At 69.8% G+C, this 222,416-nt stretch carries 218 protein-coding genes and 4 pseudogenes (2 of these 222 only partly in view); 112 read left to right on the forward strand and 110 right to left on the reverse strand.

Annotated elements, in window-relative coordinates:
- Window positions 1-704: the 5' portion of an FAD-binding oxidoreductase gene (locus AB0C66_RS15765; protein ID WP_362437646.1), read on the reverse strand. 799 nt of this gene lie to the left of the window's left edge; 704 of the gene's 1,503 nt are visible here — the first part of the coding sequence; it begins with the start codon at window positions 702-704; its stop codon lies beyond the left edge, outside the window.
- Window positions 705-952: 248 nt separating this feature from the next.
- Here AB0C66_RS15765 and AB0C66_RS15770 point away from each other — a divergent pair, with 248 nt between their 5' ends.
- The 3 genes from AB0C66_RS15770 (at window position 953) to AB0C66_RS15780 (ending at window position 2,912) form a co-directional block, all read left to right on the forward strand.
- Window positions 953-1,246, forward strand: a complete 294-nt coding sequence (locus AB0C66_RS15770) for a metalloregulator ArsR/SmtB family transcription factor (protein WP_362437649.1) — start codon at window positions 953-955, stop codon at window positions 1,244-1,246.
- Complete coding sequence (locus AB0C66_RS15775; RefSeq protein ID WP_362437652.1) at window positions 1,243-1,629, forward strand: VOC family protein; 387 nt, start codon at window positions 1,243-1,245, stop codon at window positions 1,627-1,629. Before AB0C66_RS15770 ends, AB0C66_RS15775 begins: the two co-directional genes overlap by 4 nt.
- Before the next feature lie 122 nt (window positions 1,630-1,751).
- Window positions 1,752-2,912, forward strand: coding sequence for an ABC transporter substrate-binding protein (locus AB0C66_RS15780; RefSeq protein ID WP_362437655.1), 1,161 nt, complete (start codon window positions 1,752-1,754; stop codon window positions 2,910-2,912).
- Between the two features lie 129 nt (window positions 2,913-3,041).
- Here AB0C66_RS15780 and dacB read toward each other — a convergent pair whose 3' ends face one another.
- Window positions 3,042-4,388, reverse strand: coding sequence for a D-alanyl-D-alanine carboxypeptidase/D-alanyl-D-alanine-endopeptidase (gene dacB, locus AB0C66_RS15785; protein WP_362437658.1), 1,347 nt, complete (start codon window positions 4,386-4,388; stop codon window positions 3,042-3,044).
- Window positions 4,389-4,792: 404 nt separating this feature from the next.
- Here dacB and AB0C66_RS15790 point away from each other — a divergent pair, with 404 nt between their 5' ends.
- Complete coding sequence (locus tag AB0C66_RS15790; RefSeq protein WP_362437661.1) at window positions 4,793-6,985, forward strand: SMI1/KNR4 family protein; 2,193 nt, start codon at window positions 4,793-4,795, stop codon at window positions 6,983-6,985.
- Between the two features lie 143 nt (window positions 6,986-7,128).
- Window positions 7,129-7,731, forward strand: coding sequence for a DJ-1/PfpI family protein (locus AB0C66_RS15795; protein WP_362437664.1), 603 nt, complete (start codon window positions 7,129-7,131; stop codon window positions 7,729-7,731).
- 117 nt (window positions 7,732-7,848) lie between these two features.
- Here AB0C66_RS15795 and AB0C66_RS15800 read toward each other — a convergent pair whose 3' ends face one another.
- Together AB0C66_RS15800 and AB0C66_RS15805 are read right to left on the reverse strand one after the other, a co-directional pair.
- Window positions 7,849-8,313 (reverse strand): hypothetical protein, encoded by a 465-nt coding sequence (locus AB0C66_RS15800; protein WP_362437667.1) that lies wholly within the window; start codon window positions 8,311-8,313, stop codon window positions 7,849-7,851.
- Window positions 8,314-8,487: 174 nt separating this feature from the next.
- Window positions 8,488-9,573 carry a helix-turn-helix domain-containing protein gene (locus AB0C66_RS15805; protein ID WP_362437670.1) on the reverse strand — a complete coding sequence of 362 codons (1,086 nt, stop codon included), beginning with the start codon at window positions 9,571-9,573 and terminating at the stop codon, window positions 8,488-8,490.
- 100 nt (window positions 9,574-9,673) lie between these two features.
- On the opposite strand from AB0C66_RS15805, the pseudogene AB0C66_RS15810 reads away from it, so the two are divergent.
- Window positions 9,674-10,873 (forward strand): annotated as a pseudogene (locus AB0C66_RS15810) (MFS transporter); the annotation flags it as partial.
- Here AB0C66_RS15810 and AB0C66_RS15815 read toward each other — a convergent pair.
- Window positions 10,793-11,728 carry a DUF998 domain-containing protein gene (locus AB0C66_RS15815; RefSeq protein WP_362438790.1) on the reverse strand — a complete coding sequence of 312 codons (936 nt, stop codon included), beginning with the start codon at window positions 11,726-11,728 and terminating at the stop codon, window positions 10,793-10,795. The pseudogene AB0C66_RS15810 and the gene AB0C66_RS15815 sit on opposite strands and share 81 nt — an antisense overlap.
- Entirely contained in the window at window positions 11,680-12,015 is a 336-nt protein-coding gene (locus AB0C66_RS15820) for a helix-turn-helix domain-containing protein (protein ID WP_362437673.1), read from the reverse strand. Before AB0C66_RS15820 ends, AB0C66_RS15815 begins: the two co-directional genes overlap by 49 nt.
- A 65-nt stretch (window positions 12,016-12,080) precedes the next feature.
- Between AB0C66_RS15820 and AB0C66_RS15825 the strand changes: the two genes are divergently transcribed.
- Entirely contained in the window at window positions 12,081-12,932 is an 852-nt protein-coding gene (locus tag AB0C66_RS15825) for an NmrA family NAD(P)-binding protein (RefSeq protein WP_362437676.1), read from the forward strand.
- A 76-nt stretch (window positions 12,933-13,008) separates the two neighbouring features.
- On the opposite strand, the gene AB0C66_RS15830 is transcribed toward AB0C66_RS15825, so the two are convergent.
- Complete coding sequence (locus tag AB0C66_RS15830; RefSeq protein ID WP_362437679.1) at window positions 13,009-14,235, reverse strand: hypothetical protein; 1,227 nt, start codon at window positions 14,233-14,235, stop codon at window positions 13,009-13,011.
- 402 nt (window positions 14,236-14,637) lie between these two features.
- Between AB0C66_RS15830 and AB0C66_RS15835 the strand changes: the two genes are divergently transcribed.
- Complete coding sequence (locus AB0C66_RS15835; RefSeq protein WP_362437682.1) at window positions 14,638-15,186, forward strand: dihydrofolate reductase family protein; 549 nt, start codon at window positions 14,638-14,640, stop codon at window positions 15,184-15,186.
- 110 nt (window positions 15,187-15,296) lie between these two features.
- Here AB0C66_RS15835 and AB0C66_RS15840 read toward each other — a convergent pair whose 3' ends face one another.
- The 4 genes from AB0C66_RS15840 to AB0C66_RS15855 all read right to left on the reverse strand — a co-directional run bounded on the left by AB0C66_RS15840 (window position 15,297) and on the right by AB0C66_RS15855 (window position 18,179).
- Complete coding sequence (locus AB0C66_RS15840; RefSeq protein WP_362437685.1) at window positions 15,297-16,304, reverse strand: methyltransferase; 1,008 nt, start codon at window positions 16,302-16,304, stop codon at window positions 15,297-15,299.
- Between the two features lie 129 nt (window positions 16,305-16,433).
- On the reverse strand, window positions 16,434-17,216 hold the full coding sequence (locus AB0C66_RS15845) for a DNA alkylation repair protein (RefSeq protein WP_362437687.1): 783 nt from the start codon (window positions 17,214-17,216) through the stop codon (window positions 16,434-16,436).
- Between the two features lie 93 nt (window positions 17,217-17,309).
- On the reverse strand, window positions 17,310-17,564 hold the full coding sequence (locus AB0C66_RS15850) for a zinc ribbon domain-containing protein (protein WP_362437690.1): 255 nt from the start codon (window positions 17,562-17,564) through the stop codon (window positions 17,310-17,312).
- Window positions 17,565-17,597: 33 nt separating this feature from the next.
- Entirely contained in the window at window positions 17,598-18,179 is a 582-nt protein-coding gene (locus AB0C66_RS15855; protein ID WP_362437693.1) for a TetR/AcrR family transcriptional regulator, read from the reverse strand.
- 250 nt (window positions 18,180-18,429) lie between these two features.
- On the opposite strand from AB0C66_RS15855, the gene AB0C66_RS15860 reads away from it, so the two are divergent.
- Window positions 18,430-19,458, forward strand: coding sequence for a methyltransferase (locus tag AB0C66_RS15860; RefSeq protein WP_362437696.1), 1,029 nt, complete (start codon window positions 18,430-18,432; stop codon window positions 19,456-19,458).
- 101 nt (window positions 19,459-19,559) lie between these two features.
- Complete coding sequence (locus tag AB0C66_RS15865; protein ID WP_362437699.1) at window positions 19,560-19,934, forward strand: VOC family protein; 375 nt, start codon at window positions 19,560-19,562, stop codon at window positions 19,932-19,934.
- Between the two features lie 70 nt (window positions 19,935-20,004).
- Here the strand turns inward: AB0C66_RS15865 and AB0C66_RS15870 are convergent, their stop codons facing one another.
- Window positions 20,005-20,997, reverse strand: a complete 993-nt coding sequence (locus tag AB0C66_RS15870) for a helix-turn-helix domain-containing protein (RefSeq protein ID WP_362437702.1) — start codon at window positions 20,995-20,997, stop codon at window positions 20,005-20,007.
- A 52-nt stretch (window positions 20,998-21,049) separates the two neighbouring features.
- On the opposite strand from AB0C66_RS15870, the gene AB0C66_RS15875 reads away from it, so the two are divergent.
- Together AB0C66_RS15875 and AB0C66_RS15880 are read left to right on the forward strand one after the other, a co-directional pair.
- Entirely contained in the window at window positions 21,050-21,460 is a 411-nt protein-coding gene (locus AB0C66_RS15875; RefSeq protein WP_362437705.1) for a cupin domain-containing protein, read from the forward strand.
- Window positions 21,461-21,540: 80 nt separating this feature from the next.
- Window positions 21,541-22,188 (forward strand): dihydrofolate reductase family protein, encoded by a 648-nt coding sequence (locus AB0C66_RS15880; RefSeq protein ID WP_362437708.1) that lies wholly within the window; start codon window positions 21,541-21,543, stop codon window positions 22,186-22,188.
- Between the two features lie 39 nt (window positions 22,189-22,227).
- On the opposite strand, the gene AB0C66_RS15885 is transcribed toward AB0C66_RS15880, so the two are convergent.
- Window positions 22,228-23,121 (reverse strand): hypothetical protein, encoded by an 894-nt coding sequence (locus AB0C66_RS15885; RefSeq protein WP_362437711.1) that lies wholly within the window; start codon window positions 23,119-23,121, stop codon window positions 22,228-22,230.
- Window positions 23,122-23,279: 158 nt separating this feature from the next.
- On the opposite strand from AB0C66_RS15885, the gene AB0C66_RS15890 reads away from it, so the two are divergent.
- Window positions 23,280-23,480 carry a hypothetical protein gene (locus tag AB0C66_RS15890; RefSeq protein WP_362437714.1) on the forward strand — a complete coding sequence of 67 codons (201 nt, stop codon included), beginning with the start codon at window positions 23,280-23,282 and terminating at the stop codon, window positions 23,478-23,480.
- Window positions 23,481-23,501: 21 nt separating this feature from the next.
- Here AB0C66_RS15890 and AB0C66_RS15895 read toward each other — a convergent pair whose 3' ends face one another.
- The 14 genes from AB0C66_RS15895 to AB0C66_RS15960 all read right to left on the reverse strand — a co-directional run bounded on the left by AB0C66_RS15895 (window position 23,502) and on the right by AB0C66_RS15960 (window position 37,750).
- Window positions 23,502-24,071: a carbonic anhydrase gene (locus tag AB0C66_RS15895; protein WP_362437717.1), complete on the reverse strand. Its 570-nt coding sequence runs from the start codon at window positions 24,069-24,071 to the stop codon at window positions 23,502-23,504.
- A gap of 324 nt (window positions 24,072-24,395) precedes the next feature.
- A complete protein-coding gene (locus AB0C66_RS15900) occupies window positions 24,396-25,166 on the reverse strand; it encodes a zinc ribbon domain-containing protein (RefSeq protein ID WP_362437719.1) in 771 nt (256 codons plus the stop codon).
- A 349-nt stretch (window positions 25,167-25,515) separates the two neighbouring features.
- Window positions 25,516-26,079, reverse strand: coding sequence for a phage tail protein (locus tag AB0C66_RS15905; protein WP_362437722.1), 564 nt, complete (start codon window positions 26,077-26,079; stop codon window positions 25,516-25,518).
- Window positions 26,076-28,037 carry a putative baseplate assembly protein gene (locus tag AB0C66_RS15910; protein WP_362437725.1) on the reverse strand — a complete coding sequence of 654 codons (1,962 nt, stop codon included), beginning with the start codon at window positions 28,035-28,037 and terminating at the stop codon, window positions 26,076-26,078. The genes AB0C66_RS15905 and AB0C66_RS15910 overlap by 4 nt, the downstream gene beginning before the upstream one ends.
- A complete protein-coding gene (locus tag AB0C66_RS15915; protein WP_362437728.1) occupies window positions 28,037-28,459 on the reverse strand; it encodes a GPW/gp25 family protein in 423 nt (140 codons plus the stop codon). Before AB0C66_RS15915 ends, AB0C66_RS15910 begins: the two co-directional genes overlap by 1 nt.
- Window positions 28,459-28,776: a PAAR domain-containing protein gene (locus AB0C66_RS15920; protein ID WP_362437730.1), complete on the reverse strand. Its 318-nt coding sequence runs from the start codon at window positions 28,774-28,776 to the stop codon at window positions 28,459-28,461. Before AB0C66_RS15920 ends, AB0C66_RS15915 begins: the two co-directional genes overlap by 1 nt.
- A gap of 59 nt (window positions 28,777-28,835) precedes the next feature.
- The gene (locus AB0C66_RS15925; protein ID WP_362437733.1) at window positions 28,836-30,662 is read right to left on the reverse strand and encodes a VgrG-related protein; all 1,827 of its coding nucleotides are present in this window, start codon (window positions 30,660-30,662) and stop codon (window positions 28,836-28,838) included.
- Complete coding sequence (locus AB0C66_RS15930) at window positions 30,659-31,381, reverse strand: LysM peptidoglycan-binding domain-containing protein (protein WP_362437736.1); 723 nt, start codon at window positions 31,379-31,381, stop codon at window positions 30,659-30,661. The genes AB0C66_RS15925 and AB0C66_RS15930 overlap by 4 nt, the downstream gene beginning before the upstream one ends.
- Window positions 31,382-31,441: 60 nt before the next feature.
- On the reverse strand, window positions 31,442-31,867 hold the full coding sequence (locus AB0C66_RS15935; protein ID WP_362437739.1) for a phage tail protein: 426 nt from the start codon (window positions 31,865-31,867) through the stop codon (window positions 31,442-31,444).
- Window positions 31,868-31,933: 66 nt separating this feature from the next.
- Window positions 31,934-32,872 (reverse strand): hypothetical protein, encoded by a 939-nt coding sequence (locus AB0C66_RS15940; RefSeq protein WP_362437742.1) that lies wholly within the window; start codon window positions 32,870-32,872, stop codon window positions 31,934-31,936.
- Window positions 32,873-35,039: 2,167 nt separating this feature from the next.
- Window positions 35,040-35,198, reverse strand: coding sequence for a DUF6760 family protein (locus tag AB0C66_RS15945; protein WP_362437745.1), 159 nt, complete (start codon window positions 35,196-35,198; stop codon window positions 35,040-35,042).
- Window positions 35,195-35,716, reverse strand: coding sequence for a hypothetical protein (locus AB0C66_RS15950; RefSeq protein ID WP_362437748.1), 522 nt, complete (start codon window positions 35,714-35,716; stop codon window positions 35,195-35,197). The genes AB0C66_RS15945 and AB0C66_RS15950 overlap by 4 nt, the downstream gene beginning before the upstream one ends.
- The gene (locus AB0C66_RS15955) at window positions 35,713-36,153 is read right to left on the reverse strand and encodes a phage tail protein (RefSeq protein ID WP_362437751.1); all 441 of its coding nucleotides are present in this window, start codon (window positions 36,151-36,153) and stop codon (window positions 35,713-35,715) included. Before AB0C66_RS15955 ends, AB0C66_RS15950 begins: the two co-directional genes overlap by 4 nt.
- Before the next feature lie 34 nt (window positions 36,154-36,187).
- Entirely contained in the window at window positions 36,188-37,750 is a 1,563-nt protein-coding gene (locus AB0C66_RS15960; protein ID WP_362437754.1) for a phage tail sheath family protein, read from the reverse strand.
- Window positions 37,751-38,187: 437 nt separating this feature from the next.
- On the opposite strand from AB0C66_RS15960, the gene AB0C66_RS15965 reads away from it, so the two are divergent.
- Window positions 38,188-40,140: a DUF4157 domain-containing protein gene (locus AB0C66_RS15965; protein WP_362438793.1), complete on the forward strand. Its 1,953-nt coding sequence runs from the start codon at window positions 38,188-38,190 to the stop codon at window positions 40,138-40,140.
- An 87-nt stretch (window positions 40,141-40,227) separates the two neighbouring features.
- Here AB0C66_RS15965 and AB0C66_RS15970 read toward each other — a convergent pair whose 3' ends face one another.
- From AB0C66_RS15970 to AB0C66_RS15985, 4 genes are all read right to left on the reverse strand, one after another.
- Entirely contained in the window at window positions 40,228-42,321 is a 2,094-nt protein-coding gene (locus AB0C66_RS15970) for an ATP-binding protein (RefSeq protein WP_362437757.1), read from the reverse strand.
- On the reverse strand, window positions 42,318-43,022 hold the full coding sequence (locus AB0C66_RS15975) for a DUF4255 domain-containing protein (RefSeq protein ID WP_362437759.1): 705 nt from the start codon (window positions 43,020-43,022) through the stop codon (window positions 42,318-42,320). Before AB0C66_RS15975 ends, AB0C66_RS15970 begins: the two co-directional genes overlap by 4 nt.
- A complete protein-coding gene (locus AB0C66_RS15980; protein ID WP_362437762.1) occupies window positions 43,019-46,225 on the reverse strand; it encodes a hypothetical protein in 3,207 nt (1,068 codons plus the stop codon). Before AB0C66_RS15980 ends, AB0C66_RS15975 begins: the two co-directional genes overlap by 4 nt.
- Before the next feature lie 146 nt (window positions 46,226-46,371).
- Window positions 46,372-47,094, reverse strand: coding sequence for a LuxR C-terminal-related transcriptional regulator (locus AB0C66_RS15985; RefSeq protein WP_362437765.1), 723 nt, complete (start codon window positions 47,092-47,094; stop codon window positions 46,372-46,374).
- A gap of 294 nt (window positions 47,095-47,388) precedes the next feature.
- Here AB0C66_RS15985 and AB0C66_RS15990 point away from each other — a divergent pair, with 294 nt between their 5' ends.
- Window positions 47,389-48,660, forward strand: a complete 1,272-nt coding sequence (locus tag AB0C66_RS15990; RefSeq protein ID WP_362438796.1) for a hydrolytic protein — start codon at window positions 47,389-47,391, stop codon at window positions 48,658-48,660.
- Between the two features lie 203 nt (window positions 48,661-48,863).
- On the opposite strand, the gene AB0C66_RS15995 is transcribed toward AB0C66_RS15990, so the two are convergent.
- Entirely contained in the window at window positions 48,864-49,517 is a 654-nt protein-coding gene (locus AB0C66_RS15995) for a LysE family transporter (protein ID WP_362437767.1), read from the reverse strand.
- A gap of 100 nt (window positions 49,518-49,617) precedes the next feature.
- On the opposite strand from AB0C66_RS15995, the gene AB0C66_RS16000 reads away from it, so the two are divergent.
- Window positions 49,618-50,535, forward strand: coding sequence for a LysR substrate-binding domain-containing protein (locus tag AB0C66_RS16000; RefSeq protein ID WP_362437770.1), 918 nt, complete (start codon window positions 49,618-49,620; stop codon window positions 50,533-50,535).
- Between the two features lie 17 nt (window positions 50,536-50,552).
- On the opposite strand, the gene AB0C66_RS16005 is transcribed toward AB0C66_RS16000, so the two are convergent.
- Together AB0C66_RS16005 and AB0C66_RS16010 are read right to left on the reverse strand one after the other, a co-directional pair.
- Window positions 50,553-51,356, reverse strand: coding sequence for an SDR family oxidoreductase (locus AB0C66_RS16005; RefSeq protein ID WP_362437773.1), 804 nt, complete (start codon window positions 51,354-51,356; stop codon window positions 50,553-50,555).
- A 2-nt stretch (window positions 51,357-51,358) separates the two neighbouring features.
- Window positions 51,359-52,369: an NADP-dependent oxidoreductase gene (locus AB0C66_RS16010; RefSeq protein ID WP_362437776.1), complete on the reverse strand. Its 1,011-nt coding sequence runs from the start codon at window positions 52,367-52,369 to the stop codon at window positions 51,359-51,361.
- Between the two features lie 359 nt (window positions 52,370-52,728).
- Between AB0C66_RS16010 and AB0C66_RS16015 the strand changes: the two genes are divergently transcribed.
- The gene (locus AB0C66_RS16015; RefSeq protein WP_362437779.1) at window positions 52,729-53,067 is read left to right on the forward strand and encodes a hypothetical protein; all 339 of its coding nucleotides are present in this window, start codon (window positions 52,729-52,731) and stop codon (window positions 53,065-53,067) included.
- A gap of 164 nt (window positions 53,068-53,231) precedes the next feature.
- Here the strand turns inward: AB0C66_RS16015 and rpmF are convergent, their stop codons facing one another.
- The 3 genes from rpmF to rpmB form a co-directional block, all read right to left on the reverse strand.
- Window positions 53,232-53,402 (reverse strand): 50S ribosomal protein L32, encoded by a 171-nt coding sequence (gene rpmF / locus AB0C66_RS16020; RefSeq protein WP_362437782.1) that lies wholly within the window; start codon window positions 53,400-53,402, stop codon window positions 53,232-53,234.
- Between the two features lie 296 nt (window positions 53,403-53,698).
- Window positions 53,699-54,004: a 30S ribosomal protein S14 gene (gene rpsN / locus AB0C66_RS16025; protein WP_362437785.1), complete on the reverse strand. Its 306-nt coding sequence runs from the start codon at window positions 54,002-54,004 to the stop codon at window positions 53,699-53,701.
- Window positions 54,004-54,240 carry a 50S ribosomal protein L28 gene (gene rpmB, locus AB0C66_RS16030; RefSeq protein WP_362437788.1) on the reverse strand — a complete coding sequence of 79 codons (237 nt, stop codon included), beginning with the start codon at window positions 54,238-54,240 and terminating at the stop codon, window positions 54,004-54,006. The genes rpsN and rpmB overlap by 1 nt, the downstream gene beginning before the upstream one ends.
- Before the next feature lie 95 nt (window positions 54,241-54,335).
- On the opposite strand from rpmB, the gene rpmG reads away from it, so the two are divergent.
- The 7 genes from rpmG (at window position 54,336) to AB0C66_RS16065 (ending at window position 62,994) form a co-directional block, all read left to right on the forward strand.
- Window positions 54,336-54,500 carry a 50S ribosomal protein L33 gene (gene rpmG / locus AB0C66_RS16035; protein ID WP_362437791.1) on the forward strand — a complete coding sequence of 55 codons (165 nt, stop codon included), beginning with the start codon at window positions 54,336-54,338 and terminating at the stop codon, window positions 54,498-54,500.
- Window positions 54,501-54,505: 5 nt separating this feature from the next.
- Window positions 54,506-54,763: a type B 50S ribosomal protein L31 gene (locus tag AB0C66_RS16040; protein ID WP_362437794.1), complete on the forward strand. Its 258-nt coding sequence runs from the start codon at window positions 54,506-54,508 to the stop codon at window positions 54,761-54,763.
- Window positions 54,760-55,926, forward strand: a complete 1,167-nt coding sequence (locus AB0C66_RS16045) for a GTP-binding protein (protein WP_362437797.1) — start codon at window positions 54,760-54,762, stop codon at window positions 55,924-55,926. Before AB0C66_RS16040 ends, AB0C66_RS16045 begins: the two co-directional genes overlap by 4 nt.
- A 57-nt stretch (window positions 55,927-55,983) precedes the next feature.
- Window positions 55,984-56,226: a 30S ribosomal protein S18 gene (gene rpsR / locus AB0C66_RS16050; RefSeq protein WP_362437800.1), complete on the forward strand. Its 243-nt coding sequence runs from the start codon at window positions 55,984-55,986 to the stop codon at window positions 56,224-56,226.
- Window positions 56,227-56,410: 184 nt separating this feature from the next.
- Entirely contained in the window at window positions 56,411-57,178 is a 768-nt protein-coding gene (gene fabG, locus AB0C66_RS16055) for a 3-oxoacyl-ACP reductase FabG (RefSeq protein WP_362437803.1), read from the forward strand.
- A gap of 69 nt (window positions 57,179-57,247) precedes the next feature.
- Window positions 57,248-58,003 carry a dienelactone hydrolase family protein gene (locus AB0C66_RS16060; RefSeq protein WP_362437806.1) on the forward strand — a complete coding sequence of 252 codons (756 nt, stop codon included), beginning with the start codon at window positions 57,248-57,250 and terminating at the stop codon, window positions 58,001-58,003.
- A gap of 194 nt (window positions 58,004-58,197) precedes the next feature.
- A complete protein-coding gene (locus AB0C66_RS16065; protein WP_362437809.1) occupies window positions 58,198-62,994 on the forward strand; it encodes a CHAT domain-containing protein in 4,797 nt (1,598 codons plus the stop codon).
- A 44-nt stretch (window positions 62,995-63,038) separates the two neighbouring features.
- On the opposite strand, the gene AB0C66_RS16070 is transcribed toward AB0C66_RS16065, so the two are convergent.
- Together AB0C66_RS16070 and AB0C66_RS16075 are read right to left on the reverse strand one after the other, a co-directional pair.
- The gene (locus tag AB0C66_RS16070; protein WP_362437812.1) at window positions 63,039-63,212 is read right to left on the reverse strand and encodes a hypothetical protein; all 174 of its coding nucleotides are present in this window, start codon (window positions 63,210-63,212) and stop codon (window positions 63,039-63,041) included.
- Entirely contained in the window at window positions 63,196-63,870 is a 675-nt protein-coding gene (locus AB0C66_RS16075; RefSeq protein WP_362437815.1) for a DUF6338 family protein, read from the reverse strand. Before AB0C66_RS16075 ends, AB0C66_RS16070 begins: the two co-directional genes overlap by 17 nt.
- Before the next feature lie 378 nt (window positions 63,871-64,248).
- Between AB0C66_RS16075 and AB0C66_RS16080 the strand changes: the two genes are divergently transcribed.
- The 6 genes from AB0C66_RS16080 (at window position 64,249) to AB0C66_RS16105 (ending at window position 69,252) form a co-directional block, all read left to right on the forward strand.
- Window positions 64,249-64,857 (forward strand): hypothetical protein, encoded by a 609-nt coding sequence (locus tag AB0C66_RS16080; RefSeq protein WP_362437818.1) that lies wholly within the window; start codon window positions 64,249-64,251, stop codon window positions 64,855-64,857.
- Window positions 64,858-64,955: 98 nt separating this feature from the next.
- Complete coding sequence (locus AB0C66_RS16085) at window positions 64,956-65,693, forward strand: SOS response-associated peptidase (RefSeq protein ID WP_362437821.1); 738 nt, start codon at window positions 64,956-64,958, stop codon at window positions 65,691-65,693.
- A gap of 596 nt (window positions 65,694-66,289) precedes the next feature.
- A complete protein-coding gene (locus tag AB0C66_RS16090) occupies window positions 66,290-66,988 on the forward strand; it encodes a hypothetical protein (RefSeq protein WP_362437824.1) in 699 nt (232 codons plus the stop codon).
- A 327-nt stretch (window positions 66,989-67,315) separates the two neighbouring features.
- Window positions 67,316-67,786 (forward strand): lamin tail domain-containing protein, encoded by a 471-nt coding sequence (locus AB0C66_RS16095; RefSeq protein WP_362437827.1) that lies wholly within the window; start codon window positions 67,316-67,318, stop codon window positions 67,784-67,786.
- 269 nt (window positions 67,787-68,055) lie between these two features.
- Entirely contained in the window at window positions 68,056-68,808 is a 753-nt protein-coding gene (locus AB0C66_RS16100; RefSeq protein WP_362437829.1) for a nuclear transport factor 2 family protein, read from the forward strand.
- 15 nt (window positions 68,809-68,823) lie between these two features.
- Window positions 68,824-69,252, forward strand: a complete 429-nt coding sequence (locus AB0C66_RS16105; RefSeq protein ID WP_362437832.1) for a PPOX class F420-dependent oxidoreductase — start codon at window positions 68,824-68,826, stop codon at window positions 69,250-69,252.
- A 49-nt stretch (window positions 69,253-69,301) separates the two neighbouring features.
- On the opposite strand, the gene AB0C66_RS16110 is transcribed toward AB0C66_RS16105, so the two are convergent.
- Complete coding sequence (locus AB0C66_RS16110) at window positions 69,302-70,180, reverse strand: helix-turn-helix domain-containing protein (protein WP_362437835.1); 879 nt, start codon at window positions 70,178-70,180, stop codon at window positions 69,302-69,304.
- Between the two features lie 102 nt (window positions 70,181-70,282).
- On the opposite strand from AB0C66_RS16110, the gene AB0C66_RS16115 reads away from it, so the two are divergent.
- From AB0C66_RS16115 to AB0C66_RS16125, 3 genes are read left to right on the forward strand one after another with little or no spacing between them, the layout of a single operon-like run.
- Window positions 70,283-70,897: a UbiX family flavin prenyltransferase gene (locus tag AB0C66_RS16115; protein WP_362437838.1), complete on the forward strand. Its 615-nt coding sequence runs from the start codon at window positions 70,283-70,285 to the stop codon at window positions 70,895-70,897.
- Between the two features lie 18 nt (window positions 70,898-70,915).
- Complete coding sequence (locus AB0C66_RS16120; RefSeq protein ID WP_362437841.1) at window positions 70,916-72,343, forward strand: non-oxidative hydroxyarylic acid decarboxylases subunit C; 1,428 nt, start codon at window positions 70,916-70,918, stop codon at window positions 72,341-72,343.
- A gap of 37 nt (window positions 72,344-72,380) precedes the next feature.
- Window positions 72,381-72,605, forward strand: coding sequence for a non-oxidative hydroxyarylic acid decarboxylases subunit D (locus tag AB0C66_RS16125; RefSeq protein ID WP_362438799.1), 225 nt, complete (start codon window positions 72,381-72,383; stop codon window positions 72,603-72,605).
- Window positions 72,606-72,648: 43 nt separating this feature from the next.
- On the opposite strand, the gene AB0C66_RS16130 is transcribed toward AB0C66_RS16125, so the two are convergent.
- Window positions 72,649-73,494, reverse strand: coding sequence for an NAD(P)H-binding protein (locus AB0C66_RS16130; protein ID WP_362437844.1), 846 nt, complete (start codon window positions 73,492-73,494; stop codon window positions 72,649-72,651).
- Window positions 73,495-73,640: 146 nt separating this feature from the next.
- On the opposite strand from AB0C66_RS16130, the gene AB0C66_RS16135 reads away from it, so the two are divergent.
- A complete protein-coding gene (locus tag AB0C66_RS16135) occupies window positions 73,641-74,033 on the forward strand; it encodes a helix-turn-helix domain-containing protein (RefSeq protein WP_362437847.1) in 393 nt (130 codons plus the stop codon).
- A gap of 181 nt (window positions 74,034-74,214) precedes the next feature.
- Here AB0C66_RS16135 and AB0C66_RS16140 read toward each other — a convergent pair whose 3' ends face one another.
- Window positions 74,215-75,177, reverse strand: coding sequence for a chlorophyllase (locus AB0C66_RS16140; protein WP_362437850.1), 963 nt, complete (start codon window positions 75,175-75,177; stop codon window positions 74,215-74,217).
- Window positions 75,178-75,366: 189 nt separating this feature from the next.
- Window positions 75,367-75,489, reverse strand: coding sequence for a hypothetical protein (locus AB0C66_RS16145; RefSeq protein WP_362437853.1), 123 nt, complete (start codon window positions 75,487-75,489; stop codon window positions 75,367-75,369).
- Between the two features lie 313 nt (window positions 75,490-75,802).
- Here AB0C66_RS16145 and AB0C66_RS16150 point away from each other — a divergent pair, with 313 nt between their 5' ends.
- The gene (locus AB0C66_RS16150; protein WP_362437855.1) at window positions 75,803-76,924 is read left to right on the forward strand and encodes a PP2C family protein-serine/threonine phosphatase; all 1,122 of its coding nucleotides are present in this window, start codon (window positions 75,803-75,805) and stop codon (window positions 76,922-76,924) included.
- Between the two features lie 122 nt (window positions 76,925-77,046).
- Complete coding sequence (locus AB0C66_RS16155; RefSeq protein ID WP_362437858.1) at window positions 77,047-77,592, forward strand: HD domain-containing protein; 546 nt, start codon at window positions 77,047-77,049, stop codon at window positions 77,590-77,592.
- 152 nt (window positions 77,593-77,744) lie between these two features.
- On the opposite strand, the gene AB0C66_RS16160 is transcribed toward AB0C66_RS16155, so the two are convergent.
- The gene (locus AB0C66_RS16160) at window positions 77,745-80,183 is read right to left on the reverse strand and encodes a GH92 family glycosyl hydrolase (protein ID WP_362437861.1); all 2,439 of its coding nucleotides are present in this window, start codon (window positions 80,181-80,183) and stop codon (window positions 77,745-77,747) included.
- Window positions 80,184-80,914: 731 nt separating this feature from the next.
- On the opposite strand from AB0C66_RS16160, the gene AB0C66_RS16165 reads away from it, so the two are divergent.
- Window positions 80,915-81,304, forward strand: a complete 390-nt coding sequence (locus AB0C66_RS16165) for a VOC family protein (protein ID WP_362437864.1) — start codon at window positions 80,915-80,917, stop codon at window positions 81,302-81,304.
- An 85-nt stretch (window positions 81,305-81,389) separates the two neighbouring features.
- Here AB0C66_RS16165 and AB0C66_RS16170 read toward each other — a convergent pair whose 3' ends face one another.
- Both AB0C66_RS16170 and AB0C66_RS16175 read right to left on the reverse strand, forming a co-directional pair.
- Complete coding sequence (locus AB0C66_RS16170) at window positions 81,390-82,073, reverse strand: NAD(P)-binding oxidoreductase (RefSeq protein WP_362437866.1); 684 nt, start codon at window positions 82,071-82,073, stop codon at window positions 81,390-81,392.
- A 60-nt stretch (window positions 82,074-82,133) separates the two neighbouring features.
- On the reverse strand, window positions 82,134-83,177 hold the full coding sequence (locus AB0C66_RS16175) for a zinc-dependent alcohol dehydrogenase family protein (protein WP_362437868.1): 1,044 nt from the start codon (window positions 83,175-83,177) through the stop codon (window positions 82,134-82,136).
- 116 nt (window positions 83,178-83,293) lie between these two features.
- Between AB0C66_RS16175 and AB0C66_RS16180 the strand changes: the two genes are divergently transcribed.
- The gene (locus AB0C66_RS16180) at window positions 83,294-84,202 is read left to right on the forward strand and encodes a LysR family transcriptional regulator (RefSeq protein WP_362437871.1); all 909 of its coding nucleotides are present in this window, start codon (window positions 83,294-83,296) and stop codon (window positions 84,200-84,202) included.
- Here the strand turns inward: AB0C66_RS16180 and AB0C66_RS16185 are convergent.
- Both AB0C66_RS16185 and AB0C66_RS16190 read right to left on the reverse strand, forming a co-directional pair.
- Window positions 84,168-84,620 carry a hypothetical protein gene (locus tag AB0C66_RS16185; RefSeq protein ID WP_362437874.1) on the reverse strand — a complete coding sequence of 151 codons (453 nt, stop codon included), beginning with the start codon at window positions 84,618-84,620 and terminating at the stop codon, window positions 84,168-84,170. The two genes, AB0C66_RS16180 and AB0C66_RS16185, sit on opposite strands and share 35 nt — an antisense overlap.
- 78 nt (window positions 84,621-84,698) lie before the next feature.
- On the reverse strand, window positions 84,699-85,088 hold the full coding sequence (locus AB0C66_RS16190) for a VOC family protein (RefSeq protein WP_362437876.1): 390 nt from the start codon (window positions 85,086-85,088) through the stop codon (window positions 84,699-84,701).
- A gap of 106 nt (window positions 85,089-85,194) precedes the next feature.
- Between AB0C66_RS16190 and AB0C66_RS16195 the strand changes: the two genes are divergently transcribed.
- On the forward strand, window positions 85,195-86,328 hold the full coding sequence (locus AB0C66_RS16195) for an AsnC family transcriptional regulator (protein WP_362437879.1): 1,134 nt from the start codon (window positions 85,195-85,197) through the stop codon (window positions 86,326-86,328).
- A gap of 117 nt (window positions 86,329-86,445) precedes the next feature.
- On the opposite strand, the gene AB0C66_RS16200 is transcribed toward AB0C66_RS16195, so the two are convergent.
- Entirely contained in the window at window positions 86,446-87,285 is an 840-nt protein-coding gene (locus AB0C66_RS16200) for an enoyl-CoA hydratase/isomerase family protein (RefSeq protein ID WP_362437882.1), read from the reverse strand.
- 281 nt (window positions 87,286-87,566) lie between these two features.
- Between AB0C66_RS16200 and AB0C66_RS16205 the strand changes: the two genes are divergently transcribed.
- The 3 genes from AB0C66_RS16205 (at window position 87,567) to AB0C66_RS16215 (ending at window position 88,783) form a co-directional block, all read left to right on the forward strand.
- On the forward strand, window positions 87,567-87,797 hold the full coding sequence (locus tag AB0C66_RS16205; protein ID WP_362437885.1) for a hypothetical protein: 231 nt from the start codon (window positions 87,567-87,569) through the stop codon (window positions 87,795-87,797).
- Complete coding sequence (locus AB0C66_RS16210; protein WP_362437889.1) at window positions 87,794-87,991, forward strand: hypothetical protein; 198 nt, start codon at window positions 87,794-87,796, stop codon at window positions 87,989-87,991. The genes AB0C66_RS16205 and AB0C66_RS16210 overlap by 4 nt, the downstream gene beginning before the upstream one ends.
- Before the next feature lie 138 nt (window positions 87,992-88,129).
- Entirely contained in the window at window positions 88,130-88,783 is a 654-nt protein-coding gene (locus AB0C66_RS16215) for a DNA alkylation repair protein (RefSeq protein WP_362438802.1), read from the forward strand.
- A gap of 171 nt (window positions 88,784-88,954) precedes the next feature.
- On the opposite strand, the gene AB0C66_RS16220 is transcribed toward AB0C66_RS16215, so the two are convergent.
- The gene (locus AB0C66_RS16220; RefSeq protein ID WP_362437892.1) at window positions 88,955-89,362 is read right to left on the reverse strand and encodes an ATP-binding protein; all 408 of its coding nucleotides are present in this window, start codon (window positions 89,360-89,362) and stop codon (window positions 88,955-88,957) included.
- 221 nt (window positions 89,363-89,583) lie between these two features.
- On the opposite strand from AB0C66_RS16220, the gene AB0C66_RS16225 reads away from it, so the two are divergent.
- Entirely contained in the window at window positions 89,584-89,946 is a 363-nt protein-coding gene (locus AB0C66_RS16225; protein ID WP_362437895.1) for an STAS domain-containing protein, read from the forward strand.
- A gap of 82 nt (window positions 89,947-90,028) precedes the next feature.
- On the opposite strand, the gene AB0C66_RS16230 is transcribed toward AB0C66_RS16225, so the two are convergent.
- Window positions 90,029-90,430, reverse strand: coding sequence for a PPOX class F420-dependent oxidoreductase (locus AB0C66_RS16230; protein WP_362437898.1), 402 nt, complete (start codon window positions 90,428-90,430; stop codon window positions 90,029-90,031).
- A gap of 154 nt (window positions 90,431-90,584) precedes the next feature.
- Complete coding sequence (locus AB0C66_RS16235; RefSeq protein ID WP_362437901.1) at window positions 90,585-91,772, reverse strand: beta-1,3-glucanase family protein; 1,188 nt, start codon at window positions 91,770-91,772, stop codon at window positions 90,585-90,587.
- A gap of 156 nt (window positions 91,773-91,928) precedes the next feature.
- Between AB0C66_RS16235 and AB0C66_RS16240 the strand changes: the two are divergent.
- Window positions 91,929-92,033, forward strand: a pseudogene (locus AB0C66_RS16240) (endoglucanase); the annotation flags it as partial.
- Between the two features lie 185 nt (window positions 92,034-92,218).
- Here the strand turns inward: AB0C66_RS16240 and AB0C66_RS16245 are convergent.
- The 4 genes from AB0C66_RS16245 to AB0C66_RS16260 all read right to left on the reverse strand — a co-directional run bounded on the left by AB0C66_RS16245 (window position 92,219) and on the right by AB0C66_RS16260 (window position 95,608).
- Window positions 92,219-92,677: a RidA family protein gene (locus AB0C66_RS16245; protein ID WP_362437904.1), complete on the reverse strand. Its 459-nt coding sequence runs from the start codon at window positions 92,675-92,677 to the stop codon at window positions 92,219-92,221.
- 156 nt (window positions 92,678-92,833) lie between these two features.
- Window positions 92,834-93,805: an SDR family NAD(P)-dependent oxidoreductase gene (locus AB0C66_RS16250; protein WP_362437907.1), complete on the reverse strand. Its 972-nt coding sequence runs from the start codon at window positions 93,803-93,805 to the stop codon at window positions 92,834-92,836.
- A 172-nt stretch (window positions 93,806-93,977) separates the two neighbouring features.
- On the reverse strand, window positions 93,978-95,354 hold the full coding sequence (locus tag AB0C66_RS16255) for a serine hydrolase (protein WP_362437910.1): 1,377 nt from the start codon (window positions 95,352-95,354) through the stop codon (window positions 93,978-93,980).
- On the reverse strand, window positions 95,351-95,608 hold the full coding sequence (locus tag AB0C66_RS16260; protein WP_362437913.1) for a hypothetical protein: 258 nt from the start codon (window positions 95,606-95,608) through the stop codon (window positions 95,351-95,353). Before AB0C66_RS16260 ends, AB0C66_RS16255 begins: the two co-directional genes overlap by 4 nt.
- A 177-nt stretch (window positions 95,609-95,785) precedes the next feature.
- Here AB0C66_RS16260 and AB0C66_RS16265 point away from each other — a divergent pair, with 177 nt between their 5' ends.
- From AB0C66_RS16265 to AB0C66_RS16275, 3 genes are all read left to right on the forward strand, one after another.
- Window positions 95,786-96,712, forward strand: coding sequence for a helix-turn-helix domain-containing protein (locus tag AB0C66_RS16265; protein WP_362437916.1), 927 nt, complete (start codon window positions 95,786-95,788; stop codon window positions 96,710-96,712).
- Window positions 96,713-96,816: 104 nt separating this feature from the next.
- Complete coding sequence (locus AB0C66_RS16270) at window positions 96,817-97,503, forward strand: hypothetical protein (RefSeq protein WP_362437919.1); 687 nt, start codon at window positions 96,817-96,819, stop codon at window positions 97,501-97,503.
- A gap of 203 nt (window positions 97,504-97,706) precedes the next feature.
- Window positions 97,707-98,360, forward strand: a complete 654-nt coding sequence (locus AB0C66_RS16275; protein ID WP_362437922.1) for a hypothetical protein — start codon at window positions 97,707-97,709, stop codon at window positions 98,358-98,360.
- 258 nt (window positions 98,361-98,618) lie between these two features.
- Here AB0C66_RS16275 and AB0C66_RS16280 read toward each other — a convergent pair whose 3' ends face one another.
- The gene (locus AB0C66_RS16280) at window positions 98,619-99,419 is read right to left on the reverse strand and encodes an alpha/beta hydrolase (RefSeq protein WP_362437925.1); all 801 of its coding nucleotides are present in this window, start codon (window positions 99,417-99,419) and stop codon (window positions 98,619-98,621) included.
- Window positions 99,420-99,455: 36 nt separating this feature from the next.
- On the opposite strand from AB0C66_RS16280, the gene AB0C66_RS16285 reads away from it, so the two are divergent.
- Window positions 99,456-100,076, forward strand: a complete 621-nt coding sequence (locus AB0C66_RS16285; protein WP_362437928.1) for a TetR/AcrR family transcriptional regulator — start codon at window positions 99,456-99,458, stop codon at window positions 100,074-100,076.
- A gap of 236 nt (window positions 100,077-100,312) precedes the next feature.
- On the opposite strand, the gene AB0C66_RS16290 is transcribed toward AB0C66_RS16285, so the two are convergent.
- Window positions 100,313-100,885 carry a TetR family transcriptional regulator gene (locus AB0C66_RS16290; RefSeq protein ID WP_362437931.1) on the reverse strand — a complete coding sequence of 191 codons (573 nt, stop codon included), beginning with the start codon at window positions 100,883-100,885 and terminating at the stop codon, window positions 100,313-100,315.
- 140 nt (window positions 100,886-101,025) lie between these two features.
- On the opposite strand from AB0C66_RS16290, the gene AB0C66_RS16295 reads away from it, so the two are divergent.
- Together AB0C66_RS16295 and AB0C66_RS16300 are read left to right on the forward strand one after the other, a co-directional pair.
- A complete protein-coding gene (locus AB0C66_RS16295) occupies window positions 101,026-101,817 on the forward strand; it encodes an SDR family oxidoreductase (RefSeq protein WP_362437934.1) in 792 nt (263 codons plus the stop codon).
- 126 nt (window positions 101,818-101,943) lie between these two features.
- Window positions 101,944-103,116: an NAD(P)/FAD-dependent oxidoreductase gene (locus AB0C66_RS16300; RefSeq protein WP_362437937.1), complete on the forward strand. Its 1,173-nt coding sequence runs from the start codon at window positions 101,944-101,946 to the stop codon at window positions 103,114-103,116.
- A gap of 56 nt (window positions 103,117-103,172) precedes the next feature.
- Here AB0C66_RS16300 and AB0C66_RS16305 read toward each other — a convergent pair whose 3' ends face one another.
- Together AB0C66_RS16305 and argG are read right to left on the reverse strand one after the other, a co-directional pair.
- Window positions 103,173-104,285 (reverse strand): PP2C family protein-serine/threonine phosphatase, encoded by a 1,113-nt coding sequence (locus AB0C66_RS16305; protein ID WP_362437940.1) that lies wholly within the window; start codon window positions 104,283-104,285, stop codon window positions 103,173-103,175.
- A 215-nt stretch (window positions 104,286-104,500) separates the two neighbouring features.
- Window positions 104,501-105,946, reverse strand: a complete 1,446-nt coding sequence (gene argG, locus AB0C66_RS16310; protein ID WP_362437943.1) for an argininosuccinate synthase — start codon at window positions 105,944-105,946, stop codon at window positions 104,501-104,503.
- A gap of 675 nt (window positions 105,947-106,621) precedes the next feature.
- Between argG and AB0C66_RS16315 the strand changes: the two genes are divergently transcribed.
- Window positions 106,622-106,942, forward strand: coding sequence for a MerR family transcriptional regulator (locus AB0C66_RS16315; protein WP_362437946.1), 321 nt, complete (start codon window positions 106,622-106,624; stop codon window positions 106,940-106,942).
- Window positions 106,943-107,062: 120 nt separating this feature from the next.
- Here the strand turns inward: AB0C66_RS16315 and AB0C66_RS16320 are convergent, their stop codons facing one another.
- The gene (locus AB0C66_RS16320) at window positions 107,063-107,977 is read right to left on the reverse strand and encodes an alpha/beta hydrolase (RefSeq protein WP_362437949.1); all 915 of its coding nucleotides are present in this window, start codon (window positions 107,975-107,977) and stop codon (window positions 107,063-107,065) included.
- Between the two features lie 94 nt (window positions 107,978-108,071).
- Window positions 108,072-109,070 (reverse strand): helix-turn-helix domain-containing protein, encoded by a 999-nt coding sequence (locus AB0C66_RS16325; protein WP_362437952.1) that lies wholly within the window; start codon window positions 109,068-109,070, stop codon window positions 108,072-108,074.
- A 322-nt stretch (window positions 109,071-109,392) separates the two neighbouring features.
- Between AB0C66_RS16325 and AB0C66_RS16330 the strand changes: the two genes are divergently transcribed.
- The 3 genes from AB0C66_RS16330 to AB0C66_RS16340 all read left to right on the forward strand — a co-directional run bounded on the left by AB0C66_RS16330 (window position 109,393) and on the right by AB0C66_RS16340 (window position 113,238).
- Entirely contained in the window at window positions 109,393-111,183 is a 1,791-nt protein-coding gene (locus AB0C66_RS16330) for an AMP-dependent synthetase/ligase (protein ID WP_362437955.1), read from the forward strand.
- Window positions 111,176-111,970: a TIGR03084 family metal-binding protein gene (locus tag AB0C66_RS16335; RefSeq protein WP_362437959.1), complete on the forward strand. Its 795-nt coding sequence runs from the start codon at window positions 111,176-111,178 to the stop codon at window positions 111,968-111,970. The genes AB0C66_RS16330 and AB0C66_RS16335 overlap by 8 nt, the downstream gene beginning before the upstream one ends.
- Window positions 111,971-112,071: 101 nt before the next feature.
- Window positions 112,072-113,238 (forward strand): helix-turn-helix domain-containing protein, encoded by a 1,167-nt coding sequence (locus AB0C66_RS16340; RefSeq protein ID WP_362437962.1) that lies wholly within the window; start codon window positions 112,072-112,074, stop codon window positions 113,236-113,238.
- A 48-nt stretch (window positions 113,239-113,286) separates the two neighbouring features.
- Here AB0C66_RS16340 and AB0C66_RS16345 read toward each other — a convergent pair whose 3' ends face one another.
- Window positions 113,287-115,302 (reverse strand): NADPH-dependent 2,4-dienoyl-CoA reductase, encoded by a 2,016-nt coding sequence (locus tag AB0C66_RS16345; RefSeq protein WP_362437964.1) that lies wholly within the window; start codon window positions 115,300-115,302, stop codon window positions 113,287-113,289.
- A gap of 125 nt (window positions 115,303-115,427) precedes the next feature.
- Entirely contained in the window at window positions 115,428-116,306 is an 879-nt protein-coding gene (locus AB0C66_RS16350; protein ID WP_362437967.1) for a LysR family transcriptional regulator, read from the reverse strand.
- Between the two features lie 162 nt (window positions 116,307-116,468).
- Between AB0C66_RS16350 and AB0C66_RS16355 the strand changes: the two genes are divergently transcribed.
- Window positions 116,469-117,884, forward strand: coding sequence for an amidohydrolase family protein (locus AB0C66_RS16355; RefSeq protein ID WP_362437970.1), 1,416 nt, complete (start codon window positions 116,469-116,471; stop codon window positions 117,882-117,884).
- 24 nt (window positions 117,885-117,908) lie between these two features.
- Here the strand turns inward: AB0C66_RS16355 and AB0C66_RS16360 are convergent, their stop codons facing one another.
- Window positions 117,909-118,529 carry a TetR/AcrR family transcriptional regulator gene (locus AB0C66_RS16360; RefSeq protein WP_362437973.1) on the reverse strand — a complete coding sequence of 207 codons (621 nt, stop codon included), beginning with the start codon at window positions 118,527-118,529 and terminating at the stop codon, window positions 117,909-117,911.
- A 52-nt stretch (window positions 118,530-118,581) separates the two neighbouring features.
- Between AB0C66_RS16360 and AB0C66_RS16365 the strand changes: the two genes are divergently transcribed.
- From AB0C66_RS16365 to AB0C66_RS16405, 9 genes are all read left to right on the forward strand, one after another.
- Window positions 118,582-119,133, forward strand: coding sequence for a GNAT family protein (locus tag AB0C66_RS16365; RefSeq protein WP_362437976.1), 552 nt, complete (start codon window positions 118,582-118,584; stop codon window positions 119,131-119,133).
- An 829-nt stretch (window positions 119,134-119,962) separates the two neighbouring features.
- A complete protein-coding gene (locus AB0C66_RS16370; protein WP_362437979.1) occupies window positions 119,963-122,929 on the forward strand; it encodes a BTAD domain-containing putative transcriptional regulator in 2,967 nt (988 codons plus the stop codon).
- 101 nt (window positions 122,930-123,030) lie between these two features.
- A complete protein-coding gene (locus AB0C66_RS16375) occupies window positions 123,031-124,032 on the forward strand; it encodes an isocyanide synthase family protein (RefSeq protein ID WP_362437982.1) in 1,002 nt (333 codons plus the stop codon).
- Entirely contained in the window at window positions 124,022-124,885 is an 864-nt protein-coding gene (locus tag AB0C66_RS16380) for a TauD/TfdA family dioxygenase (RefSeq protein WP_362437985.1), read from the forward strand. The genes AB0C66_RS16375 and AB0C66_RS16380 overlap by 11 nt, the downstream gene beginning before the upstream one ends.
- Complete coding sequence (locus tag AB0C66_RS16385) at window positions 124,882-126,411, forward strand: 4-hydroxyphenylacetate 3-hydroxylase family protein (protein WP_362437988.1); 1,530 nt, start codon at window positions 124,882-124,884, stop codon at window positions 126,409-126,411. The genes AB0C66_RS16380 and AB0C66_RS16385 overlap by 4 nt, the downstream gene beginning before the upstream one ends.
- Before the next feature lie 35 nt (window positions 126,412-126,446).
- Entirely contained in the window at window positions 126,447-128,339 is a 1,893-nt protein-coding gene (asnB, locus tag AB0C66_RS16390; protein ID WP_362437991.1) for an asparagine synthase (glutamine-hydrolyzing), read from the forward strand.
- A complete protein-coding gene (locus AB0C66_RS16395) occupies window positions 128,336-129,343 on the forward strand; it encodes a quinone oxidoreductase (protein ID WP_362437994.1) in 1,008 nt (335 codons plus the stop codon). The genes asnB and AB0C66_RS16395 overlap by 4 nt, the downstream gene beginning before the upstream one ends.
- 62 nt (window positions 129,344-129,405) lie before the next feature.
- Window positions 129,406-130,284, forward strand: coding sequence for a catechol 1,2-dioxygenase (locus AB0C66_RS16400; RefSeq protein ID WP_362437997.1), 879 nt, complete (start codon window positions 129,406-129,408; stop codon window positions 130,282-130,284).
- 47 nt (window positions 130,285-130,331) lie between these two features.
- On the forward strand, window positions 130,332-130,859 hold the full coding sequence (locus AB0C66_RS16405; protein WP_362437999.1) for a flavin reductase family protein: 528 nt from the start codon (window positions 130,332-130,334) through the stop codon (window positions 130,857-130,859).
- Between the two features lies 1 nt (window position 130,860).
- Here the strand turns inward: AB0C66_RS16405 and AB0C66_RS16410 are convergent, their stop codons facing one another.
- A complete protein-coding gene (locus AB0C66_RS16410; RefSeq protein ID WP_362438002.1) occupies window positions 130,861-133,263 on the reverse strand; it encodes a discoidin domain-containing protein in 2,403 nt (800 codons plus the stop codon).
- Between the two features lie 518 nt (window positions 133,264-133,781).
- Here AB0C66_RS16410 and AB0C66_RS16415 point away from each other — a divergent pair.
- Together AB0C66_RS16415 and AB0C66_RS16420 are read left to right on the forward strand one after the other, a co-directional pair.
- The gene (locus tag AB0C66_RS16415) at window positions 133,782-134,822 is read left to right on the forward strand and encodes a helix-turn-helix domain-containing protein (protein ID WP_362438005.1); all 1,041 of its coding nucleotides are present in this window, start codon (window positions 133,782-133,784) and stop codon (window positions 134,820-134,822) included.
- 64 nt (window positions 134,823-134,886) lie between these two features.
- A complete protein-coding gene (locus AB0C66_RS16420; RefSeq protein ID WP_362438008.1) occupies window positions 134,887-135,741 on the forward strand; it encodes an intradiol ring-cleavage dioxygenase in 855 nt (284 codons plus the stop codon).
- A 45-nt stretch (window positions 135,742-135,786) separates the two neighbouring features.
- Here the strand turns inward: AB0C66_RS16420 and AB0C66_RS16425 are convergent, their stop codons facing one another.
- A complete protein-coding gene (locus AB0C66_RS16425; protein WP_362438011.1) occupies window positions 135,787-136,218 on the reverse strand; it encodes an RNHCP domain-containing protein in 432 nt (143 codons plus the stop codon).
- Window positions 136,219-136,614: 396 nt separating this feature from the next.
- Window positions 136,615-137,274 (reverse strand): TetR/AcrR family transcriptional regulator, encoded by a 660-nt coding sequence (locus AB0C66_RS16430; protein ID WP_362438013.1) that lies wholly within the window; start codon window positions 137,272-137,274, stop codon window positions 136,615-136,617.
- A 391-nt stretch (window positions 137,275-137,665) separates the two neighbouring features.
- On the opposite strand from AB0C66_RS16430, the gene AB0C66_RS16435 reads away from it, so the two are divergent.
- The 8 genes from AB0C66_RS16435 (at window position 137,666) to AB0C66_RS16470 (ending at window position 146,307) form a co-directional block, all read left to right on the forward strand.
- Window positions 137,666-138,769: a VOC family protein gene (locus AB0C66_RS16435; RefSeq protein WP_362438805.1), complete on the forward strand. Its 1,104-nt coding sequence runs from the start codon at window positions 137,666-137,668 to the stop codon at window positions 138,767-138,769.
- A complete protein-coding gene (locus tag AB0C66_RS16440; protein ID WP_362438016.1) occupies window positions 138,766-139,743 on the forward strand; it encodes a fumarylacetoacetate hydrolase family protein in 978 nt (325 codons plus the stop codon). Before AB0C66_RS16435 ends, AB0C66_RS16440 begins: the two co-directional genes overlap by 4 nt.
- Window positions 139,740-141,290 (forward strand): bifunctional 3-(3-hydroxy-phenyl)propionate/3-hydroxycinnamic acid hydroxylase, encoded by a 1,551-nt coding sequence (locus tag AB0C66_RS16445; RefSeq protein WP_362438019.1) that lies wholly within the window; start codon window positions 139,740-139,742, stop codon window positions 141,288-141,290. The genes AB0C66_RS16440 and AB0C66_RS16445 overlap by 4 nt, the downstream gene beginning before the upstream one ends.
- Window positions 141,291-141,317: 27 nt before the next feature.
- Window positions 141,318-143,282 carry an acetoacetate--CoA ligase gene (locus tag AB0C66_RS16450; RefSeq protein WP_362438022.1) on the forward strand — a complete coding sequence of 655 codons (1,965 nt, stop codon included), beginning with the start codon at window positions 141,318-141,320 and terminating at the stop codon, window positions 143,280-143,282.
- 206 nt (window positions 143,283-143,488) lie between these two features.
- Complete coding sequence (locus AB0C66_RS16455; protein WP_362438025.1) at window positions 143,489-144,037, forward strand: DUF1062 domain-containing protein; 549 nt, start codon at window positions 143,489-143,491, stop codon at window positions 144,035-144,037.
- Window positions 144,038-144,283: 246 nt separating this feature from the next.
- On the forward strand, window positions 144,284-144,676 hold the full coding sequence (locus tag AB0C66_RS16460) for a hypothetical protein (RefSeq protein ID WP_362438028.1): 393 nt from the start codon (window positions 144,284-144,286) through the stop codon (window positions 144,674-144,676).
- Between the two features lie 143 nt (window positions 144,677-144,819).
- On the forward strand, window positions 144,820-145,359 hold the full coding sequence (locus AB0C66_RS16465) for a GNAT family N-acetyltransferase (protein ID WP_362438030.1): 540 nt from the start codon (window positions 144,820-144,822) through the stop codon (window positions 145,357-145,359).
- 207 nt (window positions 145,360-145,566) lie between these two features.
- Window positions 145,567-146,307: a class I SAM-dependent methyltransferase gene (locus tag AB0C66_RS16470; RefSeq protein ID WP_362438033.1), complete on the forward strand. Its 741-nt coding sequence runs from the start codon at window positions 145,567-145,569 to the stop codon at window positions 146,305-146,307.
- Window positions 146,308-146,334: 27 nt separating this feature from the next.
- Here AB0C66_RS16470 and AB0C66_RS16475 read toward each other — a convergent pair whose 3' ends face one another.
- Together AB0C66_RS16475 and AB0C66_RS16480 are read right to left on the reverse strand one after the other, a co-directional pair.
- Window positions 146,335-146,796 (reverse strand): ATP-binding protein, encoded by a 462-nt coding sequence (locus tag AB0C66_RS16475; RefSeq protein ID WP_362438036.1) that lies wholly within the window; start codon window positions 146,794-146,796, stop codon window positions 146,335-146,337.
- A 281-nt stretch (window positions 146,797-147,077) separates the two neighbouring features.
- Window positions 147,078-147,836, reverse strand: coding sequence for an enoyl-CoA hydratase (locus tag AB0C66_RS16480; RefSeq protein ID WP_362438039.1), 759 nt, complete (start codon window positions 147,834-147,836; stop codon window positions 147,078-147,080).
- A 228-nt stretch (window positions 147,837-148,064) separates the two neighbouring features.
- On the opposite strand from AB0C66_RS16480, the gene AB0C66_RS16485 reads away from it, so the two are divergent.
- Together AB0C66_RS16485 and AB0C66_RS16490 are read left to right on the forward strand one after the other, a co-directional pair.
- On the forward strand, window positions 148,065-149,240 hold the full coding sequence (locus AB0C66_RS16485) for a CoA transferase (protein WP_362438042.1): 1,176 nt from the start codon (window positions 148,065-148,067) through the stop codon (window positions 149,238-149,240).
- Window positions 149,237-150,607: an aldehyde dehydrogenase family protein gene (locus AB0C66_RS16490; RefSeq protein WP_362438045.1), complete on the forward strand. Its 1,371-nt coding sequence runs from the start codon at window positions 149,237-149,239 to the stop codon at window positions 150,605-150,607. The genes AB0C66_RS16485 and AB0C66_RS16490 overlap by 4 nt, the downstream gene beginning before the upstream one ends.
- A gap of 162 nt (window positions 150,608-150,769) precedes the next feature.
- Here AB0C66_RS16490 and AB0C66_RS16495 read toward each other — a convergent pair whose 3' ends face one another.
- From AB0C66_RS16495 to AB0C66_RS16510, 4 genes are read right to left on the reverse strand one after another with little or no spacing between them, the layout of a single operon-like run.
- Window positions 150,770-151,168: a nuclear transport factor 2 family protein gene (locus AB0C66_RS16495; protein ID WP_362438048.1), complete on the reverse strand. Its 399-nt coding sequence runs from the start codon at window positions 151,166-151,168 to the stop codon at window positions 150,770-150,772.
- Window positions 151,161-151,772, reverse strand: coding sequence for an urea carboxylase-associated family protein (locus AB0C66_RS16500; RefSeq protein ID WP_362438051.1), 612 nt, complete (start codon window positions 151,770-151,772; stop codon window positions 151,161-151,163). The genes AB0C66_RS16495 and AB0C66_RS16500 overlap by 8 nt, the downstream gene beginning before the upstream one ends.
- Window positions 151,769-153,256: an amino acid permease gene (locus tag AB0C66_RS16505; RefSeq protein WP_362438053.1), complete on the reverse strand. Its 1,488-nt coding sequence runs from the start codon at window positions 153,254-153,256 to the stop codon at window positions 151,769-151,771. The genes AB0C66_RS16500 and AB0C66_RS16505 overlap by 4 nt, the downstream gene beginning before the upstream one ends.
- 11 nt (window positions 153,257-153,267) lie before the next feature.
- Window positions 153,268-154,692 (reverse strand): aldehyde dehydrogenase family protein, encoded by a 1,425-nt coding sequence (locus tag AB0C66_RS16510; RefSeq protein WP_362438056.1) that lies wholly within the window; start codon window positions 154,690-154,692, stop codon window positions 153,268-153,270.
- A gap of 189 nt (window positions 154,693-154,881) precedes the next feature.
- Here AB0C66_RS16510 and AB0C66_RS16515 point away from each other — a divergent pair, with 189 nt between their 5' ends.
- Both AB0C66_RS16515 and AB0C66_RS16520 read left to right on the forward strand, forming a co-directional pair.
- Complete coding sequence (locus AB0C66_RS16515) at window positions 154,882-155,784, forward strand: LysR family transcriptional regulator (protein ID WP_362438058.1); 903 nt, start codon at window positions 154,882-154,884, stop codon at window positions 155,782-155,784.
- Between the two features lie 116 nt (window positions 155,785-155,900).
- Window positions 155,901-156,347, forward strand: coding sequence for a hypothetical protein (locus AB0C66_RS16520; RefSeq protein WP_362438061.1), 447 nt, complete (start codon window positions 155,901-155,903; stop codon window positions 156,345-156,347).
- On the opposite strand, the gene AB0C66_RS16525 is transcribed toward AB0C66_RS16520, so the two are convergent.
- The gene (locus AB0C66_RS16525) at window positions 156,344-157,297 is read right to left on the reverse strand and encodes a LysR family transcriptional regulator (protein WP_362438064.1); all 954 of its coding nucleotides are present in this window, start codon (window positions 157,295-157,297) and stop codon (window positions 156,344-156,346) included. The genes AB0C66_RS16520 and AB0C66_RS16525 overlap by 4 nt on opposite strands.
- A gap of 134 nt (window positions 157,298-157,431) precedes the next feature.
- Between AB0C66_RS16525 and AB0C66_RS16530 the strand changes: the two genes are divergently transcribed.
- The 4 genes from AB0C66_RS16530 (at window position 157,432) to AB0C66_RS16545 (ending at window position 161,293) form a co-directional block, all read left to right on the forward strand.
- Window positions 157,432-158,346 (forward strand): ABC transporter substrate-binding protein, encoded by a 915-nt coding sequence (locus AB0C66_RS16530; RefSeq protein ID WP_362438067.1) that lies wholly within the window; start codon window positions 157,432-157,434, stop codon window positions 158,344-158,346.
- Window positions 158,343-159,299, forward strand: coding sequence for an amino acid ABC transporter permease (locus AB0C66_RS16535; protein WP_362438070.1), 957 nt, complete (start codon window positions 158,343-158,345; stop codon window positions 159,297-159,299). Before AB0C66_RS16530 ends, AB0C66_RS16535 begins: the two co-directional genes overlap by 4 nt.
- A complete protein-coding gene (locus AB0C66_RS16540; protein WP_362438073.1) occupies window positions 159,296-160,060 on the forward strand; it encodes an amino acid ABC transporter ATP-binding protein in 765 nt (254 codons plus the stop codon). The genes AB0C66_RS16535 and AB0C66_RS16540 overlap by 4 nt, the downstream gene beginning before the upstream one ends.
- 72 nt (window positions 160,061-160,132) lie before the next feature.
- On the forward strand, window positions 160,133-161,293 hold the full coding sequence (locus AB0C66_RS16545) for an FAD-dependent oxidoreductase (RefSeq protein ID WP_362438076.1): 1,161 nt from the start codon (window positions 160,133-160,135) through the stop codon (window positions 161,291-161,293).
- Here the strand turns inward: AB0C66_RS16545 and AB0C66_RS16550 are convergent.
- The 3 genes and pseudogenes from AB0C66_RS16550 to AB0C66_RS16560 all read right to left on the reverse strand — a co-directional run bounded on the left by AB0C66_RS16550 (window position 161,231) and on the right by AB0C66_RS16560 (window position 163,438).
- Window positions 161,231-162,212: pseudogene (locus tag AB0C66_RS16550) on the reverse strand (NAD-dependent protein deacetylase). The gene AB0C66_RS16545 and the pseudogene AB0C66_RS16550 sit on opposite strands and share 63 nt — an antisense overlap.
- A 98-nt stretch (window positions 162,213-162,310) precedes the next feature.
- Window positions 162,311-162,916: a GNAT family N-acetyltransferase gene (locus tag AB0C66_RS16555; protein WP_362438079.1), complete on the reverse strand. Its 606-nt coding sequence runs from the start codon at window positions 162,914-162,916 to the stop codon at window positions 162,311-162,313.
- Between the two features lie 66 nt (window positions 162,917-162,982).
- Complete coding sequence (locus AB0C66_RS16560) at window positions 162,983-163,438, reverse strand: VOC family protein (RefSeq protein WP_362438082.1); 456 nt, start codon at window positions 163,436-163,438, stop codon at window positions 162,983-162,985.
- Window positions 163,439-163,568: 130 nt separating this feature from the next.
- Between AB0C66_RS16560 and AB0C66_RS16565 the strand changes: the two genes are divergently transcribed.
- Window positions 163,569-164,027: a DUF4279 domain-containing protein gene (locus AB0C66_RS16565; protein WP_362438085.1), complete on the forward strand. Its 459-nt coding sequence runs from the start codon at window positions 163,569-163,571 to the stop codon at window positions 164,025-164,027.
- Window positions 164,028-164,109: 82 nt separating this feature from the next.
- Here AB0C66_RS16565 and AB0C66_RS16570 read toward each other — a convergent pair whose 3' ends face one another.
- The 3 genes from AB0C66_RS16570 to AB0C66_RS16580 form a co-directional block, all read right to left on the reverse strand.
- The gene (locus AB0C66_RS16570; protein WP_362438088.1) at window positions 164,110-165,033 is read right to left on the reverse strand and encodes an MBL fold metallo-hydrolase; all 924 of its coding nucleotides are present in this window, start codon (window positions 165,031-165,033) and stop codon (window positions 164,110-164,112) included.
- On the reverse strand, window positions 165,030-165,992 hold the full coding sequence (locus AB0C66_RS16575; protein WP_362438091.1) for a fumarylacetoacetate hydrolase family protein: 963 nt from the start codon (window positions 165,990-165,992) through the stop codon (window positions 165,030-165,032). The genes AB0C66_RS16570 and AB0C66_RS16575 overlap by 4 nt, the downstream gene beginning before the upstream one ends.
- 96 nt (window positions 165,993-166,088) lie before the next feature.
- On the reverse strand, window positions 166,089-167,213 hold the full coding sequence (locus AB0C66_RS16580) for a hypothetical protein (protein WP_362438094.1): 1,125 nt from the start codon (window positions 167,211-167,213) through the stop codon (window positions 166,089-166,091).
- Between the two features lie 192 nt (window positions 167,214-167,405).
- Between AB0C66_RS16580 and AB0C66_RS16585 the strand changes: the two genes are divergently transcribed.
- On the forward strand, window positions 167,406-168,038 hold the full coding sequence (locus tag AB0C66_RS16585) for a helix-turn-helix domain-containing protein (RefSeq protein ID WP_362438097.1): 633 nt from the start codon (window positions 167,406-167,408) through the stop codon (window positions 168,036-168,038).
- A gap of 147 nt (window positions 168,039-168,185) precedes the next feature.
- On the opposite strand, the gene AB0C66_RS16590 is transcribed toward AB0C66_RS16585, so the two are convergent.
- From AB0C66_RS16590 to AB0C66_RS16615, 6 genes are all read right to left on the reverse strand, one after another.
- The gene (locus AB0C66_RS16590) at window positions 168,186-168,323 is read right to left on the reverse strand and encodes a hypothetical protein (RefSeq protein ID WP_362438100.1); all 138 of its coding nucleotides are present in this window, start codon (window positions 168,321-168,323) and stop codon (window positions 168,186-168,188) included.
- 41 nt (window positions 168,324-168,364) lie between these two features.
- Window positions 168,365-169,435 (reverse strand): Gfo/Idh/MocA family oxidoreductase, encoded by a 1,071-nt coding sequence (locus AB0C66_RS16595; protein ID WP_362438103.1) that lies wholly within the window; start codon window positions 169,433-169,435, stop codon window positions 168,365-168,367.
- 115 nt (window positions 169,436-169,550) lie between these two features.
- Entirely contained in the window at window positions 169,551-170,771 is a 1,221-nt protein-coding gene (locus tag AB0C66_RS16600; RefSeq protein ID WP_362438106.1) for a family 16 glycosylhydrolase, read from the reverse strand.
- Window positions 170,772-170,910: 139 nt separating this feature from the next.
- Window positions 170,911-172,206, reverse strand: a complete 1,296-nt coding sequence (locus tag AB0C66_RS16605) for an ABC transporter substrate-binding protein (protein WP_362438109.1) — start codon at window positions 172,204-172,206, stop codon at window positions 170,911-170,913.
- Between the two features lie 63 nt (window positions 172,207-172,269).
- Window positions 172,270-173,187 (reverse strand): carbohydrate ABC transporter permease, encoded by a 918-nt coding sequence (locus AB0C66_RS16610; protein ID WP_362438112.1) that lies wholly within the window; start codon window positions 173,185-173,187, stop codon window positions 172,270-172,272.
- Window positions 173,184-174,098 carry a sugar ABC transporter permease gene (locus AB0C66_RS16615; RefSeq protein ID WP_362438115.1) on the reverse strand — a complete coding sequence of 305 codons (915 nt, stop codon included), beginning with the start codon at window positions 174,096-174,098 and terminating at the stop codon, window positions 173,184-173,186. Before AB0C66_RS16615 ends, AB0C66_RS16610 begins: the two co-directional genes overlap by 4 nt.
- 412 nt (window positions 174,099-174,510) lie before the next feature.
- On the opposite strand from AB0C66_RS16615, the gene AB0C66_RS16620 reads away from it, so the two are divergent.
- The gene (locus tag AB0C66_RS16620) at window positions 174,511-176,781 is read left to right on the forward strand and encodes an FAD-dependent oxidoreductase (protein WP_362438118.1); all 2,271 of its coding nucleotides are present in this window, start codon (window positions 174,511-174,513) and stop codon (window positions 176,779-176,781) included.
- Between the two features lie 57 nt (window positions 176,782-176,838).
- Here the strand turns inward: AB0C66_RS16620 and AB0C66_RS16625 are convergent, their stop codons facing one another.
- Together AB0C66_RS16625 and AB0C66_RS16630 are read right to left on the reverse strand one after the other, a co-directional pair.
- Window positions 176,839-177,627 carry an IclR family transcriptional regulator gene (locus tag AB0C66_RS16625; RefSeq protein ID WP_362438121.1) on the reverse strand — a complete coding sequence of 263 codons (789 nt, stop codon included), beginning with the start codon at window positions 177,625-177,627 and terminating at the stop codon, window positions 176,839-176,841.
- 109 nt (window positions 177,628-177,736) lie between these two features.
- Window positions 177,737-178,870, reverse strand: a complete 1,134-nt coding sequence (locus tag AB0C66_RS16630) for an Lrp/AsnC family transcriptional regulator (RefSeq protein WP_362438124.1) — start codon at window positions 178,868-178,870, stop codon at window positions 177,737-177,739.
- Window positions 178,871-178,961: 91 nt separating this feature from the next.
- Between AB0C66_RS16630 and AB0C66_RS16635 the strand changes: the two genes are divergently transcribed.
- The 3 genes from AB0C66_RS16635 (at window position 178,962) to AB0C66_RS16645 (ending at window position 182,830) form a co-directional block, all read left to right on the forward strand.
- Window positions 178,962-180,239 (forward strand): amidohydrolase, encoded by a 1,278-nt coding sequence (locus tag AB0C66_RS16635; protein WP_362438126.1) that lies wholly within the window; start codon window positions 178,962-178,964, stop codon window positions 180,237-180,239.
- Window positions 180,240-180,312: 73 nt separating this feature from the next.
- Window positions 180,313-181,806, forward strand: coding sequence for an MFS transporter (locus AB0C66_RS16640; protein ID WP_362438129.1), 1,494 nt, complete (start codon window positions 180,313-180,315; stop codon window positions 181,804-181,806).
- A 202-nt stretch (window positions 181,807-182,008) separates the two neighbouring features.
- Complete coding sequence (locus AB0C66_RS16645; RefSeq protein ID WP_362438132.1) at window positions 182,009-182,830, forward strand: maleylpyruvate isomerase family mycothiol-dependent enzyme; 822 nt, start codon at window positions 182,009-182,011, stop codon at window positions 182,828-182,830.
- A gap of 39 nt (window positions 182,831-182,869) precedes the next feature.
- Here the strand turns inward: AB0C66_RS16645 and AB0C66_RS16650 are convergent, their stop codons facing one another.
- Window positions 182,870-183,418 (reverse strand): YciI family protein, encoded by a 549-nt coding sequence (locus AB0C66_RS16650; RefSeq protein WP_362438808.1) that lies wholly within the window; start codon window positions 183,416-183,418, stop codon window positions 182,870-182,872.
- Window positions 183,419-183,524: 106 nt separating this feature from the next.
- Entirely contained in the window at window positions 183,525-184,898 is a 1,374-nt protein-coding gene (locus tag AB0C66_RS16655; protein ID WP_362438134.1) for a carotenoid oxygenase family protein, read from the reverse strand.
- A gap of 121 nt (window positions 184,899-185,019) precedes the next feature.
- On the opposite strand from AB0C66_RS16655, the gene AB0C66_RS16660 reads away from it, so the two are divergent.
- From AB0C66_RS16660 to AB0C66_RS16695, 8 genes are all read left to right on the forward strand, one after another.
- Window positions 185,020-185,562 carry a PadR family transcriptional regulator gene (locus AB0C66_RS16660; protein ID WP_362438136.1) on the forward strand — a complete coding sequence of 181 codons (543 nt, stop codon included), beginning with the start codon at window positions 185,020-185,022 and terminating at the stop codon, window positions 185,560-185,562.
- Between the two features lie 211 nt (window positions 185,563-185,773).
- Window positions 185,774-187,120: an aldehyde dehydrogenase family protein gene (locus AB0C66_RS16665; RefSeq protein WP_362438139.1), complete on the forward strand. Its 1,347-nt coding sequence runs from the start codon at window positions 185,774-185,776 to the stop codon at window positions 187,118-187,120.
- 150 nt (window positions 187,121-187,270) lie between these two features.
- Window positions 187,271-188,089 (forward strand): enoyl-CoA hydratase-related protein, encoded by an 819-nt coding sequence (locus AB0C66_RS16670; protein ID WP_362438142.1) that lies wholly within the window; start codon window positions 187,271-187,273, stop codon window positions 188,087-188,089.
- Window positions 188,090-188,096: 7 nt separating this feature from the next.
- Complete coding sequence (locus tag AB0C66_RS16675) at window positions 188,097-189,083, forward strand: nitronate monooxygenase family protein (protein WP_362438145.1); 987 nt, start codon at window positions 188,097-188,099, stop codon at window positions 189,081-189,083.
- Window positions 189,084-189,129: 46 nt separating this feature from the next.
- A complete protein-coding gene (fabG, locus tag AB0C66_RS16680) occupies window positions 189,130-189,888 on the forward strand; it encodes a 3-oxoacyl-ACP reductase FabG (RefSeq protein WP_362438148.1) in 759 nt (252 codons plus the stop codon).
- A 91-nt stretch (window positions 189,889-189,979) separates the two neighbouring features.
- Window positions 189,980-191,674, forward strand: a complete 1,695-nt coding sequence (locus AB0C66_RS16685; protein ID WP_362438151.1) for an AMP-binding protein — start codon at window positions 189,980-189,982, stop codon at window positions 191,672-191,674.
- A 13-nt stretch (window positions 191,675-191,687) separates the two neighbouring features.
- Window positions 191,688-192,608, forward strand: coding sequence for a CoA-transferase (locus AB0C66_RS16690; protein WP_362438154.1), 921 nt, complete (start codon window positions 191,688-191,690; stop codon window positions 192,606-192,608).
- Window positions 192,605-193,390 carry a CoA-transferase gene (locus AB0C66_RS16695; protein WP_362438157.1) on the forward strand — a complete coding sequence of 262 codons (786 nt, stop codon included), beginning with the start codon at window positions 192,605-192,607 and terminating at the stop codon, window positions 193,388-193,390. Before AB0C66_RS16690 ends, AB0C66_RS16695 begins: the two co-directional genes overlap by 4 nt.
- A 111-nt stretch (window positions 193,391-193,501) precedes the next feature.
- Here AB0C66_RS16695 and AB0C66_RS16700 read toward each other — a convergent pair whose 3' ends face one another.
- The 4 genes from AB0C66_RS16700 to AB0C66_RS16715 form a co-directional block, all read right to left on the reverse strand.
- Complete coding sequence (locus tag AB0C66_RS16700) at window positions 193,502-193,891, reverse strand: hypothetical protein (protein ID WP_362438160.1); 390 nt, start codon at window positions 193,889-193,891, stop codon at window positions 193,502-193,504.
- A 168-nt stretch (window positions 193,892-194,059) separates the two neighbouring features.
- On the reverse strand, window positions 194,060-194,635 hold the full coding sequence (locus tag AB0C66_RS16705) for an enoyl-CoA hydratase/isomerase family protein (protein ID WP_362438163.1): 576 nt from the start codon (window positions 194,633-194,635) through the stop codon (window positions 194,060-194,062).
- A gap of 83 nt (window positions 194,636-194,718) precedes the next feature.
- A complete protein-coding gene (locus AB0C66_RS16710; RefSeq protein WP_362438166.1) occupies window positions 194,719-195,216 on the reverse strand; it encodes a hypothetical protein in 498 nt (165 codons plus the stop codon).
- A gap of 532 nt (window positions 195,217-195,748) precedes the next feature.
- On the reverse strand, window positions 195,749-196,147 hold the full coding sequence (locus tag AB0C66_RS16715; protein ID WP_362438169.1) for a hypothetical protein: 399 nt from the start codon (window positions 196,145-196,147) through the stop codon (window positions 195,749-195,751).
- 373 nt (window positions 196,148-196,520) lie between these two features.
- Here AB0C66_RS16715 and AB0C66_RS16720 point away from each other — a divergent pair, with 373 nt between their 5' ends.
- From AB0C66_RS16720 to AB0C66_RS16730, 3 genes are all read left to right on the forward strand, one after another.
- The gene (locus AB0C66_RS16720; RefSeq protein ID WP_362438172.1) at window positions 196,521-196,874 is read left to right on the forward strand and encodes a cupin domain-containing protein; all 354 of its coding nucleotides are present in this window, start codon (window positions 196,521-196,523) and stop codon (window positions 196,872-196,874) included.
- Window positions 196,875-197,276: 402 nt separating this feature from the next.
- Window positions 197,277-198,359: a sugar ABC transporter substrate-binding protein gene (locus AB0C66_RS16725; RefSeq protein ID WP_362438175.1), complete on the forward strand. Its 1,083-nt coding sequence runs from the start codon at window positions 197,277-197,279 to the stop codon at window positions 198,357-198,359.
- A gap of 542 nt (window positions 198,360-198,901) precedes the next feature.
- Entirely contained in the window at window positions 198,902-199,618 is a 717-nt protein-coding gene (locus AB0C66_RS16730) for a hypothetical protein (protein ID WP_362438178.1), read from the forward strand.
- On the opposite strand, the gene AB0C66_RS16735 is transcribed toward AB0C66_RS16730, so the two are convergent.
- Window positions 199,584-200,030, reverse strand: coding sequence for a PaaI family thioesterase (locus AB0C66_RS16735; RefSeq protein ID WP_362438181.1), 447 nt, complete (start codon window positions 200,028-200,030; stop codon window positions 199,584-199,586). The genes AB0C66_RS16730 and AB0C66_RS16735 overlap by 35 nt on opposite strands.
- A gap of 399 nt (window positions 200,031-200,429) precedes the next feature.
- Here AB0C66_RS16735 and AB0C66_RS16740 point away from each other — a divergent pair, with 399 nt between their 5' ends.
- Window positions 200,430-201,629, forward strand: a complete 1,200-nt coding sequence (locus AB0C66_RS16740; RefSeq protein ID WP_362438184.1) for a DUF4157 domain-containing protein — start codon at window positions 200,430-200,432, stop codon at window positions 201,627-201,629.
- Between the two features lie 107 nt (window positions 201,630-201,736).
- On the opposite strand, the gene AB0C66_RS16745 is transcribed toward AB0C66_RS16740, so the two are convergent.
- Complete coding sequence (locus tag AB0C66_RS16745; protein ID WP_362438811.1) at window positions 201,737-202,189, reverse strand: VOC family protein; 453 nt, start codon at window positions 202,187-202,189, stop codon at window positions 201,737-201,739.
- A gap of 360 nt (window positions 202,190-202,549) precedes the next feature.
- Here AB0C66_RS16745 and AB0C66_RS16750 point away from each other — a divergent pair, with 360 nt between their 5' ends.
- On the forward strand, window positions 202,550-204,061 hold the full coding sequence (locus AB0C66_RS16750; RefSeq protein ID WP_362438187.1) for a hypothetical protein: 1,512 nt from the start codon (window positions 202,550-202,552) through the stop codon (window positions 204,059-204,061).
- Window positions 204,062-204,270: 209 nt separating this feature from the next.
- Here the strand turns inward: AB0C66_RS16750 and AB0C66_RS16755 are convergent, their stop codons facing one another.
- The 8 genes from AB0C66_RS16755 to AB0C66_RS16790 all read right to left on the reverse strand — a co-directional run bounded on the left by AB0C66_RS16755 (window position 204,271) and on the right by AB0C66_RS16790 (window position 209,588).
- The gene (locus AB0C66_RS16755; protein ID WP_362438190.1) at window positions 204,271-205,143 is read right to left on the reverse strand and encodes a hypothetical protein; all 873 of its coding nucleotides are present in this window, start codon (window positions 205,141-205,143) and stop codon (window positions 204,271-204,273) included.
- 183 nt (window positions 205,144-205,326) lie between these two features.
- Complete coding sequence (locus AB0C66_RS16760; RefSeq protein ID WP_362438193.1) at window positions 205,327-205,482, reverse strand: DUF6131 family protein; 156 nt, start codon at window positions 205,480-205,482, stop codon at window positions 205,327-205,329.
- Window positions 205,483-205,580: 98 nt separating this feature from the next.
- Entirely contained in the window at window positions 205,581-206,747 is a 1,167-nt protein-coding gene (locus tag AB0C66_RS16765) for a PP2C family protein-serine/threonine phosphatase (protein ID WP_362438195.1), read from the reverse strand.
- A gap of 277 nt (window positions 206,748-207,024) precedes the next feature.
- The gene (locus AB0C66_RS16770; RefSeq protein ID WP_362438198.1) at window positions 207,025-207,624 is read right to left on the reverse strand and encodes an alkaline shock response membrane anchor protein AmaP; all 600 of its coding nucleotides are present in this window, start codon (window positions 207,622-207,624) and stop codon (window positions 207,025-207,027) included.
- A gap of 46 nt (window positions 207,625-207,670) precedes the next feature.
- A complete protein-coding gene (locus AB0C66_RS16775; RefSeq protein WP_362438201.1) occupies window positions 207,671-208,177 on the reverse strand; it encodes a DUF6286 domain-containing protein in 507 nt (168 codons plus the stop codon).
- Window positions 208,178-208,397: 220 nt separating this feature from the next.
- The gene (locus tag AB0C66_RS16780) at window positions 208,398-208,814 is read right to left on the reverse strand and encodes an Asp23/Gls24 family envelope stress response protein (RefSeq protein WP_362438204.1); all 417 of its coding nucleotides are present in this window, start codon (window positions 208,812-208,814) and stop codon (window positions 208,398-208,400) included.
- On the reverse strand, window positions 208,811-209,071 hold the full coding sequence (locus AB0C66_RS16785) for a hypothetical protein (protein WP_362438207.1): 261 nt from the start codon (window positions 209,069-209,071) through the stop codon (window positions 208,811-208,813). The genes AB0C66_RS16780 and AB0C66_RS16785 overlap by 4 nt, the downstream gene beginning before the upstream one ends.
- Window positions 209,072-209,105: 34 nt before the next feature.
- On the reverse strand, window positions 209,106-209,588 hold the full coding sequence (locus AB0C66_RS16790; RefSeq protein WP_362438210.1) for an Asp23/Gls24 family envelope stress response protein: 483 nt from the start codon (window positions 209,586-209,588) through the stop codon (window positions 209,106-209,108).
- Between the two features lie 370 nt (window positions 209,589-209,958).
- On the opposite strand from AB0C66_RS16790, the gene AB0C66_RS16795 reads away from it, so the two are divergent.
- The 3 genes from AB0C66_RS16795 to AB0C66_RS16805 are packed head-to-tail and all read left to right on the forward strand — an operon-like array spanning window position 209,959 to window position 211,507.
- Window positions 209,959-210,495 carry a sigma-70 family RNA polymerase sigma factor gene (locus AB0C66_RS16795; protein ID WP_362438813.1) on the forward strand — a complete coding sequence of 179 codons (537 nt, stop codon included), beginning with the start codon at window positions 209,959-209,961 and terminating at the stop codon, window positions 210,493-210,495.
- Window positions 210,486-211,151, forward strand: coding sequence for a hypothetical protein (locus AB0C66_RS16800; RefSeq protein WP_362438213.1), 666 nt, complete (start codon window positions 210,486-210,488; stop codon window positions 211,149-211,151). Before AB0C66_RS16795 ends, AB0C66_RS16800 begins: the two co-directional genes overlap by 10 nt.
- Complete coding sequence (locus AB0C66_RS16805) at window positions 211,148-211,507, forward strand: hypothetical protein (RefSeq protein WP_362438216.1); 360 nt, start codon at window positions 211,148-211,150, stop codon at window positions 211,505-211,507. Before AB0C66_RS16800 ends, AB0C66_RS16805 begins: the two co-directional genes overlap by 4 nt.
- An 85-nt stretch (window positions 211,508-211,592) precedes the next feature.
- Here AB0C66_RS16805 and AB0C66_RS16810 read toward each other — a convergent pair whose 3' ends face one another.
- The gene (locus AB0C66_RS16810) at window positions 211,593-212,531 is read right to left on the reverse strand and encodes an SRPBCC family protein (protein WP_362438219.1); all 939 of its coding nucleotides are present in this window, start codon (window positions 212,529-212,531) and stop codon (window positions 211,593-211,595) included.
- Between the two features lie 6 nt (window positions 212,532-212,537).
- Window positions 212,538-212,915, reverse strand: coding sequence for a hypothetical protein (locus tag AB0C66_RS16815; RefSeq protein WP_362438222.1), 378 nt, complete (start codon window positions 212,913-212,915; stop codon window positions 212,538-212,540).
- Between the two features lie 534 nt (window positions 212,916-213,449).
- Between AB0C66_RS16815 and AB0C66_RS16820 the strand changes: the two genes are divergently transcribed.
- The 4 genes from AB0C66_RS16820 (at window position 213,450) to AB0C66_RS16835 (ending at window position 216,155) form a co-directional block, all read left to right on the forward strand.
- On the forward strand, window positions 213,450-213,734 hold the full coding sequence (locus AB0C66_RS16820; protein ID WP_362438225.1) for a hypothetical protein: 285 nt from the start codon (window positions 213,450-213,452) through the stop codon (window positions 213,732-213,734).
- Between the two features lie 347 nt (window positions 213,735-214,081).
- Window positions 214,082-214,645 carry a DUF5994 family protein gene (locus tag AB0C66_RS16825; RefSeq protein WP_362438228.1) on the forward strand — a complete coding sequence of 188 codons (564 nt, stop codon included), beginning with the start codon at window positions 214,082-214,084 and terminating at the stop codon, window positions 214,643-214,645.
- A 253-nt stretch (window positions 214,646-214,898) separates the two neighbouring features.
- Complete coding sequence (locus AB0C66_RS16830; protein ID WP_362438816.1) at window positions 214,899-215,159, forward strand: hypothetical protein; 261 nt, start codon at window positions 214,899-214,901, stop codon at window positions 215,157-215,159.
- A gap of 201 nt (window positions 215,160-215,360) precedes the next feature.
- Window positions 215,361-216,155 carry a hypothetical protein gene (locus AB0C66_RS16835; protein WP_362438231.1) on the forward strand — a complete coding sequence of 265 codons (795 nt, stop codon included), beginning with the start codon at window positions 215,361-215,363 and terminating at the stop codon, window positions 216,153-216,155.
- Between the two features lie 44 nt (window positions 216,156-216,199).
- On the opposite strand, the pseudogene AB0C66_RS16840 reads toward AB0C66_RS16835, so the two are convergent.
- Window positions 216,200-216,875 (reverse strand): annotated as a pseudogene (locus tag AB0C66_RS16840) (aminoglycoside phosphotransferase family protein).
- A gap of 192 nt (window positions 216,876-217,067) precedes the next feature.
- Between AB0C66_RS16840 and AB0C66_RS16845 the strand changes: the two are divergent.
- The 3 genes from AB0C66_RS16845 to AB0C66_RS16855 all read left to right on the forward strand — a co-directional run bounded on the left by AB0C66_RS16845 (window position 217,068) and on the right by AB0C66_RS16855 (window position 219,586).
- Entirely contained in the window at window positions 217,068-217,421 is a 354-nt protein-coding gene (locus AB0C66_RS16845) for a DUF485 domain-containing protein (protein ID WP_362438234.1), read from the forward strand.
- Window positions 217,418-219,043, forward strand: coding sequence for a cation acetate symporter (locus tag AB0C66_RS16850; protein ID WP_362435404.1), 1,626 nt, complete (start codon window positions 217,418-217,420; stop codon window positions 219,041-219,043). Before AB0C66_RS16845 ends, AB0C66_RS16850 begins: the two co-directional genes overlap by 4 nt.
- A gap of 159 nt (window positions 219,044-219,202) precedes the next feature.
- Complete coding sequence (locus AB0C66_RS16855; RefSeq protein WP_362438237.1) at window positions 219,203-219,586, forward strand: helix-turn-helix domain-containing protein; 384 nt, start codon at window positions 219,203-219,205, stop codon at window positions 219,584-219,586.
- Between the two features lie 129 nt (window positions 219,587-219,715).
- On the opposite strand, the gene AB0C66_RS16860 is transcribed toward AB0C66_RS16855, so the two are convergent.
- On the reverse strand, window positions 219,716-220,861 hold the full coding sequence (locus tag AB0C66_RS16860) for a right-handed parallel beta-helix repeat-containing protein (protein ID WP_362438239.1): 1,146 nt from the start codon (window positions 220,859-220,861) through the stop codon (window positions 219,716-219,718).
- Window positions 220,862-221,254: 393 nt separating this feature from the next.
- On the opposite strand from AB0C66_RS16860, the gene AB0C66_RS16865 reads away from it, so the two are divergent.
- Window positions 221,255-221,695, forward strand: a complete 441-nt coding sequence (locus AB0C66_RS16865; protein WP_362438242.1) for a GNAT family N-acetyltransferase — start codon at window positions 221,255-221,257, stop codon at window positions 221,693-221,695.
- Window positions 221,696-221,704: 9 nt separating this feature from the next.
- Here the strand turns inward: AB0C66_RS16865 and AB0C66_RS16870 are convergent, their stop codons facing one another.
- Window positions 221,705-222,416, reverse strand: partial view of a carboxylesterase family protein gene (locus AB0C66_RS16870; protein WP_362438245.1) — the end only. 716 nt of this gene lie beyond the right edge of the window; 712 of the gene's 1,428 nt are visible here — the last part of the coding sequence; the start codon falls outside the window, past its right edge; it ends in the stop codon at window positions 221,705-221,707.

Raw genomic sequence — 222,416 nt, forward strand, 5'->3', positions numbered from 1 at the left:
ATGCCGAAGTTGCCTCCGCCACCGCCCCGGCACGCCCAGAACAGATCCGGGTGCCGTGTCTCGTCGCACACCAGGGAGTTGCCCGCGGCCGTCACCACCGTGGTGTGTTCCAGTGCGTCGGCGGTCAGGCCCAGCTTCCGCGAGCTGAAGCCGAACCCACCGCCCAGTGTCAGTCCGCTGATGCCGACCGTGGGGCAACGCCCCACGGAGAAAGCCACGTTATGAGGCTGGAGGGCGGTGTAGACGCCGCTGTTGCGCGCGCCCGCGCCCACGGTGACCGTGCCTGCCTCGTGGTTCAGCCGCACCTCGTTCAACTGGCTCAGATCCACCAGCAGCCCCCTGGTGGCGGAGTATCCGCCGTAGCTGTGTCCGCCGGACCGGGCGATCAGATGGATGCCGGTCCGCCGCGCCCAGAGGATCGCGGTCCGTACGTCGCGGGCGGTGTGGCAGACGACGACGCCCGCGGGACGCCTGGCGTTGTAACGGAGGTTCTGCGGGTGGCCCCACTCGTTGTAGCCGTCGTCCTCGGGCCGGATCAGTGTGCCGTCGAGGCCGCGGGCGAGTTCGTCCCACGCGATATCCGGGAGTGTGCCCCGCGGCGTGGCGTGGACCAGCCCGCCGAAGCCCGTGAAGGCCGGTCCCACGACTGTTGTGGCGGCGGCCGCGCCTCCCTGGAGTACCCGTCGCCTGCTGACCGGCGTCATGATGCGCCCACCTCACCCACGAGAAGATCCATGGCGGGAGTCTCGCGGTCGGGCAGCGCGAACCCGCGGTGAGGCGCGTCGAACCACATGCGCGTCACCCCTGGGAGGCGGCCCTGCCTCTGAGCGGTGCAATGTCCTTCTGATGATCGGATCCCCGATGACATCGCCGCCGATGACATCACCGGGCTCAGGCGATGCCGGTGCACCCCGCTTGATAGGCAAGTCGCCACTTGCCTATCATGTGCACCATGACGGAGGATGTCTTCAAGGCACTGGCCGACCCCACCCGCCGGCGCATCCTTGATGAACTGGTGGAACGGGACGGGCAGACCCTGTTCGAGATATGCGCACGGCTGGCGACCAAGCATGGTCTGGGGCTGTCCCGTCAGGCCATCAGCCAACACCTGGCCGTACTGGAATCCGCGGAGCTGGTCCTCTCGCGTCGTGAGGGCCGCTACAAGTTCCACGATCTGAACACCACACCCCTTGAGCGCATCGTGACCCGGTGGCTCAGGCCCGACACACCGGAGAGCACCTCATGAGAATCCACCTGTCCAGCGTCTGCGTCGATGATCAGGACAACGCCCTGCGCTTCTACACGGAGGTACTGGGCTTCGTGAAGAAGACCGAGGTCCCGCTGGGTGAGCACAGGTGGCTGACCGTGGTCTCACCGGAGGATCCCGACGGGACCGAGCTGCTGCTGGAGCCCGACGGCCATCCCGCGGTCAAGCCGTTCAAGGCGGCGCTGGTCGACGACGGCATCCCGGTCACCTCCTTCGCCGTGGACGACGTGCACGCGGAGTTCAACCGGCTGCGCGAGCTCGGAGTGCGCTTCACCCAGGAGCCCCTGGAGATGGGTTCGGTCACCACAGCCGTTCTGGACGACACCTGCGGCAATCTGATCCAGATCGTGCACAGCGAGTAGGAAACGGCTTCCGCTCAGAGGAAACACAGAAGTTCTCCCTGCATGCTGACCGTGCCGCGGGCCGACGTCGCCTGAAGCCCGTCGGCGTCATAACCACCGGTACGCATAGGGGAGTTGTCGTCGTGAAGAAGTCCACCCGCAGAGCCTTGGTCGGAGCCGTCGCGCTCGGTGTGCTGGGCACCAGTGGCATGGTGGTCGCCCTGGCCGACACATCCGGGGGGAGGGGTGGTGGCAGAGACGTGTCCGCCACAGGTGAGCATGAGGAGGAGCAGCTCCAGAAGCTCTACAAGGCGGCCGTGGCCGAGGGCGGCACACTGACCGTCTACGCGGGTGGGGACAAGCCGGGTCAAGCCGACTACCTCCGGGACGCCTTCATCAAGAAGTTCCCGAAGATGAAGGTGAACATGGTCGTGGACTTCAGCAAGAACCACGACGCCCGTATCGACGACCAGATCTCCAGGAAGAACGTCGTCGTGGACGTCACACATCTACAGACACTCGACGACTTCCCCCGCTGGAAGAAGGAAGGGGCGCTGGAGCGCTATCGACCGGTCGGCTGGAACCGGGTGTACGACCAGGTCAAGGACTCGGACGGCTACTTCACGGGCGCCCTCTTCTACGCCTTTGGCAACGTCACCGCCACCAAGCTCGGCGACAACGCCCCCGTCGAAGCCGAGGACTTCCTGCGGCCGGAGTTCAAGAACAAACTCGTCTTCACCTACCCCAACGACGACGACGCCGTCCTCTACTACTTCAAGCAGCTCACCGATCGCTATGGGTTCAGCTACCTGAAGAAGCTCATGGCCCAGAATCCGGCGTTCGTCCGTGGTACGCAGGACTCGGCCGACCTCGTCGGCACCGGCGACTACGTGGCCAATTTCGGCAGTGGCGGCAGCTTCTCCGGCCTCTCCACTCCCAGCCTTCCCAAGCGGAGCCCCTGGGTCGCCTGGCCGCAGACCGCCGCCATCCTCAAGGCCGCCCCGCACAAGGCCGCCGCCAAGCTCTACATGAGCTGGCTGCTGTCCAAGGACACCCAGCGGAACGCCATCGGCACCTGGAGCGCCCGCGACGACGTCGCCCCTCCGTCCGGCCGCAAGGGCATCTTCGACTACGCCCATATGAACCCGCTCGGACTGCGCGACTTCATGAGCGACCGCACCGCTCTCGACCGCTACAAGGCCCGTGTCGGCCTCTATGTGGGCGATGTGCGGGGTGTGAACCCCGCCGACCCCAAGGGTGTTCTCGGACTCGCGCCCATCAGCCAGGACGGTCAGCAGGGCTGACGAGACGGGGCGCCCAGGACCTGTCCTGCTGAGATGTGACACGCCGCCCGCGCGCAGTGGCGCGGGCGGCGCGATAGCGTCCCCTCAGACCAGGGAACAGGCCCAGGGATCAGGCCCGGGGACCGGGGATCAGGCCCAGCAGCCGTTGACGGTCGCGGCCAGGCCGTCCAACGCGTCCTTGGTGTCGGCCGGGTCGGCGCTGGAGCCGTTCTCGATGAACGAGAAGACCTTCCACTGCCCGTCCTCGGCCTTGGTGAAACCACTCAGGGCGATGGCGCCGGTGAGGGTGCCGGTCTTGGCCATGACCTTGCCGACGGCACACTTGGAGTCCGGGGTGTCGAACCGGCCCGTCCCGGGCCCGAGGGTGCCACCCTCCTCGCCCGCCACCGGCAGACCGTCCTTGATGGACTTCAGGGTCGTGCGGTAGCGCGGGTCCGTGGTCAGATCGAGGATGTCCACGAGGGTCTGCGCCGGAATGCGAGTGGCACGGGACAGCCCGCTGCCGTCGTGCATCTGGAAGTTGTCCATCGACACCCCGTAGGTGCTGCTGAGCACCTCCCGGACGACCGCTGTCCCGTCCTCGAACGTGGCCTGCCGACCCGCACCGAGCGCGGTCATCCGCAGCAGCGTCTCGGCGATGTTGTTGTCGCTCACCTTGAGCATGTGCTTGACGATCGTGGACAGGTTCGCGGACGTGTGCTGGGCCACCGGCACGTCTCCCTCGCCACTCGCGCCGCGAGTGACCTCACCGGTGACGGTGACACCCTTGTCGGCGAGGCTCTTGGCGAAGACCTGCCCCGCGTCGAGGGAGGTGTCCGTGACACCGTGCCCGTCAACGACCAGGGGCCGCACCGGGGCGACGGTGTCCGGGTAGTAGTCGCCGTTCCAGCCGGTGGCGAGGGTGGGCTCGGGGAAGAGGCTGTCATCGACACGCACCTTCACCGAGGTGAGGCCCGCGCTCTTCAGCCCGGCCACGGACGTCTTCGCCAGCGCCTCGAGGTCGGCAGTGGTGAGGGTGCGGTCGCCCCCGCCGACGAGGGTGAGCGTGCCATCGCCGTAGACCACCTTGGTGGTGAACTTGTGGTCGGGGCCGAGGACCGTCAACGCGGCCGTCGCGGTGGCGAGTTTGGTGTTGGAGGCGGGCATCAGAGCGGTCTCCGCGCCATGGCCCCAGACGGTCTTGTCCGACTCGGAGTCGATGACAACACCGCTGACAGTGGTGCCCAGCCGCGGGTCCTGGACGCGGGAGTTCAGGTTGTCCGCGATCTTCTGCTCGGCAGGGTCGAGTCCGTACTCGGCGGTGCCGACGTTCTTCGCGGTGTCCTTCCCGGCGGCGAAGGCGGACGGGGCGGTCAGGATCGTTCCAGCGACGGGCGCCGCTGCCGCGAACACGATCGCGCGGCGAGCTGCCGGGCTCAGCGTTCTCGGCTTGCGGTGACGACCGCGGGCACTGGCGGCTGGAGTGGTGGGGGGCATGGTGTTCCTTGACGTGAGTGCGTGGGAAAGCCGGATCTGGCTGGGAAATTAACAACCGAATTCCTTGTTGCTTTCAAGAAATGAGGGAGGGTTCCAGGTGTATCCCCAGACATGACAGTGGTAGAAGGGTCGGGGGCCGGTCACGGGCCGTAGCGCCGCCGTCGCACCAGCTGGTCACGCCCACTCGCCGAACCCGTTTCGCGGGAAAGAGTGAAGAGGGGCAGAACCTTACTGAGGTTGCGTCAGTTTCCAACACTCCACACGTTCCTGGCCACCTCTAGATGAATTGCTGGGGCTCCGCCGCTGATTGCGGGCCGTTCTCGCACAGCCTCGTACGCTCAAACGAATTCCGAGAGATGGCCGTGGCGTCCTCGTTCATGAGGGACGGCGTGAGGAGAGCGTGAGTGCGACCGACTGACGGGGAGAGGGTGTTCGTCTTCCGTACCGAGCGGCGCTGGAACGGTGCGGAGACATGGGAGTCGGGTCCACGGCTGCGGGTCGGGATCGATGGGGGCGAGCGGTCACCGCTCGACCGGCTCGGCTGGCGCACCCGCGACGGCGCCGAGGCGGCGGTCGGTTTCCAGGCGGCCATGGAGGGCTTCTACGGGTACCACCGAGCCGCCGGAGGCGCGTCGGCGGAGTACCGCGGCACGCTGGAACGGTGCGAGGCCGTCGAGGACGGCGCGGCTCACCGGTTCCGTACGGAGGAGAGCCAGGGCGAGGAGTGGCACACCGCGGGGGATCTGTGGCTGCTGCTCGAGGACGGCGACGCTCATGTGGAACACGTGGACTGGCACGGCGAGGCGGCCGGATCCGGATCGGTGACGCTGCGCACCACCGCCACTGAACCCGACCCCCGGCGTGAGGTCACCGGGCTGGTCGGCGTCGTGCGGGCGCATGACGAGTACGAGGCGGCCGGCGAGGTGGCGAAGAACCTGCTGGACGGCTCGGGCAGCAAGTGGCTGGGCGACGGATCGGTGAGCGGCTGGCTGGAGTTCGGCTGTGCCCGGCCGGTCGAGGTCCGCCACTACGTACTGGTCTCGGCGAACGACTGCCCGGACCGCGACCCGATGAACTGGACGCTCCAGGGTTCACACGACGGTCGGCACTGGGCCGTGCTCGATTCCCGTACCGATGAGGTCTTCCCCCGGCGGCACCAGCCGCGAGGCTTCACCGTCTCGGCCGCGCCGGGCGCGGAGTACCGGCACTACCGCCTTGAGATCACCGCGAACGCGGGCTCGGACTGCGTTCAGCTCTGTCAGGTCCAACTCTTCGAGGCCGCACCCGTCGCCACCTATGAGGGTTTCTTCGGCTACCGCCGACAGGTGGCCGGGAGCCCGTCAGGTTATCGGGGGGCGCCGCGGTCATCCGCCCCCGAACGGCCCCGCCCCCGCACCGTCGAAGAGTGGCGCGCGTATCTGGCCGACTACAGCGCCGACGTCATCCGCACGACCCCCGAGGACGAGCTGGCGGATGTCAGCGACGAGCAGCGGGCCGCCGGATGGCTGGGCTACGAGGGCGCGAGCGAAGAGCGGCTCGCCGCTCTGGAGCAGCGGCTCGGCACCCGGCTTCCGCCCAGCTACCGCTCGTTCCTCGGGGCCTCCGACGGCTGGCTGCACCTGAGCACCTTTATGTGGGAGATGCGCACGACCAGCACCGTCGGCTGGTTCACCGAGGCGGAGCCCGGCGTGGCCGACTCGATCACTCTCGGCGACTACCCCGAGGAAGACGCCATCTACCGGCGCTCGCTGCTCATTTCCGAGGAGGGCGACGCTCAGTACTGGCTGCTCGACCCCGGTGATGTGTCCGAAGACGGGGAGTGGGCCGCGTACATCTGGGCGAGCTGGTACCCGGGGCTGAGCGAGCGGCACGCGTCCTTCGCCGAGCTGGTCCAGGAGGAGCGCGCCGGGTTCGAGCAGCTCAGGTCCGACGAGGGCTACGGTGTGGACCCCGAGGGGGCCGAGGACTTGCTCGCCCAGGGCCGCGAACAGGCGTTGCGGGGAGAGGCCGAGCAGGCGCTGGCGACCTTTGGGCGTGCCGCGAACAAGGGCTCGGGCGTCGGCTTGTACCTCATGATCATTTTGGGCGCGTTCCTCGATCCCCAGTCCGTTCACCACGAGATCCGCAACAACGTCTTCGGCCGGGACCGCGTCATCTCCGCGGTCGGTGAGGACCAGGTGCGGGCCGAGGCGGTCCCGCTCTATCTGCGCCGTACGGTGGAGGAGCACCGGCCGCTCGGTGGGCTGCCGCGGCTCGAGAGCCTGGACCGGCTGGTCCCCGGCTTGGCCTTCGTGGAGGGCGAGTCCAACGAGGACTGGATCGCCCGCGCCGCCGCTCATGTGCCGCCCCGACTGCCCGAGACACCGGCCTTCGAACAGGCCCTGGACCTGGCCCGTACGCTGGCCGCGCAGGGCGATGACGAGGGGGCGTGGACCGTCGTCGTGGCCGCCCTGCGGCACTGGCACTCCGACGATCCGAACCGCATCGCCCCGGTCGTCCTGCTCACCGACCCCGCTCTCCGCGAAGTGATCACCCCGCAGCGGGCCCGGGTGGTGGTGACGCTCCCGCGCCGGTCCTCGCACGGCTCGCCGAACTGAACCTGCCCATGTCGCCGACGCAGCTGGTCATGGCCAGGAAATGCCAGGGGCCCGCTCGGTCCGGGGGCGTGCCTTGGGACGTCGCCTCTGGTGCGGGGCGGAAAATCCGTGGCCGGGGGAGGCGGGTCTGTTTGGATCGCGATATGGACAACGAAGACGCGCGGAAGATTGGGATCCTGCTGTTCCCGGAGGTCGAGGAGCTCGACGCTGTCGGTCCATGGGAGGTCCTGTCGTACTGGACACGTACCTTCGCCGAGGACGGGTGGCAGGTGTTCTGCTTCTCGGCCGACGGCAACCCCGTGACCTGTGCGAAGGGGCTCACCATCGAGGCGCACCACTCGATGGCCGACATGCCGGCACTCGATGTGCTGCTGCACCCGGGTGGCCGGGGGACTCGTCCTCAGGTCCACGACGAGAAGCATGTGGAGTGGGTCCGGTCCCAGCGGCGATCGGTTCCGCTGATGACGAGTGTGTGCACCGGCTCACTGGTCTTCGCGGCGGCTGGGTTGCTGGCGGGGAGACCGGCGACCACACACTGGGCGTCGTTGGACCGGCTCGCGGAGCTTGATCCCACGATCGACGTGCGGGCCGAGGAGCGGTTCGTCGACGACGGTGACGTGGTCACCTCCGCGGGGATCTCGGCCGGTATCGACATGGCTCTTCATCTGGTTGCCCGGCTGGCCTCGCCGGAGCGCGCACGTGAGGTGCGACGCGGTATCCAATACGACCCGCGGCCACCGGTGTGAGTTGACCACGCAGGGGGCCGTACCACCCGGTACGGCCCCCTCGTCCGTGCCACCTACGGGCCGGTCAGGAACAGCGTGTCGCCGTCCGGACCGAGTGCCCGAGGTCCGCGTCGCACCTCACGCACGTACGGTCAGGCCGGGCGAGCACAGGGAGCCCGAGGAGTTGGTCATGCACAGGTTGATGTAGAGCTTCCTGCCCTCGGCCACGTCTTTGGTCTTCTGGACGCGGTCTCCCGATCCGCTGGTGCTGATCTTGATGCCTACGGACGCCTCGCCGCGCGAGCCGAGGCCGTCGGCCATGAAGTCGGAGACGTAGAGGGTGTCGCCCTTGGGGTACATGTTGCCGCCCGGGTCGGCCTGCCAGTGGGCTTCGGCGACGACGTTTCCGTGGCGGTCCTTGGCCCAGACGGTGCCGTCGCCGAGCTGATCGGCGCGGGACCCGAACGTGACCTGCGGAAGAGCGGCCTCGCCGTTCGGGGCGAGCGGCCTGCTGGAGTCGGCGACTGCGGGCGAGGTGAAGATGGCAGCGCCGACGATTGCGGCACCTGCCGCGGCGGCGGTACGCGCGAGGATGGATGTCATGGCTGGGTTGTCCCCCGTATCGGATGGTCGTTGGCATAGCGGTCGGTCGGTGCTGGGGTTCTGGGGTGGGTCTCCGGGTCGATTGGTGACTGTTCCTCCAGCCTGCCCCCATCTGGCCGGTACGTCGTTAGTGCTCATTGCACAGCTGTGTTGGCAATGAGTTCACTCGTGGACTCAGCGCAGTACGGCCGTCAGCAGGTCGGTGCCCAGCGCGGTCAGATCGGACAGATTGAGGGTGTAGCGGACGTAGCGACCGTGTCTCCGGGGCGTGAGCAGGCCCGCGCGGCGCAGGACGGCGAGGTGGCGGGAGACCTCCGGGGGTGAGAGCTCCCAGGCGTGGGCCAACTCACCGGTGGTGTGCGGGCCGCGGGCCAGGGTGCGCAGCAGCCGCAGCCGTACCGGATGGGCGAGTGCCTCCAGCCGCAGGGTGACCGTTTCCAGCGACACCGGCTCCGACGGACTCGGCTCGGCCACGGGGTACTGCACCACCGGCTGCCACCCGCGCGCGTGGACCACCACCAGATGCGGATGGCCGAAGACACTGGGAATGAAGGTGACCCCGGCACCGTGCGCGGCGGTCGCCTTGTCCTGGAGCTTGTCCACGATGATGCAGTCGCCGTCCGGCGCCAGGGTGACCGCACCGGAGACCGAGGCGAGTGCGGCTCCGACGCCCTGGCGCTGCAACAGGTCGTTCTTCAGGCGCAGATCGGTGGCGAGCCGCACGGCGACATCCGCCCAGGCGGCGTCGAAGAAGGCCTCGGCGCACTGTTCGAGGGTGTGACGGACCCGCGCCCGCACGGCGGCCGGGTCCGCGAGCAGCCGTTCCGCGAAGGCTTCTTGCCGCGCGCCACGGGCCTGGGCCAGGTCCAGCGCCCGCTCGCGCGCCGACACGTCGGTGAGTGGCGACGGCGCGGCGAAGTGAACCTGGTTGCTGCCACACGTGGTGACGAGCGCCGCGGTCACATACGTCGCGTCGTCGATCCGGTCCACATCGTCCAACTCCTCGGCGAGGGTCGGCCGGGGGCGTGCGGGAAGCAGGAAGTCGGCTTGTGAGGAACGCCAGAGGAACTCCGCCTCCCGCAACCGCTCGGCCAGCTCCGGCCGCAGCCCGGCCCAGACATCCCCGGCCCAGCCGGCGAGCTGCGGATGATGTCCGGGTTCGGCCAGCACATGCAGCATGGCGGTCAGCTCGGCCAGCGGGGAGGCGGCGAACCGCAGTCGCTCGGACGGCAGGCCGCTGATGTCGATCCTCAACGTCACCCCCTCATCATCACCGACCGGCATGGCCGACGACACCGTCGGTTGACGGAGTCCGTCAATCGACAGGGCCGGTCCGGCGGCCGAACGCACCTTTGACGCCATGACAACCACCACCAAGATCCGGCCCCGCGCGCTCATCCGTGCCTCCGGAGGCCCCCGCTATGCCGTCGCCCTGGCCGTGGACGCGCTCGGCACCGGTCTGCTGCGCCCCTTTCTGCTGCTCTACGGGGTGACGGTGCTGAAGCTGTCCGCACCGGCCACCGGCATCGCCATGACGCTCGGCATCGTCGCCGGTCTGGTGTGCATGCCCGCGGTGGGCCGATGGCTGGACCGGGGTGCCCGCAGCACGGTCGTGGCGGCGTCGATGCTGGTGCGGGTGGTGGGCGTGGCGCTGCTGCTGGCCACCCCGACAGGGAGTGTCGGACTGTTCGCGATGGCGGTGCTCTTCCATGGCATCGGCAACCAGGCATGGCCGGCCGCCCATGCCGCTCTCGTGGCCACGGTCGCCCACGGCCGGGAACGCGACATGGCTCTCGCGGGGGGACGCGCGCTGCGCAACGCCGGGCTGGGCGTGGGCGCGCTCCTCGCCACCGCGTGCCTGGCGGGTGGCACCACCGCGTTGCAGGTGCTGGCAGCCGTCACCGGGCTCGCCTATCTCACCGCGGCGGCCTTGGCGTGGTCGGTCCGCCTCCGCGCGCGTCCGGCCGCCGCCCCGGCCAAGGACGCGGACGACGGGCCCGCTCCCCGGATGCGCGCGCTGCTGGCCGCCAATGTGGTCTACGTCTTCTGCCTGAACGTCCCCGAAATCGCGCTCCCTCTGGTCCTGGTGACACAGTTGCACGCATCCCCGGTGTGGTCGGCGGCCATCTTCGTGGCCAACACGGTGCTGGTGGTCACCCTGCAAGTACCGGTCACCGCCATGATGTCCCGCTTCTCCCGACGGACCGTACTGGCTCTCGCCGGTGTGGTACTCACCGTGTCCTACCTCGGCTTCCTCGCGGCCACTTCACTGGGACACGGCTGGGCTGCCCCGGCCGTCGCCGCGGTGTCCGTGGTCTGCACCATCGGCGAGATCATCTATGCCGGCAGCGCCACCGCGCTGGTCACCGCCCTCGCCCCGGCCCATGTCCTCGGGCGCACCCTCGCCCGCTTCGAGCTCTCCACCGGGTTCGGCCTCGCCGTCTCCCCGGTGGTCATCACCGCTCTCGCACCCCACGGCTCAGCCGCCCTCTGGGGCGGTCTCGCCGCCGCGACGCTCCTCTCCTCCGCCGCCGTCGCCACCGAGAAGGAGGATCAGGGCGATGACGAGTGTCCAGACCTGTGGCGCGAACGCCGCCACTCGTTCCATGCCGCCGAGACCGATACCGGGGTCGTACCGGGCGAAGAACATCCAGGTACCGAGGACCCCGGTGGCCGCGATGCCGAGGGTGACGGCCCGCACCCGGCCGAGCAGGGATTCCTTGCGGACACCTGCCGCGCACAGGAGCCCGATGTTGCCCAGACCCATGATGAGGAGCGCGCCAAGGACATGCAGGTCCTCATTGACGTCGGCGGGCACCGCACCCACCAGGACCCAGCCGCCCGCCCCGATGACGCACAGGACCCGGGCGGTCCACGCCATCGCTCCTCGCCCCCAGGCCAACCCGGTGAGCAGCACTCCGATGAGCAGCAGCACGCCCTGGACGGCGAACGAGGTGTTCATCAGATTGTGGAGGGGTGAGCAGACGTAGCGGGGACGGGACTCGTCCCATATCCGGCAGTGGACATTGCCCAGATCGCTGATGTTGTTGCGCTGCCAGCTGTAGGGCGTACGCCAGCCCGCCGCCACGATCAGTTGGACGATCAGGAACTGCGCCGCGTTCAGGACCCAGGCGACGGCGCCGATCCTGGCGGCCAGTTGTCCACGTGTCCCCGGACTCGATACGGACCTCGACTTCACGACTGCCTCTCCGTGTTCATGCTCGATCGCGCGCTCGTGGAGCGCGGGACGGTCATGTGTCAGATTCGCAGTGGGGACCGGGCCCACACATCGCTGTCGGGAGTGAAGTGCGGACCCCTCCTGCGGGGGACAGCGCCTGGCTCTTCCGGGGGATCCGCCGCTGAACCTCAACCACCGGGAGGGCGGGTGTCGCCATCGGCCACCGAGTCCGCCCACGACGCCATCGCCTCCAGGACGACCCGAAGCCGCTCGCCGTGCGGTGTCAGCCGGTACTCCACACGCGGCGGAATCTCGGCGTGCATGGTGCGGGTGACGATGTGGTGTGCTTCGAAACGGCGCAGGCGCCGGGTCAAGGTGTGGGGGCTGATACCGGGCAGGGCGTCGCGAAGCTCGGTGAACCGGTGCGGGCCACGCAGCAGTTCACGCACGATCAAGGTGGCCCAGGGGCCGTCGAGGAGGACGAGAAAGCGGGCGACGCCGCATTCGGGAAGCGGAGTGGTCACCCGGAGCACCCTACGGCCATTGGTGCACTTGATGTAACCGATGCATCCTGTGCACTAATGGCCCCATGACCTATGTGATCCACGGCGCCACCGGCGCCCAAGGGGCTCCCGTCGTCTCCGCCCTCACCGCCGCGGGCGAACCCGTGGTCGCTCTGACCCGCCGGGCCGACGCCGACGTGACCGGCGCACGGGTGATCGCCACCGACCTCTCCTCCGTCGAGGCCCTGACCGAGGTGTACCGCGGCGCGGCAGGGGTCTTCGTACACTTGCCGATGGCCTCCGAGGAACTCCGGCTCGACTACGCGCGCAACATCGCCGCCGCCGTCGCCAAGGCCCGGCCCGCCCGGGTCGTGATCTCCACCAGCGGTGCCACGGGCGCCTCGGCGGCGGGCGAGGGCGAGGACCCGGTGGCGGTGCTGATACGGGGGGTGGCGGACACCGGTGTGTCCCACGCGGTGGCGGCCCCGCGCCTGTTCCTGGAGAACCTGCTCCTGCCACCGGTCCTCGAAGGAGTCCGTGCCGATGCCGTGCTGCGGTATCCGCTGGACGCGGACCAGCCCATCTCCTGGGCCTCCCACCTGGACGTCGCGGACGCGGTGGCCGCGCTCTTCGCACGCCCCGAGGTGACCGGCGTGGTCGAGGTCGGGCACCACCCCGCCCTCACCGGGTCGCTCCTGGCGGAGGGCTTCGCCGCGCACTTCGGCACGCAGGTGACCTACCAGGCCCTGACTCCCGCGGACTTCGGCGCCGCCCTCACCCCCCTGTTCGGCGAAGTGGCCGCGGCCGGGGTCGCCGAACACTACCGGCTGCTCGGGGAGGTTCCGGACCACGCGATCGAACCCGGCCGTTCCGCGCAACAACTGCTCGGTACGGAGTGCCGGACCGTCGGCGAATGGCTGGCCGCCGTGGGTGTATGACCGGCCGCCGCACCCTCGTACCCCATCACCTGGACGAAGGGGCCGACGGGCTGTGGCCCGTCGGCCCCTTCGGGGGTCAGCCGGTGCAGCCGGCGATGGGTGTCGGGCTGCCGACGCAGTTCGTGGGCTTGTTGCCCCCGACGACAGAGCCGGTCAGGGTGACGGTCCCACTGTCGTTGGAGATGCCTCCCGGTGCGTCACTGGAGGTGTTTCCGCTGATGGTGCTGGAGGTCGCGGTGAGGTCACCGCCGTCGTTGAAGATGCCTCCCGCGAAGCCGTTGGCGACGGTGTTCGCGTTGACGGTGGAGCGCTGGAGCGTCAGCGTGCCGTCGTTGTAGATGCCACCGGAGTCGTTGTTCGCGTTCCCCTGGACAGAGTTGGCGTTGACCGCGGTATTCACCAGGGTCAGGTCGCCGTCGTTGTAGATTCCTCCGCCCTCGGCCCGGGTGCCAGCGGTCGTCAGGGTGTTGCGAGTGACCACAGAGCCCGTCATCGTCAGGTCCGCGTCGTTGTAGATGGCCCCGGCGAAGCCGTTCGATGTTGTCCTGGTCGTGGTGTTGAGGCTGAAGCTGCTGTTCGAGATCTTGACCGTGCCCCCGTCGAAGTCAGCGGCCGCGCCGTCCCCGCTGGTGCCGTTGACGATGTTGCGGGTAAAGGTGCTGCCGGAGATCGTGATGTTCGAGGTGCCGGTGTCGTTGTTGACCCCACCGGCCTCCACGCCCCGGTTGCCGGTGATGGTGGCGTTGGTGAGGGTCGAGGTGCCCTCGGAGTTGACGGCCCCGCCGTGGAAGCCGACGTTGTCGGTGTAGGTGTCGCCGCTTGAGGTGCTGGTGCCACCCGCGAGGACGCTGACACCGCCGCCGTCGTTGTTGCCGACGGTGGTGTTGGCGGTGAATCTGGTTCTGGTGGTGTGCAGGGTGCCGCCGCCGTCCACGAGGACGCCGGCCCCTTGGGCGGTGACGTTGCCGCCCCGGATGGTGAGGTCGGTGAGCGACAGGGTGCCGCCGCTGCCCACCTCGAAGATCCGGAACATGGGAGCGGTGGAACTCCGCTGGATGGTGGCGTTGTTCCCGGTGATGCTCACGGACCCGGTGATGACCGCCAGTCCGTTGTTGGTGTTGTCCGCGGCGGTCAAGGTGTAGGTACAGCCGGGCGACAGACTCAGTGACCCGCCAGTGGTGGCCACTCCGGCCACCGCCGTCACCAGCGCCGCGTCGTTGCACGGCACCGAGGCCGCGTACGCGGGCCCGGCCGCGGGCACCGCCACCAGTGCAGCGGCCCCCAGCGCCACTGTTCCCGCCAACGACGCCCACCGCCGTCCGGACCGTCTGCGCGGCCCGGAAAGGACCTGTGCTCTCCACATCATGGGGTTCTCCTTGTACACGTGGGTTCGATTCAGGTGCTCACGCGGAAACGCCACGGCGTGAGGAAGAAGGGGGTGGGGGTGTGGTCCTGCGTCCGGTGACGCCGGGATGCCGACTACGTCGCGGCCGAGCACATGCCATCCCAGTAAGGCGCGGTCCGGGCGGGAGGTCCATCACGGCGACGGGCATTCACCCGAAGAGACCATTCATCACACTCTGGACTCCGCCCGGCACCGGTACGCGTTCACCGACCGATCACGGACCGATGAGTTCTCCCGCTCCGGGCAGTCCGCACTCTCGACACATCGACCACACCACATCGACGGCGAGGAGCAGTGACGATGCGGAAGATCGTTGAGCAGGCGGTCATCACCCTGGACGGCCAGGTCAGCACGCCCCAGAACTGGCTCCCCACAAGGTGGGCCGGTGAGTTCGAGCAGCTCTCCAAGGAGCTGCTGCTCTCGGTCGACGCGCTCCTCTACGGGCGGGTGACGTACGAGAACCACGCCGAGGTGTGGCCGACCCTGGCGGAGACATTCGATGAGTACGCGGCCCGGATGAACACCATCCCCAAGCACGTGGCATCGCGCACCCTCACCGAGGTGACGTGGAATGCCACTCTGCTCGGGGACGATGTCGTCGACGCCGTGCGCAAGCTGAAGGAAGAGCCGGGCGGCGACATCCTCAAGATCGGCACCGGCGGCTCGTTCAGTCGGACACTTCTCGAGCACCGGCTGGTCGACGAATATCTGTTCTGGCTGTTCCCGGTCATCGCCGGAAGTGGCGAACGGCTCTACGACGGGATCGACACCACGGATTTCGACCTGATCGACGTCAAGCGGCTCGACAACGGCATCCTCGGCCTCACCTATGTTCCGAACGCGCGCTGACACGTCCGGTTGGCGGCGTCCCCGCCTCGGATCCCCCGACCTGTCCGAGACCGATAGGGGGGGCTCACGTGTGACTCATATGGCAAGGGCAGGAGCCCACGAACGCGGTCTCAGTTGACCGTCGCTTCGATGATGGAGAAAGGAGTCCGCGTCGACACGACCCTGTCGATGCTGATACCCGCGGCGTTCAGCAGCGACTGGTACTCCTTCTCGGACCGTTCCATCCCGGTGAGCATGCCGAGCATGGTGAGGTCCACCATTTTGGCCAGATGCGGTTCACTGCCGTCCGGCACGATGGTCTCGACGATCAGCACTCGCGCTCCCGGGCCACCTGCCTTGGCCGCTGTCCGGAGCAGGCGGATGGCGGCGTCGTCGTCCCAGTCGTGAAGGATGTAGCTGAGGACGTAGATGTCCGCGACCGGCACGCTGTCGAAGAAGTCACCACCGACCACCTCGACCCGGTCGTCGAGTCCCTGGGCGGCAAGCGTGGACCGCGCCGCCGGGAGCACCGGCGGGAGGTCGAACACGATTCCCCGGCGGTCAGGCAGGCCCTTGAGGAGTTCGACCAGAACGCTTCCGTCGGCTCCTCCGATGTCGGCGATGAGCTCACCGTCGGGCACCGGGTAGTCGTCGAAAGCGCCGGTGCGGAGTCCGCTGGTGACGGCGGCCATCGCGTCGCTGAACTGCTGGGATCGGTCCGGGTTCTCGTTCACCCAGTCGAAGAAGGGCTTGCCGAGGTGATGTGTCGCAGCGGGCTCGCCCGTCCTGAGGGTGTGGAGCAGGTCGCTGAAGGGTGCGTAGTGGGTCTCCATCCACATGACCGCCATCCCGTACAGCGATGCGCTGGCGTTGCGGGACAGCGTCGCTCCTATGGGCGCCAGGGACACCCGATCGCCCTCGAGGGTGAACAACCCCAAGGAGGCGAGAGTGCGGAGCAGTCGGCGCAACTGGGGGACCTGCGCGCCGGATTTCCCGGCCAGTTCGCTCACCGTGAGCGGGCCGCCCGCCTCGTCCAATATCGTCGGCACATCCAGCTTGGCCGCGACGTAGACGGCCTGGGAGACCTGAAATCCTCCCATCAGCTGCATCATGACGTCTGTCGGCTTGGGCGGATTCATCTGCACTCTCCTCCTGGAGCCCGGCGGTTTGAATATTCACGTAACCGCCAGGGATCACAAGACGATCGAGGCCGGATTTATTCGCTCCGTCTCGGAACTCATTCCGTCTGCCGGTAACGGGCCGGGCGGTTACCGCTCCGGTTGGGCTGTCGCTTGGAGATCCTTCAAGTGCTGCTGTTCCAGGGGCGGCAGTTTCTTCATGCCCTCGCGAACCATCCGCCTGGTCGCGGGGGTGGGGACGTCGGCCCAGGCGGTCAGCAGTGCCAGCACGGGGTCATGGTGGTTCCGTGACAAATCGCGGAACATCCACGCGACGGCTTTCTGTACATCGCGGTCGGACTCGTCCCGCAGAGCGTCGAGGAGGGTGAAGACATCGCTGGGGGCGTCGGTCTTCCCGAAGGCCCGCAGGATGACCACACCGAAGCGGCGGGTCCACACCGCGTCGCCGGCGATGCAACGTCCGCTGAGGTCGATGGCCCGAGCGGGGGCGTGTGCGGTGATGTGCCGCATGGCGAAGCAGGCGAGATTGTCGGCGTTGGCCCAGCAGTCCAGCGACGGCACATATCGCTCGACCGCGGCCAGGCAACGCTCGGGGTGGTAGCGGCCCAGACGCTCCAGAACCTTCCCGGCGAGCTGCCGTGGCTCGAGGATCCCGCTCCGCCACAACACGTCCAGTGCGGCGATGACCTCGTCGGGCCGACTCCTGCCGGTTTTCGCGAGTGGGCCGGCGAGCGCCGCCACCACGGTCATCGGTGTGCCCATGACGTCGTGGACGCCGGGAATCACGACTCTCGCCCGGTCGGCGGCTGCTGGGTCGGCGTGGTCACGGAGTTCCGCGATGAGCAGCCCCGCGAGCCTGTCCGGTGACCGCAGAGCCTCGGCCATCCCGTGTGCGGTCATTGCGATACCCATCACGATCTCCGAGTGGATTCTTGCGGGGTCCCTCCGCCCCCTCATTCTCCGGGCGGACGGAGGGACATGGTGCATGGTCGTGGCGGTTGCCGATCAGAGATGGCTCCACGCCGGTTGCTTCCGCAGGAGCTGGGTGGCCGCCTCCCGGGCAACGTCTTCCTGGAGGCCCTGGGTGTGCTGGAGGAACCCGGTGTAACCGGCCAGGACTTCGTCGTAACTCTTCATCTGGCCCTCTTCTCCCGCGCAGTGGTGGCAGTAGTCCCTCGTCGGGTCGGCCGCCGCGTGCTCCTCGGGGGTGCGCATGGGCATCCCGCAGCTCACGCAGTTGGGGGTGGTGTGCTCGGACATGGGATCTCCTCGGTGGTCAGGTGTGCAGCAGGGTCAGGTGTGCAACAGGGTCAGGAAGTGATCCACCAGGGCCGGGCCGTGCGCGGCGATGACGGAGCCTTCGGGTGCGAACAGGTCTTTGTTGATCAGGTAGTGATGCACCAGGCCGATCCAGGTGTTGAACATCAGATGCGCGGGCAGCGCCCGGATCCGGCCCCGCGACGCCTCGGCCTCAGCGGCGGCACACAGATACGAGGCGATCGCGGACTGGAGTCCCACCCAGGTGGCCCGGAACTCCGCAGGCAGCAGGAGCGCCTCGATCACCAGCTGCCGGTAGACGTCCTCGTTCTCCTCGAGGCACCGCAGATGCGCCTCCAGAACGGCCCGCAGTCCGCCGTCCGCGCCGACCAGCTCATGAAGACGGTCGGTGATCTCCTGGCCGATATGCCCGGCCACGGCCAGGACCAGGGCCTCCCGTGAAGGGAAATGTGTGAAGACCGTGCCGTGCGACACGTTGGCGGCCCGTGCCACATCCACTGTGCGGGTGTGCGCGAAGCCCTGCTCGGCCACGAGCCGGACGGCCTGACCGATCAATCGGCGCCTCGTGGCTTCCTTCTGCGCGACGCGACTCGACATCACACTCCTCACTGAGTCGTAACTCAATGAGTTATAGCTCAGTGAAATTGGAACCGTCAAGCATGGGCCCGGATCGACACCTGGCCACCCGGTCGAGCGGTGGTCGGCTGGACGGGACCGCCCCCTCTATGACTGGACAGGGCGGCCCCCTTCATGAGTGGAACCGACGCTTCCTCGACTCCATCTCTGGGGGAGACAACTCTTGGCAACGCGGTGCGCGTTGCGTCCTTCAGAGAATCGGAGCTCACGAGTGGCAACGCCGCAGAACCCCGCACAGGCACAGGACTACGCGCGCATGATGGGCATGGTCACCGGTTTCTGGATCACCCAGACGGTCCGTGCCGCAGCCGTGTACAAGCTGGCCGATCACCTCGCGGAGGGAACCGACACACCTGAGGCCATCGCCGCGGCGGAAGACATCGACCTCGACGCCACTCGGCGTCTCCTGCGGACCTGTGCCTCACTCGGCCTGATGACAAGTCCGGATGGCGGCGCACACTACCGCGGCACCTCGCTGCTCAGCACCCTGCACAAGGAAGACCCGAACTCGCTGCGCGGATTCGCCATCTCCCAGGCCGCGCCCGGGCACTGGCTGCCATGGGGACGGTTCTCGGAAGCCATACGCACCGGACAGCACCAGATCACCGCGGCTCACGGGGATGCGACGATCTTCGAGTACTTCGCCCGGCACCTGGACGAAGCGGCCTTCTTCACCGAGTCCATGGGGAACCTCTCCCGGGCCGCGGCCCAGGACATCGCCGCGGTGATCGACACGAGCGACGTGAAGCTCGCCCTGGACCTCGGCGGAGCGAACGGCGAGGTCATCCGGGCGATGATGACGGCCAACCCCCACCTTCACGGAGGGGTCTTCGATCTGCCCCACATCGCTCCCGACGCCGCGGCGGCCGCGCGGGCCGACGGCCTTGAAGAGCGGTTCAGTGCGGTCGGCGGGGACTTCTTCGAGGCGGTCCCGTCGGCCGACCTGTACATCCTGAAGTACGTCCTGCACGACTGGGACGACGATGCCTGCGTACGCATCCTGAAGAACTGCAATGCCTCGCTGCGGGAGGGAGGCAGGGTCGTCATCGTGGATTACCTGATTCCGGAGATCGGCACCCCCGGGATCGCCCCGCTCATGGACATGAACATGCTTGCCATGACCGGTGGCAGGGAACGCCAGACCACCGAGTTCGACGCGCTGTTCGCCGCCGCGGGGCTGCGCCGCACCAACATCACCTCAGCTGGTGGCTTCGCCGTCATCGAGGCAACGACGGTCTGAGGCGACGACGGTCTCAGGCGGCACCTGGATGGGTGACCGATCGCAGGTCTCCCTGGGTGAGCGGAAGCGTAGAGGCGGGTGCCGCGGGCAAGGGTGGGGGCATGACGACGACGATCGGTGCCTTTGTCCTCGGTACTCCCGATCCGCCGGCGCTTGCCGACTTCTACCGGGCCCTGCTCGGCTGGGAGGAGGTCGTCCGCGGGCCGGAGTGGGTCCGCTTGCGGGCCCCGGAGCGGGAACGCCCCAGCCTCAGCTTCCAGTTGGAGAGCGACCACTCGCCCCCGGTGTGGCCACAGCGCCCGGGAGCGCAGCAGATGCAGGCGCACCTGGACTTCCAGGTCGACGATCTGGCGGCGGAGACCGAGCGTGCCCGTGCCCTGGGCGCCACGCTGGAGGCGCACCAGCCGCAGGAGGGCGTACGCGTCCTCCGCGACCCGCATGGCCACCCGTTCTGCCTCTTCCTCCCGGGCGCCTGAGCCGGGACACCGGGCTGTCGCCCCGTTGTCGCCCGGCTGTCGTGCGGTCGCCGGAAGGGGATGGCCGACGTCAACGCACCTCCGGCCCGAACCGGCGCTTGTACGCCGACGGAGTGATGCCGGTCTCGCGCCGCATCAGCGCGCGCAGATTGGCGGCGGTGCCAAGACCGCTGCGCCGCGCCACCACGTCGAAACGGGACTCGCCTCGCTCGATCAGCCGGCACGCCAGGGCAAGCCGTTCCCCCGTGAGCCACGTCAATGGCGTCGTGCCCAGTTGCGCCTGGAAACGGCGATGCAGCGTCGCCGGGCTGACCGCCGCATGCGCCGCGAGGTCGGACACGGCGAGCGGTGAGTCCAACCGTTCCTGGGCCCAGACCAGGACGGGCGCCAGAGACTCGTCCGGCAGGTCGGGCATGGGGCGCTCCACGAACTGCCGCTGCCCACCGTCCCGATGTGCCGCGAAGACCAGCCGTCGGCTCACGGAGTTGGCGACCTCCGCGCCGTAATCGCGGCGGACCATATGCAACCCGAGATCGAGCGCGGCCGCGCTCCCCGCGGCGGTGAGGATGTCACCGTCGTCCACGAACAGCACGTCCGATTCGAGCCTGACGGAGGGGAAGCGGGCCCGGAAGGAATCCGCCCACTGCCAGTGCGCGGTGGCCCGGCGCCCGTCGAGGACTCCGGCTTCGGCCAGGGTGAAGGCGCCGCTACAGAAGCCGACCAGGCGCGCACCGCGTGCGTGTGCCCGTCGTACGGCGTCGAGCACGGCGGGACGGCGGGGCACCTGGACGTCCGGGCGGTTGGGGACGATCAAGGTGTCCGCCGTATCGGCGGCCTCCAGACCGGCGACTCCCGTGAGCGTGAAGAAACCATCGCGCATCAGGGTGCGGGGCTCGGGGGAGCAGAGTCTGAAGTCGTAGAGATCGCGGCCGATCTCCGGTCTGCGGAGACCGAAGACCTCGGTCGCGCAGCCGAGCTCGAAGGGGTTCGAGTTCTCGTCCACGATCACGACGACCCGGTGTACGCCCGCCGGGTGAACCGCGTGCGAGGATTCTTTCGCCATATGCAATTCCTAGCACTCACACCGGCCCTGCGAAACGGCTCAGGATGAGCACATGAGCAACGCACCCATCTCCCTCAGCAAGGCCCTGGCCTCGTTCGACGCCCTGTGGAGCCCCCGCATCGTCACGCGCGTCAACGACTATGACGTCCGTATCGCCAAGGTCGGGGGCGAACATGTCTGGCACGTCCACGACGACACCGACGAGTTCTTCCTGGTACTCGACGGAGAACTGCGCATCTCTCTGCGTGAGCCCGACGGGGAGCGCACGGTTCTGCTCCCACAGGGGGCGGTCTTCACCGTCCCGCGAGGTACGGAACACAAGCCGTACGCTCCGTCCGGCGCCGCGATCCTCATGTTCGAGCCCGCCGGGACACCGACCGTGGGCGATCGCCACGACGAGATCCCGGACCATGTGGACGCGACGACCGGGCACGCGCTCAACACCTCCGGGAGCGGCGTTTGACATGGGGGACCGCTACCTTCGCCTTGGGGCCGAGCTGATCCGACGCGGCTCGGCCAGCCGAAGGAAGGGAAACACCGGCCATGTCACACGCCCGCGTCCAACACGTCTCCATTTCGCTCGACGGATTCGCCACCGGCGAAGGCCAGAGCCTCGAAGCACCGTTCGGCCACGCCGGTGAACGGCTGCACGACTGGATGTTCGCCACCCGGTGGGGCCGCGCGATGGTCGGCGGGACCGGTGGCACGGAAGGCGTCGACGACGCCTTCCTGAGGCTGTTCGCCCCCGGCATCGGCGCCGAGATCATGGGGGCCGGGAAGTTCGGCTATCCCGGATGGCATGAGGACCCGGAGTGGAAGGGCGCGTGGGGTCCCAACCCGCCCTTCCACACACCGGTTTTCGTCCTCACCCATCACCCGCGCCCGTCGATCGAGATGGAGGGCGGCACGACGTTCCACTTCATCGACGCTCCGCCCGCCGAGGCGCTCGAGACGGCCCGTGAGGCCGCGGGCGGCCAGGATGTACGCATCGGCGGGGGTCCCACCATGATCCGCGACTTCCTCGCCGCCGGGCTCGTCGACCATATGCACATCGTGGTGGTCCCGATCCTGCTCGGCCGAGGTGTACGCCTCTGGGACGGGCTGGAGGGCCTCGAGCAGGACTACGAGGTCGAGGCCGTCTCCACACCCGGCGGAGTCACACATCTGACGTTCGCCCGTGCGGGTCGGTGAACCACCTCGGTCTCTCCGCCGGGGTCGTATGTCAGTCCCTCAGCACGGTTGTCCGTCGAATCTCGCCGCCACGGCCTGCTCCAGCGTGAGGCCACTCGCGTCGTCGTCCGGTTCGAGGAAGGAGTGGATCACGGCAAGCGCGACCGTGCCCATGACGGAACGGCGGTTGTCGTGGTCGACGACACCGGCTCCGGGGTCACCTATGGCCCGCAGAGTCATCCCGTCGGCGGCCGCGGACAGCGCGTTGGCCAGGTCATCGAGGGTGAGACCCTTGCGCAGTCGCAGACGGCGCTCCCGCATGACCACGGTGTACAGCTTCTTCCATGAGCCGAGGTAGTCCTCGTACACGGTGGAGATGATCCGTGTCACCTCCTCGTCGCCCTCGGCTGCCGTCATCAGGGCGAGCCCCAGCCGGACGGAGGGCAGCTCCACCCCCTCGGCGGTGTGCTGGTAGGCGATGTCGTGGACGGCGCGTACGAAGTCCTGCCCGTGCACCAGCCGCTTGATGTTGGCGGCACGGCGCTCCCGGTACTCGGGCCGGTAGTTCTCCCTCCACACCGCGAAGCCGATGAGGTCGGTCACGAAGTCCGAATGGAGCTTCCAGCGGTCCCGCAACATCGATACGCCGTTGCCGTGCCGGGTGAAGGGCCGGGGGTTTCCGGCGAACTCCTCGGCGACCCTGCGCTGTGAGAGGGAACCGAGGAGCAGCCGCTCGCTGTTGACGCGCTGCTGGGCGCCAGGGCCGAGGTGGCGTACGAGCAGCCGCATACCGGCGGCCAGAAACGCGGCTGTGACGCGGTCGTTCGCGAGGCGGTCGCGGCCCCAGCGGGTGCGGCGGTTGAGGTTGCGCAGCACCCCGGACAGGTCCTGGTGGTAAGGGGAGGGCAGGTCCCGTTTGCCTCGGGGTCCTCGCGGCCCGTCGATGTCGTCCATGCGGGCATGCTTCCTCGCTTCTCGCCCGGCCAACAGGGGCGCAGCTGCGCTGAGTTCCCTCGGTCGGCCACTCCACCACTTCCGCGCGGGCGCGGGGAAGCGGATCCGCGGGTGACCGCGCTAGACAGGAGATCCCCTGACGCGGAAGGTGATCGGAGATGCTCGTCATGGACATGGGCGTCGCTGTCTGGGCGCTGGCTGCTCTCGCCATCAGCCAAGGTCTGGTCCGGCTGATGCTCGGAGTGCTCGCCGTGCATGCGGCGCGCAAGGCGCTCAGGCCATCAGCCGCCCGCGATGCCGCCCACCGGCTGGCGGTGTTACGCGCCCTGCTCAACGGATTGAAGCCGCCCTGGCGCTGAACAGCCGTTCGTCCGAGCGGTTCAGGACGGTGCGCCGGACAGGACTTCCACCTTGCCGCTGTCGAGTGAGTAGTAGGCGCCGACCACGGCAAGGTCGCCCTTTTTCACGAGTGAGGAGAGGTTCTCGTTGGAGCGCAGACCGGCCGCGGTCAGCTTCACCTGGGCGCGGGCCATCCTCTCGACCGGATCGGCGCCGCCTTCCCACACCGTCTTCTCATAGGCCGGTTGCAGAGCCTTGACGATCGCCTGGAGGTTGCCGGGCAGTGGTTCGCCGTGACGAAGGGACTTGTACGCCGCCTCGACGGCGCCACATCGCTGATGGCCGAGGACCACGATGAGAGGGGTGCCACTGGTCATGGGCCCGTACTCGACGGAACCGATGACCACCGGGCCGACCGCTTCCCCGCCCGTGCGCATCACGTAGAGGTCACCCAGACCGGTGTCGAAGAGGAGCTCAGGGGGGACTCGGGAGTCGATGCACGAGAGGATCGCCCCGAAGGGCTTCTGCTTCTGGGCCACGAACTGACGTCGGTTCGGATCGCGGTCGGGGTGTTGAAGGTCCCCGCTCACCCAGCGTTCGTTGCCTTCCATCAGTCTCTCGAACGCCGCGGAGGGTGTGGTTGCCCGCGGGCTCGGCGAAGCGCTGGCCGCCGCAGGGGCGGTCCTCGTCGATGAGCACCCCGCGAGTGCGACGGTGGCGCCCGCCAGCCCGCCGGCAACCACCGCTCTACGGTTCAGCCGTCCGCCACTGTCCATCGGTCGATCCCCTCGATGCCGCTCAGACCCGTTCCCGCGTCCTGGCCAGGGCAATTGTTGAGGGTGGTGCGGGTGACCCGGCCGGAGGCGCGACGCCCCCGCCCAGGGCGTCACTCCGATGACGCAGCGCTCCCATCGCCCGCCGGGGCCCGAGCCGCGTCAGCTCCGCTGGAAGAACTCCACCTCCGCCAGGGCCAGATGACGGCCCGGGCCCAGACCGGTGGCCTGGCGCAGGACCAGGCGTACCGTTTGCGCGTCGCTGATCCTGGTGGGGATCGTCTGCGGGCCCGGTTTATCGCTGAGGGTGATCTTCTTGTTGTGCTTCGTGCCGTCCCGTGTTGTCACCTCCAGGTCCAGCTGGAGGGCGCGGGCCTGGCGGGCGTACTCCTCCGGGGACGAGGAGGCGCCGTTGGTGATGATCAGGTCGACCAGCCGGAAGGGTTTACGGAAGGTGTAGGTCACCGAAGCGCCTTCCCCGGACGCGCCCCAGTAGCGATCGTTCAGCCCGTCGGTGGTGTTCTTCGCCGGGTGCCGCGGGACTTCCGAGCTGGCTTCGATACTCACCGGGGTCACGGCCTTGGCCTTGCTCAGCTTGTCCCGGGCGTCCTCGAACAGGGCCCGTCCGGCCGGCAGCAGCAGGAAACCGCCCACGCACAGGGCTGCCACCACGGCCAGGATCACCAGGAGCCGCACCCCCCGGCCCGAACTCGCCCGCGTCCGGCGGCGGAACGGCCATACGGTCCGCCACCACGGCAGCGGCTCGGGCTTCGCGGCGGGGTTCAGCGGAGTCGCGCAGCGTCGGCAGAACCGTCGGTCGGGCGCGTTGGGCGTATCGCAGGCGGGGCACGGCACCCCCGCCGTCTCCTCCTCCTCCGCCGCGGACCGTACGACGGGACGTGGGGCGACCGGCTTCGCGGGACGTACCGGCACCACGGGGTCTGGTGCGGGTGGCTCGGAGCGGACCCCGTCCGGTCCGGTCCGGGGCGGAGGGCTCGTGGTCCGTGGCACGGCGGACGCGGGCGCGTCGGTGTCCGCGGGGGTCGGGGAGTGCGCCGTGGTGTGGTCCGGGGCGCTCGCCTCCGGTGGGGCCGGGGGTTCCGGGGGAGAGCTCGGGGCCGGTGGCTCCGGGGGCGTCGCCGGGGGTGCCGCCGGGGGTGTCGCCGGGGGTGTGCTGGGCGTCGGCGGGGTGTCCGACCACCCCAAGTACGCCCCGCAGTTGCCGCAGAAGTCGTCCGTCGGGCCGTTGGACGCCCCGCACGCGGGACACGCGCGCATGGCGTCACCTCCCTTCGTCGGTGGGCCGTTCGGTCAGGATCTCCACCCGGCAGCCGGTGTGCACCGGGCACATGGTGCGGACGATCTCGCGTACCCGGTCCGCGTTCGCCCGCGGCTCACGGCCCGGCCAGACCCGGACCAGGATCTCGGCGGAGGGCTCCGGCGGCAGCTCGGCACCGGCGGTGTTCGACCACACCGCGCCACCGTCCCCGGTCACCTCGGCGTGCACACCGAGCGCCAGCCACAGCCCCTCGACCAGCCCGCGCCGTGTGCCGCGCCACCGGTGCAGCTCCACCGCGCGGGCCACCGCCTCACGGCGCAGCTCCACCGGCCACTGCGGGTCGTGGGAGGCCCCCACCCACGACCCCAGCCAGGCAAGGAAGTCGGCCGGGGTGACCTGGGGGTCGAGATAGGCGGGCAGGTTGTCCAGGGTCGCGAACACCGGGGCGAGGACGGTGTCGAGACCGGCGGTGAACCGCTGCGCCACGTCGTCGTCCGCGTACAGGGCGGGCAGTTGATCACCGATCGGGTACCGGCTCGGCAGGCCGGGTACGGCGGCTCGGCTCATCCCCGCACCTCCGTCTCCAGGGCCGTGACGACCACCTGGTGCTGGTGGGAGAAGACCAGCGCGCCCGGGGCCACGTCGATGCGGTCGGACGGGGCGCCGCGGCGGCCGGTGATCGGGTCGGCGGGGAACAGCCGGATCTCCTCCACCAGCGCGTTACCGGTGGCGCGTTGCAGGACGCCGAAGACGTCGCCGTACTGCACCGGCCGCCCGAACGGCCACCCGGTGCCATCGGGACCGCCGTGCAGCGGGTTGAGGTGGCGGAACAGCGCGTCGAGCGCCGCGTCCCGGACGCGGTCGGTGTCGCCCGGCGCCGTCGCGAGCCGGGCCACCACGGTGACGCCCTGGTAGACCGGCGGCTCCACCACGAGGCGGGTGCCGATGAGGCGTCGTTCGTCGAGGCTCGCGGTGATCGCCTCGAGCACCTGGTCGGAGGGGATCAGCTGCTCGAACCGGAGCCGGTCGTCGCCCTCGTCGGCCACCGCGTCCGGCACCACCAACACCCGTACCGCGCCCGCGCCTTCCGCGGCGGGCAGACAGCGCACCCGGCGTACCGAGGGCGCCGCCTGGCGGCTGATGATCTCGTAGTCCTCGGCGGTCACCGCCCGCTCCTGCATCCGCAGCACCTCGGGCGCCCGCAGCTTGGCGTTGGCGATGGTCTCACCGGCGACCCCGCCACGTGCCGCCTCCCGGTTGATGACCTGCGCGACATACGGAACGGAGCTGCGCAGCACGGAGATCGCGCCGCGGGCGACGTTGCCCGCGGGGCCGCCGCCGGTGCGGTAGCTGGCCAGCCGTACCTGGGCACCCTTGGGCGGCACGGCGCCGCACTGCCGCAGTGTGCCGTCCGGCTCCCGCAGCGCCGGGGGAAAGCCGAACTCACCGGTGGTGGCGTCCACCCGGACGTGCCGGTCGGCGGCACCGGAGCGGCCGAAGTGCTCCACGATCTCCCAGCGCTCCCACCCGTCGGCCGAGGACACCTCCACCACGGGGGGCTCGCCGTCGAGGAGGACGGGCGGGCGGGCGAGCCGGAACGTCTGCCCCGCCACTCCCTCCGAGGTGCCGAGCGGTACGTCGGTCACGGTCTCGGCGTGCTCGACGGACATGGTGCCGCCCACGGTGAACACCGCCGCCTCGCGCACCGTCGGGGACTCCGAGTAGAACGGCTGGCCCGGCTCCGCCTCGGTGACACGGCAGCGCAGCCAGCCGCCCCGGGTCCCGCCGATCACCGACGCCGTGTGCCCGGCCGGTACGTACACGATGACCTCGCCGGGCCGGTTCAGCCCGCCGGTGGTGTCCGTGCCGGTCTCGCAGAGCCGCCAGCCGCCGCCGTCCCACGCCTCCCACACCAGCGGGGGCTGGCGCGGGTCCACACCGACGCCCTCCACCCGGCTGTCGAGGCGTACCGCGACCACACAGCGCGGCACAGCCGTCGGCAGGCCGAACAGCAGCGCGTCGCCCGGCTCCGGTGCCGTCTGGAAGCAGCGCACATCGTGGCCGTCGGCGAGCGTGCCGGTCATATCGGTCTGCTCACCGGTCCGGGGCGCGGTCACCAACCGGATCAACTCGCTGGATACGATGCGCAGTTCGTCCGTGGTCGTGAACACCACGGACTCCTCGGTCTCACCACCCGCGGTGGTCACCTCGGTGCCCGCGGGCAGCGGTACCGTGTCGGGCTGCGGTGCCGACAGCCAGAAGTCGACATCGGCGCCTGCCGCGGCGGGTGGGAACAGCCGGATGCCCAACAGGTCCAGGAACGCGGTGTAGTTCTTGTCCGGGACCCGGTTCAGCCGGTACAGCAGCTGGTCCACGAGGTACGCGAAGGTCTCGATCAGGGTGACGCCCGGGTCGGAGACGTTGTGGTCGGTCCACTCCGGGGCGCGCTGCTGCACATACCGCTTCGCCTCGTCGACGAGTTGCTGGAACCGACGGTCGTCCAGGTTGGGAGAGGGCAGGGCCATCAGTCCGCGACCACATCCTCGGCCCCCTCCTCGGAGGGGATCGTATAGAAGGGAAAGACCAGATTGCGCCGGTCGTTGGTGGAGCGCACGGAGTAGTGCACATCGATGTAGAGGGTGCCGTCCTCGATCGCGTCGAAGGCGACCACCACGTCGTCCACCGCGATGCGTGGCTCCCACCGTTCAAGGGCCTCGCGCACCTGCTGGGCGATGCGTCCGGCGGTGGCGCCGTCGCCGGGGGCGAACACGTAGTCATGGATACCGCAGCCGAACTCGGGGCGCATGGGGCGTTCACCGGGCGCGGTGCCGAGCACCAGCCGGATCGCCTCCTCGATCTCCCGTTCCCGTTCGACCATCGCGATTCCGCCGGTCGGCCCGACCCGCAGCGGGAACGCCCAGCCGCGGCCGATGAACCGCTCGCTCATCACACACCGCCGATCAGGACGTTGAAGGCACCGGTCACGATCATCGCGCCGCATGTCGTCCGGTCGCGGGCGCGCGCGGCGGGCAGGCCACCGATCAGGACGGGACCCGCGGCTGCCGCGGCCGGGTCGGGAATGATCACGTTGCCCGGTCCCAGGGCCGCGTGCGGTGGGACCACGCAGGTGTGCAGGCTGCCCACGACGGCGGCGGGACGGCCGCCGATGAGCACGGTCACCACCGACCTGGCGGCGGCGGGCGGCGGGGTGGCGATCACCCCGCCGTGGTTCGTCGGGTCACCGGTACGGGCTGCGGCCGGCATGGGCCCTCCTTCGGGACTGTCGTGCGGCTGGCGGACGTCGTGGGGATGGCGGACAGGGGTCAGTTGATCCGGATGAGCTTGGCCTTGAGGACGCCGAGCAGACCGCCGTCGACGGTGACGCTCGAACCGCCGCTGACGCTCACCGTACGGCCGCCGATCTTCACCCCGACCCGGCCGTTGATGTCCACGTTCCGGCCCGACACGCTCACATTGCCCCGTCCCGCGTCCAGGGTGATGCCTTTCTTGTCGAGCGTGACGGAGGAGAGGGGCTGCCGGCTCTTCCCGGCGAACACGTTCAGCTCGATCCGGTCCCGCCGGCCGTCGAGGAACACCTCGAGGCGTTCGTCGGCGCTCATCAGCCGGACCCCGGACCGACCGGGTGCCCTGGCGTCCAGCAGTTCCACCCGGTGTCCCGAACGCGACACGAAGGAGCGTCGGTTGACCTTCCCGCTGGTCTTGTCGATCAGCGGCACATCGTGCGGTGACGGCTTGTCCACGCCGTTGTAGAGCCCGCCGATGACGTACGGGCTGTCGAGCAGGCCCTGTTCGAAGCCGACCAGGACCTCGTCGTTGACCTCCGGGCTCACCACGCCCCCGCCGCCCTTGCCGCCCCACTGCACGGTGCGCACCCAGTCGGTGACATAAGTGTCGTCCAGCCAGGGGAACGTGAGCTTCACGCCACCGCTCTCGGCACCGCCCGGCTCGCGTACGTCCGTCACCACGCCGATCGCCAGTCCCGGCATACGCGGGCCACGGGACGGCGCGTTGGCACCGGTCACCAGGCCGGTCAGGGAGCGGTCCGGGCTGGCGCTCACCCATACCGTCGTCCGGTACCCGCCGTGCGGTTCGAGGATGTGCTGCACCGCCGTCGCCGTGTACTTGCCGGAGAACGCCTGCCCGACATTGCCCAGCGCCACGGGCTTGCCCGCCCGCAGCACGGGGTTGCCCTCGGCCACCACCTCCAGCTCCCCGAAGCCCGCGCTGACCTGATCGGCCACCGCGTTCGCGACCGCGGTCGTCTCGGCCTGGGTGCGGTATGAGGTGTCGGTGACGGTCAGCTTCGCCGAGGTGCCGAACCGGGCGGAGGCGAGCGCCGGGCTCAGACCCGGCACCACCGTGTCACTGTTCACCGACGGCTGCCGGGCCACCAGCGGCCGCTTCGTCGTGGTGTCCCAGCCGCGCACCTCCACCTGCGACGCGCCGTCCGCGGCCGACAGCGAGGCCCGCAGCGCCAGCAGGTTCCGCCCGTACTCCAGCACCAGCGGGTTCCGGGTGGCCGAGGTCGACGGCGCGGGCGCGCCGGACGCCTTCCGCGCCTTGGTGAACTGGAGCATCCCCTTGTCGTCGACGCGTACCTGCGCACCGCTCTCGGCGGCCAGGAACTGGAGGAAGTCCCAGTCGGACACGTTCGCCTGGGACAGCTGCTTGTACGTGACCGGTGCGGCCTGCACGGTGCCGCAGGTCAGCCCGGCTCCGGCGGCGACCTTGCGCACGATGGCCGATGCCGTCATGTTCCGGTACGCCACCACCTTCCGGCCCCGCTGGAGGCGGTGTGCCTTGGAGTAGGCGCGCACCACCGTGAACGAGCCGGTACGGTCCCGGTCCACCTCCAGGGCCGTCACCTCGCCGTTGAACAGCCGCTCGCGCGCCTGCCCCTTCACGGTCACCACCGACACCCTGAGCGGAGTGCCGATGGTGATGCCGGTCGTCTTCAGGAACTCGTGGTCGGGGTCGCGGAAGGTGAGCACCGCCGCGTCCGGCAGGCCCACGTTCTCGTCCACCACACAGCTCACCAGCTGCGCGGCCCAGATCGGTGGCAGTTCGCCCGGCGTCTCCACGATGGGGTCCGCCGCGAACGACCGGCCACCTGAATCGGATGTGGTCATCGCTCCTCCTCCGCGCCCGCGTCCCGCAGCCCCGGTACCACCAGTTCGGTGCCGGGTACGAGCGCCATCGGGTCGTCGATGTCATTCGCCTCCGCGATGACCCGCCAGGCCGTCGCGTCGCCGTACTCCCGCCAGGCCAGCAGGGCCAGGCTGTCGCCCGCCACGACGGTGTGGGTACTGCGGGCGGTGCGCGCGCCGGACGTCGGATTCTGGCCCGGTGGGTCGACGCTCGCCTCCTCGATGGACAGCCGGCAGGTGGCCCGCAGCGGCTTGCCGTCCACGTCGAAGAGCGTGTACGACACCGAAAGGCTGGAGAGCACCCCGTCGAACGAGGTCGTCCGCGCGGTGCCCCACTCGAACCGCACCCACGGGCTGGCGGGCTTCTTGCGGCCCAGGCTGGCCGGGGTCGGCACACACGCCTTCATCAGCTTCTCGACCGCCTGCTCCACGGAGTTGTCGTGTGTGGCGGTGGCATCCAGGAACACTTCCAGGCTCAGCGCGCGCGGGCCGCTGCCGACGAACTCGGGCAGCGCCGACTGCCCCGCCATCCGGGACGGGGAACGCCGCCACTCGGTGGTCTTGCGCAGCTCCAGCGAGGAGGGGTTGAACTGGAGGTTCAGCTGCGCGATCGTCCCGCCGGGCTTCGCGCCGACCGAAGCGGGGGGCTCCTTCAGGGTCAGCTGGGCCCGGGCCCGACTGGAGCGCAACGCTGGTGACATGCCGGGACTTCCTTTCCGGGGCGAAGGGGGTGGACGGGGGGCACGGTTGTTGAGGGTGTGTCAGGAAGGGCGCAGCCCTTCGTGGGCGATCTCCAGGGTCTCCACCGCGGCCTCCGAACTGGCAGGGTCGAAGGACGGCCCCTGCCAGCGCACCGGAACGATCCCGAACACCTGCCAGCTGATGATCCGGGTCAGGTCCGGTTTCAGCGCCACGATCTCGCCGTCCTTGGGCTCCACCCGCCGCAGCGTCTCGTCGAGCCAGCGGCCGATCTTCGCCGTGTCGGTGGTGACCGGCCGGGTGAGGGTGATGTTCGACCAGCTCACGCGGCCGGGCAGCTGCCAGGTGAAGCCGTTGTTGCCGCCCTCGGCGTAGCTCTCCATCTCGACCTCGGCGCCCATGCCCGAGCAGGTGTGGAAGGCGCCCAGGTCATTGCCGCCGATCGCGAGCCGGAAGAACACGCTCGTCGCGAAGATACTGTCCGTCATCCGTCCGTCATCCGTTTCCTGGCTGCTGCTTCCCGGCTTCTGCTGTGTGGCTTCCGCTGTCCGGCCTCAGCGGCGTCCGTCGTAGGGGCGGCCCATGCGTTCCCGGCCGCGCCGCAGCTCCGTGCGCAGCAGCCGGGACACCGGGTCGAGCAGGCGGCGCGCCAGGTCGTCCAGGTCGAGCCCGGGATCCTGCGGTGTCTCGCCGTGCTGGGCCGTGCCCCCCTTGGCGGGGGCGGGCGGTGCGGAGGCCGACCGCGACCTGCCGCGCGCCGGTACCGCCTTGGCCGGTACGCCTGCGGGTACGGCGGCGTCGGTGGTGCCGGTGATATCGCGCTGGACCGGCGGTGCGGTGCGGCTGGATCCGCCACCGGGGACCGGTCCGGGTCCTGGAGCGCCGACCGCCCGTGACTCGGTCCTCGGTTCGGTCCTTGGCTCTGCCCTCGGCCGGAGCCGGACGACGGGCACCGCGGCGGCGTCCATGGGTGCCGGGGCGGGTGCCGGTGCCGGGGCGGTCGAGGGAATGCCGGGGAACGCCGCCGCCCGCTGGGCGACCGGGCCGTGGGCCATCGGCTGAGGCGGCGCGGGCCGGACCACCGGGACGCGCTGGACGGAGTCCGAGGCGCCGGGCCGTTGTACGCCAGGGCCCTCCGGCCCGGTTGTGGGGTGCGTGGTCGATCCCCGCTGGAGCGGCGGTATCGCCGGGGTGACGGCGGACGGGCCCGGTGTCGGCCGTGCGGGTGCTCCGGCGGGCGGCGCGGGGTCCCGCTGCGGGGCGGCCGGTGTGCCGGGCCAGCGCGCCGTCACCACGGGAGGGCCGTCGGAGCGGGCGGCCGTGGGCGGTGGCACTCCTTCCGAGGCTCGGGTGTTGAGGGTGAGCGGGCGCACGGCGAGCAGTGAGAGTGTGCGGGGCGCGGCGGGGGCGGAGTGTGCTCCGGGCCGGGGGGCGGCGAGAGGGCTTGGGTCGGCCACGCCGGAGGCGTCGGGGCGTCCGGTGTCCTTGGTCACGGCCCGGGCGACGACGACCGGGCCCGGGGCGGTGGGGACTTGGTGCCGTGGCCCGCCGATGTCCGGCCTGTCGGACGGGGCGCCCGATCGCCGCGCGCTCCCCGCGTGGCCTTGTCTAGCCGGTGCCGGGCGGTGGGGCGCGGCGGCCGGGGCGGGCGTCACCAGCGGTGTGGCGGACCCATGGGGCGAGGGGGCGGGCCCGGCGGGGGAGCGGTCCGCGAGGCGGCGTGGGACATCCCCCGCCGCCAGCCCCGCCGCCAGCAGAGGTGCGTCCGCTCCACCGCTCACGCTGGGCTTCTCGTCGCGGCCCGGCGCGGGCCGGGCCGGAGCGGCCCCGGCCTTCCGGTCCTGGGGTGCCGAGGCCCGCTGAATGTCCGGGCCGGGCGTCGTGCGGGCGGCGCGGGCGCCGGACGGGGTGGAGCCGGGCAGGTCGGCACTGGCCGGCAGAGCGGGCAGCGGCGCGCCCAAGCCGCCGCGCGCGCGTGCCCCGGAGCGGTCGGCGCCGGGGGCGCGGCGCGGGGTGTTCGCCGGGCGGCCGCGGCCGCCCGGGGAGCCGTGGACCGTTTCCGTAGCGCTGCCGTCGTACGGGCTCGGGGTGTCGGTTGTGCCTTCCGTCTGACGCTGGACGACGGGCAGCGCCGGGTCGGACGCGGATCCGGCCCCGGGCTCCGCATGCTGGGCTGGGGCGTTTCGGGCCAACGGCGTTGCCGTGGCGGGTAGTTCGGTCAGTGGCGCACCGAGAGGCGCGTGGCCTCCCGTGCGGTGGGCGGTGCGCTGTACGGGCGCGGCCGAGGGTGATCCTGTCCCGACCGGTGCGGCTGGCGCGGCTGGGGTGGCGGCGGGCCGCAGGGCGGGGACACGGCGCGCCGGTCCGGCCGGGCGTCTGGCGACGGTCAACGAGGCTCCCGACGAACGGAGTTGGACGGCCGGGCGGGCCACCCCGGTACCGGCGGCGGGGGGCGGTTCCGCCTGATCGCCGCTCCGGGCGGAGGACCGTGTCCCCGTCGTCGTGCGCTGGACGTCCGGGCCGGGAGGGGATTGCGTACTGGCCACGGACCTGGCCGACGACCGGGACACGGTCCCGGAGTTCGGCTCGGACGCACCGGACGTCGGCTCCGGGGCGGGCCTGCCGGAAGCGGGTGTGCCGGGAGCGGGCCGGGCCCCGGCGCCTTCCCCGGTGATGTCCTGGACCACCGACACCCGTCGTACCAGTGGAACGTCCGCTGCGGTCGGCCGAGGGCCGGTACCGGCGGGGGTCACCACCGGGCCGTCGGGCGGTTCGGCGGCCCGTTGGACAGCGGGGAGCGATGAGGAGAGCACGGCGGGGGAGGTCGTGGAAGTGAGGACACGGACCGCAGGAGCGTCGCCCGAACGGCCCTTTGCGGTAGTGCTGTTGTCGCCATCGCGCGCCACGACCGGCCCCGGTGCGGACCCCGTGTCCGCCGCTCCCGCGCCGCCGGAGCCGTACGAGGCAGGCCGTGCGAAGCCTGGCACCGGGCGGGACGGGGTCGAACCTGACGCCGCCGGGCCGGAGGGCAGTGTGCCCGAACGCGTCCCGCGCGACATCTGCGGCGCCCGGGCGTCCGGCTGCCCGGCCACCCCGTCCGGCGTCTCCTCCCCGAGGCCGTCCGCCCCCTCCGGGCGCACTGCCCGGAGCAGCAGCGGACCGCCGCCGGTGTGTGTCGGCCGCGGGGCGGTGACCGGGCGGGTGACACCGCGCAGCAGACCGGTCGGAGCGCTGGGCAGCAGGGCATGGCCGAGACCCGCGTCGAACGACGGGTTCTGCCAGGAGGCGAGGCCCGAGCGGAAGACAAGGCCGTCACTGACGCCGAGCGGGGCGCGCGCCACGGTGAGCTCCGGTGGGGCGATGCGGCGCCAGCCGCCGTCCCAGTCGCCGGGTACGAACGGCCCGGGCGTGCCGGACGGCCCCCGCGCGCCGGACGACCCCGACGCGCCGGACGGCCCCCGCGTGCCGGACGACCCCGACGCACCGGAGGGACCCGACGCACCATGCGCACCCGGTTCGCTCCCCGCCGCGCCGCGGTTGCCGTCCGCGCCGTCGCCGCCCGCGCCACTGCCACCCGCGCCACTGCCGTCCGCGCCGTTGCCGGACGGGCCGTCCGGCCCGGTGGCCCGGCGACGCAACCTGTCCAGCCATGCCATGCGGTCAACCGCCTTCGTTCACGCGGGTGTTGATACGGGCGATCTCGGCCACCCACTGCTGGCGTTCGCCATGGGTGAGGCCGAGAATCTCCTCGCGTTGCCAGTGGAAGTGGTAGGCGATGTACGCGATCTCCTCCCGGAGCCGGGGAAGTGCGTACGTCACGATTCCCCCAGGCGCCCACCCGAGAGGTCGACCTCGAAGCCGCCCTCACAGTGTGGGCAGGTCACCGCCGCGCGGGTGTGACCCTCACTGTTGACGCGGCGGTAGAAGTCCTGGAGGAACGCCACGTCGGTGGCGTACATCCGCTCCACGACCCCGGCATGCACATCGGTGATGGTGCCGATCCGGGTGATCACCTGGCTCAGCAGCACCACACTCAGGTACGCCGGGTTCTCCTTGACCCGCAGGTCGATCTGGGGCCGCAGCTCGTCACGGGCGGTGGCCAGCCGCATCGCGCCGTGGCGGTGCAGTGTGCCCGCCTCGTCCACGTACCCGCGCGGCAGCTCGAACTCGAACTCGGTGCGCAGCCCGGAGTCCTCCTGCCGCGGGGGCGGTTGTGGGACGGCGGGCGGTGCCACCTGCTCCGGGGACGGGGACGGGGACGGGGACGCGGCCGGGGCGGGCGCCGTCGCCTGGAGGATCTCCTCCAGGTTGCCCGCCGTCACCGTACGACGCCTCATTCGACGACGATCTCCTCGAACACGATGGTCACGGACTCGGTGGCGGCCGCCGACTCGCCCGCCTTCAGGGACGGGCCCTCCCACTTGGAGGCCCAGCCCTGCATCAGCTGGATACGGCGGACCGTGGTGCCCTCGGAGTCCTTGATCTCGATGGTGAGGTTCTGCCGCGCGGCGTCCACCGCACCCTTGTTCAGGGTCTCCTTGATCCACTTGGTGAACTCGCTGCTCTTGTCGAGTCCCCGGGTGATCGTGACCTCACCGGCCTGCCGGGCGCCGGGCTGCTTGCGGATGATCTGCTTGCCCTCCGCGCTGACCTGGCGGACCTCGACGACCTCCTCCTCGACGGTCAGCCCGCTGATCTCCTGGATCGACTCGACCAGGTAGCCGCCGAGCTGTACGCCGAAGACGTGGGTGGAAAGAGCATCGCCCTCTGCCATGACTGTCTGTCACCTTTCCTTGCCGACCTGCGGGTCACTCGTCGATGAGGCTGGTGCTGTCGGAGAACTGGGCCAGCCGGAACACCACGAACTCCGCGGGCTTGACCGGCGCGACGCCGATCTCGCAGACGACCCGGCCCTGGTCGATGGACTCCTGCGGATTGTTGTCGCGGTCGCACTTCACATAGAACGCCTCTTCGGCGGTGCGGCCGAACAGTGCGCCGCGGCGCCACTCCTCGGTGAGGAACGCGGTGACGTTGCGCCGGATACTGGACCACAGCCGGTCGTCGTTGGGCTCGAAAACCACCCACTGGGTGCCCAGGAGGATGGACTCCTCGAGGTAGTTGAACAGGCGCCGCACATTGAGGTAGCGCCAGGCCGGGTCGGAGGACAGGGTGCGGGCGCCCCACACCCGGATGCCCCGGCCGGGGAAGGCTCGTACGCAGTTCACACCGATCGGGTTCAGCAGGTCCTGCTCGCCCTTGCTGAGCCGGACCTCCAGGTCGACCGCGCCGCGGATCACCTCGTTGGCGGGGGCCTTGTGCACTCCGCGCTCGGTGTCGCTGCGCGCCCAGACACCGGAGATATGACCGCTCGGCGGGACGGTGGTGTTGCGTCCGGCGGCCGGGTCGAAGACCCGCACCCACGGGTAGTACAGGGTTGCGTACCGGGAGTCGTAGCCCGCCTCGTCGTTGCGCCAGGTGCGCACCTGCTGCGCGGAGAGCCCGGGCGGGGCGTCCAGCACGGCCACCCGGTCGCCCATCTGCTCGCAGTGCGCGATCACGGCGAGCTGCACGGTGCGTACGCCTTCGGCGTCGATATCACCGCGCCGGTAGGCGCTCATCAGGTCCGGCACCGCGACCATGGTGATCTCGTCGATGGTCTCCAGACCGCCGAAGCCGGTACGGGCCGCGGGGTCGCCGACGTACTCGGCGGGGTCCAGGCGGGAGATCTCACCGGAGCCGGGAGCGGCGGGCGCGGCCGGGGCGTTGGGCACGGCCACGGTCTGACCGGCGGGCCTGGTCTGGGCGGCGTCGCGCTGCTCGGTGACCTCGATCAGCTTGGAGGAGCGGGTCTGGTTGACCAGATAGCCCTTGACGTTCTTGCGGGTGGAGGCCTCGTACCGCTCCGCCACCTGGTCGCCCTGGTGGACCAGGACCTTGAAGCGGTCCTCGGGAGGGTTCTCGCCGTCGGCGTCGGCGATCTCCACCGAGACCCCGGTGACACCCGGCCGGGCCGACACCAGGAAGCCACCGAGCTCCACCGGCTCCGCCGCACGGGTCTCCGCCCGCCGCTGGGCGCCGACGGCCGCGGGGGCGGAGGAATCCTCGGCGGAGCCGCCGATCCGCACGACATACGCGGCGCCGCCGCCGTTGGCGAAGTAGCCGTAGACGGCGTGGGCAAGGTAGGTGCCCTCGGTGAAGCCACCGAAGTGCTGGGTGTACTGATCCCAGCTGGTGACCAGTGTCGGCGCGTGGAACGGGCCGTTCTGGGCGAACCCGACGAACGCGGCGACGGCGGTGCCGACCCCTTCGATGGGCCGGGCACCGGACTGCACCTCCTCCACGTACACGCCCGGGGTGAGGTACGTCGGCATGCTCGCTCCTTTGCGTCCTCGCGGATCACCTGTGTCCAGGCCGAGTCTGCGCGGCTGTTCCGGTGTGCGACAGGGACGTGTGGTCCTGGCCAAGGGCAAGATCACTGCCTTTCCGGACGCCTCCGCCCGACCGCCGGGACGCCTCGCGCGGACCGTCCGGACGCCGCCCGTCCTTGCCCTCGCGCTGCCCGCGCGGGCCTTTACGTCCCACTCGTCCGCAGGGTCCACTGGCCGCAACAGGGGTGCGCCGACCAGGAGGTCAGCCGATGCACACGTCCAGGTCGCGTACCGAGCGTGCCGAGCCCCGGCAGTCGGCTCGGGGCCAGGCCGCTGCCCGGCGCGGGACCTCCGGGGGTGGCGCCGCCGTACCGCCGCCGCTCACCGCCGACGTGCTCCGGGCGGCACAGCGCGGCGTGGGCAATGCCGCGGTGTCCGGGATGATCGCCCGTCGTGCCCGGACCGAGGCCGTCCCGGAGCCGGTGGACACCGGGGTACGGGAGGTTCTGCGCTCGGCCGGAAAACCGCTCGCCGGGCCGGTGCGCGCGGAGATGGAGTCCCGGTTCGGGGCCGACTTCTCCGGTGTGCGGCTGCATACCGGGGCCGCCGCCGTTCAGTCGGCCCGCGCCGTCGGGGCGCGCGCCTATACCTCCGGCAGCCATGTGGTCCTCGGCGCCGGCGGTGGTGACAAGCACACCCTCGCCCATGAGCTCACCCATGTCATCCAGCAGCGTCAGGGCCCGGTGGCGGGCACCGACCACGGCGACGGGCTGCGGGTCAGCGACCCTCGGGACCGCTTCGAGCGCGAGGCCGAGTCCACCGCCCGACGGGTGCTCTCGGGTCCGGTGCCGGTGACCCGCGCCGTCGACGAGCACGCCCATGAGCACGTGCACGCTCATGGGCACCGCCCGGCCGAACCCGACGCGGTCCAGCGCCTGGTGGGTTTCGAGGTCGAGCTGAGCGTACCGAGCTTCGGACCGCATCCGACGACGGGCCTGAACCCGGTGGGCGGGGAGGCGCCCGCCACGGAGCTGGGCTGGTTCTTCCACGGCGGACTGCCCTACGGGCACACCGTGATGAGCGAGCAGAATCTGACCATTCTCACCGATCACAACTCGCTGGCCCGCAGGGTCCGGGCGCTGCACGCCGTGCTCGCCGAGCTGGCCGGGCCCGACGGCAGTCCCGTCGTGACCGGGCAGCCCGCCTCGTCGACGAGCAACCTCGAATATGTCACCGCGCCGTTCGACGAGATGGCGGCCGGGTCGGACGCCGCGGTCAAACAGGTCGCCGACCGTATCGAGGCACATATCGGCGAGATCTTCCAGAAGGATCCGAAGAACAACGCCTTCCCTGTGCCGGGTTCGGCCAACACCGCGACCGGAACCCCGCTGGCCGCCCTCCGGAAGTGGCTGGGCCCGGAGCTGTTCCACAGCCCCAAGGTGCAGTCGGCGATCAACGGCCTCCAATCCGACATCAAGTGGGAGCTGTACGTCCAGGCCACCCTGGGCGTGTTGCCCTCCGGGCTGCCGTCGCTCTACAGCTTCCAAGCCACCGGCGTGGACCACGAGTCCCGGCGGGCGCCCGGCAAGGAGCACATCGCCGACGCCTGGCGGGACGCGGCCGCCACCATCAACCGCTCGGTGCGGAAGCTGCGTTCGGAGGTGGTGCCCCATCTCCTGCCCGGTCTGGAGAGCGGCGACCAGGAAGCCATGACCGGCACCCTCGCGCTCGGTCTGTCCTACGCCATCGGCTCGGCCATGGTGGAGGCCGGGGTGCGCGGGCCGACGGCCTCCACCAAGAACGCCGTGCCGTTCCTGCTGAAGCTGGCCAGCCTCGGTGGCATCCGGAACCAGGCCACCACCGATGCGCTGCGCGACAAGGACTTCTCCCACGACGTCATCAGCCGGCTCGCGATGTGGATGCACAACGAGATCCCCGAGACCGGTATCGCACACTGGCAGCGGCATCTGACCGACTACCCGGAGAACACACCCCACCCGACCGACCCGGTCTACGGCCACGGGCACACCGGCGTCGAGAACACCGCCCATATGCTGCACAGTCTGCTCAGCGGCGATGAGACCTTCCCGGTGATCGCACCGGGCAAGGCGCTGCCGAAGGCCGACGAGCCCAACGCCGCGCTCGTGCCCCACATCGGCGGCCAGAAGGGCGCGCCCCTGGAGATGCGCTGGCTGTCCAAGCGTGCCACCGGCCCCAACCAGCTGTGGGCCATGTTCAAGACGATCGTGGACGAGGCGCGCAAGGCCAATCTGGGGTCGCTTCCCCCGGCGGAGAGCCAGCGGATCTGGGCCGCCGCCCAGGACATGTCGGCGAAGCCCGTCGCGGCGGCGCGCGGCGCGCTGGGCGGCGAACTCATGGAGGTCGACCACTGAGCGTCCGCGCCACCACCGGTGTGCCGGTCCTGACCGGGGGCGGTCCATGCCGTCGCCGATCAGGGCCGGGCGCCGCCGCCCACCCCGTCAGGCGTGGCTGGCCTCTGCCAGATACGGGCCGAACTCGCCCTCCAGGACCAGCCGTCCGAGTTTGCGGTACTCCTGCGCGACCGCCGTGACCACCTGTCGCATGGTGAGCGGCTTGCCGGACTCCGCCGCGAGATAGGCCGCGGTCACCGCGCAGGCCCGGATCGAGCCACCGGCCAGTTCGAAGCGGTCCGCGCAGAAGGCGAGGTCCAGATCGTCGGCCCGGGGCAGCCGGTCGCCCAGACAGCGGTCCCACAGGTCGCGGCGCTGACCGGAGTCGGGCAGCGAGAAGTCCGCCACCACATCCAGCCGACGGGTGAACGCCTCGTCCAGATTGGCCCGCAGATTGGTGGTCAGCACCGCGATCCCGTCGAACGACTCCATGCGCTGGAGCAGATAGGCCGACTCGATATTGGCGTGCCGGTCGTGCGCGTCCTTCACCTCCGAGCGCTTGCCGAAGATGGCGTCAGCCTCGTCGAAGAGCAGTACGGCATTGACCGCCGACGCCTCGGTGAAGATCCGCTCGAGATTCTTCTCGGTCTCCCCGACGTATTTGTCGACGACGGTGGACAGGTCCACCACATAGAGGTCCATGCCCAGGTCCGCCGCGATGACCTCGGCCGACATGGTCTTGCCGGTGCCCGACTCACCCGCGAACAGCGCGATCACCCCGCGTCCCCGGCCGCCGCCGGGCCGCATGCCCCACTGCCCGAGCACCTGCTCGCGGTGGCGGGCGCGCAGCGCGAGTTCTCGCAGCCGCCGGTGGGTGGCCGGAGGCAGCACCAGATCGTCCCAGCCCACGCCCGGCTCCACCCGGCGGGCCAGCCGGTCGAGCCCCGCGCCGTTCTGGGCCCGCACGGCGGCGCGCAGATCGTCCGGTCCGACCGGGCGCCCGGCGAGCGCGGCCGTACGTACCGCCGCGTCCGCGGCGCGCCGCAACTGCCCGGAGTCCAGCCGGTGTGCGGCGACCGCCCGGGCCAGCGTCTGGGGGTCCTCGGTCGCCGGGCCGCCACCGGCGGCCCGGTCCAGGGCGTGCCGCCAGCGCGCCGCCTGCCGCTCGGGGGAGGGCGCCGCCACCGTCAGGGTGACCGGGGTATCGGCCGCCCACCCCGGATCCCATCCGGCGGTGCCGTGGGTGAACAGCGGAATCCCGCACAGCGCCGCGCACAAGGTCCGCAGGGCATGGGCCCGTTCGGCGGGTGTGCCGGGCAGCGCCTCCAGCGGGCCGAGCAGCACCCCGGCCCCGGTCAGCCGTGCCTCCAGGGCGGCCACCCGGGCGAGCTCCGCCACCTCTGCGGTGCGCCGGGCGAGCTCCGCCACGTCCAGGACCAGCGGACGGAGCCCGGACAGCCGCAGGGCCGCCGCGGCCAGCCCCTCGGCGTCGCCGCCCCGGCTGCGCAGATGAACATGGCCCGCGCCGGTCCGGGCGGCGGCCGCCGCCCGCTCCAGCTCGGTCGGCTCGGCGGTCGGATCGGCGGACACCTCGCCGAGCACCGCGGCGAGCCGGGCGTCGGGCGCGGTGCTGCCCAGCAGATGGGCGGTGACCCGGTCGGGCACCGTCAGCACCCGGGACAGCGGTGGCCGTTCCGGTTCGGCGATCTCCAGCAGCCCGCCCGAGATCAGCGGTGCGCCCGGGTCGAGCCGGAACCGGGCGGAGGCCACCCCGCCGAGCCCGCACAGTTCCAGGGCGAGACCGACCGTGGGGCGACGGCGCGTCAGATCGTTGTTGAGATAGCCGTAGAGCCATTCGAACCGGGCATCCAGATCCGGTGCCACCGCGACCAGCAGCAGATCCGTGTCCAGCGGCGACAGACCGAAGTCGGCGGCGAGGGCGCCGAGGACCGAACCGGGCGGCGGGCAGGGCGGTTCGTCGGCCGACAGGCCGAGTCCGCCCGGCTGATCGAGAACGCGGGCCACCGCCTCGGGGGTGAGGTACTGCCCCCGGTACGGGTCGTCGGGATCGGGATCGGTGGCGCGCCGCGCCGCCACGGCCTGCCGCACCCGCTCCTCGACACGCTGGAACCGTGTCCACAGATGGTCGACGGCACCCCCGTCCGGGCCGGTCCGGGCGGGAGGTTCGACGGTGTACGTCACGGCTGGCGCTCCCCCCGGCGGCGGCGCGCGGGCACGGCCCGCCGCTCGCGCGGACCGGCGAATCCCTCCGGGCCCGGATCGCTCACCTCCGCGTAGCGCAGCCGGCGCCCCGGCGCGGCTTCCCCGCCCTCGGTACGGGCGGCGGAGCGCACCACGAGCCCTTCGGTGACCGGTGGCGCGACGGCCGTGCTGATCCCGGCGAGCGGTGCCCGCACCAGCACCCCGAGCGACGCCTTCAGCTCCCCGCCCAGCGCCGACCACACATCGGAGGCGGCCGGTGCGTCCAGCCCGGCCCCGGCGGTGTCCAGGCTCACCGTCAGGCCGAGTTCGGCCAGCGTGCCGGTGAGCAGCCGCGCGGGCAGTGTGTCGGCGGCCACCAGACAGGCGAGCACCTGCGAGAGCAGCCGGTGCTCGTCCTGCGGACGGTTCGCCCACGCCGTGACCAGGTACGTCAGCTCGAACCAGCGCGGTGGCGAGCGCCGCGCCACCAGGTGTCCGTCCGCGTCGTACACCTCCTGGGTGCCGGTGCCGCGCCGGGTGGCGTCCTCGCGGATGTCGTACAGGAACGCGCAGACGGTCGGGCCGCTGCGCCGCGCCGCCCAGTCCCGGGTCGGGGCATCGAAGACCACCTCGACCCCCGACGCCTCCAAACCGGACTCGCCGAGCAGACGGCGCAGCCCCTCGTCGACTTCGTGGATCACCGGCGGGTCACCTCGTCGGGCGGCTGCACACTTCCGCTGACCACCAGGAAGTCCGTCTTCACCGGGGAGAATCCGGGGCCCCGGGCGGTGATGGTCCGCGGTCCGGTCTGGTCCTTGGCGAGGATCAGCAACTGGCCGATGAACTTTCCGTCCGGCCCCGGTACGGTCGGCGCCGCCGCCGCGGTGATCCCCGGCTTCCAGGCGAACCGCACCGGTGCGCCCGGCGGGAAGTCCTTGCCGCGCACCGAGGTGACGAAGCCGGGCTTGCCGATCGGCGGCACCGCGACGATGCGCGGCTGGAGGATGCGCAGCCGTTTCCGGGCGGTGTTGTCGCTCTTGTCGGCGTCCGTTCCGGTGGTGGTGAGCTTGCCGGTGAGCTGTCCGGTCAGCGCCTTGTCGGGGCTGAGAACGATCCGGAGGTCGGTACGCGCGCCCGGGGCGAGGTCCGGCAGCGCGCACCTCCAGGAGCGGTCGCAGCCCGGCGGCGGCCCGTTGTCCGGGATGCCGGAGGGCAGACCGATCCGCAGCCGCAGCCCGGTCGCCAGCGCGTTGCGGCCGTTGCGCACGGTGTACGTCACCACGACGCGCCCGCCGACGTAACCGGGGTTCGGCTGGGCCGTGATGCGCACTCCGGGTCCGGCCTCGGGCTCCGGCGGCGGTTTCGGCTCGTTCGGCTCCTGCGGGTCGGTGGGCGGTGCGGTGGTGGACGGCGGGTCGGTGGGCGGATCGGTGGCCGGGGGAGTGGTGGGCGGTGTCGGCGTCGGGGTCGTCGGCGGCTCCGTGGCCTCGCGCACCGGCACCGCCGTCCGGTCGGAGTTGTCGCTCGGCCGGGGATCCAGCACCGCGCCGGTGACCGACCATTCGACCGTCGCCTCACCGGGGATGACCCCGGTGAGCGTCACCTCCACCGGGACGGTGGTGTCGGGCGGCACCACGCCCAGATCGCACCGGAGGGAGGCGGCGTCGCAGCTGCCCCCGGGCCGGGACAGCCCGGTGATCCGCACCCCGCCCGGCGGTGCGACGGTCAGCCGGGTGCCGGGCGAGGCGGCCGGGCCATTGTTCACCACGTTCACCCGGACCGTGGTGGAGCGGCCGACGACCACCGCCGGGACGGTGTCGGGCGCGCGGACCGCGAGGTCCACGGACTGCTGGACGCTGGGCTCCTTCTGACGGCCCGGCAGTTGGGTGGTGAGCGGGGTGGTACGGCCGGACGCCACGTCCAGCAGGTGCAGTTTCTCGGGGCTGTTGACCGGAAGGCCGGACCGGGAGCTGATCACCAGGCCCTTGCCGTCGGCCGTCCAGGCGGCGTCCCGCGGCTGGAACGGGCCGGTGGCCGAGGTGTCCGGCAGCTCCTGGTGGCAGCCGTCGGGCAGGTCACGGGCGGCGGTGGGCAGCAGCACCCGGCAGTCGTCGCCCGACAGGGACGTCAGGAGGATGCCGTTGCGTTCGTCGATCCGGCCGCCGCCGTTCTTGCGGTTGAACGCGACCTCACGCCCGTCCGGGGAGAACGCCGGGCTGTCGTCGATGACTTCGCACTCGCCCGGGCAGCTGGCGGCACTCAGATCGCGCTGCTGGGCAAGGTCGTTCACCGGCACGGTCCAGATGTGTTTGCTGCCGCCCCGCCCGTCGATCACGTGGTCGCGGGTGAAGGCCAGGGTGGTGCCGTCGGAGGACCAGGTGGGCTGGGCGTCGCCGCCCAGCGGCTGGTCCGGCGGCGGGGTGATCTCATCGCGGATCGCACCGGTGGCGGCGTCCGCGATCAGGATGCGGCCCGGTCCCGCGTTCTCGCCGACACCGCCCGGCGAGGTCCTGGTGAAGGCCAGGTACTTGCCGTCCGGGGAGAACGTCGGATCGGTGTCCCAGTCCTTCGCCCCGCGCCCCGCGAGCGGCATGGGCTCGGCATGGGAACCGTCGGCGTCCGCCATCCAGATCCGCTCGATCCGGCCGTCGGACGTGTCCTCGAAGCGGGTCACCACGATCCTGCGGCCATCGGGTGTGTAGTTCTGCCGCTCGGTCCACGGGTCGTACCCGGACGCGGGCCGGAACAGCGGGTCCTTGGCGGGATCGGTGTTGGTGTCGGCCGCCGGGTCCTCCTTGAGGATCGTCAGCCCCAGATCCCGGGGGTCCACCCCGTCCAGCCGGGCGTCCTGCAACGTCACCACATGCGGGCCCGACGCCGAGATGCGCTCCACCACCACCCCGCCGTCACCGAGCGAACCCACCCAGGTGGGCGAGCGCACCTCCCGGTCCTCGCTGAGCACCAGCTCGGGTGTGTCCGCGGAGTGCGCGCCCACCCGGAACACATGGTCCCAGTCACCCTCACAGTCACACGTGCGGTCGGGGCTCAGGAACAGCACCCCGTCCCCGTCGGGCAGCCACGCTGCCCCATGGGTACGCCACTCCGCCTGCGCGCCCCCGAGCAGCGGCCCGTCGGTGTGCCCGTCCGCCACCCGCAGCCGGGGCCCGGTCCGCGGCTCGGTGGCGGTGTACGCGATCAGGTCCCGGTGGCCGGGGTCGTCGACCGGATTCCACACCGGCTCGGTGGCCGCGCCGTTCCGCGGGTCGGTGATCCGGGAGGCGCTGCCGCCCGCCAACGGGCGTACGTAGACCTGCTGTCCGGCCTCCGGGTCACTGTCGCCGGAGTACGCCAGCCGACCCCCGTCCGGTGAGACGGTCGGGCACTCCTCGTCCACGGGGGTGTCGGTGAGCCGGGTCAGACCGGTGCCGTCGGTGCGCACCAGCCACAGATCGCGCTGGGTCGCGCCGTCCGGCCCGCCGGGCTCGGCCGAGTCGAACACCACGGCCTTGCCGTCCGGCGTCAGCCGGGGGTGCGCCGCGTCCCGCCCGCTGGTGAGACGGCGTACCGAACCGTCGGCGGCGCGCAGATAGATCTGCGGGGCCTTCTCGTCGCGGCGGCTGGCGAACACCACCATGTCGCCGAGGGCGGACGGCTGGACGTCGAAGTGGGCCGGGCCCGCACCGAACAGCGGTGTGCTGGAGGTGTCCGTGTCGACCTCGCCCAGACTGCGGTGCCGGGTACCGGCGTACGCGACACGGGTGTTCGCCGCGTCGGCCGCCCGCGGCCGGGGCTCGGCGCTGCCCTCCCCGGAGGTGGCCGTCACCACGACCAGCGGGACCAGCAGCAGCAACGACGCCCCGAGTCTTCCCAGGCGGTACCGCCCGCCGGGGCCAGCGGTGACCATCACGGTCCACCTCACAGTCTGGTACAGCATCCGGATATGCCCCCGCCATCCTGCGACGGCCGCACGCGGCGCGGCAGGGCGGCGGGGACGTACCCGGGGGAAGCGCGCGATGTGTTTTCGGGCAGCGGCGGGGTGTCCCGCCGCCGTCAGATCAGCCCGTTGCGCAGCGCGTAGCCCACCGCGTGGGCACGGTTGCGCAGTTGCAGCCGCGTGATGATCTCGTGGAGGACGTTCTTGACGGTCCGCTCCGAGTACGCGGTCTTGCGGGCGATCTCCGCCGTGTCCAGCCCCTCCGCCACCAGCCGCAGCATGTCCGCCTCGCGCGTGGTCAGCGTCGACAGGGACACACCACGCGGATCCAGCGCGGAACGCTGAACCCCGCCCACATGGGCGAGCAGCTTGCCCAGCAGGTCGCCGGGGAGCACACCTTCGCCCCTGGCGATCGCCAGGACCAGATGGAGGAGTTGATCCTGATCGGCCTCGGCACGCCGCAGCACCGCCGAGACACCGCATTCGATAACACGTTGCAGCGCCCCCGAGCCGAGGGTGCCGACCACCAGGCCGGTGCGGGTGTCGGCGTTGTGCCGCAGCCGCTGTAAGAGGGTGGTCACATCGTCGTCAACGGTGTCCACGACCACCAGCGACACCTGGGCCCGCTCCGCGTCGGCCTCGTCGAGCAGGCCGACCTCGGGACGCTGGCGCAGCTGATGGGCGATGCCGACACGCAGCACCGGATCGGCGGCGTAGACGGCCACACTCACCCGGGCCGGGCGGTCGGAGCCGGAGCTCCGATGTGTCGCCCGTGCCCCGGCGGATACACGTGATCTGGTGGTGGACGGGGCGGAACGGGTCTCCTCAGGACAAGACATGCAGGGGCTACCTGTTTCTCTAGTGCGTGGGGAGGGGGAACGTCGGCGCGCGATGGGCCCACCGCTGGGGGAGGGCCGCGCACCGAGGTGACCGTCTTCAACGGCTCATTGCCGCAGAGGCGTTGGCCTTGGCCTCCGGGGCAGAGCGAATGCCCGGGTGTTGCCCTCGCGCTCCTCGTAGCCGCCCGGACACCTTCCTATCGTGATGGCGTGACGCCTTCTCCAGCCTCTTCCGGTGCCGGTGCGCCCGGCCTCGAGATCCCGGTGGTCTCGGTGGCGCCGGGTGGCACCGCCATGACCAGCATGACCGTGCGCAACGACAGCGACATCGTCGAGGCGTACCACCTGGACGTCGTCGGGGACTGCGCCCCCTGGACCACCGTGGAACCCCCGCGTGTCTCGCTCTATCCCGGCACCTCCGAGACGGTGACGATCCGTCTGGCCCCGCCGCGCTCCCCGGAGATCCGGGCCGGTGAGGTGCCCCTCGGTGTGCGGGTGCTGCCCACCGAGCACCCCGAGTCGGTGCGGGTCCCCGAGACCACCGTGCATATCGAGGAGTTCCACGAGCTGCGCACCGAGCTGGCCCCGCGCCGACGGCGCGGCTGGCTGCGCGGCCGCTACCAGCTGGCGGTGCGCAACCAGGGCAACACACCGGTCCAGGTGCGCTTCACGCCCGGCCAGGCGGGCGAGGAACTGGGGTTCGCCTTCAGCCCGGCGGAGCCGAAGCTGGAGCCCGGTGAGTCGGCCGAGGTCGGGCTGCGGATCCGTACGGGCAAGCCGGTGTGGTTCGGTGCCCCCGTGGTGTGGCCGTTCACCGTGGACACCACCGAATCCGGGGACCGGGAGGAGGATCAACACGATCCGGCCGCCGTCCGGGCGCCGCTGGACGCGGAGTTCGTCCAGATCCCCATCTTCCCGAAGTGGCTGCTCATCGTACTCGCCGCACTGCTGGCGCTGTTGCTCGCCTGGTTCGCGCTGGTGCGGCCCGCGGTGCGCAGCGCCGCCAAGGAAGCGGCCAACGAGACCGTCCAGCCCCGCCCCAACCCCGCTGGGGAGAAGGACGGCCGGAACCCGGACAACGGTCCCGGCGGTTCGGCCACCCAGCCCGGTGGCAAGGGCCCCGGTGGGAAGAACCAGGACGGCACGTCCGGGGCGGGCGCCGACTCCCCGTCCGGACCGGGCGGTGACGGCGGCTCGGCGGGCGGCGGTCAGCAGAGCTCGGCCACCATCGACCTCAAGTCGTCCGGAGGAGAGACCAAGACCGGCACCTACCAGGTGCCCAAGGACTCGGCCTTCGGGATCACGGACATCGTTGTCGCCAACTTCCAGGGCGATGAGGGCGTACTGACCATCACCTTCGGCGACCGCAAGATCACGACGATCGCACTCGAGACCTTCCGCAATCAGGATTACCACTGGGTCACCCCAATCAAGATCTCGGAGAACGACACGGTGACCGTCAAGGTGACCTGTGAAAAGCCGGGCACACCGGCCACGGGGCGTCGGGCACAGGGGTGCCACGAGGTCCTGAATGTGAGCGGTGTACTCAGTCGTACCAAGCAATGATTCAGGCTCTACCGTTACATTGTTGGTCGGCGTGATCTCCTGCGGAAGGCGCACTTTCGGCTACGTCTCAAAATCGACAGCGGCCGTCCAAATTCCTCTGTCCGCTACACGGATATCACTGCCCGATCCTGGGCGGGGGAGCGGTGAGATGGTCGTACCGCCCCGGTCCGGGCGCACGCGAGGAGCCCGGACAGGCCGCTGGCTCAGCCGGGCAGCAACAGGCCGACGGCCAGCGCCGCGACCACCACGGCGGAGACCAGCGAGGTGACCGCCCGCCCCCGTGAGCCGGTCAGGGTCCTGCCCAGTGCGGCTCCACCCGCGGCCAGGAACAGCTGCCAGCTCACGGAGGCGGTGAATACGGCGGCCACGAAGGCCGCTTGGCCGGAGGGCCCGGCTCCGGTGCCGACGCCTCCGGCGAGCACCAGCGCGGAGAAATAGATGACCGGCCAGGGATTCACCAACGTCAGGCCCAGGAAGGCGAGATACGCACGGTCCGGGCGGCCCAGAATCCTCGGCTCCGGGCGGGGCGCGTCGCCCTGGCGCCGCTCACGCAGGGCCCGCAGGGCGGTCCGTGACGCCATGCCGAACAGAATCACCGCGGCGACGACACGCAACGGGCCCGCCACCGGAGCGACGATCCGCGAGACGGCGGCGCCGCCGACCACCGCGACCAGGGCGTAGCAGCCGTCGGCGGTGCCCACTCCGAGCGCCGCCGCGGCGCCGACCCGGAACGACGTCCGGGCCGTCACGCTCACCAGGAGCACGGCCAGCGCACCCACGGGCACGGCCAGCGTGTAGCCCGCCCACAGCCCCGGCAGAAACGAGTCGGTCAGCAGTTGGGTCAGCGTCTGGGGCATGCCCTCAGCATCGGGCGCCACGTTTGTTCGAGTCCATCGAATGTTTTTGCATGGAACCGTGAGGTGAAGTCGTACGATCCGGCCACCTACGATCGCCCATATGATCGACCCCCGGCTGCGGACTCTCCGCGTTCTGCACGAACAGGGCACCGTCACCGCCACCGCCCAGGCACTGCATCTCACTCCCTCCACGGTCTCCCAGCAGCTACGCCAACTCGCCGCCGCGCTCGGCCTGGAGCTGTTGGTCCCCGAGGGCCGCCGGGTACGGCTCACCCCCGCGGCCCTGGCGCTGCTCGGGCATGCCGATGCGCTGTTCGCACGCTGGGAGGAGGCCCGCGCCGATCTGGCGGGGTACGCGGACGGGGTGGCCGGGCGGCTACGGATGACGGGGGTGGCGACCGCGATCACGGGCGTGCTGGCACCGGCGGTGGAGCGGCTGCGCCACGAGGTGCCGCGGCTGGAAGTGGAAATCGGAGAGGACCCGGGCGAGAACCGCTTCGACCTGCTACTGGCGGGCCGGGCCGATATCGCCGTCGTGATCCCGACGCCGGGCGGCCCGTCACCGGACGACAGGCGCTTCACCCAGCGGCCGGTGCTTCAGGAGCCACAGGATCTGCTGGTGTCGGCCGGGCACCGGTTCGCCGCGTCGGCGGCGGACGGGATGACGCTTGCCGAGGCCGGTGAGGAGTGCTGGATCCGCGCGGGCGATCCGGCCGATCAGCATCAACTGCTGCTGGCCGCCTGCGCGGCCGCGGGCTTTACCCCGCGGGTGCGGCACAACGCGGTGGACTGGTCCGCGGTCGCGGCCCTGGTCGCCCATGGCTGTGGAATCTGTCTGCTGCCACGGCTGGCGCCGGTGCCGGACGGCTACCGGGGCTGGGTCGTACGGGTGCCGCTGCACGGCGTGCCCGTTCCCATGCGGCGGTTCGTGGCCGTCATGCGGCGCGGCAGCGAGCGCCGGCCCCCGATCGCCCACGGCCTAGCGGCACTGCGCGCGGCCGCGGACGAACGGACCTGACGCCGCAGGGGCACCCTTCAGGGGGCCTGTCCGACGGGCGTTTCCGTCTGGGCGGAGATCGCCTCCATCCGCTGCTGGAGTCGCCGCACGCCGGAGAGCCAGCGGTCGGTGTCGGTGGCGCGTCGCGCGTAGTGATCGCGCACCTCGGGGTGGGGGAGGATGAGGAACCGCCCGTCGGCCAGCGCCTCCGCCACGGTGTCGGCGACCTCCTCGGGGGTGAGGACCAGCCCGCCCAGGGCCTTCGCGGCGGGGTCGCTGCGCTCGTACATCTCGGTGCGCACCGCCATGGGGCAGAGCGCTTGCACGGTGATGCCCCGGTGGGCGTAGGTGGCCGCGACCCACTCGGCGAAGGCGAGGGCACCGTGCTTGCTCACCGCGTATGGCGCGGCGGCGGGGTGGGTCAGCAGGCCCGCGGAGGAGACCGTGGCCAGCAGATGGCCCCGCCCGCGTTCGAGCCAGGGCCCGAGCAGCTGCCGGACCGCCCGGACGTGGCTCATCACATTCACCTGCCAGACGTCCTCCCAGACCTGCTCCGGCACGTCGATCCCGCCGCCGGGCTCGATACCGGCGTTGGCGCAGAACAGGTCGATCTCACCAAGATGGGCGCGGGCGGTGGCCACCAGTGCGGCCACGTCCCGCTCCGCGGAGGCGTCGCCGGGCACCGCGATACCGCCGATCTCCTCGGCGACCCGGGCCGCGGCGGCCGCGTCCAGGTCGTTCACCACCAGCCGCGCGCCCGCCGCGGCGAACCGCCGGGCCAGGGCGGCCCCGATACCCGAGCCGGCCCCGGTGACGACAACACCCGCGTTCTTCAACTCCATCGTCAGTCCGCCACCTTGAGGACGAGCTTTCCGGTGTTCTCGCCCTTGAAAAGCCGCAGCAGGGTGTCAGGGAACGCCTCCACGCTGCCGTCCACCACGTCCTCCAGCGACCGCAACTTCCCGGCCGACAGCCACTCGGCCAGCTCGGCGGTGGCTTCGGGGTACCGGTCGGCGTAGTCGAAGACCACCATCCCGGTCATGGAGGCCCGGTTGACCAGCAGCGACAGGTAGTTGGCCGGACCCTGGACCCGGTCGGTCGCGTTGTACTGCGAGATCGCGCCGCAGATGACAACACGGGCTCCCCGCGCCAGACGGGTCAGCACGGTGTCGAGGATGTCGCCGCCGACGTTGTCGAAATAGACGTCCACGCCCTCCGGCGCCAGCTCGCGCAGAGCCTTGCGCACATCCTCGGACTTGTAGTCGATACAGGCGTCGAAGCCCAACTCCTCCACGACCAGACGGCACTTGTTCTCACCGCCGGCGATACCGATGACCCGGCATCCCTTGATCTTGGCGATCTGGCCGACCACGCTGCCGACCGCCCCGGCGGCGCCGGAGACCACGACGGTCTGTCCGGGCTCGGGCCGACCCGTCTCGAGCAGGCCGAAGTAGGCGGTCATACCCGGCATGCCCAGGACACCCAGGTACACCGGCAGCGGTGCCAGCTCCGAATCGACCTTGGCCAGGCCGCTGCCGTCCGACAGGCAGTACTCCTGCACGCGGAGCGTGCCCGTCACATAGTCGCCCACGGCGAACCGTGGGTTCTGGGAGGCGATCACCCGGCCCACCCCGGCCGCGCGCATGACCTCCCCGATCTCCACGGGCCGGATATAGGACTTGCCCTCGTTCATCCAGCCGCGCATGGCCGGGTCCAGCGAAAGATGGGTCACCTTGATCAGCAGTTCGCCCTCGCCCGGCTCGGCGACCGGCTCCTCGACGTACTCCCAATCGGTGGGCTTCGGCAGCCCGATGGGCCGTGCGGCAAGCCGGTACTGGTGGTTGATACGGCTCATCTGGACGCTCCTCAGCTGTCGGCGCCGATCCGGACCCGCGCCGATCCGGACCGCGTGGGGACGGTCCCGTCGATAGGCACACCGACTAGTCGGTATGGATGCGTGAGATTAACCCCGGGGTGGGACGCCGGGCAAGTGCGCCACCGGGTTCTGGATCTTTGACGGTGGGGCCGTGGTGCGTACGGGCGACGCAGGTGCCTGGATGGGCAGGCGCTGCTGCTGGGCCTTCCCGAAGCGGCAATGGCTCCATTGTGCTGGTCGGGTGAAGCTGGCCGCGTATACAGAGACTCACTCCGGGTGAGTTTCGTTATGTCCGTCGTCCCTGAATTCACGGACAAACTGAGAGGAAGGATTTTCTGGTGAACATCGGCAAGAAGGCCATCTTCCTTAACCTCGCCGCGGGCGCTCTGGTCATCGGCGGTGCGGCTGGCGCCGTCGCCCAAAACAGCGATGGCTGGACCCCCGGGGCCCGGCACTGCGACACGGTGACCGGCGCCATTACCCCGGTGGGCGGGGCTGCCCCCACGGGCGACCTGAATATCGGCGCCCACTGCGTCAGTCAGAGCGATACCGATTCCGCCGTGCAGAGCAACCACTGCGAGACGGTCACCGGTGATATCGCCCCGGTCGGCGGCGCCGCCCCGGCGGGTGACATCAACATTGGCGCCACCTGCGCCAGCGTCGCAGCCGCTGGGTGACCCGTTGCACCGCTGATCCGCATTCCTCACCCCATGCTGTCGCTCTGGCGGGAGCGTGGTGAATCTCGGCTCAGTGGGATGGCGGCCCTGGAACCTTGTTCCAGGGCCGCTGCCGTGTCCGGGCCACCGGGCCGCAGAGCCATGCGGGTGTTGGCCCCGGGCGGTCAGCCCCCCGGGCGCAGCAGACCGCGCTGGTAGGCGGGGACGAGCCTGCGCGGCACCCGGTGTTCGCGACCGTCGATGGTGATCGTCACCAGTTCCGGGGTGCTCGCCTTCCACTGCGCGCGGCGGTGGCGGGTGTTGCTCCGGGACATCTTCCGCTTCGGCACGGCCATGACGTACGGGTCCTCTCCTGATCGGTGGGTGGTCACTTCACCGTATATGAAAATGGGTACCGTTTCCATGTAGCCTCCATGGTGACCCTGAGACTTCATCACCCAGGAGGAGATGTGCCGGTGGTATTGCTACGGGTACGCAGATCAGCCCATGCCGTCGTGGCCGCCATCGCGCAGGCGGTGAAGTGAGCACAGGCACAGGCGCAGGCGCAGGTATGGGCATAGGTATGGGCGCCGGCCCACACGCGGGCCGGTGCCTGGTGGGGCCGGACCGACCGTGGTCGGCCCGGCGGCGGTCACCAACTGCTCTTGGTCACACCGGGGAGTTCGCCCGCGTGGGCCATCTCGCGCAGCCGGATGCGGGAGAGGCCGAAGGCGCGCAGATGACCACGGGGGCGGCCGTCGATGGAGTCGCGGTTGCGTACGCGGGTGGCGCTGGCGTCGCGTGGCTGGCGGCGCAGTTCACCCTGGGCGGCGGTGCGCTCCTCGTCCGAGGTCCGGGGGTCGGCGATGATCGCCTTCAGCTCGGCGCGGCGCTTGGCGTAGCGGGCGACGATCGTGCGCCGCTGCTCATTCTTTGCGATCTTGCTCTTCTTCGCCATCAGACCTTTCCCCCTCGGGCGCGGATGCGGGCCACGGCGGCCTCGACGCCGATCACATCGACGGTCTTGATGCCTTTGGCGCTGAGGGTGAGCCGGATGTGGCGGCTCTCGCTCGGCAGCCAGTAGCGCTTGCGCTGGATGTTGGGGTCGAACCGGCGCTTGGTGCGCCGGTGTGAATGGGAGACATGGTGGCCGAAGCCGGGCTGCCGGCCGGTGAGTTGGCAGTGGGCGGACATGGGTCCTCGGTCCTCTTCTCTTGTGCGTGGCTTATGGCGGTAGCACCGTACCAGCTAGATGAACATGAAAATCAAGCCCATGTATGCTGTCGCCCATGGCACGCAACGAACTACGCCCGATCATCAAGCTGAGGTCCACCGGGGGCACCGGCTACACGTATGTGACCCGCAAGAACCGACGGAACGACCCCGACCGGATGACCCTGCGCAAGTACGACCCGGTCATAGGCCGCCATGTCGACTTCCGAGAGGAGCGCTGACCACCATGAAGCCCGGTATCCACCCCACGTACCGGCCCGTCGTCTTCCGTGACCGGGCCGCCGACTTCGCGTTCCTCACCCGGTCCACGGTCACCAGTGACAAGACCGTCGAGTGGGAGGACGGCAACACCTACCCGGTCATCGACGTCGAGATCTCGTCCGCGAGCCATCCCTTCTACACCGGGAATCAGCGGGTCGTGGACACCGCCGGCCGCGTCGAGCGGTTCGAGCGGCGCTACGGACGCGGACGGAGGGGCCGGTGAGCGCGAACGAGGCACGGCTGGCCGTCGCGGTCGTGGGCGGACTGCACGCCGACGCCCGCCGGGCCGCCGTCGAGGAGATCCTTCGTACGGTGCCCGGCTCCGTGGCACTCCACCACGATCTGTCAGCCGCCACCGACCGCGCCGTACGCCGTATCGTGCGCGACGCCTCGGGGTTGCTCGGCAGCGGTGACGCGCCACTGGTGAACGACTGCGCGTGCTGTGCGCTGCGCGAGGACCTGGTCCCCGAACTGCTGCGGCTGGCCGCGGGCGGCGGCCACCGGCTGGCCGTCGTGGAACTGTGGGACTCGGTGGAGCCCCAGGCCATGGCCGCCGTCATCGCGGCCGAGGGCGCGCCGCTGGAGCTGACCGGGGTGGCCACCGCGATCGACCCGGCCCTGATGGTGCCGTATATCGCGAACGGTGACGACCTCGCCGAGGCGGGGCTCGCCGCGGCCCCGACCGATCAGCGCACCATCGCCGACACCTTCGCCCGGCAGCTCGAACACCCCACCGTGATCGCCGTCGCCGAGGACGCGGCCTCCGAGGAGGTCGCGGACGACGGTGACCACGCACTGCTCACCCAACTCACCCCGGGCGCACGGCAGGTGCGTGTCGGCGAGGGGGATCTGGGCGCGGCCCTGCTGGCCGGGTTCGATGTCGAGGCGGCGGCCGCCCGGCAGCATCCGGCGTGCGCCCTGCTGCCGCAGGAGGGCGACGAACACGGAGTGAGCACCCTCGTCTGGCGCCGCGACCGCCCCTTCCATCCGGATCGGCTGTATGAGGCGCTGGAAGACCTCAGCTGCGCCGCGGCCCGCAGCCGGGGCCGCTTCTGGCTGGCCGACCGCCCCGACACCCTGCTGTCCTGGGACGCCGCGGGCGGTGCGCTGTGCGTCGAGTCGGCCGGGCCCTGGCTGGCCGCGCTGCCCGACGCCGCCTGGGACATGGTGCCCGCCGAGCGCAGGGTCGCCGCCGCGCTCGACTGGCATCCCGAACACGGCGACCGCTGCCAGCACCTCACCTTCACCTCGCCCGGTCTCGACCGCGAGGGTGTGCTGTCCCTGCTCGACTCGTGTCTGCTCACCGATGCCGAGTACGCGGCGGGGCCGGACGGCTGGAAGAAGCTGTCGCACGCCTTCGACGACCTGCTCAACCCGGTGACCTGAACGCTGCTCAACCCGGTGACCCGAACGACGACGGGCACCGTACGAAAGGAATCCACCATGTCCCGACGCATCGGCACCAAGCGCCCGGACCCCAAGCGGCGCCGTGTCAATCCGCTCGACGCCGCCGGCATCGGCTACGTGGACTACAAGGACACCAACCTGCTGCGGAAGTTCATCTCCGACCGCGGGAAGATCCGCAGCCGCCGGGTGACCCATGTGACACGTCAGCAGCAGCGCCAGATCGCCCGCGCCATCAAGAACGCCCGCGAAATGGCCCTGCTTCCCTACGGCTCGCGATAGCCGCAGTTCTGCCGCTCGGGGTGGTCCATCGCCGCTGACCACCCCGAGCGGTTTCGCTCCTTCGACGCCAGGGGCCCCTTCAGCGGCGGTCAGTATGCGCGTCGACACGTAGGCGCAAAGGTGATCATTAAGCCCCGGGCTACATCGATTGGCGGCGCAACGTCGATGCTGTGAACTCCCGCCCATGACACACACAACTCATGCACAGCGCACGGCGATTGTCACCGGTGCGGCACGCGGTATCGGCGCCGCCGTGGCCAGGCGCCTGGCGGGCGAGGGCCTGGCGGTCGGCGTGATCGATCTGGCCGAGGCGGACTGCGCCGACACGGTGGAGGCCATCACCCGTGTCGGTGGAGCGGCGCTGGCCGTCGCCGCTGATGTCGCCGACGAGGCCGCGGTCACCGCCGCCGTCGCCCGGATCGCCACCGAGCTCGGGCCGCCGACGGTGCTGGTCAACAACGCGGGTATCGGCCCCCGTGCCGACCTCGTGGAGATGACCACGCAGCAGTGGGACACCGTCTTGGGGACCAACCTGCGCGGCTCGTTCCTCGCCGCCCGGGCCGTCAGCCCGCATATGATCTCGGCCGGTTGGGGACGCATCGTCAACATGTCGAGCATCTCCGCGGTCGGCGACGCCGGCCGCGTCGACTACGCCAGCGCGAAGGCGGGGTTGATCGGATTCACCAAATCCCTCGCCCTCCAGCTCGGACCACACGGCGTGACGGCGAACGCCATCGCGCCGGGGTTTGTCGTGAGCGACATGACCAGGGCGTCTGCCCGGCGGCTCGGCCTGAGCTTCGAGGAGTACCGGCGCCGGGCGGAGCAGTCCATCCCGGTCGGCCGGGTGGGCCGGCCGGACGACATCGCGCACACCGCCTCCTTCCTCGTAAGCCCCGAGGCCGGGTTCGTCTCCGGCCAGGTCATCTATGTCGCGGGCGGACCGGTGGACTGAAGGGGGGCTGAAGGGGGCTGGGGGCTCACGACACGCGGCCGATGATCATCGCTGCTACGGTGCGTAGCCATGCCCACCAAGACCAAGACACTGCGGATTCCCACCCCTGACGGCCAGGCCGACGCCTTCGCCGCCTTCCCCGAGGGCGGCGAGCGGCACCCCGGGGTGCTGCTGTACATGGACGCCTTCGGCGTGCGGCCCGTGCTGAAGGAGATGGCCCGCGAACTGGCCGAGCACGGGTACTACGTGCTCGTCCCGAACCTCTACTACCGGCACGGCCCGGCACCGGTGATCGAACTGCCCGAGCACATCGGGGAGGAGATCCGGTCCACGGTCATCGGCCAGCTGATGCCCTTGATCGAGGCGCACACCACCGAACGTGCCCTGCGCGACGCCGACGCCTACCTCGGCTTCCTCACCACCCAGCCCGAGGTCGGCGCCGGACCCGTCGCCACGATCGGCTACTGCATGGGTGCCGCCTTGGCGATGCGCACCGCGACGGCCCACCCCGACCAGGTGGCGGCCGTCGCCGGATTCCACCCCGGATTCCTGGTCACCGACGCGCCCGACAGCCCGCACCGCCTCGTCCCCCAGCTCACCGCCCAGGTCCACCTCGGCCTCGCCGAACACGACCTGACACCCGAGGCCATCAGTGAGCTCAACCAGGCCCTGGATGCCGCAGGTGTCGCCTACACCACCGAGATCTACCCCGGCACCATCCACGGCTTCACCATGTCCGACACCGATGCCTTCAACCCCTCCGCGCTGCGACGCCACTGGGACCGCCTGCTGCCCCTCCTCGGCCGCGCCTTGACGACCAGCTGAGGCTCCGGCTCGGAAAGCGACCCGGCTGGAGGACGGACGCAGTGGCGTGGCCTATCGAGCCATCGCACTCAAGTAGCCTCTAAAATCGGTAAGTTGAGGCAGTTACTGACGTTCGTTCCACAGTGGGGGGCGCGTGTGGAGGTATGCGGAGGCCCACGCCGGGGCCGTTTGGTCGTCCGCGGCCGGAGCTCCGGGTGAGGCCCGAAGACGCCGCGCGCCGTATCCTCCGGCAGGCCGAGCGCGCGGACGCCGAGCCCGGCGCCCTGGAGTGGTTCCTCGGGCCGGAGGCCGTGGCCGCGGCCGACGAGGTGCGCGGTGGCATCGTCCAGTCCGACGGGAACGTGTGGAGCCTCGGGGTGGTGGCCCTCGGTTACGCCGACTGGTGCCGCTATCTCGCCGGGGGCGAGACCGAACGGGGAGCGCTCGGTGCCGCGGTGCTCTGGTTCGCCGGGATTCACGAACAGGACCCGGGCCAGGTGCCACACGGGCTGCGCCCGCTGTTCGCCACGTTGTCCGGCCATCCCGACGGTGCGGCGACCGAGCCCGGTCTCGCCTACGACGGGGGTGCCGGGGTGGCGCTGGTGTTCCAGCAGAGCCGCCACCCCGGGGCCCTGTCCATCGCCGAGACACTGCTGCGGCACGCCGTCGCCGGTTTCGGTGAGGGCAGTGTCGAGCAGGGGATCTGCCTGTCGGACCTCGGCATCGTCCTGCGCTACGCGTTCCAGGGCGGCGCGGGACACCACGTGCTCGCTGAAGCCGTCGACATCGGCCGCGCCGCCGTGATCTGCGCACCGGGCCCCCGGGACGAACAGGCCCGCAGACACAGCAACCTGGGGGACACGCTCAGACACTGGGCCACCGCGAGCGTGAACAAGGACGCGACACGGGAGGCCATTGCCGAACTGCGGCAGGCGGTGGAGCTGTGCACCTGGAACAACCCGATGCGCGCGCAGCACAGTGCCACCCTCGGCTCGGCGCTGTGCAGCGGCGCCAACGATCTGGAGGAGCCCGCGCTGCGCTCCGAGGGCATCGCAGTGCTGCGCGCGGCCCTCTCGGAGCCGGACGTCGTGGTGCCTGCCCGCGCCTCGTTCCTCTCCGACCTGGGCGTCGCCCTGATCCTGCGGGCCAGGGAGAGCGCCGACGCCGCCGAGCTGTACGAGGAGGGCGTCGCCGCTTGCCGCAGGGCCGCCGATACGGCCCCCAACTCCGTCGAGCGCACCGCCTACCTCACCAACCTCGGCCTGCTGTTGGCGGAGCGCGCTTCGCGCACCGACCACCCAGGTGCCCTGGACGACGCGTACACGGCCGCCCGCGACGCCCTTGAGGGCGCACCGCCCGCGCATCCGGTGCTCGCCCAGGCACACTGGGTCCTCGCCACGGTGCTGGGTTCGCGGCACACGGCGACGGGCAGTCTCGCCGATCTGGACGAAGCCGTTGTCCACGCCCGCCGGGGGATGGAGCTGCTGCCGGCCGACGATCTCCGCCGACGGGTGCGTCACCGCACCGACCTCGCCGACCTGCTGTGCAAGCGCGCCGTCCGGCGGTCGGCTTCCGCCTCCGGGGGAGCGGATTTCCACGAGCCGATCGCGCTGCTGCGCGGCCTCGCCGAAGAGGTGCCGCCCCGCTCCGCCGAGCGGGCCGAGATCCTGCTGGCGCTCGGACGCTGCCTGAGCGCCTCGGGCGTCGCGGACGAGGCCGACGACTGCTTCCGCGAGTGCCTCGCCCTGCCGCCCCCCAGCGGCGACTTCGAGGCCATCACGCGCTTCGAGATCGGGGCGACACTGGTCCGCCGCGCCGGTGCGCACGACGACGCCTGGCGGCAGGGTGCCGATGAGATGCGCCGGGCGATCGAGCTGCTCCCGGCCAGTAACCCGCTGCACTGGAATCGCCACGGGGAATACGCCAAAGCCCTGGCGGACCGGGGCGACGCGACGAGCGGCGTCGACCTGTACGAGGAAGCGGTGCGCCTCCTGCGCGAGGAGGTGACGCACGCCCCGTACGCCCGTGCCGAGGGCGCCATCTGCCGATCGAATCTCGGCACCGTCCTGATGAAGATCGCCCTGCGCACCGGCCGTGTCGAGCACTTGGCCGAGGCGGTGGCCACCCATCGGGAAGCCGTGGCCATGTCGTCGGCGGGGGACTACTTCCATGTGCAGCAGCTCAGCGGTTTCGGCGAAACCCTGCTGTGTCTCGCCGAGTTCCGCGCGGATCCCGATGCGCTGGAGGAGGGCGTCGAGGTGTTACGCGCGGCCGCGGCCGCCTCCGACGAGTCCACGTACGGCCGGGCCGAATGCCTCACCACGCTCGGCGACGCCCTGCGCAACCTCGCCCGTCGCACCGGCGATCCCGCACCGCTGGAGGAGGCGGTCCAATGGCATCGGAAGGCGGTCGCCATGGCGGAGGGATCACCCACCCCCGTGGCTCTGCTCGGCCTGGCGAACAGCCTGACGGCCCTCCACCGCCACACCCGCGATGTACACCAGAGCGACGAGGCCATCCGGCACTTCCGCGCCGCCCTCGCCGCCGTTCGACCCGGATCGTCCGATGAGCGGGGCTCCCTCCTCACCGGCCTGGGCTTCGCCGAGTGGGGCCGGGCCGTCGACAGCGGCGATGAGCTCCTCATGGACTCCGCCATCGGCACACTGCGCGAGGCCGTGACCCATATGCCCAAGGCACGCCTCGGTATGGCGCTCACCAATCTGGGTGGCGCCCTCATGGACCGCTGGCGGACCATCGGTAACCGCGTCTGGCTGGCCGAGGCCGTGACCGTGCTGCGCCGCGCGGTGAAGGACAGCCCGCCGACGGCCATGGAGCGTTCCCTGCATCTGAACAACCTCGCCGAAGCACTGCGCTGCCGCTACGAGACCTTCGACGACACGTCCGCCGCCGACGAGGCGGCCACGCTGTTGCGCGAAGCGATGGCCGTGGCGCACGGCGACCGCATAGGTGCCGAGATGGCCGCCATCAACCTGGGTGTGCTGCTGACCAACCGTGCCCAGTCGGACAGAGACCCGCAGGTGGCCGGTGAGGCCTGGCGGGTTCTCGAAGAGGTGGTGGCCGGGCTCGGTGAGCATCACCCGTCGCGCTCCTTCGCCCTGCAAAAGCTGTCGATGGCCTGTGCCATCGCCGCCCGTCTGGCGGAGGAGCCCACAGGGGTCATGGCACGGCAGGCTTTGCGGCGGGCGGTCACTGTCGCCCGGGACTCGCTCATGGGCACGTCCGAAGGCCATCCGGGGCATGGCCTCTCCCAACTGCTGCTGGCCGTAGCGCAGTTGGACCGTGCGGCGCTGGGAGAACAGGTCGACCTCGTGGAGGTGGCCCGCATCGCCCGCGGCTGCGCGCACAATCCGGTCGCCCACGGCGGGGCCCGGCTCCTGGCCGCCCGTGCCTGGGGCGAGGCATCGGCGAAGGCGGGCCACGGCGCGGACGCCCTGGACGGGTACGTGTACGCCCTCGGCCTGCTGCCCAGCATCGCGCCGCGCAGCCTCGCTCGCGCCGATCAGGAGGCGCGGCTGAGCATCAGCACGGGCCTGGCCAGTGACGCCGCCGCACTGGCGCTCAACGAGGGTGCGGCGGGCCGCGCCCTCACCCTGCTCGAACAGGGGAGAGGAGTGCTGCTCGCCCAGGGCCTGGAGAACCGGGCCGACGCGTCACGACTGCGTGCCCTCGCCCCCGCCCTCGCAGCCGAATTCGAACGGGTCCGCGACCAGCTGAGCACCCCGCCCGAACTCTCCCCTGTGCTGCGCACCGAGGCCAGCGGCCTGGCCGCCCCGCCCCAGGACGAACGCGAGGCCAGTGTGATCGCCGAGGCCCGGCACGCCCTGGCCCGGCGCTGGGACCAACTCCTCCACGAGATCCGGGAGTTGCCGGGCTTCGACGACTTCCTGCGCCCGCCCTCCCTGGCGGATCTGGTCACCGCGGCCGCCGAAGGCCCGGTCGTGGTGGTCAACGTCAGCACCTACCGCTGCGACGCCCTCGTCGTGACCGCCGACGCCGGGGTCGACGTGGTCCCGCTGCCCGATCTCACCCTGGAGGCCGTCGAGTCGCGGGCGACGGAGTTCATCGAGGGGATGGACACCGTGTACGGCGGGGCCGGAGTCGACAACGCCGTCGCCATGATGCGCACGCTCTCCGGAACACTGGGCTGGCTGTGGGACACGGTGGCCGCACCGGTGCTCGAGCGACTCGGCCTGGACGCCGTACCGCTCGACGGCGCCCCCTGGCCCCGGCTGTGGTGGTGCCCCACCGGCTGGCTGTCGTTCCTGCCACTGCACGCGGCCGGGCGCGGCGCACCGGACTCCGGTACCTGGGTCATCGACCGAGCCGTTTCCTCGTACACACCGACCCTGCGCACCCTGGTCCGGGCCCGCGGCGGACTCACCCCCGGCCCTCGCGCGCACCCCTCGCCCTTGGTCGTGGCCCTCGCCGAGACGCCCGGGGCCGCGCCACTGCCCGGCGCCTCGCGGGAGGCGGCGCTACTCGCGCAACTGTTCCCCTCCAGACGGCTGCTGGCCGGATCCGACGCCACGGTGGAAGCGGTCGGCCAGGCGCTCGAGGCCCATCCCTGGGTCCACTTCAGCTGCCACGGCGTCAGCGAGCTGCTCAGTCCGTCACAGAGCGGTCTGATGCTGTACGACGGACGGCTCACCGTGTCCGACGCCGCCACCCAGCGCCCGAGGAGCCCGGAGCTCGCCGTGCTGTCCGCCTGCTCCACGTCCCAGGGCGGCGTCACACTGCCCGACGAGGCGGTACAGCTGACCTCCTCCTTCCAACTGGCCGGATACCCCCATGTGATCGGCACCCTGTGGCCCGTCTCCGACAAGCTGGCGACACGCCTCACGGAGGAGTTCTACGCCTCGCTCGCCGAGGACGTCAGCCGCGGCCGCCCCATCGATCCGGCCACCGCCCTGCACCGCCCGGTCAGGTCGCTGCGCGACCGCTACGCCCAGGCGCCGCACCTGTGGGCGGCGCATATCCACACGGGTCCGTGAGTGCCCTCGAGGCGGGACCGCACCGGCCCGGCCCGGGCGCCCGCTCAGGACACCTCGGGCTCCGCGGTCCCGTCGAGGGGCGGCGCGGCATCCCCCATCGCCGTGCCCGAAGGCCCCTGCGGCACCTCGTCCGGCTCGGGCAGGGCATCGGTGGGCCGATAGGTCCTGGGGGAGGAGAACTCCTCGACCAGGGCCGCCAAATCAGCGTCGCCGCCCATCCCTTGACTCTTCTGATCCTTCGTCATCGCCTGCTCCCTCCGCCGCCACCGCGGACGGCGGCAGCAGCACCTCCAGCACCTCTACGTCACTCGCCCGCACGTACACGCCCGCGGTGCCGGGCACCTTTCCGAGGAACCTGCCATCGGGTCCCACCCGGTACTGAGCCTGTAGATAGAGATCCCCCTGCTGCGGATACGCCGACACGGCCGACCGTGAACCGAGCCAACCGCCCACCCACAGACCGCTCTTGAGGCGCACCCGTACGAAGCAGGACCCACGGTCGCGGAAGAGGGCGTCCCAGGCGGTCGGCACCGGCTCGTACCGCGCCCGGGTGTGCCGCCTCCGCCACACCGCCTCCGCCCAGGCCAGCGCGGACGGCACGGCGACGATCAGGAGCAGCGCCGCGAGCCCCGCTCGCCGAGGCTGCCCCAGCACCCCGGCGACAGGCCCGTCCCCACCCCCGGCCAGCAGCCGTACCAGCCACGGCCCGGCGGCCACCGCGTAGAGGGCGTCGAGCAGGGCCCCCGCGGCGATGGCGCGCACGAACCGGTTCTGCGGCTCCTGTTCGCTGGCGAGGGCGCCGCGCAGCCGCTCCCGTACGGCCTGATAGAAGACGCCGGGCAGCACGAGGATCAGCAGGATGGTCAACTGCTGCACCGTTCCCGGAACCATCGTGGTGCTGCACCCCCGTGCTCAGTGCGCCTGCCGACGCTGCCGCCCCAGGATGACGTATCGGAAGGCCCGCGTCACGGGTCTATCCCGGTGCTCTACGGTCAGTCGGCCACCTTCTTCGACGCCGTCCCGCCGCGGACGTGGTCCGGACGATCAGCGACGAGGCCGAGGCGATCCTGGTCACACGGCCTCGATCGCTGTTGCGCTGAGGGGAGTCCAGGCGGTGGCCCGTCCGCGGGGATGAACCGGCTCCCCCGCCAGGCGGACCCGGTTCGTGCCCGCGGACGACGCCTGTCGCCTGCCGATGCTGCGATCTTGGACACGCCAACACGCCATGGGAGTCACCGCGTGACCTGAGGAGCCATGATGACCACCGTCGAGGAGACACCGCGGACCGGATGGCGTGGCGCATGGCGGGCCGCCCACGCGCCCGTCGCGGGAGTTCCCCGCTGGGCCCGGATCGCCGCCCACGCCATCCCGCTCCTCGTCCTGCCGTCCGGCCTGTGGCGCATCGCGACCGTCGTGTTCAACGTGGGCGGCGACGGCCTGCGTCACGGCGCCGAGGACTCCGCCGTCGGCCTTCCGATTCCGGTATACGTGACCTTGTTGTCGGTCTTCTCCGAGCTCCTCGCGTTCACCGCCATCGGCCTCATCGCCCCATGGGGCGAGGTCTTCCCCCGCTGGATGCCGATACTGCGCGGGCGCCGGGTGCCGATCCGGGCCGCGGTGGTGCCGGCGGCGCTCGGTGCCAGCGTCCTCACCGTCCTGTGGACATACGCCGCCATCCAGATCACCTTGGGGTCCACCCTCCAGGGCGACCCGCTCCCGGACGACTTCCCCACCGTCGCGCTGCACGGCTGGCGCCTCGCCTTCTTCCTCGCCACCTACGCCCCGCTCCTGCTCTGGGGACCGCTCCTGATCCTCCTCACCACCGCCTACTGGCGCCGACGCAGCACCGATACCGCGGCATGACGGCGACCCCGCCCAGAGGCGGTTCGCGGCCACGGTCGCTCCGCCGACGCGGATCGCGCTGATCCGCCACTTCGCCGGGTGCGTGGCACAGTGGCGGTATGTGCGGCCGTTACGTGTCCACCCGTAGTCCGAAGGATCTGACCCGGCTCTTCGGCGTCGCCGACTGGCGCCCCGAAGAGACGCTGGACCCGAACTACAACGTCGCCCCCACCGACGATGTCTACGCCGTCCTCGAGCGCGCCCCGCGCCACGGCGACGAGGGAGCGGTGCGGAGGGAGCTACGGCCGCTGCGGTGGGGCCTGGTGCCCTCCTGGGCGAAGGACCCGAAGATCGGATCCCGCATGATCAACGCGCGGGTGGAGACCGTGCACGAGAAGCCCGCTTTCCGCCGCGCCTTCGCCCGGCACCGCTGCCTGCTCCCGGCCGACGGCTTCTACGAATGGCAGCAGCTGGAGAACGACACGCGCGGCAAGCCCCGCAAGCAGCCGTACTTCATCCATCCCGCCGATGGGCAGGTGATGGCCCTCGCCGGACTGTACGAGTACTGGCGCGACCCGGACAGGGAGCGCGACGACCCGGCCGCATGGCTGTTGACCTGCACCATCATCACCACCGATGCCACGGACGCGGCCGGTCGTATCCACCCCCGCATGCCGCTCGCGCTGACGCCGGACCACTACGACGCCTGGCTCGACCCCCACCGCGACAACGCCGACGAGCTACGCGGGCTGCTCACCCAGCCCGCGGACGGCCACCTGGACGCCCGACCCGTCTCGAGCGCGGTGAACAACACCGGCAACAACGGCCCGCACCTCCTGGACGAGGTCACCGCGTAGGGGTCGGCGCATCAGGTCGTACCCACATATCCGTCGCGGCCCGCGTGCTCGTCCAGCTCCGATTGCCAGCCCTCGGGCGGAGGCGTATAAGGCGAGGTCGTTCCGCAGCTTGTGCATGCCCACCTGCCACCGACGCCATCGACCTGGCTCTCGCACCCGGTGCAGGTGTAGGTCCTGTAGTACAAGTCGGCCGCCGTCGGTGCCACCCCGGACGCCCCACAGTTGTTGCATGACCAACTACCGTCAGGCCCCTGAATGACGGACGCCCCACAGTTAGTGCAGTTCAAAGTGACGCCTCCCCTCGATCCTGCTCTCGGACCTAGATTTTACCGGCGGATGACCGGTGCCTCGGCGGTGCAGACCGATGTCCGAGACGCTTTCCCCCTCCGACGGGATGCCAGTCGCCGCGGAACTCCGGCCCGCCACCATCGCGACACTAGGCCTCCGTGGTGAATTCGTGTCAGAGGCTCGGCACACCAGAGGGGGAGGCCACGGCGCGGAAGTACGGCCACACGAGTGCGGTCGTCTGTCCGCTGGAACGTCTGTTCCACCCGGAACAAGGTGGGAAGGAAAGTGCACGGGACGGGGAGGTGTCGGTGAGCGGCAGACCGCGGCTGTGGGTGGCCGGTGCGTTGGTGGGAGTCACCGTCTCGGTGCTGATGTGCGGGCTGGCCGTGATCGCGGTGGTGCTCGCTCCCGCGTGGTGGCCTCATCCGGCGGTGGCCGTCGTCACAGGGCTGTTGCTCCTCGGTACGGGCTTCGCGCTGATCGCCGTGTGTTTCATCCGTCTTGAGCCATGGCACCTCGGGGCGGCAGCCATCGTGGAGTGTCTGCTGGCCGTGGGGTTGCTGACGTTTCTCGATCAGGCGGTGCTCGATGTGTGGGGCAAGCCGGTGGAGACCTTCGTCACGGAGACCGTTCGGCATGAGCGGAACGCGCCGACGGGGAAGGTCACCGGATCCTGGTGGGAGTGCTCTCTGAAACGGCTCGACGGTACGGAGCTCGAACGGACACTCAGGGAGTCGGACTTCTTCCCGCTGGGGGAGGCGTGCCCCTCCGACGCGGAGGCAGGAGACCGGCTCGTGGTGTACGCGGTGCCCGGAGGGTTCGCCCCACCGCAGACGAACGCCCCTGTCGGAGGTGTCCGGCTGGTCGCCGTCTTCGCTGCCGCCGCCACGGTGGTGGCAGCGGCCTTCACGTCTTTCGGATTGACGCGCGCGAGTGCGCCGAAGGCGGGGCGGATCCCGCGTCTCATGCGGGGCCGGGCGGAAGACTCGCCGCCCACCCGTACCTGAGGCGTGGCACGTCACCCCCTTCACATCTGCCGACCGGCTGGACCGGGAGCAGTCTGTTACTCACTTTCGAGTGATGATCGTTCGGTGTGTGGGGTGGCGTGGCATGGCGGCTTCGGCCCTGGGGTCAGAGCCCGCAACGGTCTCCGTCTCGATAAGCCGTCAACCTGGTGCATTCGGCGTGTTAATGGACATTACAGGTGACAGTCACAGGGATATGGGCGATCCGTAACAGGGTTCACCTTTCCTCCATGAGTCGGGCGCAGGGTGGGCAGCGTGTGACTGCGCGGCCAACCGGCCGCCACCACTCGCACCAAGCAGGGGGAACCTGTGTCCAAGTCCATCACCGCTCGTCGCCTGACCGCCGCCGTCCTGAGCGCCGGCGCCCTTACCGCGGCCCTGGCGGTGCCCGCGTCCGCGACCGGGCACCATCCGCACCGGCCGAGCGTCGAGATCGCCCGGGTCCAGTACGACTCTCCGGGCCGTGACGACGGCTCCAACCGCTCGCTCAACGGCGAATGGGTGGAGATCGCCAACCACGACCGTCGCGCGGTGAACCTGAACGGCTGGACCCTGTCCGACCGGGACGGCCGCACCTACACCTTCCGCCACTACCGCCTGGACGGCCGTTCCACCGTGCGCGTCCACACCGGCGTGGGGCACGACCGGGGCAATGACCTGTACCAGGACCGGCGTCACTACGTCTGGGACAACCGCGACACCGCCATCCTCCGGAATGACCACGGTCGCATCATCGACGTCCAGTCCTGGGGCCGCCACCACCACGGCGGACGCCACTGACACCACACGGCCGAGCCGGTAGCAAGGGCCCGCCACCGGCACGCTGCCAGCATGGGCGGCGCGTCACCCCCCCCACAGGGTGGCGCGCCGTCGGCATGAGCGAGGGGCAGGGTGGCCCGCCCCCTGCATGGGCGGCCGAGGAGGATGTCCACTTTCGCCCATAGAGGGTCAGGTATTCACCTCGTGCGCTGATTCAGTTCTGATGAGGGTGGAGGCGCAGGTGGTGGACACCGGGTCTGCCGCCCCCGGCACAATGGGATACGCACACCATGAACAACAAGGATCTGGTCCTCGCAGCAGTGGGTGAGCTGTTCGGCGACAAGGACCCCTCCGCGGTGGACCGCTGGGTCTCCTCGACATTCACCCAACACAGCGCACTGGCAGCCGATGGTCCCGAGGCTCTGCGCGAACTGGTTTCCTCACTGCCGGCGGACTTCCGCTACGAGGGCGCCCGCGCCATCGCCGATGGAGACCTCGTCGCGTTGCACGGGGTCTACTACGGCCTGGGCCCCGCGCCACTGGTCGCCTTCGACATCTTCCGCGTGGCGGACGGCAAGCTCGCCGAGCACTGGGACGCCATGGCGCCGGTGGTCGAGGAGACGGTCAGTGGCCGTTCCCAGACGGACGGCCCCACCCAAGTCGGCGACCTGGAAAGTACCGAGGCCAACCGCGAGCTGGTCGCCGAGTACGCGGAGAGGGTCCTCAAGGGCGCCGAATACGCGGTGGCCACCGACTACACCTCCGCCGAGACCTACCTCCAGCACAACCCGGACGCCGGTGACGGTCTCGACGGGTTCGGCGTGGCCGCCGCCACATGGGCAGCGGAGGGCAAGACCGTCGTCTACAAGACGATCCACAGGGTCATGGCGGAGGGCGACTTCGCGCTGGTGCAGGCCGAGGGCGAGTTCGGCGGACCGGTGACGTACTACGACCTGTTCCGCCTCGCCGACGGGAAGATCGTCGAGCACTGGGACGTCATTCAGCCGATCCCCGCCGAACCACGCGACGACGACCTGTCGTGAGGAGGCCGGAGACTCATGGCCACACCAATGACCGACGCCACATGGCGCGCCTTCCTCAGCGAGGGCACACGGACAGCGAAGGTCGCCACCACTCGTGCCGACGGACGGCCGCACGTCGCACCCGTGTGGTTTCTGCTGGACGGCGACCACCTCGTGTTCAACACCGATAGGAACACCGTCAAGGGCCGAACCCTGATCCGCGACGGACGGGTCGCCCTCTGCGTCGACGACGATCGGCCGCCGTTCTCCTTCGTCGCCGTCAACGGCCGGGCGGAGGTGAGCGAGGACCCGACGCAGGTGCGCGAATGGGCGGCCCGGATCGCCGTCCGCTACGTCGGACAGCACCGTGCGACGGAATACGCGGCCCGCAACAGCGCGCCCGGGATCCTCCTGGTGCGGATGTCGATCGACAAGGTCGTGGCGTTGAGCGGCGTAGCGGACTGAAAGAGCGGATGCTGTTCGCAGAGCTACCCGCCGGACGCCGGTGCGGAGTTCATCCCTGGCGCCGGCGCCTTCCTCGGGCCACCTCACGGAATCGCAGCGGTGTCCCACCGTCGCGCTTCCGGAAGAACTTCGTGAAGTCGCTGGGGTCGGGGAAGCCCAGCTGGCGGGATATCTCCGCCGAGGTGGCGTCGGTGTGGGCCAGGAGCCGCCGGGCTTCCAGGAGGATACGGGCGTCGAGGTACTGCTTGGCGGTGGTGCCGGTCGCGTCCTGGGTGGCGCGGGTCAGAGTGCGGGCGTCGTAGCCGAGTGCGGCGGCGTAGTCCTTGACGTGGTGGCAGTCGGCGAAGTCGCGTTCGACGGCGGCGCGGAAGCCGCGGAACACCTCACTGGCAGCCCCGGGCTGCGCGGGCGCCGGGCAGGCGTGGGCAAGACGCAGCAGAAGCACACCGAGGAGATGGCGCAGCGTCTCGATATGGGCGTCGAGCGGTAGGGACGCCAGATCGCCGTACGCGTGGACGAGGTGGCGCAGCGCGAGACTGGCGGCGCGGGCGTGTCGGCCGGTGGGGACCATGGGCGCATCGTTGTCGAGGGGCTCGGTGCTGAGGAAACCGGGTTGCCAGATGACGATGGTGCCCCGCGCCGCGGTGTGATCACCGGGCACGTACTGATGTACCTGGCCGGCGCGGACCCAGATCCAGGAGCCCGAGTCCAGTGTGCGGTCCTGGAAGTCGACGGTGTGTCGCACCGGCCCCTGGCTGACGTGGATCAGGTGGTGGAAGGACGGCCGGAGCGGCGCGGAGAGGTCGAGCCCCCGCAGCGCCGCGCGTCTGGACAGCTCGGTGAAGCCGAGGACGTCCATCCCTATGGGTGCGCTCAGCGAGGGCCGGTAGGCCACATCCGTGATGGAGAGCTGTCGCTTTTTTCCCATGATTGGTCTCCAGGTTACCCGGCCCGCCCACCGGACGGCCCATAGCGTCGAAACGAGGGAAACGCGGAAGCGAGGAGCTGATCGATGTGCGACTGAGTGGGGATGACCGGGGCCACGGGTGCCGTCCTCGGGCTTCGGCTGTTGCGGCTGCTGGCCGAGCTGCCCGAGGTGGAGACCCATCTGATCCTCAGCCGTTGGGCGCGGACCACCATCGAGCTGGAGACCGGCCACAGCGTCCGTGAGGTCGCGGATCTCGCCGATGTCCTACACCACCCCGAGGATCAGGGCGCGACCATCTCGTCCGGCTCGTTCGGGACCGACGGCATGGTGATCGTGCCGTGCTCCATGAAAACGCTGGCCGGTATCCGCGCGGGCTACGCCGACGGCCTGGTCGGCCGCGCCGCGGATGTGGTGCTCAAGGAGGGGCGCCCGCTGGTGCTCGTACCGCGCGAGACCCCGCTGAGCGAGATCCATCTGGAGAACATGCTCGACCTGGCACGCAAGGGGGTGCGGATCGTGCCGCCCATGCCCGCTTTCTACCACCATCCGGCCTCGGTCGACGACATCGTCGAGCACATCACCGCACGCGTTCTCGATCAGTTCGCGCTGCCTGCCCCCGCCGCCAGGCGCTGGGAGGGCATGCGTGCCGCCCGGACCGCTCCCGACCACCCCTCGCCGAAACCGTCGCCTGCAACGTCACCTCAGAACGTCGTCTGAGGAGAAGGGATTTCCGCCATGGCCTACGACGACCTCCGCGGTTTTCTGGACACCCTGCACAGGGAGGGGCAACTGCTCCGGATCGATGACGAGGTGCTGCCCGAACCAGACCTGGCCGCTGCCGCCAACGCGGCCGGCCGAATCGGTGAAGGGGCCCCCGCCCTGTACTTCGACAACGTGACCGGCTTTCACGACGCCCGGATCGTGTTGAACGTCCACGGCTCCTGGCGCAACCACGCGCTGGCGCTCGGGCTGCCCGCGGCCACTCCGGTCAGGGACCAGATCGAGGAGTTCGCCCGCCGCTGGGACGCCTTCCCGGTGGCAACCGAGCGTCGCGAGGACGCGCCATGGCGGGAGAACACCATGGCGGGCGCGGAGGTGGACCTCTTCGCGATCCTCCCGCTGTTCCGGTTGAACGACGGCGACGGCGGCTTCTATCTCGACAAGGCGTCCGTCGTCTCCCGTGACCCACGGGACCCCGACGACTTCGGCAAGCAGAACGTCGGCACCTACCGCATCCAGGTCATGGGCCGCGACCGGCTCGCCCTCCAGCCGGTCCCGATGCACGACGTGGCCCAGCAACTGCGCGCGGCCGAGAGCCTCGGCGAGGACCTGCCCATCGCGATCACCCTGGGCAACGACCCGGTGATGGCCATCGTGGCGGGTATGCCGATGGGCTACGACCAGTCCGAGTACGAGATGGCCGGTGCCCTGCGCGGCGCGCCCGCCCCCATCGCGACGGCACCGCGGACCGGATTCGACGTCCCGTGGGGCTCCGAGGTGGTCATCGAGGGGGTGATCGAGAGCCGTAAGCGCCAGATCGAGGGCCCCTTCGGCGAGTTCACCGGCCACTACTCCGGCGGTCGGCGGCTGCCGACGATCCGTATCGACCGGATCTCCCACCGCACGGACCCAATCTTCGAATCGCTCTATCTGGGCATGCCGTGGACGGAGGTGGACTATCTGGTCGGCCCGAACACCTGCGTCCCGCTGCTGAAGCAACTGCGCGCCGAGTTCCCCGAGGTGCGGGCGGTCAATGCGATGTACACCCACGGCCTCTCCGTGATCATCTCCACGAAGAAGCGCTACGGCGGCTTCGCCAAGGCGGTAGGCATGCGCGCGATGACCACCCCCCACGGCCTGGGCTATGTGAGCCAGGTGATCCTCGTCGACGAGGACATCGACCCCTTCGATCTGCCGCAGGTGATGTGGGCGATGTCGTGCAAGGTCAATCCCACGGACGACGTGGTCATCATCCCGAACCTGTCCGTCATGGAACTGGCGCCCGCCGCCTCCCCGGTCGGTATCACCAGCAAGATGATCATCGACGCCACCACGCCCGTCCCTCCGGACGAGCGTGGCAACTTCAGTACACCGGCCAAGGATCTGCCCGAAACCGCGGAGTGGACCGAGCGTCTACGATCCCTGATCGCCGCCGCCCGATGAGAGGTGTGGAGAAAACGCCGTGCTGAACTCCGCCCCGATGTGCCCCCGTTGTGCGCACAAGACCATCGAGACCGTCGCCACCTCCCCGGTCCCGGGCGTATGGGAGGTGCTCCAGTGCGTGCGCTGCCGCTATATGTGGCGCACCACGGAACCCGCCCGCCGAACCCTGCGCGCGGCCTACCCGCGTGAGTTCCGGATGACCCCGGCGGATATCGACAACGCCCCGGAGGTACCCGCGATCCCACCATTGGAACCCCGCTGAACCAGCCGAACGGTTCCACGGCCGCCAGTTTCCCGTCCGGTCCTCAGCGGAAGGCCGAGAGGTGGCGCCGCACCCATCCGTCGAACGTCCGGGGTGCGCGGCCGAGGACTCGCTCGACATCGGGGCTGATCCGCTGTTCGGCGGCGGTCGGTTCGCCGAGGATGGCCAGCGTGGTGTCGACCACGGGCTCGGGCATGAATCGCAGCATCTGCGCCCGGGCCTCGTCGCGGCTCTGCTCGAGGAAACGCACCGGTTCGCCGAGTGCCACACCGATCGCCTCCGCACGCTGCCGGGGCGTGGTGAGGGCCGGTCCGGTCAACTCATAGGTCTGCCCGGTGTGACCGTCCCGGTGCAGGGCCGTGGCCGCCACCTCGGCGATGTCCGCCGGATCCACCACCGGCAGGCCGATATCACCGAAAGGGGCGGCGACGGTCCGCTGGACCCGGACGGACTCGGCCCAGGCGAAGGCGTTGGAGGTGAACCCGCTGGGCCGCAGCAGGGTCCAGCCCCTACCCGACTGCCGGACGGCGTCCTCGAGCGATCCCGCCGCGTCTCCATGCGAGAGAGACTGCGGCCGGGTCACCACCCCTTGGGAGGAGAGCAGGACGATCCGCCCGACGCCGCCCGCCTTGGCCGCCTCGAGGACGTCCCGCGGATTCAGCTGGTGCGCTCCGGCACCGCCGTCATGGAGGAACAGCGCGTCGGCACCCTCGAACACCGGCCACAGGCTCTCCGGGTCAGCCAGATCGGCTTGCCGATGTGCCACGCCCTCGGGCACATCCTCCGCCGTGACGCCCCGGGACACCGCGGTCACCCGCTCCCCGGCTGCCGCGAGTGCCCGCACAAGCGGACGACCGACATTGCCGGTTGCCCCCGTCACTACGATCATCGTCAACTCCCCATCAAGACTGTGTAGTCGGCCACCCCGCGCGGGTCGCACCCGCCGCTGAGTGGCCTTCTCCTGTCGACGGGAGGACGCTAACAGCCTCGGTATAGTAGGTACCTACAGGAAAGTGACTACCTTGGGGGAAGTCCATGGGAGACGACGCGGTCGACGGAGCGGCTGTCGTGGCCGAGCCGGAACTCGCCTGCCCGATCAGCCCGGTTGTGGACATCGTGTTCAGCCGGTGGACCACACCGATCCTGTGGGCGCTGCACACCTACGGCCGCCAGCGGTTCGTCGAGCTGGAACGGCGGATCACCCGTGTCACTCCGAAGGTGCTCACCCAGCGACTGCGGCAACTGGAGCGGGACGGGCTTGTGGTGCGGACGTATCACCCCGAGGTTCCCCCGCGGGTGGAGTACGAGATCAGCGAACTGGGGCGGAGCCTCGGCCCCCTCTTCGCCCACCTCACCGAATGGGCCGTGGACAACATGGAGAGTGTCGAGCGGGCGCGGACCGCGTATGACACCGATCCGGCGCGGTGAATGCCCGGACACGGATCGGCACATGAACGTACCTGCCCCAAGCCTCCTTCGCTTCGGCGAGGTAGTACCGGGGCGATGTCAGCCGGGCTCCAGTCCCAGCAGCCCGTGTACCACTGGGCCCGGCCACCGGGCACATACCGGTTCCGGTCATGCTCGCTGAGGGTCGGACCGACCGACAGGATCAGACTTTGGACTCGACTCGTCCGAGCGGGTGGGAGTCGGCCGCCAGCGTCTCACGCGCCGTCTGCCAGGCGGTATTCCCGGGATGGAGCTCGCTGCGGAGGTAGGCGCAGGTGAGCCGCTGGACCACGGAGACCCGCTCGGGGTTCTCGTCGGTGGTCTCGGCGACGTCATATCCGGAGACCCCGCCGAGCCCGTGCTCCGCGTCAAAGAGGGTGAGCAGGGACTTGGGGCCGGGGGAGAGGACGTACGGATCGGTGTGCCAGTCCGGACCCCGGACCGTGAGATGGGTGGAGGAGTCCTTGTCGCCGGCGACCACGAGCGCGGGCGCGGTCATCCGGGAGAAGTCCATGGTCAGGAAGAAGGAGTAGTTCTCGGCCACGAAGTCGGTGACGGCGTCGCCGCCCCGGCCGGGCGCGGCCAGCAGTACCCCCGCCTTGATACGGGGCTCGGCGAGGTTCACTTCCGTTCCGTCGTGCGGATCGGTGAGCCGGGCGCCCAGCAGCAGGCTCGCGGTGTGCCCGCCCATCGAGTGTCCGGCAACGGCCACCTTGCCGAGGTCCAGGCGCCCGCGGAGCTGCGGGACGGCGGCCTCGATCACATCGAGCCGGTCGAGGACGCGCGTCATGTCCTCGGCCCGTGAGCGCCAGTACAGCGGCGCCCCGGGGGTGTTGGGATCCAGGCTCAGCGTCCTTGAGCTCAGATGGGTCGGCTGGATCACGACAAAGCCGTGTGCCGCCCAGAAGTTTGCGAGGGGGGCGTAGCCGTTCAGTGAGGAGAGGTGGTTCGAGTACCCCTGGCCGTGCGAGAGGAGGATGATCGGCAGCTCGCTCCCGGTCATCGGCGCGGAGACCCGCACCTCCAGGTCCACGGCTCGGCCAGGCGCCGGCAGCACTACGGGACTGACGGAGAGGACGGGAGCGGGCGAGCTGAAGGTGTCGTCAGGGCAGGTCGGTTCACTCATGATGCGCAGGTCCCTTCAATGGCCTCTGCCGCCGGTCGGATACGGCTGGCGGCGGGGAGGCGGGCAGAAGCGTCCGGCTTCGGCCGAGCCGAAAGCGGAACGCTGTTCCATTTACGATACGGAGCAGCGTTCCGCTTTGTCAACGGCGATCGGAAGGGGGTGTCGTGCCCGTCATGAGTCAGGCGGAGGTCATGCGTGGACCGCGATGAGCAGCGCGAGGAAGAGGATGATCTCGGCGATCAGCCCAGCGACGAGTCCAAGGCGGAGCATTTGGAGATCACCACCGTTCTTGCGGGGGGTGGGCGAGTGCATTCGCCGCGGTAACCAGCGACGTCGTGGGGGCCGGTGAGGCTGCCCCGGCCCCTGTGTGGGCCTTGATCTCAACCGTAGGCAATCTACGCAATCCGGACCTCGGGGGTTCTCCCTAATCCCCTCTGCCCCCATGCGCCGACCGCATACCGTCATGTATCGACTACTCATGCGGTGGGGCGGCTCTTCGGGCCGGCGCCGCGGCGGCTGGCATGGCGTCGGGGACGGCTGTTCCCGCTTGGTGTATGCAGGAGGCATGGACCTTCGGCGGCTCCGTGGGACTCATCAATGGCCGCGGCAGGCGAACCGTGCGCTGGTGGTCGTGCCGCTGCTGCTCATTCTGGTCGTCACGGTGGTCGACATCCACGCCCCGCCCGATGTGCACCTCGGCCCGTTCCTGGTCGCCGCCCCCGCCATCACGGCCTCGTTCGGCAGCCCCCGGATGACGGCATTCGTCGGAGTGGTGGCCGTACTGGCCCAGGCGCTCGTCGCCGTCGTACGGACCAGTCTGACGGACCTCAACCACTCGTTCCAGATCACCGCGCTCATCCTGATCTCGGCGTTCGTGACGTACTTCGCCTACCGCCGCCAGCGGCACGAGCGGGAGCTGACCCAGCTCAGATCGGTGGCGGAGGCGACGCAGGAAGTGCTGCTGCGACCACCTCCGGAGCGGATCGGCGCACTGCGCATCGCGTCGGCCTATCTCGCCGCCGAGGCCGAGGCGCAGATCGGTGGCGACCTCTACGCCGTCGCGCGTACCGCCCACGGCACACGGATCATCGTCGGAGATGTGCGGGGCAAGGGGCTCGAGGCCATCGGGGACGCCGCCCTCGTCCTCGGCGCCTTCCGGGCCGCTGCCCACCGGCAGGCCGAGCTACCGGTCCTGGTCGCCTATCTGGAGGGCGCGGTGTCATCCGACCTGACAGACCCGGGCGCCCACCGGGAGCAGCGCAGCGACCAGGGGGAGTCCTTCATCACGGCGGCGGTACTGGACGTACCCGACACCGAGTCGGCCCTGTATCTGGTCAACTGCGGCCACCCGCCGCCGCTGCTGCTGCGGGACGGCCGGGTCGCACCGCTCGAGGTGGGCCAGTCCGCGCTTCCCCTGGGGCTCACCGAGTTCGTCGGGACGGACTTGGCGGTGGAGAGCTTCCCGTTCGAAGTCGGCGACATCGTCCTGCTGTACACCGACGGCATCATCGAGGCACGCGATATGGACGGCGCGTTCTACCCCCTCGCCGACCGGATGGTCTCCTGGTCCGGTGACGATCCCGAGGCCCTCGTCCGGTACCTGTGCGAGGACCTGATGGCGCACTCCGGCGGATCCTTGGGCGACGACGCCGCCATGGTCGCCCTCCAGCGCCTTCCGGTTCCGGAGGCCGGTGGGGAAGTGGGGGGTCGCCCACCCTCGGAGTCGAGGCACCCCGGCTCCAGGTGAGGGACCTCGCATGGTCCGACGGTGCCGTGGGTGCCGTGGGTGCCGTGGGTGGCGTGGGTGGCGCGGGCGAGGGTACAACCTGCCGTCACCTGCTGGATGCCTCAGTGCGGCAACGTGGCCCCATGACGTACGACCCCCTGCCGTCCGTGGACGCGCTCATGGCCCTGCTGGCCGACTGCGAGGACGTCTGGGACACCCCGGACCGCTCCGGCGACCCGGTGGACATCCTCGATCACGGTCTCCAGGTCGCCGCCGTGCTGGCCGAACGCCACCCGGACGACGAGGAGTTGCACGTGGCCGGACTCGTCCACGACATCGGCCACTACCTCGTGCCCGGTGACGAGGCCGGGCACGGCACCCATGCGGCGACGGCGGTCGAGTGCCTGCTGGGCCCCCGCGTCGCCCGCCTGGTCGCGCTCCACATCCCGGCCAAACGCTATCTCGCCAGCGCCGATCCACACCTCGCGCTCTCCCCGGAGAGCGCCCGCACCCTCGGCTGCCAGGGCGGCCCGATGACCCCGTCGGAGACGGCGGCCTTCGAGGCCGACCCCGACTTCACGGCCGCGGTCGCGCTGCGCCGCGCCGACGACGCGGGGAAAGTGGTCGGCCCGCGGGTGGCGGCCCTGGAGTCCTGGCGCCCCGTCGTGCGGCGCGTCGCCGACCGCTGAGCCGCCCGGCCCTCGTCCGAGCCGCCCGGCCCTTCGACGGCCCCGCACCCGCGGGGCGGCGATCGCGTACCGGCGTGCGGCCGCCATGCCGAACCGTGGTCACCACCCGTGCGTCCCTCCGGACGCACGGGTGGTGATGAGGGCGGATCGGATCAGCGGGGCAGCTGCGCCGGATCCGTCGCCCAGGTGGTGTGGGGCCGATCGTTGAGCCGGAATTTCAGCGATCCGCCGTCGCGGGCGAAGGAGCCATCGAGCCAGGAGGCGCGATGGGTGCGCTGGTCGCGCTTGACGGACTGGATGTACAGGTCGGTGCCGGACGCCTCGGGCGCGTCGATCACGATCTCACCGCGGTCTCCGGCCGGGGCGATGACGGAGCGGGTGAACACCGGGGCGCTCAGCAGGAGGTCGGCGGAACCGGGCGCCTTGGGATAGAGCCCGAGCGCGGAGAACACGTACCACGCGGACATGGTGCCGAGGTCGTCATTGCCGGGGAGACCGGACGGGCCGGTTGAGTACACCGTGTCGGCGATCTGGCGGACCGTCTGTTGCGTCTTCCACGGGCTGCCCAGGGCGTTGTACAGCCAGGGGGCATGGATGCCCGGCTCATTGGTGGGGTCGTAGCGCAACGGGCCACCGCCCTGCACGGACCACGAACCGTCGGCGTTGTGGAAGAAGCCGTCCAGGCGGGCGGCGGCCTTGTCCCGGCCGCCCATCGCCGTGGCGAGCCCCTGAACGTCCTGCGGCACCATCCACACATAGGTGGCGGCGCTGCCCTGGGCGAATCCGCTGTCGGAGGCCGGGTCGAAGGGGGTCACCCAGGAGCCGTCGGCCTTACGGGCCTGGATGTACCCGGTACCGGGCTGCGCGGTGGGGTTGAAGACGTGCTTCCAGTAACCGCCGCGGTCGCGCAGTGTCCGGTACTCCTCGTCGCGGCCGAGCATACGGGCCCACTGGGCGAGGGCCGCGTCGGCGACGGAGTCTTCCAGCGTCTCGGCGGCGCCGCCCCAGCAGTGGCAGGTGTCGTGCGGGGCGTATCCCAGGGCCATGTACCGGGTCAGATTGGGGCGTGCGGATACGCACTGGCCGGGGCAGCCCGCGTCCGACAACTGGTCCGGGGCCGGAACGGTGGCCTGGCGGTAGAGGGAGTTGAACGCGCCCCGGGCATCGAAATTGCGTACCCCCATGGCGTACAGGGTGGCGAGGGTCGCCGCCGAGGGGTCGCCCGTCATGACGTGTGTGGCACCGCTGATATGCACCCAGCGATCCCAGACGCCCTTGTTCTGCTGAGCGAAGTGGTAGAGCGACTGGGCGAAGTCGCCCGCCACCCGTGGCTGGAGCAGCGCGAGCAGCTGAACGTGGGCACGGTACTGATCCCAGCCGGAGAAGTTGCTGTACTGCGCCTTCTGGCCGCGGGCGAGGGTGTGTACCCGACGGTCCATTCCCGCGTATCTGCCGTCGCGGTCACTGATCACATTGGGCTGCTGAAAGGCGTGGTACAGCGCCGTATAGAACACCGTGCGCCGGTCATCGGTCCCGCCGGAGACCTTGACGCCGCTCAGGGCACGGTCCCAGGCCCGCTTCCCCGACGCGGCCACCTCGGGTACGTCCGCGTCCCGGGGTATCTCACCACGCAGGTTCGCCTCGGCGCCGGCCAGGGACACATAGGAGATGCCCACGCGCATCTGGACATCGTCGTCGTGCTCGGTGTCGAAGGACACATAGCCACCGGAACCGCGGCCCGCGCGGTCCGCACCGGTCGCGTACCCCTCCCCGCCATCGGCACGGGTGGATCCCGGTGAGAGCTGGCCGTCGTGCCAGCTGCCCGTTCCGGAGAAGGCCCGGTCGAAGGCGGCGGAGAAGTGGAGACGGTAGTAGCTCTTGCGGTTGTTGGTACCGCCGTTGGCGCGCCGCCCGCAGAACGCCCCGGTCTCCACCCAGCCGGTCACCTTGCGGTGTTCGCTGTCCATCTCGATATGCGCGTCCTCACTGCCGTTGAGTGAGTTGGAGACACGGAACAGCAGGTTGGCGGGCCGGTCGCGAGGAAAGGTGAAGTCGGCGACACCGGCACGCGTGCTGACCGCCAGATCCGTCTTGACATCGTTGTCAAGCCGGACTTGGTAGCGACCGGGTTCCGCCTTCTCGTCCTTGTGGGAGAAGTTCGCGGCGTACTTGGCGTCCTTGGTGTCCGCGCTGGGCGAAGAATCGACCGAGCCCGCGAAGGGCATGATCGGGATGTCCCCGGAGGCGCCGGGGTGGCAGCCCGTTCCATTGAGGTGGGTGAGGGAGAACCCGCGCAGCCGGGTGGTGTCGTAGGAGTAACCACCCGCGGCCGCGGTGTTGGTCTGGTCGCCTGCGGTACTGGTGGGCGACCAGCCGATCATGCCGAAGGGCAGGTTGGCGCCGGGGTAGGTATTGCCGCCCTTGCTCGATCCGATCAGCGGGTCCACGTACCGCGTACCGTGGTCGACCGGCGCGGTGGTGGGCGCTGCCCCTGCCGAGGGAATCCCCGGGAAGAGGACCAGCGCCATCGAGGCCGCTGCGGCGCCGACGGTGAGCAGTCGCCGCACCGGACGTCTTCTGAACGCTTGCATGAACAAGGACCCCTTCTGTTGGGCGAATACGGGCAACGGTGTCAGGTACGGGCACGGTGTCAGTCCGCCCCGAGCTGCGAAATCCTCGCAGTGCGGACGAAGGGCCACGTTTCGATGAACAGTCGTCATCGACGGCTGCCTGCCGCGCTTCCACCGTGGGCACCACCTGATCCGCCCGGCGGGCCAGGGGATGACAACGTTGCCATCCTGCGCCGGGCGACATTATTACGTGGCCGCGAACGTGCGGTGAAGGGGTCGGAGCGACCAACTTCTCCGGGTGAGCCAGCCGCTCCGCCGGAGCCCTGCGTGCGCAGCCGCTCCCCGCTGTTCAGCGGCTTTCCGACACCCCCCTCAACACCGTGTGGTGACAGACTCGTTGAAGGAGGCTGAGTGGTGGTAGCGGTTGCCGGTGGCCGAACGCCAGTCGGCGTCCCCGAACCGATTGCCGACACTGTCGCGTTGGGTGAGGGTGGCCGTTCTCTTGCGGCCGGCGCAGGCCCCTCGCCCTCACCGACGACGCCATCGCCCTCGGACTGCTCCTCCTGGACATCCCGCTGGTAACTGCCGCCACAGTCCATCGGCATGGCCTGGCACCCCCGGTACGCGGCCGACGGAGCCCACCACTGGCTCCGCGAGGCCGTCCGATGGACCCTTCGGCTTCCCCCGCCGTCGCACGCCGCGACTAGCATGTGGCCGTTGGCGGACCCGCTGCGTGACTCGGAGGTACTGACGTGGCCAGTAAGTTCACCGAGCTTGCGATCGACTGTGCCGATCCCCGCGGTCTCGCCCGGTTCTGGTGCTCGGTCCTCGACTACGAGGTGCAAGGCGAAGAGGACGGACTTGTCGTCATTGGCTCCCCTGCGGTGCCTGAAGGAAACAAGCGCCTCGGCCCGGTGCCACCGATATTGACATTCGCGCATGTGCCCGAGGGCAAGACGGTCAAGAACAGGCTCCACATCGACGTCAATCCCACCGACAGGGAGCAGGACGAAGAGGTCCGTCGCCTGCTCGACCTGGGTGCTCGACACGCTGACGTCGGCCAAACCGGCGAGGAGAGCTGGGTCACGCTCGCCGATCCGGAGGGAAACGAGTTCTGCGTCCTCGCGAGCCGCCGCCCCTGAGCGGAGACCGCCCGGAACCCTGCACGCGCGATGCGCCAGGGCGTACGAGATGACCGCGGCATCCCGCACGCCCCGCGGCCAACACCTATCCGCGCGCGGCCCCGCCGGTGCGCTCGCTCGCGGCGCGCGGCACCGCCTCGGGAATCGGGTCGGGTCCCTGGGCAAGCTCCAGGACGAGTCCCGCGGTGGCCGGGGTGTCGAGCAGAGCGACCAGGACCTGGGCGACGTCGTCGCGGGTGATCTCGCCCACGCTCCGCTCCGCGGTGAGGCGCACCATCCCGGTCCCCGGCTCATCGCTGAGGGCCGCGGGCCGGAGAACGGTCCAGTCGAGGTCCTGGGCCATGAGGTGATCGTCGGCCGCGGTCTTGGCCCGGACGTAGGCCGTCCAGACCTCGTCGGCATGGGCCGGGGGCGGGCTGCCGGCGCCTCGGGTGGACACCATCACATAGCGCCGCACCCCGGCGCGCAACGCGGCATCGGCAAGGAGAACGGCGGCCCGGTGGTCCACGGTGTGCTTACGGGCGGCGCCGCTGCCCGGTCCGGCTCCGGCCGCGAAGACCACGGCATCCGCTCCGGCCAGGCTGTGGACGACCTCGTCGCACGATGACGCCTCGAGGTCGCGGACGAGCGGCCGTATCCCGTCCGCCAGCAGGTCGTCGCTGTGCGCCGGATCGCGGATCAGGCCGGTCACCACATCCCCTCGCGCGGCGAGCAGTCGGCCCAGCCGTCTGGCGATCTGGCCATGACCACCGGCGATCACGATCTTCATGGAGTTCTCCTCCGGTACGAAATGGCGGCGAAGCGGCCCCTCGCCGCTCCGCGGGCAAGGTCAGAGAGCGATCCGCACCTTGAGCGCCGAGCGGTCGTCCATCGCCCGATAGCCATCGGGTACGCCGTCCAGACCGACCGTGCGATCGAAGACGAGTCCGGGGTCGATGGCGCCCGAGAGCACATCGGGGAGCAGCTCGGGGATGTAGGCGCGGGCCGGGGCGACGCCGCCGCTCAGCGTCACATTGCGGTTGAACATCTGACGGATGTCGACGGCGGCGCTCCCGCCGTGCGGCACTCCGACATAGCCGACCGCACCGCCGTCGCGTGCGATCGACACGGCGGTGCGCATCGACTCCTCGGTGCCGACGGCTTCCAGTACGGCGTGCGCGCCCCGGCCGCCGGTCAGCTCCTCGACGGCCTGGATCGCCTCCTGCCCACGCTCGGCGACCACATCGGTCGCGCCGAACGTACGGGCTATGTCGGTACGTGCCGGGTGCCGGCCGAGCGCGATGATGCGGCCGGCGCCGAGACGGTGTGCGGCGAGAACACCGCACAGGCCGACCGCGCCGTCACCGACCACGGCGACGGTGTCGCCGGGCCCGACGCCTGCTGAAACGGCCGCGTGGTGTCCGGTACTCATCACGTCGGAGAGTGCCAGCAGCGCGGGCAGCAACTTCTTCTCGCCCGCCGTCTCCTTGGGCAACGGCACCAGCGTGCCATCGGCGAACGGCACCCGGACGGCCTCGCCCTGGCCGCCGTCCGAGCCCACCTCACCCCAGAAGCCGCCCTGCGGACAGGAGGTGTGCAGCCCCTCGCGGCAGAAGTCGCAGGAGCCGTCGGACCAGACGAAGGGCGCCACGACGAAGTCACCGGCCTTGAATCCCCGCACCTCGGAGCCGGTCTCTTCGACCACCCCGAGGAACTCGTGGCCGATCCGCTGACCGGCCACCCGGGCGGCGACACCACGGTAGGCCCACAGGTCGCTGCCGCAGATACAGGCATTGACCACCCGCACCACGGCGTCGGTGGGCCGACGGACGAGCGGGTCGGGCACCGTCTCGATCCTGATGTCGTTGGGGCCGTGAATCACGGTGGCGCGCACGAGAGAACTCCTGACACTGCGGGACGAGCCTGGGGCTGGACTGCGCGGTCAGCGTCGCTGTCGGAGAACCCCTCTGTCCAGCTACATCATGTACACCATGCTCTTAAGATGAACTAATGCTCGAAGTGCGAAGACTCATCCTCCTGCGCGACCTGGCGGTGCACGGCACCGTGACGGCGGTGGCAGAGCTGCATGGCGTCACCCCCTCCGCCGTCTCACAGCAACTGCGGCTCCTGGAAGAGGAGACCCGCACCCCACTGCTGGAACGCGCCGGCCGCCATGTCCACCTCACCGCCGCCGGCCACCGGCTGACCGAGGACACCGAGCGGGTGCTCGCCACGCTCGAACAAGCCCGGATCCGGCTGACCGCCGACAACGAGAATCCGGCCGGGCCGCTGCGCCTCGGCTGTTTCCCCAGCGCGCTCGTGCCGCTGGCCGCCCCCCTCGCCAACGCCCTGGAGAGCGCGCACCCGGCGCTGCGGCTGCACATCACCGAGGCCGAACCCGAAGCCGCGGTGCGTCTGCTGCTCCAGCGCCGTATCGACCTCGCGGTGGTCTACCGGTACACCAATCTCGCCACACCCGCGTACGCCGGTGTCGAGACCCGGACGCTGAGGACCGATCCCCTCGTCGCCGTTCTGCGGCGTGATCACCCGGCAGCTCACCCGGAGGGATCCCCGGTGGAGCTGGGCGAGCTCACGGACACCCCGTGGATCACCGCCCCCACCCGGTCCGCCTGCGGCGATGCCGTGCTGCAAGCCTGCCGAGCAGCCGGTTTCACTCCGCGGATACGGCATACCTGCACCGACTTCGCCGCCATGATCGCCCTTGCCGCGAGTACCGGCCACGCGGTCCTCGTTCCGCGCATGGCCACGCATCAGCTCCCGCCGACACTGATCACACGACCGGTCACGGACCACACCCTCGCCCGCACGATCGAGGTCGTCGTCCGCGAGAACACCGCGCATGAATCCGCGATCGCCGCTTGCCTCACGGCGCTCGACACCCTCGCTCCCAGCCGATGAGCACGGTGACGGTGGCCGCGAGGAAGACGGCCTGGGTGGCCGTCCGGGGGCCGAGCTCGTCCCACCACGGCACGTCGCCGCCGGCGGCGTACACGTTGGCGGGGAACATCATGACCAGCATCGCACTGAGCACGGCCGCCGAGACCCGCGCGGTCCGCGACCACAACAGCCCCAGCGCGCAGGCGAGTTCGGCGACGCCGGTCACCGTGATGAGCAGGCCGGGGGCGGGCAGGGCCGGCGGCACCATGGCGACGAGCTCCTCGCGCATCCCGACGAAGTGCGCGCCCCCGGTGAGCGTGAACATGGCCGCCAGACCACCCCGCAGGGCGACGGTCGGCTGACGGAGCCGTACGGACCCGAGCGCCCCGGCGAGCAACAGCAGGCCGGTGACGGCGACGAGTGTGATGAGCGGTTCCATGTCCGGATCTTCCTGCTGCGGCCCACACCGTGAGCGATGACGTATGACGTGTGTGGCGACGTTGCCCCCGCCCGCCCGTCAGGCGGAGCCGTCGGCCAGGGCCGCGGCCGACCTGCGGACGGTGTCCGGGTCGATGTGCTGGATCTGCACGACGACCCCGTCCGGGTCGGTGACCCGGACGCTGCGGCCGAAGTTCTCCTCGACGAGCTCGTACGGGCAGCCGTTGCGTTCGAGCCGCCGCGCGACCTCTTCCAGCGGCTCGTCCGTCGCGAAGCCCAGTTCGGTGGCGCCGGGCGGCCGACCCTGCGAGACGGCGGCGGCATGGACACCGACCGCGCCCGCCGCGGCGGTCAGCCGGACCCAGACGGCCGCGCCGGGCTCCTGCCGGACGGCGAGCCCCAGCCCGGCGTAGAAGTCCCGGGACGCCTCGACGTCCGCCACGTACCTGATGGGAAGGACGGTCAACATGATCTGCCTCTCTGCGCGGTGGTTGCCGCAAGCGTCCTGTCCGGTGCACCCTCGCGCACGGTAAAGTCGCCCGGATAGACGCGACCGGACGTTTGGAGGGGATCCGGTGACGCGATCCGTCACACTCGACACGCTGGACCGTCGTCTGATCCATGCGCTCCAGATCGACGGGCGCGCCTCGTTCAGCAGGATCGCCACCGTGCTCGGGGCCCCGGAGCGCACCGTCGCGCGCCGCTACCACCGGCTGCGGTCGGCCCTGGTGGTCCGGGTGGTCGGGCTCGTCGACAGCCGACGGATCGGCATGCTCGACTGGTTCGTCCGTATCGACTGCACACCGGACGCCGCCGATGCGCTGACCGCCGCCCTCGCACAGCGGGACGACACCTCGTGGATCGCCCCACTCGCCGGTGGGACGCGGCTGACCTGCATGGTCCACACCCCGGTCGCGGGATCGGAGGGCGGACGCCCGCTCTTCGACCATCTGCTCCGGACCCCGGGGGTACGCGATGTCGAGGCGGGCTGTGTGCTGCGCCCGGTCGCCGGGGTCGGCGGCTGGGCAGGCCGGACGAGCGCGCTGGACGCGGCCGAGCAGGCGGCCCTCCGTAGCCCCACGCCACCGTCACCGGACGGCCCGGAAGTCCTCGCCGAGCCATTCGGTGGGGGCGAGATGTCCGGCTCGGGCGAGGCATCGGGCTCGAGCGAGGCGTCGGGCTCGGACGAGCCATCCGGCTGGGGCGAGGCGGAGGCGCGACTGGCGGGCGAACTGGCCCTGGACGGACGGGCGGAGGTGGCACGGCTGGCCGCCGCCACCGGGTGGTCGGCCTCGACCGTACGCCGCCGTATCGCCGGGCTGCGGGCCGCCGGGGTGCTGCACTTCGAGGTGGACGTGAGCCCGTCCCACTTCGGCTTTCCGCTGGAGGCACTGATGTGGCTGGAGGTGGCGCCGGCCGCGTTGAGCGAGGTGACGGAGGCGCTGTCACGGCATGCCGCGGTCGCCTTCGCCGCCGTCACAACGGGCCGGGCATCGGTCTTCGCCATGGTCCAGTGCCGGGACACCGGCGCCCTGCACGACTTCCTGGCCGTCGAGTTGGCCGCGCTGCCGGGCATCGGTCGGATGGAGACCGCCCTTGTCCAGCGTCGGGCCAAGCGGGCCGGGCCGCTCCTCCTGCCGACGATGGCGGAACGCGCTCAGCGATTCCCACCGCGATCGACCGCCCACCGGGCCGGCCACATCGGATGACGACCGGCCCGGCCGCGGACGAAGGCCACGCGCCCAGGTGGCGACGGTGACCGTGACCCATACGCGAAGCTCCCGCACCGCCATGCTCCGAGGACGGGACAGTCGGCGTCATCTGCATCAGTCGACGGCTTTCACCTCGCCCAGCGCGTCGGCGAGGTCGAGCTCGGTACGGCCACGGGTCTGGAAGCCCCGCTTGAAGAGCTCCGCCGTGCGTCGCTGTGTGGCCTCGCCCCGGACGAGCTGCTGGAACAGGGCGGCATCCGCGCGTACTTCGGCCGGAGTCGGCAGGCTGATGGCATTGATGGCCGCTTTGGCCGCGATCAGTGCGTCGCGGGGGAAGGACCCCATACGCGCGGCCATGTCGGCCACGAACTCGTCCAGCTCGGCGTCGGGCACCGCGCGGTTGATCCAGCCATAGCGTTCGGCGAGTTCGGCATCGAAATCGGCCGACGTCAGCACGGCTTCGAGCGCTCGGCCCCGGCCCAGCAGACGGGTGAGGTGCTGGATCCCTCCCGCGCCGGGGGGTGTGCCGATGCCGACTTCGGGCTGGCTCAGGACAGCGTTCTCCCAGGAGGCGAAGCGCATGTCGCAGGCGAGGAGGAACTCGCTGCCCGCCCCCCGTGCCCGTCCGCGCAGCTTGGCGACAGTGACGGCCGGGAGCTGGCTGACCCTTCGGAACAGCATGCCGAGTGAGGCGTCGCCCGGGCCTCCGGCTTTCGCGGCTTCGGCGGTGTACTCGGGCACTTTGGTCAGGTCGACGTGTGGGAAGAAGAAGTCGGGATCCGCGCTCTCGAAGACCACCACCCGTGGAGCCCCCGGTGGGGAGAGTTCCCCGAGCAGTCCGACCAGGTCGCGTACGACCTCGGGGCCGATGAGGTTGATCGGCGGGGCGTTGAAGGTGGCGAACAGGACGTTGCCGTCCAGCCTGGTGCTGATGGTTTCGTACGAGGCGGTCATGTTCTCGTCCTCTCGGCTCGGCGCTGATCACGGCCCGGTGGCAGGCCCGGCTGCCAGCCCTGGTGCTCCTCGAGCCACGGTGCGACCGACGCGGAGGTATCCCTTCCAGTCTCGCCTCGATCACCCACTGACGCTCACAGGGCCCCGCCGCCCCGCAGCCCTGGAGCGCGCTCCGCGCACGATGAACGCACCGCTGCTCCCTGACCGCCCCGAGGCGCCGAGCCGCTGCCGTGTGGAGCGAGTGATTGCACAGTAAATCGAACAGATGCTCTAATCACTGCATGGCCCTGAACGACTTCCCCGCGGATCTCCTGGAGGCGCAGACCGACTGGTACCGCGCGTACTGGCAGCTCGCCCACGCCGACCCGGCGGCGAGCACCGCCGCCGGCCGACAGCGTCTGCAAGAGCTATCAGCGCGTATCGCCGGTCATCCTTACTGGCAGGGTCCCGCCGGTACGCCCGCCGCGCGTATGGAGCTCAAAGACCTCGCCCGACGCGAGGCCGGGAGGTGAGCCTCACCGCCCGGCAGCAGGCCCTGGCCCGCGCGTCTCGGGACTGGATCGCCGAGCACGGCGAGGCGCCCTCCCTGCGTGAGCTCGCTGCCGCGGTGGGTCTCGCCTCGCCCTCGTCCGTCAGCTACCAGCTGCGACGGATGCGGGAGAGGGGGATCGACGTGCAGACGCGCGGCCGCTCCCGTTCCCGGTAGTGGCTCACCGACCGGGGCGGGCCGTGGTCGTCGGTGTCGGAGTCAGACGCCTTCGCCGTAGGGTGAAAACTCGCACGTGACCGACAGGAGGCCGAGGTGGCCGAGACGACGCCGACCGGGACGACGGTCGCCGGGGTGATGGCCGAGCTGGCCGAGCTCGAGGACCCGAGGACGCGCGCGGTGAACGAGAAACACGGTGACGATCACGGTGTGAACCTCAGCAAGCTGCGCGCGCTCGCCAAGCGGCTCAAGACGCAGCAGGAGCTCGCGTGCGGACTCTGGGGGACGGATGACACCGCGGCGAGACTGCTGGCGATCCTGATCTGCCGCCCGAAGGCGTTCGAGCGTGAGGAATTGGACGTCATGTTGCGCGAGGCGCGCACACCCAAGGTGCACGACTGGCTCGTGAACTACGTGGTGAAGAAGAACCGGCACTGCGAAGAGCTGCGCCAGGCCTGGTTCGCCGATCCGGACCCGGTGGTCGCCGGCGCCGGCTGGGCGCTGACCACCGAACGCGTGACGAAGCAGCCCGATGGCCTCGACCTCGCAGCACTGCTCGACATCATCGAGGCGGAGATGAGAGCCGCCCCGGATCGTCTTCAGTGGGCGATGAACCACTGCCTGGCTCAGATCGGGATCGAGCGCACCGAGCACCGCGCCCGTGCGATCGACATCGGTGAGCGCCTGGAGGTGCTCAAGGACTACCCGACTTCCCCGGGCTGCACCTCTCCGTTCGCGCCCATCTGGATCACCGAGATGGTGCGCCGCCGGCACGGCCGGACGGTGGCTTGATCGGCGGTAGTTCGCTGTCCTGGGTACGGGGGTAGCCGGGCGGCAGCCGCCGACCTCAGGGGCTGCGCGGTCGGCAGCCGCGCCCCGCATCGCCCGCCACGGTGTGGGACCTCAATCCATCCCGGCCGAGAGCCGGCGAGTGAGACGACCACCTATCTACCGGGACCACACTCAGGCTGTCGCACCCTTCGGGTGGTCGTGGAGGGCGATACGGGCGGTGATGCGTTTGCCGACCGGTGCGCGCTGGGCTTCGAAGGCCTGGGCGATGGCCATCACAATCTCCAAACCGTGCTGTCCCACCCTCCCGACATCGGCGGCCCGAGCCACCGGCAACACCGGATCGGAGTCCCACACGACCACCTCGACCATGTCGCCGTCGATCCGCAGATCCATCAGCGCCGGGCCCGGGGCGTACTTGCCCGCATTGGTCACCAGCTCACTGACCACCAGCTGAGTCAGGTCCATGGCGCGCTGCGAGATGGGCAGCTGGTGTTCGGTCCTCGCTTGGGTGAGGAAGTCGGCTGTCACATGGCGAGCCTGGGCGATGCACGTGCTGTCCCCGTCCAGCGCGACCGTCATGTGAAAAGCCTGCTCACCCGGCGCCCTCGTTTCCTCACCCAAGTTTGGTTCCATCACGCTCGTTGTGCTCCGCCCCTCACCTGCGCGCGTACCCAGGCACGCGCGGATCACTCCCTCCATCTTTTGTTGCCTCCCCCACACGAGAGCGTCACCCTTATCCTGCGGACAGGCTTCATACGAAGGTCTTGGTATTCCGTACCGCCGATATGACTGAGGGAGCAATGGTGGGTTCCGAACAAGCTGGACAGTCCGGCCAGCTGTCGGTCGTCACCACCACCACCGACGGCATCCGCGTCCTGACTCTGACCGGAGAGATCGACCACCACACCGGCGAAACCCTCCGCCAGGCCCTGGACGTCCCCGACACCGCCCATCCACGGGTCGTGGTCGACCTGCGGCAGGTCTCCTTCATGGACTCCACCGGGATCAATATCTTCATCGCCGCTCACCGCGCCCTCGTTGAGGCCGGTGGCTGGCTGCGGCTGGCCGAAGCCGCCGAGGCTGTCCTGCGCACATTGCAGATCGTCGGCGTCGACGCCGTCATCGGCTGCCGCCCCACCCTCCGCCAGGCCCTCGACCACTGAAGCCGCGATCGTCGTCGGAGCTCCAGGCCATGGCCACGGGCTGCCGACCCACGGGAGCCCAGCAGGCTCCGAACGAAACGCCCTAGCCGCGGGGGCTGCTGATCCGTTCAGGTTGGATCACATAGATCACCCGGACCTGAGCGCGGCCACCGAACCAGGGATAGGGACCGCCGAGGTACTTCTGCGCGAGCGCCTCGATATGATCCACCGCTCCCTCGGTGGTCACACGCACCACGCGGCCGCGGATCTGGACGTAGGAGGCAGGTTCCGAGGGGTCGGCGACCGCGATGGCCACCCGGGGGTCACGCGCGATGTTCCGGGTCTTCTGATGTGACTCGACACTGTTGATCAGGACGTGCTCGCCATCGGTGTCGACCCATGTCTGGGTGAGCTGGGGCGAGCCGTCGGGCATCGTCGTAGCGATGTAGCAGGTGCTGGGGCGGCGCAGCAGCGCCACCACGTCCTCGCCGAGGGGTACGGGCACGGGGATTCTCCAGGGGCGGGTTCGGTGGTCGCTGGGGCCACAGTAGCCACGGCAGGGAGCCCGGCTCTCCCCGCCCTCGCCGGGACCGGGGCTGCGGCACTCGTAGAGGGGTCCGCACGAGTGCCGCATCACAGTGCACTGTCGGGAGAGAGCGTCAGCCGCCCACGCTGACGTGCCAGCGGAGGGGATTGCTGTCCCTGGCGCTGCCGTCGACCGGGTGGGTTCCCTCGGGGCTCACGTCGTCATACGGGAAGCCGTAGCCCTGGGGCGAGTTGGCGTGGACGATCCGCGACCAGTGGTTGGTGGTCGGGTCCCGGTAGTAGTCCTCGGGGGTCGCGCCGTCGGGCTGGTCGGGGTGGGTGAGGAGGGTGCTGCGGTTGAAGGCGGCGGCGAGACGGGCCATGACCGCCAGGAACGGCTTGGATCCGGCGTTGGTGAACGGCCCGGAGTCGCAGCTGAAGATGTCCGCTGTGGTGGGCTCGGCGAACGGCTTCTCCAGGCCGGGGAAGGTCAGGGCGGCGTTCTGGACGCGGCCGGTGAAGACACCCCAGGATCCCGCGTTGATCCGCAGGTCGGTCGAGGCGTACTTCCGCCAGACCGCGTCGGTGTAGGTGTTCCAGTAGTCGCCGAACGAGCCGCGGGACGCGGGCAGTTTCTGGGGGGAGATCGCGCGTAGGACCGTACCTCCGTCGCTGATGACGCACTTGTCCCAGGGGTAACCGTCCCTGGCGGCCTGGGCGGTGAGAGCGGCCGCGATGCGCTCGGCGGCGTCCAGCTTCAGTGGGGCCACGGTGTGGGTGTCATCGCCGGTCAGCGTGAAGCCGATCGGCAGAGCGGTGACGAGATCGACGTAGCTGAGGTTGGCGTACAGCTCCACGGTGTTGAACGTGAACTCGCAGAACGACCAGGTCTTGCCGTAGTTGACGTCGGCCTCGGCCACGAAGCTCGGTTCGACGAGCTGGCTGACCTCATTCACATAGAACGTGATCTTGTTGTCGCGGACGAAGTAGACCCGGGCTCCGTACATCTGGGGCAGTGTCACCACCGTCGGACCGCCGCCCGGGGCCTTCAGGGGGATCGAGCAGTCCTCGATCTCCCGCATCTCGCTGCTCTGCGGCAGATAGAACTTGCTGCCGTCGGGGCGCAGCAGAATCCACTTGCCGGTGCCTTCCTCGTGGCCGGTGACGTAGGCGTTCACCGGCCCCGGGAGGCTCTTGTTCTCCAGGGCCAGTTGGCAGTCGGCCGGGGCCGCCGCGGCCTTGCCGCTGAGCAGGGTGCCCGTGAAGGGCGCGGCCACCGCCGCGGCGCCGGCTGCGGTGAGGAACGTTCTTCGCCTGATCATCTCGTTAACCTCCGGGATGTGGGGCCCCCGTGGTGAGCGGAACAACTGTCGGCCGGTCTCCCGGCGTGGTCAAGGCTCTGAGCGGAATCTCTGAGAGCGCTCTCACAACTGCTCAGGCCAACCGGGTCGGATACGCGCTCCTGAACGGCGGCGACGTGGGTGAAGCGGCCGGGGGAGTCCGACGGAAACCGCAACGGCGGACCGGCCGCCGGAACCTTCTCACCGGAACTGGCGGACGAACTCGTCCGCAACACCCCCTGAAGATCCCGAAGATCCCGGGAGCCGGGCCCCTGGCCTTCGTAGCGGCAGACTTGGCCGGGCACGCGCGAGTGCCACGCGCGAGTGCCGTGTGCGCTCCTGTGTGTTCCCGACCGAGGGCATCCGGCGGTCGGTTACGGGCGCCCGCGCATGACTTCGCCGCACCCGGTGGCGGAAGTCGGCGGAAGTCAGTCGACGATGGCGTCAATCTCCACTTCAACGAGCCACTCAGGATCGATGAAGCGTGAGACCTCGACGAAGGTGCACACTGGACGGATCGAGGCGAACCGCTCTCCGTGTGCTCGCGCCGCTTCTTCCCAGCGCGTCACGTCGGTGAGCATGATGCGGGTCCGCACGACGTCCCCCAGCGACGCCCCTGCTTCTTTCAGTGCGGCGTCCGCGATGTCCAGGCACCTGACGGTCTGGGCATGGACGTCGCCTCGCCCGACGGTCGTCCCGTCGTCTCCTATGGGCGCAGTCCCAGCGACCGCGACATGTGCCCCTTTGCGCACTGCCCGGGAGAACCCGATGCGGGGTTCGAGTGGCGAGCCAGAACTGACCATCTGTCGAACACGATTCATCCCGCCATCCTCGCAGATCACCGAGGTTTCGCTCGTGGTGGCCCTGCTACGGCGTGCACCCCTCATGACGAACCTCCCCGGCACCCGCCCTGTCCGTGCGCAGCCTCCGCCGACCGGCGTGGGCGGCCCGCCGACCGTGCCGGGGCCGAGAGAGATCCCTCACCGGTCGGTCGAGCCTCCCCCCCCACTCCCCTCAGTACGCCGCCCTCGCGACGGCACCTCTCAGGAGGCGAACGCGTCCACGCCGGTCAGTTCTGCGGACAGCGCCCATAGGCGGGTGGCCTGCTCCGGGTCCGTGGCCCACTCCTTGACACCGACCCGGGCGCCGTCCGCCGGGGCGGGCTCGGCGATGTCGCAGTTCTCCAGGTAGACGCCGCCCATGCCGTTCAGCTGGGGGGAGGTCGCCGCCCACACCTGTGTGGCCGCGCCCTGCTGTGGTGTTTTGAACCCCTCGGGGTTGAGCGGGGTGCCGTCCTCGTCGATCCAGCCCCGCTCGACCATCTCCTGCTTCGGCAGGTGCCGCTGGAGGGGAGTGAGAATGCCACCGGGGTGCAACGAGAAGGCCCGTACGCCACGGTCCTTGCCGAGACGGTCGAGTTCCACGGCGAACAGCGCGTTCGCCGTCTTGGCCTGGCCGTATGCCTCCCATTTGTCGTAGCCGTGGCGCCAGTGGACATCGTCCCAGCGGATGGGGGAGGTGTGGTGGCCGGTGGAGGAGACCGAGACGACGCGGGCGCCGCCCGGCTCGATCGCCGGCCACAGTCGGTTGACGAGGGCGAAGTGGCCGAGGTGGTTGGTGGCGAACTGGGCCTCCCAGCCCGGCCCGACCCGGGTCTCGGGGCAGGCCATGATCGCCGCGCTGTCGATGACGATGTCCAGGGTCCGGCCCGAGGCGAGGAACCGCTCGGCGAAGGCGCGCACGCTGTCCAGGTCGCCGAGGTCCAGTTCGTCCACCTCGACACCGTCGATCCCGGCCAGGTTCTGCTGTGCCACGTCGACCCGGCGGGCCGGGACCACGACACGGGCGCCGGCCTTCGTCAGTGCGCGTGTGGTCTCGACGCCGAGACCCGAGTAGCCGCCCGTCACCAGGGCGAGCCGACCGGTGAGGTCGATGCCCGCGAGGACGTCGTCGGCGGTGCTCCGGGCGCCGAAACCCGAACCGGTCTTGTGCTGCGGTGTGGTGCTGTCGCTCATGACGGCACGCTATGAATTCGAGTGCCCTCGAAGTCAAGCGCGGCCCGCGGCCGTGGGCCGGACAGGCCGCGAACGAGGAAGCGGCGCCGACCGGACGGGCGAATCATGCCCCACACACGATGCCGCCGCATCCGAGCGAAGTGGCGGCGATGCCCACACACAGGTCCGAGGGTCACCCTGAACGGGGGTGCACCCGGCAGTTGGTGTGGAGGTATCCGGCAGTGCCGTGGGTGAAGTCGTAGAGCGCGACCGTTTGGGTGTCCTCCAGGGAATCCGTCGGTGGCATCAGGAAGTGTGTCTCGCTCACCGGGAGCAACTCGTATCTGATGCGGTCCGGTCTCTGGAGGAACTCTGCCTGCATGGGGTCGAGGTCCAGGGTCAGGGAGAGCTTTCCGTCCTCGGCTGTCACCTCGTACCGTGTGCCGGGGCGCTCGTAGACGCCTTCATATCGGGACAGGTCGAGGCTGAGCGTCGTGTCCGGTACGGGCAGGTCCGGGATGGTGACCGTGCCGAGGCCGGTCAGGATCTCGTTGAACACCTCGCGGTAGAAGCTCTCCCGGGGGCCGCCGTTCGTCAGCATCACGAGGGCGGTGTCGGAGTCCGGCAGGATCCGTAGCCGGGCGTTCTGGCCGATCGTGCTGCCGTCGGTGGCGTAGACGGTCTCGCCGTGCCAGTCACACACGATGAGGCCGAGCGCCCATTGGGGCCCGAACAGGTACGGGTCCGGTACGGATACCCGCGAACGCGTCATCTCTCGGATGCTGTCCGCGGAGACGATGCGCTTTCCGTTCGGCGCCATGCCGTCGTTGAGCAGGACATGCGCCATGGCGAGCACCTCGCGGGTCGTGGAGGTGACGTTGCCGCCGGGGCCGAAGGCACGCGGCAGGTAGTCCATCGGTGTGACGAGGGGACCCTCGTGCAGGGATCGGATCAGATGCCCGGTCGCGGCCCGGCTGACATCCACCTGCTTGTGCCAGCTGTGGGTGCTGGTCAAGCCCATGGGGTCGAAGAGGCGCTCCCGCATGACGTCATCCCAGGGTCTGCCGTCCCGCACCTCCAGGATCCGCGCGAGAATGGCGTACCCCAGGGCCACGCTGTATCCGTGGGTGTGGCCCAGCGGGGAGACCTGGGGCGCGTCGGCGATGTTCTCGACCATGCGCTCGTAGACATCGTCGTCTTCGCCGGGATCGCCGTAGGCTTCCTCGATGCCGCTGGTGTGGTAAAGCAGGTGACGAGCGGTCACCTTGGCGCTCACCTCGGGATCGGCCACCGTAAAGCCGGGCAGGTAGGTCCGTACCGGCTCGTCCAGAGCGACCTTCCCCTCGTCGACGAGTTGCATGAGGGCCAGCGCGGTCCATGTCTTGGTCATGGATCCGCACTGGTAGACGGTGTCCGTCGTCGCGGGCTCCCGCGTTTCCACATGGGTCACGCCGACCGCGAACTCGGTGAGCTCCCCGTCGTGGAAAATCCCGATCGCGGCGCTCGGGATTCCGTACTCCGCCAGGAGTTCGGCGACCCGGGCCCGGAGCCGCGGCTCATCGACCCTCATCGCGGGAGACCGACCGCGTTCGCGGCGTCCGCTTCGTAGTACTCCGTCGTGGCGTACGCGCCGACGTGTGTTTCGAAGAAGTCCCGGACACCGTCCATGGAGTCATGGCTGATGATGTTCACCGCCTTGGCCCCGTCCGTGCTCGCCACCGACAGCTGCCACGTGGCGCCCTTGGGGAGCTTGGCGTGTGCTTTCTTCAGGCCACTCCAGAACTTGTCGTCGTCCGAGACGGTCGACACGGCCATCATGTGCATCGTGATGCCTTCCTTTCAAGATGAGAAAAAGCTACGTTGCGTTTGATGTTCCATCAATGTGACGGCATGAAAAATCGCAGCTAGATGGTGAATCGTTGCAACAGGATTGTGAATGAATGCAATGACCTCCATAGGGTCGTTGCAATATGCTGTGCATGAACGCAAGGGGGTGTGCCGGTGCCAGGAGGCAGGCTGACTCACGAGGACCGCATACGGATCGCGGCATGGCTGGCCGACGGGCTCGGGTACGCCGAGATCGGCCGACGGCTCGGACGGCCCACGTCCACGATCAGCCGCGAGGTCGCACGCAACGGCGCCTTCGGGGACTACCTGGCCGACCAGGCCCAACAGGCCGCCGGCCGCCGTGCCCGCCGGCCCAAGCCCGCCCGACCCGTCGAGCCGACGACCGGCGGGCAGCCGACCGAGGCGGTGCGCGGTTTCGTGGACCAGTTCGCGATGCTGCTGGCCGCCACCGGTCTGCCCCGGATGACCGCCCGGGTGTTCGTCTCTCTGCTCACCGCGGACGCCAGTGGCCTGACAGCGGGCGATCTGGTGCATCGGCTACAGGTCAGCCCGGCGTCGGTATCCAAGTCCATCGGCTATCTCGAGGCCGTGGAACTGGTGGTGCGTCACCCCGATCCCGGTGGGGGCCGCGAGCGGTACATCGTCGACGACGAGGTCTGGCTCCGGGCGTGGCAGGCCGACACCAGCGCACACGGCGAGATCGCGACCGCCGCACGGCGGGGCATCGAGATCTTCGGTGCCGGGACGGCCGCCGGCGTCCGGCTCGGCAGAATGGGCCAGTTCTTCGCCCGGCTCACCGAGCAGATGGGCGGCAGCAGCACCCTTACCGAGACCGCCGTGCGCGATGTCCTGGCCGTGCTCGCCGCCCTCGCGCACGCCGGTCGACCGCTCACCCTGGACACGCTGGCCACCGCGCTCAACTGGCCCCGGGACCGTGCCACCGCCGCCCTGAACACCCTCCGGCATCAACCGGACCTCGCCGACCCCCTTGCCCTGCGGGCCATCGCCCCCGCGACCTACACCCTCACCGCGAGACCGGACCGCCTCAGCCCGGAGCAACGCCTGGCACTGGAGAACTGAGTCACGCGAATCGCCGTCGGGCAGCCGGTACATGGCCGTGAGCGGGCGGCCTGTGGGTTCCCCCACTCGGTGGGGAGGCATGGGTTCGTTCTAGGATCTCCGGCATGGCGAAGCGCGCGGTACATCGGCGGGCCCGGAAGATCCTGGGCGAGGAGCCCGTGGCCCTGGTGTGGTGCGAGATCCACAAGCCGGTCCCGACACCGCCCAAAGACGTACACCGCGCGGCCGGTAAGGGACGGCTGAAGCCGGGCCGCCACTGGCTGCTGTATGTCGGGGGCGTGGTGTTCTTCTTCGTCGTCGTCCCGATGATGCTGATGGACAAGCTGGGAGAGCGACTCGACCGCTTGTCCTCGCCGGGACGGAAGCCCGGACCGCGGTCCGGGCGGTCACAGACTCCGCCCGACGCCCGCCCCGCCACGCCCGGTCGCGTCCGTGATGGCGGGCAGGACCCGGCTGGCGGTGTTTTCGACGGCGACTGGAATCTGACTGCCGGTCAGCTGTTGCTGCGCTGGTACGGGCACTCGCCCAACGCCAAGCGGCTGGTCGTGCTCGCCCGGGACCGTGTCTGTATCGCCGCGTCCCCGGGCCGCCGGTTGTCGCCGACCAAGGCCGATGACTTCCGGACCGTCGCGGAGTTCCCCCTGGATCAGGTCCGCATCGACGGGGAGGCGGATCAGCCGCGCGGATTCGCCACCTTCCGGCTCGGTTTCGCCGATGGCTCCTGGCTGGAGGTGGGGCGGCTGGGCGAGCCCCAGGACGCCGACCACTTCCTTCGCACGGCCACCGGTTGATTCGACCGGCTCGGATGCCGCCGTCACGGGGTGCCGGTACGGACCCGGAACCGTATGCCGTCGGGCAGGTGCGGACCCTTCCCCTGCTCACACCCGTGTTAGCCGGGTGTTAGTGGAGCGGCAGCCTCCCGATAGTGGCCTCGACAAGAGTGGGTGACGTACCGAGGAAACAACGACACCGACTGTCCCGGGGGGGACCTGAAATGAGCTCCAGCACCACTCTCCGCACCGCTCGTCGCCGCTCCCTGCGCATCGCCGCCGCGGCTCTGACCGCAGCCGCCGCGCTTTCGCTGACCGCCTGCAACAACGACGACACGAGCTCCAAGCCCGCGGGCCAGAAGACCACGGCCGCCGCCGAGCCCAGCAGCGCGGGCTCCTCCACCGGAGCGCCTGACTCCGGTGCCAAGCCCGGTAGCAAGGAGGGCGCTTCGGGTAAGGCGGCGTCCCCGGTCCGGACCCAGACCTTGGCGGACGGCAGCACGGCCAAGATCTACGAGCTCGGCGAACAGCGCTACCGTGCCAAGATCGTCAGCGACGGTTCGGTCACGGCCACGCTGGAGACGAAGGGGCACGACGACGGGCTCGACGCGAACGGCATGTACGTCGTGCTCACGCTGGGCGGCCAGGTCAAGTCCTGGATGGGCGGGGAACACCAGGGACCGGGCACCTTCACGCTCGCGGGCGGTTGGACGGCCAAGGTCACGAAGGTCGGCGAGCTCCGGTACCGAGCGCAGATCCTCGGCAAGGAGGGCTCGGTGGACGCCACGCTGGAGACGAACCAGCACGACGTCGGGCTCGACGCCAACGGGGTGTACATCGTGCTCAGCGCCGGCGGTGTGATCAGCTCCCACGAGTAAATGCTTGCCCGACCACGGCGGGTGGAGCTGCCTACGGCGGCTCCACCCGCCGTAGTGGTCCCGGAGACCGGCCCCGCGCGCGAGGTCCAGGCAACGTCGCGTCGAGGCATCCAGGGGCCGTCGTCCAGGAGACTGACACGGTTCGGGTCAGCGGTTTCACCCCGGCTCGCCTTTCCGCTCGCGGGATGACCGGAACCCATCGCTTTGTCGGCTCGTACGCCGATCAGGCGTACGCGACCACGCCGAGGGCATGGCTGCTCATCGGGCGGTGGCGAGGCCGTTGAGGAGGTGGCCGAGCTGTGCCGGCGCCTGGAGGTGGGCCATATGACCCTGACCGGGAAGCACATGCACTTCGGCACGGGCGACGCGCCGCCGGACATCGTCGAACGATGTGCCGTAAGGGGCCGTTCGGTGATTGCACTGGCCGATGATCAGGTCGACACGGTCCGCCCGTCGTGCCAGCTCCTCCGGTGGCGGTGTCGAGTTGAGGGCGGCGAGCTCGGCGTACGCCGGTCTGCTCAAGTCTCGCAAGGCCGCCCATCCTTGAGGGTCGGCCCGCAGGGCCTCGATCTGCGCCGTGTCGAGGCCGGCGATCTGCCGGCACACGATCTCGGCGGTGGCGTCCCAGTCCGCCGTCTCTTCGGCGGCCCGCAGATCCGGCAGTGCGTGGCTGCCGAACGGCCGCATCACCGGCTCGTAGGCGATCACATGGTGCAGTGGACGATCGTTGGCGGCCAGCAGCGCGATCAAGCCGCCGTAGCTCCAGCCGAAGAGCGCCTGCGTGCTCTTGAACTCGTCCAGCACCACGCCGAGGTCCTCGACCTCCGTTCGCAGGGAGTATGAACTGGTCAACGGCCCCGAGGGGGCCCGGCCCCGGCGGTTGAGGACCGTCACCGACCTCCAGGCGTCGAGGCCGGTCGCGACATGGCGCCACCCGTGAGCGTCGCTGGTCCCGCCCGGGACGACGACGAGACCCGGAGCGTACGGCTCCCCGTACACATCGACCGCGACCGAACTGGCTCCGCCGACCGACAGTGTTTTCTGAATCGTCTGCTCCATAAAGTCATTATGGAGCAGGCGCTCTACAATGCAAGGGTGTCCCGACCAACCCGTGGCCGACCACGAGCCTTTGACCGTGACCGCGCGATCCTCGACGCCGCCCGCCTCTTCTGGCGACGCGGCTACTCCGGGACGTCGACCCGCGACCTCACCGCGGCCCTCGGACTCTCGACCTCCAGCCTCTACGCCGCCTTCGGCAGCAAGGCCGGGCTGTTCGAGGAAGCGGTGCGGACCTACGCCGAGCGCTACCGGGAGATCTACCGGCAGGCGGTCGCCGAGCAGGAGCTGCGGACCGTCATCGAGCAGCTCCTCATCCACTCGGTCGCCGAGTTCACCCGGCCCAGTGACGTCCATCCGGGCTGCCTTCTCAGCAGCGCCGCGATGACCGACAGCACAAGCACCCTCGATACCAGCGCCCACTACGCCGAACTGCACGGCTGGAACGAGCGGGCCCTGCTCACCCGCATCGAGCGAGCGGTTCAGGACGGGGAACTCGTCACCGGGACCGACCCAGTGGCGCTGACCGGACTCGTCCAGTCCGTCGTGCACGGATTGTCGGTGCGAGCCAACCTCGGCACGGCCCGCGAGGACCTGCTGGCGACGGCGCACCTCGTCCACGAGCTGATCTGCCGACAGCTCACATCACCAACGCCCTGACCGGTGGCCACCGGCTGGGCTCCGTCGGCCCGGGGAGGGCAAGGCGGCAGCGAACCTCCCCAGGTACACGCTGCCGCCCAGCCCGGCTCTGATTACCGTGAGGGCCCAGCTCAATCTGGGTTTTCCGGTCGCTGTTCCCGAATGATCTCACCGCTGACGCTAGGAGTTTGGCCAGTTCCTCCCGCCAGACACAAGCTCGGTGTCCGGGCGTGCGTCGACGACGGGCCGCCGGTGTCTCAGGCCGCTCCCGGCGGGGTGAACTTCGTGAGGATCAGCAGGGTGTCGACGAGGTCCTCGGCGGGGGCGCCGGTGGCCAGGCGGCGCAGTTGCTGGCCGAAGACCAGAGCGACGGCCGCACCGGCCAGCCCTTCGGGGTCCGGGACGCCGAGGTGGGTCAGGATCCGGGTGGCCAACAGGTCGTAGGCGGCGAAGCACTCGGCCGCGGCGGCCCGCAGCCGTTCATCGCGGCCGGCCTGGACGTAGAGCTCGAACGGCGCGATGTGGCGGCTGTCGAAGGCGGTGTCGCCCGCGACCTGCGCCACCGCCTCTGCCGCCTTCCCGATGTCGAAGCGCTCGTCGGAGCATTCGTCGGCGAGGGCCGTGAAATGCCGGGTCTCCTCGGCCACGAAGTGCAGCAGGCTCTCGCGCAGCAGCTCGTGCTGGGTGGCGAAGTGGTAGGTGACGGAACCGAGGGAGACCCCGGCCTCCTTGGCGATCCGCCGGTTGGTGAGGGCCGCGATGCCGTCCTGCCCGATGATCCGCAGTACGGCGTCGATGATGCTCTGGCGGGTGTCGGAGGCATGGGGCATGTCGACATTCTGCCCCATCGGCCGAGGCGGTCGCCCGGACGGGCAGCGGAGTTGGCCGCCACGGCGAGGTGGACAAGGAGCGGAGCGCTCCCTACTGTTCGTTCGAACGAACAGTAGCGAGACATCGGGCGGGAGTCCTCGTGGACATAGCTGAATCGAATGTTCTGCTCACCGGGGCCACCGGAGGCATCGGCTCCGCGCTGGCCGAGCGCCTGACCGCGCGGGGAGCGCGCCTCACGGTCACCGGACGGCGGGAGGAGGCCCTCAAGGCCACCGCGGACGCGTGCGGAGCCCGCACCGTGGTCGCCGATCTGGCCGTTCGGGCCGACACCGTCCGCCTGGTCGAGATGTGCGCCGAGACGGACATCCTCGTCGCGAACGCCGCCCTGCCCGCCAGCGGCGACCTTCTGGACTACACCGAGGAGCAGCTCGACCGCGCCCTCGACGTCAACCTGCGCGCGCCCGTCCTGCTGTCCCGGCTGCTCGCGGCGCATATGGTGGCCCGCGGCCGCGGACACATCGTGCTGGTCGGCTCCATTTCCGGTAAAGCGGCGACGAAGTCGACCTCCCTGTACAACGCGACCAAGTTCGGACTGCGCGGATTCGCCCTCGCCCTGCGCCAGGAGCTCAGGGGCACCGGGGTGGGGGTGTCCCTGGTCCAGCCCGGTTTCGTCCGCGACGCCGGGATGTTCGCGGCCACCGGTGCCTCCACGCCGAACGGCATCAGGACCGTCACCCCCGGCCAGGTCGCCGACGGCGTCGTCCGAGCCGTCCGCCGCGACCGGTGCGAGGTCAACGTGGCGCCGCTGGAGCTGCGGTTGCTGAGCGCCATCGCCGGGCAGTTCCCCGGCTTCGCCGAGCGGGTCCAGGCCCGGGCGAACATCGACGGCTCGGTACGGCAGATCGTCGAGGCACAGCGCTCACGCCGTTAAGTGCGGGTGGTCCGGCGCCACCGGGTGTCACGCCGCTCGCTTCGTCCCGCCACCCTCGCCATCTGACCGGGTGCATCATGGATCCGGACGCCCGAGGGGACCTACGGAGCAGAGGGGGACTGGTACGTGACGCGCATTCAGATCATCGGTGGCGGGATCGCCGGTACGGCCACCGCGCTGGCCCTGCACAAGGCAGGATTCGACGTCGCCGTACACGAGGCACATCCGGACACGGCCGAGGACATCGGGGCTTTCCTGACCCTGGCGAGCAACGGGATGCGCGCCCTGGCGCAGTTCGACGCCGCGGACGTGGTCACCGCGATCGGCTTTCCGCTGCGCTCGATGCGTGTGCTCGACGGCCAGGGGGAGGAACAGGCCCATGTGCCGCTGGGGGACGCGGGCGACCCGCTCCTCCGGTACCGGTGCCTGCGGCGTGGCGAGTTGAACGCCGCGTTGCAGGCCGAGGCCGTCCGTCGGGGGATCGGGCTGTCCCACGGTGCGCGGCTGGTGTCCATCGAGAACGGACCGGACGAGGTGTGCGCGCGTTTCGCCGATGGCAGCGTCGCGGCCGGCGATCTGCTCATCGGCGCCGACGGCCTGAGTTCGACCGTCCGGCGATCGATCGCGCCCGGCGCGGAGCCCGTCTACGCGGGGGAGAGCGTCTTCTACGGCTACACCCGCAGCGCCCCGATGGTGGAGGAGACCGGGCACATCACCATGGTGCGGGGCAGCGGTGCGGCCTTCGGCTACGCGGTCTCGCCCGAAGGGGAGACGTACTGGTTCGCCCGAGTCGCCGGACAGGCCATCCCCGCCGATCAACTCACCCACCCCGCGAGTTTCCGTCGGCGGGACGCACTTGTTGAGTTGCTGTGCAAGGACGACACTCCCGCCGCGGGCATCGTCGCGGCCTCCGCGGACAGCATCATGGCCACCAACGCCACCGAGATTCCCGTCGGAACCCTCTGGCGATCCGGACGAACGCTGGTCATCGGTGATGCCGCGCATGCGGCATCACCGGCGACAGGGCAAGGCGCCTCGATGGCGTTGGAGGACGCCGTCATCCTCGCCAAGTCCCTGAGGGACAGCCCCGATCTGGACGGCGCGCTCTCCCTCTATGAGACGTACCGGCGCCCGCGTGTGGAGCACAACATCACCGCGAGCGGGGGCATCTCCCGTGGCACCCGCACTCCGCCGAGCACCGGCCGGGCACCGTCCCCGCAGCGTCCAGGCGACAACACGCTGACCGACCAGCTGGACTGGGACCGGGATGTGCGCACCGTCTCCATCGACGTGGACTAGGCGGAGTTCATGGATCCCGGTGCGGAGGGCCGCCGGGGGTCCTGGTCGCCGCGTGCTCAACTCCCCGGCGGCAGACGTTCGATGGCCAGCAGGGCGGCATCGTCGTCGAGGTCACCACCGACGTGCCGCCGCAGGTCCGCCCGTACGTGGTCCACGAGTTGGTCCAGCGGATCGTAGCTCCACCGCGTCATGCGTTCGGGCAGCGGGTAGAACCGTCCGGCCGCGTCCCGCGCCTCGATGACGCCGTCGGTGAAGAGCAGCAGACGGTCACCGCCGCGGAAGGGGATCGTCTCCACCGACGGTCCGGCCTCGACGAGTTCCGCGAAGCCGATCGGCGGGCCGGGCTCCGCTGATTCGCAGCCCTGAACGGTGCCGTCCCGGATGGCCAGCGGCTGTGGGTGACCGCATTGCACCAGACGCGCTACCGGCCCCTCCGGGATCTCCACGAGCAGCGCCGTGGCGAACCGCTCGGTGAACTCCTCCCCGTACAGCCGGCGGATATTGCGGCGGGCGCTGCCCTCCAGCCAGTGCGCCACATTCGCCAGGTTCGGCTCGTGGTGTGCGGCTTCCCGGAAGGCGCCCAGCAGCGCGGCGGACGCGTCGACCGCGGGCAGGCCCTTGCCGCGGACATCGCCGATCAGGAGACGGACCCCGTGCGGCGTGTGCAGGACCTCGTAGAAGTCGCCGCCGATACGCGCCTCCGACTCGGCGGCCATGTACGTGCCCTGGAGCAGCAAGCAGTCCAAACGAGCGGGCAGCGGGCGGATCAGTGTGCGCTGGGCCGTCTCGGCCACGGAGCGCACCTGTGTCAGCTCCCGCTCCCGGCGCTGCCGGATGGAGCACGCCAGAAGGCTTGCCAGGCCGACGGTCAGCAGCGCGATGTTGATGATCTGGGACGCGGAAGACCCCCAGCGGCTGTCGACCAGATCCAGGACCGCATTCACCCCGATCGTCGTCGCGGCGACGGCCGCCGTGACACCGAGCCCGCAGATCGCGGCGGCGAAGACGGAGGCCGAGGCGAGGACGGGACCCAGCCGCAGCCAGTCCGGCGTGGCCACTTCCACCACGGCGATCACGGCGATGAGTGCGAAGGGCGACAGCGGTGTCAGCCAGGACAGCCAGGCTCGGCCCGCCGCCACCGTGGCGGGGGGCACCGCGCTCTCAGACACTGTGATCTCTCTCCCGTCGCCGGTGGAGCGGAGCCCACGAATGTGGCCGACGCCACCACGCTAGGTGCGCCTCGACCACGTGGAAGTGGCCGAACGGGCCGTGGCGGCCGGGTCGAAAGTCCCGAGGGCGGCCGGACTCCGCAGACGGGATGGCATGGAGAAGGGGCGGCCCGGCGCCGTTGGCGCCTGGCCGCCCCTTCCGCTCGCCGATCCGGTCAGTCCGTACCGGATTCCATGGCGGCACGGTCGAGCACCTCGTCGTCACCGGATCCTTCGCCACGGGAGGCGATGGCTTCGGCGCCGCCTTCGGGCAGAGTGCCGATGAGTCCGGTCGCGGCGGCCTGGGCGGCGCCGATGGCAGGTGTGGCGGTGCCGAGCAGGCCGATTCCGGCGTACTGCTCGAGCTTGGCGCGCGAATCGGCGATATCGAGGTTGCGCATGGTGAGCTGGCCGATCCGGTCCATGGGGCCGAACGCGGAGTCCTGGGTGCGCTCCATCGACAGCTTGTCCGGGTGGTAGCTGAAGGCCGGGCCCGTGGTGTCGAGGAGGGAGTAGTCCTCACCGCGGCGCAGTCGCAGTGTCACCTCGCCCGTGACGGCCGCGCCGACCCAGCGTTGCAGTGACTCGCGCACCATGAGCGCCTGCGGGTCCAGCCACCGGCCCTCGTACATCAACCGGCCGAGGCGGCGGCCCTCGTTGTGGTACTGGGCGAGGGTGTCCTCGTTATGGATCGCGTTGACCAGGCGTTCGTAGGCCGTGTGCAGCAGGGCCATACCGGGTGCCTCGTAGATACCGCGGCTCTTGGCCTCGATGATCCGGTTCTCGATCTGGTCCGACATGCCCAGGCCGTGGCGGCCTCCGATGGCGTTCGCCTCCATCACCAGATCGACCGGGGAGGTGAACTCCTTGCCGTTGATCGTCACCGGGCGGCCCTGGTCGAAGCCGATCGTCACATCCTCCGTGGCGATCTCGACCGAGGGGTCCCAGAACCGCACGCCCATGATCGGCTGTACGGTTTCCACGCCCGTGTCCAGGTGCTCCAGCGTCTTGGCCTCGTGAGTGGCGCCCCAGATGTTGGCATCGGTGGAGTACGCCTTCTCGGTGCTGTCCCGGTAGGGCAGGTCGTGGGCGAGAAGCCACTCCGACATCTCCTTGCGGCCGCCCAGCTCGGTGACGAAGTCCGCGTCCAGCCAGGGCTTGTAGATCCGCAGATGCGGGTTGGCGAGCAGTCCGTACCGGTAGAACCGCTCGATGTCGTTGCCCTTGAACGTCGAGCCGTCGCCCCAGATCTGTACGTCGTCCTCGAGCATCGCCCGGACCAGGAGAGTGCCGGTGACGGCGCGGCCGAGCGGTGTGGTGTTGAAGTAGGCGCGCCCTCCCGAGCGGATGTGGAACGCCCCGCAGGTGAGCGCGGCAAGGCCCTCCTCCACCAGCGCCGCGCGGCAGTCGACCAGGCGCGCGACCTCGGCGCCGTAGGTCTTGGCCCGCCCGGGCACCGAGGCGATGTCCGGCTCGTCGTACTGGCCTATGTCGGCGGTGTAGGTGCACGGGACGGCGCCCTTGTCGCGCATCCAGGCGACCGCGACAGAGGTGTCGAGGCCGCCGGAGAAGGCGATGCCGACACGTTCGCCGGCGGGGAGGGAGGTGAGGACCTTGGACATGGCAATAGTATGCAGAGAATCGCATGGTCATGCAATGACGCAGGTCAAGGTTGCGGGTCGAGGGTCCAGGGCGGCTGACGAGGGAGCTCCTGGTGGTGCGGGAGGCCGCCGTGGCGTCGGGTTCCTCAGGTCCGCATCGCACTCTTCCAGGTGGTCGCGTCATAGAAACCCTGTCGCCGGACGCGGGGGAAAATCTGTTGTGGCGGGAGTAGACATGGAGGTGTGCCGGGGGTAGTGTTTCTCGCGTACTCAAGGAGTCGAAGAGGGCTCGGCAGAGATGAACTGCCGTGCGAGCAGCACAGTACGGAGCGGAACGGCGGCGGAGTGACGGGGCCGGGAACGGTGGGTCCCCTCGCTGGCGGCCGGGCCGAGCGGCCTCAGGGGTCGCGCGCAGTATCCGCGATATCAGCAGTACGACCGAGTAGCCGAACGAGGTAAGGAGCAGACGCCATCAGGATCGCCCGAGCGGGCGAGAAGCCGCTCGGGTACCGCAGGCCCCGATTGGAAGGTGGTCCCCGGTCACGCATACGCGATCCCCGTATCTCCGCCCTCCCAGGCGGACGAGCGGAATAAGAAGGCCGGCACATTCAGCCGGCAGATGGTGTTGACAGCTCGGGGCCCGGGTGCCACTACGGCACCCGGGCCCCTCGACGCGTATTTCGAAAGAAGAGGTCTATGCCCGGTAGCAGTGCCCGTCCCACCGACAACTTCGATGACGACGACTACCCCGCCTACACCATGGGCCGGGCTGCCGAGATGATCGGCACCACTCCCGCCTTCCTCCGTGCCCTGGGCGAGTACCGCCTGATCACCCCGCTGCGTTCAGAAGGCGGCCACCGTCGCTACTCCCGCTATCAGCTGCGTATCGCCGCCCGGGCCCGCGAACTCGTCGACAACGGCACCCCGGTAGAAGCCGCCTGCCGCATCGTCATCCTCGAAGACCAACTCGAGGAAGCCCAGCGCATCAACGAAGAACTCCGCGCCCGCCCGAACTGATCACCGTTTCCGGTCAAGCCGCTGAACTGGGTAGGGGCGCCACACGGGTTGCCGGGTGGGCGACCGCGGGCGGGTGCCGGTCGCGGACCGGCACCCGCCGCGCGCCGCGCGGCCGTTGGCTCAGGGACGGGTCCCCAGTAGGTGTGTGGTGAACCAGTCGCGTGCTGCCGTGGAAGAGAGGGCGAACCCCTCCCCGTCGTAGGCGTCGAAGTGCCCGCCCGGGATCAGTTCCAGTTTCTTGGGACGGGAGGCGGTCTCATAGGCGTCGGTGGCGAATACGCCGGGGGTGGTCTCATCTTTCGGTGCCACGATCATCAGTAGCGGAGTGGGGGCGATGAACCGCACGTAGGCGCCGGGTTCGTAGCCGCGGGTGTGCTCCGCCGACAGGAAGGTGATCTCGTTGCGCCAGGTCGAGCGCTGGTCGTTCTCCGTTTGCGAGAACCAGGCGTAGGCATCAGGTGTGGGCAACGCGGCGGGCACCGAGGGGTCGTTGCTGATGACCGGGATCGTGGCGGGGGCCGCACCACCCGCCCGAGCCACCCGCTCGGCCGTGAACGCGGTCGCGAGCTCGGCCCCGTCCCCCTCGCTGCCGGAGAGCGCGGAGCCGGTGATCATCGGCACCTGGCTGACGACCGAACGCACCCGGCGATCGATCGCGGCGGCCACCAACGCGTTGCCGCCGCCGAGGCTGGATCCCCAGACCCCGATGAGGTCCGCGTCGACATCCTCCCTGCTCTGGGCATAGGTGAGGGCATGCTGAAGGCAACGCACCTGCTGCCATGGATCGACCTCCTGGCGCGGGGAGCCGGGGAGCGCGTCACTCGCGCCGAAGCCGGGGTGGTCGTAGGCGAGCGCGTTGAGCCCGGCCGCCTGAAAGATCTCCGCGTACCGGTCGAGCCCCATTTCCTTGACGGCCGAGAAGCCGTGCTGGAGCACCACACAGGGTGCTTTCCGGCCCTCGTTCCCGGCGGCCGGGTAGAACCAGCCCCGCAGTGTCGCGCCCTGCGCGTCGAATGCGATGTCCTCGCGAATCATGAGTCATCCACCTCATTAGGTCCGATGCTCCGATCCTGGATCGACCGCGCACCTCACCGCCTGCCTCCGCGTGCCACGTTCTGGCCGCTCAGCGTCAATGACCCGGACCCGAGGCATCCGTCCGCGAGGTGAGCAGCCGCCGCGCCCGGTAGTTCGTCGGCGCGGTGCCGTACACCGCGCTGAACGCCCGCGCGAAGTGGCTCGGGTCGGAGAAGCCCCAGCGCGCGGCGATGGCGGAGACAGGTTCCGCGCCCGTGATGAGCTCGCCACGGGCCCTGGCGAGTCGGCGGGTGCGGACGAACCCGGCGACGGTCTCCCCGGTCTCCTCGAAGAGGCGATGCAAGGTCCGGACCGACATGAGGTGTTCACTGGCGACCACCGAGGGAGTGAGGTCCCAGCGGGTGAGGTTCCGCTCGATCCACCGCTCCACGGCCATACGCCGGAGGGACACCGGGCCCTCCGCCGCCGGGCCCGAGGGTGGCGGGGCGGCGTGCAGAGCCGCCGCGACGAGGTGGAGCGTGGCGTTGCGCGCCGACGCCGCCGCCGTCGGCGACATGCCCTCCATGGACCGGGCGAGGGCGTCCAGGTGGCGGGCGAGGAGCCGGGTCGCGGGTGCTGCGGCGGCCAGGACGCCAGGAAGGGGAGCCGGGGGCTCGCCGACCTCCCGGAGCGCGGTCCGCGGGATCAGGAGGCTGCGCTTGACCAAGGGCTCGAGGACCTCGAAGCGCGTCGGCCGAGCGGTGTCCCAGACGATGGAGTCGCCCCCGCGGAGCTCCCTGGAGTCACCGTCCTGCGCCACGAGTTCCCGTCCGGCGCGAGTGAACTGCACGACGACGTGATCGTCGTCGGCGCCCTTGATCCGGCTGCGGCCACGTGCTCCGGTGCACGGACCGCAGCGGGTGTCCACCAGGGTGAGATCGTCGATCAGCACCCGGCGAACGGAGGCCCGGTACGGTCTGCCGGGACGGCTCGGCGAGACCCTGACCGCGGTGTCGAAGTGGGTGGCCGACAGGATCTCCTCCCAGCGGTGACCCCTCTCCCGCGGCGGAACCCCGTCCAGTGTGAAGCGTTCGACGGCAGGTGTTGTCGTCATCCTCGAATCCCCTCTCAGCAGGGCTCCGGCCGCTGAAGCCCCGCCGCGCCGTCTCGCGTGCTCGAGGGCGAGCCGCCACCCGAGCGACAGGGCCGGTTCGCAAAGGGTAACCAGCGTGACGCGTCATCCGGCCACCGCGGGCGGCCCCTTGGAACGCCGCACCCGGCCCCCGGAACAACACGGCGGGCGGGAAACCGGCCCGCTCGATTGGAAATTCTCGCAACCGCGGGACGCGAACGTTGGTGGTGGGTCCATGGCGCTGTGCCCCCGGCACGGGAATCCTCGGAAACGCCGGGGGAACGTCCGGGAGCGAGGAGGAGCCATGTCCGTAGGAGCCGTGCCCGTGGGGCCCCCGCCGGGATTGCCCGCCTCGACGCTGTGTGCAGCATTTCAGCGAACGGCCCGGACATGCGCCTCGGACCTCGCTCTGCGTGCCTCCGACGGGAGCGTGCGGCTGACCTGGCGGCAGTACGCCCAGCGGGTGCGCACCGTGGCGGGCGGACTGTCGGCGCTGGGTGTCGGTCACTCGGACACGGTCGGGTTGATGCTGGTCAACCGACCGGAGTTCCACGTACTCGACATGGCCGCCGTCCATGTGGGCGCGGTGCCGTTCTCGATCTACAACACACTCCCGGTCGAAGAGATCGCCGTGCTGGTCCGCGATTCCGGCTGCACCGTGCTGGTGACCGAGGCGCGGTTCCTCGATCGGGTGATCGCGGCATGTGAGAACACCGCCGTCGAGCACATCGTCGTGGTCGACCGTCCCGGGTCGGCCGGGGTGATGTCACTGGCGACGCTCGAGACGCTGGAGGACAAAGGGTTCGACTTCGAGGCGGCATGGCGGGCTGTGCGGTCCGACGACGTACTCACGTTGATCTACACATCGGGGACGACCGGTCGGCGCAAGGGCGTCGAGATCACGCACGGCAATATGGTGTCCGGGCTGCACGCGATCTGCGACCTGCTCGGCATGCGCCGCGGCGGGCGCAGCACCTCCTATCTGCCGTCGGCGCACATCCTCGACCGTGCGTGGTTCCACTATCTGCCCACCCTCACCGGAGCGACCACGGTCAGTGTGGCGGACGCCCGGCAGATCATGGACGTGGTGGCCGAAGTCCGACCCACCTACTGGGGAGGGGTACCGCGGGTCTGGGAGAAGGTCCAAGCGGCCCTGCTGGCCCAGGGCATCGCTGACCCGTCGGCGCTGACCGCCGCGCAGCGCGCCGCCGTGGTGCGGCGGCTCGGCCTCGACGCATGCCGCTTCCTGGCGGTCGGAGCGGCCCCGATGCCGGTGCGGACGGTGGAGTACTTCCTTGCCCTGGGCATTGAACTCAGCGAGTTGTGGGGGATGTCGGAGACCGCGGGAATCGGCACGGTCAACCCACCGGGGGCCCTCAGGGCCGGCACCGTGGGGCCACCCGTCTCCGGTATGGAGGCGCGCCTGCTCGACGATGGCGAACTACTCGTCCGGGGGCCCATGGTGATGCGTGGCTACCGTGGCGCGCCGGACCTCACGGCCCAAGTGCTGGACGCCGACGGCTGGCTGCGCACCGGGGATGTGGCCGAGATCGACGACGCCGGCTATCTGAAGATCGTCGATCGCAAGAAGGAACTGATCATCAACGCGGGGGGCAAGAACATGTCTCCGGCCGCCATCGAAAACAAGATCAAGGAAGCGAGTCCGCTCGTCGGTCAGGTGATGGCGGTGGGCGACCTCCGCCCGTACAACGTCGCGCTGCTGGTTCTGGACGCGGACGGCCTTGCCGCGTTCTCCACCGCTCACGGGATCGACACCGCTGAGGGGATCGACGAGAACTCGGTGGACCGTCTCGCGGCGCACCCCAAGGTCATCGATGAAGTACGGCGGGCCGTGGCGGCGGCCAACGAGAGGCTTGCCCGGGTCGAGCAGATCAAGAAGTTCGCGGTGCTGTCGGACGAGTGGACCGTCGCCGGTGGCGAACTCACTCCCACGCTGAAACTCCGCCGCGCGGCCGTCCACGACAAATACGGCGAGGTGATCGACCGGCTCTACCGCGAGGACGGCGGCGCTACCCCCGAGCCGGGCGGGGCGGCGCTGACTCCCCTCGCCGCGGGACGGATGGAACATGCCTGACCGGCTGACCCTTCTGGACGACCTCCGGACCGAGTACAGCGAACTGGACACCCTGGTCTCCCCGCTGTCCGGGAAGCGGTGGTCCACCCCCACCGCCGCTGAAGGATGGTCCATAGCCCACCAGATCGCCCACCTTGCCTGGACCGACCGATGTGCCGCCCTCGCGGTGGGCGCGCCGGAGGAGTTCACCCGTTGGCTCGGCGACGTCCGCGATCAGGGAGCCACCCTCGTCGACTCCGCGGCCGAACGTGGCGCCGCCCAGGACCCCGCCGCTCTGCTCGCCACGTGGCGCGACGGCCGTGACGGGTTGCTCGCCGTCCTCGCCGACCTGCCCGAGGACGCCCGGTGTCCCTGGTTCGGCCCACCCATGAAGCCGACCTCGATGATCACCGCTCGGATCATGGAGACATGGGCACACGGCCAGGACGTGGCCGACGCCCTGGGCGTCGTCCGGACCCCGACCGTCCGGCTGCGCCACATCGCCCACCTGGGAGTCCGTACGCTCGGCTTCGCGTTCGCGCTGCGCGGGCTGCCCGTCCCCGGCGAGCCCGTCCGTGTCGTTCTCTCGGCGCCCGACGGCGACACCTGGTGCTGGGGGCAGCCGACCGCGCCGCACCGGATCACCGGCACCGCCCTGGACTTCTGCCTCCTCGTCACACGGCGTCGGCATCCGGACGACCTCGACCTGGTGGCGACCGGGTCCGTGGCACGGGCCTGGCTCCCGCTGGCCCAGTCCTTCGCGGGACCACCCGGGCCGGACCGCGAGCCGACGGGTGCGCACCGGTGACCCCGGGACAACCGCCGGGGCCGTAGCATCGCCGTGTGGCCCGCGGCCCGCCGCGGGGGAGCGGGGACCTGTTGTTCGTCGATCGACAAGTGGACTCAGCGATGGCAGGAGCACGGAGTCCGGCTGATGGCCGGAGCAAGCTGATCGGCTACGCCGTCGGTGACCGGAACCCCCTGGCCGCCCTCTGCGTGGAACGCCTCAGAGCCGGCAACGCCGTGTACCGGTCGTTCGACGCCTTGACGTTGCTTCCGTCCGTCAGCCGCGTCAACGAGATCCTGATGGGAGTCGTCCCCGAGGACCGGGAGCTCAGCAGGGCGGAGCTGGCCGAGATCGAGGAACACGGCAGGCAGCGCGCCGCGATCGGCGTCTCGGTCGACGACCTGCTGCACGGCTGGCGGCTCTGCGCTCAGGCCGTCACCGAGGCGGTCGCTCGATACGGGCATGCCCATGTCGTCGCCGAGTCGGCGCTTCTGCGGCTGATCATGGACCTCCACACCCTGTGCAACGTGGCCATGATCGCCAGCGTGCGCGGTCACCGCGACGCCGAGCTGGAGATGGTCGGGAGCGAGTACGAGCGACGTGCGGAGTTCGTACGCGACGTGCTGCACGCCACCGCCGGTCCGACGGACATCCGGGTGCGGGCGCAGAAGTACGGCCTCGACCTCGGCCGCAATTTCCACGCCATCCGGGCCCGGGCGGCCACTCCGGGGCGGTCCGTCACGGAGTTGCGCGAGGTACTCGGGCTGACGGGCGGTGCGGACCGTGGCCTGTTCAGCCTTGTCGACGGTGACCTCGCGGGGTTCGTCGTCCGTCCCCCGCGTGGCGCTGTCGATGGCTATGTCGGCCTCGGCCCGAGCGTCGCGTTCGGCGATCTGGCCCACTCGTTCCACAAGGCCACCAGGGCGCTGACCACGGCCGTGTTGTTCGCCACGACCGGCGTCCACGACATGGCGAGCCTCGGAGTGCTCCCTGCCGTGGCCGCGGACGAGGAGGTGGGCGAGCAGCTCGCGCTGCGCTATCTGGCCCCGCTGGCCGTCCTGCCGGACGAGGTGGCGGCTCGCCTCGTCGCGACGCTGGAGTGCTACCTCGCCCACGGCCAGCGCGTCGACCCTGCGGCCGAGGAACTGCTCATCCATCCCAACACCTTGCGTTACCGCGTCAAGCGGTACCAGGAGCTCACGGCGTGCGACCTTCGCCAAGCCCGCACGGCACTCGAGGTCTGGTGGGCCATGCAGCGCGCTCGACTGCACAGGAGCGGGCGCGCTTGACGACCGCGTGGACGTCAGCGCGCCCTCCCCAGGAACCGCGGTGGCGGGTCACAAGGCTGCCGCGAGCTCCGTGCCCTGCTTGATGGCGCGCTTGGCGTCGAGTTCGGCGGCGATGTCGGCGCCGCCGATCAGGTGGACGCCCCGCCCGGCGGCGACCAGTTCCTCGTACAGGCCGCGGCGTGGCTCCTGGCCGGTGCACAGGACGATGGTGTCGACCTCCAGCACGGTGCTCTCCTGGCCCACCGTGACGTGCAGTCCGGCGTCGTCGATCCGGTCGTACCGCACGCCCGGGAGCATGGTGACACCGCGGTGCCTGAGTTCGGCGCGGTGGATCCAGCCGGTGGTCCTGCCGAGCCCGGCGCCGACCTTGGTCGTCTTGCGCTGGAGCAGGTGGACGGTGCGGGGCGGGGCGGCGCGTTCGGGCGTGCCGAGGCCGCCGGGGGTGCGGTAGTCCATGTCGACGCCCCACAGGCGGAAGTAGGTCGCGGGATCCTCGTGCGCCTTGTCGCCGGAGTCGGTGAGGTACTGGGCGACGTCGAACCCGATACCGCCCGCGCCGAGGATCGCGACCCGCTCGCCGACGGGGGTGCGGCCGCCCAGGACGTCCAGGTAGCCGACGACGCTGGGGTGATCGACCCCGGGGATGTCGGGGACACGGGGGGTGACACCGGTGGCGATGACGACCTCGTCGTAGTCGTCGAGGTTGTCGGCGGTGACGAGGGTGTCCAGGCGGACATCGACCCCGTGCTGGTCCAGCTGCGTCCGGAAGTAGCGCAGTGTCTCGTCGAATTCCTGCTTGCCGGGGACCTGGCGGGCCACGTTGAGCTGGCCGCCGATCTCGCTCGCCGCGTCGAACAGCGTGACCCGGTGGCCGCGTTCGGCCGTCGAGACCGCGCAGGCCAGTCCGGCCGGTCCGGCGCCGACGACCGCGACACGTTTGCGCAGCCGGGTCGGGGACAGCACGAGTTCGGTCTCGTGGCAGGCGCGCGGGTTGACCAGACAGGAGGTGACCTGCCCGCTGAAGGTGTGGTCCAGGCAAGCCTGGTTGCAGCCGATGCAGGTGTTGATCGTCTCCGGCCGTCCCTCGGCGGCCTTGGCCACGAAGTCCGGGTCGGCGAGCATCGGGCGCGCCATCGACACCATGTCGGCAGCACCTTCCGCCAGCAACCGCTCCGCCAGCTCGGGGGTGTTGATGCGGTTGGTGGTGACGAGCGGGACGGACACCTCGCCCATCAGCCGCTTGGTCACCCAGGTGTAGGCGCCGCGCGGTACGGAGGTGGCGATGGTGGGGATGCGCGCCTCGTGCCACCCGATCCCCGTGTTGATGATCGTGGCGCCCGCGGCCTCGACCGCCTTGGCGAGGGTGATCACCTCGTCGAGAGTGGAGCCGCCGGGCACCAGGTCGAGCATGGACAGGCGGTAGACGACGATGAAGTCCTCGCCGACCGCCTCACGCACCCGGCGGACGATCTCGACGGGGAAGCGCATCCGGTTCGCGTACGAGCCACCCCAGCGGTCGGTGCGGTGGTTGGTCCGCGCGGCGGTGAATTCGTTGATCAGGTAGCCCTCCGAGCCCATGATCTCCACGCCGTCGTATCCGGCCGCGCGGGCGAGGCGGGCGGTGCGGGCGTAGTCGGCGATGGTGCGTTCTATCTCGGCGTCGGTCAGCTCGCGGGGCGTATGGGGGCTGATCGGCGCCTGGAGGGGGCTGGGCGCGACGAGGTCGGCGTGGTAGGCGTAGCGGCCGAAGTGCAGGATCTGGAGGGCGATCCGACCGCCTTCGCGGTGCACGGCCTCGGTGACGGTCCGATGCTGCCGGGCCTCCGCCTCGCTGGTCATCGTGGCACCGTCCTCGGACGGTCGGCCCTCCTCGTTGGGCGCGACACCGCCGGTGACGATGAGGCCCACCCCGCCACGGGCCCGGGCGGCGTAGAAGGCGGCCAGGCGCTCGAAGCCGCGCTCGACCTCCTCCAGCCGGACGTGCATGGAGCCCATCACCACCCGGTTGGGCAGTGTGGTGAAGCCCAGGTCGAGCGGGCTCAGCAGGTGGGGGTACGGGCTCATGGCGGGGGCCTCCCGGTGCGGTGTTGTTCCTCTCGTTGTAGAGGACCGCGGCCATGTTGTGCAACTAGTTGCACAACATGCCATGAGTGGTCCTCGGCACACTCCGGTCCCCGGGCCGGAGTCGCCTACGTCGCCATGCCCGGTACGCCGGGAAGGACTCGGGCCGCTTGGCGGGCGGCTTCGACAGCGGGTCGGTGGTCGGACTCGCGTGTGGCGACGGCGATCTCGCACGGCGGCCCGTCGAGGGGCACGAACCGGACGCCATGGTGCGGGTAGAAGCGGGCCGCGGCCGCGGCGTGGAGCGAGAGCCACCCTGTCGCCGAAACGGCTTCGGGCAGGGCCGCGGGGGTGCGTACCGGCGCGGTCCCGCGCGCTCCGTTGACCGCGGGACCGGCCCAGCTCGCGAGCCCCGGATGCGAGGAGGCCACCGGCACCCAGATCTCGTCGCGAAGATCCGCGGGGGAGAGGCGTTCGGCATCGGCGAACGGCGAACGCGCCGGGACGACGGCAACTCTGGGCACGGTGAGGACGCGGTCGAAGACCAGCCCGTCGACCGGTCCCGCGTAGTGCACAAGGCCCACATCCACTCGCTGGGCGTGGAGGGCCTCGTACTGGTCGACGAAGTCGACGTCGGAGTAGACGAAGGTGCAGAAGGGCAGCCGGTCCCGGAGGAGGCCGACGAACCGGGGCCAGCAGTCGGCGAGCCCGAAGCCGAGTACCCCGATCGTCAGGGTGGTGTCCCGCGCGTCTTCCCGGCGCCCCAGTTCGGGCAGTGCGTCGAGGGTCGCCAGAACGGAGCGGGCGTGCGCGAGGACACGTTCCCCGGCAGCCGTGACCGTGACCCGCCGACTCGTGCGCTCGAACAGGGCGACACCCAGTTCGCGCTCAAGGCGCTGGATGCGACGGCCGAACGGCTGGGCGCTGATGAAGTGCCGCCGCGCCGCCCGGCCGAAGTGGAGTTCCTCGGCGAGCGTGACCGCGTAACGGAGCTCTTGGATGTCCATCGCGTGTTCCTCGTCCATCAGCGTCGAGCGGCCGAGCGGTGTGAGGCCCGGCCGCGGTCTCCCGCCGCTGCCGGATCACAACCGATTCGGCTGATGATGGGCGGTGTCGGCTGTGGTGTTCTGGGCCCGTACCCCATCCGACGTTACAAGGCGGTAATCGATATGTCGTCACAGCGAACGCTCCTTCGCGGCGGCACCGTGCTCACGATGGACCCGCGGCTGGAGTCGCTGCCCGGCGCGGACGTCCTGATCGAGGACGGGACGGTACGGGCGGTCAGCGCCGAGCCGCTGGCCGTCGATGCCGAGATCGTCGATGTCAGCGGCCATATCGTGATGCCCGGGATGATCGACACACACCGGCACACCTGGCAGACGCAGATGCGGGCCTTGTGTACGGACTGGACTCTCATCGACTACATCTTCGGCATCCGGCTCGGGGTGTCGCCCGCCTACCTTCCGCAGGACGTGTATCTCGGCAACCGGCTCGGTGCCCTGGACGCCCTCAACGCCGGTGTGACCACACTGCTGGACTTCTCCCACTGCAACAACACACCCGAGCACGCGGACGCGGCGATCACCGGGCTGAGGGACGCGGGCCTACGGGCGGTGTTCGGATACGGCTTCTTCGAGTCCAACCCCGCCGCCCCGCCGCACTTCTCCACCCACGCACAGCGCCGGGCCGACCTGTCGCGGGTCGCCGACAGCTGGTTCTCCGGCAAGGACGGCTTGCTGACCCTCGGAGTCGCACTCACCGAACCCGAGATGACACCCCTCGAGACGGTGCGGGCCGAGGTGTCCGCCGCCCGTGAGTACGGTGCCCTGATCGTCACCCACACCGGGTGTGTATGGGGAGCACCCACCCGCGTCGCCGAATTCGAAGCGGCGGGACTGCTGGGCCCGGACCAGGTGCACGTCCACTGCAACACGCTCTCCGAGGACGACTGGAAGATCCTCGCGCGCAACGGGGCGAAGGTCTCCATCTCCCCGGAGACCGAGCTGAACATGGGCATGGGCCAGCCCGTTTTCGGCGCCCTCAAGCGTCACGGGATCAAACCGACGCTGTCCTGCGACGTGATCTCCCTCAACAGCGGGGACCTCTTCTCCCAGGCGCGCTTCGGCCTGGGCTTCCAGCGCTGGGCCGACACCCGGACACTCAACCAGGAAGGCGTCAACCCGGAACAGGTGACGGTCAGCGCCCACGAGGCGCTGGAGTGGACCACGGTGAACGCCGCCGAGGCCGTCGGCATGGCGGATCGCATCGGTACCCTCACACCCGGCAAGCAGGCCGACATCATCGTCATCGGTGGGCCCGGCGCCTCCCAGCGTCCGCATCTGGACCCGGCCGGGACCGTACTGTTCCAGACCACACCCCACGATGTCCGCCATGTGCTCGTGGCCGGCCGGTTCGTGAAGCGGGACGGGGCACTCGTGGGCGTGGACATGCCCCGGCTGCTCGACGAGGCCGACACCAGCGCCACCGGTGTGCTGCGACGGATCAGCGGTGCAGGACGGGCGCTGCCCGGCACACCGCCGGGCGGCTGGGCATCCCTCCAGGCCCGCGCCCCCCACCAAGGGTGACGTGCCGCTGCTCAGAGCCCGCCATCACGAGCTGCGCGGAGCGGTCGTCATGGGATCCGTGCGGGTCGTCAGGGTGGCCAGGTAGTCGTCCAGGAGCGCGACCTGCCGCTGTGGCGGGAACGCCGGTGGGTCGAACAGGGCCTGGACCACCAGGCCGAGGACGAAGGACTGAGCGCCGGCCGCGAGGTGCGCGGGATCGCCCGGGGGCAGTTCGCCGAGCTCCTGGGCCGCGGCCACCCGCTCACCGAGCCTCTCGCGGCTCTGGGCGTACTTACGTGCGTAGTCGGCGCTCAGCTCGGGGTCGGAGAGTGCGGCGTCCCAGGAGGAGACCCAGACGCGGTTGCTGTCGGTGGCCTCGGGGGTCAGCGGCAGGATGTCCAGAAGTGCGTCCCTGACGGCGGCGAGACCCTTGCCCGCGTGGCGTCGGGGGCGGGCGATGGTGCGCTGCTCGAGCAGGTCGAGGGCGTACTCCACCAAGGCGTGTTTGGTGGGGAAGTAGTGCGTGAGCAGGCCGGTGGTGGCGCCGAGTTCGGCGGCGACGGCACGCAAGGTCAGACCGGCGAAGCCGCGTGCGGCCATGACCTGCCAGACCGCTTCGGAGACATCGCGTCGGCGCGCCTCGTGATCTCCCTTGGTGCGTGGCATGCTTGCCACGGTACATTGCCATAACGCTTGTTGTGCAAAGGGGGAGGCTCTGATGTTCTCGCTGTCGTTGGGCGACGGTGCTCACCTTGGCGGGCTGGAGGTGTGGCATGCCGAGGAGTTCGCCGACCACCTGGACCGGGCTCGTGAGCACATCCGTCCCTGGGTCGGGTCCGCGTTCGTCACCGCCGATGTGGACGGGGCACGGGCCACGCTGACGCGGTATGCCGAGCGCCAGGCGGGCGACGGTGCCCGCCTGTACGGCATCTGGCGGGGTGGGGTGCTGGTCGGCGGGGTGATGTTCACCGATTTCAACGCCGCTGCCGGCTCCTGCGAGATCGGTTGCTGGCTGGAGCCGTCCGCTGAGGGCCACGGTCTGATCACGCGGGCCTGCGGCGCGCTGTTGGACTGGGCCTTTACCTCCCGGGGGCTGCACCGGGCCGAGTGGCATTGCCGGGCCGACAACGAGCGCAGCTCGGCCGTGGCCAGGCGGCTCGGTATGACGCTGGAGGGTGTGCGGCGGGAGGCATGGCCGTACGAGGGTGTGCGCTACGACAAGCAGGTCTGGGCGGTCCTCGCGCCCGAATGGCGAGCCCTGGACCGGTGAACCGGCCGGACGACGGCTCTGTCCGAACCCCGCGACAGCTCCCTCGGCGCGAGTCCCTGGAAACGCGGTACCGGTGGGGGCGACGATCGGGCAGGATCGCCGCCCCCGGTATCGCCGACGATTAGAGAATCCTCACCCGATCCAGCGCGACCCCGCCGGGATGGTTCGGGAAGTTGTAGACGGTGTTCTTACCGATGGGGGTGGCGGGCTGCCAGCGTCCGTCCCCCCACCACTGGACCCGATCCGGCGTTGGCGAAGCAGGTTTTCCGCTGGGTCCAGGAGCCCCCGTATCCAATGTGCCAATCCACCGTGAGGTAGTCGCTCGGCCCGCACTCCACGACGTCGATCGCGAAGGCTTGCGGTGTGGTGGCGACGGCGATGGAGGCCGCCATCGCCAGGGTTGTCGGCGTGGTCTGGTTCTGCGTGGTCCGGTCTTCGTAGGTCGACGAAGGTGACCAGCCATCACATTGATCTTCATGACTTCCCCGGGCAAGGAATTGGCTCAGAATCGACGGTAGGCCGACTTCGTAAGTGCCCCCGATGTGCGGGAAGTTCAGAGGAATCCCCTCTCGCTTATCACCAGCCTTGAGAACTGGGCGAGCCGATATTCACGGGAATTTTCACGCTCTCCGCCAGTCCCGCACAGGGATACCTGCCCGTCACCGAAACACTCTGACCCACGGCCCCGCGACGCGTTGTCACCGAGCCCCTGCTGCGCCGGCCACGGAAGTGATCAGAGTGGCCACGCCGTTACGGCGGATGGCCTCACTACGGGAATCACCCCTCCCCGGGAGAGCCGGAGGGGTGGTCGGGCGTGGAGTTACGACGTGTGGAATTCAGGGTGCTGGGGCCGGTCGAGGTCATCGGTGCCGGTGAGACGCTGCCGCTCGGCGGACCCAAGCCGCGTACTCTCCTGGCGGCTCTCCTGCTGGACGTGAACACCGCGGTCCCCGCCGACCGGCTCTGCGAGGTGCTGTGGGCCGGGAGCCCACCGGCTTCCGCGCAGGCCAACGTACGCAGCTACGCCGCCGGTCTGCGCGGAGTGCTCAACGCGGCCTCGGGCGGTGTCCGGCTCAGCCACGGCCACCAGGGGTATCGGCTGCGGGTCCAGCCGGATGAACTGGACCTGAGGCTCTTCGACGACCTGGCCGCGCGCGGCCGGTCGGCCATGGCCGACGGGGATCACTGGACGGCAGCCGAGCGGCTGCGCGCGGCTCTGGGACTGTGGCGAGGCTCCGCCTTCGACGGCCTGGCGCATCACGGCGCGCTGCATATGGAGGCGTCGAGGCTGGAGGAGTCCCGGCTCTCGGTCTTCGAGGACCACGCCGCGACCCGGATCGCCCTGGGCGCGTACGAGGAACTGGTCCCGGAGCTCCAGGCCCGGACGGCGGTGCACCCGCTGCGCGAGCGGCTGTGGGGTCTGCTGATCACCGCTCAATACCATTGTGGACGTCCGGGAGACGCGCTGCACTCCTATGCCCGGGCCCGCCGTGCGCTCCGGGACGAACTCGGACTCGATCCCGGAACCGAACTGCGGCGGTTGCACCAGGCCGTACTCGCCCGCGACCTGTCCCCGGTACCCCTGGTGGCAGGACCGCCGCGGTCCCACCCCGTCCGCCAACTGGCCCCGCCGACCGCGGATCCCGCTCATCCGGGCACGAGATCGAGATCCGCGGAAACATGGCCGATATGCCAACTGCCCACCCTCATACCGGACTTCGTCGGCCATGAGGAACTGCTCACCCGCGCGGCCACGCTGTTGACGGCGGCCGACGCCGAACGGCCGCCGACAGCGGTCCCGGTGGTGGTCCTGACGGGTCTGCCCGGTGTGGGCAAGACCGCTGCGGCCACCCACCTCGCCCACCGGCTCCGCGGCACCTTCCCCGACGGTCAGCTCTACGTCCAGCTCGACAGTGCGCGCGGACCGCGCCGCACATCCGCCACCGTCCTCGCGGATCTGCTGCTCAGTATCGGGGTGCCCGGATCGGCGATTCCCGCGGCCGAGTCCCAGCGGGCCGCGCTGTTCCGGTCGAGGCTCGTGGGCCGCCGGGTGCTGATCGTCCTGGACGACGTCATGGACACCTCCCAGGTTGAGCACCTGCTGCCCGGGACCGGTGGCTGTGCCGTCCTGATCACCAGTCGGGCGCGGCTCACCGCCATTCCCGGCGTGCAGCTGCTCGACGTGGAACCGTTGGACGACGGTGACGGGCGCGTCTTGCTCGACCGCATCGCCGGAACACGGCGGTTCGCCACCGACCCGGAGGCGACGGGGCGGCTGCTCGCCGGATGTGCCGGCCTCCCCCTGGCGCTCCGGGTGGCGGGGGCCCGGCTGGCCGGGAACCCGCACCGACCGGTGCGCTGGCTGGCCGAGCGGCTGGCCGACGAACAGCGCCGCCTCGGTGAGCTGCGCGCCGGTGACCTCGCCATGCGCGCCTGTGTCGCCACCGCGTACCGCGGGCTGGCCCCGGACGCGGCCCGGGTGTTCCGCGCTCTCGGGCTGGTCCCCACCGGCGAGTTCCCGTCCTGGATCCCCGCGGTCATCATGTCCGGCGTGGCCGGGGACGAGGAGCCGGACGACGGCGTGGACGACGTCCTCGACGCCCTGATCCACGCCAACCTCATCCGGGCCCACCACGTCGATCCACAGGGCGGGCTCCGCTACCGCATGCACGATCTGCTGCGCGCCTACGCCGCGGAGCGCGCCGCCGAGGAAGACTCCCCGGCGCGACGGCGGGAGATCGTCGGGCGTCTGCTGGACGGCTGGCTGCACCGGGTCTCCCTCGCGGGGGAGCGGTTGCTCCGCACGGGAGCGGATATGGCCACCGCCTGGTTGGAGTACGAGCGCACCAGCCTCGCGGCCACCGTGGAGTACGCCGCACGCTCCGGCCACGGCGAGCGGGCGAGCGCACTCCTCGCCGTCCTCGACGACATCTGCCATCAGCGCAACTGGTGGGACGACTGGGAGCGGATGGCGCGGGCCGTGCTCGAGCGGGCGTCGGCCGAAGGCGACCGCAGGCGGATCGCGATGGCCCAGGGATCGCTGGCCCGGGCCGGTGCCGGGCGGGGCCGGGCGGACGAGGCGGTGCGCTGGTTCGTCTCCGCCATCCGGCAGCTGGACGCACTGGGGGAGCGGCGTCGGGCCGCGTACCTCCGCGTCCACAGCAGCTTCGCGACCACGGACCGGGGCCTGGCCGAGGACGCGTACACCGACGCGTCCGCGGCCGTCGCCGTGCTGAGCGCACTGGGTGACCTGCGGGGCATGGTGCTGGCGCTGCGCAGTCTGGGCACGGTGCTGTTCCAGCAGCGCCGCGAGGCCGAGGCGGCGCGGGTGCTGGAGAACGCGCTCGAGGCGGCGGAGCGCCTGCGACAGCCACTGGCCCTCGCCGATGTGCTGCAAGCACTGGCCGTGACCGAGATCGCGCTCGGCCGGTACCCCGCGGCCGCCCGCCACCTGGACCGGGCGCTGACCCACTACCGCGGGGTGCGGCACCGCCCCGGTGAGGCGTACGCGCTCTACACCATCGGGCGGTTGGGGCTGGCCCGGGACCCGGAGCGGGCCGGTGCGGCATTCAGCCCGCTGACACAGGCCGCGGAGATGTTCGCCGAGCTCGGTGACCGCCGTGGAGAGGCGCTCACCGCCTTCATGCGGGGCCGCGCGTACGCCGCCCTCGGCGACCGGGAGAGCGCACGGGGCAGCTTCGGCGCGGCACTGGCCGGGTTCCGCGTGCTGCGCATGCCCGACTGGGACGCGCGCGCCCGGCAGGAACTCGGCAACCTCGGCCACCGACCCCGCTGAGGCAGCCGCGGCCTGCCGTGGCGTACGGCACCGAACGGGCTTTGTGCGTTTCATGTGCGCCCTGCGCCCAGGGTGGAGGAATCCCCACGACAGGAGGCGCGGTGTCCGAACTCGCCACCCTCGATACCGAATTGGCCGCCATCGAAGTGATCCGCGAGGTGCTGGTGCACCAGCGCAGAGCGCGCGGCGGCAGCTGCACCGGCAGGGTCTGCCTGCGGTGCTTACGGCACCACCGAAACGCGGTCGCACAAGCCATGGCACGCGGCCGGACCATCGAGTTCCTGCTCCCGGCCTTTCCCACCAAGTCCCCCAACCCCGCCAAGGTCCTCGGCCCGCTGCCCGACCTGGCCGAGGAACTCGCGCTGAGATTCCTCGAATCGCTCTGCGAGCGCATCACCGAGGTCTACCCGCCCGGTGCCCGCATCCTCATCTGCTCCGACGGACGGGTCTTCAACGACCTGATCGGGGTGAGCGACGAGAACGTGACCCGGTACGCCCACGACATCAGCCGTGTGATCGACCGGATCGGTGCCGTCCACCTCGCCCAGTTCACCCTGGACGAGGTCTATCCGGGCGCCGACCACGCGCAGATGCGCGCCGGGCTCACGGCCGGCCGCGGTCCGCACCCGGACGAGCTGCGCGCCGAGGTACGCCGGGGCGGCGACCTGGTCCATATGTACCGGGGGATCACCCGCTTCATGCTGGAGGACCTGTCCGTCCCCGAGTACACCGGCAGCCGCGCCGCCCTTCAGCGCCACTGCCGTGAACTCGCCTACGGAGTCATCGCCCGCAGCCGCGCCTGGGACGAGCTGCTGGCCGAGCTCTTCCCCGACGCCGTCCGTCTCTCCATCCACCCCCAGCCGTGCAGCACACGGAAGATCGGGCTGCTGCTGGCGGACACCCCGGACGTCTGGCTCACGCCGTGGCACAGCACCGCCGTCGACACCGGCGACGGGCGCTTCACGCTGATGAAACGTGCCGAGGCCGAGGCAGCGGGGGCCCGGCTGGTGACGGCCCATGGACGCCCCAGCCACTTCGTGCTGCCGCAAGCACCCGCCACCGCACCCGCCGCCCTGACAGGAGCCTTCCACCATGACCATTGACGAAGCCCTCCTCGGCGACCGGCGGCTGAGGCTCACGCCCCTCGCACCCTTCGGGCTCGCCCTCCACGCCCTCGACCGGGGCCGTCCGCCGACCGAGCTCCCCGTCGCGCCGCTGCGCGCCCTCGTCCGCGAGCACCGGCTGCTCCTGCTGCGCGACTTCGCTGCGTTCGACGAGCCCGACGGACTCTCCGCGTACGGCGAGCGATGGGGCGAGCTCAGCGTCTGGCCGTTCGGCACGGTGCTGGAGCTCGTCCAGCGGCCCGACCCGGAAGACCACATATTCGACCACAGCCATATGCCGATGCACTGGGACGGCATGTACAGGGAGCACATCCCCGAGTTCCAGATCTTCCAGTGCGTCCACGCGCCCGGTGAGGGCAACGGCGGTGAGACCACCTTCTCCGACACCGCCGCGGTGCTCTCCCACGCCGATCCCGCCACCCGGGCCCTGTGGTCACGGGCCACCGGCACCTACCACCGGAAGATGGAGTACTACGACAGCACCTGTGTCTCCCCGGTGGTCATGGCCCACCCGGTCCACGGCACACCGGTCATCCGCTACAACGAGCCCACCTTCGGGGCGGGCGAGACCTTCGTCAACCACCCCGATCTGGAGTTCTCCGGCCTCGCCGACGCCTCCGAACTCGCGGCACTGCACCGCGGACTGCGTACCGCCCTGTACGACCCGTGCCACCTCTACGCGCACCCCTGGAGGACCGGCGACCTGGTGGTGACCGACAACTACACCCTGCTGCACGGCCGCAACGCCTTCACCAGCGGCGCGCCCCGGCATCTGCGCCGTGTCCAGGTCCTCGGCGATCCGCCGCTGGCCAACCCGGGGCTCGTCCGATGACGGTGACCCGGCCACGGAAGACCGTGGACGCCCTGATGACCGGGGCCGAGTACCTGGAGAGCCTGCGGGACGGCCGTGCCGTATTCGTGGACGGCGAGCGGGTCGAGGATGTGACGACGCACCCGGCCTTCCGTAACTCCGCCCGGTCCCTCGCCCGGCTCTACGACGCCCTCCACGACCCCGCCACCGCCGATGTGCTCACCGGGGTGGACCCGGACACCGGCATACGTACACACCGCTTCTTCACACCCAGCCGGTGTGCCGACGACCTCGTCCGGGCCGGGGAAGCGATCGCCACCTGGGCCCGTATGAGCTACGGCTTCCTGGGCCGCACCCCCGAGTACAAGGCCGCCTTCATGGCCGGTCTCGGCACCAACGCCGACTACTACGGCGAGTTCGCCGCCAACGCCACCGCCTGGTACCGCAGGTTCGCGAGCAAGGCGCTGCACCTGAACCACGTCATCATCAACCCGCCGATCGACCGCAAGCGCGCCATCCACGACATGGGCGATGTGTTCGTGCACGCGGTGCGTGAGACCGACGCCGGGGTGGTGGTCAGCGGGGCGAAGATGCTCGCCACCGGATCCGCGCTGACCAACGCGGGTTTTGTGGCGCCGGTCGGCTCGGCCCACTTGGAGAAGGGCAAGGCGGAACGCTTCGCACTGGTCTTCTTCGTCCGGATGGACAACCCCGGTGTGCGGCTCATCTGCCGCACCCCCTACGAACGGCGCGCCGAAACCCCCTTCGACTTCCCGCTGAGCAGCCGCTTCGACGAGAACGACAGTGTGCTGCTGCTGGACGAGGCACTGATTCCCTGGGAGGACGTGCTCGTCCACCGCGACATCGAACGCGCCACCGGCTTCTACGCGGGATCCGGCTTCCCCAACCTCTACAACTTCCAGTCCGGGATCCGGTTGGGCGTCAAGCTGGAGTTGATGGCCGGGCTGCTCTCCCGGGCCACCAGGGCCAACGGCACCGACACCTTCCGCGGGGTGCAGGCCGGGCTCGGTGAACTCATCACCCTGCGCGACCTGGTCCGCGCGCTCACCTCCGCCATGGCCCACGATCCCGAACCGGGCCCGGGCGGCACGGTCCTGCCGCGCCTGGAACACGCCTCCGCGATGCGGATGGCCAACGCCCATATCTGGAACCGGGTGCACGAGCTCTTCGAAACCCTGCTCGGCGGTGCGCCCCTGGTGGTCCCCTCCAGCGTCCGCGACCTCGCCCATCCCGAACTTCGCCCGCTCATCGACCGCTACTACCGGGGCGCCGACACCTCGGCGCTGGAGCGGATCAAGCTCTTCAAGCTGGTGTGGGACGCCATCGGCACCGAGTTCGGAGCCCGCCACGAGCTCTACGAGCGCAACTACTCCGGCAACGGCGAGCAGATCCGGCTGGACGCACTGCGCTGGGCCGGCCGCCGCGGCAGCCTCGGCCGCTACGAGGACCTGGTCCAGGAGTGCCTTGACGACTACGACACCGACGGCTGGCGCCGGGGCCCCTGGCTCGGCCCCGAGCAGGACTGAGTCAGGACCGAACAGAACCGAGAAAGGAGCAGACCATGTGCGGCATCACCGGCTGGGTCGACTTCTCCCGTGACCTCACCACCGAGTCCAGCACGCTCGACACCATGGTGCGCACGCTGATCCGCCGCGGCCCGGACGCCGGCGGCGGCTGGCTCGACACCCACGCCGCGCTCGGCCATCGGCGACTGGCGATCATCGACCCGGAGGGCGGGGTCCAGCCCATGGCCACCCCGGAGCGCGGCCCACGCGGCGACCTGCCGCGCGCCGTGATCTCCTACGGCGGCGAGATCTACAACTATCGCGAGCTGCGCGGCGAACTCGCCCTGCACGGGCACCGGTTCACCACCTCCAGCGATACCGAGGTGGTGCTGCGCGGCTACCTCCAGTGGGGCGCCGACGTCGTGCACCGACTCAACGGCATGTACTCCCTCGCCCTCTGGGACACCGCCCGTGAGGAACTCCTCCTCGTGCGCGACCGCCTCGGGGTCAAACCGCTCTACTACCACCCGATCCCTCAAGGTGTGCTCTTCGGGTCGGAGCCCAAGGCCATCCTGGCCAACCCGCTGGTGAAGCCCAGCGCCTCCGCGGAGGAGCTGTGCGACGCGCTGCTCTTCCTGCGCACCCCCGGCCGGGTGCCCTTCCGCGGCATGCGGGAACTCAAACCCGGCCATCTGCTGCGAGTCGGCCGTGACGGCCTGCGCGAGGAGCGGTACTGGGCACTCGAGGCCCGCCCGCACACCGACAGCCTTCCTACCACCATCGCCACCGTCCGCGAACTGCTGGACGACATCGTGCCGCGCCAGATGGTCGCGGACGTCCCCCTGGTCGCACTGCTCTCCGGAGGTCTGGACTCCAGCACCGTGACCGCCCTGGCCCAGCGTGTCCGCGCCGCCGAGGGGGAGCGGCTCTCCACCTTCGCCGTCGACTTCACCGGCCACAGCGAGAACTTCCGCAGCGATCCCATCCGTCCCACTCCCGACGGCCCCTACGCCCGCGCGGTCGCCGAACACGTCGGCAGCGCACACCACACGATCACCCTGGACCGGGCCGGACTGCTCGACCCGGCGGTGCGCCGCACGGTACTGGCGGCCTGGGATCTGCCGTTCAACTTCGCCGACCTCGACATCTCCCTGCACCAGCTCTTCGCGGCAGTCCGCGAGCACGCCCCCGTGGCGCTCTCCGGCGAGGGAGCCGACGAGGTGTTCGGCGGCTACCTCTGGTTCTCCGACCCCGCCGCGCGGGCCGCCGAGACCTTCCCCTGGCTGGAGCTCGGCGCCCACCGCGGCCTCGATCCCCGCGCGCTCTTCCGCCCCTGGTTCGTGGAGGGCATCGACCTCGCCACGTACCAGGCCGACCTCTACCGCAGTGCGCTGGCCGAGGTTCCCCGCCTCGAGGGTGAGGACCCCGAGGAACGGCGCACACGTGAACTCGGCTACCTCACGCTCACCCGCTGGCTGCCCATCCTGCTCGACAAGAAGGACCGGATGGGCATGGCGAACGGGCTGGAGGGACGGGTGCCGTTCTGCGACCACCGCCTCGTCGAGTACCTCTTCAACGTCCCCTGGGCGATGAAGAACTGCACGGGCCAGGAGAAGGGACTGCTCCGCGAGGCCGCCGCCGACCTGCTGCCGCGGTCCGTACTGCGCCGCACCAAGGCCGCCTACCCCTCCATCCAGGATTCCGCCTACGACCGGGGCCTTATCGCCGGACTCGCCACCGCGGCCGTCGGGAACAACGCCCCGCTCGCCGCGTATCTGGACCCGGAAGCGGTACACCGGCTCACCGACAAGACGGCCACCGGGACCCTCTCCGAGTTCGAACGCATCCTCCTGGAGTCCACCGTCCGGCTCGGCGACTGGCTGCGCACCTACGGCGTGGATCTCGACCTCGACCCCGACCGCCTCACCCTGCAAGGAGCGAACCGATGACACCGCGGACCACGGCACCGACCCCGGTGATTCCGGCGATCGAGATCCGGCGGACCGGCGGCCCCGAAGTCCTTCTCCCCGTCGACAGACCGGCTCCCGGCGACCCCGGCCCGGGCCAGATCCTGGTCGAACTCGCCGCCGCGGGCGTCAACTTCATCGACATCTACCGCCGCGAGGGCCGCTATCCGCTGCCCCTGCCCGCCGTGCCCGGTGAGGAGGGCTCCGGCACCGTACTGGCCGTGGGGCCCGGTGTCACCCGGTTCTCGGCCGGTGACCGCGTCGCCTGGACCACCGTCCTGGGCAGCTACGCGGGGCAGCTGCTCGTGCCCGAGGAGAAGGCCATCGTCGTCCCCGACGGTGTCGACCCGCACATCGCCGCCGCCGCACTCGTCCAGGGCATGACGGCCCACTACCTGCTCAACGACTCCTACCGGGCCCGGGCGGGCGAGACGGTGCTGGTGCACGCCGCCGCGGGCGGAGTCGGGCTGCTCCTCACCCAACTGCTCAAGCGGCACGGAGTGCGTGTGATCGGTACGGTCTCCAGCCAGCAGAAGGAGAAGCTGGCGGCGGCCAACGGAGTGGACGAGGTCATCCGCTACGACCGCTGCCAGGATCTCGCCGCCGAGGTCCGGCGGCTGACCGACGGCGACGGTGTGCACGCCGCCTACGACGGGGTGGGCGCCGCCACCTTCGACGCCAGCCTGGACAGCCTGCGCCGCCGGGGCACACTGGTCCTCTTCGGCGGCGCCAGCGGCCCCGTGCCACCCGTCGACGTGATGCGGCTGCTCTGGGGCGGCTCGCTGACCCTCACACGTCCCTACCTGGAACACTTCCGCGCCACCGTCGAGGAGTTCACCTGGCGGGCCGGAGAGGTCTTCGCCGGGATCGCCGACGGCACCCTGCACATCACCATCGGCGGCAGGTATCCGCTCGCCCGTGCCCGGGACGCACACGCCGACCTGGCCGCCCGCCGCACCACCGGCAAACTGCTCCTCGTCCCGTAGCCCCGTTCCCCTTCGGGACGTCTCATCTTCGGGGCGTCTCTCTTCAGAAAGGCGAAACGCCCATGGGCGGCATCGTCGGCGCGGGACTGCTCTCCCACGCCCCCGTCATCATGTTCCCCGAAGCGCAGCGCATCGCGGCCAACGGCGGCCGCGACTTCACCCTCGCCACCGGCCTCGCCCGGCTCCGCCACGAGGTGATCGACACCATCGGCCATGACGCGGTGCTGGTGCTCGACACCCACTGGGCCACCACCACCGAAACCGTCATCACCGCCCACGCCCACCGGTCCGGACACTTCACCTCCGACGAGATGCCCGGCGAGATCAGCCAGCTCCCCTACGCCATCCCCGGAGACCCTGAACTCGCCCACGCCGTGGCCGCGGCGGCCGAGAAGGACGCGCTCCGGCTCTCCGCCAACGACGACCCCCACCTCCCGATCCACTACGCCACCCTCAACCTCTGGAGCTACCTCGGCCGCCCCGATGTGCCATGGCTGTCGATGTCGGTCTGCCGGACCGCGACCACCGAGGACCACCTGTTCCTGGGCGGGGCGGTCGCCGAGGCCGTCTCCCGGCTCGACCGGCGGGTGCTGGTGCTCGCCTCCGGTGGTCTCTCCCACCGTTTCTGGCCGCTGGCCGAACTGCGCGACCGGATGGCCGGTGACCCGGCCCACATCGTCACCCCCGCGGCCCGCGCCGCCGACGAGCAACGTGTCGCCTGGCTGGAGGACGGCCGTCACGACCGGGTCATCGAGACCATGCCGGACTACCGACGGCACGCGCCGGAGGGCGACTTCGGCCACTATCTGACGCTCGCGGGCGCCCTCGGCGGATCCCGGTGCACCGCCGCCGGGCGCCGCTACGGCGAGTACGAGAACGCCATCGGCACGGGACAGGTGCATCTCTGGTTCGACCGCCCCGCCGGGGGCTGGACCGGCTGACGCGGAGCCGCACACCGCTCTGATCCATCCGACGACAAGGAGACCCGGTGGCGATCGATCCGCAGCAACTCCGTACCTGCCTCGGCTACTTCGCCACCGGCGTCACCGTCGTCAGCTGCGCGGTGGGAGACACCCCTCACGGCGCGACCGTGAATGCCTTCACCGCGGTCTCCCTGGACCCGCCGCTGGTCCTGGTCTCCCTCTCCCGTACCTCGAAGGCGGCCCGGCTCATGGCCGGTCGGCCGTTCACCGTCAACGTCCTGTCCGAGGACCAACGCGACCTCGCGCTACGGTTCGCGGGAAGCCCGGAGGCTCGCGGCCCTTCCCCCTCCTGGCTGCCCGCGCCCCTGGGTCTGGCACCCGCTCTGAGCGGCTCGCCGGCCACCTTCTCCTGTTCGCCCTGGGCCATCTACGACGGCGGCGACCACCTCCTCTTCGTGGGCCGCGTCGAACGCCTCACGCACCACCCCGAATCCCGCCCCTTGCTCTTCTACCGCGGTTCCTTCCACTCCGCGGGCGGTCCGTGGCCCGCGGGAGGTGTCACCCGCGAGCCACGGACCAGCGGAGTCTCATGACTCAGGAGATGGTGAGGAACTTGGCGACGCTCGGCACCCCGTCGGCGTCGAGGGCGAAGAGCATGTACGTGCCCGGCAGGGCCACCCCGGAGTCCGTGGGGATGGAGACCCGGTAGTCGCCGCCTCCGGCCGCCGTGAATGTGAGGGGGACCCGGCGCTGGTCGTTGTCGGTCGAGTGGGTGGCCGCGGCCGCCCGCATGAGGACGAAGGACTTCACCGGCTTGTCGGTGCTCACGGTGAACGCCGCGCCGTGCGTGGTCCTGGGCGGCACACCCGCGGTGATGGCGGGTCGTGGTTTCGCCGATCCGTCCTTGTTGAGCAGGTAGGGCGGAGTGAAGATGGCGCCGTCCGGGTGGTTGGTCGCACAGCCGTCCGCACCGCACAGGCCGCCGCCGCCGGAGAAGACGCGCCCGTCCGGCAGCAGATTGGCGACGCTGTGGTAGTTGCGGGGGATCGCCATGGTGGCCAGCGGGGTGAAGCGGCCGGTGGCCGGGTCCCACAGCTCCGGGGTCAGCGCCGATGTCGCGTCGCTGAACGGCACCGGGAGGGACTGCCCGCCGAAGACGGCCACCTTGCCGTCGGGCAGGGCGACGCTGTTGCTGAAGCCGCGGGCCTGCTCCATGTCGCCTGTGCGGGCGGCCCGCACCTGGTCGCCGGAGACGTCCACGGTGTAGGCGCGGCGGGTGGCGGGCTTCTTCTCGTAGGCGGGGGAGCCGCCCAGGGTGAGCAGCTTGCCGATGTCGTAGGCCACGGCGTTGCCGTTCATCGCGTCGCCGCTGTCGGCCCGGTTGCCCGCACCGGTGATGCTGCCGTCACCGGTGGTCGAGATCCAGTTCATCTGCTTGCTGGGCCCCAGCTGGAGCACCTTTCCACCGGAAGTGGCATGCAGCCACATGTGGTTGTCGCCGCGGTAGGGACCGTCCGGGTCGTTCGTCTCGGCGGGGGTGGTGGGGACGCCGGGGAGCTTGCGCCAGGTACCGGTGTCCGGTGACCACACCTCGCCCGCCTTGCCGCCCCTGCCGCCGCTCCAGGATCCACCCAGCACGAAGGCATCACCGGTGGAGAGCAGTGTCATGGCCTGGTAGCCGCGGGCGATGTTCATCTTCGTCGTGGCGGACCACTGGTCGGTGGCAGGGTCGTAGATGCTCGCCTTGTCGGCGTTGCTGCCGCCGGTGACCAGTACCCGCCCGTCGGCGAGCATCGCGATGCCGGGGCAGAACATGTCGTGACCGGTGTTGTCGACACGGCGCTGGGTGACCTTGCCGGTCTTGAGGTCCAGGATCGCGGTCTGCGTATAGCCGTTGCTGCCGCCGAAGCGGTCGACGGCGTAGGCGGACCAGGCCAGCATCTTGTCCCCCGGCAGGACGGCGGTGGCCACCGGCACCAGGGGGAAGCCGATGATCTTGTCCCAGGCGCCGTGCTCGGCCGGGTCGGCGGGCCCGCTCAGCCGGATCTCGGCGGCGGTGGCCCACGGGCCGCGGTTGCCTGCCTCGGTGGTCACGGTCAGCCGCACGTAGCGCGCCTCGGTGGCCCGGGTGAAGGTCGCGGTCTTGACGGTGTTGTCGTCCCGCCAGGTGCCCGTGGCGACCGGTGCGCCGAAGGTCGTGCCGTTGGTGCTGGTGGTGAGGGACCAGGCGCCGACGCGGCCGTTGGCACCGTCCTGCCGCGGCTGGTAGGTGAGCGCCGAGACGGTGTTCTCGCGCCCCATGTCGATGGTGATGCTGTGCGGCATGGCGGCGGGTGTGCCGCCGCTCCACTTGGTGTGCCAGAAGGTGGCGGAGTCGCCGTCGAGCACATTGGCGGCCCGGCCGTTCTCGCCGCCGGTCTCCTCGCTGTCGGCCGTGGCCGTCCATCCGGTCCGTGACAGGTCGACGGTGGCCTGCGGGGTACCGGGGTCACCCAGCAGATTGATCTCGGCGGCGGAGGCCGCGGGGCCGCGGTCGCCGGCCTCGGTGAGGGCCGTCAGCCGTACGAACCGGGCTCCCTGTGGAGCGAATCCGAGGGTCTTGGCGCTGGCGTCGTCCGCGAGGGTGCCGGAGGCCACCGGGGTTCCCCAGTGCCGGCCGTCCTTGCTGACGCTGACGCTGTACTCGCCGACGCGCCCCTCGGGGCTTCCGGAGGGCGGCAGATAGACCAGCGCGGACACGACGGCCGTGCGGTGCATATCGATGGTGAGGGTGTGCGGCGGGCGGGTGGCGGTACCGCGCGACGTGGTGTGCCAGGCGGTTTTCGCGCTGCCGTCGAGCACGCTGGCGGCCCGGGCGTTCGCGCCGCCGGTTGCCTCGCCGTCGGCCGTGGCCGTCCACCCGTTCCGGTCGAGCACCGGAGCCGCGGGCTCCTTGGCGTTCGCCGGGACGATGGGGTGATGCGGAGCCGTCATCGCCGTCTGCTGGTCGAAGGGCACGGCGCCCGACCGGGAGCCCGGACCGGCCGGGTTCGCGATGCTCAGCAGCGGCGTCAGAGCAACCAGCAGGGAACCGAGGGCGAAACCGATGAGCAGATGCGATCGGCGGATTCTCCGGGCCGCGCCGGATAAGGGTCTGTGTCTGGGCTGCAATCTGACCTCCCGAGGCGAGACGGTCCGGCGATCCGCCGTCAACTCACCCAAAGCGGAACGGATGTGACGTGCGATCATTTACGTCCATCCACGACGTTGTCCAGGGTGGCGCCCGGCCTCCCGGAGCCCCGCGGACCGCCCCTGCCGCAGAGCGGCCACGCCGACCGGTGCCCGCTCCCGCCCCGCGGCACAGGCAGGCCACGGCGAGAGCCGTCCGCACGCACCCCCTGGCCGCGAACGGGCGCGGCGGTGCGATGCATGTGAATGCTCAAGCCGGGTGAGCGATTCCCCCGTGACCGGCGCACCGCCCCCGCGACGCACCACTGAGGACGGTGGACCAGAAGTCTCTTACGTATTGTTCGTGGGTGACATCGGTCAGGTCCGGCCTCATCTTCGAGCTCACCGCGTCGCAGCGCGCCCAACTCCTCCGCCAGGTCAACGGAGCGTCGACACCACAGGCGCGAGTGGTGCGCTGCCACCTCGTGTTGGCCGTGGCGGACGGGGTGGCGCGGGCCGAAGTCGCCCGCAGATACGGCGTCTCCCCGCCGACGGTGGACAAGTGGGTTCGGCGGTACGTGGCCGAGGGGCCGGCGGGCCTCCGGGACCGCCCCAGGGCGGGGGCGCCACGCCGGATCGGGGACACGACGGTCGCCGAGGTGCTTCACCTCACGCAGCACGAGCCACCACCGGTCGGCGGGACATGGTCCAAACGCACGCTCGCCCGCAGGGTCGGGGTCTCGCCTTCCACGGTGGCGCGGATCTGGCGCGCCCATGGGATCACGCCGGGTGGCGGCACCCGGTCGGCCGCGCCGGTGGCCGACCACGTCGCGGGCGGTGGCCCGCCACCGATCGTGGCGAGAGCGATCTATGTGAACGAGGTGCTCTCCGTCCTCGCGTGCTGGAGCACGATGAACCCGATGGCCCCGCCCCGCCATGTTCGTTCCCGTTCCGAGAACTGTCCGGTGAACCCGTCCGCCGCACCGGACGACGGAGCCCGCCGCCACTCCGCCGCCCTTGCCGCCCTCGCCGCGGTGGCCGAGCGGGAGCCGGTGTCCGGCGGCCGCACGACCCCCGGGTTCACGGCGTTTCTGCACCGGCTGGCGACCACCAGGCCGACCGACACCGACCTGCATGTGATCTGCCATGTGGGCAACCCCGCCACGTTACTGGCGCTGCACCGCTGGCAGTTCGAGCAGCCTCGGCTGCATGTGCATCTGACGCCGACTCATGGGGTCTGGTTACAGGTGGTTCAGGACGTGTGGACCTGGATGGACCTGCACCGTCCCGGACCGGCGGCACCCCAGGCCCTGACACCGATCGACGCGGCGCTGCGGGCGTGGCGGCCCAGGCGCCGGATGGAACCGTTCATCTGGGACCGGGACGAGTGGCCCGACCCAACAACTTGAGGTCTCAAGGACTTCCGGTCCGGTCCGCTTGGGAGAGTCCTCCGAACCTTCCTAGGGTCCGGACATGACTTCCGACAACACCTCTCCGCACACTCCTCAGTCCGCCGCACCTGCCGCACCCGACGAGCCGACCAGGAAGGTGGAGCGCCGCACGGTCCTGGCGGCGCTGGGGATCGGCGCCACCGGTCTGGGCCTGGGGGCCACCGCCCTGCCGCAGGCGAGTGCGTCAGCCCGTGCGTCGGGCACGCCCGCGGCGAGCGGGCAGCCCGCCTGCGTCCTGGCGCCCGAGACGATCGAAGGGCCGTACTTCATCGATGAGGAGCTGATCCGGCGGGACATCACCGAGGACCGCCGGGGATTGCCCCTGGAGATGCGCATCACCGTCGTGGACGGCGTCACATGTACGCCCCTCGCCGGGGCGGAGGTGGATATCTGGCACTGCGACGCGGAAGGCTGGTACTCGGGACATCTGGAAACCAGTCCCGATGTCCCGCCCGCGAGCCCGGATCACGTCGAGCCCACCGACCCCTCCAGGTTCCTGCGCGGGATGCAGACCACCAACAGGCGCGGCGAGGTGCGCTTCCGGTCCATCTACCCCGGCTGGTATTACGGGCGGGCGATCCATGTCCACCTCACCGTCCACGTCGAGGGGCTGGAGGTGCACACGGGCCAGCTCTACTTCCCCGAGGAGCTCAACAGCAAGGTCGCGCGCCTGGAGCCGTACGTGCGGCACACCGGCACCAAGCGGCTCACCAACCAGGAAGACACCCTCTACGTCCAACAGGGCGGCGCGCAGACCACCATGGACGTTCAGCCGCTCCGGCCGGGCCGCCCGGAGCTCGGCTGCGTCGCGTCGATCACGGCCGGTGTGATCCCGGGGCAGACTCCGCCGGAGCCGCCCCTCCCCACGTCGGCCTGACGCCGACGACAGCGGCTCCCGCCGGGGCGGGAGCCGCTGGTGGCGTCAGAGGTGTGTCCGGCGCCGGTGGGGGTGACGGGCTTCGTGATGGCCGAGGCGCATCAGGGCGAGGACGGTGTCGAGGTCATCGCCGTGGTGCGGGTCGTCGGCCATACGGTTGCGGCCACGGGAGCCGCAGCCGGTGCACTGGTGGACGATCATGTACCCCTTGGCGGAGTGGTGTTCGACGGCGACCGGGCGCATCAGCGCGCGGCAGTCGTTGGCACGGTCTCCGGGGGAGATGTCCACGTGCAGCGAGTACAGGCAGTACGGACAGTGATTGCGGTAGCCGCCGTTGGTCAGCGCCACCACCGTCCTGCCGCAGTACGCGCAGGTGAAGCCGGTGTTCTCGGATGTTCTGCTGATGGTGCTGCTCCTCGGCGAGTCGAAGGGGATCTTCAACTCGGAGGCGCAGGGTTCCGTTCGCTCTCTCCCCACCGGGGCGGGGATCGCAGGCTTGACCGGGGAGTGACGCGGTTCACCGCCGCTGTCCGCGGGCGATTACTTCCGGCTCCAGCTTCACCGGAGAGGCGGGCCTCTCCGGATCCGGACCACGACCGGGTTTGTGTGTTTGTCCCGGTCACTGTCACGCGGGTGTGCCACGTGCCGCCGGTAGGTGTCCATCCGGTCTCACTGCCGTCGGCGTCGTCCCCCGTCAGGCAGCGTCAGCAGCGGCATGGGTCATCGTGATCACGCCACCTCCTCGCTCTTGTGGTTCTCCCTGTCGGCGGGAGCCGCGGAGCTGACTCAAGTCTAGGTGGGGGACGAACAGCCGGTCGGGGGGTCCGCGGCTACGGGCACCGCGTGCATGGGGGCCCCGAGGGGTGACGCGGCTCAGCCGCGCGGCTCGAGCGGCAGCGGGCGCCGTGCCACCTCCCGGGCCTCGCCGGGTGGCAGGCCGAGCATGCGCAGGATCAGCGCCGCCAGTTGCTCGGCGGCATCGGGGCCCGAGATATCGGGCCGTACGGATTCCAGCTGTAGCAGCCCGAGGATCGAGCCGCCGACCGCGGACAGGGCGATACGAGGGTCCTCCACCGAGAAGCGTCCGGTGGCCACCCCCTTCTCGATATCCCGCAGGGCCCGCGGAGCCAGGCCCGCGTCGGCGTGCAGCTGCTCGATGCCACGCCGCCGCAGTACCTGGGCCAGCTCCGGATGTGTCTCCATCATCCGGATCGTCATCCGCACGCTGGCCGAGAAGACCTCGGCCGGATCCTCGACACCCCCGGCGACGGCGTCGATGAGTTGTCCGTACTCGTCCAGCGCGTCCATCACGGCCGTGTCGAAGAGCGCGCTCTTGCTTTCGAAGTGGTTGTAGAACGAGCCGAATCCGACGTCCGCACGATCCGCGATCTCCTGGATGCTCGCCTCGGCGGCCGCACCCTCCGCCAGAAGGGCGCGTGCCGCGCTGATCAGCGCGGAGCGTGTCCGCGCCCGGCGGCGATCGAAGCGGTTTCCGGCGTGGCTCCCCCGGCTCTCCCGTGGCTGGTCAGGCATGGGATCAGGGTACCGGAGCGCGATACACAACTGATGACCGCATCAATAATGACGGCGGTTGACACAGTGCCTCATCAAGAGTGATGCTTTCATCAGATTGAGAGGAAGGCGGCGACCACGCCGATGCGGACCGCGGCTCCGCGCACCGCCGAGGGCTGGCGGGGGAGAGGGCAGGTCCGGACGGGCTGCCGGTCGAGTCCGCCGAGACCGGCGGCGATCGGTGCCCGCGCCCGTAGCCGGCGCGCATCGCCCGCTCGCCCGCCAGCACCTTGTGAGGAGCGTGACCGTGACCCACGACGACCCCGAGCACCCCCGGCCGGGCGGGCGGGACCTGCCCCGCGGATCCGCCACCCGGAGCGGCGCCCGGTCCGGGGAAGACCCGCACCGCGGTCTGCACAGCGAGCGGGGCGCCCTTCGCGGTGAGCATCCCGGGCGGTCCGGCGACCCCGCCATCAAGGTGGCCGACCTGGCCTGGCTGGAGTTCGAGAAGCCCGACCTGGACCGGGCCGAGGTCTTCGCCCGCGACTTCGGTTTCGCGATCGCCGTGCGCACCGACCGGGAGCTGTGGCTGCGCGGCACCTACGCGGGTATGCCCTGCGCGGTGATCCGCGAGGGCCCCGCCTCCCGGTTCATCGGCCCCGCCTTCCGTGCCGCCGAACGGGCCGACCTGGCTCGTCTGGCCCGGCTCACCGGCCGCGACATACGAGCTCTCCGGGACGCGGGCGCGCCCGGTGGCGGCGAGGCGGTCGACCTCCTCGACCCCTCCGGCTTCACCGTTCGCGTCGTGCACTGCGCCGAGGAGCTTCCGGCGCTCCCCGAACAGCGGGCGCTCACCCTGAACTTCGGCATGCGCCACCCGCGTACGAACGCCACACAGCGCCCGCCCCGTGAGCCGTCCCGTATCCAGCGCCTGGGCCATGTGGTCCTGGAGACACGGGTGTTCACCCGGGCCCTGGACTGGTACCTGGACACGCTCGGCATGATCGTCAGCGATTTCCTGTTCCTGGACGGGCAGCGCGACCGGGGCCCGACGATGGCGTTCATCCGCTGCGATCAGGGCGGCTCGGCCGTCGACCACCACACCCTGGCCATGCACCTGGGGCCCGGTACCGGCTACGTCCACTCCGCCTACCAGGTCACCGACCTCGACGCGATCGCCGCGGGTGGCGAGTACCTGGCCGAGCGCGGCTACCGGCGCAGCTGGGGCATCGGCCGGCATGTCCAGGGCAGCCAGCTCTTCGACTACTGGCGCGATCCCGACCATTTCATGCTGGAGCACTTCGCCGACGGCGACCTGTTCTCCTGCGATGTCGAACCGGGCTGGGCGCCCATGTCGGGCAGTGGCCTCGCCCAGTGGGGGCCGCCGGTCACCCGCGACTTCCTCGGTACCCATCCGTCGCCGGCCAAGCTCCGCGAGGTGCTCACGGCCCTGCGCGGCGACAACGAACTCGACCCCGCCCGCCTGTTGGGCCTGATGAAGGGGATGAACTCATGAGCACCAACGTCCTGCGTACCGCTGACGGCTGGTGGGTGGTACGTCCACGAGGTCTCGATCCCGCGCGACTCGGGGAGACCCCGTCCGGCCACGCCGTCCGTATCGACACCGAGGCGGTCACCACCGCCGAACTGCTCGCCGACCGCGCCGCCGTACGCGCGGCCGCCGCCTCCGATGCCACCGGCACGCCCGTCGCCCGCCTGGTGGCGCTGGCCCCGGTCACCACCCCCTGCCGGGTGGTCGCCCAGATGGTCAACTACCGCAGCCACGCCCGCGATTCGGGCTTCACCGACAAGGTCCCTCCCACCTTCTTCCGCAAGGCGTCCGGCTCGGTCAGCGGCCCCGGCGACACCATCGTGCGGCCGTCCCATGTCCGGTTCCTGGACTACGAGGTGGAGCTCGGTCTCGTCCTCGGCGCGCGCCTGCCCGTGGGCACCACCGTCACCGAACAGGACCTGCCCTCGTACGTGGCAGGGCTCGTCGTCACCAACGACATCAGCGCCCGCGACGTCCAGTTGACCAAGGGACAGTTCTACGAGAGCAAGTCGTACCCCACCTTCACCCCCACCGGCCCTTTCCTCACCCTCCTCGACCCGGAGGACTTCGACCACCTGCTGAACCTGCGGCTGAAGCTGTCCGTCAACGGAGAGCCGCGCCAGGATCGCACTCTCGCCGACATGATCGTTCGCCCGGCCCGGGCGCTGACACTGCTCGCCCGCTTCCAGACCCTCGACCCCGGCGACCTGCTGCTCACCGGAACACCCGGTGGCACGGCGCTGAAGGCGCCGCCCAAGGCGATCGAGCGGATCGGGGCGCTGCTGCCGCCCGCCGTGAAGTGGAAAGCGTTCTTCAACAGCCAGGCGAGGAACCCGCGTTATCTTCGCACGGGCGATGTCGTCACGGCCGGTATCGCCACGTCCGATGGCCGGATCGACCTCGGTGAGCAGCGCAACACGGTCGCGGAGGCGGGGTGAGCACCGTGCTCCGCGTGCCCGTGGTGATCGTCGGCGCGGGTCCGGTGGGTGTCACGGCCGCCCTCCTGCTCGCCAGGCGCGGAGTCCGCACCGTCGTCCTGGAGCGCCACCCGGATCTGTACCCGCTGCCGCGCGCCGTGGCGATGGACGACGAGGTCCGCCGGATCCTCCAGGCCGTCGGCGTCCACGAGGAGTTCGCCGCTGTCGCCCGGCCCGCCAACGGTCTGCGGCTCCTTGACGCCCGGCACGGTGTGATAGCCGAGTTCCGGCGTGACGCCCCGCACGGACACCACGGCTTCCCGCAGACCAGCCTGTACGACCAGCCCGCACTCGAACGGCTGCTGCGGGACGCGTTGGCCACGTACCCCGCGTGTGAACTGCGCGGCGGCACGGAGGTGACCGGAGTCGAGCAGGCGGGGGAGGGGCCGGTCCGCGTGACCTTCCGCGGTGCGGGAGGCGAGGGCCGCGAGGAACACCTGTGGGCCGACGCGGTCCTCGGCTGCGACGGCGCGGGCAGCCTCATCCGGGAGGCGATCGGCGCCGGTATGGAGGATCTGCGCTTCGAGGAACGCTGGACGGTCCTCGATGTGCGGACACAACTCCCCGTACGCACCTGGGAGGGTGTGGACCAGGTCTGCGACCCGGCGCAACCCGCGACCTTCATGCGCATCGCCGCGGACCGCTACCGCTGGGAGTTCCGGCTGGCCGAGGCGGGAGCGGAGCCCGACCGCGCCCGGCTGCGCGCACTGGTGGCGCCGTGGGTGGACGTACCGCCCGACTTCAAGGGCTTCGAGGTGCTCCGGCAGACGTCGTACACCTTCCGCGCCCGGATCGCCGACCGATGGCGCCGTGGCCGTGTCTTCCTGCTCGGCGACGCCGCTCATCAGACCCCGCCCTTCGTCGGACAGGGTCTGTGCGCGGGCCTGCGCGATGCCCACAACCTGGCCTGGAAACTCGCTCTCGTCCTCCAACAGGGTGTCAGCGAAGGTCTGTTGGACACCTACCAGAGCGAACGAGCCCCCCACGCCCGTCGCATGATACGGCTCGCGGTGGCGGCGGGATGGGCGATGACGGGCGGCCAGGACCGGGCCGCCGCCGTACGCCGCACAGCCCTTGCCGCCGTCTGCCGCATCCCGGGCCTCACCGCGCGGGTCTCCGCCCACCACACCCCGCCGCTGACCCCGGGCCCCCTCACACGCCGCAAACGGCCCGGCCGTGGCCTCGCGGGCACACTCTGCCCACAGCCCTGGATCACGGCCACCGATGGCCACCGCGGCCGCCTCGACGACGCCCTCGGCGACGGCTTCGCCGTGCTGAGTGCCGAACCCCCGGCGCCATCCGTACGGGCCGTGGCCGAAGCGCTCGGCGCACGGGTCATGCTCGCCGACGGTGCCCTCACCGCCTGGCTCCGTGCGGGCCGCGCCGACGCCGTGCTGCTACGCCCCGACCGTGTTGTCCTCGACACCGTCCCCTCGGGTGCCGCCGATTTCACGGGCACCGCGGTCTGGGCTCCGCTGCTGGCCCCCTGCCCCGCGTACGTCTCCTGACCCCGCCTCGACGAGGAGCGCACCGCCATGCCCACACCCGAACCCTTCTGGACCCCCGACCCGGACGAGGCGGCGACCAGCCGCATCGCGGAGTTCGCCCGCCGTGTCGGTCTGGACCCCGCCGACTACCCCGCCCTGCACCACTGGTCCATCACCGACCTCGAGGGATTCTGGGGTGCCGTCTGGGACCACTTCGCCATCGAGGCGGCCACCCCCTACGAGCGGATACTCGCCGAGGACAAGATGCCGGGAGCGCGCTGGTTCACCGGTGCCACCCTCAACTACGCGCAGCACGCCCTGCGCCACCCGGACCCCGACGCACCCGCGATCGTGGCGCTCGACGAGACCGGCGCGAGCTACGAGGTGACAAGGGACAGCCTGCGCGCCCAAGTCGCCTCGACCGCCGCGACGTTGCGTGATCTCGGCGTCCGCCGCGGCGACCGGGTCGTCGGCTACCTGCCCAACACCCCGCACGCCATCGTCGCCTTCCTGGCCACCGCCAGCATCGGCGCGGTCTGGTCGGTCTGCGGCCAGGACTACGCCCCCCGGGCCGCCGCGGACCGCTTCGCCCAGCTCGAACCCACCGTGCTCATCGCCGCCGACGGCTACCTCTTCAACGGCACCACCCATGACCGGCGCGAGGCGGCCCTGTCCCTGAGCCGGGCCTTGCCCACGCTCAAGGCCACGATCCTGGTGGAGCGCGTCGGTCTGCCCTGGCCGACCGAGCTCCCCGGGCCGGTGGTCACCTGGGCGGAGGCGGTGGGCCGCGCCGAGCGACCGCACTGTGTTCCGGTGCCGTTCGACCATCCCCTCTGGATCGTCTTCTCCTCCGGCACCACCGGCCCGCCCAAGGGCCTCGTCCACGGTCACGGCGGCGTTCTGCTCGAACACTTCAAGACCCTGGGCCTGCACTCCGACCTCGGCCCCGGCGACCGCCTGCTCTGGTACACCACCACCCACTGGATGATGTGGAACCTGGTGGTCTCCGCCCTCCTCACCGGCGCCACCGCATGCACCTACGACGGCAGCCCCGCTCCGCTCGCACGCCCGGATGTGCTGTGGGAGCTGGCCGCCCGGCACGGTGTCACCCTCTTCGGCACCAGCCCTCCCTACCTGCTGGGCATGGCGAAGTCCGGCATCACACCGTCCGTCCACGACCTGTCGGCCGTCCGTGCCATCGGCTGCACCGGCTCCGCGCTGCCGGCCTCCGTGTACCCCTGGGTCCGCGAACACGTGGGCGGTCACATAAAGGTGGCCGCCGCCAGCGGTGGCACGGACATCGTCTCGGGACTGGCGGGCAGTGCGTCCACCACCCCGGTGTGGGCGGGAGAGCTCTCCGCCCCGAACCTCGGCGTGGCCCTGGCCGCGTACGGCCCCGACGGCCGACCGGTCGTCGACCAGGTCGGCGAGCTGGTGGTCACCCGCCCCATGCCGTCCATGCCGCTGTACTTCTGGAACGACCCCGAGGGCAGTCGCTACCGCGCCGCCTACTTCACCACCTACCCCGGCGTCTGGCGCCACGGCGACTGGATCACCGTCACCTCGCACGGTTCGGTCGTGGTGCACGGACGCTCCGACGCCACGCTCAACCGCAACGGCGTCCGCCTCGGCAGCGCCGACATCCACGAGGTGGTCGAACGCCTTCCGGAGATCACCGAAGCCCTTGTCATCGGGGCGGAGGAACCGGACGGCGGCTACTGGATGCCGCTGTTCGTGGTCCTCGCCGACGGCGCCGTGCTGGACGACGCGCTGCGCGACACGATCCGCCGGACCATCCGCACCGGCGCCTCACCCCGCCACGTACCCGACGAGATCCTCCAGGTCCCCGCGATCCCGCACACCCGCACCGGCAAGAAGCTCGAAGTCCCGGTCAAACGCCTGCTCCAGGGCGCGCCTGCGGCACAGGTGGTGAATCCGGCAGCCGTCGACGCACCCGAACTCATCGACTACTACGCCCGCCTGGGTGCCGATCGCCACCAGGCCCGTCGCTGAACCCGTGTGCGTGGCGGCGAAGCGCTCGAAAATCAGTCGCACAACGTCTCTGTGCGCCATTACCGTGCTGCCGCACCACGTCGTCTGATGAAGGACCTGCCGTTGTACACCGTGTGAGACCTCCCAAACGCTGAATCGTCGCGCGTCGCGCCTCTGCGCCGTGCCCCTTTTTGCTGCGGATTTCTCACTGAAACCGGTGTACTTCTGTGCTCAATAACTGGGTGGTCGTGCCCACCCGCCTACCGCTCGTTGTCCGCCGTTGCCACGCCTGCGCGTCCGAGCGCTTCCGGGCAAACGGTAGATTTCGCGTCAACGCCCACCACAAGCTCATCGATGCCTGGCTCCTCGTGCTCTGCACCGCCTGCGGGGAAACCGCGAAGCTCACGGTCCTGGAACGGATGAATGTGCGCTCCGTACGACCTGAGCTGCTCGACCGGCTGCATGACAACGACCTTGGTCTGACAGCCGAGTTGCTCCAGGATCCGGTCGTACGGCGCCGCAATCGCATCGCTCTCGACTGGGGCAACGCCTGGCGCCTCGACACCGGCGGATCGGATCATCTGGACCGCGAGGTGATCGACATCTCGGTCCGCTTCGCGGCGCGGATCCCTGTCCGGCCGGTGCGGCTGATCGCCGAAGGGTGCGGTCTTTCGCGGGCCGAGGTGGAGAGACTGATCACGGAGGGGCAACTCGTCTCGGCAGCCCGGCTGACCGGCAAGCTCTCCGGCGACTTCACCTTCACGCTCAAGCGCTGAGCCCTCCTCGGGCCCAGGGCCTGTCCGGCCGGATCCGCCGGACAGGCCCTGGGCGGCCCACCGGTGGTCGATGACAGCCGATAGGGTCCTGACATGGACTTGAGCGGGAGGGTCTGGGGCGCCACAAGCGCGGAGCACAGCGCGTCATATCCGTGCGACCGGCTTGTGGCGGACCGGTCCGAGGGCTGGACACGGGCAGTCGATGTCGCGGCTCCGCCCCGCCTCGTCTTCCGATGGCTCCGTCAGTTGACCATCGCTCCGTACAGCTATGACTGGATCGACTTCCGAGGCCGTAAGAGTCCGCACACGCTTCTCCCCACGCCGCCGGAGCTGTCCGTCGGACAGCCGCTCCTCGTCTTCGAGATCGCCGGTTTCACAAGCGACGAGCACATCACCGGTCAACTCCCCGAACCCCTTGCCGGACGGCACGGCCAGATGGCCGTGAGCTATACCGTGCGCCCGCACGGCGAGGGCTCCCGTCTGGTCGTCAAGGTTGTCGCCGAGGCCGGGGGAACCGTCCGACAGAGACTGCGCCGACGACTCCTCGCCTGGGGCGATCTCGTCATGATGCGCAAGCAACTTCTCACCCTCAAGAAGCTGGCTGAGGGGACAGCGGCAGCGGAGGCCGACGCCCCGTAGCGGGCGGGGTCGTGCCACCCGGGTGAGCCTTCGCCCGCCACACCTACCGCACCCGCGAGCGCCTTCCCCGCCGAGACCCCTGAGCGACCGGCGCCGCCGAGCGGCCGGAACCCGGTGCCCCGGAGGTCATGGGAGTGAACGTCATGCGACGACCGAGCCAGATCATCGAGTGCGGAGACTTCGTCCTACGACGCTGGCAGGCGCGGAGCGACTTCGCCCCGGCACTCAAGCTGATCGAGGAGTCCCTGGACCACCTGCGCCCCTGGGAACCGTGGGTCGCCCGTCACAGCGAGGAGCACACCCGAGACCTCCTCGCGAACTCCGAGTCGAAGTGGGAAAGCGGTGAGGTGTACAACTACGCCATCGCCAAGGGCGGCACTCTCATCGGCATGTGCCAGGCCTCCCCCGGGGCCGAACCTCAGGGCTGGCGCCTGGGGTACTGGCTGCACCCTGCCGCCACCGGCCAAGGCATCGCCACGAGGGCGACGGCGGCCTTGGTCACCGAGATGTTCACCCTGCCGGATGTGGCGCACCTGGAAATCGCGCATGACCTGGCCAACACCTCCAGTGGCGCCATACCCCGGCGGTTGGGTTTCACCGAAGTCCGGCGCACGCGGGCAACGGCGCCCGCGGCTCCCTCGGGCAGCGGGATCGAAGTGGTCTGGCGGCTGAATCGTTCGTGAAAAAGTCCCCTCGGGGAGTTCCAGACTTGGCCCGAGGTGGCCATCCATGGGGCTGTGGGCCGAACCGCGCCCAGGGGGAGGGGACCGGGCCCTCCTCCTTGCTCCGGGGCTGTCCGACGCGTGTGCGCGACATGTCCACGTACCGGTTGAGCTGGCCGTTTGTGCTGTAGCAGCCTAGGTTGGGCACCTCGGAGAGGGGGGGGCCGGATGGACCGGAAAATCCGCACGGTGGACGACGTTTTGAAGCTCTTGGACGGGCTGTTCGAACCGGAGGCCGACCGTTGGTCGGCGGATGGGGCGGGTTGGTGGGACGGTTTCTACGCGGACCGGTCCAGGCCGGTGCCGTTCTTCGTGGCGAAGCCCGATGAGAACCTGGTGTCGTATCTCGACCGTGGCCTGATCGCGCCGGGCCGAGCGCTCGACGTGGGGTGCGGACCCGGGCGCAACGCACTTGAGTTGGCGGCGCGAGGGTTCACGGTGGACGCGGTTGACCTTTCCTCGGAGGCCCTCGCCTGGGCGGAGGACCGGGCCGGTGAGGCCGGGTCCGGGGTCCGGTTCCACCACGGCGATGTCTTCGAGCTCATCGAGGGCGGGCTCGGCGGTCCGTACGACCTGGTCTACGACTCGGGTTGCTTCCACCATCTGCCCCCGCACCGCCGCCTCAGCTACCTCGCGCTCCTGGACCGTGTTCTGATCCCTGGCGGCCACTTCGCCCTGACCTGCTTCGCGGCCGGTGAGCGGGGGATGGGGTCGGAGCTTCCCGACATCGACTTCTACCGCCAGTCCCGGCTGCACGGCGGACTCGCGTACACCGCGGAGTCACTGCGGTGGATCTTTTCCGACCTCGAGGAGGTCGAACTGCGCCGTATGCGCGACGAGACGGCCGAGTCCGCGCTGTACGGGGAGCCCTTTCTGTGGACGGCCCTGTTCCGCCACGATGCCGGTTGATTTTGGTGGTGGGCCGGTGCGCCCGTCTCACACGGGGAGACGGGCGCACCGGCCCAGCTGCCGAGTGCTGATCTCCGCCCACCGCGTGCTGCCGCCCGGATGAACATGCGCACCGTGCTGCTGCGAGAGAGCGGCCACAATGGCCATGCCCCGACCGTGCTCTTCCGGAGGGCGCTCTTCGCTCTGCGTCGCGTGGCAGGGTCCGCCGTCCACGACGGCTATGCCCAGTGTGCTCATTTCGGGGGACCGGTTCAGCGTCAGGCGCAGGGTGGCGGGAGGGAGGGCATGGGCAAGGGCGTTGCTGGCGAGCTCCGACATCACGAGGAGAGCGTCATCAGCGACGTCGCCCGGCACCGACCAGTCGGCCAGGATCGCTTCGGCGTGACGGCGAACGATCGAGAGTCCCTCTGGGATCTGCGGCAGAGGCAGGAGTCGACTCGTGGTGCCGGAATCCAGGAGGGTGTCTACGGGGAGGGCTGGATGGCTCATGACGTGCCTGCTTCGGGCTATCCGGTCGGTACCGGAACGCGGAGGTGAGGGGCGAGCTGGGTGAACCACGGTGACCCCTCCTGGTGCCGGTGACGGGGCTGTACGGCCGATCCGACAGGGCCGCTACGTGGCGTTGCCGTCCGACGGGGGCGGGGCCTCACGGAGCGGCGCTATCGGCGCTGCGCTTTCTTTTCAACCTGTCCGATTCACATCCTCACAGATGCCATCGAATTCGGCCAAGACTTGATCCGACTGGTTCCATAAGCGTGGAGTATCAACCGTCATTTCTTGAGGAACTCATCCAGGTAGCGCTGGAACTCATCACTGCCCACCGATGATGCCTGCGCCCACGATTCGAAGTCGACCGAGGTTTCGAGGTCGGACGTCGCCGCGATCCGTACCGACCGTTTGATGTGGGCATTGAGTTCTTTGGCGCGGCTCGCATACCGACCAGCGAGCTCCGTGGCTTTCTCCTCGGGATCCTCGGCCAGGAGGTTGGCCAGGCCCAGTCGCACGGCATCGTCGGCCTTGATGACATCGCCCGACAACAGCGCCGCGGTCGCGTGGGCTGCGCCCATGCGTTCGGTCAGCAGGAAGGAACATCCGCCCCCGGGATGAAGGCCGATTTCGGCAAAGGTCGGTCCGAAAGCGGCGCGGGGTCCGGCGATGACGATGTCGCAGGCGAGGGCGATGTTGAGCCCGGCGCCCACGGCCGCACCCTGGACGGCGGCAAGGGTGGGGATCTCGAGTTCGCGAAGGCCGAGGAACGAAGCGTAGACACCTTTCAGATGCTCGCGCAGTTCGTGAACGGGCCGGGTGATGTCGCCGAACATGCTCTCCAGGTTGGCTCCCGCGCAGAATGCCTTCCCGGCACCGGCGACGATCAGGGCACGAGCATCCGCGTCGGCCTTGACCGTGGCGATTGCGGCTGCCATTTGGGCGAGGAGGTCGAGATCGAGGGCATTGCGGCGTTCCGGTGCGTTGAGGCGGATTGTGCGAAGCGGGCCATCGCTCTCGAGCAACACGAGTGGTGAGGTCATGAGGCGCAGCGTACAGGGATGGGTTCGCCACCTCGATCGGCTTCGAGCCATGGGTATATGCACTAGCCCTCTCCGCTTATGGAACCAGTCGGATTAAGTCTTGGAGGCTTCCGACCGGATCTGTGAGGATTTGAATCAGACAGGTCGAACCGAGCGCGGTGTCAAAAGCGCCGCCCGCCGTCATCGTCGAGTGATCGTTGACGATGGGGAAGCGAAAGGAAATCACGCGTGGACGGATCAGCGCTTTCCGGCGTTCGGGTCGCCGACTTTTCCCGGGTCCTGGCAGGTCCGCTCGTCACCATGACCCTCGGGGATCTCGGCGCCGATGTCATCAAGGTCGAGCCACCGGGCGGCGACGACACACGACAGTGGGGTCCGCCGCACGCCCCCGACGGCAATGCCACGTACTTCCTGGCCGCCAACCGCAACAAGCGGTCCTTGGTCCTCGATCTCAAGAACACGGCCGACCGGGAGGCCGCCCGGCGCCTGATCCAACGCAGTGACGTGCTCGTCGAGAACTTCCGGCCCGGCGTGATGGACCGCTTGGGCTTCGGCTGGGAGGACGCCCGTCGGCTCAACCCCGATCTCGTCTACTGCTCCATCAGCGGCTTCGGCCGGGAGGCGGGCGCCGGGATGGTCGGCTATGACGCGGTCGTACAGGCGGTCGGCGGGCTGATGAGCGTCACCGGCACCGCGGACGCCGACCCGGTCAAGGCCGGGGTCGCGGTCGTCGACGTTCTGGCGGGCCTCAACGCCTTGGCCGGGATCCTGGCCGCCCTGCACGCCCGGCGGAACGGGATGGGCGGCCAGCGCGTGGACGTGTCGCTGCTCAACAGCGTCCTGTCGGCGCTGGCCAACCACTCGTCCGCCTACCTCAACGCGGACGTCGTCCCGGCCCGTTCCGGTAACGCGCATCCGAGCATCGAGCCGTACTCGACCTTCCCCACCGCTGACGGACCGCTCATGCTCTGTGTGGGCAATGACCGGCAGTTCGCCGCGCTCTGCGGTGCGCTGGGTGTGCCCGCACTGGCCGGAGATCCGCGCTTCGCCACCAACGAGGCCCGTGTTTCCCACCGCGATGCACTACGTCCGGTACTCGTGACCGCTCTGGCCCGGCATGACCGGCGACATTGGACCGCGGTGCTCTCGAAGGCCGGTGTGCCCTGCGGTTCGGTCAACGACCTCGCCGGCGCCTTCTGTCTGGCGGACTCACTCGGGCTCAAGGCCATCGACCGCCTCGATGGTTTCGCATCGGTCCGGTCGCCCATCGGGCTCAGCGCAACTCCGCCCCGGACCCGGCTCGCGCCACCACACCTCGATGAACACGGACCGGAGCTGCGTGCCTGGCTGGACGGACCGTCATCCACTCTCCATCCATCCCACTCCCTGGAGAAGACACCGTGACCGACATCGTCAGCGTGAACCCCGCGCATCCGCTCGTCGAAATCGCCCGGATACCGGCGAGCAGCACGCGGGAAGTCGACGACGCCGCGCGCCGCGGGGCGGAGTCACAGCGAGCCTGGGCTCGCCTGCCGGCGGGCGAGCGCGGCCGGGCCCTCATGGCCTTCGCCGACCGTCTGTCCTCCGAAGCTGACTCGCTCGCCTCACTGATCTGCGAGGAGGTCGGCAAGCCGATCGGCGAAGCCCGTGCGGAAGTTGTCCGCTCCCTCGACATCCTCCGCTATTACGCCGGGCTCACGATGCTGCCCGACGGCGAGACGTTGCCCTCCGGCACCACCCGTGGCTGGGTACTGTCGCGCCGCTACCCGGTCGGCGTCATCGGAATGATCACCCCATGGAACTTTCCGCTGGCCATACCGGTGTGGAAGGCGGCACCCGCGCTCGCCTACGGCAACGCCGTGTTGCTCAAGCCGGCATCCCCCGCCATCGGTGTCGCGCGACGGTTCACCGCCGCGGCACAGGAGACTCTTCCCGACGGCGTCCTGCACATGCTGACCGGCGAGCGGGACATCGCCGAAGCGATCATCGACCACGCGTCGGTGTCGGCCGTGTCCTTCACGGGTTCCACCGCCGTCGGCCGCTCGGTCGCCGCCAGAGCGAGTGCGCGGGGAGTGGCCGCGCAGTGCGAGATGGGCGGCCAGAACCCGTCGGTCGTGCTTCGTGACGCCGACATGGACCATGCGGCCTCCACCATCGCCGCCGCGATCACCGGTTACGCCGGTCAGAAGTGCACGGCGACCAGTCGTGTGATCGTCGAGGACCCACTGGGCGATGCGTTCGTCGACCTCCTGGCCGAGCGTCTGAAGGAGCTGAAGGTCGGCGACCCCGCACTGCCGGGCACCGACATCGGACCGCTGATCGACTCCGCCGCGCGAGAGTCGGTGCTCGCGGCGGTCGCCAGCAGTGGCGGTCGCACGATCACCGGCGGAACGGCCGTCGACGGACGGGAAGGTGCCTACGTCACCCCGACGCTCGTCGACGTCGGCAGCCCACGCGATGTGCTCTTCGAACAGGAGGTCTTCGGGCCCGTGGCCGCCGTGGTACGCGCCCGCTCACGGGAAGAAGCCCTCGCACTGGCCAACCACGGCACGTACGGCTTGGTCGCGTCGGTCTTCACCCCCGATCTCGAGGCGGCCATGACCTTCTGCGACGAACTACGGGTCGGTATGGTCAAAATCAACGCGCCGACCTCCGGAGCCGACTACCACGCGCCGTTCGGCGGCAGCCGCGCCTCCGGGCTCGGACCACACGAACAGGGCCTGGCTTCCCGGGAGTTCTTCACACAGACGCGCACCCTGACCCTGACGTGATCGGTCAATCGCGGACGACGGGCCGCACGGCCGTGTGTTCGGCCGCCGGCGACGATGCTGCCCCGGCCCGCCCCCACACAGAGAAGGGGCGGGGCCGGGGCAGCGGTCGTGCACTTCGTCGTCCGGACGAATCCGTGAGCCCAGCGAGCTCACGGAGGCGGGTCAGTCGGCGGGCTGGTCGGGACGGATCTTACGTAGCGAACTCTTGCGGACGATCAGACCGTCGCGAAACGTCAGCAGGTCGCAGCCGTCGGTCTCGATACGGGCACCGTTGGGCTTGGTCGCCGTGAACGTCCATTCGGTCACCCCGCGATCCCCGGCGACGAAGTGGCGTGCGTCGAGCCATCGCGCGTCCGGCATCCGGTCCAACAGCGACTGGTAGCCGTCGCGGACCGCTGTCGCGCCACTGAAGCGTTCCCCATCACGATCAGCGCCGGTCGACGCCTCGTAGATCCCATCGGGATGCATACAGGACATGAGCGCGTCGATGTCGTGGCGATTCCAGGCCGCCGCGAAGCGCTCCATCAGCGCCAGGAGTCGGCCTGCTTCTGTGTCAGCCATAGAGCTCGAACCTCATCGGGGTCGGGTGCGGTCCATTGCACGGGCCCGGCATATGGCAGACCGAGACCGCCCACAGCAGATCCATCTCGGCCCGCAGCTCAACGATGTCTCCGGGCCGCGAAAGTGACTCCTGTACCTTGAGCTCGCCTTCGGCGCCGTAGGGGAAGTTCATGAACACGTTGAAGCAGCTGGCCGGGTTCAGCCCCGTCGTGGGGGCGTCGAGGTGGCGGAGCTCATCGAGGATGGTCTCGTAGCAGCCCGGTTGGTCGACCCCGAACAGCGCGTTGAGTTCTCGTGAGCAGAAGCCACCGCCGGCGTAGTGTGCGCCGCAGGTGTCTTCGGTCATCGTCCATATCGGACGCATGCGATTGGTGACGAACACGCTGTCCTTCCCCAGTTGCCAGGACTCGGCGGCGAACGTGGTGTAGGTGACGTCCAGGTGCTCGCCGGGATCCTCGGCGCTGAACGCGACCAGGTCCGCGACCTGCTGACCTTCGAGATCGATGATGCGCAGGGCCTGTCCGGCGGAAACACGTCCCGACGCTCCTGCGCCCGGGGCGACGTCCCGCACCCAGAGCGGTTCAGATGATGATGTGCCGGTCACTTGGGGGCTTCCTCCGTGGTTCGGGGGTGACGGGGTGGCTTTTGTGTGTACTCGGGGGCGGTGCCGGGAGGCTGGTCGAGCCGCCTGACGGCATTGCGTACGAACCGGTAGGCGACCGCGCCTCCGGTGAAGATGGCGATGAGCATGAGGGTGACGCTCCAGTTCTGGTACCAGGGCGCCCCGTCGTGCCGGGGCCATGCGATGTTGACGATCTCGAACGCCAGCCAGGCGACTGCGGCGACGTTGATCGGCAGGCCGTATCCGCCGAGGCGCGACGACCGCGCGGTCCGCTGCCCGCGCAGCCGGGCGACCAGCATGCCGACGACCGGGAACGCGAAAGCCACATAGAACCCGCCGGTGGCGAGGCTGAACAAGGTCACATACAGATCGGTACCCGTGAGGAGCAGCATCGGGACGGCCGCCAGCGTCACGATGAGCACCGCGATCCAGGGGAGTTGCTGCCGTCGTGAGAGTCGGGTCAGGGACCGGTGGCCCGGCAGCAGTTCATCACGTGCCAAGGCGAAGATCACACGTGAGACCGATGCCTGGCCGGCGACCGTACCGGCCATGAACCCGATGACGACGATGGCGAACAACGGCTTGGTGATGCCGGAACCCAATTGGGCGGAGAGTGTGTCGGTGATGGGATCGGCGCTCTTGCCGAGCGAATGCTCCGGTATCGCGAGGATCAGTGCGAGCGCCGAGTACATGACCACGAGCCCGACGATCAGCAGCGACAGAACGATGGCCCTGGGGGCGGTCCGTGACGCGTCGACGGTCTCCTCGGCCACCGACCCCGCGGACTCGAAACCGACGAAGGCCCAGCCGGCGATCGCTACCGCGGCGAGCATGCCCGACATGGTCAGCCCGCTGTCACCCACGCCGTCGAAGAGGGCGGAGAGGCTGTTCTCCCGGTAGAAGAGCAGCAGGATCGTTCCGATCACCAGGCTTCCGAGGACTTCGGCGGAGATGCTCACGATAGTGATCAGGCGCAGCCCCATGCGGTTGAGGGCGTTGATCGCCGTCGCGGCGGCGAGGATGACCAGTGACAGGGCGATGAGCTGTGTGTTGTCCGGCTTGTGGATCCCCACCAGCGGTGCGAGGAAGGACGCCCCGACATAGGCAGGGGTCGCGGTCGCCACCACCAGCGTGCAGATGTACACCCACCCGGCGAACCACCCGTAGGTGGCCCCGATCAGTCTCCTGGACCACTGGTACACGCCCCCGGCGAGAGGCCACCGGGAGGCGGCCTCGGCCATCACGACCGCGACGAGCAACTGCCCGAGCAGGGCGAGCGGGATCGCCCACCAGAAACCGGGCCCGGCGGTGGAGAGACTGAGAGCGAAGATCGTGTACAGCCCGATGATGGGCGAGATGAACGCGAACGCGAGCGCGAACGCCGACCAGAACCCGAAGTCCCGCTTCAACTCGTCGCCGTGGACGGTGTACTCCGTTGCCGCGCCTGTTCTCGATGATTCGGTCATCGACGATCAGCTCACCTGTCGGCCGACGGCGGTTCGACCGATGTGGCGGGCGGGACGATCAGACGGCGGTCCCACGCCGACCTCGCGCTCTTGCCGTCCTCTCCGGAGTGCACGAGGATCGCGCGCTCGTGTGAGAGTTCCTTGAACCCGAACAGGCCGTGGTAGCTGCCCAGTCCACTGTGGTTCACGCCCCCGAAGGGGAGGGCCGAATCACCCCAGTGCGAGGCCCAGCCGTTGACGGTCACACCACCGGAGGAGGTGCCGCGCAGTACCGTGTCCACGAACTCCTTGTCCTCACTGAAGATGTACATCGCCAGTGGCTTCTGCCCCTGCTGGAGAAAGCCCGTGACCTCCGCGATGTCGCGGTAGGTCAGGACGGGGAGGACCGGGCCGAAGATCTCCTCCCGCATCACCCGGGCGTCCAGCGGGACATCGAGCAGCACGGCGGGCTCGAAGCTGCCGCTTCCGTCCGTGGCCCGGCCGCCTCGGGGAAGCACGGCTCCGCGCGCCACGGCGTCGTCGATGTACGCCTGCACCCTGTCGGCGTTGCGCTTGTCGACCATGCGGGAGATGGTGCTCTGGTCGAACGCGCCGTCGCGATAGTGCTTGCGATCGACCGCCTCCCAGTAGGAGCGCAGGAAGTCGTCGCGCAGGTCCTCCCTGATCCAGAGGTGGTCCACGGCCAGGCAGATCTGCCCACTGTTGTACTGGCGTCCCTCCGCCACCAGCTCCGCGACCTCGACGAGATCGGTTGTCCCGTCGACGATCCCGGGGCACTTCCCGCCCAACTCCAGTGTCACCGACGCCAGATGCTTGGCGGCAGCCGCCATGACCACCTTGCCGACAGTCGGGCTCCCGGTGAAGAAGACATGGTCGATGGGCTTCTCCAGCAGCGCGTCGGCCACGTCGACGCCGCCCTCGATCGCGGCGACCTCCTGTTCGTCGAAGGCCTCTCTGATGATCGCTGCCGTGACCTTCGAGGTCTCCGGACACATCTCATTGGGCTTGACGATGGCGGTGTTCCCCGCGGCGATCGCCGGTACGAGTGGCTGCAACGCGAGCTGGAGGGGAAAATTCCAGGGCCCGAAGATCAGGACCACCCCACGGGCCTCGTACTCCAGCCGTACGCTGGCGCCGGGATAGTCCGGCGAGGGACCGAGATCGATCGGCACCATCCAGCTCTCTAGCTCTTCCAGCGCCCGGTCGATGTGATCGACGATGTTGTGTATCTCCGCGTGCGCCTGTGTGTCGCCTGACGGCTTCCCCAGGTCGGCGTAGAGCGCCTCGACCGCTCGGTCGGCATGCCGCAGCACACCGGCCCGCAGCCTTTCGAGCATCGACCGTCGATGCGCGGCTGATGAGACCTTGGCGGTCCATCGATAGTCACGCTGGAGATCGAACACGCGATCGATTGCTTGCCGGACCTCTTTGTCCATGTCTCCACCTTAATTTCTTCTGCCTGAGTTCCGGGGCCCCGGCCCCGGTGCTCGGTTCGACGCCCCCCTCGTTCGCATCCTCACCGGTTCCATTAAAGGCGTCCAAGATCTGATCCGACTCGTTCCATAAATGAGGGTTATCGATTATTCAAGTATGCGGCGATGTATTCGCTGCGTTAATCTCAACTTATGGAAATTCGGGATCTCCAATACTTCGTCGCCGTGGCCGAGGAAGCCAACTTCACTCGCGCGGCCGAGCGGCTGCTGGTCGCTCAACCGCATGTGTCCCAACGGATACGCGAGATGGAGCGCGCCTTGGGGCGAAGCCTGTTCGAGCGGACGTCACGCCGCGTGGAGTTGACCGCGGCGGGAGAGCAACTCCTGATGCTTGCCCGGCCGATTCTGGAGCAAGTGGACGCGATCGAGGGGCATATGGGGACGCCGATGGAGGAAGTGACCGAGGATCTCACGGTCGCCGCCCTCAAATCACTGCCCGGAGTTCAGCTGTCGGCGCTCATCCACACGTTCCGGCGCCGTTACCCGGCCGTCCGGTTCGTCCTTCGCGAGCTGACAACCACCACGATGCTCGATGAGCTCGCGGCCGGGGCGATCGACCTTGCCATAGCTCAGGCGCCCGAGCGTCATCGTTCTGGCCTGACCATCGATGAGCTCGCCAGAGACGATTTCGTGCTGACTGTTCCTCTCGAGCACCGGCTTGCCCGCCGCCACGTCGTGAGTATGTCGGAACTCGGCACGGAGGCTTTCATTACCTTGGACCGTGGCTCGGGCACCCAACGGACCCTTCGGGCCGCTGCCAAGAAGGCGGGTTTTCTGCCGCGGATCGTTATCGAGGTATTGCAACTCGACACCGTCCGTGAACTGGTGGCGGCGGGGCTGGGTGTCGCCTTGATGCCCCGTTCAAAGGCCGAGACCCCCGGGCCCGCGGTGAGCGTCGTCGGCGTCGGACCGCCCAAGCTGGTGCGTCGTATCGTGATCGCCACGCCCGAGTCCGGCAGCTCGCCCGGTGCGCTGGCGTTCCGGGAAATCATCCTTGACGCCTTCACACGCGCACGCAATTCCCAGACGAGCTGATGGCCGCTGACCTTCATACGGCAAGGGTGGGTCCGGCCGAGGCGCTCGACGACGGGCCACGGGCCGCCCGGAAATTCGGAAGCACCGCGCTTGCCCGGGATCGCACAATGGCGCGCATGGTTGTCTTCCGCTGCCGCCGCTGTCACGGCGACCTCACCGTCCCCGTACAAGAGGTGCCGCTGCCCGATGCGGACGACGCCCCGGCGCCCTACATGCTGCCGGAGGGCGAGGAGTGCCCGCCGCGGTTGTGTCCGGGCTCCTTCGCCTACGATCCGCCGCACGCCGCGGAGCGCGTCTTCCGGCCACATGCCGCGGGGGCGGCCCTGGGACTCCAGCGCGCCGGGCTGAACGGCGTCGTCCTGGCCCGGGCTGATGTGCACGGCACCGAGCTCACCTCGCTGCGCGGACGGCGGAACGGCTGCTGCGGCCTGGACGGCTGCGACGGCCCGAACCTCGTGTGCCGGGGGTGCGCGGCCGAAGTGGCCACCGAGTACTCGGACTGCTGGACACCGCAGGAGGTCGTACTCGTCCCCGCCGCGGTGGAGGCCGTCGACATCGGCTAGCCGATGACCGTGGGGCCTCGCCCCTCGCCACGCTCGGGCAGGGTGGCCGCGGCGGTGTGCAGCAGGTCGAGGGCCTGGGGGAGGAAGGGGTTGGGGTCGGTGGTGCGCCGGGTGGCATAGACCCGGCGGGTGTGGGTGGGGTCGGTGAGCCGGACGAGGTGGGTGCCGGAGGCGTCGGGTGAGGTGGTGGTGTCCATGATGGCGAGTTCCGGTGCGATGGCCACTCCCAGGCCCTGCCGGACCAGTTCGTGGGGCAGGTTGTAGTCGTTCGTACGGAAGAGCACCTCGGGCTGGAAGCCACCGGCCGCGCAGATGTGGCGCAGGCAGCGGGCGGCGTCGGTGTCCTGGTGGTAACTGATCCAGCGCTCCTCCCGCAGGTCGGCGAGGCGGAGGTGCGGTCGGCCGGCGAGGGGGTGGCCGGATGGCAGGAGGAGATAGAGCGGCTCCTCCCGTACCAGGGTGTGTTCCAGGCCTTCGGGCCAGCTGTGCGGCACCACGCCGTACTCGAAGATGACGGCGAGATCCAGCCGCCCCTCCAGGACCGCGGGCACGGTCACCTGCGGGTCGCCTTCCTCGTAGCGGACGTCGACCTCGGGCCGGTCGCGGAGGAACCCGGTCAGCACCGTCGGCACCAGCCGGAAACCGGCGGACCAGAAGCTGCCCAGCCTCAGCCGCCCTCGCTCGGCGGCGGCGTAGGCGCGCATCTCGTTCTCCGTCGCCGACAGGTCGGCCAGCAGCCGTCCCGCCCGCCGGGCGAGCTGGAGACCGGCCGCTGTGGGGCGCACGCTGCGCGGTGAGCGCTCGAAGAGTGCGACGCCCAGGGCGCGCTCGACGGTGGAGATCTGCTGGGAGACGGCGGAGGGGGTGTAGCCAAGGCGCTGGGCGGCGGTACGGAACGAGCCCTGGGCGACCACCTCGTATATCGCCTGGAGCTGCGACGGGGTGAGCATCAAATGAACTTAACACCCTGGCCGGAAACGTTCATTCTCCCTGTTCTTGCCTGGGCTCCCGCGATCCCGCAGATTGGGTGCCCACCAGCCCCTCCGCCGGTACCCCTCACCCAGCAGCCCAGAAGGGAGGCACCGTGCCCGGAAGGCATACGCGAGCTCGCGCCGCCGCCGCGACCCCCCTCGCGATCGCCGCGCTGCTCGTGCCGACCGTGACCGCCTGTGGTGGCACCGCGACCGTCCATCGATCCAAGGTGCCCCAGCAGCACGTCGACCCCGCACTCCGCGCCCTGCTCCCCCCGGACATTCGCGACAAAGGGTCGCTCATCTCCGCGGTCGGCAACGACTATCCGCCGCTGTCCCTCCTGGACATCGACAACAAGACCGTCATCGGCGCCGAACCCGACCTCATCCGCGCGGTCGGCCAGATCCTGGGCGTCCGTGTGCACCTGGTGCAGGCGAACTTCGACAGCATCATCGGCGGCGTCCGGTCCCACCGCTACGACGTGGCCATCCAGGCCATGCTCGACAAGAAGGAGCGCCAGTCGCAGGTCACGTTCGTCGACTACATGAAGACCAGCAGCTCCATCCTCGCCGCCGGAAAGGCCGCCGGGAACATCCACTCCCTCACCAGCCTGTGCGGCAGCCAGGTCGCCGTCGAACAGGGCACCTCACAGGTGGACGATGTGGCGGCGCAGGCCGACAAGTGTGCGGCCGCCGGCAAGCCTGAGCTGGAGAAACTGGTCTTCCCCGACTCCGTCGGCTGCTTCCAGGCACTGTCCACCGGCCGTGCCGACGCGTTCGTCGGCGGCACCCCCACCGTCGTCTACCAGGCACAGATGTCGCACGGCAGGTTCCGCACGGCCGGCGAGCCGTACCGCTTCCTGCCCTACGGAATCCTGATCAACAAGGAGGAGCGGACCTTGGTACGCGCTGTCCGCGGTGCCCTTCAGAAGCTCATCGACAACGGCGCCTACGCGAAGATCCTCCGGGAGTGGAACATCCCCTCCGGGGCCCTGAAGCGCGCCACGGTCAACGGGGGTGCGGCATGACCGAAACCCTCACCCGCGCCGACTCCGCCGACGCCGCCGCAGGGCCCGTACGCGCGGTCCCGGTGCGCCGCCCAGGGCAGCGCGTCACCGCGGTCCTCGTGACATTCCTGCTGGTCTTCCTCCTGGAAGGCTGGATCACCAACCCCCGTATGCAGTGGGGAACCGTCGGTGAGTTCCTCTTCTCACCGGTGATCATGGAGGGGCTGCGCACCACGCTGCTGCTGACAGCCCTGGCCATGGCACTCGGTATCGCGGGCGGTGTCCTCCTCGCCGTCCTGCGGATGTCCGCCAACCCGGTACTGTCCCGGCTGAGCTGGGGCTACATCTGGCTCTTCCGCGGCACCCCGCTGCTGGTCCAACTCCTCTTCTGGTACTTCCTCTCCGCGATCGTCCCCACCATCGGCCTCGGCATCCCCTGGGGCCCGACGTTCGTGGAAGCCGACACCAACGTCCTGATCACCCAGCTCACCGCCGCCGTCCTGGGCCTTGGACTGCACGAGGCGGCATACATGGCCGAGATCGTCCGCGCGGGCATCACCTCCGTCGACGACGGCCAGAGCGAGGCCGCCCAGGCACTGGGCATGTCCCGAGGACAGACCCTGCGCCGCATCGTGCTGCCGCAGGCGCTGCGCATCATCATCCCGCCCACCGGCAACCAGGCGATCTCCATGCTGAAGACCACCTCACTGGTCTTCGCCATCGCCGTACCCGAGCTGCTGACCTCCATCCAGGGCATCTACTCACGCAACTTCCAGCAGGTGCCGCTACTGGTCGTCGCCTGCTTCTGGTACCTGGTGGCGACCTCCGTACTCAACGTCGGCCAGTACTACCTGGAACGGCGCTTCGGCCGCGGCGCCAGCCGCGATCTGCCGCCCACCCCGCTCCAGCGGCTGCGCGCCGCGGCCCGGAACCACCGCACCGCCCGGAACCACCGTGAGGAGAAAGCACGTTGACATCACCGGTGATCAGAGCCGAGAGCGTGCACAAGAGCTTCGGCCGCACGGAGGTACTCAAGGGCATCGACCTGACCGTCGCACCCGGCGAGGTGATGTGTCTGGTGGGCCCCTCCGGGTCCGGCAAGTCCACCTTCCTGCGCTGCATCAACCATCTGGAGACCATCGACCGGGGACGTCTGTACGTCCGTGATGAACTCGTCGGCTACGAAGAACGGGACGGCAGGCTCCACGAGTTGAGCGAGAAGGCCGTCTCCCGGCGCCGCCAGGGCATCGGCATGGTGTTCCAGCGCTTCAACCTCTTTCCGCATATGACCGCGCTGGAAAATGTCATCGAGGCACCCGTCCAGGTCCGGAAGGAGCCGAAGCGGCAGGCACGCGAACGCGGTGCGGAACTGCTCGGCCGCGTCGGCCTCGCCGACAAGACACACAGCTACCCCGCCCAGCTCTCCGGCGGCCAGCAGCAGCGGGTGGCCATCGCCCGCGCGCTGGCGATGAAGCCCGACCTCATGCTCTTCGACGAGCCCACCTCGGCACTCGACCCCGAACTCGTCGGAGAGGTGCTGGAGGTGATGCGCGCACTGGCCGAGGACGGCATGACGATGGTCGTCGTCACCCACGAGATGGGCTTCGCCCGGGAGGTCGGTGACTCGCTGGTGTTCATGGACGACGGGGCCGTGGTCGAGACCGGCGCACCGGAGGAGGTGCTGCGCGACCCGCGCCACGAACGCACCCGCGCCTTCCTCAGCAAGGTCCTCTGACCACCCCGGAAAGGTCCTGCGACCGCACGCTGCTCCAACCCCCCACCCCCGACCGCCACCGAAGGATTCTCCATGACCCGTGCCCTCGTCATCGGCGCCGGAGTGATAGGCGCCGCCACCGCCCACCGCCTCGCCGAAGCAGGCGTCAGCGTCACCGTGCTCGAGGCCGGCGGCCGCACACCGGGCACCTCCAGCGCCACCTTCTCCATCGATGTCACCCATCTGAAGACACCGCACTCCTACTTCCTGCTCAACCAGCGCAGCGCCGCGCTCCACCGGGAACTGGAGGAGGAGCTGCACACCGGCACCACAGCCACCGGCTGGCGCCACCCCGCACCGCTCATCCAGTGGGGCCACACCGAGGAGGAAAAGCGCACCCTCCGCGCACGTGCCGAACGCCTCGCCGCCTGGGGCCACCCCTGCCGCACTGCCGACCCCGGCGAGCTGCGCACCCTCGCACCTCCCATCGACCCGGCGTCCTGCCGCGCCACCGAACTCTTCGTGCACGACAACGCCGCCTGGTACGACACCCCGCTCCTCGCCCGCACCCTTCTCGACCGGGCCGCGGCCCTGGGCGCCGACATCCGCTATGACACCCCCGTCACCGCCCTGCTGCTGGACGGTGAACGGGTGCGTGGCGCCCAGGCGCGCGGCCGACGCTTCGAGGCCGACCACATCGTCAACTGCGCGGGCCCCGACGCCGGACGCATCGCCGAACTGGCCGGAGTGCGGCTGCCGTTGCGCCAGATCCCCGGTCTGGTCGGCGAGTCCGTACCGCTGGCCGATCCGCTGCGCGCCATCGTGGCAACCTCCGGCGTCGATCTGCGCCCCGCCCCCGGCAACCGGGTCTGCGCCATCTCCTGGCCGGTCGACGCCCTCCTCGCCCCGACCTCGGCGACCCCCGTGCCGCCCGAAGCCGAACTCCTCAGCCGGTGCGCCGCGATCCTGCCCGCCTTCCGCTCCCTGGGAGGCACCCGGATCGGTGTCCGCCCCGTTCCCGAAGACGGGCTTCCCCTGGTCGGCCCGCATCCCCAGGCTCCCGGGCTCTACACGATCACCACCCACAGCGGCGTCACACTCGCACCGCTCCTCGCCGCGCTCGCCACCAAGGAACTCACCACGTCCATCCCCGAGCCCACCCTGGCCCCGTACCGCCCGGACCGCGACACCTCACACCCCGTCCGCGACGAAAGCCTCGCCGTCATGAGCGGCCACCGCACCGAGACCGGCTGAGCCACGCTGAACCGCGAAGCCGTCCGGACTCCCCGTCCGGCTGTCGACGGGGAGGCCCAGCCGGTCGGCCACGGTGGTGAGCGCCGTTCCCAGGGGGAGCGCGACCCGGCTGAGCGCGTGCTGATCGCCCCGGGTCGGGTCCCGGTTGACGATCAATACCGGTGTTCCGGCCCGCGCCGCCTGGCGGACGAACCGGAGCCCGGACATCACGGTCAGTGAGGAGCCCAGGACCAGCAGTGCGGCCGCCTCACGGACCAGCTCGCGGCAGTGCTCGACCCGTGGCGGCGGTACGGCTTCGCCGAAGAACACCACGTCGGGTTTGAGGATGCCGCCGCAGACCGTGCAGGGCAGCACACGAAAGTCGCCGACCTGTTCGTGGGTGAGGTCGGCGTCACCGTCCGGGTTGATTCCCGCGGCCACCGGCTCGAAGCCCACATTGGCCTCCTCCAGCCGCCGGGCGAGTTCGTGGCGCGGGCTGAAGGCGCCGCAGGAAAGGCAGACGACCCGCTCCAGGCTTCCGTGGAGTTCCACGACGCTCTCGCTGCCGGCGGCCTGGTGCGTCGACGTTCTGGGTGATCACACCCGACAACAGGCCGTGCCGGCCCAACGCGGCCACGGCTCGGTGCCCGGCGTTGGGGCGGGCGCGGCCGAAGGTGCGCCAGCCGAGGTGGCTCCGCGCCCAGTAGCGGCGCCGGGCATCGGTGCTGGCGGTGAAGTCCTGGTACGTCATCGGGGTGTGTCGGCTCAGGCTTCCGCCCTCGCCCCGGTAGTCGGGGATGCCCGACTCCGTGGAGAGGCCCGCCCCGCTGAGCACCAGCACACCGCCGGTGCTCAGCGCATCGGCGATCGGCTCCAGGTCCGTGGTGCCCGGTGGCAGGTCCTCGGTGGGGGTCCAGCTCAGAGTGGGGCGCATGCGCATGCCATCAGGGTACGGAAACCGGCTGCCTTTCTGCCGTCCGCCGACCGGGAGAATGGCGCGATGTGCTGGTGGCGACGGGCGGTACCCGGCACGTACGGTCAGCCTTCGCGTTGATCGGCGGATACGGTGAGCCGCATGACCCATCGCCACTTGGCGATCTTGCGTTGGCGGACAAAGCCGAAGTTCGCGTAGAGCTCTTCCGGCCCCGTATGGAAGTAGGCCCCGCGCTGCGGGGGCCGCCCCCGGGACTGCTCCGGATAAGCCTCGACCGTCCCCCCACCGGCTGCCCGGATCGCCACCAGCGCGGCACCGACCGCGGCACGGGCCACCCCTCGTCCACGGTGCTTGGAGGCGGTGAAGATACAGCCGATCCGCCAGTCGGGGAGGAGATCGAGCTCCTTCGCGTAGGCTCCGCTGTTCTTGATGTGGGGGAGCTCTGCCGGTGGACCGAACTGGCACCAGCCGACGCACTCGGCATCGGCGTAGACGAGCACCTGATGGCACGTACCACGGTCGACGTGGGCTCGTTTGGCGGTCTTGTTGTCCTGCGCACTCTGCGCGTTCTTCACCCCCTCGGGGTGGAAGCCCATGCACCAGCAACCGCCCCAGACGCCGTTGTGCCGGTCTACGAGGGCCGCGAAGTCCTGCCAGGTGTCCGGGGCGAGCAGCCGAGTCGAGTACGTGGGTGTGTGCGCCGCCGCCATGTCTTCATCATCGAATGGCCCGTGTGCGACGGCAAGGGCCCGCAACCGCGGGAAGCGCAACGGTTCTCAGACGACGTCGAATTCGTTGCCCTCGGGGTCCTGCATGGCAGTGGCGTAGAACCCCATGTCCGGCTCATCCTTGATCCGCAGCACGGTGGCACCAGCTGTGACCAGCCGTTCCACCGTGGCCTTGACCCGCTGTGTGCGGACGTCCAGCGGGACGTCACGGCCCCCACCGACCTTCAGGTCGAAGTGCCACCGGTTCTTGGCGGCCTTCGGCTCCGGAACCTGCTGGAACCACACCCTCGGTCCACGTCCCGTGGGATCGATGATCGACTCCGGAATATCCCCGGCACCGGTCGGCAACTCCGCCTCGGGCACCCCCACCGCCGCCCAGTAAGCACGCCACGTGGCGTGCCCGCCCGGCGGAGGCTCAGCCACGTAGCCCAGGGCCTCGGCCCAGAAAGTCACCATCCTCTGCGGATCGGAGCAGTCGATCGTCAGCTGCACGGTCATCTCCATGCTCGGAGCATGCCAGGCAGGTCTGACAGACGATCCACTGTCGAAAACAGGCCCTGGACGGCGGCTGCCCGACCCCTGGGGGCACGCATATTCTCGGTCGGCCCCTTCCCGCGTGGCTATCATCCACGGGATGCCACTTCATCAGTACGCCTACTTCGCCCTCTTCAGCCAGCACATCTCGGCAGACGACATGGCTTCCCGGCTGGGCATCACTCCCGACGAGGTAACCGTTCGCGGCAGCCGGTGTACCGAGCCTGCGGTGCTTCCGACCGACCACTCGTGGATGGTCGTCTGCCGGGAACCAGGCTTGCGCGTCGACGAGCAGATCACCCGCATCCTCGACAGGCTTCAGCCCCACACGGACCGCATCTGCGACCTCACCAGGCGTCTGGCCGGCACCGGTGGCGGAGCAGTGCTGCAAGCCGTGCGCTACTTCAACGACGTCGACCGGCCCCAGGCGGACACCACGGGCGCCCCCAACCTCTTCGGTTGGCACCTGGACCGCGAAGTCCTGGACTTCCTCAACGCCACCGGCGCCGAGCTCGATGTCGACGAGTACGACATGACCGGAGACAAGAACGCCGACTGAGCACGTGACTCTGCCCTCATTCGCCTCGCGTGACGTCCAGGGGATGCGGGGCTGGTGCGAGGCGTTGCCGCCAGCATGCCGGTCACACGTGGGTCGTCATGGGGGCGCCGTTGAGGGTGAGCGCGTCCCCCCATGCCTGCCTGATGTCCAGGGGCTTGCCCGTGAGGTCGGCATAGACACGATGGAGGTTGAGCACGATCCGTTCGCTGTCGGGAAGGGCGGCGAACTCTCCCAGCGGGGCGAGCCGCGCGGCGGCCAGGGGTGTCAGACCTTCGTGCAGACCTGAGCGGGCACGGTCCAGGACGAGTTGATAGTAGCGGCGGTGGGTGTCCAGTGCCGCGGGCAGGGCACCGGCGTCGATGAGGGTGCCATGGCCGGGGACGACGTGGGAGGGGTCGAAACCGGCGATCCAGTCCAGCGACTTGAGGGCGCCCTCGATGGAGCCCGAGAGCACCAATGGCGTCACCCCGTGGAACAAGAGATCCCCGGTGAACAGGACACGCGGCTCCGGCAGCCAGACGGCCAGGTCGCCCGTGGTGTGGGCGGTGCCCCCGGGGTGACACACCTCGATCCGGTGGCCTCCGTGGTGGAGGGTGAGGCCGTCGCGTGTGGTCACCAGGGGCGGGCGGCGTGTGACGTGTCCCCAGTCGGGCACGGGATTCCAGAAGGGCGGACAGCCGTCGATGACGGTGTCCTCGAGCAGCGCCTCGCGGGTGTTCTCATGACCGATGATCACGGTGTTCTCCGGCAACACGCTGTTGCCGTAGGTATGGTCGCCGTGGGCGTGTGTGTTGATCGCCGACACGATCGGCCTGCCGCCGGTCGCGCGGTCGACAGCGTCGAGCAGGGCGCGGGTGCGTGGTTCGGTGGCGCAGGTGTCGACGAGGACCACACCGTCGGTCGTACTGATCGCGCCGGTGTTGTTGAGCCACCAGGAGCCGTCCGGCTGTATCCAGGCGAACACGCCGTCGGTCACTTCGGTGAGAAAGGCATCGTGGTGGTTCACAGAGTGCTCCCAGGACCGCGCACAGCGGTGAGGTCGTCGTCGGGGTGTGGTGCGGCGGGCACCACACGGCAGGTCTGGCTCCCGAGGAGCTCGACGCTCACCGTGACGGTGTCTCCCGGGGACAGCGCCCCATGGGCGTCGAGGCCCTTGCGTCCCCACAGCTCGGCGAGGCAGCCACCACCGCAGGTACCGGATCCGAGGATGTCACCGGTGCGGACCTCCGTTCCGCGTGAGGCGTAGGCGATCATCTGGGCGTAGCTGAAGGCCATGTTGCTCCACATGTCCTCGCCGACCACGACGCCGTTCACTTCGGCCGTCATGCGCAACGCGAAGGCGTTTCCCTCACGGTGGGGGGCCAGTTCGTCGGGCGTGACCAGCATCGGCCCCAGCGTGGTGGCGCTGTCCTTCCCCTTCGCCGGGCCCAGCATCAGGGGGACCTCCTCGAACTGGAGGTCCCGGGCCGACCAGTCGTTCATCAGGATGTAGCCGGCGATGTGTGATTCCGCGCGGTCGACCGGGATGTTCCGACCGCCTCGGCCGATCACCGCTGCGACCTCGAGTTCGTAGTCGAACAGGGTGGATCCCGGAGGTACCCGCACATCGTCGTACGGCCCCTGGACGGCGTAGGGGTTGGTGAAATAGAAAGCCGGAGCCTTGTACCACTGCTCCGCCAACTTCGCCTTCTTGTCGGCGAGTTGCAGCACTCCTTCGATATGACGCTCGAAGGTCATGAAGTCGCGCACGGTGGGAGGAGCGGGTATGGGGGATCGCAGTGTGACGGAGGCCAGCGGCTGTATCTCATGGGCGTCGTTCAAGGCGCGCTCGCCCGCCTCGCGAAGCGTGTCGGGGTGGTCCAGCAGATCGATGAGCCGGCGGCCTGGTGCCAGGGCATACACCTGGTCCTCTTCCAGGACACCGGCGCGGTCTCCCTCCGCGGCGGCGTAGGTGACGAATCGCATGGTCGCTCCCTCGGGATCGGATGAACTGGAGGCTGTGTAACGGGTGACGGCCGCTCGGTGCGGATCGCGGTCCGCGAGCGGTGCGACACGAACCCGTCAGCGAGGTCCGCCATGGGTGATCGATGTGTGGTGTTCGACCGGAACGGTGAGAGCGCGGTGCGCGTAACACGTGTTGGCCGCGGCGGTCATCAGAGAGGTGGCTTCCTCGCCCGACACACGGCCGTTCAGGAAGAGGCGGGTGTCGAGTGGCTCGAACCCCGAAGCGGTGAATCGGCTCAGCTGGGCCAGCCGGGGTGCTTCCACGGGCATCCTGCGGACGCTGACGTAGCGGCACAACTGGGTGTGGAAACAGAAGGCGGTGCCGATCGCGAAATGCACCAGCGGAGCGGGCGCCGCATGGTTGGCCGGGTCGCTGAGCAGCGTCCAGGTCGGCACATTCTCGGAGAACCAGATACGGGTGACGAACAGCCCGGTGGTGGTGTCGACGCCGCCGTCGGCTCGTATGCGCCAGCGGACGATGCCGTCGTGGTCGTCGTTGAGCATGAGGGGCGGGCTGTCCGCGTCGGGGTGGGAGACCGGAACCGCGTCCGGCCGTGTCTCGGCCGGGGCGGGCTGGTGTGCGTGCCTGAGGAAGGGATCGTCCTGGGGCGTCCGGGACTTCGCGAGGTCGTCGACCGGCGTCTCCTTGCCGTTCGTGGTCAGGGCGAAGAGCCCTTCGTGGGGACCGATCAGGGCGGATAGCGCGGAGGACTCGGTGAGTGCCTGCTTGACCAGTGTCTCTACGGTCGCGTCGGCATGATCGGATACGAAATCGACATCACACCGCAGATCGTAGACCTGCGCCACGGCCTGGCCCTTGGCGAACGAGCCCTTCACGCCGAATCCTTGGCCGACCGCCACGTTGAGGTCGTCGAAGGCGACTCCGGCCACCCGTGCCACCTCGGTGATCCGGAAGGTGATGTCCGCCTGGAGGCCGGCGATCCAGTACGCGAGTGGTGCGGGCGCCATGTTGTCTCCGCGTAGGTACTTGCCCTCATCGCAGACCAGGCGCCACCTCCTGCCGGTACGGACGTCCTCGGCGAGCCCTTCCTTCTGGAACCCGCCGAGTCCCATCACCTCGATCCGGTACGTCGCCCCCTCGTGAGCCGAGGATGGCTCTCCGGTACCGGCCGCGGCCACGAACGTCAGCGGATGCGGTGACCGGTGAAGCGGAGTGGTCATGGGATGCCGTCCTTCCCTGGCGCCCATGGACGGCGCCGGTGTGTCTTGCCGCGTCTGCCACCTGGCGTGTGCGTGCTGGTGCTGGGCCACGGCGGATGCCGGGTCGCCGTGGCTACTCTCGCTATAATTGCACTGGAGTGCAATTAAGCACCAGAGTGCATCCACGAAAACATCTGACGTAGGATGACGACGGTGAATGTGGAGACGGACACCCCCGATCGCCGCGAACGACGACGTCAGGGCACCCGGTCGCGCATCATCGACGCGGCCTTGGAACTGTTCGCCGAGTGCGGCTACGCGGCCACCTCGGTGGACGCCATCGCTGAACGCGCGGATGTGGCCCGACGGACCCTCTTCAACCACTTTCCCCGCAAACAGGACCTGGTCGTCGTCTGGGCGGGCGAACGACGCAAGCAGCTCTCCCTGCTCGTCTCGGAGGATTCGGCGCACGCACGGACGGGTGCGTCGATGCTGCGCCGGCAGTTCGACCTGCTCGCCGAGGAGAACGAGCGGGACCTCACGCTGGCGTCGGTGCTGGTGCAGGGGTGGCTGGTGGAGATCAGCGATCTGGCGGAGGTGTTCCCCGTGTTCACCTCGTTCCGCGACGCCGTGGCGGTGGGGCAGGGCAGTGGAGAGTTCACGGACGGCATCTCGGCCGACGCCGTCTGCGAGGTCCTCACCGCTGTGTACACCGACACGCTCGGTCGTTGGGTCCAGCCTCAGGCCGAAGGTGACGGCCCTCCGTTCAGTCTGCGTGCGGCGATGCGGGCCAAACTGGAGCTGATCCTGGCTGGGATGAGCACACAGGGCCATGCCGGTTCATGACGCTCACGCGGCCGTCGCAGGGCGTGCGCCACGGAGGGTCCACAGCGCGGTCCCGTCCCCGTGCACCCGGGGAAGCGCTGCGCGTCGTGGCGATGTGGTCGGTCGTGAAGCCCAGGAGGTCGACGACGACATCGCACTCCTGGCCCTTCAGCGCGGTGCGCACCTGGTCGGCGTCGCGTACAGATCGGCGCCGGGTGCGGCGGCCTGTCGGGAGCAGGCAGCGCTGATCACTCCGGTGCCACCGATGAGAAGGATCCTCCGGCCCAGCAGATGACGGGTGCCCATGAGGGGTTCGTGCTCCTCGCGGGATCTGGTGGCGGGGTGTGTCACTCGCCGGGGAAGGCGACGCCGAGGTCGCGGCGGATGTCGTCCAGGACATGCATCAGGCGCAGCGTCTCGTCGAGTGGCATCAGCTCGGATTCCCGCTGCCCGGCCGCGATGCATCGGGCCGCTTCTGCGGCCTCGTAGCACAGCCCGCCGTCGCGCCGCGTGGGGACGTAACGGTCGATGAGCTCGTGGTCGCGGCCGATGAGGCGTACCGCCGCCGGTCCGTAGAAGTGGCCCTCGATCTCCAGCCGGGCACGGGTTCCCGAGATCGACGCCGTGGTCGGAGTGCGGGCGAACAGCGTCGTGTTCAGCACACCGTGTGCCCCGGACTCTCCGGTGACGACGATCGACGCCTGTCCGTCGACACCGGTGAAGGTCTTCGTGCCGACAGCCGTGACCGAGGCGAACGGTCCGAGGACCATGGACGCGAAGGAGAGCGGATAGATACCGAGGTCGAGCAGCGCCCCGCCCGCCAGCTCGGGGGCGTACAGGCGGTGGGCCGCGTCCGGCTGCGCGTACAGGCCGTGGTCGGCGATGACCGTCCGCACCTCGCCGAGCGTTCCGGAGTCGAGCACCTGGCGGATGACGTCGATGTGCGGCAGGAAGCGCGTCCACATCGCCTCCATGAGGAACACTCCCCGCTCGTGGGCGGCCTCGATGAGTTGCCCGGCTTCGCGGGCGTTGCGGGTGAACGCCTTCTCGAGGAGTACGTGCCGGCCGGTCTCTATCGCCCGCAGGGCCTGGTCGAAGTGGCCGGAGTGCGGCGACGCGATGTACACGATGTCCACGCTCGGGTCGTCGAGCAGTTCGGCGTAGCTGCCGTAGGCCGCCGGAATCCCGAACCGGTCCGCGAACGCGCGGGCCCGGGCGGCGTCGCGTGAGCCGACCGCCACCACCCGCTGTGCGGTGTGGGCCAGCAGTGCTTCGGCGAAGCGGGCCGCGATGCGGCCCGGGGCGATCACACCCCAGCTCAGAGCCGGCGCGTCCCGCGGAGAAGGGGTGCGCGGTGCGGGCAGCGCTCTGCCGGCCGCGCCGTGCGCGTCACCGTTGGCCCGGGCGGTCGGCGTCATGGCGGTCCCATCGATGGAGATCAGGTGTGGTGGCCGGTTGGGCGCTGACCGTCCTGCGCCCAACCGGCCGTGGTGGGCGGGCTGTTGTGTGGTTCGCCGCCGCGGGGTGAGGGCGTCAGGCGGTGCGGACGAACTTGACGGAGTCGGCGCGGGCGCATCCGGTTCCGCTGGCGGCGATCTTGATGCTCTGGTTGCCGGAGCCGAGTGTCACGGTGCCGCCGATCTGCTTCCAGCCGGTGGGTGTGGTCTTCTGATCGAGGGTGGAGGTGGTCGCGGTGCCGTCATGGGTGAAGGTCAGTTTCGCGGCCGGGTCACTGGTGGCGTTGCTGACGTTGTAGACCCAGGCGGTGTACTTTCCGGGCGCCAGTCCCTGGGTGCTCCACTGGGCGGAGGATCCGGATGTGCAGGAGTAGCGGGAGGTGGATTCGGCGAAGCCACTCTTGGCATCTCCGCTGGTGGCCCAGCCGGACCCGGACTCGGTGTAGGTGCCGGACAGGGGTTCGTCGTTGTCGATGTAGCGGTTCTTCTCGGAGAAGGTGACGTAGTCGAAGAGGACTTCGCCCGTGGCCGAGCCACCGGCGGGCGGGGTCTCGTAGGCGATGCTGGTCAGCCAGATGTTCATCCAGTCGCCCGGGTGTTCCGTCGCGGTCCACTTCAGCTTGCCGTTGGCGTCGACCTGTCCCTTCTGGGGTGCCGGCTTGCCGTCGATGTAGAAGGTCACGCCGGTTTCGTCGTACAGGTAGCCGTAGGTGTGCCAGTCGGCCGAGGTGTCGATGCCGCTGTCGTACATCTGGCTGCTGACGGTGAGACCGTTCCTGGTCCAGTCGAAGATGTTGTGGCGCATCTCCTTCGGCCTCGAGGACTCGATCTCGAAGCCGTCGATCTCCGTCTTCCTGCATGGGTCGGCGGTGTTGCTGGTGTTACCGCACATGGACCAGAACGCGGTGTGCCAACCGGGCCCCTTGTTGATCTTTGCGCGGGTTTCGTAGTAGCCGTACCGGAACTTCTTCTTCGAGATCAGGCCGCCGCCGGAGTACTCGTACGCCTTGCCGTCGCAGGTGGCGCTCTCCTTCTTCAGGGCGATCACGAGGTGGCCGTCGCGGGCCGAGACGTTGTCGGCCTGCTGGCAGCTGTAGCGCTTGCCGTCGGTGCGGTACTTCCAGGTGTTGGTGTCGATGGAGTTGAAGTCGTCCTTGAGCCGCTGGGTGTAGAGGGCGCTGTCCGGCTGGGGAGCCGCCGCGGCCGCGCTCGGTGTCGAGACGGGCAGCAGCGCGGTCAACAAGGCGGCGGCTGCCGTGGTCAGGGCTATCAGGACTGGTTTCCGTCCTGCTCTCATACGGTGTCTCCTGTCGGTTCGCGACGGCCGGACCGGCCGTGCGTGGATGGGTGTTGCGGTGCCGTGGAGGAGTAGGGGCGAGCGGCACCGGTCTTGGATGGGGAAGTAGCCCGCGGGTGGCCGGGCCCGCCTTCGCGGGTCAGTCCTCGAGCAGCCGGGCGGCCTGCTCGCCGGCCGTCCGCATGGCCGCCTTGGGCGAGGCGTTGCCGACCAGCGCGGCCTGTACCTGCTGGGCCACGGCGTTGAGGATCTGGGCGTTCTTCGCGTAGGGCCAGAACGGCCCGGGGGTCGCGGTGCGGGTGATGCGCCGTGTCCACTGGGTGGCGAAGGTGTCGGCGGCGATGTCGGGCGCGGCGAGGCCCTTGGTGGTGGCGGGCGGCAGGCCGACGGATGTGAAGTACTTCGTGGTGGTGGCCACGTCGGAGGTGGTGTGCAGGGCGAACCGGCTCGCCGCGTCCTGCCCGTCACCCTTGGCCACGACGATGACATGGCCCCACAGCAGCGCTTGGGGGTCGTCGCCGGTGTGCAGTACGGGCCGGGAGAACGGCACCATCGCCGGACCGAGCTTCTTCGGGCTCTTCGCGTTGGCGAGGGCGGCGGCCTTGCCCACGATGGCATCGTCGTAGAAGCCGACGGTGCCGCGGCCGAACAGGGCGCGGGCGCTGTTGCGGTCCACGTCCTTGGCGATGAGCTTGTCGTCGTACAGCTTCTTGTACCAGGTCATCGCGTCGACGGAGGCATCGTCGCCGATGACGACCTTGCCGTCCTTGATGACCGGGCAGCCGAACGTCTGGAGCCACGGGAAGATGTCACCGAGCTGCGCTATCGCGGTGGAGGCGGCGTAGGGGGTGACGCCGTCGAGCTCCTTCAAGGAGCGCAGCGCGTCCTCGAATTGGGCGATGGTGGTGGGAGCCTTCCTGATACCGGCGCGGTCCAGTAGGTCCTGGTTGCCGATGAGTCCGATCGCACCGGTGGTCCACGGCAGCCCGTACTGCCTTCTTCTGTACTGGCCGCTCGAGAGACCGGCGGGTGTGTACCCGCCCTTCTCGGCGTGTGCGCCGAGGTCGGCCAGGGTGCCGGTCTGGGCGATGGCCGCGAGCCAGGCGATGTCCAGCTGGATGGCCCCGGCGATCTGGCGGCCGTTGAGCTTGAGGCTGAGTTCCTGGAGGAAGTTGTTGTAGGGGATCGTGGTGGTGCTGATCTTCGAACTGTTCCCGGATTCCCAGGAGTTGAGGATGCGTTCGATGGCGGGTTTGCTGGCCGGCTCCCCCAGCGACCACGAGGTGAACTCGAAGTTCTTGGCGCGTGTGTCACCCCCGGAGCCGGAGCCGCCTCCGGGGGCACAGGCGGAGAGAAGACCGGATCCCGCGACACCGACGGCGCCGATACCGGCGGCCCGCAGCAGGCCGCGTCGGGAGAGGGCAGAGCTGGACATGGCGACTCCAAGATGAGTGGGAAGAGCGGAGGAGGTTGCGGGATGCCGGGGGTGGGGGAGGGGTCAGCTCTTCACGGCACCGGCGGTGAGCCCGCCGACAAGGAATCGCTGGAGGAACATGAAGGCGACGACGACGGGCAGTGAGACCACCAGAGAGGCGGCCATCAGCGTGGGCCAGGAGGTCTGGAACTCGCCGATGTAGGTGTTCACCAGGCCGGGTGGCAGGGTCATCGTGCTCTTGTCGGAGAGGGTGAGGGCGAAGACGAAGTCGTTCCAGCCGCGTACGAAGGAGAAGAGTCCGGCGGCGGCCATGCCGGGTGCCGCGAGCGGGGCGACCACGGTGTGCAGGGTGCGCCAGCGCGAGGCGCCGTCGATGGCGGCGGCCTCCAGCAGCGCGTCCGGGATGGTGTCGAAGATGCCCTTGAGCATCCACACGCACAGCGGCATGGTGAAGGTGCTGAACGACAGGATGAGGGCCGTGTAACTGCCCAGCATCCCGAACTGGCGGAACAGCGCGTAGAGCGTGATCAGCAGCAGGGTCTGCGGGAACATCTGCGAGGCCAGGACGAAGTTCATCAGCGAACGGCGGCCGCGATAGCGGAACTTCGAGAACGAATAGCCCATGTAGGTGGAGATCACCACGCTGAGCACCGACGTGGTCAGCGAGACGATGACACTGTTCGTCAGGTAGTGGAAGAGCGGTCCGTTGTCCGCCACCGCGCGGAAGTTGGCGAAGGTGACGCTGTCGGGCAGGAAGTCCGGGGGGAAGCGGAACACCCGGTCGGCCGGGCTCAGCGCGGTGACGACCATCCAGTACAGGGGGAGCAGACCGAACATCCCCATCACGGTCACCGCGGTCCAGGCGAGGGCCCGGGAGCGCACCAGATCCGGGCGGAGCCGGGTGCGCGGGCGGCGGGCGCGGTGCCGGGGGCGGGACCGTTCCTCGGTCCGGGGCGCTTCGAGCGTCGTCGCTGTGGTCATCGTGTGCGGTCCTCCCGCTGCGAAAGGAACAGGTAGCCGCTCACCATCACCAGCAGGAGCAGCATCCACAGGCCACCGAGCGCGCTCGCCCGGCCGAGGTCGAAGCCCTGGAAGGCGCTCTGGTAGACGGCGACCGCGAAGGTCTGGGTGGAGTTGGCCGGGCCGCCTCCGGTGAGCACATAAATGGTGTCGAAGTGCTGGAAGTTCCAGATGAACTCCAGCAGCAGCGCGAGCACGGCGATGGCGCGCACACCCGGCCAGGTGATGGAGCGAAAGCGCCGTACCATCCCGGCGCCGTCGACGGCGGCGGCCTCGTACAGCTCACCGGGCACGGTCTGGAGAGCGGCCAGCATCATGACCATCATCCAGGGGAAGCTGGCCCAGGTCTTGGTCACGATCACCGCGAACATCGCGGTGCCCGGCTCACCGAGCCAGGTGACCGACTCATCGATGAGGTGCAGCTTGATGAGGGCCCCGTTGAGCAGTCCGTAATTGGCGTTGAAGATCCACATCCAGAGGAACGAGGTGACGACGCCCGGGATCACCCAGGGGAAGAGGAAGAGGCCGCGGAGGAATCCGCTGCCCCGCAGGCCCGCGTTGAGGGCGAGTGCGAGGGCGAAGCCGAGCGAGAAGGAGGCGACCGTGGTGCCCACGGTGAAGACGAGCGTGTGCTCGAGGGTGGGCCAGAAGTCCCGTTGGAGCACATCGGCGAAGTTGGACAGACCGGTGAACTGGCGGCCGGGGAATCTCAGGTCCTGGCGGAAGAAGCCGGTGACGAGTGAGGCGATCAGCGGGTACAGGATGATCGCGGTGAACAGCGCCAGTCCGGGCAGGACGAGCAGCACGGCGAAGGCGCCGTCGGACAGGCGCGGGCCTTTCCGCTCACTCGGTCCCGTACGCAGGATGGTCAACGCGGCTTCCTCTCGGAACGAGTGACAGGGGTATGGCGCCGCTCGGTGCGGCGGTGAGCCCACGGCGCGCGACAGGCGGGGCGGGGGCTGTTTCCTGGTGGGCAACGCCGGCGAAACGCGACTGAATTCGGCGTGCAATATGCGGGATGATTAATCACCCACTGAGGGCTGTCAACCCTTCGCGCCGTTCCGGTCCCTGGCCCCACGGCTCCATCCTCTCCGGTCATGCGCCCCCGTGGAACCGTGTAACTCCCCAGTGCCCCGGTGTTCTGGCCGGTCAGCGAGGGTGGCAGTACTCCGTACATCGCACCCACTATCTGCATCTGTATTCCAATAATCGGTTCCAGCGTGCAGACTGAGTCCTCGGCGGTGCCGTCATGCCCGCCCGCACATCGCAAGGGAGCCGCTCAGGATGCGACAGGAAGCGTTCCACCACGACATCGCCGTCATCGGCGGCGGACTCGCCGGAGTCTGCGCGGCCATCGCCGCCGCCCGGCTCGGACAACGGGTCGCACTCGTGCAGAACCGCCCGGTGCTCGGCGGCAACAGCAGCAGTGAGGTACGCGTCTGGGTCTGCGGCGCCACCGCCCACGGCGTCCAGCGCTACGCCCGGGAGACCGGCATCATGGGCGAGCTGTACACCGAGAACCAGTACCGCAATCCGGAGGGCAACCCCTACTACTGGGACCAGGTGGTGAGGGACGCCGTCCACGCGGAACCGCTGATCGACCTGTTCCTCAACACCGACGTACGCGAGGTCCAGGCGGACGGGCCCGAACACGAGCGCACCCTACGCGCGGCCACCGGCTGGATGATGGGCTCGGAGCGACTCATCACCTTCCGCGCCCAGGTCTTCCTGGACTGCACCGGCGACGGCCTGCTCGGCGAACTGGCCGGGGCCCGCAGCCGCATCGGCCGCGAATCGGCCGCCGACTTCGGCGAACCCTGGGCCCCCGAGGAGTCCGACGGCGCACTGCTCGGATCCACCATCCTCTTCTACACCAAGGACGCCGGCCGCCCCGTCCCCTTCGTCCCGCCCGCATACGCGAAGGACATCTCGCGGACCCCCATCCTGCGCAACCGCGTCCTGCGCACCGGCGACAACGGCTGTGACTACTGGTGGATCGAGTGGGGCGGTGAGCTGGACACCGTCCACGACAACGAGACCATCCGCGATGAGCTGCACGCGGTGATCATGGGCATCTGGGACCACATCAAGAACTCCGGCCACTTCGACGCCGACAACCTCACCCTGGAATGGGTCGGCAGTCTCCCCGGCAAACGGGAGTACCGCCGCTTCACCGGCGACCATGTGCTCACCCAGCAGGACATCCTCGCCCAGCGCCGCTTCGAGGACCGGGTGGCCTTCGGCGGCTGGTCGGTCGACCTGCACCCGGTACAGGGCATGTACGCCGAAGGGCCGGGCGCCGTGCAGCGCTACACGGACGGCGTCTTCCACATCCCGCTGCGCAGCCTGTACTCGGTCAACGTCGGCAACCTGCTCTTCGCCGGGCGGAACATCTCCGCCACCCACATCGCCTTCGGCGCCACCCGTGTGATGGCCACCTGCGCCACGCTCGGCGAGGCCGCCGGGACCGCCGCCGCACTCTGTGTCCAGCACAAGAAGAACCCGAGGGCCCTCGCCGCCGAACACCCCGGGCTCGTCGGACAGACGCTGCTCCGCCAGGACGCCTCCGTGATCGGTATCGCCAACGAGGACCCGGACGACCTGGCCCGCACGGCCCGGGTCAGCGCCTCCTCACACCTCGTCCGGCTGACCGCCGAACCCGGCCCGGACCTGCCCGCCGAGCCCTGCCCGCTCACCCGCGACATCGGTCTGCTGCTGCCCGTCGACCCCGTCCTCGACGCCGTCGAGCTGCTGGTCTCGGCCGAACGGGACACCGAGCTCACCGTCGAACTGTGGGGCACCCGGCTCCCGGAGAACGCCGTCCCGCTCGTACCGCTGCACACGGTCCGGGTCACGGTGCCGGCCGGTGGCCCCGGGTGGGTGACCGCGCCGCTGCGGTACGCGCCCGACACCCCGGAGAACGTGGTGGTACTGGTCCGCGCCGATCCGCGCGCCTCCCTGCACCTGATACCCGTCGGCACCGAGGGCGTGCTCGCCCTGCGCCGCCGCGGTGCCGGGGACCCGGGAGTCGACCACGACATCCCCGAGCAGGAGAACCAGCCGGTGCTGGAGTGGTCGGCGCGCGAGCTGCGCGGTCGGTCCTTCTGCTTCCGGGTGCTGCCGGACACGGCCGCCTTCGTGCCCGCCAAGGCGGCCGGGGGCTACCAGCGGCCGTACGGCGGCCCGCAGATGTGGGTGTCCCGTGGACCCGCCGCCGGCTCACACCTGCTGCTGGAGTGGGACGCCCCGCACGACATACGCACCGTCCACCTGGTGATGGACGACAACGTGGACACCTACCTCAACAACCTGCACCGGCATCGCACGCCCGAGCCGGTGGCCGCGCAGCTGCTGCGCGACTACCGGCTCGAGACGCGCCAGGAGTCAGGCGAGTGGCACACCGTGGCCACCGTGCGGGACAACCGGCGCCGCCACCGAGTGCACCGGCTGGGCGCAGCCGGACCGGTACGCACCGACGCGCTGCGGATCACGGTGGACACCACGCACGGCGCGCCCCGCGCCCACCTGTTCACCGTACGGGTCTACCAGGACTGACCGGGCCGGAGGGGATGAGCGCGGCGGGGGAGGGGGGCGTGGCGGGCCGCTGTCGCGTCAATGCGCGCCGAGTGCCTGGCTGACCGCGTCCGCCGCCTCGATCACCATCCCGGCCAGCTCCGCCTCCCGGGTCCCGGGGGAACCGGCCGCCGACAAGCTGCCGAGCAGTGAGGCCGGACCCCACAGAGAGATCGCCGCCACCACCGCGCCCCACGAGTCCAGCACCGGCGCGGCCAGCGAGGACCGGCCCAGCGCACGCTCCTGCACCTCGGTGGCGCACCCGGCCCGGCGTACCGCGTCGCACTCCTGGTCCAGCACCTCGTGCGAGACCACGGTGTACTCGGTCTGCGGCGCCAGCTTCTGGCCGAGCAGCGCGCGACGCTCCGCGCCCGTCATACGGGAGATCAGGCACTTGCCCATCGCGGTGGCGTGCAGCGGCGCGGTGTGCCCGGCCTGCGCATACGCCTTGGGGGCGCGCGCTCCCTCGAAGTTGGCGAGGAAGACCAGCTCGCTGCCGCGCAGCACGGCGACGTTCGCGCCCAGCTCGGTGCGGGCCGCCAGTGTCTGGAGCACCATCCGGGAAGCCCGGTGCACGGGGTGGCCGTTCAGCGCCATGGTGGCGAGTGGCAGGGTGCCCAGGCCCAGCCGGTAGAGCCCGCTGACCGGGTTGCGCTCCACCAGGTCGAGCTGTTCCAGGGTGGCCAGCAGCCGGGAGGTGGTGGAGGGACCCAGTTCGGCGTCCACCGCGATGTCCGAGACCCGGCGCTCCGGGCCACTGGCGCCGAGCGCCCGCAGGACGGCGACAGCACGCTCGACACTCTGGTTGGTCCCCTGCTCGGCAGGCATGGCCAAGCCTCCTCATCCGTCCCGCGCTCCGGCTATCGGGGAATCGTGACTCGTATGGGAGCCCCAGCCCCAGATCTTGCAACCAGATTGCAGAATGTGGTTTCTGAAGTCAATCCGTTACCGAAAATCTTGCCTCGTCCGCGGCAGCCAGCGGTGGCAGGGGGTCTTGGATGGGCACCCGGCCGATGGCCCGGCCATCGACGTCGAGAAGCCGGTCCATGCGCTTGGCGGAGTGGAACACCACGGTGCGGTCCTTGACCTCAAGCGCCGGAAAGCGGTCGGAGAGCAGTGTCTCGAACTGATCGACCGCGTCCAGCCCACGCATCCATACCTTCATGAGCAGGTTGTGCGGGCCGCTCTGGGAGATGCACAGACGCATCGGTTCCATACGGGCCAGTGCGGTGCCGGTCTTGTCGAGCAGGGAGTGGGGAACCGATGCGCGGTAGATCATCGCCGTGGACAGCCCGGCGAGCCGGTGCGCCAGATCGCATCGGAACACGATGTCGCCCTCCCGCACCATGCGCTGGAGTCGTCGGCGGGCGGTGTGTTCGCTCATGCCCGTCATGGCCGCGAGTTCGGTGTAGCCGGACCTGCCGTCACCACTGAGCGCGGACACCAGGGCCCGGTCCCCGGAGGCGAGAAGGTCGTACGGCTGCGAGCTGAAGGCGAAACGGCTCGACGACGGCGGGGACAGCAGCGCCGCACGGGCCCCCGGGGCCATGGCCCGGGTTCGCCATTGGCTCCCCTCGCTGTAGTGGGTGATGCCCACGCTGACCCGGAGGGCGCGGACCCCGCGCAGCCCGCCGATGGTCTCGCGTACCGACCGGCCGAGCGTGGCGAGGTCGGTGGCCGCCACGCCGAGGTAGAAGTCGAAGTCACCGGCGGTCTCGTCGACGCTGATGACCCAGGGCAGCCGCGCCACCGCGGCACTCACCGACGCCAGGTACCGGCTGCGGCAGCGCACCTCCACGTGGGCGAGCGTGATCGTCTTCGTGGAGCTGTGGGTGGTGATCCAGGCCAGCCCGGCATCGCGCATCCGTTCCCAGCGCCGCGAAGCCGTCGTGGGGTCCACGCCCAGCACGCGGCCGATCCGGGACCACGGGGCGCGCGGGCCGGTCTGCAACGCGTCGACCAACGCCAGGTCCAGTTCGGAAAAGCCGTACCGGGCGATGTCCTTGCCGGAATCCGGCATCGGAAGCGGGGCTGTGTCGCTTTGCTGCAATTCTCGCGGTTCTTGCCCCATGGGCCGGATCGTAGTGCCACTTCGGCCAGTCGGTACCAGTCCGGACACACATCGACGCCTCCTGCCCTGTGGCCCCGTCTCTGGAGTTCTCATGACCGCCGTTTCCCCTGTCGCGCCGCTGCTCGCCGGAGTTCCGGCCCGGCTGCCCGAGCTGCGAACCCTGTACGAGGATCTGCACGCTCATCCCGAACTCTCCTTCCAGGAGTTCCGCACGGCCGGCGTCGTCGCGGCCCGCCTGCGCGAGCAGGGCTGGGACACCACGGAAGGTGTCGGCGGCACCGGTGTCGTCGGGGTCCTCACGAACGGCGAAGGCCCGGTGGTGCTGCTGCGCGCCGACATGGACGCGCTGCCGGTCGAGGAGAAGACCGGACTGCCGTACGCCTCCACCGCGAGGGGGACCGATCAAGCCGGCGACGACGTTCCCGTCATGCACGCCTGCGGCCACGACATGCATGTGACCTGCCTGCTCGGGGCCGCCGGGCAGCTGGCCGCCACCCGCGACCACTGGCGGGGTACCGTCCTGGCGGTCTTCCAGCCCGCCGAGGAGGTCGGTGGCGCCACAACCATGATCTTGGACGGGTTCCGGGACCGGTTCCCCCGCCCCGACATCTGCCTGGGCCAGCACGTCACCCCCACCCCGGCCGGCAGTGTCGCCATCAAGCCGGGCCCCATCATGGCGGCTGCCGACTTCTTCCGGATCACCTTCTTCGGACGCGGTGGGCACGGGTCGATGCCGGAGACGACCGTGGACCCGATCGTCACGGCGGCGGCGGCCATCATGCGCCTGCAAACGGTCGTCTCCCGCGAGGTCGGTGCGAACCAGTCGGCGGTGCTCACCGTCGGCTCCGTCCACGGTGGCACCAAGGAGAACATCATCCCGGACACCGCGGAGCTGACGGTCGGCGTCCGAACCACCTCGACGGCGGTACGCGAGCGGGTCCTGGCCTCGGTCCGGCGGATCGTGCACGCGGAGTCCGACGCCACCGGGTGTGTCAAAGCCCCGGAGATCGTGCCGATTTCCACCTTCCCCGTCACGGACAACGACCCCGCCGCGACCGAGGCCGTCCAATCCGCCCTGAGCACCGCACTGGGGAAGGACCGCGTCCTGACCCTGCCCCGACCCGTCCCCGCCAGCGAGGACTTCAGCACCTTCGGCACCGAGCTGGACGCACCCTCCGTCTACTGGTGCCTGGGCGGCACCGACCCCGGTCTGTTCGCGAGCGTCGACATGACCTCGGCGAGTCCGCCGGACGTCCCTTCCAACCACTCTCCGCACTTCGCACCCGTACCGGAACCGACCATCGAATCGGGCACGACGGCTCTGCTGGCCGCGGCAGCCGTCTGGCTGCGGCGCGAGCCCGCCGCCTGATCCCGGCGGCCCGATCGATGCGCCCCCGCCACGCCGCCCCATCCCCCTTCCTGTTCCTGTTCCTGGAGACGCCATGTCCCAACCCCCTCCCCTTCCCTCGCCGCCCCCGCCGCCCCCGCCGCCCCAGGGGAAGTCCCACCGCGGTGAGTCGCTCACCGCACTCGTGGGCTTCCTGGTCTTCATCGAGCTGAGCAGCGGCATCTTGCAGGGATCGACCCCCGTGGTCCTTCCCCTCATCGGCCAGCACTTCGACGTCAGCTCCGGCGACCTGAACTGGGTCATGAGCATCACGCTGCTCGTCGCCGGGATCACGACCCCCGCTGCCGCCAAGCTCGGCGACATCCACGGCCACCGCCGCGTCATGCGCATCACCACCATCGCCGTCGCTGTCGGCTCCGTCATCGTGGCCGTCGCCGACAGCTTCGCCCTCCTCCTCGTCGGCCGCGCGCTCCAGGGCCTCTTCGCCGCGTGGCTGCCCCTCAACATCGCTCTGGTGAGGGACCGCGGCGGACCGCGGCGCGTCGGCCGCGCGGTCGGCATGCTGATGGGTTCGATGACGATCGGCCTCACCACCGGCATGATCGGCACCGGCCTGCTGTCCGAGCACTTCTCCAATGTCCGGGTGATGCTGTGGCTGCCCACGGCCTTCATCCTGGTGTGCGTGCCGGTCGTGCTGTTCCTCGTTCCGGAGTCCGTCCAGCGCAGCGAGGACCGGATCGACTGGACCGGTGTGACCCTGCTGTCCCTCGGGCTCGGCAGTACCCTGCTCGCCCTCGCCCGCGGCGGCACCTGGGGCTGGGGGTCCGGCCCGTTCCTCGGACTGCTGGCCTTCGGCCTCCTGGTGCTTCTCGCCTTCGTCCGAGCCGAATTGCGTGTGCCGCGGCCTCTGCTCGATGTGCGCTTGATCATGCAGGGTCCGCTGGCCGGACTCTATGTGATGGGGTTCCTCCAGGGCATCATCGTGCTCGGCCCACAGAGCGCCAACATGACGTACATGGCCACTCCGTCCGCGCTCGGCTTCGGCTTCGGCTTGGACACCATGCAGCTGGCACTGGCCGGTTTGCCGTGGGGCCTTTTGGCGTTCCTCACCGCCATCCTCTCGGACCGCATCCTCGTCGCCACCGGGCCGCGTGTGGTCCTCGGCTCGGGGTTCGCCATCACGGCAGCGGGGTTTCTGCTGCTGGTGATGGTCCACGACAGCCTCTGGCAGGTGATGCTCGCCCTGGCCGTGCAGGGTATTGGCTGTGGACTCGTCCTCGGCTCTCTGCCGACCGTCATCGTGTCCCAAGTGCCGCAGAATCACACCGGTATCGCCATGGGGCTCTCCAACACCTTCAAGACCCTCGGCGGTTCCCTGACCGGCGCCGTTTTCGCCGTCCTCATGAACATGTACCTTCTCGATCTCCCCGCACCCGGCCCCGAACTGGCCAGTGAGTACGCCTACCAACTCGTCTGGGGCATCTGCGGCGGTGCGGGCCTGCTGGGGGCACTTCTCGCACTGCGGCTCCGTCATGGCAAAGCGCACGCCCCGACCTCCGACCCCGCCGCCACCACCGCGGCGCTCTGACGGCACGGCGTACGCACGCGCGCGTGTCTCAGCGGGACAGGGCGACCCCGGACATTCCGCTCACGCACAGCTGCTGTCGCGGAAAACATCCGCGCCGCCCGTACACGTCACGCCCCACCAACCTTAGGCTGGCGACTCCGGCAGGACGGCGACACAGCAGGCACCGGGCCGCGGCACGCCCTGGCCGGGTGGAGGAAGCGCGATGGAAGCCTTGAGCGGGCAGGACCTCGGGGACCCATGGCCCGCGGGGCTGAACGCGGCGATACGCTCCACGGCCGAGGACATCGCCACCGTGCTGCGCGAGGCGGCCGACACCACGGTCCGGGTACCCGGCTCGCAGTGGTCGGTCGGGGAAGCCGCGGCCCATCTGGCTCTCGCCAACGAACTGATGGCGCACCTCGCGGAGGGCAAGGAGCGCCCCTATGGGGACGGTACGCCCACTGGGCTGGCCGAGGCCAACGAAGCCGCGCTCTCCGCATTCGCCGAGCGCGGGGCCGAGCCGCTGGCCGCCATGATCGTGAAGCAGGCGGAAGCGTTCCTGGACGCGGCGGCCCGGCCCGGCCCGCGCGGCGAGCTGGCCACTCCGATGGGCCCGATGAGTGTGGAGACACTCGGGTCCTACCTGCTCACACACATGCTCGGGCACGGCTACGATCTCGCCCGCGCCCTGGATCGACCGCATATGGTCACCCCCGCCCGGGTGGAACTCACCGTGCCCTTCCTCCTCATGGCGATGCCCCGGGTCCTCAACACCGCCGTCACCACCGGATTCACCGCTCGCTACACCATTCGCCTCCGGGGCGGAACCCGCTTCGGCACCACCTTCACGAACGGCATCGCGGCCGTCGGCCCGCAGCCACCCAGCCGACCGGACTGCACGATCCTCACCGAACCGGTGGCCTTCCTGCTCATGGCACTGGGCCGCCTCGGCCCGTGGCACGCTCTGGCCCGGGGCGGTGTCCTGGCCTGGGGCCGCAAACCCTGGCTCGCCCCCCGCTTTCCCGCCCTCTTCAGCCCACCCTGATCCGCCCCTGCCGGATCGGCGAGGCCGCCCCGAGCTCCCTCAGCGCCGTCCGCCGAACTCCCAGAGGTGAACCTCTACGTCGGCGTACGGGCCCGAGGGGAGGACCGCCCGCGCCGTCGCCGGGTCCGGCGCCCGGACCAGCGCCGCCGTGCCCAGCCAGGTGGTGCCGTCGTCGGACAGCAGGGGCCCGTAGGCGATCAGCTCGTCCTGGCAGGGCGGCACGGCGAGGTCCTGCCCCTGCCCGGTACCGAGCCCGAGCACCAGGTACCGGTTGCCACCGACCCGGCCACCGGAGAAGTCCCACATGGTGCGCCCGAGCATGTTGCGCCAGCGGCGCACCAGCACATCCCGGTACACCCCGGCCTGGTATCCGGGCTCATCAAAGGCGAACGCGCGGGCGGCGGCGGGGTCGGGCAAGTCGACGATGTGCACGCTGCCTGTGGGGGTGTCACCGTCGCTCATGAAGGTGGGGCCGCGAGCGACCATCTCCTTCTCATACCGGTCCATGTAGGACCAGTGCTCTTCCAGCAGCTCATGGCGTAGCGCCACGGAGCCGGGCCGGTCACGGTGATAGCAGAAGAACTCCATGCGCATACTGTCTCCTGCCGGGTGCCGCACCGGCCCGTGATGTGTCCGGGTTCCTTCCGGCGGGTGTGAACCGGCCTACCCGTGAACAGGCCTACCCGTAACCGGCCTACCCCCGCTGGTCCGGGATCCAACTGCCGTGGAATCCCGAGGGGACCCGTCGCGGCAACTCCACGGTGGCCACCAGGGTCAGGTCCCGGGCGTCCAGGACCAGCAGCTCCGAGCGCCGCCCCGGGCCGTAGGAGACGATCGACAGCAGCCAGCCGGCGTCCTCCTCACCGGACCCGCCCTCCGCGGGTACGAAGGCCGCCTCACCCGGCGCGGAGCCCTCCCCGGTGCCGTACGCCCGCGAGGTGCCCGAGATGGTGTCGTACTTCATGATCGAGTTCTTGGCGAGCGTGTAGAGGTAGCGGTTGGGGCGCCCGGTCAACTCGTCGTTGAGGGAGGGCACCTCCACCCCCCGGTCGTCGATCGCCTCCTCGCTCACCGTGCCCGTGGCCGGGTCGAGGCGCCAGCGGTAGAGGCAGCCGGACTGGTCCTCCCCGAGCACCCACGAGGTGACCGCCGGGTTGTCGACGTGGCCGCCGAACGCCTGCCACATGGCGTCGAACGTGGCCCGGGAGAAGCGCACCGCATCCAGTACGACCCGTCCGGCCGCGTCCTCGTAGGCGTTGCCGACGTGGAAGACGTAGCAGGGGTCGATGTCGAACCAGCGCACCTCGCCCACGCCGTCCCGGCGCATCAGCCCCAGCCGTGCGCCGTACGCGTCGTGCCAGCGCATCGGCATGCCCCCGTGGAGCCGCGCCAGGTCGAACAGGACCGGCAGATCCAGCCAGACCACGTAGTTCTCGGTGATGGCGAAGTCGTGCATCATCGTGGCCCCCGGGACCGCGATCTCGCGGCTCTCCACCAGCTCGCCCGAGGCCGACAGCCGGTGATAGGTGCAGTACGGGGGCACCGGGCCGTAGCCGAAGAAGAGGAGTTCGCCGGTGACCGGGTCCGCCTTGGGGTGGGCGGTCATCGCGGTGGTGAGCCGTCCGCCGAAATCGCACGGACCGACCGTCTCCAGTTCGCCGGTGACCTCGTACGGCAAGCCGGTCTCGACCAGGGCGAGGAGCTTGTCGGCGTGCGCGATGACATGCGTGTTGGCGCTCACCACGGTCAGGTCGACGGTCCCGTCCTCACGCCGGAACGGCTCGCCCGCCAACTTGCCGGTGCGCACCCAGCGGTTGCGGTACCACTCGGCGCGGCCGTCGCGCAGCCGGACGCCGTGCAGCATTCCGTTGGCGGTGAACAGGTGGCCGGTCGTGTCACCGGGGCGGGGGTTGGGGCCGTTGCGCAGGTAGCGGCCGTTCAGCTCGCGCGGCAGGGTACCGGTGACCTTCAGGTCGAAGCCTTCGGTCTCGTCGGGCACCGGGGCGTAATGCCCTACGTGGTAAGGGGAGTCGGCCGGTTCGGCGGTGTTCTCCGGGGTGGTCGTCATGTTTTTCCTCGTTGGGGTCGTCGGTTGGGTCGGCGTGGGGCTGGAGGAGGCACCGAGACGCTCCATATGACACAACCTACATGTAAGTATTTACACGTCAATCCCGAGGTATCCTGTCGCCATGTCTCTGCGGATCGCCCTGCTCGGAACGCTGGCCTCCCGTGGCCCCGCGTCCGGATATGAACTGGCCAAACGGTTCGAAGACTCGATCAACCTCGTCTGGCAGGCCAAGCACAGCCAGATCTATCCGGAGTTGGCCAAGATGGTGCAGGGCGGTGCCGTCACCGTCGAGGACGTCGGCGGCGGGCGGGGCCGCAAGGTCTACACCGTCACCGACGTGGGCCGGGACGAGATCGTCCAGTGGGTCACCGGCGAGGATCCGTACCGCAGCGTCCGCAACGTGACCGCGCTGCGCGGGTTCCTCGTCCCCCTCCTCCCGCCGGATCAGGCGGTGGCGGTGATGCGCGCCGAAGCGGACCGGCACACCGCCGTTCTGGCCGAACTGACCCAGCGCAAGGCGGATGTGGAGGCCCGTACCGGGCCGGACGAATCGGTCTTCGGGGCCTACGCGCTGGACCTGGGCATCCGTACCACCGAGATGCTGCGGCAATGGGCGATCGACACCGCCGAGGACCTGGAGCGGCGAGGGCGCGACGACGCCTGAATTTCCTCTTGGGTGCCGCATCGAAGGGGTCGCCTCGGTCGGCGTCATCACGCGGAGCCCGTCGTGGCGTCTCCGCGGGATGATGCCGACCTTTCTTATGTCTCAAGGTTTACATGTAAGAATTTACAGGTCAGAATCTAGGTGTCTCATCGGCGCTCCGCCGGGCGGTCGGCTCGCTCGCGCCCCTGTCCGACGGCACAAGGAGAGTCCCGTGACCACCCACCCCACCCCCTCCGCCACGGCGTTCACCAGCATCGACGCGGCGGCGATCGTGACCCGGCTGCGCACGGCGTTCCGCGCCGGGCACACCAGGCCACTCGCCTGGCGCCGGGAACAGCTCACCCGGCTGCGGACCCTGCTCACCGAGAACGGTGACGCCATAGCCGGCGCGCTCCACCACGACCTGCGCAAGAGCCGTACGGAGGTCGACACCATGGAGATCGGTGGCACGCTCCGCGAGATCGACCACTGCCTGGAACACCTGGACGCGTGGCTGGCACCGGAGTCCGCCGCCGTGCCCGCGTTTCTCCCCGAAGGCACCACCGCCCGGACCGAGTGGGAACCCCTGGGTGTCGCTCTGGTCATCTCCGCCTGGAACTACCCGGTCAACCTGCTCCTGGTGCCGGTCGCGGGTGCCCTGGCGGCGGGCAACGCGGTTGTCATCAAGCCGGCCGACTACGCGGTGGCGACCTCCGCACTGCTCGCGGACCTCCTGCCGCGATACCTCGACAACGACGCCACCGCCGTGGTCGAAGGCGGCCCCGAGGAGACGGCCCTGCTGCTGGCTCAGCGATTCGACCACATCTTCTACACCGGCAACGGCACCGTCGGCCGGATCGTGATGACCACGGCCGCCACCCACCTGACCCCGGTGACCCTCGAACTCGGTGGTAAATCACCGGTGTTCGTCGACCGTGACGTCGACCTGAGCCTTGTCGCCGAGCGTGTCACACAGGCCAAGTTCACCAACGCCGGTCAGACCTGCGTCGCACCCGACTACCTTCTCACCGATCCCTACACCGCCGACGCGCTCGAAGCCGCCCTGGCCGTCGCCGTGTACAAGCGGTTCGGTGCGGACCCCCAGCGCTCCGACGCCTACGGACGGATCATCAATGAGCGCCACTTCGACCGGATCGCCGCGCTCCTCGGCTCTGGCCGCACGGTCACCGGCGGGCAGGCGGACCGTGCCGACAAGTACATCGCGCCAACGGTCCTGGCCGATGTGAAAGCGGACGAACCGGTGATGTGCGAGGAGATATTCGGCCCGGTCCTGCCGATCCTGACCGTCGCCGACCTGGACGAGGCCATCGCCTTCATCAACGACCGCGACAAGCCCCTCGCCCTGTACGCGTTCACCGAGGACAACACCACGCGGCGACGACTCGCGTCCACGACCTCATCGGGCGCGCTCAACTTCGGCCTGCCCATGTCCCACCTCAGTGTCTCCTCCCTTCCTTTCGGCGGGGTCGGTGAGAGCGGAATGGGCAGCTACCGCGGCCGCTACTCCCTGGAGACGTTCAGCCACCGCAAGGCCATCCTCGATGTGCCCCTGAGCTGAGCTCGGGCTCGGTGACCCACCGCGAACGTCGTGTACCGAGCGCGCGGCGCCACAGACCTCATGACCACGGGGGCCCGGCGAACGAGTCCGGTTTCACCGGCTCCCACCGAACACGATGACCGAGCACGTGACGGAGAGCGCTGAACTGCCATGCCGGAGAACCCCGAGACGCCGGAGCCCGTCCTCACGCTGAGGAAGGGCCCCGTGCTCACCGTGATCCTCAACCGTCCGCGGCGTAAGAACGCGATGACCGACGACGCCTGGGCGCTGCTGGGGGAAACCCTTCGGGCCGCCCGCTCGGACGAGGCCGTCAAGGCCGTGGTGATCACCGGTGCCGGAGGCGACTTCTGCGCCGGGGCCGACCTGAGAGGGGCACGCTCGCGACAGCATCCGCTGGACCGGATGAACCGGCTCGGCGACACCGCACAAGCGCTGTACGACATGCCCAAGCCCGTCATCGCCAAGGTCGAGGGGGTGGCTGTCGGCGCGGGGTGGAACCTGGCCCTGGGCTGTGACCTCGTCGTGGCATCGACGACCGCCCGCTTCGCGCAGATCTTCGCCCGCCGTGGCCTCTCCCCGGACTTCGGGGGGTCATGGCTGTTGCCCCGGATCGTCGGCCTTCAGCAGGCGAAACGTCTCGCCCTGCTGGCGGAATTCGTGGACGCCGACGAGGCCGCGCGGCTCGGGCTGGTGACATGGGTGAAACCCGCTGAGGAGATCGACACCTTTGTCGAGGACCTGGCCGCCCGGCTCGCCGGCGGGCCGCCCGTCGCGATGGCCCAGGCGAAGCTGCTGCTCCACCAGGCGGCCGGCCAGATCTTCCACGAGGCGCTGGACAACGAATCCCGGGCGCAGGTGATCAACTTCGCCACCGATGCCCCGGCCGCGAGATGGGCCTTCGTGGAAGGGACCGAGCCGTGTTTCGAGGGCCGGTGGCTGCTGAGCCATCAAACGGAAGACCGAACGTGAGGACACCATGCTGAAGACGAGGTTCACCGAGCTGTTCGGGGTGGAACACCCCATCGTCCAAGGGGGAATGCAATGGGTGGGCCGGGCCGAACTGGTCGCCGCCGTAGCGGAGTCGGGAGCGTTGGGACTGCTCACCGCGCTGACCCAGCCGACACCCGGAGCGCTGGTCAAGGAGATCGCTCGCTGTCGTGACATGACGGACAAGCCGTTCGGCGTCAATCTCACCACCCTTCCCACGATCAACCCGCCGCCGTACGCCGAATACCGTCAGGCGATCGTCGAGTCGGGGATCACGATCGTGGAGACCGCGGGGCAGAGCCCCGAAGAACACCTCGAGGTCTTCAAGGCCGCCGGGGTCAAGGTCTTGCACAAGTGCACGAGCGTACGGCACGCGGCCAAGGCACAGCGCCTCGGCGTCGACGCCATCACCATCGACGGGTTCGAGTGTGCCGGTCACCCGGGCGAGGACGACATCCCCGGCCTGGTGCTCATCCCGAAGGCGGCCGAACACATCACCATCCCCATGATCGCCTCCGGTGGCTTCGCCGACGCCCGCGGCCTGGTCGCCGCGCTGGCCCTCGGCGCCGACGGCATCACCATGGGAACCCGCTTCATGTGCACCGTCGAATCGCCCATCCACCAGCGGGTCAAGGAGCGGATCGTCCAATCGAGCGAGCTGGACACCGAGTTGATCCTCCGCACCCTGCGCAACACCTCACGGGTGGCCAGCAACGCCGTCAGCCGGGAGGTGGTGGCCACGCTCGACGCGGGCGGCCGGTTCGAGGAAGTCCGCGATCTCGTCGCGGGTGCGCGCGGCAGGCAGGTCTACGAGCTGGGCGATCCCGAATTCGGCATCTGGACCACCGGCCTCGTCCAGGGACTCATCCACGACATCCCCACGGTCCGCGATCTCGTCCACCGGATCGTCGCGGAAGCCACCGAACTGATCCGCACCCGGCTCCCCGCACTCACGGGCCCCACGGCAGGCGGCTAGGCCCACCACGCCCTCCATCCACCGTGCCCGCCCCTCAGGAGTCCCCGTGAACAGATTCACCGGCAAGGTCGCCGTCGTCACCGGTGCCGCCCGAGGCATCGGCGCCGCCACCGCCCACCGCCTCGCGGCGGAAGGCGCGGCCGTCGCCGTGCTGGACCTGAAGCTCGAGGCGGCCGAGGCCGTCGCCACCCAGATCCGGCAGCAGGGCGGCACCGCTCGCGCCTATGTCTGCGATATCGCCGACCTCGACGCCGTCGAGACCGTGTTCGCACGGCTCGTTGCGGAGCTGGGCGGGCTGCACATCCTCGTCAACAACGCCGGTATCACCCGTGACAACCTCTTCTTCAAGATGACCAGGCCCGACTGGGACGCCGTCCTGACCGTCAATCTCACCGGCGCCTTCAACTGCGCCCGGGCCGCGCAGGCGCATCTGGTGCGGCAGCGGTACGGCAAGATCGTCAGCCTCAGCAGCCGCTCCGCACTCGGCAACCGGGGCCAGGCCAACTACGCCGCCGCCAAGGCCGGAATCCAGGGTCTGACCGCGACGCTCGCCATCGAGTTGGGTCCCTACGACATCAACGTCAACGCCGTCGCTCCCGGCTACATCGCCACCGCCATGACCGCCGCCACCGCCGAGCGTGTCGGCGCCGCACCCGAGGAGCACCAGCGGGGCGCCGCCGAGCGCACTCCACTGCGGCGGGTCGGGCGGCCGGAGGAAGTGGCGGCCGTGGTCGCCTTCCTCGCATGCGACGACGCCTCGTACATCAGCGGCCAGACCGTGTACGTGAATGGCGGAGCACGCTGACACGGCCTCTCCGGACGGCTCGAACGCCCCGCGGCCACGGGCCCCCGGCTCCCAGGACATCGACACTCCGCCCGACGGAAGGGGTAGTGCTGTGAACACGTACTGGCCAGAGGCAATGCCGACCTCGCTCGACTACCCCGAGGTGCCCGTGGGCGTACTGCTCACCTCCGCCGCCCAGCTGTACGGCGACCGCACGGCCGTGGTCGACGGCGAGGAGCGGCTCACCTTCACCCAGCTCCACGAGCGCGCCGTCGCGTTCGCCCATGGTCTGCGGGACACCGGCGTCCGCGAGGGCGACACCGTCCTCCTGCACCTTCCCAACAGCTCCTGTTTTCCGGTCGGTTACTACGGCGCGCTGCTGGCCGGAGCGACCGTGACGGTGGCCAACCCGTTGCAGCCGGTGTCAGGGCTGCGGGCCCAGCTGATGGACACCGGTGCGGTCGTCGCCGTCAGCCACGCCGCCCATGCGGCCACGCTGCTCGACGCCCGTACCGGCTCCGCTCTGCGGACCGTCGTGATCGTTCCGCCGAGCGCGTCCGCACCCTGCGCGGGGCGGTGTCCGGACGCGGAGGGGGTGGTCGCCCTCGCGGACTTCCTCGCGGAGCGCACCGGCGCCCCTCCGAAGACCACCGTGACCGTGGACGACGTGGCCCACATCGTCTACACCGGCGGTACCACCGGAGTCGCGAAGGGCGTCCGGGTCCTGCACCGCAACGTGGTCGCCAACGTCACCCAGCTGACCGCCTGGCGCGCCGCCCACCTGATCACCACGCAGGAGGACGGCAACCTGCGGCTGCGACCAGTCGAGGGCCTGCCGGAGGCAGGAGTCCGGCCCGGGGACACGGTCACGGTGGTCGTGTCCCCCCTGTTCCACGTCCTCGCGCTCATCAACATGACCTTCATGCTGCTGTGCGGGACCACCCTCGTGCTCACCGGGCGCTTCTCCGCCGAGCGTCTGCTGGCAACCGTCGAGCGCCACCGCGTCACGTACCTCTTCGGCAGCCCGGCCATGTGGCACGCGGTCCTGGCCAGTCCCGAGGTGCGCGACCGTGACCTGTCCTCGGTCCGGGTGATCTCCTCCGGGGGCGCCCCGATCGACAGGCCCACCCTGCACGCACTCGAAACCGCCTTCCCCACGGCGCTGGTCGGTGAGGGGTACGGACTCACCGAGGGGACGTGTGTGGTGAGCTCCACACCCCTGCTGCGCGGCGCCACACACAGACTCGGCAGCGTCGGGCTGCCGGTCTGCGACACCACGGTGGAGGTCCGGTCCGTCACGGACGGGGCGGCCGTGCTCGGACCGAAGGAAGTGGGTGAGCTCTGGATCCGCGGCCCACAGGTCACGGCGGGCTATCTGAACCGGCCGGAGGACACCGCCGGACAGTTCGTGGCGGGCTGGCTGCGCACCGGAGACCTGGGCCACCTGGACGAGGAAGGCTTCCTCTTCATCTCCGGCCGTGCCAAGGAGATGCTGATCTACAAGGGCTACAACGTCTATCCCCGCGAGCTCGAAGACATCCTGCACGGCCACCCCCAGGTGCGGTTGGCGGCCGTCATCGGCAGATCGGAGCAGCGCGTCGGCCAGGAGCCGATCGCCTTCGTGGTGCCGCGGCCGGGTGCGGCCGTGGACCCGGAAGAGGTGATGGGGTACGTCGCCGAACGAGTTCTGCCGTACAAGAAGCTCCGCGGCGTACGGGTCGTGGACACACTGCCCACTTCGGCCGCCGGGAAGATCCTCAAGTCCGTCCTGCACGGCTGGATCGATGCGAACCGTCCCTGCGGCTGAAAGGGGGCCGACCATGCCGACGGACAAACGTCTGAGCCTCACCGAGGCCATCGCCCGCTACGTCCACGACGGGCAGACGATGGCGCTCGAGGGATTCGGCCATCTGGTGCCGAACGCCGCCGCGCACGAGATCATCCGGCAGGGGTTCACCGGCCTGACCCTGGCCCGGATGAGTGGTGACACGCTCATCGACCAACTGCTGGCGGCCGGGTGCGTGAAGAAGCTGATCGCGTCGTTCGTCGCCAACAGCTCCGCCGGTTCGCTGCACGAACTGCGTCGGCGCATCGAGCACCAGGACCCCGAGCCACTGGAGTTCGAGGAGTACAGCATGGGCGGCATGGTCGCCCGCTACGCCGCCGGCGCGGCCAGGCTGCCCTTCGCACCGATCCGCTCCTGCACGGGCAGCGATCTCGTCGCGCTGAACCCGATGATCAAGAGCGTCACCGACCCCTACGGCGGCGGCCGGATACACGTGGTCCCCGCGCTGAACCCGGACGTCTCCATCATCCATGCCCAGCGTGCCGACCGGGCGGGGAACATCCAGGCGTGGGGCATGCTCGGAATCCAGCAGGAAGTGGCGTTCGCCGGTGGATCGGTGATCGTCACTGTCGAGGAGATCGTCGCCGACGACGTCGTGCGGTCGGATCCGAACCGCACGATCGTGCCCTCCCATGTGGTGGACGCGGTGGTGGTGTGCCCGCGTGGAGCGCATCCGGCTCCTGTGCAGGGCTATTACGACCGCGACGATCACTTCCAGCGCGAATGGTCCGAGCGGGCGCGCGACGCGGCCGCGCTTCGGGAGTGGATCGACCGGCACATCCGCGGCACGGCGGACCATGATGGTTTCCTCGCCGGTCTCGGCGCGGACTACTGGAACCGGCTGGCGGTCGGTGAGCGGCTGTCCGCGCCGGTCGACTATGGGAGACGACGATGACCAGCGCCTCCAGCGCCTCCAGCGCCTCCAGCGGTGAAGTCCTCGCGGTGACCGCGGCGCGCGAACTGGCCCGGCGCCGGACGGTCTTCTCCGGGCACGGTCTGCCGACCCTGGCGGTCGCACTGGCCCAGCGCACGGTGGCCCCGGAGATCGAGGTCGTCTACGAGTCCGGTGTGATGGGCGCTCACCCGGCGGAGCTGCCGCGGTCCATCACGGATCCGCTCCTCGTGAGCGGTGCCGAGTGCGTGGTCGGCATGGCGCAGCTGTTCGGCTACATCCTCCAGGGGCGCCGGATCGACGTCGGGTTCCTCGGTGCCGCGCAGATCGACAGGTACGGCAGCCTCAACTCGTCGATCATCGGGGACTGGGCGAGCCCCCGGGTGCGGCTGCCCGGATCGGGCGGGGCGATCGAAGTGATGGCCAACGCCGGTGAGGTTTTCGTGGTGATGCGCCGACACACCGCGCGTACGTGTGTGGGAGAGCTGGACTTCTGCACTTCCCCGAGCCCACGGCGGGCTCGCGACGCCGATGGCGGCGTGCAGCCCCATGGCAGGGGAGTCACACGGGTGATCACCGATCTCGGGATCATGGCGCGGGACGGCACCGACGACGAGCTCCGGCTGGTCGCGGTGCACCCCGGGGTCTCCGGAGACCAGGTGCGTGCCGCCACCGGCTGGGACCTTCAGGTCGCCGACGATCTGGCGGAGGTCTCACCGCCCACCGCGGCCGAACTGCGGCTGCTGCGCGACGAACTCGACCCGAACCGCATCTATCTCCGCTGAACAGCGGTGTGGCCGCCGGGCCGAGCGGCTGCCGCTTCGGGCACGGGGCAGCACGAGGCCCGGCCGGATGGAGAATCCGCCCGGGCCCGATGGGCTCGGTATGCCCCCCGATCAGATCGGGGTCGTGCCGTTGCACCCGGTGGTGAGAGTGCTGCCGGGCTTGTTCTTCTTCGTCTCCTCGTCCACGAGCTTTCCGTCGATGAATATCTGGCAGCTGATCTCCGTCTTCGGATCCACGGACCCCGCTTGCAGGGAAAGCGACCTTCCCGGCTTCACCTTGACCTTCTTCGACCACGGCGTCTTGACCTTGTCCAGGTCCAGATCCGCGTCACCGCCACTCTTCTTGGCGTCGGTGTTCAGGCTCGACTTGATGCCAGGGATGTACACGCTCGCCGGTGAATCCCCCGTCACCTTGAATTCGACAGTCACCATGCCGCCGCCCTGTGAACTGCTCCCCGTATCGCCGTCGTCGGAGCAGCCCGTCACCAGAGCCACCATCATGACCAGACCGGCAGCGGCCTTGTGTGTACGCAATTGTTCCCCAACGCTTTTCTCTCTGCTGCCAGTTACGGACTTCGGGTAACTGGCCGCGAGCTATCGTCACACGCGTCCCACCGGGAAACCACTGTTTCCCTCCGGGTCCATGGATCAGTTCCGCTGCACTGGAGATCAGTGAGCGATTTCTCTACTCGGCTGCGAGGCTTTGGGCGATGCGGACGGGCCCGATCGTGTGTGCACCGTGTCTTGCACGAATTGCCGAAGGTGCGCACACACCGCGTCGGGCTGCTCCCACCAGGGCTCATGCCCGGCGCCCTCGATTCGCCGCCCCCGGGCGGCGAATCGCATATCAAGTGCCATCGCCAGCTCATTGCCGCCGCCCCGAAGACGCCCGGCGAGCTTGCCGATCGTCACCTGCGGCAGCACGCGCAGGCGCAGGATCAGCTTCTGCATCGGGTTGAGCAGAGATTCGTCTGCGCCGCTCCCGGCGTCGGGGTCGGCCAGCTCCGCGAAGGTCTCCGGATTGAGTATGAAGCCCAGATCGACGTGGGCGACGAAGAAGTGAGGGTCGGCGCTCTCCACCACGATCACGCGCACCCGCTCGTCCTCGCGGACAGCTCCCACGAAGTCGTGGAGCTCGTTGACGAGCGTGGTGTCGAGCATGTTGACCGGCGGGTTGTCGAGCGTCACATGCGCTACGCCCGCGTCGATCGCCACCCGCAGTCCCGTGTCACCGTCGTACGGCATTTCGTCCTTCCACCACCACCTTCCGGACGGGCCGCCCCTGCCCCTGACGGGCGCGTGGGCACGGGGTGGCGGCCCCCTGTCCGTCACCTGCGGTGGCGCTGCTGCTGGACGGCCTTCATGAGGTCCTCGATGGCGGACTCGCTGTCGCGGTCGCGCCCGTCATCGATCGCCTCGAGAGCGGCGGCCGCGGCCTCACGCATGCGGTGGGGAAGCCCGTCGACGGCCGTGAGGTGGTAGGCGGCCTTACGGCGCGCCATGCGCTCGGCGGAGTCCACCGCGCCGGGGCCGGACAGGGGGAAGACGGCGGCCTTGTACGCGGATATCCCCAACACCATCATGTCCGCGATTCCGTCGGCGTACCCGAGCGCCGCGGCCTCCCCCTGGACGTCCCGAAGGGTTGCGACCATACGGCGGCGGGACAGGACCGTGCCCAGGGCGGCGCCGCCTCCCACGGAAAGGGCGCAGGTGACGGCGAGGAACGGTCCGTCCCAGGCGAAGCCGGTAAATCCTCCGAGGACCGCGAGCGCGACGCTCCATCCGGCTGCCGTCCGGGGGCTCATGTGTTCGGATGCGGTGTCCATGACGGTCAGTGTCCCAGCCGGTATCGACAGCACCGGCGCCCGGCCCTCAGTGTGCGGCGGTCATGGATCCCATGAGGACGACCGCACGACGCCTGCTCAACCCCCGCCCTCGAAGAACTCGGTGTTGGTCGCTCCGGGAGACAGTGCGAGCACGCGCAACCCGTTGGGGACGGGAGGAGTTGCCGGAGATGCTGCTGCCGGAGAGGGTGACCCCGCCGCCGTTGTTGTAGAGCGCCCGCCGTGGAACCGGCGCCGGTGGCGCGATTGCTGAGGATCGAGAACCCGGTGATGCTCCGTGTGCCGGTGCTGAAGAGGGCGGCACCGGTGGCGTCCGCGCCGGTCAGGATGTTCTGGCTCACCGAACCCCGGTTCAGGGTGAGCCGGTCGGCGTTGGACAGGACGCCGCCGCCGGTGGCGGAGGTGTTTCCGCTGACCGTGGTGGAGGAGCTGCTGGCGGTGACAGTGCCGTCGACGGTGATGTCCCCGCCCTGCCCGTTCGACTCGTTGCCGCTCACGGTGGTGCTCCGCGGGGTCAGGGAGTCCGAGCCGGAGTGGATCCCCCACCGCCGTCACCCGCGTTGGTGACGGTGTTGTCGGTGATGAAGCTGTTGGCGAGGGTGGCGGTGCCGTCCAGTTCGACGCCACCGCCCTCGGCCTGAGCGGTGTTGTCGCGGGCCGTGATGCCCGTCGCCGTGAAGGTACCGAAGGTGGCGAGACCTCCGCCGAACAGGGCGTGGTTGCCGCCGCTGATGACGTGCAAGATCCGGAAGTCGGCGCCGGAACTGCGGGTGATGGTGGCGTTGTTGCCGCTGATGGTGACGTTCCCGCTGATGGGGGCCAGGCGGTCCTGGTCGGTCTGCGCGCTGGTGAGGGTGTAGGTGCAGCCAGGGGCCAGGCCGAGTGTCCCGCCCGTAGTGGCAACGCCGGCCACGGCAGCATGAGCCTGATCAGCAGCCCGGTGACGAACAACACCGCAGGTCCCGGATCGTAGTCCGACACCGCCTGCCCTCGTACCCAAGCGGCAGCGCTGAGACGCTCCGGGCGACACCAAGCACCAGTTGCGCCGTCGCCTGTTTCATGCCGGACCGGGCCCCGGTCTTCGCTGCCGCCCCGGCGGCTGCCGCTTGGTGCTGATCGGCGTCCACCGTTGGGTGTCGTCCGACGTGATGCGCCAGGCGATGCGCTCGTCGGGGAGCCGTCGCCGCCGAAGGGCCTCACCCCGGACAGTGCGCCGGGCGACCCGCCGGGGGACCTGCCGACCGGTGGGGGAGTCGGCGCGGCTACTGTGACCGGCTATGAGTGGCATGAACAATCCCGTCCCGTCGTTCGCCGTGCACATTCCGGATGCGGAGCTCGAGGTGGAGCCTCTTGCTCCGGAACAGATCGTCTCCGGTGACCCCCTCGTCACCGGGAAGGTGCTGTGGGAATCCCCGGACGGCCAGCAGCTGCGTGGCATCTGGCAGATCACCCCGGGTGTGGTGACCGACACCGAGGCCAACGAACTGTTCGTCGTCGTGAGCGGGCGGGCGACGATCGAGGTCGAGGGCGGTTCCGTCCTCGAGGTGGGTCCGGGGGACGCGTGTGTGCTGCGCGAGGGCGACCGGACCACCTGGACCGTCCACGAAACGCTCCGGAAGGCGTACCACATCAGCCTGTGACGGCGGTCGCGTGTCGGAGCGGCGCTCGCTCGGTGAAGGTGTCCCTGCACCGGATTCATCGCACGGACACCGCGCGGTCAGCCGACGAAGTCACCCGGCATCGTGGGCCCGGGCGCATTCCACCAGGATCCAGTTACTGAGAGTGACTGCGGAGTGCCCGTTACACGTCGATGGCTGCCGGGCCGGGTATCTCGGGGGTGAATGGACTGGATGTCGGCAGAATGTCTGCACATGTATGTTAGGCAAAGAGATGATTTGATGTCGCCCGACCACGGCATGTCTCGCGTCCACCTGCGCAGGTCAGATCACGGACCGGACCATGACTTCCAGGTGGCTGGGACATACGCAGCCCGCCTTCGCGGGGGCCGCTAGTCGCTTCATGGCCAGCGCGAGGAAGTAGCGATGAGGCTCAGAACCGTCCTCAGTGCCACCGCATCCGCCCTCTCCGTACTGGCGCTACTCAACGCCTGTAGCGGCGGCCTCGGCGCCACGGCCTCGCCCGACGAGAAGCCGCTGGTCGGCGTGGCTTACCCGCGATACGACAGTGACTTCTGGAACGCTTACATCCAGTACACGCAGGAGTATGCCAAGCAGCTCGGTCTCTCGCTCAAAACCATCGACTCACAGAGTGACGTGGCCAGGGACACCGCCAATGCGCAGACGCTCATTGTGCAGGGCGTCAGGGGTATCGCGATGGCCCCGCAGGACACCGCCGCTGTCGCGCCGACTCTGGCGCAGCTGGCGGCGGCCAAGATCCCGGTCGTCACCAGCGATACCCGTCCCGACACGGGCAAGGTCTTCATGGCCGTCCGCGCCGATAACCGTGCCTACGGCGAGAAGGCGTGCCGGTTTCTCGGCACGAAGCTGCACGGCAAGGGCAAGGTCGTGATGTTGGAGGGCGACCTCTCCTCCATCAACGGTCGTGACCGCACCCGAGGATTCAACGCGTGTATGAAGGCGAACTACCCACGTATCAAGGTGTTCGGTGAGACCACCAACTGGGATGGAGCTGTCGCCGCGCAGAAGCTACAGGCCGACCTGACCGCCCACCCGGACATCAAGGGGATCTACCTGCAGTCCAGCTTCGCGCTGTCCAGTACCCGGCAAGTACTGAAGCAGCAGGGTTTGCTGGTGGGTCCGGAGGACAAGAAGCACGTGTTCCTCGTCTCCAACGACGGCACTTCCAGGGAGCTCAGGGACATCGCCGAGGGAAACGTCGACGCCACCGTGTCCCAGCCGGTCGACCTCTTTGCCAAGTACACCTTGTACTACCTGAAGGCCGCGATTGACGGGAAGACGTTCAAGCCCGGTAAGACCAACCACAACAGCACCATCGTTCAGGTCCGTAGGGGACTGTTGGAGGATCAGCTTCCCGCCCCGCTCGTCACCGCCGACGGCGGCACCTACGGCGGCGTCCCCAGCCTCAAGAGCACCGATATGTCTCTGTGGGGCAACCGCTCGGCAGACGACGGGGCAGGCCGCTGACGTAGGCGGCCGGGATGCGTGGCGGTGACCACACCGCGGTGACGGTGCGGTGACGGTGCGGTGACCTGTCATATATCGCTCGTGAAGGCCGTCGCCCGAAGACCTGATCACCGACCGCCCCAACGCGTTGGTGCCGTTCGTGCTCTGCGAAGAGCGGCAGACGATCGCGTTGCGTCCTTCCCCTCTCGTCAAGGGACTCCTCGCCCTCGATCATGGACGCGCCGGGAGCGCGGACTCGCTTTCAGGCGGGGTTGCAGGCCGGCCGCAAGGGACTGCTGTGGTAGCTCCCACATCGGTGGACGTTCCAGGAGGGTGTTTCCTCGTGCGTCCCCTCCCGACGCGCCCGACGAGCCGCCGCCGCAGCGCACACCGAGGTCGGCAAAGACACCGGGAACGTTGGTGTGTTCGGGGCCGGCCGTGGCGGTCGGCTCGGGGGCGGCCGCCGCGCGGATCTCCGCCCTTGACCTTGTCGCGACGTCATGGTTTCCACTGGGGGTGCGCCGCGCGCTCGAACTCGTCACCCAACGACAGGAAGAATTGGCATGACCTCCACGCCCCCGGCCGCCCAGCCACAACCCACCGCACCCAAGCGCGCATCCTCACCCGTGCCGCGGCTCCTCGCACACGAACGCCGGATCATGGAAAGCCTGATCCGGTGGGTCACCCGCCGGCCACACGGCACCGACGGAGCCGACGCGGTATTCACCCACGGCCGGGAGCAGGCCGCCATGATGTACGGCCTCACGTTCGCCTGTGTGGTCGAGACTGTCGCCCTGTCCTACCTTCTCGCCGGCTGGCCCGTTCTCCACACCGTCTTCCTGGTCATCGACGTCTATACCGTCCTGTTCGTCCTCGGCCTGCACGCCGCCTCACTCACCCGGCCACACACCCTCGCCGGCCGCGTGCTGCGCATCCGGCAGGCCGCCAACGTCGACATCCACCTCCCTCTCGACCAGATCGCCTCCATCCGTCGCGAGACACGCTTCACCCACGAGAAGAGGGATGGCGAACTGAACCTCCCCATCGGCTCACAGACCTCCCTCACCCTCGAACTCAACGAGCCGGTGGACGCACCGACGTTCCTCGGCGCAGCCCGCCTCGTCACCCTGATCAGGCTGGACGCAGACGACTCGAAGGCCCTCCACGACGCCATCACACGGGCACGAACCACGCCCGGGCCCGCCCCGGAAACATCCCTCTTGGTCGAGCAGCCGTGCAAGAACGTCACGCCGAGGTCGGGGCCTGGTCGAGAGGGATGACGCGGGCCGTGGCACCGGCGGTGGCGACGGCTACTCCGTCGCGGTCGGTGAGGGTGGCTTCCAGAAAGGCGATGTCGCCTGCCCGGTGCACCACCCGCCCCCTCCCGATGATCCGGCCCGGGCGGACGGGCCTCAGGAAGTGGGTGTTGAGTTCCAGCGTGGACTGGAACTGGTCGGGTTCGAGGGTGGCCAGGAGGGCGGGTCCGACGGTGTCGTAGAGCATCGCGGCCAGGAAGGCGCCCAGCACATTGCCGGTCGGGTTGGTGAAGTCATCGGTCGCGGTGAAGGCCAGTTCGATCGTGCCGTGCTCGAGGTCCGCGTCAAGAAATTCCAGTCCCAGCGTGGCAGCCGCCCGAGGCAGAGGCGCACGGCCCTCCGCGGCATCCCAAAACGGCCCGGATCGTCCGCTCACCACACCGTCCCACATCCCAGGTATCCCATACCATTCCAGGGCTACCTCCCGATGCCGTGCCGGATGCGGGCCGGACCCACGACTCACCCGAACGGCGCTCGCACAGCCCACGCTCACCACCGGCGGCAGCCCGTTGCCCGTGCGCGCCGCCCACGCTGCACCCGGTCTTGCCCTCGCGTTCCTTGTCGCCGCCCGTGGCTGCCCCGTATTCGTGGGACGGGAACTCTCGTCACCCGGAGGCATCGCATGTGCGCGCAGCATTCTCGTCAGGAACACGGCGAACGAGCCCGCCCGGCTGTCGGCTCCGCCCGGCGCGGAACCCGACGGGACGAACCTCTCGCGCCTCCTGGCGCACTGCTCGGTCTCCAACGCTCTGTCGGGAACGCGGGAGTCGTGCAGATGCTCCGACGGACTCGGGGCGATACCGACAACGTCAGTGAACAGGACGGATCGGGTAGCGCTCAGCGAGCCGCGGTCCAGGCGGTGCTGCGCTCGTCCGGCAGGCCCCTCGCCGAGCCGCTGCGCCAGGAGATGGAGGGCCGTCTCGGTGCCGACTTCTCCGACGTCCGGTTGCACACCGGCGGTGCCGCCCGTGCCTCGGCCGCCGCGGTGGGCGCTCGCGCCTACACCTCCGGCAGCCATGTGGTGATCGGTGAAGGAGGGGGCGACAAGCACACGCTCGCCCATGAACTCACCCATGTGATCCAGCAGCGGCAGGGACCCGTTGCCGGTACCGACAACGGCAGCGGACTGCGGGTCTCCGACCCGGCCGACCGTTTCGAACGGGAGGCGGAGGCGAATGCCACACGGGTGATGCGGCGTACGCGGGTGTCCGGTGACGTGGAGCATGATGTCGACGAGGTCCAGCGGCACACCGGTGCCGCCCATGGCGGCTGCGTCCAGCGCTACACCGCCGGCACGGATGAGACCCTCGGGGACATCCACGTTTCCGAGACCGCCCGCTTCGTGATCGTGCCCGATGGACAGTATGTGTGGGTCCGCGACGACGTACCGGCCGGGGAGCTGGCGCCCGCCCTGCGGGCCGGCAACGAGCAGGCGGAGATCAATGGCGGGAGCTACCGGCAGTACTGGCTCGGCGGTCCCATACTCCTGGACTGCCTGCACGCGGCCGAGGAGATCATCAGCAACCAGGTGGGCCAACTGGAGTGGGGCGGAGGCGAGTACAGCACCATCGACACGCGTTTCCGAGGTGTGGATCGCACGGAGGACTTCGGCAAGGCGGACGCCACCAACCGACGGCAGGCGCGGGGCTTCACCGGCCCCCGCAACGAGGCGGCGAACCCGCAGCCCGGCGAGGCGTTCGTGATCGTCGCGGCCAAACCGGACGGCTCGGAGATGAGCCAGTTCCACGCGGCGGCCGTCGTGGCCCGTGACGGCCAGGACTGCGTCGCACTCGAGGTCTGGTCCGACAACGGCAACCCACCGGCCAAGGACGCGGCCAACGCCACGATCTACACCGTGGCTGACATGGGGCGGTCCTTCCACGCCGCCTACGGGGGCGAGGGAACGTACTTCGGGAAGGTCGGCCCCATCACCGTGGTCGTACGGCCGAAGGCAGGCACAGCGGAGCAAGGGTGAGCCGTGTGCTCGTCGGGGTGGTGGGGGACGTCCGGCGCTCAGGCAGATGTGCTCGCGCACCCGGTCACTGATGGTCTGCGGGCGTCCCCCGCTCCATGGTCAAGGGCCTAGCTCGTACCGGCGGGCGGATCGGCGTAGGTACCGTGCAGCATGCCGGTGGCCTGCCCGACTTCGATGAGATAGCCGTCCGGGTCGCGCAAGTAGCACCGCACCTCGGCCTTGCGGTCGATGGGTGGCGTGAGGAATTCGGCGCCTTTCGCACTCCATTCCCGGTGACACGCCTCGATGTCGGCGACGCGGAGATTGAGGAAGCTGCTGACCGCGCTCGGGTCGGCGGGCGGGCGCAGGGTGACGTCCGGCTTGTCCGGAGTGGGGCCGCCGCCCGGGTTCATGATGATCCAGCCGTTGGCGAGCTTGATGGTGCAGGGGTTCTCCTCGAGCACCACCTCACCGCCGAGAACGTCGGTGTAGAAGGTGCGAGATCGCGCTACGTCGGCAACGGTCAGAAAGTGAGTGAGAAGGAGCCCGGAATCCGGGGCGGGAAAGCCATCACGATGCATGCAAGACCTCCAGGCGAATCGGATGTTTCCGTCCATGGTGGTGGATGGATTTCCGTGGGCACGCATGGACACGGCCCGAAAGGCAATCCGCAGCCTCGTCCCGAAGCCGGGGGCGCCGGGTGCGCCAGGGGCGGTGTGCCATGCGACGCATGGCCGGGTGGCACACCGCCCCTCTGTCACGCGGTGATGACGGAGAGCCTGGTGCGGCTGTTGGAGTTGCGCAATCCGTCTGGCGGACGTCACGTCTGGCGCCCTCGTGTGCGGTCCGCAGTCGGGCCGAGGGTTGTTCCCGCGCGGCTGTGGCCGAGCCGTGATCGAAGGCCCTTGGCCGCTCGGAGGGGCTGTGTTCGACTGGCACGCATGCCTGATCAGCTCATGAAACGTAAGGGCGGTGCGGTCGGCCGCCCGTACGCCGGTGTCGTCGTGCTGGTGCTCGGTGTGCTCGCCGCGCTCCTGCCCGCCGGTGCGGCGGCGTCCGCTCCCGCCGCGTCCGGTCCCGCCCCCGAACTCGTCGCGCCGCGGACCTTTCATGTGAAGCCGCCCGGCGGCAAGAAGCGACCGGACCGCGACAAGAGGCTCCACATCAGTTACGGCCGTGACCGCGGTGGGAAGCAGGGGCCAACGACGGGGCGTCTGACGATGGACGTCAGTGACGCGAAGGACGTGCTGCGTCTGAAGAAGTTCGGCAACCACTGCACCAGTACCGGTGGTCTGACCGTGGTGTGCGAGGTCGGGGCGCGCTACGACAGCTGGACGGACTGGGCCGGTGCGCTTCCCTACGCCGCCTCGGGTAGCAAACCCGGTGACACGGGGGAGCTGCGCATGCGGTATCGGGCTCCGGACGGCAAGGTGTCCACCGCGACGACACGGGTGGTCGTCGGCGGACCGATCCTGGAGATCCGTCGGCCCGAAGTCATCGACGATGTGCGGCCCGGCGCTGATACGGATATGGACCTGACCCTCCGCAACTCCGGCGAGACCGTGGCCCACGGAGTCGCCTTGCAGTTCACGGTCGACAGCGAGCTGCCGCTGAAGGAGAAGTTCGCCAACTGCCGCTACAGCGGCGGCGGTTCATCGCAGATCGCGTACTGCGCCTTCCCCGATCTGCGTCTGCGGCCCGCACAGATCGCCGTTTTCACTCCGGGCCTGCGGATGCGGGCCCCGAAGGTCCTCGACCACGCCGATCTGCACCAGTCCGCCTGGCCCATGGACCTCGGCCCCTACGAGGACGTGAACGTGTCCACCGGGGGCAGGCCCGGCCACGGCCCGAAGCTGGAGCCGAAGTTGCGTGCGGGCGGCAGTGGGCAATGGAGCGACGAGGCCGAGGTGTGGACCGAGGTGCGCACGGAGAACCCGGCCGACTACGCGGCCATCGGCGACCAGGTGCGGGGAACCGCGGGCGACAAGCGGGAGGTGAAGGTCGGCGCCCGCAACGACGGCCCAGGGGATCTCGGCGGTGACAGCGGCGCCTTCGACCTGACCTTCACTCTGCCGAAGGGAGCCAAGGTACTCAAGGAGCCGATGGAGGAGATCGACGAGGGCACCTACGAACCGCTGTGCCGCCGCGAGGAGGACACGTACACCTGTCCACTGTCAGTGCATCAGCCCGGCGAGGCCAAGACCCTCCCGTTCATGCTCCGGCTCGGCGCCGGCACCACCGGCGCCGTACGGCTCAAGGAACGCAGCCCCGGTGAACACCCCGAGGATCCCGACCGGTCCGACAACACGGCGCGGGTCACCGTGGACCACGCCGCGCATACGTCCGCCGCCTCGCACGGTCATCCTCTCGCCTGGGCCACCGGCTCCGGCGTGGCCCTCCTCGTGGCGGCCGGCGGGACGCTGCTGCTACGCCGGAGGCGCCGGAACGGCTGACAGCACCCGCCGCGTAAGCCGCGTGGAGCCGACCAGGCCCCTGGCGGCCTTGTTCAGCGGGCGGGCGGGCGCGACAGGCGGCGGCGCACGGCCCGGGAGACCGATGTGCGGATCCGAGCGGCGGAGCCGTCAGTGTCTCCCCAGAGACTGCGGGAACGCGGACGGTCGGCTTCCACGGTGGAGGTGGCCTCGATGTCCGGGGCGGCCGTTCAGGGCGGCCGATCCCGTTCGCGGCTCCGGGTCGTGCCCTTGCTCCTGTGGAGGGTCCGCCCGGACTTGCCCCCGGCCTTGGCCTCCGAGACGGGTTTCTTGGTCCGCCCGGTGGCTTCCGACGTGTGGCCCGAGGCTTTGCCCGAGACCTTGCCGGATGCCCTGTCCATGGACTTCTTCGCCGTACGCCCGCCCGACCGCGCGGGCTCGGCCGCGGTCCTGCCCGTCTCCTCGACAGCCTCCTCCGCGCTCTCCCCGAGCTCTTCGGTGGCATTCCCGGCCCCCTCGCCCACCTCTCCCACCGCTCTGTCGGCGCCCTCACCCACGTCCTCCACGGCTTCGCCCGCGCCCTCCCCGACTTCCTCGACAGCCCTGCCCGCGCCCTGGCCCACGTCCTGGACTGCCTCCGCGGCGCCCTCGCCCAGCTCGCCGACCGCCTTCTCGGCACCGCTGCCCAGACTCCCCGCCGCCGACCCGAGGCCGGACGTCAACTGTTCCAGGATCTGGGGATTGCGGTCGATGGTGGTCAGCACCCGGCCGACGATCGCGGCGACATTGTCGAGCCGGACCTTGAGCAGCGCCTGTGCCTCCACGCCCTTGATGTCGAGCTCCACACGGCCGAGCGACACATCGGCGCCGACGTTGAGCTTGAGGAGGTCCAGGACTTCCGCCTGGAGGGAGACCCTGGCCTTCAGGTCCTCGACCTGCAAGTGGATCTCGTCGACCTGGAGTTGCGGTACGTCGAGGAGGACGTCCGGATCGCCGGACGATGCGGTGGGCCGCGACGGAGACGCCTCTTCCAGCTCGCCCTCGAGGAGCTCACCCTCGTCCTCGTCCTCCGGCTCGTGCTCCGTATCAGCGTGGTCTCTCATACTGCCCCTCACGGTGTACGCACGGGCATGCGGCGGGTGCGTGCGAGCATGCCGTTGCGTACATCACGTCGAGCCACCCTGTGGACACATGAGGTGACCACCTTGGATCAGAATCGTCGTCTCCACAGGCCGACCGCGGGCAGGGGGCTTAATTGCTCCACTGCCCGCGTACGTGGTCGTCCGCTACCAGTAATGCCGACGCCCACCGACCGCGTGTCCGAGGGCGCCCAGGACCCACAGAATCGCTCCGATGACGAGGAGGATGATTCCGATGGTCCACAGGATGGAGAGGCCCGTCAGAAACCCGATGACGAGAAGAATGATCCCGAGGATAACCATGACATCCTCCGATCTCGGAAAACACTTCACTTCCACTGTGTTCCTCCGACGGCTCCGGCGCCAGTCGGAGACTCCTGCCGCTCCGCCGGATGCGACACTCAGGCCAGGATGGCGAGGTCATCGGCGGCGCCGCCGCGCCACTCGACCAGGAACAGGGTGGAGTCGTCGCTCGTGATTCCGCCCCGCTCCTGCTTCAGGGTGTGGGAGAGCCAGCGCACCGCTCGCCGCACTCCCTCTCCCGCCTCTTCGATGCGGTTGACACAGTTGATGAGCTGTTCCTCGCCGAACTGCACTCCGGTGTCCCGGTGTTCCTCGATCAGGCCGTCGGTGTAACACAGCAGCCGGTCACCGGGTTCCAGCGTCACCTCGCTGATCAGGGGCTCTTCGCCACCGAACCCGACGGGCAGGGTGGTCGGACCGTGCAGTTGCCGGGTGACCCGGTGGTTGCGGATCAGCAGCGGTGCGGGGTGGCCCGCGTTCACCCATTGCAGACGGCCGGTCGTGATGTTCAGGCGCATCATCTGCGCGGTGGCGAAGTGGTCCGGCCCGAACTGTTCGGCGATGGCCTGGTCCATGAATGCGTAGATGTGGGCCAGATCGACATCGGCGCGCCTGGCATGCCGGTAGGCACCGACGGCGACGGTCGCCATGGTGGCCGCGTCCAGGCCGTGCCCCATGGCATCGACGACCGCGAGGTGGAGGATGTCCTCGTTCAAGGCGTAGTCGAAGCTGTCACCTGCGATGTTGTACGCGGGTTCCAGGATTCCGGCCACCGCGACCTGCGGTACGACCATCGTCAGCGGCGGCAGCAGAGACCATTGGATCTCCGCCGCGACGCTCATCGGTTCACGGCGGCGGGCGAGGAAGAACTCGTCGGTGTAGCTGTGCTTGGTGACCAGCATGTCGGCGACCAGCCCGGCCAGTCTGCGCAGGAGCCGCCGATCGTCGTCATCGATGGTGTCCAGGGTGAGGGCCATCACCCCCACCTGGTCACTGCCGTCCAGCAGCGGCAGGTACACCCGGATGCCGTCGGGCTGCGGCACCTCGGTCACGGTCGCGTGCAAGAAGGCTGAGCCGACGTGGGAGTCGTCGATGCTCTCGGGCTCGCCGACCGTCAGTCCTCTGCCTTCCAGGGGCACCAGGAACAGCTGTGCGTAGTCCTGGAGGTAGAGCGAGACCTCACGTCCTCCGATGGTGGCCACCTCTTCCGCGACAAGCGGGGCGATCAGCTGCGGCGGCATTTCATGGGCGCGATCGAGCAGCATCCCGAGCAATCGCTCGCCGAATCCCTCCGAGCGATCGACCGCCCCCTGGCCAGGGAGTCGCTCAGGCCCTGTCACGGAGGGTCCTGACAGTCCCTGAGTGGCTGACTGTCGGCCACCTGAGTGAAGCGGTCACGGTCGTCCGGCGGCGTAAGCTTCGCATCGCATGATCATCGCCCGCCGGTACGGGAAGCACCGACCCCGACAACGATCGTCGACGGCGAACCCCTCGAACGGCGCAGACCGGGCCCGGCGCGGGAGCCGGGGCGAAACGCGGCCGTCACTCGGCCCGGTGCGGGCCATGGCGGGCAACGCCCAGACGGACCTCCTTGGGGAGTCGGTCCCAGCCCGCGGAGTCACGGGCTCGATCGGCGGCGTCTCGCACGTCCTTCAGCGCGTGTTCCGGAGTGCCACCGGGTTCGAGGGTGAGGTCGATCCGGACCCGAGGGCGGGATGAAGGCCCGAAGAAGCGTGTCCGGGACCGCCGGACGTCCGGCGACACGTCGAGTTCGGTGGTGAGGGCCTCGCCGAGCGCGTGGTCATCGACCACGACGGATTCCCTGGAGGTGTTCGCAACAGGCAGGCGGCGTGGGCGCCGCCGGGGCTGGGACAGCAGCCACGTCAGGGCGAGCAGAAGGAGCAGCGCCAGCGCGGCCGCGGCGGCCACCCACCACCACCAGCCCTGGTCGAACCACCGGTTCTGGTCGCCACGAGCCAACAGGACGTCGGACGGAGCGGTGAGCGGCCAGCCTGCGGGCGGAGTGAGGTTCCAGCGCCGGTAGAGGTCGGCACCGCTGGCGAGCACCAGGAGCCCGCCGCCCAGCAGCAGGAGTCCGAGCAGGCCCAGAAGAACGCGGTTGGTCTTGGTGGGTTCCGTCATCGTCTTCTCCTGTACGTGTCGGCGCCGGTGTTGTGGTCCGTGTCCGTCAGGTGGCGTTCCGGCGTATGCGGACCGCCAGCCGCGGCAGACGGGCCAGAGCGAGTTGCTCGTGCTCCGCGCGCCGGAGGGCGGCGGTGAGTTCATCCCTCACGTCGTCTGTTTCCCGGAAGCCCACATCGGCGCGAATGGTGACCCGGTGGCGGTGCACCCGGACCCGGGCGGCGCTGACCCCCGGAACACGGAGCGCGGTGTCCCGCAGGAGCAGCGCGGCGCCCTTGCGGTTGAGCGCGGCGCGCATCCGTCCATGGCCGTCGGCGGGTACCCGCAAGGGAAGTTGGGGGCGGAGACCCGGGGTGAGGGCCAGGATCACCAACCACAGGCCCAGGGCGGCCGCGACGGCGGCACCGCAGAGGATCCAGACATCGTCCACCGGCCGAGTGGCCAGTTGATCCGTCAGGCTCCGCCACCAGAGAGTGGCCTGGTGGCCGGTACGCTGCCACACGGCTTCCAGGAGCAGTGCGGCCGCCGCGAGAAGGATGAGCGTTGCTGCCACTCCGGCCGGGACCCGTCGCGCACCCCAGGGGCGGCGGGACGCTTCCGTCCGTGGCTGCTGAGGTGTCGGCGGATCGGACGGCATCTCATCGGACCGCGCGTGCCCGGACGGTGCCGCCGCCGTGTCCGGACGTCGTCGCGAATCATCGCCGCCGGGGTGCGGTGCGGCGTTCGGCGTGCGGGAAGTCATGGTCCTCCTGTCACGGACGTGTGCCGCCGGTTCACCGGACCCGTTCCCGTCGCGGGCTCACGTTGGGGACGAGTCGCCGGACGGACACACTGATGTCGTCGATGCGCATTCCGGTCAGATAGCCGACCCGGTCGGCGATATAGCTCCGGATCTCGCCGCAGGCACCGGCGATGTCGATGGGATAGGGCAGCCCCAGCGACACACCGAGGCGGGCCGCGCCGTTGTGCACGGTGGCCGTGGAGCGGGGAGTGCCGAGGCCGGGACGGGCCGGCGCTCCGCCCCGTTGTCGGCTCAGGGCTTCGCGCGCCGCCCGCGCCGTGATGCGGGCCACCACGGTGTCGGGGATCAGCGTCGCGCCGCGTCCCGCGGGCGCGGGGAGGGACAGTGGGTCCCCCTCCTCACCGCGGGGGGCGCCCGGGAAGGCGTGCGACGGGGACTTGCCGCTCACTGCACACGCCCCTGGTGCTCAGTGCGGGAGTGGGGCCCGGATGTGGTCCGGTGGCGCTCGAAGGTCTCCCCTCGGTGGCCGTCGCTCTCCCGGGTGCGGATGTAGTCGTGGATGTGTACATCGCCGCGCGCCAAGTGGCCGACGACCAGGCCCACCAGGCCCAGAAACGCCACCACGAGGAAAGCCCCGAAGCCGCCGAAGTAGGCGGCGAAACCCAGCGTCAGACCCGTCAGAAGGCCCGCCATGGTCGTGTTCATCGTTCAATCACCAGCCTCTTGAGCTGAGGGGAAGTCACTCCACCCGCTGCTCACTGTCGTCGGCCTCGTCCTCGTCCCCAAGGTCGACGTCGTCGACGGCGACGTTCACCTCGATGACGTCCAGACCGGTCATGCGTTCCACGGCGGCGATGACACTGGTGCGGACATCGGCGGCGACATCGGTGATGGGATATCCGTAGTCGACGACGACGTCGAGGTCGACTGCCGCCTCGTGCTCGCCCACCTCGACGTGGACGCCGCGGGTGATGCTCGGCTGTCCGCCGGGCATCCGTTCACGGACGCCTCCGATGGTCCGAGCCATTCCGGAGCCGAGGTTGTGAATGCCCGGGACCTCACGGGTCGCCATCCCGGCGATCTTCTCCGCGACTGTGTCCGCGATCGTGGTGTGCCCGCGGGTCTCCGGCGCGTTGAGGCTGGGCTTCGGACCGTGGTGTGCCGTTGTCTCTGCGGCAGGCCGACTCCTCTCGGTGGCCGGGCGGGGTGTCGTGTCCGTCATGACGTGCTCCCTTGTCGGGCTGTGCGGGGCACCGCATCAGTGCCCGTCACCACGTTGGACACGGAGCGACGTACATCCTCACGCCTTTCGCGGAACTCCTTTCGCGCGTTTTTCGCGCATCTCTTCGCTCCGCGGACCGGATCCCTCCTCACGTAGGCTTGTCAGTGGAATGCCTGGTCGGACCCCGTTGCCAGGCGCGGCGAGGACGGCGCGGTCAGGCGTTCCACGGAACGAATCGCGTGAGAAGCGGACCGTGAATGGGAAGCACGGACTGTCACCGTCCCGGTGTGAGGATGCGTCCCCGTCCGTCGGTGTGGAGCCGCGCCCGGCGGAGCGGGACGGCGTCGGCCCGGCGGACGATCTGTGGAACCTGGGCAACGGGCTGCTGGTCGCCCGGGCCTCCGAGGGTGACGAGGACGCTTTCGCCGTACTGGTGCACCGTCACAGCGAACCGCTGCTGGCACTGGCGTATCGCATGCTGGGGAACACCTCGGACGCCGAGGAGGCCGTGCAGGACGCGCTCATCAGCGCATGGCGGCGGCTTCCCGAGTTCCGTGGGGACGCCACGTTCCGTACGTGGATGTACCGCATCGTCACCAACAAGTGCCTGAACATCCTGCGTGGGCATGCCCCTCCCGTCTCCTTGGACACCGTTCCCGAGCCGACGGCCCACGACGGCGGCGGCGAACCAGCCCGGGCTGCCGAAAGCGAGGCCGCCACGGCAGCGCTTGGTCGAGCCCTTCGGGAGCTCCGGCCCGCTCAGCGTGCCTGCTGGGTCCTGCGGGAGCTGCACGGGCTGTCGTACGAGGAGATCGCGCGGGTGGTGGGTGAGAGTGAACCGACCGTACGCGGCAGGCTCTTTCGGGCACGGCGCACACTGGTGAAGGAGATGGCCTCATGGCGCTAGACGACCACCGGCGCGCTACGCCCGCGGGTCACGGGCCGGGTGACGCCCGAACGGACACCGACGCGGCGCGGCTCGTCGGAGACGAAGAGCTGCCCTGCGGGCGACTGATCAGTTACGTCTGGGAACAGGCACGGAGCAGCGCGGGGCCCGACCCCCACACCGCCGGTTGCGCGTCCTGCCGCCAGGCGGTCGAAGGGCTCACGGCCCTGGACGCGGCCGCCCGCCCCCTCCGAGAGGTGCGCCCGAGCGCTCGCACCGTCGCGGAGCGGGTCATGCGCGCGGTGCGGGCCGAAGCCCGGCTCGGTCGGCTGCTGCCCTTGGACGGTTCCGGGACGGAGCTGTGGATCGCCGAGACCGCGGCGGCGAGGGTGCTGCGGCGGGCCGCCGACCGCGTCGCGGGAGTGCGGGCGGCCAGCTGTCGTCTGATCCCTGACGAGGACAACACCGCGGTGGCCATCTCCATGACCCTCGCCATGACCCTCGACCGTCCCCTCCCCGGCCGGGCCACCGAGGTACGCCGGGCGGTCGGCCGCGCCGCCGAGGACGAACTGGGCACCGCTGTCAGCGGCATCGACCTGGCCGTCGTGTCCGTGCTGGAACCCTCGACGTCCACAGCTCCCGTCGAACTCCGGCCGCGGAACCGGAGCCGGCGATGACCTCGCTCGGCACCCCGGGCATCGAACGGGCCGCCGCCGAAGCGGCCTTGTCGGTGCCCGGGGTGGCCGGACTCCAGCCGAGCCTGCGGCACACTCTCGCCGTGGCGGGTGCCCGGGTCCGGCGGGCCGTGGGCTCCACCACCCCGTCGCCCGAAGCGGGCGTCCGCGCCGAGCGCCGTCCTCGGACCGGTGCCTGGACCGTCGAAGTCCGCTGCGTCGTCACAGGGGACCGGCGTGCGCTGGACACCGCGCGTGCCGTCCAGGAGCGCGTCGGATCGAGGGTCGGTTCACTCGTGCCGCGCTCCGGCACACCGGAACCCGTCACCGTCGTCGTCATCGTCACCCGCGTCGAGTGACTCCCGCTGACCGGCCGGGTTTCTCCCGGATCCACCGTGTGTCCGCGGCGACCGGGCGCGGCCCCTGGTGAGGAGGAGACGTCCGTCAACGACGCGAGCGCCGCCGTGGTTTCTCCTCTTCCTCCTCTTCCTCCTCTTCCTCTTCTTCGTCTTCTTCGTCTTCTTCCTCGTCCTCGGGTTCTTCTTCCTCTTCCTCGTCCTCGGCCTCCTCGTCCTCCCCTTCTTCCTCCTCTTCCTCGCCTTCGGGTTCTTCTTCCTCTTCCGCGACCTCGCCCTCGTGCACCGTGCCCCGCCAGCCCTCGATCTCGTCGGGTTCCAGCAGCACCTCGGCCATGAGGTGGCGGCGGAAGTGCTTGAGCTCAAGACGCGCGCGGCGGCCCTGGGCACGCCAGATGTTTCCGGTGCGCTCGAAGAAGCCCTGGGGGTAGTACTGGAGGACCAGCATGATCCGGGTGAGTTCCGGGGCTATCTCATGGAAGGTGACAGCGCCGTTCACATGGCCCTTCTCGGCGCGCGACTCCCAGATGATCCGCTTGTCCGGCACCTGCTCCAGGATGTCGGAGTGCCACTTGCGGTGTGACCAGAAGACCTGGGCCTTCCATTCCATCTCGGTCTCGGACTCCTGTGAAACGTCCTCGACCTTCTTCATGAAGCTGGGGAAGTCCTCGAACTGGGTCCACAGGTTGTAGGTGAGGGACACCGGGGCGCCGACATCGATCTCCTCGACGATGTTGGTGACCTTCAGCTTCTTGTCCTTGCCGCCACCGCCGCCAAGGCCCGGTATGACGTCCTTGGCCTTGTCCATGACCTTGTCCTTGGCCTTGCCCAATCCGGCCTTCATCAGGGGCTTCACCATGCCCCCGAGCCCGCCTCCGGAGTCGCCGCCCTCGCCCATGCTGCTCACCGATGACAGGGCCTTCTCGCCCAGTGCGGTGGCGAGACCCGTCGCTTCCTGCTTCAGGCGGTCGGTGGGCAACTGCTCGGCAAGCCCACCCTTGTCCTTGTCGTCCGATTTCTCAGCCATGCTCCATCACCCTCGGCTCCGTCCGGACCCTCCGGTCCCGGTCTCCTTCTCCCGCTCGGACGAGGACTCATCCGGTTCCTGACCATTCGGGCCGGCACGCAACGCCGATGCTCGCTGTCCCAGGACATCGCTCAGGGAGTTCATTCGGTTGCTTATCGTCGTCATGGCCGCCGAACGCCCCACGGTCATCAGCTCACTGCGGAGCTCCTGGCCGAGTTGGGCGAGCTCGGAGGAGTTCGCATGCCGCCCGCCGACCAGATCGTGGCCGGACAGGAGGCGGCTCCCCGCCGTCAGTCCCGCGAGGGTGACGGCCCACCGCATCTTGAGCCTGCGTCCGACGAGGTACCCACCGGTGAAGACCAGTGCGGCCTGAGTGCTCTTCATGCTCGCTCCTCCTCCCGCCGCAACGACGAGGCAGTAAGTCGGTTCATACAGGCAAGTATGGGGCATATAACTCGATCGGGACATGTGGCCAATTCTCTTGGCCATGACTGCGCCACGACCCGGCCGTATGCGCCAGAGGCGCATGAGGTGGTGCCGCGTCGATGCCCGCCGATCGCCTTCCGGAGAGTCAGCAGTGCGTCGCGCAGCGGGAGTTCGGGACGGGGCCCCATCCCGCTCCGGCGCCGAGGCTCGGCTTGAGGTCACAACGCGCCGACAGTCGCGGCCCCCTCGTGGGCGACCGGGAAGACGCCGATCGCATCGCGGCTGTGGAAGCCCCGACGTCTCTGTCGGCCAGCCGTCGGTGCGAGGAGTCGACATCCGTGCGCCACGGCGAAACGGCCGACGTTCCCACCATGGCCCGAAAGGGCTCACTCCGCGACCAGACCGACAACGGGGCCCGACCGCGTCGCTCGCCACCAAGGGGGAACTCGGAGGTGAGTCCCGAGGGGGGAATTCCGTTAAGGAGCCACCGTCATGATCAAGAAGCTTCACGACATGGGCCTGCGCAGCGAGCACGCCTACACCGCCGCCGTCGCCTCCATCGGACTCTCCATGCTGACCTGGGCAGCATCCCTGCGCGCCGAGCCCGGCGTCGGACTCGACCGGGCCGACCGCTGGGGCATCTACGTCGGCGAGTGGGCACCCACGTTCTTCGGCCTCGGCATCGCCCTGTCGCACTACGAGCAGGAAGAGGGCTCGCTGATGGGCAAGGCGCACACGAACGGAGAGCGGAAACGGCAGATGACGGGCACTGCTTAGCGGAGCCCGACGGCCACACCACAACCGAGTCCCTGCATACCGGTGAGGCAGGGCGGGTGTTTGCCGCATCGGCAGGGTCGGCTGCCCACAGTGAACGGATGCCCGGCGACGCCTACCGTGTGGCATCGTCCGGAGGCCGATCACAGACGACCGCCGTACCCTGGGACGGAGGTGCGGTGACACTGCCCGCCTCCTGAAAAATCGCTGATCACAGGAGGTTCAGCGGGCACTCGGAGTATGCTGGAGTCACCGGGAGTACTTCGCACACCGGCTTCCACGCGGGTGTCGTTCTCGGCGAGCGACAACACCGGGGACGTCGAAGACGCGCCCGGGGACAGGTCCGCGTCATGACCGTGACCAACGACCATACGACCAGCCACGAGCGCGTGCCCTCGCCACCGACCCGCCTGTCACTGACCCCGGCCAGCGCGGTTCCAGGTCTTCTTGACGGTGCGTGGTGGCCTCGCTCCCGGGACCTCCTCCGTGAACTGCCCGACCTGACGGACGCGCTGGACACGCGCTGGGGCCGGATCACTCGCGTCTCCGTGAACCCGACCCACTGGCCGGTGATCCCACGCAAGGTGCCCGCGACCGGTCACATGGTGCACGTGGGCTGGTTCACCGAGCAGGACCCGCACAAGCTGATCCTGCTCTCCTACACCGCGGGCCGCTGGGACCTGCTGGTGATCCCGCCGGAGACGAGTGCGGCAGCCGCCGCCCGGCTGATGGCCACCGCGGCGACCGTCGGCGGCCTTCTCACCGCCAGCGGTCTGATGGCGAGCGAGTCCACCGCCCATGACGCCCGGGAGGATGTCAGCCGGGAGGAGGAGTGGGAGACCGATGGCGGGCCCGCCTCTGTGGTGGCCGGAAGCCGACCGGACCAGACGCTGAGCGCCACCCAGGGGAGGTGAGGACGTGGAGACCGTCATCACCGTGACCGTGATCATTTCCATGATCATGCTCGGAATGCTGCTGATCCATCTGCTCAATGGTCGGCACAACGAGCGGATCGCAGCATTCCACTACAGCGATGCCCTGCCGGGAGTCGGACGACGGAGCCGGAAGAGCCGACAGCCGGCAAGCCCGCCGGATCACCCGTCGTCACCGGCTCACCCCGAACACCGGCACCGGGACCGGCCGCGGATGATCCATGCCCTCCGCGCCATGGAACCATCGCCACCACTCTCGGCGGGGCGCGCCGAGGTACGCATCGTCGCCGCGTCCCCCGAGGCCGCCCGTCAGGTCGCACAGGCACTCCGTCGTTGCTTCGCCAGTACCGAACAGCGCAGCTACCCCGCCGGCGCCGAAGGCGGAACCCGCCTTCACTTCTCCGTGGACACCACGCATGTGGCAAAGCCGGAGCGGTCCTGGCTGGCAGCGAGTCAGTCTTCCGGGCAAGACCGCACGCAGATGGACGAAGTCTGAGGCGTTGCCCCGCAAACGGGTGCGGGCGCTCGGCCGAAGCGAAGCCCATCGGGCCGCATGGTGCTGGAGTAATGCCTACTCAAGATTGCGGGGAGTCTGACGCATAGCGTGGTCACGTGGCAGCCGTCCTCGAGCCGAAGCCGAACGAGTCTCGTGGGCCATGCCATCCCCCACACCTGAACCAACTGAAGGTTGAGCACTATGCGTTTGCGGCCACTGGCCACCACGTCCGCCACACTTCTGATGACCGCCACACTCGCCCTCTCTCTGACGGCCTGTGACGGGGACTCGGACACGTCCTCCTCTCCGAAGACGTCGAGGACCGCCGCGGATGGTCACGCGCAGAGTGACCGTGAACGGTCGGCAGACAGTGCCGCCTCCGGATCCGAAGGCGGCAGCGGCTCCTCCGGCTCGTCCAGCGGTGGCACCACGGGCGGGAGCAGCACTGGCACCGGCGGTGGAACGGCCGACAACACCCAGCATGTTGCCCTGCCGCTTCCCGAGGGCGCCCGCCTGGACACGGTGTCCGGCCAGGACGACAGTTCGCTGCTGTTGCAGTACACGGTGAACGGATCGCTGAAGGACGCGGAGAGCACCCTCGCCGAGCGGTTCATGAAGAACGGCTACGAGGACAACGAGGGTGCGCTCACTCGTGGCCATCAGCGGCTGACGCTCGACACTGACGGCGGCACCCTGAACCTGATGGTCACCCTGCCCAAAGCAGAGGGCTATCTTCCTCTGCCGCCGCAGGGGCAGCTCAAGTCCGTCCAGAGCAAGGCCGATGACACATTGGTGTTCTCCTACGGCCGGGCCGCGGATGAGAACAGTTCCCTGTCGACACTGAAGACCTACATTCCCGAGCTTCAGGATGACGGTTGGAACGTACCGACCGACGGTGGCGCCCACTTCACCAAGGGACGGCAGGCCATCGACGCCGACATGCCCGATCAGAACACCCTCGAGTTGGCAGTGCACCTGCCCAGCTCGGTGGACTGACCTCCGGCTCAGCCATCGCGTGGCCGCGTCCGGGGCACGGCGCTCTACGAGTCTTCGATGAGCAACTCCGCCAGACGATCGGCGAAATCAGTGAGCCGGTCCCGACGTGGTCCGCTGCGGCCGATCCGGAAGCCATGACGACGGCCCCAGAATGCCGCCTGAACGGCATGGAACTGGGCCCATCGCCGGACGCGCCACGGACGCCTCCACCACTTGGCGCGACAGCGCATGTGTCAGTTCCTCGGCGTCCTTGCGCAGCTGCTCCTCCCAGCCACCGGCCTGCTCGCGCAGCCGCGGCGGACCGGGCGGCGCGGGGATGGCCAGTCGGCGGTTGAGCCCGCCAGCGACCGTCACCACCTCATCGCCGTCCGGCATCATCGCCAGGGTTGACGGCTGGACCCGCTCCAGCAGCATCGCGAACTGTTCATCGTCGCGCTCGTACAGCAGGACGGCGCCGCGGCCGGCCCACGCCACGAAGGCATCCGGCTCGTGGATGTTGCCCGGGTGCGGAAAAGACACTTTGAGAACAGCGGTTTCCTCGGCGCGCCGCACGGGGACGATGACGCCAACGCCCCCGCGCATGACGTCACCGTCCGGCACGCATCCCCAGCGGTCCAGCAGTTCCTCCACAATGCCGGGCAGCGCAGCGAGCCACTTCGCTCCGGACTCTCCCTCACGCTCGATGGTGCTCCGTCTGAACTCCTCCGGCGCGGCGATCATCCCGGCACCCTACGCGGCATGCTGGTCGTGCGGCTTCGGGGGAACTAGTCAAGACGTGTGTCTTGGTCATCAGGTGCACTTCAAGCGTCATTCTGTAGTTCTTTCCGCAGAGTCATCCTGTGCCGCTGCTGGTGTGGTGAGACGTCGACTTACGATCCGTGGTCTACGTTGAACCACTTTCCTGGAGAAATCGTGCATACCGCTCCGGCCGGGGATCGTTCTCGCGATCTGCGGCAGACTGACCCGTCCTATACCGAGGTGCAAGCGAGTGCGGAGTTCGGTGAACTGCGCGGTGCTCACCGCTCGTTCGCCTTTCCGCTCACCGTCGCGTTCATCAGCTGGTACCTGCTCTACGTACTGCTGTCGAACTACGCGGGCGGCTTCATGGGCACCAAGGTGGTGGGCAACATCAATGTGGCCCTGGTGTTCGGGCTCGCCCAGTTCCTGACCACCTTCCTGATCGCCTGGTGGTACTCCCGGCATGCCGCGGCCAAGCTCGATCCGCGCGCCGAGGCGATCAAGGCTCGTCTGGAGGGTGAGGCATGAGCGCTCCGACTTACCTTCTGGCCGCCGAGTCGGCTTCGGACAACCGGCCGTTGATCATCACGCTGTTCACGGTGTTCGTGCTGGCCACCCTCGCCATCACGGTGTGGGCGGGCCGCCAGACCAAGGACGCCAACGACTTCTACGCGGGTGGTCGTCAGTTCTCCGGTTTCCAGAACGGGCTCGCGATCTCCGGCGACTACATGTCCGCCGCGTCCTTCCTGGGCATCGCCGGGGCCATCGCCCTGGCCGGATACGACGGCTTCCTGTACTCGATCGGCTTCCTCGTGGCCTGGCTGGTGGCGTTGTTGCTGGTGGCCGAGCCCTTGCGCAACTCCGGCCGGTACACGATGGGTGATGTTCTGGCCTATCGGATGCGTCAGCGTCCGGTGCGTACTGCCGCGGGTGCTTCGACCATCGTGGTGTCGATCTTCTATCTGCTGGCGCAGATGGCGGGTGCGGGTGTGCTGGTCTCGCTGTTGTTGGGCATCACCAGTGAGGCGGGGAAGATCCTGATCGTCGTTCTGGTCGGTGTGGTGATGATCCTCTATGTCTCCATCGGCGGGATGAAGGGCACTACCTGGGTGCAGATGGTCAAGGCCGTGCTGCTGATCGCGGGCACCTTGCTGATCACCTTCCTGGTGCTGCTGAAGTTCCACTTCAACGTCTCCGATCTGCTGGGCGAGGCGGCGAAGAACAGTGGTCTGGGCAAGGAGTTCCTGGAGCCGGGGCAGAAGTACGGTCTGAACGCGACCAGCAAGCTGGACTTCATCTCCCTCGGTATCGCGCTGGTGCTGGGCACCGCCGGGCTGCCGCATATCCTGATCCGCTTCTACACGGTGCCCACGGCCAAGGCGGCGCGGAAGTCGGTGAACTGGGCGATCGGCATCATCGGCGGTTTCTATCTGATGACCATCGCGCTGGGTTTCGGTGCGGCCGCTCTGCTGAAGCGTGAGGACATCATCGCCTCGAACAAGGCGGGCAATACGGCGGCGCCGCTGCTGGCGGAGGAGATCGGTGGTGGGGCGGATTCGACCGGGGGCGCGATCCTGCTGGCGGTGATCTCCGCGGTGGCGTTCGCGACCATCCTCGCGGTGGTCGCCGGGCTCACCCTGGCCTCCTCGTCGTCCTTCGCCCATGACCTGTATGCCAATGTGATCCGTAAGGGGCAGGCGTCGCAGAAGGAGGAGATCTCGGCGGCCCGCTGGGCGACTGTGGGTATCGGCATCGTCGCCGTGGTCCTGGGGGTCTTCGCACGAGATCTGAACGTGGCGGGTCTGGTGGCGCTCGCCTTCGCCGTCGCCGCGTCGGCGAACCTTCCGACGATCCTCTACAGCCTGTTCTGGAAACGGTTCACCACCCAGGGCGCCCTGTGGTCGATCTACGGGGGTCTGGTCTCCTCGGTGTTCCTGGTGCTGTTCTCGCCGGTCGTCTCCGGCAAGGAGACCTCGATGTTCCCCGACGTCGACTTCCACTGGTTCCCGCTGGAGAACCCGGGTCTGATCTCGATCCCGCTGGGCTTCCTGCTCGGCTGGCTGGGCACCATGGTTTCCAAGGAGGAGCCGGACGTGAAGAAGTACGCGGAACTGGAGGTCCGCTCCCTCACCGGATACGGCGCCCACTGAGACACGACCGGGGTCCGCAGCGTTCTGGCGGTCTCTTGTGCCGGGGCCCGTTTCGACGGGCCCCGGCGGCGTGCTGCTGAGCGCTTGTGGTTACTCGAGAACCGTAGGAGAGTGACTGCTGACCTGGAAGAACGCACTCTTCGGTGACTGAGGAACCTGATGGTGACCAAACATCTGCTCACGGGCCTGCCCGAGGACGCTGACCTGAGACGCGCGGACTCTCTGGCACGGGAGATCTTCTCGGACGTCGCGAATAAGTGGGCACTCCTGATCATCGAGGCACTCGGCGAGCGCACCCTGCGCTTCACCGAGCTCCGCGAGGAGGTCGCCGGTATCAGCCACAAGATGCTGACCCAGAACCTGCGTATGCTCGAGCGCAACGGCCTGGTCGACCGGAAGGTGCACCCCACCGTGCCGCCGCGGGTCGAGTACACGCTCACCGAACCCGGCCGGGCCCTCCGTGCCGCCGTCGACGCCATATGCGGCTGGACCCAAAAGTACCTCGGTCACATCGAGGACGCGCGCCGTCACTTCGACGTCTGACAGACGGACGGCCTCACGCGCCCGCGTCGCGCGCTTCCGGCGGCCTTGACTCGATTGTGGGTCTGGCGACCCCGATCACGCGAGGAACGCCCCGCCCGCCCGGGACGGGGCGTCGTCGGCCATCCTCCTTCAGCCGGAGCATCCCGGGGGGATGACAGGGCTTCCCACGCAGTTGGTGGGAGTGTTCCCGGTGATGGACGTGGAGCGGAGGACGAGGTTGGCTTGCGTGTAGACGCCGCCGGGTGCGTTCGTGGCGGTGTTCCCGGTGATCTGGGTGTTCGTCAACGAGACGATGTTCTGGCTGCTGTTGCCGAAGACGCTGAGTCCGCCGCCACCTTGACTGCCCGCGTGGTTGCCCGTGACGCGCATGTTGGTGGCGTTCAGCCGCCCTCCTTCGATGTCCACGCCACCCCCGGCGGATCCTGCCGTGTTGTTGTCCACGGTGGTGTTGACGAGGGTCACAGGGTCGGTGAGAGCCGCGGCGATCCACAGACCTCCCCCGTTGGAGGTGGTCGCGGTGTTGCGCGAGATGGTGCTGTTGTTGAAGGTCGCCCTGCCCGCGACTTCCACCCCGCCGGCTTCGAAGCCCGCGGTGTTGTCACTGATCACAGCACTGTTGGCCGTGATGCTTCCAACGGAGCTGAACGACTGGTAGATGCCGCCTCCGAAGGAATCCGTGGCGGTGTTGTCCGTGACGGACGTGAAGTTGAGGGTGAGGGTGCCGGAGTTCAGGGCGATACCCCCTCCGCTGCTCGCAGCCGTGTTGTGCGTGACGGTGCTGTTGGTCAGGGCGGCGGTGCCGGCGACACCGATGCCGCCCCCGTTGTTGCCGGCTGTGTTGTCCTTGACGGTGATATTGCTGGTCAGCCGGAGATTGGCACCGGTGTCGACCAGGATCCCTCCGCCGTCGCCGGTGGTGTCGCCACCGGTAACAGTGAGCCCGTTGGTGAGGCTGAGGTTGCCGCCGGCGCCGACCTCGAAGATGCGGAACTGAGGTGCTGTCGCGTCACGTTTGATGGTGGCGCCGTTGCCGACGATGGTGATGGGTTTGGTGATGACGGGGAGTCCGTTGCCGCCGATCGTGGCGGTGAGCGTGTAGGTGCACCCCGAGGCGAGAACGAGGGTGTCTCCGGAGCCGGAGTTGGCAGTGGTGACGGCCGCGACCAGGGCGCTGGCGGAGCACGGCACCGAGGTGGCGGCATGGGCGGAGGGTGTGACAGTGCCTGCCGCCAGGGCGAGGCAAGCCGGTGCCAGGAATGCTCGTCTGAATCTCATGTGGTTCCTCTTTTCGAGTGCGCCGCACGGGGCCGTGGTGATGAGGGCTGACGGTCTCGCGACGGATGTTCCGGCATCGCCGTTCACGTCCCGGAGGTGAGCAGGCAGGGCTCGGTTCCTACGAGTGACACCAGTGACGCAGCCGAGCTGCTCGCGCGACAAGCCCTTTCACGGGGAGGTCACCCCAATGACGCAGTGCGTGGTGGCGCACTCGCCCCCTCTCGGAGAGGCCCGGCGCACATCCGGCGCGCATGCGCTGATGGCGTTGCTCCGCTCAGCGCGGATTTGTTGCCTCTGTCCGGACTCTGACAGCTGCCCGCGGCACCGAGGCAACGGCGGCCGTGGTGACCTCCGGATCAAGTGCGGAAGGTCGGGCGCGGTAGCGTGGCGACTATGGTGACCTGGAATATTCGGCCGGCGGCGGCATCGGACGTCGGGGCGGTGGCCGACCTACGCGCGACGGTGTTGCGAGCGGATCTGGAGCGGCTCGGACGCTACGACCAGGAGCGTGTGCGGCAGCGGCTGCGGGACGGGTTCGAACCGGCCCACACCTGGATCATCGAGGTCGGCGGCGCTCTCGTTGGCTGTGCGGCGCTGCGCCGGGCCGAGGACGCCTACTGGCTGGAGCACTTCTACCTCGCTTCACATCTCCAAAGCAGAGGCGTTGGCTCGGGCGTGTTGCGTGAACTGCTGGGGTGGTGTGACGGCAGCGGTGTCCCGGTGCGGTTGAACGTATTGCAGGGTAGTCCGGCGCGACGGCTATATGAACGTCACGGATTCACGCTCGAGAGCGAGGATCCGGTCGATGTGTTCATGGTGCGCCAGCCGACCTGAGGGCATGCGTTACGCGGACGCGGCGCGTTCCCAGATCTGCCGGGATGGTTCCAGGGGGTACGCGGTATCGGTGGGTGGGAGGTTCCAGAGCCTGGTCGTCGGCCGGTCGGGGGTGAAGCGGGGCCAGCCCGGGCTGCCGGTTGAGGCGAAACCTGTCCACGCGGTACGCAGCTGCCGGGACAGATCGGTGAAGCCGTCGGGTGGCGGTGAGCCCAGGAACCGGGCGGCGAAGCGGCTGGTGGCGTTGGCGAAGACGAACGGGACGTCGATGCCGTGGGCGGCGCCCAGAGTGGGGCCCTGCCAGGTGAAGTCGTACAGCCAGGTGCGGCCGCCTGCGCGCGCGTGGGCCCGGGCGACCCGGGTGGTGGGCATCCGCACGAGCGCGTCGGACAGCATCACCGTGATCAGAGCGGTGTCGGTGAGCTCAGGGTGGGTCCGGCGGTAGGCGACTGCTGCCTCCTTGCCCAGGCCGATCGCCTCGGCGACCAGCCCGACGTCGACTCCCGCGGCGGGGACCGGGCCCTGACCCCGGTACTCCTCGTGGGTGAAGCCGCAGACCAGGTCGACTTCGCGGCCCGCACCCGCTTCGAGGGCGGTCCACGGCTGCCCCGTCACCAGCTCGCTGTCGATGACGGGACCGAACGCCGTGAAGCCGTCGTCGCGACCGCGTAGCGGTGTGTCCTGGACCGTCAGGAGTGCCTCGGGCGGTAGAGCCGCCAGG

Origin of the sequence: Streptomyces sp. NPDC048636 (assembly GCF_040650655.1) — a bacterium.
Classification (GTDB): Bacteria; Actinomycetota; Actinomycetes; order Streptomycetales; family Streptomycetaceae; genus Streptomyces.

What these genes read in the sequence shown, in the direction of transcription:
- AB0C66_RS16400 (WP_362437997.1), top strand. Translation starts at nt 129,406, where the DNA reads ATGGGCGGCATCGTCGGCGCGGGACTGCTCTCCCACGCCCCCGTCATC.
- rpmG (WP_362437791.1), top strand. Translation starts at nt 54,336, where the DNA reads ATGGCACGCAACGAACTACGCCCGATCATCAAGCTGAGGTCCACCGGG.
- AB0C66_RS16275 (WP_362437922.1), top strand. Translation starts at nt 97,707, where the DNA reads ATGAGCTCCAGCACCACTCTCCGCACCGCTCGTCGCCGCTCCCTGCGC.
- asnB (WP_362437991.1), top strand. Translation starts at nt 126,447, where the DNA reads ATGTGCGGCATCACCGGCTGGGTCGACTTCTCCCGTGACCTCACCACC.
- AB0C66_RS16855 (WP_362438237.1), top strand. Translation starts at nt 219,203, where the DNA reads ATGGTGACCAAACATCTGCTCACGGGCCTGCCCGAGGACGCTGACCTG.
- AB0C66_RS16730 (WP_362438178.1), top strand. Translation starts at nt 198,902, where the DNA reads ATGACCTCCACGCCCCCGGCCGCCCAGCCACAACCCACCGCACCCAAG.
- AB0C66_RS15980 (WP_362437762.1), bottom strand. Translation starts at nt 46,225, where the DNA reads ATGGTCACCGCTGGCCCCGGCGGGCGGTACCGCCTGGGAAGACTCGGG.
- AB0C66_RS15880 (WP_362437708.1), top strand. Translation starts at nt 21,541, where the DNA reads ATGTCACACGCCCGCGTCCAACACGTCTCCATTTCGCTCGACGGATTC.
- AB0C66_RS16725 (WP_362438175.1), top strand. Translation starts at nt 197,277, where the DNA reads ATGAGGCTCAGAACCGTCCTCAGTGCCACCGCATCCGCCCTCTCCGTA.
- AB0C66_RS16575 (WP_362438091.1), bottom strand. Translation starts at nt 165,992, where the DNA reads ATGCGATTCGTCACCTACGCCGCCGCGGAGGGAGACCGCGCCGGTGTC.
- AB0C66_RS16185 (WP_362437874.1), bottom strand. Translation starts at nt 84,620, where the DNA reads ATGGAACCGCTCATCACACTCGTCGCCGTCACCGGCCTGCTGTTGCTC.
- AB0C66_RS16740 (WP_362438184.1), top strand. Translation starts at nt 200,430, where the DNA reads ATGCTCCGACGGACTCGGGGCGATACCGACAACGTCAGTGAACAGGAC.
- AB0C66_RS15865 (WP_362437699.1), top strand. Translation starts at nt 19,560, where the DNA reads ATGACGACGACGATCGGTGCCTTTGTCCTCGGTACTCCCGATCCGCCG.
- AB0C66_RS16380 (WP_362437985.1), top strand. Translation starts at nt 124,022, where the DNA reads ATGACCATTGACGAAGCCCTCCTCGGCGACCGGCGGCTGAGGCTCACG.
- AB0C66_RS15855 (WP_362437693.1), bottom strand. Translation starts at nt 18,179, where the DNA reads ATGTCGAGTCGCGTCGCGCAGAAGGAAGCCACGAGGCGCCGATTGATC.
- AB0C66_RS16360 (WP_362437973.1), bottom strand. Translation starts at nt 118,529, where the DNA reads ATGCCACGCACCAAGGGAGATCACGAGGCGCGCCGACGCGATGTCTCC.
- AB0C66_RS16645 (WP_362438132.1), top strand. Translation starts at nt 182,009, where the DNA reads ATGGAAGCCTTGAGCGGGCAGGACCTCGGGGACCCATGGCCCGCGGGG.
- AB0C66_RS16430 (WP_362438013.1), bottom strand. Translation starts at nt 137,274, where the DNA reads ATGCCTGACCAGCCACGGGAGAGCCGGGGGAGCCACGCCGGAAACCGC.
- AB0C66_RS16335 (WP_362437959.1), top strand. Translation starts at nt 111,176, where the DNA reads ATGCCTGACCGGCTGACCCTTCTGGACGACCTCCGGACCGAGTACAGC.
- AB0C66_RS16595 (WP_362438103.1), bottom strand. Translation starts at nt 169,435, where the DNA reads ATGACGCCGACCGCCCGGGCCAACGGTGACGCGCACGGCGCGGCCGGC.
- AB0C66_RS16145 (WP_362437853.1), bottom strand. Translation starts at nt 75,489, where the DNA reads ATGCACTCGCCCACCCCCCGCAAGAACGGTGGTGATCTCCAAATGCTC.
- AB0C66_RS16010 (WP_362437776.1), bottom strand. Translation starts at nt 52,369, where the DNA reads ATGAGCCGTATCAACCACCAGTACCGGCTTGCCGCACGGCCCATCGGG.
- AB0C66_RS15985 (WP_362437765.1), bottom strand. Translation starts at nt 47,094, where the DNA reads ATGTCTTGTCCTGAGGAGACCCGTTCCGCCCCGTCCACCACCAGATCA.
- AB0C66_RS16535 (WP_362438070.1), top strand. Translation starts at nt 158,343, where the DNA reads ATGACCGAAACCCTCACCCGCGCCGACTCCGCCGACGCCGCCGCAGGG.
- AB0C66_RS16610 (WP_362438112.1), bottom strand. Translation starts at nt 173,187, where the DNA reads ATGACCACAGCGACGACGCTCGAAGCGCCCCGGACCGAGGAACGGTCC.
- AB0C66_RS15795 (WP_362437664.1), top strand. Translation starts at nt 7,129, where the DNA reads ATGGACAACGAAGACGCGCGGAAGATTGGGATCCTGCTGTTCCCGGAG.
- AB0C66_RS16830 (WP_362438816.1), top strand. Translation starts at nt 214,899, where the DNA reads ATGGAACCATCGCCACCACTCTCGGCGGGGCGCGCCGAGGTACGCATC.
- AB0C66_RS16345 (WP_362437964.1), bottom strand. Translation starts at nt 115,302, where the DNA reads ATGAGCCCGTACCCCCACCTGCTGAGCCCGCTCGACCTGGGCTTCACC.
- AB0C66_RS16440 (WP_362438016.1), top strand. Translation starts at nt 138,766, where the DNA reads ATGAGCACCAACGTCCTGCGTACCGCTGACGGCTGGTGGGTGGTACGT.
- dacB (WP_362437658.1), bottom strand. Translation starts at nt 4,388, where the DNA reads ATGCCCCCCACCACTCCAGCCGCCAGTGCCCGCGGTCGTCACCGCAAG.
- AB0C66_RS15990 (WP_362438796.1), top strand. Translation starts at nt 47,389, where the DNA reads ATGACCAGCATGACCGTGCGCAACGACAGCGACATCGTCGAGGCGTAC.
- AB0C66_RS16290 (WP_362437931.1), bottom strand. Translation starts at nt 100,885, where the DNA reads ATGCCCCATGCCTCCGACACCCGCCAGAGCATCATCGACGCCGTACTG.
- AB0C66_RS16270 (WP_362437919.1), top strand. Translation starts at nt 96,817, where the DNA reads ATGGCGAAGCGCGCGGTACATCGGCGGGCCCGGAAGATCCTGGGCGAG.
- AB0C66_RS16630 (WP_362438124.1), bottom strand. Translation starts at nt 178,870, where the DNA reads ATGGGGCAAGAACCGCGAGAATTGCAGCAAAGCGACACAGCCCCGCTT.
- AB0C66_RS16580 (WP_362438094.1), bottom strand. Translation starts at nt 167,213, where the DNA reads ATGACCACTCCGCTTCACCGGTCACCGCATCCGCTGACGTTCGTGGCC.
- AB0C66_RS16640 (WP_362438129.1), top strand. Translation starts at nt 180,313, where the DNA reads ATGTCCCAACCCCCTCCCCTTCCCTCGCCGCCCCCGCCGCCCCCGCCG.
- AB0C66_RS16160 (WP_362437861.1), bottom strand. Translation starts at nt 80,183, where the DNA reads ATGCAAGCGTTCAGAAGACGTCCGGTGCGGCGACTGCTCACCGTCGGC.
- AB0C66_RS16565 (WP_362438085.1), top strand. Translation starts at nt 163,569, where the DNA reads ATGCCACTTCATCAGTACGCCTACTTCGCCCTCTTCAGCCAGCACATC.
- AB0C66_RS16420 (WP_362438008.1), top strand. Translation starts at nt 134,887, where the DNA reads ATGACTTCCGACAACACCTCTCCGCACACTCCTCAGTCCGCCGCACCT.
- AB0C66_RS16850 (WP_362435404.1), top strand. Translation starts at nt 217,418, where the DNA reads ATGAGCGCTCCGACTTACCTTCTGGCCGCCGAGTCGGCTTCGGACAAC.
- AB0C66_RS16670 (WP_362438142.1), top strand. Translation starts at nt 187,271, where the DNA reads ATGCCGGAGAACCCCGAGACGCCGGAGCCCGTCCTCACGCTGAGGAAG.
- AB0C66_RS16750 (WP_362438187.1), top strand. Translation starts at nt 202,550, where the DNA reads ATGCCTGATCAGCTCATGAAACGTAAGGGCGGTGCGGTCGGCCGCCCG.
- AB0C66_RS16625 (WP_362438121.1), bottom strand. Translation starts at nt 177,627, where the DNA reads ATGCCTGCCGAGCAGGGGACCAACCAGAGTGTCGAGCGTGCTGTCGCC.
- AB0C66_RS16365 (WP_362437976.1), top strand. Translation starts at nt 118,582, where the DNA reads ATGTTCTCGCTGTCGTTGGGCGACGGTGCTCACCTTGGCGGGCTGGAG.
- AB0C66_RS15875 (WP_362437705.1), top strand. Translation starts at nt 21,050, where the DNA reads ATGAGCAACGCACCCATCTCCCTCAGCAAGGCCCTGGCCTCGTTCGAC.
- AB0C66_RS16480 (WP_362438039.1), bottom strand. Translation starts at nt 147,836, where the DNA reads ATGACCTCACCACTCGTGTTGCTCGAGAGCGATGGCCCGCTTCGCACA.
- AB0C66_RS16060 (WP_362437806.1), top strand. Translation starts at nt 57,248, where the DNA reads ATGCCCACCAAGACCAAGACACTGCGGATTCCCACCCCTGACGGCCAG.
- AB0C66_RS16125 (WP_362438799.1), top strand. Translation starts at nt 72,381, where the DNA reads ATGTGCCCCCGTTGTGCGCACAAGACCATCGAGACCGTCGCCACCTCC.
- AB0C66_RS16720 (WP_362438172.1), top strand. Translation starts at nt 196,521, where the DNA reads ATGAACAATCCCGTCCCGTCGTTCGCCGTGCACATTCCGGATGCGGAG.
- AB0C66_RS16650 (WP_362438808.1), bottom strand. Translation starts at nt 183,418, where the DNA reads ATGGAGTTCTTCTGCTATCACCGTGACCGGCCCGGCTCCGTGGCGCTA.
- AB0C66_RS15905 (WP_362437722.1), bottom strand. Translation starts at nt 26,079, where the DNA reads ATGAGCCGAGCCGCCGTACCCGGCCTGCCGAGCCGGTACCCGATCGGT.
- AB0C66_RS16070 (WP_362437812.1), bottom strand. Translation starts at nt 63,212, where the DNA reads ATGGGCGGCGACGCTGATTTGGCGGCCCTGGTCGAGGAGTTCTCCTCC.
- AB0C66_RS16825 (WP_362438228.1), top strand. Translation starts at nt 214,082, where the DNA reads ATGACCGTGACCAACGACCATACGACCAGCCACGAGCGCGTGCCCTCG.
- AB0C66_RS15845 (WP_362437687.1), bottom strand. Translation starts at nt 17,216, where the DNA reads ATGGGTATCGCAATGACCGCACACGGGATGGCCGAGGCTCTGCGGTCA.
- AB0C66_RS16355 (WP_362437970.1), top strand. Translation starts at nt 116,469, where the DNA reads ATGTCGTCACAGCGAACGCTCCTTCGCGGCGGCACCGTGCTCACGATG.
- AB0C66_RS16760 (WP_362438193.1), bottom strand. Translation starts at nt 205,482, where the DNA reads ATGGTTATCCTCGGGATCATTCTTCTCGTCATCGGGTTTCTGACGGGC.
- AB0C66_RS16000 (WP_362437770.1), top strand. Translation starts at nt 49,618, where the DNA reads ATGATCGACCCCCGGCTGCGGACTCTCCGCGTTCTGCACGAACAGGGC.
- AB0C66_RS16655 (WP_362438134.1), bottom strand. Translation starts at nt 184,898, where the DNA reads ATGACGACCACCCCGGAGAACACCGCCGAACCGGCCGACTCCCCTTAC.
- AB0C66_RS15920 (WP_362437730.1), bottom strand. Translation starts at nt 28,776, where the DNA reads ATGCCGGCCGCAGCCCGTACCGGTGACCCGACGAACCACGGCGGGGTG.
- AB0C66_RS15935 (WP_362437739.1), bottom strand. Translation starts at nt 31,867, where the DNA reads ATGACGGACAGTATCTTCGCGACGAGCGTGTTCTTCCGGCTCGCGATC.
- AB0C66_RS16475 (WP_362438036.1), bottom strand. Translation starts at nt 146,796, where the DNA reads ATGAGCCATCCAGCCCTCCCCGTAGACACCCTCCTGGATTCCGGCACC.
- AB0C66_RS16805 (WP_362438216.1), top strand. Translation starts at nt 211,148, where the DNA reads ATGACCTCGCTCGGCACCCCGGGCATCGAACGGGCCGCCGCCGAAGCG.
- AB0C66_RS16765 (WP_362438195.1), bottom strand. Translation starts at nt 206,747, where the DNA reads ATGCTGCTCGATCGCGCCCATGAAATGCCGCCGCAGCTGATCGCCCCG.
- AB0C66_RS16465 (WP_362438030.1), top strand. Translation starts at nt 144,820, where the DNA reads ATGCGACGACCGAGCCAGATCATCGAGTGCGGAGACTTCGTCCTACGA.
- AB0C66_RS16235 (WP_362437901.1), bottom strand. Translation starts at nt 91,772, where the DNA reads ATGATCAGGCGAAGAACGTTCCTCACCGCAGCCGGCGCCGCGGCGGTG.
- AB0C66_RS16815 (WP_362438222.1), bottom strand. Translation starts at nt 212,915, where the DNA reads ATGAAGAGCACTCAGGCCGCACTGGTCTTCACCGGTGGGTACCTCGTC.
- AB0C66_RS16100 (WP_362437829.1), top strand. Translation starts at nt 68,056, where the DNA reads ATGAACAACAAGGATCTGGTCCTCGCAGCAGTGGGTGAGCTGTTCGGC.
- AB0C66_RS16215 (WP_362438802.1), top strand. Translation starts at nt 88,130, where the DNA reads ATGGCCGAGCTGGCCGAGCTCGAGGACCCGAGGACGCGCGCGGTGAAC.
- AB0C66_RS16190 (WP_362437876.1), bottom strand. Translation starts at nt 85,088, where the DNA reads ATGTTGACCGTCCTTCCCATCAGGTACGTGGCGGACGTCGAGGCGTCC.
- AB0C66_RS15885 (WP_362437711.1), bottom strand. Translation starts at nt 23,121, where the DNA reads ATGGACGACATCGACGGGCCGCGAGGACCCCGAGGCAAACGGGACCTG.
- AB0C66_RS16745 (WP_362438811.1), bottom strand. Translation starts at nt 202,189, where the DNA reads ATGCATCGTGATGGCTTTCCCGCCCCGGATTCCGGGCTCCTTCTCACT.
- AB0C66_RS16705 (WP_362438163.1), bottom strand. Translation starts at nt 194,635, where the DNA reads ATGCCGTACGACGGTGACACGGGACTGCGGGTGGCGATCGACGCGGGC.
- AB0C66_RS15840 (WP_362437685.1), bottom strand. Translation starts at nt 16,304, where the DNA reads ATGAATCCGCCCAAGCCGACAGACGTCATGATGCAGCTGATGGGAGGA.
- AB0C66_RS15995 (WP_362437767.1), bottom strand. Translation starts at nt 49,517, where the DNA reads ATGCCCCAGACGCTGACCCAACTGCTGACCGACTCGTTTCTGCCGGGG.
- AB0C66_RS16810 (WP_362438219.1), bottom strand. Translation starts at nt 212,531, where the DNA reads ATGGCTGAGAAATCGGACGACAAGGACAAGGGTGGGCTTGCCGAGCAG.
- AB0C66_RS16040 (WP_362437794.1), top strand. Translation starts at nt 54,506, where the DNA reads ATGAAGCCCGGTATCCACCCCACGTACCGGCCCGTCGTCTTCCGTGAC.
- AB0C66_RS16340 (WP_362437962.1), top strand. Translation starts at nt 112,072, where the DNA reads ATGGCAGGAGCACGGAGTCCGGCTGATGGCCGGAGCAAGCTGATCGGC.
- AB0C66_RS16470 (WP_362438033.1), top strand. Translation starts at nt 145,567, where the DNA reads ATGGACCGGAAAATCCGCACGGTGGACGACGTTTTGAAGCTCTTGGAC.
- AB0C66_RS16560 (WP_362438082.1), bottom strand. Translation starts at nt 163,438, where the DNA reads ATGGAGATGACCGTGCAGCTGACGATCGACTGCTCCGATCCGCAGAGG.
- AB0C66_RS16525 (WP_362438064.1), bottom strand. Translation starts at nt 157,297, where the DNA reads ATGCTCACCCCGTCGCAGCTCCAGGCGATATACGAGGTGGTCGCCCAG.
- argG (WP_362437943.1), bottom strand. Translation starts at nt 105,946, where the DNA reads ATGTCCAAGGTCCTCACCTCCCTCCCCGCCGGCGAACGTGTCGGCATC.
- AB0C66_RS16080 (WP_362437818.1), top strand. Translation starts at nt 64,249, where the DNA reads ATGATGACCACCGTCGAGGAGACACCGCGGACCGGATGGCGTGGCGCA.
- AB0C66_RS16675 (WP_362438145.1), top strand. Translation starts at nt 188,097, where the DNA reads ATGCTGAAGACGAGGTTCACCGAGCTGTTCGGGGTGGAACACCCCATC.
- AB0C66_RS16800 (WP_362438213.1), top strand. Translation starts at nt 210,486, where the DNA reads ATGGCGCTAGACGACCACCGGCGCGCTACGCCCGCGGGTCACGGGCCG.
- AB0C66_RS16660 (WP_362438136.1), top strand. Translation starts at nt 185,020, where the DNA reads ATGTCTCTGCGGATCGCCCTGCTCGGAACGCTGGCCTCCCGTGGCCCC.
- AB0C66_RS16790 (WP_362438210.1), bottom strand. Translation starts at nt 209,588, where the DNA reads ATGACGGACACGACACCCCGCCCGGCCACCGAGAGGAGTCGGCCTGCC.
- AB0C66_RS15800 (WP_362437667.1), bottom strand. Translation starts at nt 8,313, where the DNA reads ATGACATCCATCCTCGCGCGTACCGCCGCCGCGGCAGGTGCCGCAATC.
- AB0C66_RS16350 (WP_362437967.1), bottom strand. Translation starts at nt 116,306, where the DNA reads ATGGACATCCAAGAGCTCCGTTACGCGGTCACGCTCGCCGAGGAACTC.
- AB0C66_RS16280 (WP_362437925.1), bottom strand. Translation starts at nt 99,419, where the DNA reads ATGGAGCAGACGATTCAGAAAACACTGTCGGTCGGCGGAGCCAGTTCG.
- AB0C66_RS16140 (WP_362437850.1), bottom strand. Translation starts at nt 75,177, where the DNA reads ATGAGTGAACCGACCTGCCCTGACGACACCTTCAGCTCGCCCGCTCCC.
- AB0C66_RS16260 (WP_362437913.1), bottom strand. Translation starts at nt 95,608, where the DNA reads ATGCACATGATGGCCGTGTCGACCGTCTCGGACGACGACAAGTTCTGG.
- AB0C66_RS16325 (WP_362437952.1), bottom strand. Translation starts at nt 109,070, where the DNA reads ATGACGACAACACCTGCCGTCGAACGCTTCACACTGGACGGGGTTCCG.
- AB0C66_RS16700 (WP_362438160.1), bottom strand. Translation starts at nt 193,891, where the DNA reads ATGATGGTGGCTCTGGTGACGGGCTGCTCCGACGACGGCGATACGGGG.
- AB0C66_RS15825 (WP_362437676.1), top strand. Translation starts at nt 12,081, where the DNA reads ATGACCTATGTGATCCACGGCGCCACCGGCGCCCAAGGGGCTCCCGTC.
- AB0C66_RS16245 (WP_362437904.1), bottom strand. Translation starts at nt 92,677, where the DNA reads ATGAGGGGTGCACGCCGTAGCAGGGCCACCACGAGCGAAACCTCGGTG.
- AB0C66_RS15925 (WP_362437733.1), bottom strand. Translation starts at nt 30,662, where the DNA reads ATGACCACATCCGATTCAGGTGGCCGGTCGTTCGCGGCGGACCCCATC.
- AB0C66_RS15915 (WP_362437728.1), bottom strand. Translation starts at nt 28,459, where the DNA reads ATGAGCGAGCGGTTCATCGGCCGCGGCTGGGCGTTCCCGCTGCGGGTC.
- AB0C66_RS16545 (WP_362438076.1), top strand. Translation starts at nt 160,133, where the DNA reads ATGACCCGTGCCCTCGTCATCGGCGCCGGAGTGATAGGCGCCGCCACC.
- AB0C66_RS15850 (WP_362437690.1), bottom strand. Translation starts at nt 17,564, where the DNA reads ATGTCCGAGCACACCACCCCCAACTGCGTGAGCTGCGGGATGCCCATG.
- AB0C66_RS16620 (WP_362438118.1), top strand. Translation starts at nt 174,511, where the DNA reads ATGCGACAGGAAGCGTTCCACCACGACATCGCCGTCATCGGCGGCGGA.
- AB0C66_RS16120 (WP_362437841.1), top strand. Translation starts at nt 70,916, where the DNA reads ATGGCCTACGACGACCTCCGCGGTTTTCTGGACACCCTGCACAGGGAG.
- AB0C66_RS16710 (WP_362438166.1), bottom strand. Translation starts at nt 195,216, where the DNA reads ATGGACACCGCATCCGAACACATGAGCCCCCGGACGGCAGCCGGATGG.
- AB0C66_RS16600 (WP_362438106.1), bottom strand. Translation starts at nt 170,771, where the DNA reads ATGAGAGCAGGACGGAAACCAGTCCTGATAGCCCTGACCACGGCAGCC.
- AB0C66_RS16860 (WP_362438239.1), bottom strand. Translation starts at nt 220,861, where the DNA reads ATGAGATTCAGACGAGCATTCCTGGCACCGGCTTGCCTCGCCCTGGCG.
- AB0C66_RS15835 (WP_362437682.1), top strand. Translation starts at nt 14,638, where the DNA reads ATGCGGAAGATCGTTGAGCAGGCGGTCATCACCCTGGACGGCCAGGTC.
- AB0C66_RS16820 (WP_362438225.1), top strand. Translation starts at nt 213,450, where the DNA reads ATGATCAAGAAGCTTCACGACATGGGCCTGCGCAGCGAGCACGCCTAC.
- AB0C66_RS16255 (WP_362437910.1), bottom strand. Translation starts at nt 95,354, where the DNA reads ATGAGGGTCGATGAGCCGCGGCTCCGGGCCCGGGTCGCCGAACTCCTG.
- AB0C66_RS16320 (WP_362437949.1), bottom strand. Translation starts at nt 107,977, where the DNA reads ATGATTCGCGAGGACATCGCATTCGACGCGCAGGGCGCGACACTGCGG.
- AB0C66_RS16520 (WP_362438061.1), top strand. Translation starts at nt 155,901, where the DNA reads ATGGTTGTCTTCCGCTGCCGCCGCTGTCACGGCGACCTCACCGTCCCC.
- AB0C66_RS16635 (WP_362438126.1), top strand. Translation starts at nt 178,962, where the DNA reads ATGACCGCCGTTTCCCCTGTCGCGCCGCTGCTCGCCGGAGTTCCGGCC.
- fabG (WP_362437803.1), top strand. Translation starts at nt 56,411, where the DNA reads ATGACACACACAACTCATGCACAGCGCACGGCGATTGTCACCGGTGCG.
- AB0C66_RS16115 (WP_362437838.1), top strand. Translation starts at nt 70,283, where the DNA reads ATGACCGGGGCCACGGGTGCCGTCCTCGGGCTTCGGCTGTTGCGGCTG.
- AB0C66_RS16005 (WP_362437773.1), bottom strand. Translation starts at nt 51,356, where the DNA reads ATGGAGTTGAAGAACGCGGGTGTTGTCGTCACCGGGGCCGGCTCGGGT.
- AB0C66_RS16200 (WP_362437882.1), bottom strand. Translation starts at nt 87,285, where the DNA reads ATGACCGCCTCGTACGAAACCATCAGCACCAGGCTGGACGGCAACGTC.
- AB0C66_RS16755 (WP_362438190.1), bottom strand. Translation starts at nt 205,143, where the DNA reads ATGAGAGACCACGCTGATACGGAGCACGAGCCGGAGGACGAGGACGAG.
- AB0C66_RS16155 (WP_362437858.1), top strand. Translation starts at nt 77,047, where the DNA reads ATGACGTACGACCCCCTGCCGTCCGTGGACGCGCTCATGGCCCTGCTG.
- AB0C66_RS16315 (WP_362437946.1), top strand. Translation starts at nt 106,622, where the DNA reads ATGCCCGGTAGCAGTGCCCGTCCCACCGACAACTTCGATGACGACGAC.
- AB0C66_RS15890 (WP_362437714.1), top strand. Translation starts at nt 23,280, where the DNA reads ATGCTCGTCATGGACATGGGCGTCGCTGTCTGGGCGCTGGCTGCTCTC.
- AB0C66_RS16690 (WP_362438154.1), top strand. Translation starts at nt 191,688, where the DNA reads ATGCCGACGGACAAACGTCTGAGCCTCACCGAGGCCATCGCCCGCTAC.
- AB0C66_RS16510 (WP_362438056.1), bottom strand. Translation starts at nt 154,692, where the DNA reads ATGGACAAAGAGGTCCGGCAAGCAATCGATCGCGTGTTCGATCTCCAG.
- AB0C66_RS16865 (WP_362438242.1), top strand. Translation starts at nt 221,255, where the DNA reads ATGGTGACCTGGAATATTCGGCCGGCGGCGGCATCGGACGTCGGGGCG.
- AB0C66_RS16605 (WP_362438109.1), bottom strand. Translation starts at nt 172,206, where the DNA reads ATGTCCAGCTCTGCCCTCTCCCGACGCGGCCTGCTGCGGGCCGCCGGT.
- AB0C66_RS16505 (WP_362438053.1), bottom strand. Translation starts at nt 153,256, where the DNA reads ATGACCGAATCATCGAGAACAGGCGCGGCAACGGAGTACACCGTCCAC.
- AB0C66_RS16590 (WP_362438100.1), bottom strand. Translation starts at nt 168,323, where the DNA reads ATGGGCACCCGTCATCTGCTGGGCCGGAGGATCCTTCTCATCGGTGGC.
- rpsR (WP_362437800.1), top strand. Translation starts at nt 55,984, where the DNA reads ATGTCCCGACGCATCGGCACCAAGCGCCCGGACCCCAAGCGGCGCCGT.
- rpmB (WP_362437788.1), bottom strand. Translation starts at nt 54,240, where the DNA reads ATGTCCGCCCACTGCCAACTCACCGGCCGGCAGCCCGGCTTCGGCCAC.
- AB0C66_RS16835 (WP_362438231.1), top strand. Translation starts at nt 215,361, where the DNA reads ATGCGTTTGCGGCCACTGGCCACCACGTCCGCCACACTTCTGATGACC.
- AB0C66_RS16515 (WP_362438058.1), top strand. Translation starts at nt 154,882, where the DNA reads ATGGAAATTCGGGATCTCCAATACTTCGTCGCCGTGGCCGAGGAAGCC.
- AB0C66_RS16495 (WP_362438048.1), bottom strand. Translation starts at nt 151,168, where the DNA reads ATGGCTGACACAGAAGCAGGCCGACTCCTGGCGCTGATGGAGCGCTTC.
- AB0C66_RS16170 (WP_362437866.1), bottom strand. Translation starts at nt 82,073, where the DNA reads ATGAAGATCGTGATCGCCGGTGGTCATGGCCAGATCGCCAGACGGCTG.
- AB0C66_RS15965 (WP_362438793.1), top strand. Translation starts at nt 38,188, where the DNA reads ATGATCGCCCGTCGTGCCCGGACCGAGGCCGTCCCGGAGCCGGTGGAC.
- AB0C66_RS15930 (WP_362437736.1), bottom strand. Translation starts at nt 31,381, where the DNA reads ATGTCACCAGCGTTGCGCTCCAGTCGGGCCCGGGCCCAGCTGACCCTG.
- AB0C66_RS16395 (WP_362437994.1), top strand. Translation starts at nt 128,336, where the DNA reads ATGACACCGCGGACCACGGCACCGACCCCGGTGATTCCGGCGATCGAG.
- AB0C66_RS16180 (WP_362437871.1), top strand. Translation starts at nt 83,294, where the DNA reads ATGCTCGAAGTGCGAAGACTCATCCTCCTGCGCGACCTGGCGGTGCAC.
- AB0C66_RS16130 (WP_362437844.1), bottom strand. Translation starts at nt 73,494, where the DNA reads ATGATCGTAGTGACGGGGGCAACCGGCAATGTCGGTCGTCCGCTTGTG.
- AB0C66_RS16785 (WP_362438207.1), bottom strand. Translation starts at nt 209,071, where the DNA reads ATGAACACGACCATGGCGGGCCTTCTGACGGGTCTGACGCTGGGTTTC.
- rpmF (WP_362437782.1), bottom strand. Translation starts at nt 53,402, where the DNA reads ATGGCCGTGCCGAAGCGGAAGATGTCCCGGAGCAACACCCGCCACCGC.
- AB0C66_RS16770 (WP_362438198.1), bottom strand. Translation starts at nt 207,624, where the DNA reads ATGACGGAACCCACCAAGACCAACCGCGTTCTTCTGGGCCTGCTCGGA.
- AB0C66_RS15910 (WP_362437725.1), bottom strand. Translation starts at nt 28,037, where the DNA reads ATGGCCCTGCCCTCTCCCAACCTGGACGACCGTCGGTTCCAGCAACTC.
- AB0C66_RS16225 (WP_362437895.1), top strand. Translation starts at nt 89,584, where the DNA reads ATGGTGGGTTCCGAACAAGCTGGACAGTCCGGCCAGCTGTCGGTCGTC.
- AB0C66_RS16105 (WP_362437832.1), top strand. Translation starts at nt 68,824, where the DNA reads ATGGCCACACCAATGACCGACGCCACATGGCGCGCCTTCCTCAGCGAG.
- AB0C66_RS16085 (WP_362437821.1), top strand. Translation starts at nt 64,956, where the DNA reads ATGTGCGGCCGTTACGTGTCCACCCGTAGTCCGAAGGATCTGACCCGG.
- AB0C66_RS16135 (WP_362437847.1), top strand. Translation starts at nt 73,641, where the DNA reads ATGGGAGACGACGCGGTCGACGGAGCGGCTGTCGTGGCCGAGCCGGAA.
- AB0C66_RS15895 (WP_362437717.1), bottom strand. Translation starts at nt 24,071, where the DNA reads ATGGAAGGCAACGAACGCTGGGTGAGCGGGGACCTTCAACACCCCGAC.
- AB0C66_RS15775 (WP_362437652.1), top strand. Translation starts at nt 1,243, where the DNA reads ATGAGAATCCACCTGTCCAGCGTCTGCGTCGATGATCAGGACAACGCC.
- AB0C66_RS16205 (WP_362437885.1), top strand. Translation starts at nt 87,567, where the DNA reads ATGGCCCTGAACGACTTCCCCGCGGATCTCCTGGAGGCGCAGACCGAC.
- AB0C66_RS16695 (WP_362438157.1), top strand. Translation starts at nt 192,605, where the DNA reads ATGACCAGCGCCTCCAGCGCCTCCAGCGCCTCCAGCGGTGAAGTCCTC.
- AB0C66_RS16555 (WP_362438079.1), bottom strand. Translation starts at nt 162,916, where the DNA reads ATGGCGGCGGCGCACACACCCACGTACTCGACTCGGCTGCTCGCCCCG.
- rpsN (WP_362437785.1), bottom strand. Translation starts at nt 54,004, where the DNA reads ATGGCGAAGAAGAGCAAGATCGCAAAGAATGAGCAGCGGCGCACGATC.
- AB0C66_RS16220 (WP_362437892.1), bottom strand. Translation starts at nt 89,362, where the DNA reads ATGACGGTCGCGCTGGACGGGGACAGCACGTGCATCGCCCAGGCTCGC.
- AB0C66_RS15870 (WP_362437702.1), bottom strand. Translation starts at nt 20,997, where the DNA reads ATGGCGAAAGAATCCTCGCACGCGGTTCACCCGGCGGGCGTACACCGG.
- AB0C66_RS15950 (WP_362437748.1), bottom strand. Translation starts at nt 35,716, where the DNA reads ATGAGGCGTCGTACGGTGACGGCGGGCAACCTGGAGGAGATCCTCCAG.
- AB0C66_RS16385 (WP_362437988.1), top strand. Translation starts at nt 124,882, where the DNA reads ATGACGGTGACCCGGCCACGGAAGACCGTGGACGCCCTGATGACCGGG.
- AB0C66_RS15770 (WP_362437649.1), top strand. Translation starts at nt 953, where the DNA reads ATGACGGAGGATGTCTTCAAGGCACTGGCCGACCCCACCCGCCGGCGC.
- AB0C66_RS16110 (WP_362437835.1), bottom strand. Translation starts at nt 70,180, where the DNA reads ATGGGAAAAAAGCGACAGCTCTCCATCACGGATGTGGCCTACCGGCCC.
- AB0C66_RS15960 (WP_362437754.1), bottom strand. Translation starts at nt 37,750, where the DNA reads ATGCCGACGTACCTCACCCCGGGCGTGTACGTGGAGGAGGTGCAGTCC.
- AB0C66_RS16330 (WP_362437955.1), top strand. Translation starts at nt 109,393, where the DNA reads ATGTCCGTAGGAGCCGTGCCCGTGGGGCCCCCGCCGGGATTGCCCGCC.
- AB0C66_RS16450 (WP_362438022.1), top strand. Translation starts at nt 141,318, where the DNA reads ATGCCCACACCCGAACCCTTCTGGACCCCCGACCCGGACGAGGCGGCG.
- AB0C66_RS15955 (WP_362437751.1), bottom strand. Translation starts at nt 36,153, where the DNA reads ATGGCAGAGGGCGATGCTCTTTCCACCCACGTCTTCGGCGTACAGCTC.
- AB0C66_RS16250 (WP_362437907.1), bottom strand. Translation starts at nt 93,805, where the DNA reads ATGAGCGACAGCACCACACCGCAGCACAAGACCGGTTCGGGTTTCGGC.